The organism is Geodermatophilus sp. SYSU D01119 (genome assembly GCF_054049975.1).
In genome coordinates this window covers 1-208,372 of the sequence record NZ_JBJGYL010000005.1, presented here as the reverse complement: position 1 = coordinate 208,372, position 208,372 = coordinate 1, and the positions used below count along the sequence as shown (strand labels likewise).

At 76.6% G+C, this 208,372-nt stretch carries 212 protein-coding genes, 2 pseudogenes and 1 riboswitch; of the genes and pseudogenes, 104 read left to right on the top strand and 110 right to left on the bottom strand.

What is annotated here, in order from left to right; genetic code table 11:
- The first annotated feature begins 4 nt into the window (after positions 1-4).
- On the top strand, positions 5-1,072 hold the full coding sequence (locus ACI79X_RS05895) for an LLM class flavin-dependent oxidoreductase (RefSeq protein ID WP_457024491.1): 1,068 nt from the start codon (positions 5-7) through the stop codon (positions 1,070-1,072).
- On the opposite strand, the gene ACI79X_RS05890 is transcribed toward ACI79X_RS05895, so the two are convergent.
- The gene (locus ACI79X_RS05890) at positions 1,058-1,981 is read right to left on the bottom strand and encodes a diacylglycerol/lipid kinase family protein (protein WP_457024488.1); all 924 of its coding nucleotides are present in this window, start codon (positions 1,979-1,981) and stop codon (positions 1,058-1,060) included. The two genes, ACI79X_RS05895 and ACI79X_RS05890, sit on opposite strands and share 15 nt — an antisense overlap.
- Positions 1,982-2,114: 133 nt before the next feature.
- Here ACI79X_RS05890 and ACI79X_RS05885 point away from each other — a divergent pair, with 133 nt between their 5' ends.
- Entirely contained in the window at positions 2,115-2,732 is a 618-nt protein-coding gene (locus ACI79X_RS05885) for a hypothetical protein (protein WP_457024487.1), read from the top strand.
- Positions 2,733-2,751: 19 nt separating this feature from the next.
- Positions 2,752-3,885: a MalY/PatB family protein gene (locus tag ACI79X_RS05880; RefSeq protein ID WP_457024486.1), complete on the top strand. Its 1,134-nt coding sequence runs from the start codon at positions 2,752-2,754 to the stop codon at positions 3,883-3,885.
- Position 3,886: 1 nt separating this feature from the next.
- Here ACI79X_RS05880 and ACI79X_RS05875 read toward each other — a convergent pair whose 3' ends face one another.
- Positions 3,887-5,260, bottom strand: coding sequence for an FAD-dependent oxidoreductase (locus tag ACI79X_RS05875; protein WP_457024485.1), 1,374 nt, complete (start codon positions 5,258-5,260; stop codon positions 3,887-3,889).
- A gap of 16 nt (positions 5,261-5,276) precedes the next feature.
- Complete coding sequence (locus ACI79X_RS05870; RefSeq protein ID WP_457024484.1) at positions 5,277-5,726, bottom strand: flavodoxin family protein; 450 nt, start codon at positions 5,724-5,726, stop codon at positions 5,277-5,279.
- Between the two features lie 116 nt (positions 5,727-5,842).
- On the opposite strand from ACI79X_RS05870, the gene ACI79X_RS05865 reads away from it, so the two are divergent.
- The 5 genes from ACI79X_RS05865 to ACI79X_RS05845 all read left to right on the top strand — a co-directional run bounded on the left by ACI79X_RS05865 (position 5,843) and on the right by ACI79X_RS05845 (position 8,073).
- Positions 5,843-6,190 carry a VOC family protein gene (locus tag ACI79X_RS05865; protein WP_457024483.1) on the top strand — a complete coding sequence of 116 codons (348 nt, stop codon included), beginning with the start codon at positions 5,843-5,845 and terminating at the stop codon, positions 6,188-6,190.
- A gap of 64 nt (positions 6,191-6,254) precedes the next feature.
- Positions 6,255-6,875: a hypothetical protein gene (locus ACI79X_RS05860; protein ID WP_457024482.1), complete on the top strand. Its 621-nt coding sequence runs from the start codon at positions 6,255-6,257 to the stop codon at positions 6,873-6,875.
- A gap of 1 nt (position 6,876) precedes the next feature.
- The gene (locus tag ACI79X_RS05855; RefSeq protein WP_457024481.1) at positions 6,877-7,059 is read left to right on the top strand and encodes a hypothetical protein; all 183 of its coding nucleotides are present in this window, start codon (positions 6,877-6,879) and stop codon (positions 7,057-7,059) included.
- Between the two features lie 9 nt (positions 7,060-7,068).
- Positions 7,069-7,647 carry a GNAT family N-acetyltransferase gene (locus ACI79X_RS05850; protein WP_457024480.1) on the top strand — a complete coding sequence of 193 codons (579 nt, stop codon included), beginning with the start codon at positions 7,069-7,071 and terminating at the stop codon, positions 7,645-7,647.
- 9 nt (positions 7,648-7,656) lie between these two features.
- Complete coding sequence (locus ACI79X_RS05845) at positions 7,657-8,073, top strand: hypothetical protein (protein ID WP_457024479.1); 417 nt, start codon at positions 7,657-7,659, stop codon at positions 8,071-8,073.
- A gap of 76 nt (positions 8,074-8,149) precedes the next feature.
- Here ACI79X_RS05845 and ACI79X_RS05840 read toward each other — a convergent pair whose 3' ends face one another.
- Both ACI79X_RS05840 and icmF read right to left on the bottom strand, forming a co-directional pair.
- Entirely contained in the window at positions 8,150-8,950 is an 801-nt protein-coding gene (locus ACI79X_RS05840) for a helical backbone metal receptor (protein WP_457024478.1), read from the bottom strand.
- Positions 8,943-12,179 carry a fused isobutyryl-CoA mutase/GTPase IcmF gene (gene icmF, locus ACI79X_RS05835; protein WP_457024477.1) on the bottom strand — a complete coding sequence of 1,079 codons (3,237 nt, stop codon included), beginning with the start codon at positions 12,177-12,179 and terminating at the stop codon, positions 8,943-8,945. Before icmF ends, ACI79X_RS05840 begins: the two co-directional genes overlap by 8 nt.
- A 90-nt stretch (positions 12,180-12,269) precedes the next feature.
- On the opposite strand from icmF, the gene ACI79X_RS05830 reads away from it, so the two are divergent.
- From ACI79X_RS05830 to ACI79X_RS05820, 3 genes are all read left to right on the top strand, one after another.
- Positions 12,270-14,024: a SpoIIE family protein phosphatase gene (locus ACI79X_RS05830; protein ID WP_457024476.1), complete on the top strand. Its 1,755-nt coding sequence runs from the start codon at positions 12,270-12,272 to the stop codon at positions 14,022-14,024.
- A gap of 129 nt (positions 14,025-14,153) precedes the next feature.
- Positions 14,154-14,933, top strand: a complete 780-nt coding sequence (locus tag ACI79X_RS05825) for a sporulation protein (RefSeq protein ID WP_457024475.1) — start codon at positions 14,154-14,156, stop codon at positions 14,931-14,933.
- Positions 14,934-14,947: 14 nt separating this feature from the next.
- Positions 14,948-15,544 (top strand): NUDIX hydrolase, encoded by a 597-nt coding sequence (locus ACI79X_RS05820; protein WP_457024474.1) that lies wholly within the window; start codon positions 14,948-14,950, stop codon positions 15,542-15,544.
- 18 nt (positions 15,545-15,562) lie between these two features.
- Here the strand turns inward: ACI79X_RS05820 and ACI79X_RS05815 are convergent, their stop codons facing one another.
- Genes ACI79X_RS05815 through ACI79X_RS05795 form a run of 5 tightly spaced genes read right to left on the bottom strand, consistent with a single transcriptional unit; the run spans position 15,563 to position 18,663 of the window.
- Entirely contained in the window at positions 15,563-15,952 is a 390-nt protein-coding gene (locus ACI79X_RS05815; RefSeq protein WP_457024473.1) for a DUF4267 domain-containing protein, read from the bottom strand.
- Entirely contained in the window at positions 15,949-16,545 is a 597-nt protein-coding gene (locus ACI79X_RS05810) for a hypothetical protein (protein ID WP_457024472.1), read from the bottom strand. Before ACI79X_RS05810 ends, ACI79X_RS05815 begins: the two co-directional genes overlap by 4 nt.
- Positions 16,542-17,174 carry a class I SAM-dependent methyltransferase gene (locus tag ACI79X_RS05805; protein ID WP_457024471.1) on the bottom strand — a complete coding sequence of 211 codons (633 nt, stop codon included), beginning with the start codon at positions 17,172-17,174 and terminating at the stop codon, positions 16,542-16,544. The genes ACI79X_RS05810 and ACI79X_RS05805 overlap by 4 nt, the downstream gene beginning before the upstream one ends.
- A 17-nt stretch (positions 17,175-17,191) precedes the next feature.
- Entirely contained in the window at positions 17,192-18,076 is an 885-nt protein-coding gene (locus ACI79X_RS05800; RefSeq protein WP_457024470.1) for an alpha/beta fold hydrolase, read from the bottom strand.
- A 29-nt stretch (positions 18,077-18,105) separates the two neighbouring features.
- Complete coding sequence (locus ACI79X_RS05795; protein WP_457024469.1) at positions 18,106-18,663, bottom strand: TIGR03086 family metal-binding protein; 558 nt, start codon at positions 18,661-18,663, stop codon at positions 18,106-18,108.
- A 36-nt stretch (positions 18,664-18,699) separates the two neighbouring features.
- On the opposite strand from ACI79X_RS05795, the gene ACI79X_RS05790 reads away from it, so the two are divergent.
- The gene (locus ACI79X_RS05790; RefSeq protein ID WP_457024468.1) at positions 18,700-19,545 is read left to right on the top strand and encodes a helix-turn-helix domain-containing protein; all 846 of its coding nucleotides are present in this window, start codon (positions 18,700-18,702) and stop codon (positions 19,543-19,545) included.
- A 94-nt stretch (positions 19,546-19,639) separates the two neighbouring features.
- On the opposite strand, the gene ACI79X_RS05785 is transcribed toward ACI79X_RS05790, so the two are convergent.
- On the bottom strand, positions 19,640-20,053 hold the full coding sequence (locus ACI79X_RS05785) for a TIGR03618 family F420-dependent PPOX class oxidoreductase (RefSeq protein ID WP_457024467.1): 414 nt from the start codon (positions 20,051-20,053) through the stop codon (positions 19,640-19,642).
- A 211-nt stretch (positions 20,054-20,264) separates the two neighbouring features.
- Here ACI79X_RS05785 and ACI79X_RS05780 point away from each other — a divergent pair, with 211 nt between their 5' ends.
- The 3 genes and pseudogenes from ACI79X_RS05780 to ACI79X_RS05770 form a co-directional block, all read left to right on the top strand.
- Positions 20,265-20,972, top strand: a complete 708-nt coding sequence (locus ACI79X_RS05780; protein WP_457024466.1) for a GAF and ANTAR domain-containing protein — start codon at positions 20,265-20,267, stop codon at positions 20,970-20,972.
- A pseudogene (locus ACI79X_RS05775) lies at positions 20,969-21,346 on the top strand (endonuclease V); the annotation flags it as partial. The gene ACI79X_RS05780 and the pseudogene ACI79X_RS05775, both read left to right, overlap by 4 nt.
- Before the next feature lie 44 nt (positions 21,347-21,390).
- Positions 21,391-21,615 (top strand): annotated as a pseudogene (locus ACI79X_RS05770) (endonuclease V); the annotation flags it as partial.
- Here the strand turns inward: ACI79X_RS05770 and ACI79X_RS05765 are convergent.
- The 3 genes from ACI79X_RS05765 to ACI79X_RS05755 form a co-directional block, all read right to left on the bottom strand.
- On the bottom strand, positions 21,593-22,453 hold the full coding sequence (locus ACI79X_RS05765) for an NAD(P)-dependent oxidoreductase (RefSeq protein WP_457024465.1): 861 nt from the start codon (positions 22,451-22,453) through the stop codon (positions 21,593-21,595). The pseudogene ACI79X_RS05770 and the gene ACI79X_RS05765 overlap by 23 nt on opposite strands.
- An 89-nt stretch (positions 22,454-22,542) precedes the next feature.
- A complete protein-coding gene (locus ACI79X_RS05760) occupies positions 22,543-24,078 on the bottom strand; it encodes an MFS transporter (RefSeq protein WP_457024464.1) in 1,536 nt (511 codons plus the stop codon).
- A 61-nt stretch (positions 24,079-24,139) separates the two neighbouring features.
- Entirely contained in the window at positions 24,140-24,547 is a 408-nt protein-coding gene (locus ACI79X_RS05755) for a RidA family protein (protein ID WP_457024463.1), read from the bottom strand.
- A 60-nt stretch (positions 24,548-24,607) separates the two neighbouring features.
- On the opposite strand from ACI79X_RS05755, the gene ACI79X_RS05750 reads away from it, so the two are divergent.
- The 4 genes from ACI79X_RS05750 to ACI79X_RS05735 are packed head-to-tail and all read left to right on the top strand — an operon-like array spanning position 24,608 to position 27,143.
- Positions 24,608-25,219, top strand: coding sequence for a TetR/AcrR family transcriptional regulator (locus ACI79X_RS05750; protein WP_457024462.1), 612 nt, complete (start codon positions 24,608-24,610; stop codon positions 25,217-25,219).
- 55 nt (positions 25,220-25,274) lie between these two features.
- On the top strand, positions 25,275-26,222 hold the full coding sequence (locus ACI79X_RS05745) for a helix-turn-helix domain-containing protein (RefSeq protein ID WP_457024461.1): 948 nt from the start codon (positions 25,275-25,277) through the stop codon (positions 26,220-26,222).
- Positions 26,219-26,758 carry a dihydrofolate reductase family protein gene (locus ACI79X_RS05740; protein WP_457024460.1) on the top strand — a complete coding sequence of 180 codons (540 nt, stop codon included), beginning with the start codon at positions 26,219-26,221 and terminating at the stop codon, positions 26,756-26,758. The genes ACI79X_RS05745 and ACI79X_RS05740 overlap by 4 nt, the downstream gene beginning before the upstream one ends.
- A 16-nt stretch (positions 26,759-26,774) precedes the next feature.
- The gene (locus tag ACI79X_RS05735) at positions 26,775-27,143 is read left to right on the top strand and encodes an ANTAR domain-containing protein (protein WP_457024459.1); all 369 of its coding nucleotides are present in this window, start codon (positions 26,775-26,777) and stop codon (positions 27,141-27,143) included.
- 75 nt (positions 27,144-27,218) lie between these two features.
- Here the strand turns inward: ACI79X_RS05735 and ACI79X_RS05730 are convergent, their stop codons facing one another.
- From ACI79X_RS05730 to ACI79X_RS05715, 4 genes are all read right to left on the bottom strand, one after another.
- On the bottom strand, positions 27,219-27,818 hold the full coding sequence (locus tag ACI79X_RS05730; RefSeq protein ID WP_457024458.1) for a YceI family protein: 600 nt from the start codon (positions 27,816-27,818) through the stop codon (positions 27,219-27,221).
- 56 nt (positions 27,819-27,874) lie between these two features.
- Positions 27,875-28,684: an acyl-CoA thioesterase gene (locus ACI79X_RS05725; RefSeq protein WP_457024457.1), complete on the bottom strand. Its 810-nt coding sequence runs from the start codon at positions 28,682-28,684 to the stop codon at positions 27,875-27,877.
- Between the two features lie 175 nt (positions 28,685-28,859).
- Positions 28,860-30,002: a thiolase family protein gene (locus ACI79X_RS05720; protein ID WP_457024456.1), complete on the bottom strand. Its 1,143-nt coding sequence runs from the start codon at positions 30,000-30,002 to the stop codon at positions 28,860-28,862.
- A 35-nt stretch (positions 30,003-30,037) separates the two neighbouring features.
- Complete coding sequence (locus ACI79X_RS05715) at positions 30,038-31,387, bottom strand: MFS transporter (protein ID WP_457024455.1); 1,350 nt, start codon at positions 31,385-31,387, stop codon at positions 30,038-30,040.
- A 51-nt stretch (positions 31,388-31,438) separates the two neighbouring features.
- On the opposite strand from ACI79X_RS05715, the gene ACI79X_RS05710 reads away from it, so the two are divergent.
- Positions 31,439-32,539, top strand: coding sequence for a LacI family DNA-binding transcriptional regulator (locus tag ACI79X_RS05710; protein WP_457024454.1), 1,101 nt, complete (start codon positions 31,439-31,441; stop codon positions 32,537-32,539).
- Here ACI79X_RS05710 and ACI79X_RS05705 read toward each other — a convergent pair.
- Genes ACI79X_RS05705 through ACI79X_RS05695 form a run of 3 tightly spaced genes read right to left on the bottom strand, consistent with a single transcriptional unit; the run spans position 32,536 to position 35,230 of the window.
- Entirely contained in the window at positions 32,536-33,300 is a 765-nt protein-coding gene (locus tag ACI79X_RS05705; RefSeq protein WP_457024453.1) for a crotonase/enoyl-CoA hydratase family protein, read from the bottom strand. The two genes, ACI79X_RS05710 and ACI79X_RS05705, sit on opposite strands and share 4 nt — an antisense overlap.
- A gap of 47 nt (positions 33,301-33,347) precedes the next feature.
- The gene (locus ACI79X_RS05700; protein WP_457024452.1) at positions 33,348-34,448 is read right to left on the bottom strand and encodes a CaiB/BaiF CoA transferase family protein; all 1,101 of its coding nucleotides are present in this window, start codon (positions 34,446-34,448) and stop codon (positions 33,348-33,350) included.
- Positions 34,445-35,230, bottom strand: coding sequence for a dienelactone hydrolase family protein (locus ACI79X_RS05695; RefSeq protein WP_457024451.1), 786 nt, complete (start codon positions 35,228-35,230; stop codon positions 34,445-34,447). Before ACI79X_RS05695 ends, ACI79X_RS05700 begins: the two co-directional genes overlap by 4 nt.
- 184 nt (positions 35,231-35,414) lie before the next feature.
- On the opposite strand from ACI79X_RS05695, the gene ACI79X_RS05690 reads away from it, so the two are divergent.
- The 3 genes from ACI79X_RS05690 to ACI79X_RS05680 all read left to right on the top strand — a co-directional run bounded on the left by ACI79X_RS05690 (position 35,415) and on the right by ACI79X_RS05680 (position 40,531).
- Positions 35,415-35,558, top strand: coding sequence for a hypothetical protein (locus ACI79X_RS05690; RefSeq protein WP_457024450.1), 144 nt, complete (start codon positions 35,415-35,417; stop codon positions 35,556-35,558).
- Between the two features lie 174 nt (positions 35,559-35,732).
- Complete coding sequence (gene mftD / locus ACI79X_RS05685; protein ID WP_457024449.1) at positions 35,733-36,983, top strand: pre-mycofactocin synthase MftD; 1,251 nt, start codon at positions 35,733-35,735, stop codon at positions 36,981-36,983.
- Positions 36,984-37,150: 167 nt separating this feature from the next.
- The gene (locus ACI79X_RS05680) at positions 37,151-40,531 is read left to right on the top strand and encodes a BTAD domain-containing putative transcriptional regulator (RefSeq protein ID WP_457024448.1); all 3,381 of its coding nucleotides are present in this window, start codon (positions 37,151-37,153) and stop codon (positions 40,529-40,531) included.
- Positions 40,532-40,601: 70 nt separating this feature from the next.
- On the opposite strand, the gene ACI79X_RS05675 is transcribed toward ACI79X_RS05680, so the two are convergent.
- Positions 40,602-41,291 (bottom strand): hemerythrin domain-containing protein, encoded by a 690-nt coding sequence (locus tag ACI79X_RS05675; RefSeq protein ID WP_457024490.1) that lies wholly within the window; start codon positions 41,289-41,291, stop codon positions 40,602-40,604.
- A 129-nt stretch (positions 41,292-41,420) separates the two neighbouring features.
- Here ACI79X_RS05675 and ACI79X_RS05670 point away from each other — a divergent pair, with 129 nt between their 5' ends.
- A complete protein-coding gene (locus ACI79X_RS05670; protein ID WP_457024447.1) occupies positions 41,421-42,410 on the top strand; it encodes an LLM class flavin-dependent oxidoreductase in 990 nt (329 codons plus the stop codon).
- 154 nt (positions 42,411-42,564) lie between these two features.
- The gene (locus ACI79X_RS05665) at positions 42,565-44,226 is read left to right on the top strand and encodes a Na+/H+ antiporter (protein ID WP_457024446.1); all 1,662 of its coding nucleotides are present in this window, start codon (positions 42,565-42,567) and stop codon (positions 44,224-44,226) included.
- 3 nt (positions 44,227-44,229) lie between these two features.
- On the opposite strand, the gene ACI79X_RS05660 is transcribed toward ACI79X_RS05665, so the two are convergent.
- From ACI79X_RS05660 to ACI79X_RS05650, 3 genes are read right to left on the bottom strand one after another with little or no spacing between them, the layout of a single operon-like run.
- Entirely contained in the window at positions 44,230-45,072 is an 843-nt protein-coding gene (locus tag ACI79X_RS05660) for an SDR family NAD(P)-dependent oxidoreductase (protein WP_457024445.1), read from the bottom strand.
- Entirely contained in the window at positions 45,069-45,638 is a 570-nt protein-coding gene (locus tag ACI79X_RS05655) for a class I SAM-dependent methyltransferase (protein ID WP_457024444.1), read from the bottom strand. Before ACI79X_RS05655 ends, ACI79X_RS05660 begins: the two co-directional genes overlap by 4 nt.
- Before the next feature lie 45 nt (positions 45,639-45,683).
- A complete protein-coding gene (locus ACI79X_RS05650) occupies positions 45,684-46,517 on the bottom strand; it encodes an alpha/beta hydrolase (RefSeq protein WP_457024443.1) in 834 nt (277 codons plus the stop codon).
- A gap of 56 nt (positions 46,518-46,573) precedes the next feature.
- On the opposite strand from ACI79X_RS05650, the gene ACI79X_RS05645 reads away from it, so the two are divergent.
- On the top strand, positions 46,574-47,905 hold the full coding sequence (locus ACI79X_RS05645) for a carboxylesterase family protein (RefSeq protein ID WP_457024442.1): 1,332 nt from the start codon (positions 46,574-46,576) through the stop codon (positions 47,903-47,905).
- Positions 47,906-47,917: 12 nt separating this feature from the next.
- Here the strand turns inward: ACI79X_RS05645 and mscL are convergent, their stop codons facing one another.
- Genes mscL through ACI79X_RS05630 form a run of 3 tightly spaced genes read right to left on the bottom strand, consistent with a single transcriptional unit; the run spans position 47,918 to position 50,554 of the window.
- Positions 47,918-48,328 carry a large conductance mechanosensitive channel protein MscL gene (gene mscL, locus ACI79X_RS05640; RefSeq protein ID WP_454554813.1) on the bottom strand — a complete coding sequence of 137 codons (411 nt, stop codon included), beginning with the start codon at positions 48,326-48,328 and terminating at the stop codon, positions 47,918-47,920.
- Positions 48,329-48,375: 47 nt separating this feature from the next.
- Positions 48,376-48,903: an N-acetyltransferase family protein gene (locus ACI79X_RS05635; RefSeq protein ID WP_457024441.1), complete on the bottom strand. Its 528-nt coding sequence runs from the start codon at positions 48,901-48,903 to the stop codon at positions 48,376-48,378.
- A 22-nt stretch (positions 48,904-48,925) separates the two neighbouring features.
- Positions 48,926-50,554 (bottom strand): diguanylate cyclase domain-containing protein, encoded by a 1,629-nt coding sequence (locus tag ACI79X_RS05630; protein ID WP_457024440.1) that lies wholly within the window; start codon positions 50,552-50,554, stop codon positions 48,926-48,928.
- 188 nt (positions 50,555-50,742) lie between these two features.
- Between ACI79X_RS05630 and ACI79X_RS05625 the strand changes: the two genes are divergently transcribed.
- From ACI79X_RS05625 to ACI79X_RS05615, 3 genes are read left to right on the top strand one after another with little or no spacing between them, the layout of a single operon-like run.
- The gene (locus ACI79X_RS05625) at positions 50,743-51,459 is read left to right on the top strand and encodes an ANTAR domain-containing protein (protein WP_457024439.1); all 717 of its coding nucleotides are present in this window, start codon (positions 50,743-50,745) and stop codon (positions 51,457-51,459) included.
- Complete coding sequence (locus tag ACI79X_RS05620) at positions 51,456-52,244, top strand: MEDS domain-containing protein (protein WP_457024438.1); 789 nt, start codon at positions 51,456-51,458, stop codon at positions 52,242-52,244. The genes ACI79X_RS05625 and ACI79X_RS05620 overlap by 4 nt, the downstream gene beginning before the upstream one ends.
- Complete coding sequence (locus ACI79X_RS05615) at positions 52,241-53,158, top strand: hypothetical protein (protein ID WP_457024437.1); 918 nt, start codon at positions 52,241-52,243, stop codon at positions 53,156-53,158. The genes ACI79X_RS05620 and ACI79X_RS05615 overlap by 4 nt, the downstream gene beginning before the upstream one ends.
- Positions 53,159-53,197: 39 nt before the next feature.
- Here ACI79X_RS05615 and ACI79X_RS05610 read toward each other — a convergent pair whose 3' ends face one another.
- The 6 genes from ACI79X_RS05610 to ACI79X_RS05585 all read right to left on the bottom strand — a co-directional run bounded on the left by ACI79X_RS05610 (position 53,198) and on the right by ACI79X_RS05585 (position 59,327).
- Positions 53,198-53,788, bottom strand: a complete 591-nt coding sequence (locus ACI79X_RS05610) for a hypothetical protein (protein ID WP_457024436.1) — start codon at positions 53,786-53,788, stop codon at positions 53,198-53,200.
- A 142-nt stretch (positions 53,789-53,930) separates the two neighbouring features.
- Positions 53,931-55,364 carry an NADP-dependent succinic semialdehyde dehydrogenase gene (locus ACI79X_RS05605; RefSeq protein WP_457024435.1) on the bottom strand — a complete coding sequence of 478 codons (1,434 nt, stop codon included), beginning with the start codon at positions 55,362-55,364 and terminating at the stop codon, positions 53,931-53,933.
- 82 nt (positions 55,365-55,446) lie between these two features.
- Complete coding sequence (chrA, locus tag ACI79X_RS05600) at positions 55,447-56,856, bottom strand: chromate efflux transporter (protein WP_457024434.1); 1,410 nt, start codon at positions 56,854-56,856, stop codon at positions 55,447-55,449.
- A gap of 17 nt (positions 56,857-56,873) precedes the next feature.
- Positions 56,874-57,305 (bottom strand): chromate resistance protein ChrB domain-containing protein, encoded by a 432-nt coding sequence (locus ACI79X_RS05595; protein WP_457024433.1) that lies wholly within the window; start codon positions 57,303-57,305, stop codon positions 56,874-56,876.
- A complete protein-coding gene (locus tag ACI79X_RS05590; RefSeq protein ID WP_457024432.1) occupies positions 57,302-57,802 on the bottom strand; it encodes a Chromate resistance protein ChrB in 501 nt (166 codons plus the stop codon). Before ACI79X_RS05590 ends, ACI79X_RS05595 begins: the two co-directional genes overlap by 4 nt.
- A 553-nt stretch (positions 57,803-58,355) precedes the next feature.
- The gene (locus tag ACI79X_RS05585; protein WP_457024431.1) at positions 58,356-59,327 is read right to left on the bottom strand and encodes a sulfotransferase; all 972 of its coding nucleotides are present in this window, start codon (positions 59,325-59,327) and stop codon (positions 58,356-58,358) included.
- A gap of 77 nt (positions 59,328-59,404) precedes the next feature.
- On the opposite strand from ACI79X_RS05585, the gene ACI79X_RS05580 reads away from it, so the two are divergent.
- The 4 genes from ACI79X_RS05580 to ACI79X_RS05565 all read left to right on the top strand — a co-directional run bounded on the left by ACI79X_RS05580 (position 59,405) and on the right by ACI79X_RS05565 (position 61,525).
- Positions 59,405-60,316, top strand: a complete 912-nt coding sequence (locus ACI79X_RS05580; RefSeq protein ID WP_457024430.1) for a hypothetical protein — start codon at positions 59,405-59,407, stop codon at positions 60,314-60,316.
- A 12-nt stretch (positions 60,317-60,328) separates the two neighbouring features.
- On the top strand, positions 60,329-60,484 hold the full coding sequence (locus ACI79X_RS05575) for a putative leader peptide (protein WP_457024429.1): 156 nt from the start codon (positions 60,329-60,331) through the stop codon (positions 60,482-60,484).
- A gap of 73 nt (positions 60,485-60,557) precedes the next feature.
- Positions 60,558-61,115, top strand: coding sequence for a cysteine dioxygenase (locus ACI79X_RS05570; protein ID WP_457024428.1), 558 nt, complete (start codon positions 60,558-60,560; stop codon positions 61,113-61,115).
- On the top strand, positions 61,112-61,525 hold the full coding sequence (locus ACI79X_RS05565; protein WP_457024427.1) for a rhodanese-like domain-containing protein: 414 nt from the start codon (positions 61,112-61,114) through the stop codon (positions 61,523-61,525). The genes ACI79X_RS05570 and ACI79X_RS05565 overlap by 4 nt, the downstream gene beginning before the upstream one ends.
- A gap of 54 nt (positions 61,526-61,579) precedes the next feature.
- On the opposite strand, the gene ACI79X_RS05560 is transcribed toward ACI79X_RS05565, so the two are convergent.
- The 3 genes from ACI79X_RS05560 to ACI79X_RS05550 are packed head-to-tail and all read right to left on the bottom strand — an operon-like array spanning position 61,580 to position 63,864.
- Complete coding sequence (locus tag ACI79X_RS05560; protein WP_457024426.1) at positions 61,580-61,756, bottom strand: hypothetical protein; 177 nt, start codon at positions 61,754-61,756, stop codon at positions 61,580-61,582.
- A 9-nt stretch (positions 61,757-61,765) separates the two neighbouring features.
- On the bottom strand, positions 61,766-62,806 hold the full coding sequence (locus ACI79X_RS05555) for a glycosyltransferase (RefSeq protein ID WP_457024425.1): 1,041 nt from the start codon (positions 62,804-62,806) through the stop codon (positions 61,766-61,768).
- Positions 62,803-63,864: a glycosyltransferase family 9 protein gene (locus tag ACI79X_RS05550; protein ID WP_457024424.1), complete on the bottom strand. Its 1,062-nt coding sequence runs from the start codon at positions 63,862-63,864 to the stop codon at positions 62,803-62,805. The genes ACI79X_RS05555 and ACI79X_RS05550 overlap by 4 nt, the downstream gene beginning before the upstream one ends.
- A gap of 77 nt (positions 63,865-63,941) precedes the next feature.
- Here ACI79X_RS05550 and ACI79X_RS05545 point away from each other — a divergent pair, with 77 nt between their 5' ends.
- The 3 genes from ACI79X_RS05545 (at position 63,942) to ACI79X_RS05535 (ending at position 67,939) form a co-directional block, all read left to right on the top strand.
- Positions 63,942-65,198, top strand: a complete 1,257-nt coding sequence (locus ACI79X_RS05545; protein ID WP_457024423.1) for a glycosyltransferase — start codon at positions 63,942-63,944, stop codon at positions 65,196-65,198.
- Positions 65,199-65,214: 16 nt separating this feature from the next.
- The gene (locus ACI79X_RS05540) at positions 65,215-66,999 is read left to right on the top strand and encodes a glycosyltransferase (RefSeq protein WP_457024422.1); all 1,785 of its coding nucleotides are present in this window, start codon (positions 65,215-65,217) and stop codon (positions 66,997-66,999) included.
- Between the two features lie 148 nt (positions 67,000-67,147).
- Positions 67,148-67,939, top strand: coding sequence for a hypothetical protein (locus ACI79X_RS05535; RefSeq protein WP_457024421.1), 792 nt, complete (start codon positions 67,148-67,150; stop codon positions 67,937-67,939).
- Here ACI79X_RS05535 and ACI79X_RS05530 read toward each other — a convergent pair.
- Together ACI79X_RS05530 and ACI79X_RS05525 are read right to left on the bottom strand one after the other, a co-directional pair.
- Positions 67,936-68,352: a hypothetical protein gene (locus ACI79X_RS05530; RefSeq protein ID WP_457024420.1), complete on the bottom strand. Its 417-nt coding sequence runs from the start codon at positions 68,350-68,352 to the stop codon at positions 67,936-67,938. The genes ACI79X_RS05535 and ACI79X_RS05530 overlap by 4 nt on opposite strands.
- Positions 68,353-68,447: 95 nt before the next feature.
- Positions 68,448-69,530 (bottom strand): zinc-dependent alcohol dehydrogenase, encoded by a 1,083-nt coding sequence (locus ACI79X_RS05525; RefSeq protein ID WP_457024419.1) that lies wholly within the window; start codon positions 69,528-69,530, stop codon positions 68,448-68,450.
- A 145-nt stretch (positions 69,531-69,675) separates the two neighbouring features.
- On the opposite strand from ACI79X_RS05525, the gene ACI79X_RS05520 reads away from it, so the two are divergent.
- The 5 genes from ACI79X_RS05520 to ACI79X_RS05500 all read left to right on the top strand — a co-directional run bounded on the left by ACI79X_RS05520 (position 69,676) and on the right by ACI79X_RS05500 (position 73,800).
- Positions 69,676-70,083, top strand: a complete 408-nt coding sequence (locus ACI79X_RS05520; RefSeq protein WP_457024418.1) for a YciI family protein — start codon at positions 69,676-69,678, stop codon at positions 70,081-70,083.
- Positions 70,080-71,237 carry an RNA polymerase sigma factor gene (locus ACI79X_RS05515; RefSeq protein ID WP_457024417.1) on the top strand — a complete coding sequence of 386 codons (1,158 nt, stop codon included), beginning with the start codon at positions 70,080-70,082 and terminating at the stop codon, positions 71,235-71,237. Before ACI79X_RS05520 ends, ACI79X_RS05515 begins: the two co-directional genes overlap by 4 nt.
- 80 nt (positions 71,238-71,317) lie before the next feature.
- Positions 71,318-71,488, top strand: coding sequence for a hypothetical protein (locus ACI79X_RS05510; protein WP_457024416.1), 171 nt, complete (start codon positions 71,318-71,320; stop codon positions 71,486-71,488).
- A gap of 24 nt (positions 71,489-71,512) precedes the next feature.
- Positions 71,513-72,727 (top strand): zinc-dependent alcohol dehydrogenase, encoded by a 1,215-nt coding sequence (locus ACI79X_RS05505; RefSeq protein ID WP_457024415.1) that lies wholly within the window; start codon positions 71,513-71,515, stop codon positions 72,725-72,727.
- A 47-nt stretch (positions 72,728-72,774) separates the two neighbouring features.
- Complete coding sequence (locus tag ACI79X_RS05500) at positions 72,775-73,800, top strand: phosphotransferase (RefSeq protein ID WP_457024414.1); 1,026 nt, start codon at positions 72,775-72,777, stop codon at positions 73,798-73,800.
- Here ACI79X_RS05500 and ACI79X_RS05495 read toward each other — a convergent pair whose 3' ends face one another.
- The 4 genes from ACI79X_RS05495 to ACI79X_RS05480 are packed head-to-tail and all read right to left on the bottom strand — an operon-like array spanning position 73,801 to position 77,370.
- On the bottom strand, positions 73,801-74,100 hold the full coding sequence (locus ACI79X_RS05495; RefSeq protein ID WP_457024413.1) for a hypothetical protein: 300 nt from the start codon (positions 74,098-74,100) through the stop codon (positions 73,801-73,803).
- 14 nt (positions 74,101-74,114) lie between these two features.
- The gene (locus ACI79X_RS05490) at positions 74,115-74,444 is read right to left on the bottom strand and encodes a hypothetical protein (protein ID WP_457024412.1); all 330 of its coding nucleotides are present in this window, start codon (positions 74,442-74,444) and stop codon (positions 74,115-74,117) included.
- A complete protein-coding gene (locus tag ACI79X_RS05485; RefSeq protein ID WP_457024411.1) occupies positions 74,441-74,926 on the bottom strand; it encodes a hypothetical protein in 486 nt (161 codons plus the stop codon). Before ACI79X_RS05485 ends, ACI79X_RS05490 begins: the two co-directional genes overlap by 4 nt.
- A complete protein-coding gene (locus tag ACI79X_RS05480) occupies positions 74,923-77,370 on the bottom strand; it encodes a molybdopterin oxidoreductase family protein (RefSeq protein WP_457024410.1) in 2,448 nt (815 codons plus the stop codon). The genes ACI79X_RS05485 and ACI79X_RS05480 overlap by 4 nt, the downstream gene beginning before the upstream one ends.
- Positions 77,371-77,542: 172 nt before the next feature.
- On the opposite strand from ACI79X_RS05480, the gene ACI79X_RS05475 reads away from it, so the two are divergent.
- The 7 genes from ACI79X_RS05475 to ACI79X_RS05445 all read left to right on the top strand — a co-directional run bounded on the left by ACI79X_RS05475 (position 77,543) and on the right by ACI79X_RS05445 (position 83,152).
- Positions 77,543-77,971 (top strand): phage holin family protein, encoded by a 429-nt coding sequence (locus ACI79X_RS05475; protein ID WP_457024409.1) that lies wholly within the window; start codon positions 77,543-77,545, stop codon positions 77,969-77,971.
- The gene (locus ACI79X_RS05470; RefSeq protein WP_457024408.1) at positions 77,968-78,141 is read left to right on the top strand and encodes a hypothetical protein; all 174 of its coding nucleotides are present in this window, start codon (positions 77,968-77,970) and stop codon (positions 78,139-78,141) included. The genes ACI79X_RS05475 and ACI79X_RS05470 overlap by 4 nt, the downstream gene beginning before the upstream one ends.
- Before the next feature lie 112 nt (positions 78,142-78,253).
- The gene (locus ACI79X_RS05465; protein ID WP_457024407.1) at positions 78,254-79,294 is read left to right on the top strand and encodes a bacteriorhodopsin; all 1,041 of its coding nucleotides are present in this window, start codon (positions 78,254-78,256) and stop codon (positions 79,292-79,294) included.
- A 94-nt stretch (positions 79,295-79,388) separates the two neighbouring features.
- Entirely contained in the window at positions 79,389-80,315 is a 927-nt protein-coding gene (locus tag ACI79X_RS05460) for a Brp/Blh family beta-carotene 15,15'-dioxygenase (RefSeq protein ID WP_457024406.1), read from the top strand.
- Positions 80,312-80,719 (top strand): four-helix bundle copper-binding protein, encoded by a 408-nt coding sequence (locus ACI79X_RS05455; protein WP_457024405.1) that lies wholly within the window; start codon positions 80,312-80,314, stop codon positions 80,717-80,719. The genes ACI79X_RS05460 and ACI79X_RS05455 overlap by 4 nt, the downstream gene beginning before the upstream one ends.
- A 33-nt stretch (positions 80,720-80,752) precedes the next feature.
- Entirely contained in the window at positions 80,753-81,604 is an 852-nt protein-coding gene (pdxY, locus tag ACI79X_RS05450; protein ID WP_457024404.1) for a pyridoxal kinase PdxY, read from the top strand.
- Positions 81,605-81,652: 48 nt separating this feature from the next.
- Positions 81,653-83,152: an amino acid permease gene (locus ACI79X_RS05445; RefSeq protein ID WP_457024403.1), complete on the top strand. Its 1,500-nt coding sequence runs from the start codon at positions 81,653-81,655 to the stop codon at positions 83,150-83,152.
- Positions 83,153-83,160: 8 nt separating this feature from the next.
- Here the strand turns inward: ACI79X_RS05445 and ACI79X_RS05440 are convergent, their stop codons facing one another.
- Complete coding sequence (locus ACI79X_RS05440) at positions 83,161-83,667, bottom strand: MarR family winged helix-turn-helix transcriptional regulator (protein WP_457024402.1); 507 nt, start codon at positions 83,665-83,667, stop codon at positions 83,161-83,163.
- Positions 83,668-83,759: 92 nt separating this feature from the next.
- Between ACI79X_RS05440 and ACI79X_RS05435 the strand changes: the two genes are divergently transcribed.
- From ACI79X_RS05435 to ACI79X_RS05415, 5 genes are all read left to right on the top strand, one after another.
- Positions 83,760-84,704, top strand: a complete 945-nt coding sequence (locus tag ACI79X_RS05435) for an EamA family transporter (RefSeq protein WP_457024401.1) — start codon at positions 83,760-83,762, stop codon at positions 84,702-84,704.
- 65 nt (positions 84,705-84,769) lie between these two features.
- Positions 84,770-86,020, top strand: coding sequence for an NRAMP family divalent metal transporter (locus ACI79X_RS05430; RefSeq protein WP_457024400.1), 1,251 nt, complete (start codon positions 84,770-84,772; stop codon positions 86,018-86,020).
- 13 nt (positions 86,021-86,033) lie between these two features.
- Positions 86,034-86,801 (top strand): LamB/YcsF family protein, encoded by a 768-nt coding sequence (locus tag ACI79X_RS05425; protein WP_457024399.1) that lies wholly within the window; start codon positions 86,034-86,036, stop codon positions 86,799-86,801.
- The gene (pxpB, locus tag ACI79X_RS05420) at positions 86,801-87,409 is read left to right on the top strand and encodes a 5-oxoprolinase subunit PxpB (RefSeq protein ID WP_457024489.1); all 609 of its coding nucleotides are present in this window, start codon (positions 86,801-86,803) and stop codon (positions 87,407-87,409) included. Before ACI79X_RS05425 ends, pxpB begins: the two co-directional genes overlap by 1 nt.
- Positions 87,403-88,236, top strand: a complete 834-nt coding sequence (locus ACI79X_RS05415) for a 5-oxoprolinase subunit C family protein (RefSeq protein ID WP_457024398.1) — start codon at positions 87,403-87,405, stop codon at positions 88,234-88,236. The genes pxpB and ACI79X_RS05415 overlap by 7 nt, the downstream gene beginning before the upstream one ends.
- Before the next feature lie 69 nt (positions 88,237-88,305).
- On the opposite strand, the gene ACI79X_RS05410 is transcribed toward ACI79X_RS05415, so the two are convergent.
- A complete protein-coding gene (locus ACI79X_RS05410) occupies positions 88,306-89,766 on the bottom strand; it encodes a benzaldehyde dehydrogenase (protein ID WP_457024397.1) in 1,461 nt (486 codons plus the stop codon).
- Between the two features lie 341 nt (positions 89,767-90,107).
- Between ACI79X_RS05410 and ACI79X_RS05405 the strand changes: the two genes are divergently transcribed.
- Positions 90,108-90,299, top strand: a complete 192-nt coding sequence (locus ACI79X_RS05405; RefSeq protein ID WP_457024396.1) for a hypothetical protein — start codon at positions 90,108-90,110, stop codon at positions 90,297-90,299.
- 19 nt (positions 90,300-90,318) lie between these two features.
- Here the strand turns inward: ACI79X_RS05405 and pcaC are convergent, their stop codons facing one another.
- Genes pcaC through pcaH form a run of 5 tightly spaced genes read right to left on the bottom strand, consistent with a single transcriptional unit; the run spans position 90,319 to position 94,302 of the window.
- Positions 90,319-90,753, bottom strand: a complete 435-nt coding sequence (gene pcaC, locus ACI79X_RS05400) for a 4-carboxymuconolactone decarboxylase (protein ID WP_457024395.1) — start codon at positions 90,751-90,753, stop codon at positions 90,319-90,321.
- Positions 90,750-91,529 (bottom strand): 3-oxoadipate enol-lactonase, encoded by a 780-nt coding sequence (gene pcaD / locus ACI79X_RS05395; protein WP_457024394.1) that lies wholly within the window; start codon positions 91,527-91,529, stop codon positions 90,750-90,752. The genes pcaC and pcaD overlap by 4 nt, the downstream gene beginning before the upstream one ends.
- Positions 91,526-92,857, bottom strand: coding sequence for a 3-carboxy-cis,cis-muconate cycloisomerase (gene pcaB / locus ACI79X_RS05390; RefSeq protein ID WP_457024393.1), 1,332 nt, complete (start codon positions 92,855-92,857; stop codon positions 91,526-91,528). Before pcaB ends, pcaD begins: the two co-directional genes overlap by 4 nt.
- Positions 92,858-92,893: 36 nt before the next feature.
- Complete coding sequence (gene pcaG / locus ACI79X_RS05385) at positions 92,894-93,559, bottom strand: protocatechuate 3,4-dioxygenase subunit alpha (protein WP_457024392.1); 666 nt, start codon at positions 93,557-93,559, stop codon at positions 92,894-92,896.
- Positions 93,556-94,302 carry a protocatechuate 3,4-dioxygenase subunit beta gene (gene pcaH, locus ACI79X_RS05380; protein ID WP_457024391.1) on the bottom strand — a complete coding sequence of 249 codons (747 nt, stop codon included), beginning with the start codon at positions 94,300-94,302 and terminating at the stop codon, positions 93,556-93,558. Before pcaH ends, pcaG begins: the two co-directional genes overlap by 4 nt.
- Before the next feature lie 69 nt (positions 94,303-94,371).
- Here pcaH and ACI79X_RS05375 point away from each other — a divergent pair, with 69 nt between their 5' ends.
- Both ACI79X_RS05375 and ACI79X_RS05370 read left to right on the top strand, forming a co-directional pair.
- Positions 94,372-95,148 (top strand): IclR family transcriptional regulator, encoded by a 777-nt coding sequence (locus ACI79X_RS05375; protein ID WP_457024390.1) that lies wholly within the window; start codon positions 94,372-94,374, stop codon positions 95,146-95,148.
- A 50-nt stretch (positions 95,149-95,198) separates the two neighbouring features.
- Positions 95,199-96,365, top strand: coding sequence for a 4-hydroxybenzoate 3-monooxygenase (locus ACI79X_RS05370; protein WP_457024389.1), 1,167 nt, complete (start codon positions 95,199-95,201; stop codon positions 96,363-96,365).
- Here ACI79X_RS05370 and ACI79X_RS05365 read toward each other — a convergent pair.
- From ACI79X_RS05365 to ACI79X_RS05350, 4 genes are all read right to left on the bottom strand, one after another.
- Positions 96,362-97,198, bottom strand: a complete 837-nt coding sequence (locus ACI79X_RS05365) for a hypothetical protein (protein WP_457024388.1) — start codon at positions 97,196-97,198, stop codon at positions 96,362-96,364. The genes ACI79X_RS05370 and ACI79X_RS05365 overlap by 4 nt on opposite strands.
- A gap of 56 nt (positions 97,199-97,254) precedes the next feature.
- The gene (locus ACI79X_RS05360; RefSeq protein WP_457024387.1) at positions 97,255-98,739 is read right to left on the bottom strand and encodes a mannitol dehydrogenase family protein; all 1,485 of its coding nucleotides are present in this window, start codon (positions 98,737-98,739) and stop codon (positions 97,255-97,257) included.
- A 32-nt stretch (positions 98,740-98,771) separates the two neighbouring features.
- Positions 98,772-99,713: a ribonuclease Z gene (locus ACI79X_RS05355; protein ID WP_457024386.1), complete on the bottom strand. Its 942-nt coding sequence runs from the start codon at positions 99,711-99,713 to the stop codon at positions 98,772-98,774.
- Positions 99,714-99,783: 70 nt separating this feature from the next.
- Entirely contained in the window at positions 99,784-100,173 is a 390-nt protein-coding gene (locus tag ACI79X_RS05350) for a TFIIB-type zinc ribbon-containing protein (RefSeq protein WP_457024385.1), read from the bottom strand.
- A gap of 63 nt (positions 100,174-100,236) precedes the next feature.
- Between ACI79X_RS05350 and ACI79X_RS05345 the strand changes: the two genes are divergently transcribed.
- On the top strand, positions 100,237-101,319 hold the full coding sequence (locus ACI79X_RS05345; protein ID WP_457024384.1) for a DUF3616 domain-containing protein: 1,083 nt from the start codon (positions 100,237-100,239) through the stop codon (positions 101,317-101,319).
- 7 nt (positions 101,320-101,326) lie between these two features.
- Here ACI79X_RS05345 and ACI79X_RS05340 read toward each other — a convergent pair whose 3' ends face one another.
- Positions 101,327-102,487, bottom strand: a complete 1,161-nt coding sequence (locus tag ACI79X_RS05340; protein ID WP_457024383.1) for an MFS transporter — start codon at positions 102,485-102,487, stop codon at positions 101,327-101,329.
- Between the two features lie 131 nt (positions 102,488-102,618).
- Between ACI79X_RS05340 and ACI79X_RS05335 the strand changes: the two genes are divergently transcribed.
- The 8 genes from ACI79X_RS05335 (at position 102,619) to ACI79X_RS05300 (ending at position 112,157) form a co-directional block, all read left to right on the top strand.
- Positions 102,619-104,277, top strand: a complete 1,659-nt coding sequence (locus tag ACI79X_RS05335; protein ID WP_457024382.1) for a carboxylesterase/lipase family protein — start codon at positions 102,619-102,621, stop codon at positions 104,275-104,277.
- 170 nt (positions 104,278-104,447) lie between these two features.
- Positions 104,448-105,623 (top strand): acyl-CoA dehydrogenase family protein, encoded by a 1,176-nt coding sequence (locus tag ACI79X_RS05330; protein WP_457024381.1) that lies wholly within the window; start codon positions 104,448-104,450, stop codon positions 105,621-105,623.
- A 7-nt stretch (positions 105,624-105,630) separates the two neighbouring features.
- A complete protein-coding gene (locus ACI79X_RS05325; protein WP_457024380.1) occupies positions 105,631-106,782 on the top strand; it encodes an acyl-CoA dehydrogenase family protein in 1,152 nt (383 codons plus the stop codon).
- A 143-nt stretch (positions 106,783-106,925) separates the two neighbouring features.
- Positions 106,926-108,158, top strand: a complete 1,233-nt coding sequence (locus tag ACI79X_RS05320) for a serine hydrolase domain-containing protein (RefSeq protein ID WP_457024379.1) — start codon at positions 106,926-106,928, stop codon at positions 108,156-108,158.
- 156 nt (positions 108,159-108,314) lie between these two features.
- Positions 108,315-109,868 (top strand): Re/Si-specific NAD(P)(+) transhydrogenase subunit alpha, encoded by a 1,554-nt coding sequence (locus tag ACI79X_RS05315; RefSeq protein WP_457024378.1) that lies wholly within the window; start codon positions 108,315-108,317, stop codon positions 109,866-109,868.
- A 3-nt stretch (positions 109,869-109,871) separates the two neighbouring features.
- Positions 109,872-111,278: a Re/Si-specific NAD(P)(+) transhydrogenase subunit beta gene (gene pntB, locus ACI79X_RS05310; protein ID WP_457024377.1), complete on the top strand. Its 1,407-nt coding sequence runs from the start codon at positions 109,872-109,874 to the stop codon at positions 111,276-111,278.
- 10 nt (positions 111,279-111,288) lie between these two features.
- Positions 111,289-111,684 carry a hypothetical protein gene (locus ACI79X_RS05305; protein ID WP_457024376.1) on the top strand — a complete coding sequence of 132 codons (396 nt, stop codon included), beginning with the start codon at positions 111,289-111,291 and terminating at the stop codon, positions 111,682-111,684.
- A 38-nt stretch (positions 111,685-111,722) separates the two neighbouring features.
- On the top strand, positions 111,723-112,157 hold the full coding sequence (locus tag ACI79X_RS05300) for a hypothetical protein (RefSeq protein WP_457024375.1): 435 nt from the start codon (positions 111,723-111,725) through the stop codon (positions 112,155-112,157).
- Here the strand turns inward: ACI79X_RS05300 and ACI79X_RS05295 are convergent.
- Positions 112,102-112,986: a pentapeptide repeat-containing protein gene (locus ACI79X_RS05295; protein WP_457024374.1), complete on the bottom strand. Its 885-nt coding sequence runs from the start codon at positions 112,984-112,986 to the stop codon at positions 112,102-112,104. The genes ACI79X_RS05300 and ACI79X_RS05295 overlap by 56 nt on opposite strands.
- Positions 112,987-113,021: 35 nt before the next feature.
- Between ACI79X_RS05295 and ACI79X_RS05290 the strand changes: the two genes are divergently transcribed.
- From ACI79X_RS05290 to ACI79X_RS05270, 5 genes are all read left to right on the top strand, one after another.
- On the top strand, positions 113,022-113,414 hold the full coding sequence (locus tag ACI79X_RS05290) for a VOC family protein (RefSeq protein ID WP_457024373.1): 393 nt from the start codon (positions 113,022-113,024) through the stop codon (positions 113,412-113,414).
- 168 nt (positions 113,415-113,582) lie between these two features.
- A complete protein-coding gene (locus ACI79X_RS05285; RefSeq protein WP_457024372.1) occupies positions 113,583-114,584 on the top strand; it encodes a hypothetical protein in 1,002 nt (333 codons plus the stop codon).
- A gap of 2 nt (positions 114,585-114,586) precedes the next feature.
- Positions 114,587-116,131 carry a hypothetical protein gene (locus tag ACI79X_RS05280; protein ID WP_457024371.1) on the top strand — a complete coding sequence of 515 codons (1,545 nt, stop codon included), beginning with the start codon at positions 114,587-114,589 and terminating at the stop codon, positions 116,129-116,131.
- The gene (locus ACI79X_RS05275) at positions 116,128-116,871 is read left to right on the top strand and encodes an ABC transporter ATP-binding protein (protein WP_457024370.1); all 744 of its coding nucleotides are present in this window, start codon (positions 116,128-116,130) and stop codon (positions 116,869-116,871) included. The genes ACI79X_RS05280 and ACI79X_RS05275 overlap by 4 nt, the downstream gene beginning before the upstream one ends.
- Complete coding sequence (locus tag ACI79X_RS05270; protein WP_457024369.1) at positions 116,868-118,196, top strand: ABC transporter permease; 1,329 nt, start codon at positions 116,868-116,870, stop codon at positions 118,194-118,196. Before ACI79X_RS05275 ends, ACI79X_RS05270 begins: the two co-directional genes overlap by 4 nt.
- A gap of 69 nt (positions 118,197-118,265) precedes the next feature.
- Here ACI79X_RS05270 and argG read toward each other — a convergent pair whose 3' ends face one another.
- On the bottom strand, positions 118,266-119,720 hold the full coding sequence (gene argG, locus ACI79X_RS05265; RefSeq protein WP_457024368.1) for an argininosuccinate synthase: 1,455 nt from the start codon (positions 119,718-119,720) through the stop codon (positions 118,266-118,268).
- Between the two features lie 80 nt (positions 119,721-119,800).
- On the opposite strand from argG, the gene ACI79X_RS05260 reads away from it, so the two are divergent.
- Entirely contained in the window at positions 119,801-121,084 is a 1,284-nt protein-coding gene (locus ACI79X_RS05260; protein ID WP_457024367.1) for a M18 family aminopeptidase, read from the top strand.
- Between the two features lie 60 nt (positions 121,085-121,144).
- Here the strand turns inward: ACI79X_RS05260 and ACI79X_RS05255 are convergent, their stop codons facing one another.
- From ACI79X_RS05255 to ACI79X_RS05230, 6 genes are all read right to left on the bottom strand, one after another.
- Positions 121,145-121,540 (bottom strand): hypothetical protein, encoded by a 396-nt coding sequence (locus tag ACI79X_RS05255; protein WP_457024366.1) that lies wholly within the window; start codon positions 121,538-121,540, stop codon positions 121,145-121,147.
- Between the two features lie 74 nt (positions 121,541-121,614).
- A complete protein-coding gene (locus ACI79X_RS05250) occupies positions 121,615-122,340 on the bottom strand; it encodes a DUF72 domain-containing protein (RefSeq protein ID WP_457024365.1) in 726 nt (241 codons plus the stop codon).
- Positions 122,341-122,348: 8 nt separating this feature from the next.
- Positions 122,349-123,191, bottom strand: a complete 843-nt coding sequence (locus ACI79X_RS05245; RefSeq protein WP_457024364.1) for an SDR family NAD(P)-dependent oxidoreductase — start codon at positions 123,189-123,191, stop codon at positions 122,349-122,351.
- A 24-nt stretch (positions 123,192-123,215) separates the two neighbouring features.
- The gene (locus ACI79X_RS05240) at positions 123,216-123,869 is read right to left on the bottom strand and encodes a class I SAM-dependent methyltransferase (protein WP_457024363.1); all 654 of its coding nucleotides are present in this window, start codon (positions 123,867-123,869) and stop codon (positions 123,216-123,218) included.
- 8 nt (positions 123,870-123,877) lie between these two features.
- Positions 123,878-124,810, bottom strand: coding sequence for an aggregation-promoting factor C-terminal-like domain-containing protein (locus ACI79X_RS05235; RefSeq protein WP_457024362.1), 933 nt, complete (start codon positions 124,808-124,810; stop codon positions 123,878-123,880).
- A 214-nt stretch (positions 124,811-125,024) separates the two neighbouring features.
- Positions 125,025-125,189: riboswitch (cyclic di-AMP (ydaO/yuaA leader) on the bottom strand.
- 151 nt (positions 125,190-125,340) lie between these two features.
- Positions 125,341-126,225, bottom strand: coding sequence for a DivIVA domain-containing protein (locus tag ACI79X_RS05230; protein ID WP_457024361.1), 885 nt, complete (start codon positions 126,223-126,225; stop codon positions 125,341-125,343).
- Between the two features lie 267 nt (positions 126,226-126,492).
- Here ACI79X_RS05230 and ACI79X_RS05225 point away from each other — a divergent pair, with 267 nt between their 5' ends.
- Entirely contained in the window at positions 126,493-127,638 is a 1,146-nt protein-coding gene (locus ACI79X_RS05225; protein ID WP_457024360.1) for an LLM class flavin-dependent oxidoreductase, read from the top strand.
- Positions 127,635-128,258: an FMN reductase gene (locus ACI79X_RS05220; protein WP_457024359.1), complete on the top strand. Its 624-nt coding sequence runs from the start codon at positions 127,635-127,637 to the stop codon at positions 128,256-128,258. Before ACI79X_RS05225 ends, ACI79X_RS05220 begins: the two co-directional genes overlap by 4 nt.
- Positions 128,259-128,320: 62 nt before the next feature.
- Here the strand turns inward: ACI79X_RS05220 and ACI79X_RS05215 are convergent, their stop codons facing one another.
- From ACI79X_RS05215 to ACI79X_RS05200, 4 genes are all read right to left on the bottom strand, one after another.
- A complete protein-coding gene (locus tag ACI79X_RS05215) occupies positions 128,321-129,895 on the bottom strand; it encodes an FMN-binding glutamate synthase family protein (protein WP_457024358.1) in 1,575 nt (524 codons plus the stop codon).
- A gap of 74 nt (positions 129,896-129,969) precedes the next feature.
- On the bottom strand, positions 129,970-131,442 hold the full coding sequence (locus tag ACI79X_RS05210; protein ID WP_457024357.1) for a GntP family permease: 1,473 nt from the start codon (positions 131,440-131,442) through the stop codon (positions 129,970-129,972).
- A gap of 17 nt (positions 131,443-131,459) precedes the next feature.
- Positions 131,460-133,004: a gluconokinase gene (locus tag ACI79X_RS05205; protein WP_457024356.1), complete on the bottom strand. Its 1,545-nt coding sequence runs from the start codon at positions 133,002-133,004 to the stop codon at positions 131,460-131,462.
- 41 nt (positions 133,005-133,045) lie between these two features.
- Entirely contained in the window at positions 133,046-134,377 is a 1,332-nt protein-coding gene (locus ACI79X_RS05200; RefSeq protein WP_457024355.1) for an MFS transporter, read from the bottom strand.
- A 258-nt stretch (positions 134,378-134,635) separates the two neighbouring features.
- On the opposite strand from ACI79X_RS05200, the gene ACI79X_RS05195 reads away from it, so the two are divergent.
- The 3 genes from ACI79X_RS05195 to ACI79X_RS05185 are packed head-to-tail and all read left to right on the top strand — an operon-like array spanning position 134,636 to position 136,685.
- Complete coding sequence (locus ACI79X_RS05195; protein WP_457024354.1) at positions 134,636-135,187, top strand: SDR family NAD(P)-dependent oxidoreductase; 552 nt, start codon at positions 134,636-134,638, stop codon at positions 135,185-135,187.
- Positions 135,188-135,247: 60 nt separating this feature from the next.
- A complete protein-coding gene (locus ACI79X_RS05190) occupies positions 135,248-136,051 on the top strand; it encodes a methyltransferase domain-containing protein (protein ID WP_457024353.1) in 804 nt (267 codons plus the stop codon).
- Between the two features lie 10 nt (positions 136,052-136,061).
- Positions 136,062-136,685 carry a TetR/AcrR family transcriptional regulator gene (locus ACI79X_RS05185; protein WP_457024352.1) on the top strand — a complete coding sequence of 208 codons (624 nt, stop codon included), beginning with the start codon at positions 136,062-136,064 and terminating at the stop codon, positions 136,683-136,685.
- 7 nt (positions 136,686-136,692) lie between these two features.
- On the opposite strand, the gene ACI79X_RS05180 is transcribed toward ACI79X_RS05185, so the two are convergent.
- On the bottom strand, positions 136,693-137,448 hold the full coding sequence (locus tag ACI79X_RS05180; RefSeq protein ID WP_457024351.1) for a class I SAM-dependent methyltransferase: 756 nt from the start codon (positions 137,446-137,448) through the stop codon (positions 136,693-136,695).
- 107 nt (positions 137,449-137,555) lie between these two features.
- Here ACI79X_RS05180 and ACI79X_RS05175 point away from each other — a divergent pair, with 107 nt between their 5' ends.
- A complete protein-coding gene (locus ACI79X_RS05175; protein ID WP_457024350.1) occupies positions 137,556-138,794 on the top strand; it encodes an acyltransferase family protein in 1,239 nt (412 codons plus the stop codon).
- Here the strand turns inward: ACI79X_RS05175 and ACI79X_RS05170 are convergent.
- The 3 genes from ACI79X_RS05170 to ACI79X_RS05160 form a co-directional block, all read right to left on the bottom strand.
- A complete protein-coding gene (locus tag ACI79X_RS05170; RefSeq protein ID WP_457024349.1) occupies positions 138,701-142,963 on the bottom strand; it encodes an alpha-(1->3)-arabinofuranosyltransferase domain-containing protein in 4,263 nt (1,420 codons plus the stop codon). The two genes, ACI79X_RS05175 and ACI79X_RS05170, sit on opposite strands and share 94 nt — an antisense overlap.
- Before the next feature lie 37 nt (positions 142,964-143,000).
- Positions 143,001-143,978 (bottom strand): DUF3068 domain-containing protein, encoded by a 978-nt coding sequence (locus ACI79X_RS05165; RefSeq protein ID WP_457024348.1) that lies wholly within the window; start codon positions 143,976-143,978, stop codon positions 143,001-143,003.
- A 179-nt stretch (positions 143,979-144,157) separates the two neighbouring features.
- Positions 144,158-144,889: a class I SAM-dependent methyltransferase gene (locus ACI79X_RS05160; RefSeq protein ID WP_457024347.1), complete on the bottom strand. Its 732-nt coding sequence runs from the start codon at positions 144,887-144,889 to the stop codon at positions 144,158-144,160.
- 70 nt (positions 144,890-144,959) lie between these two features.
- Here ACI79X_RS05160 and ACI79X_RS05155 point away from each other — a divergent pair, with 70 nt between their 5' ends.
- Complete coding sequence (locus tag ACI79X_RS05155) at positions 144,960-146,357, top strand: glycosyltransferase family 4 protein (RefSeq protein WP_457024346.1); 1,398 nt, start codon at positions 144,960-144,962, stop codon at positions 146,355-146,357.
- Here ACI79X_RS05155 and ACI79X_RS05150 read toward each other — a convergent pair.
- The gene (locus ACI79X_RS05150; protein ID WP_457024345.1) at positions 146,249-147,982 is read right to left on the bottom strand and encodes a hypothetical protein; all 1,734 of its coding nucleotides are present in this window, start codon (positions 147,980-147,982) and stop codon (positions 146,249-146,251) included. The two genes, ACI79X_RS05155 and ACI79X_RS05150, sit on opposite strands and share 109 nt — an antisense overlap.
- Positions 147,983-148,050: 68 nt before the next feature.
- Here ACI79X_RS05150 and ACI79X_RS05145 point away from each other — a divergent pair, with 68 nt between their 5' ends.
- A complete protein-coding gene (locus ACI79X_RS05145) occupies positions 148,051-149,400 on the top strand; it encodes a lipopolysaccharide biosynthesis protein (RefSeq protein ID WP_457024344.1) in 1,350 nt (449 codons plus the stop codon).
- Here ACI79X_RS05145 and ACI79X_RS05140 read toward each other — a convergent pair.
- Positions 149,348-150,754 (bottom strand): MFS transporter, encoded by a 1,407-nt coding sequence (locus tag ACI79X_RS05140; RefSeq protein WP_457024343.1) that lies wholly within the window; start codon positions 150,752-150,754, stop codon positions 149,348-149,350. The two genes, ACI79X_RS05145 and ACI79X_RS05140, sit on opposite strands and share 53 nt — an antisense overlap.
- A gap of 199 nt (positions 150,755-150,953) precedes the next feature.
- Here ACI79X_RS05140 and ACI79X_RS05135 point away from each other — a divergent pair, with 199 nt between their 5' ends.
- From ACI79X_RS05135 to ACI79X_RS05125, 3 genes are all read left to right on the top strand, one after another.
- Positions 150,954-151,358, top strand: coding sequence for a cupin domain-containing protein (locus tag ACI79X_RS05135; protein WP_457024342.1), 405 nt, complete (start codon positions 150,954-150,956; stop codon positions 151,356-151,358).
- Positions 151,359-151,435: 77 nt separating this feature from the next.
- On the top strand, positions 151,436-154,252 hold the full coding sequence (locus tag ACI79X_RS05130) for an FAD-binding and (Fe-S)-binding domain-containing protein (protein ID WP_457024341.1): 2,817 nt from the start codon (positions 151,436-151,438) through the stop codon (positions 154,250-154,252).
- A gap of 113 nt (positions 154,253-154,365) precedes the next feature.
- Positions 154,366-155,031, top strand: coding sequence for an NADPH-dependent F420 reductase (locus tag ACI79X_RS05125; RefSeq protein ID WP_457024340.1), 666 nt, complete (start codon positions 154,366-154,368; stop codon positions 155,029-155,031).
- A gap of 18 nt (positions 155,032-155,049) precedes the next feature.
- Here the strand turns inward: ACI79X_RS05125 and ACI79X_RS05120 are convergent, their stop codons facing one another.
- From ACI79X_RS05120 to ACI79X_RS05055, 14 genes are all read right to left on the bottom strand, one after another.
- On the bottom strand, positions 155,050-155,670 hold the full coding sequence (locus ACI79X_RS05120) for a GDSL-type esterase/lipase family protein (protein WP_457024339.1): 621 nt from the start codon (positions 155,668-155,670) through the stop codon (positions 155,050-155,052).
- A gap of 63 nt (positions 155,671-155,733) precedes the next feature.
- A complete protein-coding gene (locus ACI79X_RS05115) occupies positions 155,734-157,380 on the bottom strand; it encodes an MDR family MFS transporter (protein WP_457024338.1) in 1,647 nt (548 codons plus the stop codon).
- A 67-nt stretch (positions 157,381-157,447) separates the two neighbouring features.
- Positions 157,448-158,053: an acyl-CoA-like ligand-binding transcription factor gene (locus ACI79X_RS05110; protein WP_457024337.1), complete on the bottom strand. Its 606-nt coding sequence runs from the start codon at positions 158,051-158,053 to the stop codon at positions 157,448-157,450.
- A gap of 183 nt (positions 158,054-158,236) precedes the next feature.
- Positions 158,237-158,998, bottom strand: coding sequence for a 3-oxoacyl-ACP reductase FabG (gene fabG, locus ACI79X_RS05105; RefSeq protein ID WP_457024336.1), 762 nt, complete (start codon positions 158,996-158,998; stop codon positions 158,237-158,239).
- 144 nt (positions 158,999-159,142) lie between these two features.
- Complete coding sequence (locus tag ACI79X_RS05100; RefSeq protein WP_457024335.1) at positions 159,143-159,562, bottom strand: DUF350 domain-containing protein; 420 nt, start codon at positions 159,560-159,562, stop codon at positions 159,143-159,145.
- 88 nt (positions 159,563-159,650) lie between these two features.
- Positions 159,651-160,196 (bottom strand): AAA family ATPase, encoded by a 546-nt coding sequence (locus ACI79X_RS05095; protein WP_457024334.1) that lies wholly within the window; start codon positions 160,194-160,196, stop codon positions 159,651-159,653.
- Positions 160,196-160,459, bottom strand: coding sequence for a hypothetical protein (locus ACI79X_RS05090; protein WP_457024333.1), 264 nt, complete (start codon positions 160,457-160,459; stop codon positions 160,196-160,198). Before ACI79X_RS05090 ends, ACI79X_RS05095 begins: the two co-directional genes overlap by 1 nt.
- A 10-nt stretch (positions 160,460-160,469) precedes the next feature.
- A complete protein-coding gene (locus tag ACI79X_RS05085; protein ID WP_457024332.1) occupies positions 160,470-161,939 on the bottom strand; it encodes an AI-2E family transporter in 1,470 nt (489 codons plus the stop codon).
- Positions 161,940-162,030: 91 nt separating this feature from the next.
- On the bottom strand, positions 162,031-162,441 hold the full coding sequence (locus ACI79X_RS05080; RefSeq protein ID WP_457024331.1) for an ankyrin repeat domain-containing protein: 411 nt from the start codon (positions 162,439-162,441) through the stop codon (positions 162,031-162,033).
- A complete protein-coding gene (locus tag ACI79X_RS05075) occupies positions 162,438-163,217 on the bottom strand; it encodes a dienelactone hydrolase family protein (protein WP_457024330.1) in 780 nt (259 codons plus the stop codon). Before ACI79X_RS05075 ends, ACI79X_RS05080 begins: the two co-directional genes overlap by 4 nt.
- A gap of 20 nt (positions 163,218-163,237) precedes the next feature.
- Positions 163,238-163,771, bottom strand: a complete 534-nt coding sequence (locus ACI79X_RS05070) for a hypothetical protein (protein ID WP_457024329.1) — start codon at positions 163,769-163,771, stop codon at positions 163,238-163,240.
- Between the two features lie 88 nt (positions 163,772-163,859).
- Positions 163,860-164,384 carry a hypothetical protein gene (locus ACI79X_RS05065; protein ID WP_457024328.1) on the bottom strand — a complete coding sequence of 175 codons (525 nt, stop codon included), beginning with the start codon at positions 164,382-164,384 and terminating at the stop codon, positions 163,860-163,862.
- 62 nt (positions 164,385-164,446) lie between these two features.
- On the bottom strand, positions 164,447-164,911 hold the full coding sequence (locus ACI79X_RS05060; protein WP_457024327.1) for a PPOX class F420-dependent oxidoreductase: 465 nt from the start codon (positions 164,909-164,911) through the stop codon (positions 164,447-164,449).
- Positions 164,912-164,962: 51 nt separating this feature from the next.
- Positions 164,963-165,232, bottom strand: coding sequence for a hypothetical protein (locus tag ACI79X_RS05055; RefSeq protein ID WP_457024326.1), 270 nt, complete (start codon positions 165,230-165,232; stop codon positions 164,963-164,965).
- A gap of 122 nt (positions 165,233-165,354) precedes the next feature.
- Between ACI79X_RS05055 and ACI79X_RS05050 the strand changes: the two genes are divergently transcribed.
- Both ACI79X_RS05050 and ACI79X_RS05045 read left to right on the top strand, forming a co-directional pair.
- Positions 165,355-166,710, top strand: coding sequence for an AI-2E family transporter (locus ACI79X_RS05050; protein ID WP_457024325.1), 1,356 nt, complete (start codon positions 165,355-165,357; stop codon positions 166,708-166,710).
- Positions 166,711-166,779: 69 nt separating this feature from the next.
- Positions 166,780-167,730: a proteasome assembly chaperone family protein gene (locus ACI79X_RS05045; protein ID WP_457024324.1), complete on the top strand. Its 951-nt coding sequence runs from the start codon at positions 166,780-166,782 to the stop codon at positions 167,728-167,730.
- 12 nt (positions 167,731-167,742) lie between these two features.
- Here the strand turns inward: ACI79X_RS05045 and ACI79X_RS05040 are convergent, their stop codons facing one another.
- From ACI79X_RS05040 to ACI79X_RS05005, 8 genes are all read right to left on the bottom strand, one after another.
- The gene (locus ACI79X_RS05040; RefSeq protein WP_457024323.1) at positions 167,743-169,047 is read right to left on the bottom strand and encodes an MFS transporter; all 1,305 of its coding nucleotides are present in this window, start codon (positions 169,045-169,047) and stop codon (positions 167,743-167,745) included.
- 155 nt (positions 169,048-169,202) lie between these two features.
- The gene (locus ACI79X_RS05035) at positions 169,203-170,873 is read right to left on the bottom strand and encodes a catalase (RefSeq protein ID WP_457024322.1); all 1,671 of its coding nucleotides are present in this window, start codon (positions 170,871-170,873) and stop codon (positions 169,203-169,205) included.
- Positions 170,870-171,346, bottom strand: a complete 477-nt coding sequence (locus ACI79X_RS05030; RefSeq protein WP_457024321.1) for a Fur family transcriptional regulator — start codon at positions 171,344-171,346, stop codon at positions 170,870-170,872. The genes ACI79X_RS05035 and ACI79X_RS05030 overlap by 4 nt, the downstream gene beginning before the upstream one ends.
- A gap of 159 nt (positions 171,347-171,505) precedes the next feature.
- The gene (gene purU / locus ACI79X_RS05025; protein WP_457024320.1) at positions 171,506-172,390 is read right to left on the bottom strand and encodes a formyltetrahydrofolate deformylase; all 885 of its coding nucleotides are present in this window, start codon (positions 172,388-172,390) and stop codon (positions 171,506-171,508) included.
- A 33-nt stretch (positions 172,391-172,423) separates the two neighbouring features.
- The gene (ligD, locus tag ACI79X_RS05020) at positions 172,424-173,341 is read right to left on the bottom strand and encodes a non-homologous end-joining DNA ligase (protein WP_457024319.1); all 918 of its coding nucleotides are present in this window, start codon (positions 173,339-173,341) and stop codon (positions 172,424-172,426) included.
- A gap of 10 nt (positions 173,342-173,351) precedes the next feature.
- Complete coding sequence (gene ligD, locus ACI79X_RS05015; protein ID WP_457024318.1) at positions 173,352-174,311, bottom strand: non-homologous end-joining DNA ligase; 960 nt, start codon at positions 174,309-174,311, stop codon at positions 173,352-173,354.
- Positions 174,312-174,340: 29 nt separating this feature from the next.
- Positions 174,341-175,396, bottom strand: coding sequence for a non-homologous end joining protein Ku (ku, locus tag ACI79X_RS05010; RefSeq protein ID WP_457024317.1), 1,056 nt, complete (start codon positions 175,394-175,396; stop codon positions 174,341-174,343).
- 141 nt (positions 175,397-175,537) lie between these two features.
- Positions 175,538-176,188 carry a DUF1360 domain-containing protein gene (locus ACI79X_RS05005; protein WP_457024316.1) on the bottom strand — a complete coding sequence of 217 codons (651 nt, stop codon included), beginning with the start codon at positions 176,186-176,188 and terminating at the stop codon, positions 175,538-175,540.
- 143 nt (positions 176,189-176,331) lie between these two features.
- Here ACI79X_RS05005 and ACI79X_RS05000 point away from each other — a divergent pair, with 143 nt between their 5' ends.
- Entirely contained in the window at positions 176,332-176,841 is a 510-nt protein-coding gene (locus tag ACI79X_RS05000; RefSeq protein ID WP_457024315.1) for a hypothetical protein, read from the top strand.
- 288 nt (positions 176,842-177,129) lie between these two features.
- Positions 177,130-177,528 (top strand): STAS domain-containing protein, encoded by a 399-nt coding sequence (locus ACI79X_RS04995; protein WP_457024314.1) that lies wholly within the window; start codon positions 177,130-177,132, stop codon positions 177,526-177,528.
- A gap of 174 nt (positions 177,529-177,702) precedes the next feature.
- Here the strand turns inward: ACI79X_RS04995 and ACI79X_RS04990 are convergent, their stop codons facing one another.
- Positions 177,703-178,713, bottom strand: coding sequence for a DNA topoisomerase IB (locus ACI79X_RS04990; protein WP_457024313.1), 1,011 nt, complete (start codon positions 178,711-178,713; stop codon positions 177,703-177,705).
- Positions 178,714-178,760: 47 nt separating this feature from the next.
- Positions 178,761-180,572, bottom strand: a complete 1,812-nt coding sequence (locus ACI79X_RS04985) for a SpoIIE family protein phosphatase (protein ID WP_457024312.1) — start codon at positions 180,570-180,572, stop codon at positions 178,761-178,763.
- A gap of 277 nt (positions 180,573-180,849) precedes the next feature.
- Between ACI79X_RS04985 and ACI79X_RS04980 the strand changes: the two genes are divergently transcribed.
- Positions 180,850-181,347 (top strand): ATP-binding protein, encoded by a 498-nt coding sequence (locus ACI79X_RS04980; protein ID WP_457024311.1) that lies wholly within the window; start codon positions 180,850-180,852, stop codon positions 181,345-181,347.
- Positions 181,344-182,312, top strand: coding sequence for an RNA polymerase sigma factor SigF (locus ACI79X_RS04975; protein ID WP_457024310.1), 969 nt, complete (start codon positions 181,344-181,346; stop codon positions 182,310-182,312). Before ACI79X_RS04980 ends, ACI79X_RS04975 begins: the two co-directional genes overlap by 4 nt.
- Before the next feature lie 36 nt (positions 182,313-182,348).
- On the opposite strand, the gene ACI79X_RS04970 is transcribed toward ACI79X_RS04975, so the two are convergent.
- A complete protein-coding gene (locus ACI79X_RS04970) occupies positions 182,349-183,533 on the bottom strand; it encodes an SPFH domain-containing protein (protein WP_457024309.1) in 1,185 nt (394 codons plus the stop codon).
- 73 nt (positions 183,534-183,606) lie between these two features.
- Positions 183,607-184,047, bottom strand: coding sequence for an NfeD family protein (locus ACI79X_RS04965; protein WP_457024308.1), 441 nt, complete (start codon positions 184,045-184,047; stop codon positions 183,607-183,609).
- A 77-nt stretch (positions 184,048-184,124) separates the two neighbouring features.
- On the opposite strand from ACI79X_RS04965, the gene ACI79X_RS04960 reads away from it, so the two are divergent.
- The gene (locus ACI79X_RS04960) at positions 184,125-184,862 is read left to right on the top strand and encodes a hypothetical protein (protein WP_457024307.1); all 738 of its coding nucleotides are present in this window, start codon (positions 184,125-184,127) and stop codon (positions 184,860-184,862) included.
- Positions 184,863-184,902: 40 nt separating this feature from the next.
- Positions 184,903-185,556 carry a hemerythrin domain-containing protein gene (locus ACI79X_RS04955; protein ID WP_457024306.1) on the top strand — a complete coding sequence of 218 codons (654 nt, stop codon included), beginning with the start codon at positions 184,903-184,905 and terminating at the stop codon, positions 185,554-185,556.
- Here ACI79X_RS04955 and ACI79X_RS04950 read toward each other — a convergent pair.
- The 5 genes from ACI79X_RS04950 to ACI79X_RS04930 all read right to left on the bottom strand — a co-directional run bounded on the left by ACI79X_RS04950 (position 185,537) and on the right by ACI79X_RS04930 (position 190,194).
- Positions 185,537-186,400 carry a class I SAM-dependent methyltransferase gene (locus ACI79X_RS04950; protein WP_457024305.1) on the bottom strand — a complete coding sequence of 288 codons (864 nt, stop codon included), beginning with the start codon at positions 186,398-186,400 and terminating at the stop codon, positions 185,537-185,539. The two genes, ACI79X_RS04955 and ACI79X_RS04950, sit on opposite strands and share 20 nt — an antisense overlap.
- An 83-nt stretch (positions 186,401-186,483) precedes the next feature.
- Positions 186,484-187,605, bottom strand: coding sequence for a ferrochelatase (locus ACI79X_RS04945; protein ID WP_457024304.1), 1,122 nt, complete (start codon positions 187,603-187,605; stop codon positions 186,484-186,486).
- A gap of 55 nt (positions 187,606-187,660) precedes the next feature.
- The gene (gene fabI, locus ACI79X_RS04940; RefSeq protein WP_457024303.1) at positions 187,661-188,434 is read right to left on the bottom strand and encodes an enoyl-ACP reductase FabI; all 774 of its coding nucleotides are present in this window, start codon (positions 188,432-188,434) and stop codon (positions 187,661-187,663) included.
- A complete protein-coding gene (gene fabG / locus ACI79X_RS04935; protein ID WP_457024302.1) occupies positions 188,434-189,138 on the bottom strand; it encodes a 3-oxoacyl-[acyl-carrier-protein] reductase in 705 nt (234 codons plus the stop codon). Before fabG (ACI79X_RS04935) ends, fabI begins: the two co-directional genes overlap by 1 nt.
- Before the next feature lie 84 nt (positions 189,139-189,222).
- Positions 189,223-190,194, bottom strand: a complete 972-nt coding sequence (locus ACI79X_RS04930; protein WP_457024301.1) for a patatin-like phospholipase family protein — start codon at positions 190,192-190,194, stop codon at positions 189,223-189,225.
- Positions 190,195-190,249: 55 nt separating this feature from the next.
- Between ACI79X_RS04930 and ACI79X_RS04925 the strand changes: the two genes are divergently transcribed.
- Positions 190,250-190,453: a zinc-ribbon domain-containing protein gene (locus tag ACI79X_RS04925; protein WP_073420226.1), complete on the top strand. Its 204-nt coding sequence runs from the start codon at positions 190,250-190,252 to the stop codon at positions 190,451-190,453.
- Positions 190,454-190,456: 3 nt separating this feature from the next.
- On the opposite strand, the gene ACI79X_RS04920 is transcribed toward ACI79X_RS04925, so the two are convergent.
- Positions 190,457-192,352 carry a BTAD domain-containing putative transcriptional regulator gene (locus ACI79X_RS04920; protein ID WP_457024300.1) on the bottom strand — a complete coding sequence of 632 codons (1,896 nt, stop codon included), beginning with the start codon at positions 192,350-192,352 and terminating at the stop codon, positions 190,457-190,459.
- A gap of 34 nt (positions 192,353-192,386) precedes the next feature.
- Here ACI79X_RS04920 and ACI79X_RS04915 point away from each other — a divergent pair, with 34 nt between their 5' ends.
- Positions 192,387-193,262 carry an alpha/beta fold hydrolase gene (locus tag ACI79X_RS04915; RefSeq protein ID WP_457024299.1) on the top strand — a complete coding sequence of 292 codons (876 nt, stop codon included), beginning with the start codon at positions 192,387-192,389 and terminating at the stop codon, positions 193,260-193,262.
- Positions 193,263-193,268: 6 nt separating this feature from the next.
- Here ACI79X_RS04915 and ACI79X_RS04910 read toward each other — a convergent pair whose 3' ends face one another.
- Complete coding sequence (locus tag ACI79X_RS04910; RefSeq protein ID WP_457024298.1) at positions 193,269-194,426, bottom strand: 3-deoxy-7-phosphoheptulonate synthase; 1,158 nt, start codon at positions 194,424-194,426, stop codon at positions 193,269-193,271.
- A 221-nt stretch (positions 194,427-194,647) separates the two neighbouring features.
- Here ACI79X_RS04910 and ACI79X_RS04905 point away from each other — a divergent pair, with 221 nt between their 5' ends.
- Positions 194,648-195,121, top strand: coding sequence for a Fur family transcriptional regulator (locus tag ACI79X_RS04905; RefSeq protein WP_457024297.1), 474 nt, complete (start codon positions 194,648-194,650; stop codon positions 195,119-195,121).
- Entirely contained in the window at positions 195,118-197,367 is a 2,250-nt protein-coding gene (katG, locus tag ACI79X_RS04900) for a catalase/peroxidase HPI (RefSeq protein WP_457024296.1), read from the top strand. The genes ACI79X_RS04905 and katG overlap by 4 nt, the downstream gene beginning before the upstream one ends.
- A gap of 81 nt (positions 197,368-197,448) precedes the next feature.
- Here katG and ACI79X_RS04895 read toward each other — a convergent pair whose 3' ends face one another.
- Positions 197,449-198,294 carry a LysR family transcriptional regulator gene (locus ACI79X_RS04895; RefSeq protein ID WP_457024295.1) on the bottom strand — a complete coding sequence of 282 codons (846 nt, stop codon included), beginning with the start codon at positions 198,292-198,294 and terminating at the stop codon, positions 197,449-197,451.
- 104 nt (positions 198,295-198,398) lie between these two features.
- Between ACI79X_RS04895 and ACI79X_RS04890 the strand changes: the two genes are divergently transcribed.
- Both ACI79X_RS04890 and ACI79X_RS04885 read left to right on the top strand, forming a co-directional pair.
- Complete coding sequence (locus ACI79X_RS04890) at positions 198,399-199,130, top strand: SDR family oxidoreductase (protein WP_457024294.1); 732 nt, start codon at positions 198,399-198,401, stop codon at positions 199,128-199,130.
- An 84-nt stretch (positions 199,131-199,214) separates the two neighbouring features.
- A complete protein-coding gene (locus ACI79X_RS04885) occupies positions 199,215-200,132 on the top strand; it encodes a hypothetical protein (RefSeq protein ID WP_457024293.1) in 918 nt (305 codons plus the stop codon).
- 12 nt (positions 200,133-200,144) lie between these two features.
- On the opposite strand, the gene ACI79X_RS04880 is transcribed toward ACI79X_RS04885, so the two are convergent.
- Positions 200,145-200,450 (bottom strand): muconolactone Delta-isomerase family protein, encoded by a 306-nt coding sequence (locus ACI79X_RS04880; RefSeq protein WP_457024292.1) that lies wholly within the window; start codon positions 200,448-200,450, stop codon positions 200,145-200,147.
- A gap of 130 nt (positions 200,451-200,580) precedes the next feature.
- Here ACI79X_RS04880 and ACI79X_RS04875 point away from each other — a divergent pair, with 130 nt between their 5' ends.
- Positions 200,581-201,075 carry a hypothetical protein gene (locus ACI79X_RS04875; protein WP_457024291.1) on the top strand — a complete coding sequence of 165 codons (495 nt, stop codon included), beginning with the start codon at positions 200,581-200,583 and terminating at the stop codon, positions 201,073-201,075.
- Here the strand turns inward: ACI79X_RS04875 and ACI79X_RS04870 are convergent.
- Positions 201,072-201,590, bottom strand: a complete 519-nt coding sequence (locus tag ACI79X_RS04870) for a hemerythrin domain-containing protein (protein ID WP_457024290.1) — start codon at positions 201,588-201,590, stop codon at positions 201,072-201,074. The two genes, ACI79X_RS04875 and ACI79X_RS04870, sit on opposite strands and share 4 nt — an antisense overlap.
- A gap of 117 nt (positions 201,591-201,707) precedes the next feature.
- On the opposite strand from ACI79X_RS04870, the gene ACI79X_RS04865 reads away from it, so the two are divergent.
- The 4 genes from ACI79X_RS04865 (at position 201,708) to ACI79X_RS04850 (ending at position 204,790) form a co-directional block, all read left to right on the top strand.
- Positions 201,708-202,163 carry an SRPBCC family protein gene (locus ACI79X_RS04865; protein WP_457024289.1) on the top strand — a complete coding sequence of 152 codons (456 nt, stop codon included), beginning with the start codon at positions 201,708-201,710 and terminating at the stop codon, positions 202,161-202,163.
- A 137-nt stretch (positions 202,164-202,300) separates the two neighbouring features.
- Positions 202,301-203,125 carry an alpha/beta fold hydrolase gene (locus ACI79X_RS04860; protein ID WP_457024288.1) on the top strand — a complete coding sequence of 275 codons (825 nt, stop codon included), beginning with the start codon at positions 202,301-202,303 and terminating at the stop codon, positions 203,123-203,125.
- Positions 203,126-203,224: 99 nt separating this feature from the next.
- Positions 203,225-203,737 carry a peptide-methionine (S)-S-oxide reductase MsrA gene (msrA, locus tag ACI79X_RS04855; protein ID WP_457024287.1) on the top strand — a complete coding sequence of 171 codons (513 nt, stop codon included), beginning with the start codon at positions 203,225-203,227 and terminating at the stop codon, positions 203,735-203,737.
- Between the two features lie 81 nt (positions 203,738-203,818).
- Positions 203,819-204,790 carry a quinone oxidoreductase family protein gene (locus ACI79X_RS04850; RefSeq protein ID WP_457024286.1) on the top strand — a complete coding sequence of 324 codons (972 nt, stop codon included), beginning with the start codon at positions 203,819-203,821 and terminating at the stop codon, positions 204,788-204,790.
- Positions 204,791-204,830: 40 nt separating this feature from the next.
- On the opposite strand, the gene ACI79X_RS04845 is transcribed toward ACI79X_RS04850, so the two are convergent.
- Positions 204,831-205,415 carry a TetR/AcrR family transcriptional regulator gene (locus ACI79X_RS04845; protein ID WP_457024285.1) on the bottom strand — a complete coding sequence of 195 codons (585 nt, stop codon included), beginning with the start codon at positions 205,413-205,415 and terminating at the stop codon, positions 204,831-204,833.
- Between the two features lie 82 nt (positions 205,416-205,497).
- On the opposite strand from ACI79X_RS04845, the gene ACI79X_RS04840 reads away from it, so the two are divergent.
- The 3 genes from ACI79X_RS04840 (at position 205,498) to ACI79X_RS04830 (ending at position 208,260) form a co-directional block, all read left to right on the top strand.
- Positions 205,498-205,914: a VOC family protein gene (locus tag ACI79X_RS04840; RefSeq protein ID WP_457024284.1), complete on the top strand. Its 417-nt coding sequence runs from the start codon at positions 205,498-205,500 to the stop codon at positions 205,912-205,914.
- A gap of 196 nt (positions 205,915-206,110) precedes the next feature.
- Entirely contained in the window at positions 206,111-206,779 is a 669-nt protein-coding gene (locus ACI79X_RS04835) for a hypothetical protein (protein WP_457024283.1), read from the top strand.
- Positions 206,776-208,260, top strand: coding sequence for a glycosyltransferase family 2 protein (locus ACI79X_RS04830; protein ID WP_457024282.1), 1,485 nt, complete (start codon positions 206,776-206,778; stop codon positions 208,258-208,260). The genes ACI79X_RS04835 and ACI79X_RS04830 overlap by 4 nt, the downstream gene beginning before the upstream one ends.
- Positions 208,261-208,372 lie beyond the last annotated feature (112 nt).

Genomic DNA, 208,372 nt, shown 5'->3' with positions numbered 1-208,372 from the left:
GGGCGTGGGGGGGGGTGTTTGGGGGGGGGGGGCGGGGGGGGCCGGGGGGGGGCCCCCCCCCCCCCCCGCCACCCCGCTCGAGCACCTCGGCGTCCTCACCCTCGGCACCTTCGACCCGGCCGCCCCCGCCGCCGGGCACGAGGGCACGCTGCGGATGGTCGAGCTGGGCGAGCGGCTCGGCCTCGACAGCGCCTGGCTGCGCCACCGGCACCTGCAGTACGGCATCTCCTCGCCGGTCGCCGTCCTGGCGGCGCTGAGCCAGCGGACGTCGCGGATCGCGCTGGGCACCGCGGTCACGCCGCTGGCGTGGGAGAACCCGCTGCGGCTGGCCGAGGACCTCGCCACCGTCGACGTGCTCTCCGGCGGGCGGCTGAACCCCGGCGTCAGCGTCGGCCCCCCGATGCACTGGGACGACGTCAAGGACGCGCTCTACCCCGACACCGCCGACGTCGAGGACTTCACCTACCGGCGCGTGGAGCGGCTGCTGCGGCTGGTCGCCGGGGAGCCCGCGACGTCGTTCTCCGGCCGCGAGGGCGTCGTCGAGGAGTGGTCGGACCGGGTGCAGCCGCACTCCCCCGGCCTGCGCTCCCGGCTCTGGTACGGCGGCGGCAGCACCCGCTCGGCGCAGTGGGCCGGGCAGGCCGGGATGAACCTGCTGACCAGCAGCGTCACCCGGGCCGAGGGCGGCTCGACCGACTTCGCCGAGGTCCAGGCCGCGCAGATCCGCGCCTACCGGGAGGCCGGCGGCACCGGCCGGGTGTCGCAGGGCCTGGTGGTGATCCCCACCGACTCCGCGACCGCCGAGCAGCGCGAGCGCTACGCCGCCTACGTCGAGGCCCGCACCCCGCGCACCCGCAGCCCGCAGGGCCCGGCGGGGATGCTGTTCGCCCCCGACCTGCTCGGCAGCTCGGAGCAGATCGCCGAGGCGCTGTACGCGCACGCCGGGTTCCGCGAGGTCACCGAGGTGGTGTTCGCCCTGCCCTTCAGCTTCGGCGAGGCCGACTACGAGCAACTGCTCACCGACATGGCGCAGCGGCTCGGCCCGCTGCTGGGCTGGTCACCGGCCGCCTGAGCCCGCCGCCTGCCGCACCGGCAGCGGCACCGACCAGGCGCCCGGCGCCACCCGCCAGGTGCGGGCGGGCACCGGGTCGAGCAGGTCGCCGTCGGCGTCGAGCCCCACCGGGCCGCCCGACAGCGCCACCTCCCGCCCGCGCACGACGACGACGTCGTCGCGCTCGCCGTGCCGGCCGGCCAGCAGCGCGGCGGCGAAGGCCACCCGGGCGGCCGGACCGGTCGCGGCGCTGACGACGACGTCGGCCAGCCCGTCGCCGGGGTCGGCGCCGGGCGCGAGCGCGGTGCCGCCCCCGATCGTCGGGCCGTTGCAGACGCCGACCATGAGCAGCGGGGTCTCCCCGTCGGCGGCCCGGCCGTCGGGCAGCGCGACCAGGGCGCCGTCGACGGCCACCCGCAGCGCCTCCCCCGGGCCCGTGCCGGCCAGGGCCGCGCCGACCGGGTAGGCGAGCGCGCCCAGGCGGTCCTTGAGCCGCGCCGCCTCGCCGGCGGCCCGCACCCCGATGCCCGCGTGCACGGCGTTGACCACCACGCCGCCGGCATCGTCACGGAGGAGGTCGAGCCGGCGCGGCGTGCCGTCGAGCACGACGCGGGCGGCCCCGGCGGGGTCGTCGGGCAGGCCGAGGGCGCCCGCGAGATCGTTGCCGGTGCCCAGCGGGACGATGCCGAGCGGGTCGCCGAGGTCCCCGGCGCGGTCCAGCGCCGCGACGACGGCCGACACCGACCCGTCGCCGCCGGCCACCACCAGCCGGCGGGCGCCCCGGGCGGCGACGACGTCGTCGAGCTCGCCGGGGCTCCCGGTGACGGCGACCTCGACGTCGGCGCCGCCGCGCAGCACCTCCAGCACGCGCGCGAGCCTCTCCTCGCCGGCGCTCCCGGCGCCCCGGTTGACCACGACCAGCAGCTCCACGCCCCGCACCCTGCCAGGCCGGCGCGCCGCGGACGGCGCACGTGACGATCCCGTGACGGATGGCTCCCCCGGCGGGAGGAGGCGCCCCGGGCCGGGAAGCTCGGGAGGGACGCCGCCGAGGAGGAGGTCCCCCGTGTCCCGTCCGAGCCGCGACCGGCTGCTGCGCGGGGCCGCACGCGCCGCCGCCGTCGTCCCCTGTGTCCCGCTCGTCGCCGCCGGCGCGCTCACCGGCGGGCTGCCGGTGCTCGGGTGGGGCGCCGTGCTGGCCGCGATGGGCGGCGTCGTCCTGCTGTGGTTGCACCGCGCGTGCGGCGACGTGCTGCCGGAGCTCCCGCACCCCGTGACCGGAGCGGCGCTCGCGGGCCTCGGCCCGGCCGCCGCCGCCGGCGCCGTGGCGCTGCGCGAGGCCGGGGGCCTGCTGACGCTGCTGCTGCTCGTCACCGGGACGGCCGTCTTCAGCAGCTGGCTGGCCGGGGAGGACGCGGCGCGCAGCGCGCTGCCCACCGGCGAGGCGGCCCTGCGGCGAGCGCTGACCGCGGCGCCGACCGCCCGGCTCCTGGCGGAGTGGCACGCCGTGCAGGAGCGGCTCGACGACGGCGGGGCAGCCGGGCTGCGCGAGGTCCGCCTCCGGGAGGCGCTCCTCGACGCCTTCACCCAGCGCGACCCGGAGGGCACCGCCCGGTGGCTGGCGGAGGACCCGACCGGCCCGCCCGACCCGCACCTCGCCCGCGACCCCAGCATGGAGCGCTGAGCCGGGGCACGATCGGCGGGTGGACGATCCCCTCGTCGCGCGCCTGCGCGACCGCGGCAGCCTGAAGTGGACCCGCTACCCGGAGGCGCTGGGCGCCTGGGTGGCCGAGTCCGACCTCGGGACGGCGCCCGCGGTCACCGCCGCGCTGCAGGACGCCGTCACCCGCGGCCTGTTCGGCTACCTGCCGGACTGGCTGGCCGACGACATGGCGCGGGCCACCGCGGGCTTCCTCCGGGACCGGCACGGCTGGGCGGTGCCGGCGGAGCGGGTGCGGCCGCTGCCCGACGTGCTGGCCGCGCTGTCGGCGGCGATCACCCACCTGACGCCGGCGGGGTCGCCGGTGGTCCTGCCGACCCCGGCCTACATGCCGTTCCTCGAGGTGCCGCCGGCGCTCGGCCGCGAGGTGCTCGAGGTGCCGATGGCCCGCGACGGCGACCGGTTCGTCTACGACCTCGACGCGCTCGACGCCGCCTTCCGCGCCGGCGGGCACTTGCTGGTGCTGTGCAACCCGCACAACCCGGTGGGCCGGGTGCTCGAGCCCGCCGAGATGCTCGCGATCGCCGAGGTGGTCGACCGGCACGGCGGTCGGGTGTTCGCCGACGAGGTGCACGCGCCGCTGGTGTTCCCCGGGCACCGGCACGTGCCCTACGCCTCGCTGTCGGAGACGACGGCGGCGCAGGCGCTCACCGCCACGAGCGCGTCGAAGGCCTGGGACCTCGCCGGGCTCAAGTGCGCGCAGCTGGTGGTCTCCAACGACGCGGACGCGCAGCTGTGGGCGCAGGTCGGCCACCCGGTGGAGCACGGCTGCTCGACGCTGGGCGCCGTCGCCAACACCGCGGCCTACCGGGACGGCGTCGGCTGGCTGGACGGGACGATCGCCGTCCTCGACCGGCACCGCCGGCTGTTCGCCGACCTGGTCACCGAGCACCTGCCCGCCGCCCGGCACCGCCCGCCGGAGGGCACCTACCTCGCCTGGCTGGAGCTCGGGGTGCCGGAGGCCGGCGACCTGCTGCTCGACCGGGCCGGGGTGGCGGTGGTCGACGGCGGCCGGTGCGGGCACGCGGGCGTCGGCGCCGTCCGGGTCAACCTGGCGACGCCGGAGCCGGTGCTCACCGCCCTCGTCGAGCGGATCGCCGCCGCCCTGCCCCGCTGAGTCAGCCGCGGGTGTCGGCCTCCACCGCCTCGAACGCCTTGCGCGCGGCGATGAGCACCGGGTCCCACACCGGGGCGAACGGCGGCGCGTAGGACAGGTCGAGGGAGAGCACCTCGTCGACGGTCATCTCGTTCCAGATGCAGATGGCCAGGGCGTCGATGCGCTTGGCCGAGCCGTTGTGCCCGACCACCTGGGCGCCCAGCAGCCGGCCGCTGCGCCGCTCGGCGATCATCTTGACCCGGATCGACGCGGAGTTCGGCATGTAGCCGGCGGTGGTGGTGGAGTCGACGGCGGCGGTGACGAACGAGTAGCCGGCCAGCTCGGCCTCGGCCTCCGACAGGCCGGTGCGCGCGGCCTCGACGGCGCAGATCTTGGTGATCGCCGTCCCGATGACGCCCGGGAAGGTGGCGTAGCCGCCACCGATGTTGATGCCGGCCACCCGGCCCTGCTTGTTGGCGTGCGTGCCGAGGGCGACGACGACCCGCTGCCGCGAGAGCCGGTGCACCGACTCGACGCAGTCGCCGGCCGCCCAGACGCCGGGCACCTGGGTGCGCATCCGCTGGTCGACGGCGATGCCGCCCGAGGTGCCGAGCGGGATGCCCGCCTCCTCCGCGAGCCGCACGTCGGGCCGCACCCCGAGCCCGAGGACGACGAGGTCGGCGGGCAGCTCGCGGCCGCTCGCCGTCACCACCGCCCGCGCCCGCCCGTCGGGGCCGACGTCGATGCCCGTGACGCCGTCGCCGAGGACGAGCTCGATGCCCTCCCCGCGGACGGCGGCGGCGAGGAACCGGCCGACGTCGGGGTCGAAGGTGCCGACCGGCTGCGGCGAGCGGTCGACGACGGTGACGTCGAGGCCGCGCACCCGGCACGCCTCGGCGATCTCCAGGCCGATGTAGCCGCCGCCGACGACGACCACCCGCTGCACCCGCCCGCTGTCGAGCTCGGCGCGCAGCGCGACGCCGTCGTCGAGCACCTGGACGCCGTACACGCCCCGCGCGTCGATGCCCTCGACCGGCGGGCGCATGGGCACGCTGCCGGTGGCGTAGACGAGGTCGTCGTAGGGCTCGGTGCCCTCGGCGCCGCCGTCGAGCTCGCGCCAGTGCACGACGCCCTTGTCGGGATCGATGCCGACCACCTCGGTGCGCATGCGGACGTCGAGGCCGGCGGCGCGGTGCTGCTCGGGCGTGCGGGCGACCAGCTGCGCCTCGCTGTCGACGGTGCCCGAGATCCAGTACGGGATGCCGCAGGCGGAGTAGGAGGTGGCGCGGCCGCGCTCGAACAGGACGACGTCGAGGTCGGGCCGGCGCTTCTTGGCCTGGGACGCGGCGCTGCCGCCGGCGGCGTCGCCCCCGATGACGACGAGACGGGTGCTCACCGTCGCAGGCTAGGACTCAGCGCCCCTCCAGGCTCACCGCCACGGTGGCGGCGAGCTCCCGGACGGCCTCCAGGTCGTCCTTGGTGGGGGCGCCGGTGAGGCTCAGGGGCGCGGCGACCTGCTTCCACCGCAGCGCGCCGGTGATGGTGGTGACGGCCCTGAGCGCGCCGGCGGTGTCGTCGCCCCCGTGCACCCAGACGCCGAAGGGCAGGCCGACGGTGGCGTCGAGGCACGGGTAGTAGACGGTGTCGAAGAAGTGCTTGAGCGCCCCGCTCATGTAGCCGATGTTGGCCGGGGTGCCGAGCAGGACGCCGTCGGCGGCGAGCAGGTCGGCGGGCCCGGCCGACAGCGCGGGGCGCTCGACGAGCTCGGCCTCCTCGACCATCGCCACGCCCTCCCGCGCGGCCTCCAGCACGGCCTGCAGGTTCGGCGAGGGCGTGTGGTGGACGACGAGCAGCCGCGGCATGCGCCCCATCCTGCGCCTGCGTCGTCCGACGGCGTCCGTCGTCGACCTGTGGCGGTCTCACCGGCGTCGGGACCGCAGCAGGTCGACACCGGGCGCGGTGTCGCTAGCGTCCGGGCATGGCCGTCGAGCTCTTCGCGGGCGTCCCCGTCAGCGACCACGCCCGCGCCCTCGACTGGTACGGGCGGCTGTTCGGCGCGGAGCCCTCGTTCGTGCCCAACGACGTCGAGGCGGTGTGGGAGGTCGGTGAGCACCGGTACGTCCACACGGAGCTGAAGCCGGCCGACGCCGGCCACTCGATGGTCACGCTGTTCGTCGACGACCTCGACGAGCGGGTGGCCGCGATCGCCGACCGCGGCCTGGAGCCGGCGCTCCGCGAGACCTACGACGACGGCGTGCGCAAGGTGACCTACCGCGACCCCGACGGCAACGAGGTCGGCCTCGGCGGCGGACCGGTGGCCGCCTGACCTCCGTACGGGCGCGGGCCACGGCGCGGCCTGCCCCGATCCGCGGTCGGGCAGGATCGCCGGCATGGCGGTCAACCCCCGCATCGGGCCGATCGAGCGGACCACCGGGCGCACGTGGGACGAGTGGCTGACGTTCATGGACGGCATCGGCGCGCCCGGCCTCGACCACGGGCCGATCGCGCTGGAGGTGTACGAGGAACTCGGCGACGGGTTCGCGCAGCGCGGCTGGTGGACCCAGTCGGTGACCGTCGCCTACGAACACCACATCGGCCGGCGGGTGCCGGGCCAGCGGTCCGACGGCACCTTCCAGATCAGCGTCAGCCGCGTGACGCCGCTGCCCGTGACCGGGCTCATGGAGCGCTGGCGGACCTCCGCCGACGGCGACGCCGCCGTGCAGGGGATCGTCGCCGGTGGCGACCTCGAGGTCAGCGGCACCGACCGGCGGATCACCTGGCGGACGCGGGCCACCGACGGCTCGTCGGTCGTCGTCACGAGCGAGCCGGAGAAGAACGGGACGGCGTCGCTCGTCGCCACCCAGATGGGCCTGGCGACGCTCGAGGACGACGACGCCGCCCGCGAGCGGTGGACGGCGATCGTCGAGCGCTTCCTGGGCCAGGTGACCCCGGGACGACGAGCGCCGTGGGTTTCCAGCGCTCATGGGTCACTTCCCCACTACTCTCCGTAGGATGAGCAGCAGGTCGACGGAGCGCGGAGCCCGGCTCCGCCATGCGCTGCTGCTGGCCCCCGGCACCGCGCTGACGACGACAGCGCTCCTCGCCCTGGTCGGTCAGGCGGCGGCCGTCGGGGGGATCCTGCTCGTCATCGGCGTGGTGTTCCTCCTCGCCTACGCGCGGGGCGTCCGCCGCTAGCGTGGCGCGGTGAGCATCGAGGTCCTGCCGGCCACCGCTGATCGGTTCGACGACGTCGCCACGATGCTGGGGCCGAAGAACCCGGACTCCAACGTCTGCTGGTGCCTGAGCCACCGGGTCGACTCGCGGACCAACCGCGAGCTGGTCGGGCCCGCCCGCCGCGAGTACGTCCGCGAACTGACCACCCGCCCGGTCGCCCCGGGGGTGCTCGCCTACGACGGCGGCGAGGTGGTCGGCTGGGCCGCCGTCGCGCCGCGTGCGGAGCTGCCGTTCGAGCGGTCGCGGAAGATCCCGCACGTCGACGACCTGCCGGTGTGGTCACTGTGGTGCGTCCGGGTGCGCCCCGGCCACCGCGGGCAGGGCATCGCCCACGCGCTGCTGCGCGGCGCCGTCGACTACGCGGCGTCCCAGGGCGCGCCCGCCGTCGAGGGCTACCCGGCCGACAGCGGCGACCAGAGGGTCGACACCACGATGGCCTTCGTCGGCACGCGGAGGCTGTTCGAGGCGGCAGGCTTCACGAAGGCCGCGGACACGGACGCCGTCGCCGGCGGCTTCCCCCGGGTGCTGATGCGCCGGGCGCTCGGCTGACGGGCGACCGTGACCGAACGGACCGCATGGCTCGTCGTCGGCCTGACGCCCGGCCTCACGGCCGGCGTCCTCGGCTCCGAGGCGTGGCGCTGGCTCGACGAGAACGCGAGCCGGCGGCACGTGGACCTCTCGTCCTTCGTCGACGGTCCCGCCCTCCCCGGCGGGCGGTGGGCCACCGACGAGCTCTGCGACGACGAGGTCCCCTGCTTCCAGGCGGTGCGGTCGGACGACCTGAGCCTGTACCACTTCGCCGACCGCGACGACGCCCTCGCCTTCGGGCGCAGCCTCGCCGGAGACGCGTACGTGTCCGGGTGGATCGTGGTGCGCTTCGAGCCGGGCGCCCTGGCCGCCGGCGAACGGGTGGCGTTCGCGAGCGGCCTGGACTGCATCGACGTCGGCGTCGCCGAGGGCGGCCTGGAGTGCTGAGCGACAGCGTGCGCGGAGGTGCAGCGCAGGCGCCCGGGACTGCGCGTCCGCGCACGGTCTCGGCAGGAACAGCGCGTCAGCGGTCGCCGAGGGCGCCGAGGGCGCCGAGCAGGTCCGCGCGGGCGGTCGCCAGCGACGGGCCGTACCAGGTCAGCGCACGCCCGGACACCAGCACCGACCGCACGCCCGGGAACGCCTCCGGCCCGTCGTCCGCGGTGAACACGTAGGGCTCGTCGGGCAGCAGGACGACGTCGGGCGCGGCGGCGAGGACGTCGTCGACCGACACGTGCGGATAGCGGTCCTCCCCCGCCCCGAACGCGTTGACCAGGCCGAGCCGGGCCAGCACGTCGCCGGTGAAGGTCCGCGGGCCCACGACCATCCACGGGTCCCGCCACACCGGCACCGCGCAGCGCAGCGCCGGAGGGGGCACCGGCCGCGCCCACTCGGCCGCGGCGATGGTCAGCCACCCGGGCTCGGGCACCCGCAGCGCCTCGGCGAACAGCCGCCGCATCGACGCCAGCGCCTCGTCCACCGACTCGATCACCGTCACCCACACCGGGATGCCGGCCGCGCGCAGCCGGTCGACGTCCAGGCGCCGGTTCTCCTCCCGGTTGCAGACGACGAGGTCGGGCTCCAGCGCGGCGATCGCCGCCCGGTCCGGGTTCTTCGTCCCCCGCACCCGCGGCACGTCCAGGTCGCCGGGGTGGGTGCACCAGTCGGTCGCGCCGACGAGCCGGTCGGGCACCGTGACCGCGAACGCCTCGGTCAGCGACGGCACCAGCGACACGATCCGGCGCGCCGGCCCCGTCAGCGGGACCGGCTCGCCCAGGTCGTCCCGCGCGCCTTCCGCGCGCGAACGGCTGACCAGATCAGACATTGCGCCGGTACTGGCCGCCCACCTCGAAGAACGCCTCGCTGATCTGCCCCAGCGAGCACACCCGGACGGCGTCCATCAGCGCGGCGAACACGTTGCCACCCGTCGTCGCCGCCTCCTGCAGCGCGGCCAGCGCCGCGGGCGCCTCGGCGGCGTGCCGGGCCTGGAAGTCCGCCAGCCGGCGCAGCTGCGACTGCTTCTCGTCCTCGGTGGCCCGGGCCAGCTCCAGCGGCTTCGGCGGCGTCTCGTCCCGGTGCGGGTCGAGGAACGTGTTGACGCCGACGATCGGCAGCGAGCCGTCGTGCTTGCGGTGCTCGTAGAGCATCGACTCGTCCTGGATCTTGCCGCGCTGGTAGCCGGTCTCCATGGCGCCCAGCACGCCGCCGCGCTCGGCGATCCGGTCGAACTCCGCGAGCACGGCCTCCTCGACGAGGTCGGTGAGCTCGTCGACGATCGCCGCGCCCTGCAGCGGGTTCTCGTTGCCGGCGAGGCCCCACTCCCGGTCGATGATCATCTGGATGGCCAGCGCCCGGCGCACCGAGTGCTCCGACGGCGTCGTCACCGCCTCGTCGTAGGCGTTGGTGTGCAGCGAGTTGGCGTTGTCGTAGATCGCGCAGAGCGCCTGCAGCGTGGTGCGGATGTCGTTGAAGTCCATCTCCTGCGCGTGCAGCGACCGGCCCGAGGTCTGCACGTGGTACTTCAGCTGCTGCGAGCGGGCGTTGGCGCCGTAGCGGTCGCGCATCGCCACCGCCCAGATCCGCCGGGCCACCCGGCCGATCACCGTGTACTCGGCGTCCATGCCGTTGCTGAAGAAGAACGACAGGTTGGGCGCGAAGTCGTCGATCGACATGCCGCGCGCCAGGTACGCCTCGACGTACGTGAAGCCGTTGGCCAGCGTGAAGGCGAGCTGGCTGATGGGGTTCGCTCCGGCCTCGGCGATGTGGTAGCCGGAGATCGAGACCGAGTAGAAGTTCCGCACCCGGTGCTCGATGAACCAGGCCTGGATGTCGGCCATGCAGCGCAGCGCGAACTCGGTGGAGAAGATGCAGGTGTTCTGGCCCTGGTCCTCCTTGAGGATGTCGGCCTGCACCGTGCCGCGGACGTTGGCCAGCACCCACGTGCGGATCTCCTCGGCCTCCGCGGCGTCGGGCTCGCGGCCCTCCTCCTCGCGGAACCGGTCCAGCCGCTGCTCGATCGCGGTGTTCATGAACATCGCCAGCACCGCCGGCGCCGGGCCGTTGATGGTCATGGACACCGACGTCGTGGGCGCGCAGAGGTCGAAGCCGTCGTAGAGCACCCGCATGTCGTCGAGCGTGGCGATCGAGACGCCCGACGTGCCGACCTTGCCGTAGACGTCGGGGCGCGGGTCGGGGTCGCGGCCGTAGAGGGTGACCGAGTCGAACGCCGTCGACAGCCGGGTGGCCTCGTTGCCCGCCGACAGCACCCGGAACCGGCGGTTGGTGCGGAACGCGTCGCCCTCGCCGGCGAACATCCGCGCCGGGGCCTCGCCGGCGCGCTTGAACGGGAAGACGCCGGCCGTGTACGGGAACGCGCCGGGCAGGTTCTCCCGCCGCAGGAAGCGCAGCAGCTCGGCGTGGTCCTGCGTGCGGGGCAGCGCCACCCGCGGGACCTCCGTGCCGCTGAGCGTCTGTCGCTTCAGCGGCGTGCGGATCTCCTTGCCGCGCACCGTGTAGACGTACTCGTCGCCCGAGTACTGCCCCACCCGCGCCGGCCACTCCTCCAGCAGCGTGCGCACCTCGGGCAGCAGGTCCCGGTCGGCGGCCTCGGCCGCCTCGCGCGCCGCGTCGGCCGCGGCCCCCTCCAGCACCTCCGCGGCGGTGGTCAGGTGCTGACGGCGCCGCACGACGGCGGCCTGCTCCTCGGTGACCCGGTGGTGCCCGCGCACCGCCTCGGCCACCTCCGCGAGGTACCGCGCCCGCGACGACGGCACCACGCTGGACAGCCCCGTCGAGGCGCGGACGTCGACCCGCGGCAGCACCCCGGAGCCGGCGGGCAGGCCCTTCTCGACCAGCAGGCGCAGCAGCTCCTGGTAGAGCGCGGTGACGCCGTCGTCGTCGAAGCGGGCGGCGCTGGTGCCGAACACCGGCATCGACTCCCACGGCTGCCCGAAGGCCTCGCGGTTGCGCACCATCTGCCGGGCGACGTCGCGGCGGGCGTCCTCCGCGCCGCGGCGCTCGAACTTGTTGATGGCGACGACGTCGGCGAGGTCGAGCATGTCGATCTTCTCGAGCTGCGAGGCGGCGCCGAACTCCGGCGTCATGACGTAGAGCGAGACGTCGCTGAACGGCACGATCGCCGCGTCGCCCTGCCCGATGCCCGGGGTCTCGACGACGACCAGGTCGAAGCCGGCGGCCTTGACCGCGGCCAGCACGTCGTCGAGGTGCTCGGGCACCTGGGCGCCCGCGGTGCGGGTGGCCATCGAGCGGAAGAAGGTGTGCGAGCCCTCGCCGGACTCCAGCGCGTTCATCCGGATCCGGTCGCCGAGCAGCGCGCCGCCACCCCGCCGGCGGGTGGGGTCGACCGCGACGACGGCGACCCGCAGCTTGTCCTCCTGGTCGCGGCGCAGCCGGCGCAGCAGCTCGTCGGTGAGCGAGGACTTGCCCGAGCCGCCGGTGCCGGTGATGCCGAGGACCGGCACGGTGCGCCCGGCGGCGGCCTCGCGGACGCGGGCGGCCAGCTCGTCGTCGGCGCCGGCCTCCAGCACGGTGATGGCCCGGGCCAGCGCCCGCGGGTCGCCGGTGAGCAGCGCGTCGACGTCGGGGCGCTGCTCGGTCAGGTCGACGTCGCAGGACCGGATCAGCTCGTTGATCATCCCGGGCAGGCCGAGGCGGGCGCCGTCCTCGGGGCTGAAGATCCGCACGCCCCGCTCGCGGAGCGCGGCGATCTCCTCGGGCACGATCACGCCCCCGCCGCCGCCGAACACCTGCACGTGACCGGCGCCCGCCTCGCGCAGCCGGTCGACCAGGTAGCCGAAGTACTCGACGTGCCCGCCCTGGTAGGAGGAGATGGCGACGCCCTGTACGTCCTCCTCCAGCGCCGCCCGGACGACGGCGTCGACCGACCGGTCGTGGCCCAGGTGCACGACCTCCGCGCCCTGGCTCTGCAGCAGCCGGCGCATGACGTTGATCGCCGCGTCGTGCCCGTCGAACAGGCTCGCCGCGGTGACGAACCGGACGGGGTGGACGGGGACGTGCAGCTCCGCGGACGCCATGCCCGCACGGTAGGCCGGATTTAGTAGGACGTCCAACTACTCTCGGGTAACCGGGGTGTCCGGGGGCGGGAGCGTGGGCAGGGACCCGGCGTGGAACGGGATCTGCCGGTGCCCGACTGGGCGCGCGTCTTCGACGCGGCACCGGCGCCCTTCCTGCTGCTCACGCCCGACCTGGTGATCGTGCACGCCAACCGGGCCCGCCTGGAGGCGACCGCCACGACCCTCGAGGCCACCGTCGGCCGGCACCTGTTCGACGCGTTCCCCATGCCACCCGACGACCCCACGGCCGACGGGCTGCGCAACCTGCGCGCGACGCTCGAGGAGGCCCGCGCCACCCGCCGGCCCGTGGTGATGCCGATCCAGAAGTACGACATCCCGCTGCCCGACGGCACCTTCGCCGAGCGCTACTGGAGCCCGGTGCACGTGCCGGTCCTCGACGAGGACGGCGAGGTCGCCTTCCTGCTGCACCGCTCCGACGACATCACCGACTACGTGCGCCAGCGCGAGGAGGCGCGCGGGGCCGCCGAGCAGGGCGCGCGCCGGGTGGCCGACGTCGAGGCCGACCTGCTCCGCCGCACCCGCGAGCTGGAGGAGGTCAACGCGGAGCTGCGGGCGCTCGGCGAGCGGCAGCGGCGCACCGCGCGGGCGCTCGCGGGCCTGGCCGCGACCGTGTCCGCGCTGGCCGCGGCCGAGACCCGCGCGGACCTGGTGGCCCGGTTGTCCGGGCCCGGCCGCGAGGTGCTCGGCGCCGACCTGCTCGCCCTCGCCCTCCCCGGGCCCGGCAGCGGCGAGCTCGCCCTCACCGTCGCAGGCCGGCCGCGGGGCGTGCGGGTGGAGGCCGGTGCGCAGCACGCCGCCGCGGTGGCCGCCCGGGGCCGGCCCGTCGTCGTCCCCTCCGCCGGCGCCCAGCCCCCGCCCCTCCCGGGCATGCAGGCGTGGGCGGCCCTGCCGCTGCGGGCGGGCAGCCGGCTGCTCGGGTCGCTCACCGTCGGCTGGTCCGCGCCGCAGGTCCTCGACGACGACGACGTCCGGGTGCTCTCCGCGCTCGCCGCGCAGTGCGCGACCGCGCTGGACCGGGTCGACCGCCTGGAGGACGAGCGGCGGCGCGCCTCGGCCGCCCACGGCCTGGCCGAGACGCTCCAGCGGTCGCTGCTCACCGAGCCGCCGCGGCGGCCGGGACTGGAGATCGCCGTCCGCTACCGGCCGGCGGCGCGACTGGCCCAGGTGGGCGGCGACTGGTACGACGCCTGGGCCTCGGGCGGGGAGACGACGCTGGTCATCGGCGACGTGACCGGGCACGACCGGGCGTCGGCCGCGGTGATGGGCCAGGTGCGCAACATGCTGCGCGGGGTGGCGCACGCCGTCGACGGGCCCCCGTCGCGGACGCTGGCCACCCTCGACCGCGCGCTCGCCGCCCTCGGCATGACCACGCTGGCCACCGCCGTGCTCGCCCGCGTCGGCCCCGCACCGGAGGGGGCGCCGGCCGGCGCCCGGTCGCTGACCTGGTGCACCGCCGGCCACCCTCCGCCGCTGCTCGTCCCGCCGTCGGGGCCGCCGCGGCTGCTGGAGTCCGGCGGCGGCCTGCTGCTCGGCGTCCGGCCCGACGCCGAGCGCGGCGACGCCGTCGAGGTGCTGGCCCCCGGCACCGTCCTGGTGCTCTACACCGACGGCCTCGTGGAACGTCGCGACGCCGACCTCGACGCGGGCCTCGGCCGGTTGCTCGCCGCGGGCGCGGAGGTGTCCGGCCGGCCGGCGGAGGAGGTCTGCGACGCGCTGCTGGCGCGGCTGGCGCCGGAGCGGGACGACGACGTCGCGATGCTCGCGCTGCGGGTCCTGCCGGGCTGAGCGGGGACGGGGCCGGCGCCGGGCGGGCGCTCGGGCACCGCCGCCCGCACCGCGCGGGAACCCCTCGCCAGCCGCCGGGCGTGGTGTCAGCATCCGCGCCGTCCCCGAACCGAACGGAGCACCTCCCCCATGGCCTTCCGCAACCTGATGGCGAAGCTCGGCGCCGGCAACGCCACCGTCGACACCGTCCTCGACTCCCCCGTCACCCAGCCCGGCGGCACCGTCACCGGCACCGTGCACCTGACCGGCGGCTCGGTCGCCCAGGACATCGCCGAGTGCCGCGTCTCGCTGCAGGCCGCCGTCGAGGTGGAGAGCGGCGACCACGAGTGGCGGGAGAACGTCACCTTCGGCACCGCGGTGGTGGCCGGCGCCGGCCGCATCGAGCCGGGTGTGAAGGCGGCCGTGCCGTTCAGCTTCCCGGTGCCGTGGCAGTGCCCGTTCACCGCCGTCGACGGCTGGACGCTGCGCGGGGTCTCGATCGGCCTGCGCACCCGCGTCGACATCCCCGGGGGCACCGACCCCGGCGACCTCGACCCGGTCACCGTGCAGCCGCTGCCCGTGCAGCGCACCGTCCTGCAGGCGCTCGGCGGCCTGGGCTTCGGCTTCCGCGGCGCCGACGTCGAGAAGGGCCGGATCGCCGGCAGCGACCTGCCCTTCTACCAAGAGGTCGAGTTCACCCCGCCGCCCGCGCTGCGCGGCCGGGTCAACGAGCTCGAGGTGACCTTCCTGACCTCGCCGCACGGCGTCGAGGTCGTGCTGGAGGTCGACCGCCGCGGCGGGCTGTTCACCGAGGGCCGCGACGTCGGCGGCCGGCTGCACCTGTCGCACGGCGACACCGACGTGTCCGCGGTGGCCGCGCAGCTCGACGCCGCCGTCCGCCAGCTCGGCTCGCGGCGCGGCTGGCTCTGACCGACCCTGACCGGGTGCTGACCCGGGACACGGTGGCCGCGCGGCTGCGGGACTTCCCCCGCCGCGCGGCCGCCCGTCCCGAACTGCGGCAGGCCGGGGTCGCCGTCTGCGTCACCTGCGACGGCGGCGTCCCGGCCCTGCTGCTCACCCGGCGGGCGCCCGGCCTGCGCGCGCACGCAGGCCAGTGGGCGCTGCCCGGCGGCCGGCTCGACGACGGCGAGACGCCCGTGCAGGGCGCGCTGCGCGAGCTGGCCGAGGAGGTCGGGCTCGAGCGCGGGCCCGGCGACGTGCTCGGCGTCCTCGACGACTACGTGACCCGCTCCGGCTACGTGATGACGCCGGTGGTCGTGTGGGCCGGGGAGACCGGCCCGCTCGCCCCCGCCGAGGCCGAGGTGGCCGCGGCGTACCAGGTGCCGCTGGCCGACCTCGACGTCGACCCGGTGCTGGTGACCATCCCGGAGTCCGACGCCCCGGTGGTGCGGCTGCCGCTGTTCGGCGGCTGGCTGCACGCGCCCACCGCCGCGGTGGTGCTGCAGTTCTGCCGGATCGCCTGCCGCGGCGAGGTCGAGCGGGTGGCCCACCTCGAGCAGCCGGTCTTCGCCTGGCGCTGAGGGCCCGCGGCGGTCCCGTCAGCGGCGGTGCCAGCGGGCCGCGCCGTAGCCCGACAGCGCCAGCACGATCCCCGACAGCACCGCGCTGCGGGTGCGCACGTCGCCGGTGGCGCGCGAGGTCCACACCGCGGCGGCGTCGAGGGCGGTCAGCAGCAGCGCCACCTCGGTGGTGCGGCGGGCCTGCGGCGCCGGCCTGACGAGCAGCGCGGCGCCCATCGCGATGTTGCGGGCCGCCCCCAGGCGCACGAGCAGCGGCAGCGCGACGTCGCCCCGGGCGGCGTCGGGCCGCACGCCGAGGGAGCCGGCGATCCACCGCGGCGCGAACAGCGCCGCCGTGCCGATCCAGATGGACAGCGTCCCGACGGTCTTGCGGGTGACGTCCCAGTCCCTGGTGCTCAGGCTGCTCACGAGCCGCCCTTGCCCGCGATCCGCCTGGTCGAACCGGCGGTGAGCACCAGCACGACGGCCAGGAAGGGCAGCGTGGCCCAGCTCGCCACGACGTCGCTGACCGTGGCCACCGTGAACGCGGCCGCCGACGGGGCGTCCAGCGGGCCCAGGACGCCGTCGAGCCCCAGCGCCGCGATCGACGGCGGCAGCGTGAGGCACGCCGACACCCCGCCGCCGAGGACCACCCCGGCCAGCACCGCGGCCGGCGAGGTGCGCACCGCCCGCAGCGCGGTCGCCGTCCCCCGGCCCAGCGCACCGCGCGGGCGCAGCCGGCCGTCGTCGGGCAGCCCGGTGAGCGCGCCGGTCAGCCACACCTGGGCGAGCAGGCCGGTGCCGAAGCCGACGACGTCGACCAGCAGCGCGTGCGCGACGCTCGGGTCGTCGTACACGAGCAGCTGCCGGAGCACGTCGGGCACGGTGTTGACCAGCGTGACCGCGAGCGAGAGCGCGTAGACGGCCCCGGCGTGCCGGCGCAGCAGGGCGAGAGCGCCCCGGACGACGCTGCCGGGACCTCCGCCGGCACCTCCGCCGGCACCTCCGCCTGCACCGGTCACGCCCGGGTCGCCACGGCCTGGATCCACCGGTCGCCGGCGGCGCGGCGCAGCCGGCCCGGCGGCACCTCGAGCCCGCGCGCCGACAGTTCGGCGAGCAGCTGGTCGGTGGTGAACCGGTCGGCCGGGTGGCGGGAGACCGCGCGCAGCCACGGGGTGTCGACGAAGCGGGCGGTCATCTCCGTGAGCGCCAGCTGCCCGCCGGGGCGCAACACCCGCGCGGCCTCGGCGACGGCGGCCCGCCAGTCGGGGATGTGGTGCAGGGCGTGGAAGTCGACGACGAGGTCGACGCTCGCGTCCTCGACCGGCAGCGCGGTGGCGTCGCCGACCCGGAAGGTGACCCGGTCGGCGAGGTCGGCGCAGCGCATCCGGGCGCGGCCCACCGAGGCGGCGTGCACGTCGAAGGCGGTCACCTCGGTGGCGCCCAGGCGCTCGACGGCGACCCGCGCGCCCAGCCCCCGGCGGCCGGTGCCGATCTCCACGGCGCGGGAGCCGCGGGCGCCGAGCCGCCGCAGGATGGCGCCCTCGATCCGGAGGCCGGCCTGGTACCGCAGGCGCGAGTCCACCCAGAGGCGGTTGGCGTTGACGTAGGTCGGGGGCACGGTCCTGCTGCCGCGCTGGTCAGTGGCCATGGCGCGCGGCTACCCACTCACGGGGCGAGCGCACCGTAGACCTCGCGCGCGTGGTCGAAGACGAGGAAGTGGCCCTCGCCGGCGTACCAGTGCGCGGTGACGTGCGGCAGCATCGCGGCGAGCACCCGGCCGAGTCCCACCGGCACCTGCCAGTCCTGGGTGCCGTGCCAGACGTGCACGTGCTGGGTCACCTCGCCGACCGGGAAGCCCCACGGCCGGAACAGCAGGGCCCGGTCCTCCGCGAGTGCGCCGGCGCCCTGCCGCAGGCCCTCGGTGAAGGTCGCGGCCATCGCCCTCCGGACGCCGGGGCGGCCCAGGACGCGGCGGTCGGCCGGGTTGAGCCGCAGCTGCAGGTAGCGGGGCAGCAGGGCCGGGCGCACGGTCAGCGGCGCGAACACCGGCCGGAGCAGCGCCGCCGTCGCCGGGGAGGGCCGGTGGACGGCGGCGCGCACGGTCGGCGGCAGCCACCCGGGCCACGGCCACGGGACGTCGGGCGGCGGCGCCCCGCCGAGGACGCCGACCGCCGTCACCCGCTCGGGCATCGCGTGCGCGCAGGCCAGGGCGTAGGCCGCGCCCCCGGAGAGGCTGAGGACCGCGGTGCGCTCGATGCCGAGGCTGTCGAGCAGTTGGGCGACGTCGCCCGGCCAGTCGGTCACCCGCCGGCCCGGCTGCGGGTCGGAGCGGCCGAAGCCGGGCCGGTCGGGGACGACGAGCCGGATCCCCCAGCGGCGGTAGGCGCCCGGGTCCTCGACGTGCCGCTCGAGGCGGGAGCTCGGCGAGCCGTGGCAGCCGAGCACCGGACGCCCGGCGGGGTCGCCCCACTCGGCGTAGGCGAGGGTGCGGCCGTCGCGCAGCTGGAGCCGGCCCTCGCGGGGACCGTCGGCGGAGTCAGGGCTGTGCACGCGCCCCGGCTACCCAGCGGGCGCGGGGATCAGGCGCGGCGGCCCAGCAGCGCCAGGACCCGGGTCTGCCGGTCCGCGTCCTCCGGTGCGTCGGCTTTCCGGCAGATGCCCTCCATGTAGAGGGCGTCACCCCAGGAGGCCGCGCCGGCCTCGATGCGGTCGAGCTCGGCGCCGGTGAGCGTGGCGTCCTGGCCGGTGGCGGTGGCGAGGTCCCAGCGGTGGACGACGAGGTCCCACACGTAGAACTGCTCGAGGGTCGCGCCCACCGTCGTCGGGCCGAAGAAGCCCTCGTAGAGCGCGTCCGCGACGGCCGGGTCGCCGACGGCGGCGAGCACCCGGCCGGCGTGGGCGCGCAGCGCTCCGGCGGGGTCCGCGGCGACGTCGGGCGCGGGGCCGAGGTCGACGCCGCGGCCGGTGAGGAACTCGCGCTGGGTGTCGAGGAGGTGCACCACGACGTCGCGCGCGCTCCAGCCCTCGCACGGGGTGGGCGCGTCCCAGCCCGCGTCCGGGACGGCGTCCGCGACGGCGAGCAGCGGCTCGAGGGCGGCGGCGTAGGCGGTGGCGACCGGGGTGGTGAGCGTGTCCATGACCGCAGCCTGGTCCGTGCGGCAGCCTGGGTCTTGATGGAACCCGACACCGCACCCCGTCCGCGCCGGCTGGACGCGATCGAGCGGGCGCACCTGCGCGACCCGCGCGACGTCACGGCCGTCGTCCACCGGTACGAGGCCGAGGGGCCCCTGGCCGCGCTGGTGCAGCGGTTCTGGATCCCGGTGTGGTCGGTGCCACCGGGGCAGGAGTCGGTGCAGCGGGTGCTGCAGTACCCGTGCTGCCTGCTGGTGGTCGCCCGGGACTACGCCCGGTTCTACGGCGTCGTACAGGGCCTGTCGACGACGACGCTGTCCGGCGACGGCTGGGCGGCCGGCGTGATGCTCACCCCCGCCGCCGGGGCGCTGGTGGCCGGCGGGCCGGTGTCGGCGTACACCGACCGGCACGTCGACGTCAGCGAGGTGCTCGGCGACGACGGCGCGCGGCTGACCGCGGCGGTGCGGGAGGCGATGTCCGGCGACCCGTCCTCGCCGGACGCGCACGTGGCCGCGATGGCCGCCTACGCCGGTGTCCTCTCCCGCTTCCTGCCCGTGGACGAGGAGGGGCGGCTGGTCGACCGGGTGGTGGCGCTGGTGGAGTCGCGGCCGGACCTCACCCGCGTGGACCAGCTGTGCGCGGAGACTGGGCTGTCGGAGCGCGCGCTGCAGCGGCTGTGCTCCCGCCGCCTGGGCCTGACGCCGAAGTGGCTCGTGCAGCGCCGTCGCCTGCAGGAGGCGGCCGGCCGGCTGCGCGAGCGGACGACGACCGTGGCCGAGGTGGCCGCCGCGCTCGGCTACGCCGACCAGCCGCACCTCACCCGCGACTTCGCCCGGGTCACCGGCATGACGCCCGGCGAGTTCGCCGCCCGCTACGGCGACCGCTGACCGCACGCCGGCGGCGCCCCGTGCCGACCTGCGGTCGCCTCGGGCCCGGGGAGACGACAAGAGGTCGCCCTCGGCGCGGCCGGCCGGGGCACCGTCAGCCGGTCGTCGTCTGCCGCTCCGGCTCGATCCGGACGGTGACGCGCTCGGTCTTGATGTTCTCCGCCGGGTAGGGCCGGCCGTCGTACTGCTGCGACAGCTCGTCGATCTGCGCCCGGGCCGGCGGGGCGGTGGTCGTGTCGACCACGCGGCCGCGGACCTCGGCGTAGCGGTAGGGGTCCCGCTCGTCGCGGATGGCGAGGGTGACCCGCGCGTCGCGCTCCATGTTGGTGAACTCGCGCCGCGCGGTCTCGGTGTTCACGTACAGCCGGTCGCCGTCGGTGCCCACCCAGATGTACTGCGTCTGGATGCGCCCGCTGGGCAGCAGCGTGCTGATCGCCGCGTGGTCGGGGCCCTCCGCCAGCTCGCGGGTGACCGGGTGCAGCTCGGGCCCGTCCTGGGTGTCCGCCACGGACGGTGCGGCACCTGCGGCCGGCCCGGCGCACGCCCGGGGGCACGCCCCGGGCCGAGGGCCGGCCCGACGGCCCCGGGGCTATCCTGTCGACCACACGTCACACAGCCGGCGTGCGCGGGGACCTCCCCGCCCCCGAGGGTCTGCGACAACCGGACCTCGGCACGGACCCGCCGGCTCGTCCGGCACCGCCCTGCTGGGAGTGACTCTCGTGTACCCCGCGGACGACCGCCTCGCGGCCGCCCTGCTCGACCTCGCCCTCGTCCCCGCGGACCGGCCCCTGCCCCTCGTGCTCGAGCAGGTCGCGGGCGTCGCCGCCGACGCCCTCGGCGGCCGCCCCGCCCTGTCGGTCACCGTCCTCGGGGTGGACGGCGGCACCACCGTGGGCACCAGCGCCCAGGTGGCGGCCGAGCTCGACCAGGTCCAGTACCGCGCCGGCTCCGGACCCTGCCTGGAGGCCGTCGCCACCGACCGGATGCTCGTCGTCGGGGACACCGCGCACGACCCTCGCTGGCCGGAGCTGGCACGCGCCGCCGCGGCCGCGGGCCTGCGGTCGGTCCTGTCGGTGCCCTTCCCCACCGCCCGGCCGGCGACCGGGGGGCTGAACGTCTACCTCCAGCTCCCGGTCGGGGCCGGTGGGGAGCCGCGGGAGCGCGCGGAGCTGCTGGCCCGCCTCGCCGCCGCCCGGGTCGCCGACAGCCACCTGGTCACGCGCCTGTCGGAGCAGGCCGCCAACCTCCAGCAGGCCCTGGACTCGCGGGCGGTCATCGACCAGGCCAAGGGCATCCTCGTCGAGCGCTTCCGCTTCACGCCCGACCAGGCGTTCGCGGCGCTGGCGCAGGTGTCGAACCGCACCAACACGAAGCTGCGCGAGGTGGCCGAGCGCCTGGTGCGGACCGGGGAGCTGCCGCCGGCGTGACCGGCGGGTGGCCGCCCGGCGCGGACGCGCTCGCCGCGGAGCAGCGGCGGCTGGCGGGGCTGCGCCCTCCCCCCTGGCACCCGGTCGGCGGCCCGCTGCTGGTGGCCGGCGTGGCCGCCGTCGAGGACGGCCCGCTGCTGCGCGCCGCGGCCGTCCTCGTGCGCGACGGCGAGGTGGTGGCGACGGCGGTCCGCGTGGCGCCGTCGCCCGGCCCCTACGTCCCCACCCTGCTCGCACTGCGCGAGGGCCCGCTGCTCGCCGCGGCGGTGGCCGGCCTGGGGACGCGGCCGGACGCGCTCCTCGTCCCCGCCGCCGGCCGCGACCACCCGCGGCGGGCGGGGCTGGCGCTGCACCTGGGCGCGGTCCTCGACGTCCCCACCGCCGGGGGTCACCGACCGGCCGCTGGCCGCCGCCGGGCCCGCACGCCGGCGACACCGCGCCCCTGCTCCTCGACGGCGAGGAGGTCGCCCGGGCGGTCCGCACCGCGACGGGGGTGCGCCCGGTCGTCGCCTCGGCGGGCTGGCGCACCGACGCGGCCGGCGGCGCCGCACTGGTGCTCGCCACGACGTCCGGCGTCCGCACACCGGCGCCGCTGCGGGAGGCGCGGCGGCGCGTCCGGGTCAGCCGCGCAGGCCCTCGATGAGGGCGGCCATGTCCACCGCGCCCGGGTCTCCGAGGCGTTCGGCGGCGGCCTCCATCGTCTCCAGCACCGCGGCGGTGAGCCGGTCGGCGACCCCGGCGTCGCGCAGGGCGGTGCGGATGAGCCGGGCGTCCTTGGCCGCGCCGGTCAGCCCGAAGCTCGGCGGGAACCCGCCGTCGATCATCAGCCCGCCCTTGAGGTGGGCGTAGGGCGAGTCCACCGGGCCGCCCCCGATGGCCTCGAGGAAGCGCCGCGGGTCCAGGCCGAGGGCCCGGGTGAGCGCGACCGCCTGCGCGGTGCCGGCGGTGAGCATGAACAACCACGAGTTGCAGGCCATCTTCAGCCGGCTGCCCTGCCCGGCCTCGCCCAGCCACAGCGTCCTCGACCCCAGGGCGTCGAGGACGGGGGTCAGCCGCTCCCGGGCCTCCTCCGGCCCGGACGCGAGCATCGTGAGCGCGCCCTCGGCCGCCGGCTCCTTCGTGCCGAGCACCGGGCAGTCGACGAGCACCAGGCCGAGCTCGCGGGCCGCGGCGACGGTGCGGTCGGCGCCCTCGACGCCGACCGTCGAGCACTGCAGCCACGTGGTGCCGGCGGCCGGCGCGGCCTGCCGGACGACGTCGAGCACCGCGTCGACGTCGAGCAGCACGGTGAGGACGACCTCGGCGCCGTCGGCGGCCTCGGCCGGGGACCCGAACGCCTCCGCGCCGGTGTCCGTGAGCGCCTCCGCCTTGGCCCGGTCGCGGTTCCACGTGCGCACCGGCAGGCCGGCCCGCCGCAGGGAGGCCACCATCCCCGCGCCCATCGTGCCGGTGCCGAGCACGGCCACCGTCGGTCCGCTCATGCGCCTCTCCTCATCCGTCGTGTCCGCGAGATCTGCACACTCGGGGCATTCGGGCGGCCGAAGGCCCCGAGTGTGCAGATCTCGCGCGGTCAGTGGTGGGCGGCGTGGCCGTGGCTGTGCACGCCGTCGGGCCCGTGCCGCTCGTCGGGCTGCTCCGCGGCGGCGGCGTCCTCGGCCCGGGACCGGCGCAGGTCGACGACCCCCAGCACCAGCGCCGCGGCGGCGCCGAGCACCGACACGGCCAGCCCCGCGGCGGCGGCCGCCGGGTAGTCGTCGGTGGCCGACAGGACCAGGTAGAACAGGCCGGGCAGCGCCGCGGTGCCGATGGCGGCGCCGAAGCGCTGCGCGGTCTGCAGGCCGCCGCCGGCCGAGCCGGCCATCGACACCGGCACGTCGCGCAGGGTCATCGTGATGTTGGGCGAGATGACGAACCCGCCGCCGATGCCACCGAGCAGCAGCGCCGGGGCGACGGCCCACCCGGCCGCCGCCGGCGGGACGACCAGCAGCACGACCGCGGCCGCCGCGAGGCCCACCATCACGACAGACAGCCCGACCACCGTGAGCCTGCGGCCGTGGCGCTCGACCAGGCGCCCGGCGACCACGGCCGACGTCGCCGAGCCGATCGCGAACGGCGTGACCGCCAGGCCCGACTGCAGCGGCGTGTAGCCCAGGCCGGTCTGGAAGAACAGGGCGAACACCAGCCAGATGCCGCTGAACCCGACGAAGTAGACGGTGCCCAGCGCCGCGCCGATGCCGTAGCCGCGGGTCTGGGTGACCAGGCGGGGGTCGAACACCGGCTGCCCGTCGCGGGCGACCACCCGCCGCTCCCACGCCACGAACAGCGCCAGCAGCGCCGCGCCGACGGGGAACAGCCACCACAGCCGCGACAGCCCGCCCGACTCCGCCTGCACCAGCGGGAACAGCACCGCGAGCGCACCGGCCCCGAGCAGGGCGACGCCGACGCCGTCGATGTGCCCGCGCCCGCCGCTGCCGCCGCGCGGCAGCAGCCGCAGGGCCAGGACGAAGGCGACGACGCCGATCGGCACGTTGACGTAGAACAGCCACCGCCAGCCGTCGGGGCCCGACGCCAGCCCGAGGATCGCGCCGCCGGCGATCGGCCCGACGGCGGTGGAGATGCCGACCGTGGCGCCGAACAGGCCGAACGCCCGCCCGCGCTCGGGCCCGCGGAACAGCTGCTGGATGAGCGCGGAGTTCTGCGGCGCGAGGCACCCGGCGGCCAGGCCCTGCACCAGCCGCGCGGCGATCAGCCAGCCCACCGAGGGCGCCGCGCCCGCGGCCGCGCTGGACAGCACGAACCCGGCCAGTCCGATCAGGAACAGCCGGCGCCGGCCGAGGGCGTCACCGAGCCGGCCGGCGGGCACGAGCATCAGGCCGAAGGTGAGGGCGTAGCCGGAGACCACCCACTGCACGGTCGCCGGCGTCGCGCCGAGGTCGGACTGCAGTGAGGGCAGCGCCACCGACACGATGCTGACGTCGAGCAGGGTCATGAAGCCGACGACGAGCGTCACCGACAGCGCCGACCACCGCTTCGGGTCGGGGCGGAACCCCTCGTCCGGGCCGGAGGCGGAGCGGGGGGCGGCGTCGGTCGCGGAGCGGGGTGGCACGACGGGGTGCCCTACCCGGTCGCGCGCGACCGACACCCGCCGGTCCGCGTGCCGTCGGCGGTCAGTCGAGGACGGCGGTGGCGTCGACCTCGATGAGCAGGTCGGGCTCGGCGAGCGCGGCCACCGGGATGAGGGTGACCGGCCGGGTCAGGTCGCGACCGAGCCGCGCCGACGCCCGGGCCACGCCCTCGCCGAGCGCGGGCAGCTTCTCCGGGCCCCAGTCGACGACGTAGAGGACGAGCTTGGCGACGTCGTCGACCGTGCCGCCGGCGGCCGCCAGCGCGGTGGCCACGTTGAGGAACGCCTGCTCGGTCTGCGCGGCGAGGTCGCCGGCGCCGACCGGCTCCCCCTCGGCGGTGCGGGCGACCTGGCCGGCCAGGTAGACGGTGCGGCTGCCGGTGGCCACGGCCATCTGCCGGTAGACGCCGGGGACGGGCAGGCCGGGCGGGTCGATCAGCTGGACGCTCACGGTTCCTCCTGGGGGGGTGGTGGGAGCCAGAACATAACGGTGCTATGCGACAGTTCCGGGGTGCCGAGGCGTCCCGACCCCGCTGTCCGCGCGCTGCTCGTCGAGCGGGCGGCGCGGATGCTCGCCGCCCGGGAGCCGGTGACGTCGCGCGCGCTGGTCGAGGGCACCGGCGCCTCGACGATGGCGGTCTACACCCACTTCGGCGGCATGCCGGGGCTGTGGAGCGCGGTGCGCCAGGAGGGCTTCACCCGGCTCGCCGACCGTCTGGCCGCCGTCCCCCGCACCGCGGACCCGGTGCAGGACGTGGCCGCGCTCGGCGTCGCCTACGCCGGCAACGCCCTGGACGCCCCGGAGCTCTACCGGGCGATGTTCGACGCCCGCGCCGACCTGGCCGACGCCGCGGCCGCCGACGCCACGTTCCGGCGGCTGGTCGACGCGGTCGCCCGCGCCCGCGACGAGGGACGCCTCGACGCCGGCACCGACCCGGCCGACCTCGCCACCCGGTACTGGGCCGCCGGGCACGGGCTGGTCTCGCTCGTGGTCCAGGGGGTGCTCCCGGCCGCGGTCCTGGCGTCCCAGGCCGGGGCGACGGCGGCCGCGCTGCTCACCGACGCGGGCGACGACCCGGCCCGCTGCCGCGCCTCGGTCGCGCGGGCGTGGGCGGCCGGCTGAGACGCCGCAAGATCGGTCGGGCGCGGGAGGCCCGCGGCTCGCCAGACTCGTCGGCGTGACCCCGCCCGGACGCGACCGCCTGCGCGAACTGCTCGACGCCGTCCTCGACGAGGACAACCGCTCGCTGGCCGACATGGCCGGCGACGCCTACGCCTCCCCCTTCCACTTCAGCCGCCAGGTGTCCGGCGGGGCCGGCGAGTCGCCGGTCGCGCTGCGCCGCCGGGTCGTCCTCGAGCGCGCGGCCTGGCAGCTGCGGCACGGCGCCTCGGTCACCGACGCCGCGTTCGCCGCCGGCTACGAGTCGGTCGAGGGGTTCAGCCGGGCCTTCGCCCGCGCCTACGGCTCCCCGCCGAGCGAGGTGGCCGGGGAGGCCGCCGGGGAGGCGGCCGGGGCGGGTCCGGGCGGCCGGGACGCGCACTGGCTGCCCGCGCCCAACGGCCTGCACTTCCACCCGCCGTCGTCGCTGTGGGTCTCCGACGAGCCGGTCCGCCGCGGCGACGAGGTGACCGCGCTGCTGGTGCACCACGCCGTCGAGGACACCCGCGTCCTGCTGGAGCTCGCGAAGGGCCTGCCGGACGCCGAGTACCGGCGGGTGCGCGCCCCGGGGGCCACGGTGCTGCCCTGGGACGGGCCGGAGGAGACGCTGGCCGCCGTCCTCGACCACGAGGTGTGGACGCTGGAGGTCTGGGTCGCCTCGATCGAGGGCCGCGACACCCCCGTCCGCGGCGCCGACGACCCCGCCGCCCTGCTCGACCGGCACGACCACGCCGCGCCCCGGTGGCTCGCGGCCGTGCGCGATGTCGCCCGCCGCGGCGCCTGGAACGACCGTCTCGTCGACGCGCTCTGCGACCCGCCGGAGAGCTTCGTGCTCGCCAGCGTCGTGGCGCACGTCCTCACCTACTCCGCGCACCGCCGCCTGCTGGCGCGGAGCTGGCTGCGCGCGGCCGGTGTCGCCGTCGACACCGGCGATCCCATCGACTGGCTCACCCGGAGGAACCGATGACCCGCACCGTCTACTACACCGCCACCACGCTCGACGGCTTCATCGCGAGCGCCGAGCACTCGCTGGACTGGCTGCTCACCCGCGAGGCCGACCACGAGGGCGCCATGGGCTACAAGGCGTTCGAGAAGACCGTCGGGTCGCTGGTGATGGGCGCTTCCACCTACGAGTGGGTGCAGCGGCAGGGCGAGGACTGGGCCTACGACCAGCCCGCCTGGGTGCTCACGCACCGGCAGCTCACGCCGTACGAGGGCCGCGACATCCGCTTCACCGCCGCCGACACCCCCGAGCAGCTGCGGGCGCTGCACGCGGAGATGGTCGCCGCGGCCGGCGACCTCGACGTGTGGATCGTCGGCGGCGGGCCGGTGGCCGCACAGTTCGCCGAGGCCGGCCTGCTCGACGAGGTGGTCGTCTCCATCGCGCCGGTCACACTCGGCGCGGGGATGCCGCTGCTGCCGGCGCACGTGGAGCTGGTCACCCGCGAGGTGGCGCAGAACGGGGAGTTCGCCGTCGTCCGGTACGACGTCGTGCGCGGCTGAGCGGTCGCGGGACGGCGTGGTCGCGGACGCCCGGGGCGGGAGACGGACTGGCGGGGACCGCCGGTCCAGCGGAGAGGAGGCCGGCCGTGGTCGCACGGCCCCCGGTCCCCCCTCCCGCCGGGCAGGACCTCCCGCTGCACCTGGCCGGCCGCGCCGCCGACCCGGCGCGCGACGGCGCCCTGCTGCGCGCCCCGGCGCACGCCGTCCGCACCGACGCGGGCGCGGGTGCGCGCGCTGGAGTCGGGGGAACGCCGGCCTGCGGGAGGCGCTGGGCTCCGACCGGCGGATCGGCACGGCCATCGGCGTCCTCGTGGGCTCCCGGCGGATGACCGCCGAGCAGGCCTTCGACGCCCTGCGCACGGTCAGCAGCCAGGCCGACCACTAGCTGCACGACGTCGCCGAGGAGGTCCCGTGGACCGGCGCGGTGCCCCCCGCGGAGCCGCGCCCGCGCCGCTGAGGCTCAGGCGGAGCGGATCACCGAGACGTCGAACTCGATCTGGATCCGGTCGCTGACCAGCACGCCGCCGGTGTCGAGCGGGGTGTTCCAGGTCAGGCCCCAGTCGCTGCGCTTGATCGCCAGCGCGCCCTCGAAGCCGACGCGGGTGTTGCCGAAGGGGTCCTTCGCCGAGCCGGTGAGGGTGAACTCCACCGTGACCGGACGGGTGACGTCGCGGATCGTCAGGTCGCCGGTGACCTCGTAGACCTCGTCGTCGAGCTGCTCGACCTCGGTGGAGGCGAACACGATCTCCGGCCACCGCTCGACGTCGAGGAAGTCCGGCGAGCGCAGGTGCGCGTCGCGGTCGGCCTGGCCGGTGTCGATGCTCGCCGTCCGGATCCGGATGCCCACCGAGCTCGCGCCCGGCTTGGCGACGTCGAGGTGTGCCTCGCCGGAGAAGTCGGTGAACGCCCCGCGGACCGTCGTCACCATCGCGTGCCGGGCACGGATGCCGATGCGGGTGTGCGCGACGTCGATGACGTAGTCACCCGAGACGTCGGCCAGCGCGGCCGTGGCCGCGTCGAAGTCGGTGGGGCCGCCATCGGGTGCCCGGTGCTTCGCCACGTCAGTTCCTTCCCCCTCGCTGGCTGACCATCCTCGCAGGTCCTCCGCCGGACCGGTCAGCGACCGGGACGGAACGGGTTGCGGCCCGGCCGGAACAGGGTCTCCTGCGTCAGGCTCGCCGCCAGCACCCCGTCGGCGGTGGTCACCGCACCGGTGTACCAGCCCCGCCCGCCGGCCACGGTGTGCGGGACCAGGTCCACGAGCACCCACTCGTCGAGCCGGGCGGGCCGGTGGAACCAGACGGCGTGGTCGAGGGTGGGCCCGGGCGCCGCCTCGCCCTCCGGCAGCGCCGACAGGCCGGTGCCGATGTCGGAGAGGTAGAGCAGCGCGCAGGCGTGCAGCAGCGGGTCGTCGGGCAGCGGCACCGTGGCGCGGGCCCAGAACCGGGTCGGCCAGGACGCGTCCGGGTAGGGCTGCGAGGGGCGGCGGCCCTCGAAGGAGAACAGCCGCGGCAGCTGCACCGGCTCGGCGTCGGCCGGGTCCTCGGCCGCGGGCGCGGCGGCCACCTGCAGGTCGGGGCCGGCGGTGGGCGCCTGGAACGACGCCGACATCGACAGCACGACCTCGCCGCCCTGCACCGCCACGACCCGGCGGGCGGAGAACGAGCCGCCGTCGCGGTCGCGGTCGACGTGGAAGACCGCCGGCCGGGCGGCGTCGCCGCTGCGCAGGAAGTAGCCGTGCAGCGAGTGCGGCAGCCGGTCGGGGGCCACGGTGCGGCCGGCGGCGAGCAGCGCCTGCGCGGCGACCTGGCCGCCGTAGAGCGGGAACGGGTCGGCGAACAGCAGGGTGCTGCGGTAGAGGTCGCGGTCGACCTCCTCGAGCGTCAGGACGTCGAGCAGCGTGGGGTCCCCGGCGTCGGCGCTCACGGCCGCCGAACGTAACCGGGCCCGGGGCCGCCGCTGCAGGCGACCCCGGGCCCGGGGTGTCGGGGAGCCGCGCACTGCCCGCGTTCCTCGCGCACTGCCGGTGCTGCAGGACCGGCAGTGCGCGAGGAACCCCGGCGGCGGGCGTCGGTAGCGGCGCTCGCGGTGCCGCGCCGGGTCAGAGGAGCTCGAGGATGGTGGCGTTGGCCTGGCCGCCGCCCTCGCACATGGTCTGCAGGCCGTAGCGGATGCCGTTGTCGCGCATGTGGTGCACGAGCGTGGTCATGATCCGCGCGCCCGAGCCGCCGAGCGGGTGCCCCAGGGCGATCGCCCCGCCGTTGGGGTTGAGCGCCTTGGCGTCCGCGCCCATCTCCGCGAGCCAGGCCAGCGGCACCGGCGCGAACGCCTCGTTCACCTCGAAGGCGCCGATCTCGTCGATCGACAGCCCCGACTTCGCCAGCGCCTTCTGCGTGGCCGGGATCGGCGCGGTCAGCATGATCACCGGGTCGGCGCCGGCCAGCACCGCGGTGTGCACCCGCGCGATGGGGCGCAGGCCGAGCTCGGCGGCCTTCTCCGACGTCGTCATGAGCAGCGCCGCGGACCCGTCGGAGATCTGCGAGGAGTTCCCGGCGGTGATGACGCCGTCCTCGGTGAACGCGAGCTTGAGCGAGCCGAGCTTCTCCACCGTGGACTCGCGGATGCCCTCGTCCTGGCTCACCACCGTGCCGTCGGGCGTGGTGACGGGGGCGATCTGCGCGTCGAAGCGGCCCTCGGCGCGGGCGGCGGCGGCCTTTTCGTGGCTGGCGACGGAGAACTCGTCGCACTGCTGCCGCGACAGGCCCCAGCGGCGGGCGATCTCCTCCGCGCCCAGCCCCTGGTTGATCTTCGCGCCGCCGTAGCGCTCGGCGAACCGGCTGCCGAACGGGTTGGCGTCCTGCCGGGCGCTGCCCATCGGCACCCGCGACATCGACTCGACACCGCCGGCCACCACGACGTCGTACTGGCCCGAGACCAGGCCCGCGGCGGCGAAGTGCACCGACTGCTGCGAGGAGCCGCACTGCCGGTCGACGGTCACGCCGGTCACCGTCTCGGGCCACCCGGCCGCGAGCGCCGCGGTGCGGGCGATGTCGAAGGTCTGCTCGCCCACCTGCGAGACGCAACCCCAGATGACGTCGTCGACGTGCGCCGGGTCGAGGCCCGCCCGCTCCACCAGCGACGTCAGCACGTGCGCCGACAGGTCGACCGGGTGCACCCCGGACAGCCCGCCGTTGCGCTTGCCCACCGGCGCGCGCACCGCCTCCACGATCACCGCGTCACGCATCGTTGCTCCCCTCGACTGGTGTGGTGCCCGGCACACTAACCCCGCCCCGCGGCCACCCGGCCGCGGGACCGGAGCAGCGCCGCGCCCGCGGCCAGGGCGACCGCCGCGGCGGTGAGCCAGCCCAGCGGCGCACCGGCCGCGCCGGCCACGAGCAGCACGACGGCGACGCCGAGCGCGGTGCCGAGCTGGGCGGCGGTGTTGACCACCCCGGCCGCGGTGCCCTGCAGCTCCGACGGGACGGCGGTGCCCAGCGACGTGGCGGCCACCGACGACAGGCCGATGCCCAGCCCCGCGACCCCGGCGGCGACCGGGACCGCCCAGGGCGACAGCGCCGTGGCCAGCAGCCCGGCGTCGCCGACGGCGATGACGGCGAGGCCGGCCGCGGCGGCGGTGCGGGCCGGGGTGCGCCGGAGCACCCGGGCCGCCAGGGCCGCCCCCGCGACCACGCACAGGCTGAACGGCACCAGCGCCAGGCCGGCCGCCGTCGGCCCGAAGCCGGCGCGGTCCTGCAGGTGCAGCGTGGCGAGGGTGACCGCCGACGACGTGGCCGCCGTGTTGGCCGCCGAGGCGAGCGCGCCGGCCCGCAGGCCGGGGTGCCGGAGCGCCGCCGGGGGCAGCAGCGGGTCCGCGGCCCGCCGCTCGACCGCGGGCAGCGCCGCGGCCAGGGCGAGACCGGCGGCCACGAGCAGCCCGCCGGCCGGCCGGTGCGCGCCGTCCTCCAGCAGCGCCGCCCCGCCGACGACGGCGGCCACCGACGCCGCGAGCACCGCCGCGCCGGCGACGTCGAGCGGGCCGGCCGCCTGCCGCGGCGCCGCGGGCGCGGTCGCGCGCACCGCCACGAGGAGGACTCCCGCGAGCGGGACCGACAGCCAGAACAGGGTCCGCCAGCCGGCGAGGTCGGTGAGCACGCCGCCGAGGACGAGCCCGGCCGCGCCGGCGGCGGCACCCGCCGCGCTCCAGGCGGCCAGGGCCCGGCGGCGCGGCTCCCCGTCCGGGGCGGCGGCGGTGAGCAGCCGCAGCGCCGGCGGCACCGACAGCGCGGCCGCGGCGCCGAGGACGCCGCGGGCGGCGACCAGCACCCCGGCCGACGGGGCGGTCGCCGCCGCCAGCGAGGCCAGCCCGAACAGCACCAGCCCGGCCCGCAGCACGCGCACGGCGCCGTACCGGTCGCCGAGGCGGGCGCCGAGGACGAGCAGCGCGCCGAAGAGGACGGAGTAGACGGTCACCACCGGCGCGGCCGCCGACGGCGGGGCGCCCAGGTCGGCGAGCACCGCCGGCAGCGCGGCGACCACCAGCGTGGTGCCGAGGACGTCGGTGAACTGGACCGCGCACAGCACCGCCACCGCGCCGCGCGCGGCCCGCGGAGGGCCGGCTCCCGGGGTCATGCCGCGGCCCCTACCCGTCTTCTTCATCGATGAAGCACGCAGGATGGGGTCGTGCCCGCCGACCGCCCGAGGACGCTGCGCGACGTCGCCGCGGAGCTCGGGGTGTCGGCGAAGACGGTGTCCAACGCCTTCTCCCGGCCCGACCAGCTCTCGCCGCAGCTGCGCGAGCGGGTGCTGGCCGCCGCGCAGCGGCTCGGCTATCCCGGCCCGAACCCGCTGGCGGCCGGGCTGCGCCGCGGACGGGTCGGCGCGATCGGCGTCGCCTACGACAACGGCCTGTCCTACGCCTTCGACGACCCGGTGGCGGTCGCCCTGCTGGCCGGCGCGTCCGCGGTGGCCGAGCCGGCCGGGGCGGGACTGCTGCTGGTCCCGGGGTCCACCGACGCGCGTCGCCGGCTGGCCGCCGTGCACGGCGCCGTCGTCGACGGGCTCGTGGTCTGCTCCCTCGGCGACGACGACCCGCTGCTCGCCGCGGCCGCCGCGCGCGGGCTGCCGCTGGCCGTCGTCGACCAGCCGCGACCCGCCCGGCTGGCCGAGCTGGGGGCGCCCGGGACGCCGTGGGTGGGCGTCGACGACCGGGCCGCCGCGGCCGCCGTCGCGGAGCACCTGCTCGCCCTCGGCCACCGGCGGCTCGCCGTCGTCTCCTTCGGCATGCACGCCGAGCCGATCGAGCGCGGCCTGGCCGGCGCCGGGGTGCAGGAGGCGGCCACCTACGCCGTCACCCGTGACCGGCTTGCCGGCTACCGCGACGCCGTCGAGCGGGCCGGGCTGGACTGGTCGGCGGTGCCGGTGTGGCACGGCGAGGACAGCACGCCCGACGTCGGGGCCGCCGGCGCGGAGGCGGTGCTGGACCTCTCCCCCGCGCCGACGGCGCTGCTGTGCCTGAGCGACCGGCTGGCCGAGGGCGCGCTCGCCGTCGCCGCGCGCCGGGGGCTGCGGGTGCCGGAGGACCTGTCGGTGGCCGGCTTCGACGACGCCGCACCGGCCGCCGCCCTCGGCCTGACCACCGTGCGCCAGCCGGTCCGCGAGAAGGGCCGGGCGGCGGCCGCCGCGCTGCTCGCCGCGATCGCCGGCCGCCCGGCGCCGCCCCGGCTCACGCTGCCCACCGAACTCGTCGTCCGGGCGACGACGGGCCCGCCGCCGGCGGGCTAGCGACCGCGCCAGACCGGGGCGCGGCGCTCGGCGAAGGCGGTCGCGCCCTCGCGGGCGTCCTCGGAGGCGAACACCGGCTCGATGAGCTCCTGCTGCCGGGCCCAGCCCTCCTCGGCGGTCCAGTCGGCGGTCGAGCGGGCGATCTGCTTGGTCGCCGCGACCGCGAGCGGGCCGTTGGCGGCGATGACGCCGGCCAGCTCGACGGCGGCCTCCAGCGCGCCGCCGTCGTCGACGACCCGGTTGACCAGCCCCACGGCGGCGGCCCGCTCGGCGTCGACCGGCTGCCCGGTCAGCAGCATCTCCATGGCCACGGCCTGCGGGATCCGGCGGGGCAGGAACAGCGCGGCGCCGGCGGCGGCCACCAGCGAGCGGCTCACCTCGGGCACGCCGAAGCGCGCGCCCCGCCCGGCGACGACGAGGTCGCAGGCCAGCACCAGCTCGAACCCGCCGGCCAGCGCCCAGCCCTCGACGGCGGCCAGCAGCGGCTTGCGCGGCGGGGTCTGGGTGATACCGCACAGTCCGCGGCCCTCGATGGCGGGCCGCTCGCCGCGGAGGAACGCCTTGAGGTCCATGCCGGCGGAGAAGGTGCCGCCCGCGCCGGTGAGCACGCCGGCCCGCAGCTCGTCGGAGGCGTCGAGCTCGTCGACGGCGGCGGCCACGCCCCGCGCCACGGCGGCGTCGAGGGCGTTCTTCGCCTCGGGCCGGTTGATCGTGATGACCTGCACGGCGCCGCGGCGCTCGACCAGGACCGGTTCGGACACGGGCGTGCCCCCTCCTCCGCGGCGGACCGCGGGCTCGTGCGGCCCGCTCAGCGGGGCCGCGACCACTCCGCCACGACGGCGGCGGCGTCGGCGGGCCCGTCGGCCACCGGCGCGGCGGGTCCGGGCGGCGTGCGCGAGAACCGGGGCGCGGGCGCGGCCTGCACCACCCCGCCGACCTCGGTGAACGTGCCGCGGGCGGCCAGGTGCGGGTGCGCCGGCGCCTCCCGCGGCTCGAGCACCGGGGTGACGCAGGCGTCGGTGCCCTCGAACACCCGCTCCCAGTGCTCGCGCGGCCGGGCGGCGAAGGCGCGGGTGAACTCCTCGCGCAGCCGTGGCCAGCCGCGGGGGTCCATCTGCGGCGGGAGGCCGGCGTCGGCGAGGCCCAGGCCCTCCAGCAGCTGGGCGTAGAACTGCGGCTCCAGCGCCCCGACGGCGACGAAGCGGCCGTCGGCGCAGGGGTAGACGTCGTAGAAGGGCGCGCCGCCGTCGAGCAGGTTGGTGCCCGGCCGGTCGGACCACACGCCCGTGCCGCGCATCGACCACATGAGCTGGCTGACCAGCGCGACGCCGTCGACCATCGCGGCGTCGACCACCTGCCCGCGGCCGGAGACGGTCCGCTCGTGCAGCGCCGACAGGATGCCGACGAGCAGCAGCATCGACCCGCCGGCGTAGTCGGCCACCAGGTTCAGCGGCGCCCGCGGCGTCTCGCCGGGGTGGCCCAGCGCGGCGAGCGTGCCGGTGAGCGAGAGGTAGTTGACGTCGTGCCCGGCCCGCTGCGCCCACGGCCCGTCCTGGCCCCAGCCCGTCATCCGTGCGTACACCAGCCCGGGGTTGCGCTCGTGGCAGGCGCCGGGACCGAGGCCGAGCCGCTCGGCGACGCCGGGGCGGAAGACGTCGACCAGCACGTCGGCGTGCTCGGCGAGGGAGAGCACGAGCTCGCGGCCCTCGTCGGTCTTGACGTCGGCGGCGACCGGGCGCCGCCCGCGCATCACGACGTCGCGGCCGCCCTCGGACATCCGCAGCCCGCCGGAGGGCCGTTCCACCCGGACGACGTCGGCGCCGAGGTCGGCGAGCACCATCGCCGCGTGCGGGCCGGGGCCGATGCCGCCGAGCTCGACGACGCGCAGGCCGGCGAGGGGCCCGGTCACGCCGCGCTCCGCAGGTGCCGGTCGAAGAAGCGCAGGATGCGTCCCCAGGCGTCCTCGGCCGAGGGGTGGTGGTAGTCCAGGCCCGCCACCTTCTCGAGCGCGGTGAACGGCCCGGCGTTGTGGTGGTTGAGGAACGAGTGCCCGGCGGCCGGGTACTCCTCCACGTCGTGCTCGACCGACAGGTCGGTGAGGATGCGCTCGAGTCGCGCGGCGGCGCCCCGGAGCGCGACGTCGCGCCGGCCGTAGCTGGCCACGACCGGACAGGCGCCGGCCAGCACCCGCTCCGCGTCCTTCGGCAGGAAGCCGTAGTTCGGCGCGGCGACGTCGAAGCCGCGGGTGGCGCCCATGAGCGCGAACCCGCCGCCCATGCAGAACCCGAGGACGCCGATCCGGCCGGTGCAGTCGTCGCGGTCGGCGAGGAACCGGCGGGCGGCCTCGAGGTCGCCGAACGCGGGCCCCTCGCCCCGGTTGAGCGCGCGGAAGGTGGAGCGCAGGCAGCGGCGCTTCCCGCCGGCGCTGAACAGGTCGGGGGCGACCGCGAGGTAGCCCGCGGCGGCGAGCCGGTCGGCGTGCTGGCGGACGTCGTCGGTGAGCCCGAAGACCTCGTGCACGACCACCACGCCCGGCCAGGGCCCCTCCCCCACCGGCGGGACGGCGAGGTGCGCGGACAGCTGCGGCGTGCTGACGCCGCCGGGGACGACGGTGCTGGGCAGGACGGCCTCCCGGGTCGCGGACGGTGCGGCGCGGCCGACGCTAGCGCCGGGGTGTGACCGCCGTCCCACCGGGCCGGGTGACGCGCGGATCACGTCCCGGGGACTGGCGCGGAGGGCTGTCGAGGAGGACAGTTGGATTTGCAGACCCAGCAGGTCGAAGCCGGTTCCCTGTGACCGGGACGACACCGCGGGGCCCGCCGGCAACGGCCGGGAGCGACCGTCGCCGTCGACCGTCGCACGAGGAGGACCCGCCATGACCCGCCTGCGCTCCGCCCTGGACTCCGCCCGCGCCACCCGCGCCCGTCGCCGTGACGAGCGCGAGATCGCCCGCGCCCTCGCCGCCGCCCCGACGCTGGAGTCGGCGCACGAGATCGCCGCGCTGGCCGCGCGCCGCTGAGCCCCCGCCACTGAGCACTGCCGGTTCCGGCCGGCCGCGCCCCCCACGACCCCTCGGCCCCTCCGGCCGGGGGGTCGCGTCGTCTGCGGGTGTGGCCTGCGCGACATCTCCGGCGCTAGGGTGGCACTCAGTGCCACCGGCGGAGGGTCAGGGGCCGAGCGGACGGAGACGACAGTGGCGAACGCGTGGTTCGAGACCGTGGCCGAGGCCCAGCGCCGGGCGGAGCGCAGGCTGCCCAAGGGCGTCTACGGCGCCCTGGTCGCGGGCTCGGAGAAGGGCCTGACCGTCGACGACAACCTGCGGGCCTTCGACGAGCTCGGCTTCGCGCCGCACACCGCGGGCCTCGCCAACGCCCGGCAGATGGCCACCACCGTCATGGGCCAGGAGGTCTCCATGCCGGTGCTCATCAGCCCCACCGGCGTGCAGGCCGTGCACCCCGACGGCGAGGTCGCCGTCGCCCGCGCCGCCGCCGCCCGCGGCGTGGCGATGGGCCTGTCGTCGATGGCCAGCAAGCCGATGGAGGAGGTCATCGCCGCCAACCCGAAGACCTTCTTCCAGCTCTACTGGGTCGGCGACCGCGACACCATGGCCGCCAAGGTCGAGCGGGCCCGCCGCGCCGGTGCCGCCGGACTCATCGCCACCCTCGACTGGTCCTTCGCCTACGGCCGCGACTGGGGCTCGCCCTTCATCCCCGAGAAGATCGACCTCGAGGCCGTGCGCCGCTACGCCCCGCAGGTGGCGCTCCGGCCGCGCTGGCTGCTGCAGTTCGCCCGCACCATGAAGCTGCCCGACCTGACGGTGCCCAACATGGTGGGTGACCCGTCGGAGACCCCGCCGACCTTCTTCGGCGCCTACGGCGCGTGGATGCAGTCGCCCATGCCCACGTGGGAGGACGTCGCCTGGCTGCGCGAGCTGTGGGGTGCCGACCGGCCGTTCATGCTCAAGGGCGTCATGCGGGTCGACGACGCGAAGCGCGCCGTCGACGCCGGCGTCACCGCGATCTCGGTGTCCAACCACGGCGGCAACAACCTCGACGGCACCCCGGCCTCCATCCGCGCTCTCCCGGCCATCGCCGAGGCCGTCGGCGACCAGGTCGAGGTGCTCCTCGACGGTGGCATCCGCCGCGGCTCCGACGTCGCCAAGTCCCTCGCACTCGGCGCCAAGGCCGTGATGATCGGCCGCGCCTATCTCTGGGGCCTCGCGGCCAACGGGCAGGCCGGCGTCGAGAACGTGCTCGACCTGCTCCGCGACGGCCTCGGCTCGGCCCTCACGGGCCTCGCCCGCGAGTCCGCCGCCGACCTGTCCCGCGACGACGTCGTCGTGCCACCCGGCTTCGAGCGGCGCCTCGGGGTCGCCGGCGACGACGCGCCGGTCGCCACGGCACCGAAGGCACCGGCCCGCCCCCGCCGCCCGAAGAGCGCCTGAGCCCGGGTCCGGGGCCGCTGCCGCGCCGCGCGGCCCCGGACCCGACCTGTCCGGCGGCGACGCGTGAGCCGCACGGCGCACCACGTGACCGGCCCGTGACCCGCCGGTGTGGACCTCGTCGCAGCGGGCTGACCGGCGGCACCCCGCCGTCCTATGCTCTCGCCGCCATGGACGACGCGGGTGCCGGAACTGTCACGTTCCGCGTGCTGGGCGAGGTGTCCGCCGTCCGCGACGGCACGCTGCTCGACCTGGGCGGCCGCCGGCAGCGCTCCGTGATCGCCCGCCTGCTCGTCGCCGGCGGCCACGTGGTGCCCGCCGAGGTGCTCGTCGGTGACCTGTGGCGGGGTGCCTCCCCCGCCGACGCGCTCGGCACGCTCCAGGCGCACGTCAGCCACCTGCGCCGGGTGCTCGAGCCCGGCCGTGCCCCGCGGACGCCGGCGAAGCTGCTGGTCACCGTCCCGCCCGGGTACGCGCTGCGCCCGGCCGCGGAGGCCGTCGACGCGCGGCTGGCCGGCCGGCTCATCGACGAGGGCGACCGGCTGGCCGCCACCGACCCGGCCGCGGCCCGCCGCTCCTACAGCGCCGCCATCGACCTGTGGCGCGGGCCCGCCTACGCCGAGTACGCCGACGAGCCGTGGGCCGCGCCCGAGGCCACCCGGCTCGACGAGCTGCGGCTGACCGCCGTCGAGCGCCGCGCCGCCGTGGCCCTCGAGGACCCGTCCGGCCGCGACCCCCTGCCGCTGCTGCGCGCGCACGTCGCCGAGCACCCGCTGCGCGAGGAGGGCTGGCGGCTGCTCGCGCTCGGCCTCTACCGCGCCGGCCGGCAGGGCGAGGCGCTGGCCGCGCTGCGCGAGGTGCGCGCCCGCCTGTCCGAGGAGCTCGGCGTCGACCCCGGCCCCGAGCTGCGGGCCCTGGAGGAGGCGGTGCTGGCGCAGGCGCCGTCGCTGCTGCCGGTGCGCGCCCCCGCGCCGGCCGTCGGCACCCCGGCGCCGTTCCCCGCCCCGGCCCCCGGTCCGTCCCCGGCGGCCGCCGCCTCCCCCGCCCCCCACGTGCCCCGGCCGGTCGGCCGGGAGGCCGAGCTCCGCGCGCTGCAGGCCGCCGCCCGGCGGGCCGCCGCGGGCCGGGTCGAGGTGGTGCTCCTGGCCGGCGAGGCGGGCAGCGGCAAGACGACCGTGCTGGACCACCTGCGCGCGGAACTCGCCGGCCACGGCTGGACGACCCTGGCCGTCTCCTGCCCGGAGACCGACGGCGCCCCGCCCGGCTGGCCGTGGACGGCGGCGCTGCGCGCGCTGGCCGCCGCCTCGCCGCCGGCCGACCCCGCGGCCCTGGCCACGCTCCTCACCGACGACGCCCCGTCCGGTGCGGGCGACCCGCTGGGCAGCCGCTTCCGGCTGCACCGCGCCGTCGCGGCCTGGCTGGCCCGGGTGGCGTCGCGCGCGCCGCTGGTCGTCACCGTCGACGACCTGCACCGCGCCGACCGCGAGACCACCGCCCTGCTGCTGGACCTGCTGCCGGCGCTCGCCGGGTCCCCGGTGCTGGTCGTGGCGGGCTACCGGCCGGAGGAGAGCGCCGGGCTGGCCGACGTCCTGGCCGCGCTGGCCCGCCGCTCGCCCACCCGCCTGGCGCTGCGCGGGCTGGACGCCGCCGCCGTCGACGAGCTGGTCGGCGACTGGGCGCTCACCCCCGTCGACGGCCGCACCCGCGCTGCCATCGCCGCCCGAGCGGACGGCAACCCCTTCTACGTGCGCGAGCTGCTCCGGCTGGTCGACTCCGGCGCCGACGTCGACGCCGTGCCGGGCACCGTGCGCGACGTCGTCCGCCACCGGCTGGCCGCGCTGCCCGCCCGCACCGGCACGCTGCTGCGGCTGGCCGCCGTCGTCGGCCGGGACGTCGACGCCGAGGTGCTGCTGGCGGCCGCGGCGCCGGCCGAGGGACCGGGGAGCCTCCCCGGCGGGACCGACGACGACGCGCTGGTGGAGGCGCTGGAGGCGGCCCTGGTCAGCGGGCTGCTGGTCGAGCCCGGGCCCGGCCGGCTGCGGTTCGTGCACGCCCTGGTGCGCGACACCCTGTACGAGGACCTGTCCTCGCTGCGCCGCACCCGGCTGCACGGCCGCGTGACCGCCGTCCTGGAACGGCTCCGCCCCGACGACGTCACCGCCCTGGCCCACCACGCCGCCGCGGCGGGGCCGGGGGCCGCGGCCTCGGCGGCCCGCTGGGCGCGCGCGGCGGCCGAGCTCGCCCAGCGGCGGTTCGCCTACGCCGACGCGGCGGTCATGTGGGGCCGGGCGGCCGAGGCCCTGCGCACCGCACATCCCGACGACCCGGCCGAGCTGGCCTGGCTGCTGGGCGCCCAGGCCCACGCGTCCGCGCTGGCCGGCGCCGTGGGTGAGGCGCGCGCCCTGCGCGCCCGCGCCCTGGAGGTGCTGCCCGAGGACGCCCCGCCGGCGCTCACCGCCGGCGTGCTGCTGTCCTCGGACGTGCCGACCTTCTGGAACGCCTGGGTCGACCCCGTCGACGACCGCTTCGTCGCGCGGACCGAGCGCGCCGTCGCGGGGCTGCCGCGCGGGGACGCGCAGCGGTCGCGGCTCCTCGCCCTGCTGGCCACCGAGCTGGAGGAGCGGCACGACGAGCGGGCGGTGACGGCGTCGGCGGACGCGGTGGCCGAGGCCCGGCTCAGCGGTGACCCGCACGCGCTGGCGCACGCGCTGGCCGCGCGGCACTTCCACGCCATGCGCGACGTCGACCGCACCGAGGCGCTCGCGCTGGGCACCGAGCTGCTGGAGCTGGCGCAGGGCGAGGGCTGGGGCGTGTTCGCCGCCGTCGCCCGGCTCATGCTGCTGCAGGACACCTGCGCGGTCCTCGACCTCGACGCGGCCGACGGGCACGCCGCGGAGGCCGAGCGGCTGGCCGCCGGCCACGGGCTGCTCCTGCTGCACGGCATCGCGCGCTGCTACGCCGGCATGCGCGCCGCCGTCGCCGGCCGGGTCGCCGAGGCGGAGGCGGTGTACGACGCGGCCGAGCAGGCCCTCCTCGCGGCCGGCTACTACCCCGCGGTCGCCCGCGCGCTGCGGCTCAACACCCAGCTGTGCCTGCAGCTGGGGTCCCCGGAGGCGCGGCCGGTCAGCCCCGAGGAGTTCGCCGCCCTCGTGCCGGTCTCCCCCGAGATCGCGGGCGAGACCTGGGCCCTGACCCTGGTCCTGGCCGGCCGGGTGGACGAGGCACGGGCCTCCTGCCCGCGCCGGGAGCGCACGACCCGCGACCTGTTCACGCCCTTCTTCGCCTTCGTGCGCGGGGAGGTCGGCCTGGCCCTGGGCGACGCGGAGCGCATGGCCGAGGCCGAGGCCGAGCTCGCGCCCCACCGGGACACCGTGTGCGGCGTGGAGACGGCGCTGCTGGCGCTCGGCCCCACCGCCACGCTGCTCGCCCGCCTGGCCGCCGCCCGCGGTGACCGGGAGACCGCCGAGCGGCACCGCGCGGTCGCCGTCGCGGTGGCCGGGCGCACCGGCCACCCGGGCTGGATCGCCGCCGCCCGCGCCGCCCTGGAGTAGGCGCGCCCGGACCGGGACCGCCGTCCCCGCGCGGGAGGCGCCGTCTCGCGAGTGTGGGGCGTTCGTAGCGCTAATGGCCCTCGGGGGCGCCCAGGAGGGCGGTGCGGCGGCGCCAGCCGGGGCCGGTCAGCCGGCCCAGCAGCCGCAGCGGCAGCGGGGTGACGGCGCGCAGGCCGGCCCGCTCGGCGTCGTCCCGGCAGGCGCCGGCCAGCCACGGCAGGACGGCGGCCGCGTGCCGCAGGCCCGGGCCGCGCACGCAGACCGCCTCGTAGCGGGCCAGGTCGCGCGCCGACACGCAGCGGCGCAGCAGCGGGAACACCTCCCGCTCCTCCTCGGCGACGTGCTCCTCGAGCGCGCCGGCCAGCCCCCCGAGGACGGCGGCCGGCGGCCCGGACCCGCCCCCGGCCGACGCCGCGAGCGCCGCCTCCGCCCGGTCGAGCAGCTCCCGCAGCACCGCGTGGTCGTCCACGAGCGGCTCGAGGTCGGCGGCGTGCGCGCCGGCGCAGGCGGCGAGGACCGGCCAGAGGACGGCGTCCTCGCGCTCGGTGTGCGCCCGCACCTCGCCCAGCACCACCCGGCCGACGGCGGCGAGCGCGCGGCGGCGCGGCGGCGGGAGCGGCTCCTGCTCCGCGAGGACGGCGGCGCCCGCGAGGAGCCGGACGCCGTCGCACAGCGCCCGGTGCGCCAGCGCCAGGCGCGCCACGTCGGCCTCGGGGTCGCCGGGCCGGCGCGGCGTGACGGGGAACGGCAGGGGTGCCATCGCGCTCACGCCGGACACGGTCCCCCCGGCCGGTTGCCGGTGACTTGCGTCCCGCCAAGGGACGGAAGCAGCGGGGTCCCCGCCGCGTTGGCCACCCGGAGAAGACGTCGTCAGTCCTGGAGGAACCCCGTGCGCATCCCGCTGTCCGTGCTCGACCTCGCCCCCGTCGCCCGCGGGGAGTCCGTCGGGGACAGCATCGCCGCGAGCGTGGCCCTGGCACAGCGCGCGGAGCAGGCCGGCTACCGCCGGGTCTGGTACGCCGAGCACCACAACATGCCGACCATCGCCTCGTCGGCCACCAGCGTGCTCATCGCGCACGTCGCCGCCCACACCAGCACCATTCGCCTCGGCGCCGGCGGCGTCATGCTGCCCAACCACTCGCCGCTCACCATCGCCGAGCAGTTCGGCACGCTGGCCTCGGTGCACCCGGGCCGGATCGACCTGGGCCTGGGCCGCGCGCCCGGCTCGGACCAGAACACGATGTACGCGCTGCGCCGCGACCCGGCCTCCGCCGACCGGTTCCCGCAGGACGTGCTCGAGCTGCAGGGCTACCTGACCGGCGACTCCCGGGTGCCCGGCGTGCAGGCGGTCCCCGGCCGCGGCACCGACGTCCCGCTGTACGTGCTCGGCTCGTCGATGTTCGGCGCGGGCCTCGCCGCCGCGCTCGGCCTGCCCTACGCCTTCGCCTCGCACTTCGCGCCGCAGATGCTCGAGCCCGCCGTCGCCGCGTACCGGCGCGACTTCCGGCCCTCGGAGCAGCTCGACGCCCCGTACGTCATCGCCGGGGTCAACGTGCTCGCCGCCGACAGCACCGAGGAGGCGCGCGAGATGCTCGCCGCCACCCGCCGCCGCCTCGCCGTCGGCCTGTTCGGCCAGGGACGGGACCTCGACGACGACGCCGCCGACCTGCTGCTGTCCTCCGGCGCCGGCCGGCACGTGGACTCGATGCTCACCCACACCGCGGCCGGCACGCCCGACGAGGTGCGCGAGCAGCTGACCGCCTTCGCGCGGCTGGCCGACGCCGACGAGCTGATCACCGCCCACCAGGCGCCCACGAGCGAGGGCCGGCTGCGCTCGGTCACCCTGGCCGCCGAGGCGATGGAGTCCGTCGCCGCCTGACGGGCCCGCAGCGCCACGGAGGCCCGGGCGGGCCGGTAGCGCTACGAAGGCCACCCCGTCGTCGCCTTGCTCGCGCGCGGGTGGCGACGACGGGGCGGAGGGACGCCGGGGCGTCGGACGGCACCGGTACGGCCCGGTCCGCGAGGATGACTCGGTGCACGCCGAGACCGTCCTGCTGCTCGTCCTCGCCGCGGTGGCGGTCATCGTCGCGGCCCGGTGGCTGGCCGGGCGGACCGGCCTGCCCGCCGCCGCGCTGCTGACCGTCACCGGGCTGGTCTACGCGCTGCTGCCCGGGCCCAACCTCGAGCTCGACCCCGAGATCGTGCTCACCGTCCTGCTGCCGCCGCTGCTCTACAGCGCCGCGCTGGACTCCTCGCTCATCGCGATCCGGGCGAACATGCGCACGGTCGTGGGGCTCTCGGTGCTGCTCGTGGTGGTCACCGCGCTGGTGATCGGGGTCGGCTTCGCGCTGTGGGTGCCCGGCGCCACGCTGGCGGCCGGGATCGCGCTCGGCGCCGCCGTCGCGCCGCCCGACCCGGTGGCCGCGCTCGCCGTCGGCCGGCGGGTGGGGCTGCCGCCGCGGCTGGTGACCCTCATCCAGGGCGAGGGCCTGCTCAACGACGCCACCGCGCTGACCCTGCTGAGCGTCGCGGTCGCGGCCGCCGTGGGCGACGGGTTCTCCACCTGGTCGGCGCTGGGCCAGTTCGCCCTGTCGGCCGCGGGCGGGGTGGCCGCGGGCCTCGTCGTCGCCTACGGGGTGCGGCCGCTGCGGCGGTTGCGCCGCGACCCGCTGTCGTCCAACGCGGTCTCGCTGGCCACCCCGTTCGTCGCCTACCTGCTCGCCGAGACGGTGCACGTGTCCGGCGTGCTCGCCGTCGTCGTCGCCGGGCTGGTCATCGCGCACAACGCGCCCTACTGGCAGTCCGGCGCCACCCGGCTGCAGACCGACGCGGTGTGGAAGCTCGTGGACTTCCTGCTCGAGGGCGTCGTCTTCCTGCTCATCGGCCAGCAGCTGCCCGCCGTCATCCGCGGGCTCGGCCAGTACGCGCCGTCCACCGTCGTCGTCGCCTCGCTCATCACCGTCGGGGCGGTGCTGCTGGTCCGGCCGCTGTGGCTGTGGCTCACCGAGCACGCCCCGCAGGCGCTGCACATGCGCCTGGGCGGCTCGCCGGTCGTGGCCGAGACCAGCCCGCCCGGCGGCCGCTCGCCGGTCGCTCCCCGGCTGTCCGGCCGGGAGATCACCGTGCTGAGCTGGGCGGGCACCCGCGGCGTCATCAGCCTGGCCGCCGTCTTCACCATCCCGGTCACCACCGACGCCGGCGCCCCGTTCCCCGACCGCGACCTGCTGCTGTTCTGCGCCTTCCTGGCCGTGCTGGTCACCCTCGTGGGGCAGGGCGCCACCTTCGCCCCGCTCGTTCGCCGGCTGGGGCTGCGGGCCGACGCCGCCGACGCCGCCCGGCTGCGCAACCAGGCGCGGGTGGCCGCGGTCGACGCGGGGCTGACCCGGCTCGACGAGATGCAGGCCGAGCAGCACGACCACGTCGACGACGCCGCGATCGAGACCATCCGCGCCGCGCTGCGCACCCGGCGCGACCGCTACGAGCGGCGGCTCGAGGTGCTCACCGACGCCGAGGGCGAGATCCCGATGTCACCGCAGTACGAGGCGGCGCTGCGGGTGCGCCGGGCGGTCATCGACGCCGAGCGGGAGGAGCTGCTGCGCTGGCGCGACGCCGGCCGGCTGCCCGACGAGGGGCTGCGCACCCTGGAGCGCGAGCTCGACCACCAGGAGCACCTGCTGCCCTCCCGGCCCGCCTGAGGGTCAGAACCGCTCCGGCCCCGCCAGGCCCACCCGGTCGGCGCTGGCCTCCCACAGCGCGACGGCGAGGTCGTCGTCGAAGGCCTGCGGGCTGTCCCGCACCGCGACGCCGCGCTCGTGGTACTCCCCCGGCTCCCAGTCGGCGCCGGGCGTGCCGGTGGCGATCCGGGCGAGCTCCGCACCCCCGGCCGAGGGCCGGCCCATGACCAGCCAGCGCAGCGGCGTCCGGTAGGCCACCCGCATCCGGCTGGTCGAGCCGCGGGTGAGCCGGGTGGCGAGCACCCCGGGGTGGAAGGCGACGGCGGAGACGCCGGCCGGGCCGAGTCGCCGCTGCAGCTCCCGGGTGGTGAGGATCTGGGCCAGCTTGCTGTCGCCGTACGCCTTGTCCGCGGAGTAGCGGCGGGCGTTGTCGAGGTCGGCGAGGTCGAGGACGCCGTACATCCGGGCCGCGGCGCTGGAGGTGGCGACGACGGTGGCCCGCCCGGCCACCAGCGACTCCCGCAGGAGCGCGGTGAGCAGGAACGGCGCGAGGTGGTTGACCTGCAGCGTCGTCTCGGAGCCGTCGGCGGTGGTGCGCGGGCGGCCGAACACCCCGCCGGCGTTGTTGGCCAGCACGTCGATGCGCGGGTGCCGGTCGCGCAGCCTCGAGGCGAGCGCGCGGACGTCGTCGAGGCGGGCGAAGTCGGCCACCTCCGGCTCCCCGCCGACCTCCGCGGCGACCGCCCGCGTGCGCGCGGGGTCGCGGCCGACGACGACCACCCGCCACCCGTCGGCGGCCAGCAGCCGGGCCGCCGCCGCCCCGATGCCGCTGGAGGCGCCGGTGACGACGGCGGTCCGGCCGCTCACCCGCCCGGGCGGGTGCAGGCGAAGAGGAACGCGGGCGGCACGTTCCACGGGCTGATCCGGGTGCGCACGGCACCGAAGCGGTGGCGCAGCTCGCCCAGGACCAGGGGTGAGTACTGGATGACCAGCGCCGCCCCGCCCGGCCGCAGGGCCCGCGGGAGCTCGTCGAGGAGCCGGCGACGCAGGCCGGCCTCGAGCGAGGTGAACGGGAGCATGGACACGACGACGTCGGCAGGCTCGCCGTCCAGGTGCGCGCCGAGGGACTCCGCGGAGCCGTGGACGACACGGAGCCGCGGGTCGGAGAACCGTTCGGTCAGCCGGCGGGCGAGGGCGGGGTCGATCTCGACGGCGACCAGACGCGCACCGGGACCGAGCCGGGCGAGGATCTCCCGGGTGGCCACGCCCGTCCCGGCGCCGAGCTCGACCACCAGGTCCGCGGCGGGCAGGTCGGCGAGGTCGAGCATCGCCCGCACCGCCGTCCGCGACGTCGGCAGGACCGCGCCGACGCCCCGGGGGTCGGCGAGGAACGCCCGGAGCAGCCGCAGGACGTCACCCGGGCCGTCAGGCACCGCGGTGTCCCGTCCGCCGGGCGGACGTGCCGCCCCGGGTGGCCGTCACGGCGCGGGCTCGCGGTGGGCGTCGAGCCAGGCGACGACGTCGGCGAGGACCTCGTCCTTCTCCGGCTCGTTGTGCGGCTCGTGGTACAGCCCGTCGTAGACGCGCACGGTGAGGTCGGGCGAGCCGGCGTGCTCGCGCACCACCTCGCTGGCCGACGGCGGCATCAGCCGGTCGTCGCCGCCGTGGACGACCAGCAGCGGCAGCCGCAGCCCGCGCAGCCGCTCCGGCATCCCCGCCGCGCCGAGCATGATCGCCGAGCCCGTGCGGGCGACCATCTTCCCGGTGTGGTTGAGCGGGTCGGCCCGGTAGGCGGCCACGACCTCGGGGTCGCGGCTGACGGTCTCGGCGTCGAGGGTCAGCACGCCCAGGCCCGGGGCCAGCCGGGACAGCAGCGGGGCGACCGCCCGCTGCACCGCGGTGGCCGTGCTCGTGTCGAGGGCCGGCGCCGAGACGACGCCGCCGGTGACCCGCTCGTGCGGCTGCCCGGTCAGGTACTGCAGCGCCACCAGGCCGCCGAGGCTGTGGCCGTAGACGAACACCGGGACGCCGGGGTGCCGGTCGGCGGCGGCCCGCACGGTCTGCCCCACCCCCTCGACGGCGGCGTCCAGGCCCCGGATGTCGCCGCGCCGGCCGGGTGAGCGGCCGTGGCCGGGGTGGTCGGGAGCGTAGGAGGCGTAGCCGGCGGCGCCGAGGCGCTCGGCGACGTGCGCGTAGCGGCCCCCGTGCTCGTGCGCGCCGTGCACCAGCACCACGACGCCGACCGGGTCGGGCACCGTCCAGCCCTGCCAGTACTGCCCGGTGGGCAGCGTCCCCTGACCGTGTCTCGTCACGCGCGCACGGTAGCCCCCGGCCCGGGCGCCGGTCCCGCCGCCGATACCGTCCGCCGGTGACGACCACCCGCCCCGCGCCCCGGTTCGACGCGCCCGCGGGCACCGTGATCGGCCGGTGGGATGACGGCGTCGTGCGGGCCACCGGCATCCGCTACGCCCGCGCGGAGCGGTTCCGCCCGCCGGTGCCCGAGCCGCCGGCCGCGGGCGTCGTCGAGGCGACGGCCTGGTCACCGGCCTGCCCGCAGCCGCCGGCGCCGGAGCTCGAGCTGATGGTCACCGACCCGATGGGCGAGCTGGTCGCCGACGAGGACTGCCTGCGCCTGTCGGTGACCGTGCCCGAGGACGCCTCCCCCGCCGACCGGCTGCCGGTGATGGTGTGGGTGCACGGCGGCTCCTACGTCAGCGGCGCCGGCGACGCGCCCGCCTACGACCCGGCCGTCCTCGTCCGCGAGCAGCGGGTCGTCGTCGTGGCGGTCACCTACCGGCTCGGGCTGCTCGGCTTCCTCGGGTTCCCCGGGGACGGCGACACCGGGCGGCCGGCGAACCTCGGCCTGCTCGACCTGGTCGCCGCGCTGCGCTGGGTGCGGGAGAACGTCGCGGCGTTCGGCGGCGACCCGGACGCGGTGACGCTGTTCGGCGAGTCCGCGGGCGGCGACGCGATCGCGCACCTCATGGCCGCCGACGGCGCCCGCGGGCTGTTCCGGCGGGCCGTGGTCTCCAGCGCGCCGCTCGGCCTCTCCCGCGGCCGGGCCCGGATGAGCGCGGCCATGGCCGCCGTGGCCCGGACCGTGGACGCCGCCGCACCGGTGGCCGACGTCGTCGGGGCGCAGGCACGGGTGGCGGCCCGGGCGTGGCGGTACGGGCTGGCCGGCGCCATGCCCTTCGGCACCCAGTACGGGTCCCCGCCGCTGCCGGCCGAGGACGCGCTCCCGGCCGCGTGGGCGGAGCGGGCCCCGGAGGTCGACCTGCTCGTCGGCACCAACAGCCGCGAGGTGGCCCTGTTCGTGGCGCTGCTGCCACCCGCCGCCCGGCTCGCCCGCCTGCCGGTCACCGGCCGGGCCGTCGAGGCGCTCGTGCGCGGGCTCAGCCGGCGCATCTACGCCCGCGACGCCGTCCGCTTCGCGCGGCGCCACCGGGCCGCGGGCGGCCGCGCCGTCTCCTACGTGCTGTCCTACGGCGCGGGCGCGCTCACCGGCGCGCACGCCGTCGACCTGCCGCTGCTCTTCCCGCACCGGAGGACCTGGGAGCGCTCGCCGCTGCTGGCCGGCCTCGCCTGGGACGACGTCGTCGCCGCCGGCCGCGGGGTGCGCCGGGTGTGGGCGCACTTCGCGCGCACCGGCGGGGTCCCGGCCGACCTGCCGCCGTTCCTCGCCGTCGACCGGGGCTGAGCGGTCCGGGTCTCAGGGCACGACCGGCTCGACGTCGCGGGTGCAGAACATGCACACCGACGCGTCGACCGGGATGAAGCTCTTGCAGTGGTCGCACTCCCGGTTGCCCTGGGCCCCGGCGGTCTCCCGGCCGGTCGCCCGCCGGATGGCCTGCACCAGGAACATGATCGTCAGGGCCAGCAGCAGGAACGACACCAGCGCGGTGAGGAACGACCCGTAGCGGATCTCCGCGCCGTTGACCGTGAGGCTCAGGGCCGTGAAGTCCGGCTGGCCGAAGACGGCCGCCACGAGCGGCAGGATCACGTCGCCGACCAGCGACTCGACCACCGTGGCGAAGGCCGCCCCGATCGCCAGGCCCACGGCCAGGTCCACGAGGCTGCCCGAGAAGGCGAAGTTCTTGAAGTTGGTCAGCAGCGTGCGCACGGTCCCTCCCCGTCCGGTCCGACGGCAGGGAGGCTAGGGGCGGGCGCTCAGGTCGGCTCGTCGGACGGCGGGTCACCGGCCGGCCCGGAGCCGAGGTCGCGCTGCAGCCAGGCGACGTCGTGCCAGGCACCGTCCTTCCAGCCCACCCGCCGGTAGAGGCCGGCGTCGGTGAACCCGAGCGCCCGGTGCAGGCCGAGGCTCGCCCCGTTGGGCAGCGTCACCCCGGCCAGCACCCGCCGGTACCCGCGGGCGGCCAGCCGGTCCAGCAGCGCGGTGTACAGCGCCCGCCCGGCGCCGGTGCGCCGCCGCCCGGGCTCCAGGTAGACGCTGACCGTGCAGGACCAGCGGTAGGCGTCGCGGGCCATGAACGGGCCGCCGTAGGCGTAGCCGCGGACCGCGTCGCCGTCGTCGAGGACCAGCCAGGCGTGCCGGTCCTGGGCGGCGGCGATCCGGCGGGCCATCTCCTCCGCCGTCGGCGGGTGCGTCTCGAAGGAGACGGCGGTGCCGGTGACGTAGGGGGCGTAGACGTCGCGGCAGGCGGCCGCGTCGGCGGGGGTCGCGTCGCGCACGGTCACCCGGGCGACGCTAGCCGCCGCCTCAGGCCGCGACCGGCTCCTCCCGCCAGAGCACCGGCTCGCCGCGGCGGCCCTGCTTGGACACGTACATCGCCTGGTCGGCCCGCTTGGTCAGTGCCGCGGCGTCGGTGCCCGGCCCCGCCCAGGCGATGCCGAGGCTGGCCCGCAGCGGCACGGTGCCCGCGGTGATCTCGGCGGGGACGGCGAGCGCGGCGCGGATGCGGGCGCCGAGCGCGGCCGCCGCCTCGGGCCCGTCGACGCCGCGGCTGACCACGAGGAACTCGTCGCCGCCGATGCGCCCGACGATGTCGTCCCGGCGCAGCACGCCGGCCAGCCGGGTGGCCGTGGTGACCAGCAGCTCGTCGCCGGCGTCGTGCCCGAGGGTGTCGTTGACCGGCTTGAACTCGTCGAGGTCGACGAACACCACCGCGGTGCTGTCCGCGGCCAGGGAGGCCTCGAGCACGGCCATCGTCGAGGCGCGGTTGTGGCAGCCGGTGAGCGGGTCGAAGGTGGCCTTGGCGGTCAGCTCCTCGCGCATCCGGGCGCTGTCGGTGACGTCGGAGACGCACACGAGCGCGCCGGGTGCGCCCTCGCGGTCGCCGAGCGCGACCAGGTTCACCGCGCACACCCGTGCCTCGCCGGCGGGGGTGCGGACCGCGAGCTCCAGGGAGCCGTCCTCGCCGTCGGCCAGCGCGCGGGTCAGCGCGGCGTCGAGCAGCGCGAGCCCGGCCTCGTCCAGGACGGCGGCGACGTCGTCCCAGCCGCGGACTGCGGGCAGGCCCAGCACGACCGGCAGCCGGGAGTTGCTGTGCACCACCTCGCGGTCGACGGTCAGCTGCACGATGCCCTGGGGCAGCGACTCGGTGAGCCGGCGCAGCAGCCGCTCCTGCTGCCGCAGCGCCTCGTGGGCGGCCATCTCGTCGGAGACGTCGCTCATCTGCGTGACCACGGTGGCGTCGGCGGGGTCGTCCGCCGGGACGTACTGGTTCTCCAGCTCCAGCCACGCCCACGTGCCGTCGGCCCGGCGGTGCCGCAGCCGCACCCGCTGCGCGTCCTGGCGGGAGAGCAGTTCCAGCCAGTTGGCGATCGCGCGCTCCTGGTCGTCGGGGTGGACGAACTCCGAGGAGCGCTGGCCGACCATCTGCGCCGGGGCCCAGCCGAGCATCCGGGTGGTGCGCTCGTCGATCTCGGTGATCACCGCGAGCGCGGTCTTGCGCACCGTCGCGGTGCGCGGCCGGCGGGACACCTCGAGCCCGGCGAGCGGCGCGGCGGCGTCGCTGCCGGACCCGGCGGAGAGCACGTCGAGGGCGCCGACGAACACGCCGTGGCTCTCGCGCACGTCGACGAAGGTCAGCGACAGCGGCACCTCGGGCTCCCGGCGGCCGTGCACGGTGGCCAGGCCCACGCCGTTGGCGCGGGCCCGCTCCCAGGCGGCGATGACCAGCAGGGCCTCGGAGGGGACGATCGCGTCGAGGATGGTGGCGCGGTCGGCCGGCGGGGACATCACGCGGCCGGGCGGGACGCCGACCGAGGCGGGCATCGGGGCGAGGACGCCGTCGGAGGCGATCGCGGCGAGCACGGCGTCGGGCAGCCGGACCAGGGAGGCCAGCACGTCCTCGCGCTCGGCCTGCGTTCTCGGGATGGCGGACACACCCGTGCGGTCGGCAGGTCGTCGGCCGGACTTGAGCGCCGGGTGTGCGCGGGCTCACTCCCTCGGGTCACCCGTGGGCGTGTCGCCCGGCAGGGTGGCACGATCGGCGGCACCGAGAGCCCGGCGCCTCGAACCGGGGGCGCCGCCCCTCCCCTGACGCCGGGGCCGCCCCGGCCGGAGGTGCCGCCATGGTCCCCGTCCCGACCGTCCCGACCGTCCCCCGCCCGCGCACCGACCTCACCGCCTGGCTGCTGCCGGCCACCCGGCGCTGGCACGCCGCCGAGGACCTCGACGCCGCCGTCCACGCTGTGCTCGACGACCTCGTGACGCTGCTGCCGCCCACCGCGTCGGCGTCGGTCACCCTGCTCGGCCCCGGCCGCCGGCCCGTCGCCCCGGCCGGTGCGCGCCCGGCCACGGCCCTCGACGCCGCCCAGGTGACCAGCGGGGAGGGCCCGCTGGCCGCCGCCCTGGGCGGGACGCCCTCCGGCAGCGCCGACCTCCCCCGCGACCTGCGCTGGCCGGCCCTCGCCCTGACCGCCGCCGGGCTGGAGGTGCGCACAGCCACCTGCCTGCCGCTGGAGGCCGGCCACGGGGTCCTCGGTGTCCTGTCGGTCTACGTCACCGGCAGCGGCCCCTGCGCCGACCGGGCCGCGCTCACCGTCGCCGCCGGGCACGCAGCGCTCGCTCTCGACTCGGTCCGCCGGGCGGCGCACCTGGCCGTCGCCCTGGAGAGCCGCGACGTCATCGGGCAGGCCAAGGGCGTGCTCATGGAGCGGTACCGGGTCACCGCCGACACCGCCTTCGGGATCCTCGTGCGCGCGTCGCAGGACACCCACCGCAAGGTCCGCGAGGTGGCCCGGATCGTGACCGAGACCGGGGTCGCGCCGGGGACGGTGGTGCCGTGAGCGGAGGCCGGCACGACTGGGTCGTGCTCGACAGCGAGGAGGCGCACGCGCAGGTGGTGGGCGACTTCGTGGCCGACGGCGTGCGCCGCGGCGAGGTCGTCCTGCTCGCCGGCCTCGGCGCGCGCGAGCAGCGGCTGTGGACCCGGCTGCGCCGCGGCGGAGTCGTCGCCGACGACTGGGCGCCCTCGGCGACGACGGCGGTGCGGGTCGTGCCCCCGGACCCGCAGCGGCTGCCCGGCGAGGTGGCGCGGGCGGTCGCCGAGGGCTGGGCGGGCATCCGGGTCTCCGGCGCGCTCACCGGGCCGGGTGTCGCGCCGTTCGAGGCCGTCGTGGCCGGGCTGGACCCGCCGGTGCCGCTGACCGTGCTGTGCCCCTACTTCCGCCGGCTGCTCGGGCCGGGCGACCGCGAGCTGCTCGAGCCGATGCACGACGCCGAGGTCGACGCGACCGCCGAGTACGACGACGGCGTCTTCCGGCTGACCCGCGACGGCGGCGTGCTGCACCTGGCCGGCGAGCTCGACTCCGGTAACGCCGACGCGCTGCGGGCCGTGCTGCGGTCGAGCCTCCGGCACGACGGCGCGCCCGCCACCTGGGACGTCACGGACCTGCGCTTCCTCGACGTCGGGGCGGCCGACGCGCTGGTCGCCGCGGCGGCCGGCCCGCCCGGGCTGACCCTGCGCGGCGCCTCGCGGCTGACCTCGCGGCTGGTCGGCCTGGTCGCCGCGCGGCACCCCGGCCGCGCGGTGGTGCTGACCGAGCCCGACGCGGACACCCCCTCCCCGTGAGCGGAGCACCCGCGTCACCGGTGCACCGGTGCGCCCTGCACGCCGGGGCCGGGGAGGCCGCGGCGCTCGCCGTCGCGCTCGCCCGGCGGGCGCTGGACGCCGGGTGCCCGGTGGTGGCGCACGTCGACGACCACCTCCGGCGGGCGCTGACCGGGCGGCTGCCGGGCACCGCGGTGGTGTTCGCGTCCCGCGAACGGCTCGTCGAGGCCACCCCGGAGGACCTCGTGTCCGACTGGACCCGGCACCTGGCGTCCACCTCCGCCGCGCGGGTCGCGGTGCTCTGCCAGCAGCCCTTCGACCTGCTGCCCGACGTCGAGCGGTGGCGGGCCGCCGAGATCGCCACCACGGTCGCGGTCGCCGGGCGGCCGGTCGAGCTGACCTGCCTGTTCGACACCGCGGCGGTGCCGCCCGCCGACGTCGCCATGGCCCGCGCGACCCACCCGCTGCTCTGGTGCGACGGCGCCGACCTGCCCAACCCGGACCTGGAGCCGCCGCCCGGCGGGGACCTGGGAGGTCGATGCGGCGACACCCTGACCGAGGGCGCCCTCGACCCGGAGGCGGCCGCGGACAACCGGGCGTGGTGGGCGGAGGCGCTCGACGCCGCCGGGCTGGCCGGCGGCCGGCGCGACGAGCTGGTGCTCGTGCTGCACGAGGCGGTCGGCACCGCCGCGGCGCTCACCGGCCGGCCGGGCGCCGTGCCGGTGCGGGTCGCCCGCGACGGCGCGGCGCTGCGCTTCGAGGTCGCCGTCGGCGCTCCCTGCCCGTCGCTGCGCCCGTCGGTGGTGCCCGACGACCGCCGGCTGCTCCTGCTGTGGCTCGCGGAGAAGGTCTCCCCCGCCGTCACGCTCGGCCTGCAGCCGGCCCCCGACGGCTGCCGGATCGTCGTGCGCGCCGAGCCCCTCGACGGCGGCTGACCGGCCGGGCCCCCGGGGCGGGGACCCGGCCGCGTGCCGTCAGGAGGGCAGGAGCTTCCCGAGCAGGCCCTTGACCGTGGACGCCGGCCGGTAGGCCTGGACCAGCCAGGCGTTGCAGACGATCACACCGCCGGCCAGCAGCGGGACGGCGGCCTGGGTGAACCGCTGCCGCGCCTGCCACGTGCGGATCTCCGCCGGGGTGCCGGACGAGGGCAGGGTGGCGTCCTTGACGTCGAGGCCGCCGTCCGCGCCCGCCTGCTGCTCGGCCAGCTTGCCGATCTTCGCGCCGGAGTAGGCGGCGAAGGCGGTGGCGCCCGCGCCGGCCACGGTGAGCGCCGCCTTGACCGTGCCGACCCGGCCGTAGCCCTCCTGCAGGGCCAGCCGCCCCTTGTTCGAGTTGGTCAGCTGCAGGCCGGTGACGAGCGTGGCGGCGATCCCGCCCCACTGCGCGGGCGCGAACCGGCCCCAGGCGGAGCTGGCCACCCGCACCTTGTCGATGCCGGTGGTCAACTGTTGACCGGACTTGTTCACGCCGGCGATGCCCATCACCGAGCCGCCGAACCACAGGGCGGTGCCGAGGTCGTGCACGGCCTGGGCCAGGAAGTGGTTGTCCGTCGTCGTCGAGGTCACGAGTGCTCCCGTCCGGGTGCCGGGGGCACCCGTCGCAGCGGCCGCGGGCCTCCCCGCTGCTGAGGAGGCGGCCGTCCGCTGCCGCTACCCGCGCCGCGCGCCCGCCACGCCGTCCCTGCCGACTCCGCCGACTCCGGCACGGTCACTCCGACGCGGTCGCCGTGTCCCCCCGCGACTGCTCGCTGCTGCGCGGCCCGACCCACACCGTCTTGGCGTTCATGAACTCGTACATGCCGAGCTCGGTGAGCTCGCGACCGTAGCCGCTCTGCTTGACGCCGCCGAAGGGCAGCTCGGGGTAGCTGGTGACCATCCCGTTGACGAACGCCATGCCGCTCTCGACGTCGCGGACGAAGGTGGCGCGCTCGTCCTCGTCCTCGCTCCACAGGTTCGCGCCGAGGCCGTAGGGGTGGCCGTTGGCGATCTCCAGCGCCTCCTCGAGGCCCTGCACGGTCCACAACGCGGCGACCGGCCCGAACACCTCCTCGTCGAAGAGGTCCATCTCCGGCGTGATGCCGGTGAGCAGGGTCGGCTCGTAGTACCAGCCGGGCCGGTCGGGGCGCTTGCCGCCGACGACGACGGTGGCGCCCTTGTCGACGGCGTCCTGCACGTAGCGCTCGACGTCCTCGCGGCCGGACTCGGTGGCGAGCGGGCCCACCTTCGTGGCCTCGTCCATGGGGTCGCCGACGACGAGCGCGGACAGCTTCTCGGCGAACAGCCGGGTGAACTCCTCGGCGACGTCGGCGTGCACGAAGAACCGCTTGGCGGCGATGCAGCTCTGGCCGTTGTTCTGGCAGCGCGCGGTGACCGCCACCTCGGCGGCGCGGTCGAGGTCGGCCGAGGGCATGACGATGAAGGGGTCGGAGCCGCCGAGCTCGAGCACGGTCTTCTTGAGCACGTCGCCGGCGATCGCGGCCACCGACTGCCCGGCCGGCGCGCTGCCGGTGAGCGTGGCGGCGGCGACGCGGTCGTCGCGCAGCACGCGCTCGATGGTCGAGGAGCCGATGAGCAGGGTCTGGAAGACGTCGGCGGGGAAGCCGGCCTTGCGGAACAGCTCCTCCATGTAGAGCGCGGTCTGCGGCACGTTGCTCGCGTGCTTGAGCAGGCCCACGTTGCCGGCCATGAGCGCCGGGGCGGCGAAGCGCATCGCCTGCCACAGGGGGAAGTTCCACGGCATGATCGCCAGCACGACGCCGATCGGCTGGTGGACGACGAACGCGCGCTCCGCGCCGACGGCGCCGGCGTCGGCGGGCCGGGGCTCGAGCATCGCGGGGCCGTGCTCGGCGTAGTACCGCAGCGCCGTGACGCACTTGCCGGCCTCGGCCTTCGCCGCGGCCAGCGTCTTGCCCATCTCGGTGACCATGAGCTCGGCGACGGCGTCGGTGTCGGCCTCGAGGACGTCGGCGGCGGCGCGCAGCCAGCCGACCCGCTGCTCGGGGGTGGTCAGCCGGTAGGAGCGATAGGCGGCCGCGGCCCGGCCGATCCTCTCCTCGAGGGCCTCCTCCGACAGCGGCTCGTAGGTCTTCACCGTCTCGCCGGTGGCCGGGTTGATCGTCGCGATGCTGGACTTGGCGGCCATGTCGGCTCCCTCCCGTCGTCGGCGCGCGCGGGCTGCACGCCTCTCCAGCGAGAGGCCCTACCCGGACCCGCCGCGCTCACGCTCAGCCGAGCGGCAGCCCGGCCAGCCCCGCGGCCAGCCCGAGGACGGCGCACGCGCCGAGCGTGCGCAGCACCGACCACCTGACCCGGAACAGCAGCACCGCGGCGACGAGCGCGATCACCAGCGGCACCCAGCGCACGGTGGCCGGGTCGGGCAGCTCGAGCGCCAGCGGCCCGGCGGGAACCGTCCCGGAGAACAGCGTGTGGACGGCGAAGTACAGCCCCAGGTTCGCGATCACCCCGACGACGGCGGCGGTGATGCCGGTCAGCGCCGCCGACAGCGACCGGTTGCCGCGCAGCCGCTCCATGTAGGGGGCACCGAGCAGCACGAACAGGAAGCTCGGCACGAACGTCACCCAGGTGACCAGCAGCGACGCGAGGACCGCGGCCACCCACGGGTCGAGGTCCCCCGGGGCGCGGTGGGCGCCGAGGAAGGCGACGAACTGCACGACCATGATCAGCGGGCCGGGCGTCGTCTCGGCCAGCGCGAGGCCCCGGACCATCTCGCGCGGCTGCAGCCAGCCGTAGACGTCGACGGCCTGCTGGGCGACGTAGGCCAGCACCGCGTAGGCGCCGCCGAAGGTGACCACCGCGGCGCCGGAGAAGAACAGCCCCTGCTCGGTGAGGACGCTGCCCGCGCCGGTGAGCAGCGCGACCGCCGCCACCGGCAGCCCCCACACGACCAGGCCGACGAGCAGGACCCGCAGCGTGCGGCGGGGAGTGGGTGCCTCGTGGTGCAGCACGTCGTCGGAGATCACCGGCAGCGGGCCGGCGTCGGGGCCGTCGGCCGCCTTCTTCCGCGGCAGCGCCGAGGGCCGCCACCGGCCCAGCGCCCAGCCGGCTCCCCCGGCGAGGGCCACCACGATCGGGAACGGGACGCCGAACAGCGCGAGCGCGAGGAAGGCGGCCACGGCGATGGCGACCAGGGCGCGGCTGTCCAACGCCTTCCCCGCCACGCGGATCACCGCCTGCACCACGATCGCCAGCACGGCCGCGGCCAGGCCGGTGAACAGGGCGGTGATCGCCGTGGTGTCGCCGAAGGCGACGTAGACCGCGGAGAGCACGAGCAGCGCGACGACGCCGGGCAGCACGAACAGCCCGCCCGCGACCAGGCCGCCGCGGGTGCCGTGCAGCAGCCAGCCGACGTAGGTGGCCAGCTGCTGGGCCTCCGGGCCGGGCAGCAGCGTGCAGTAGTTGAGCGCGTGCAGGAACCGGCGCTGGCCGATCCACCGCTTCTCGTCGACGAGCGTGCGCTGCATGACCGCGATCTGGCCGGCCGGGCCGCCGAAGGTCTGCAGGGAGATGAGGAACCAGGCGCGGACGGCGGTGCGGAAGGGGACGCCGCGCTGCTCCGGGACGGCGGCAGCGGCGGGCACGGGCCAGGTGGCGGGTCCGGTGGCGGGGTCGGTCACGGGGGTCTCCGTCGGGGTCAGGCCGGTTCGCGGCCGAGCAGCAGGCGGCGGCGGATGAACTCGTAGAGGCCGTCGAAGAGCGGGCCGGACACCGCGAGCGTGCGCTCGTCGTCGCCGGTCATCGACAGGCCGCGCAGCAGGACGTCGAGGCCGGGCGCCTCGGGGGCGTCGAACCGGCCGTCGTCGAGGTCGGCCTCGTGCACGATCTCGCCGATCCGCTCGAGCACGGGGTCGTCGAGGCCGTGCACGCGCAGGATCGTCTCGAAGGAGCAGGCGCCGCCGACGTGGCCGAGCGCGACGCCGCGCATGTCGAAGGGGGTGGCGTCGGCGGGGACCTCGGCCGGGTCGGCCACGAAGACGAACTCGGCGTCCGGGTCGACGAACCGGCGCAGCAGCCACGCGCAGGCGGCCCGGTCGACGTGGATCCCGGCGCGCGTCGCCCACCTCACGACCGGCTCCCCCGCCCGGCCGCCACCGGCTCGCCGGCGGCCTCGGCCAGCGCCCGCAGCGCCGCGGCGGCGGCGTCGCGCTCGGGCGGCGGGAAGAAGTCGCGCCGGCCGACGGCGCGCCACTCGGCCCTCAGCCGGCGCAGGGCGCGGCCGCGGTCGGCCGCGGGCGCGGTGACCGCGGCGGTGCACTCCACGGTCAGCGCCCGGTACTCCTCCGCCCGCGCCGCGGCCATCCCGGCCGCGAGGTCCCGCTCCTGCGCCGCGGAGCCGGGCCGGGCCGTCCAGATGCCGGCGGTGCCGCCGGCGGCGAGGACGTCGTCGGCCAGCCACTCGAGGGACTCGCGGGTGCGGGCGTCGGCGGGCAGGGCCACCACGCCGTCGCCGAGCTGGGCGACGCCGAGGCGGCGCAGCCGCCGCCACAGCGTCGTCCGGGGGCCCGAGGGCTCCCGCGGGAGGCGGTAGGCGAGGAGCACCCACTCCCCGACGGCGGCGGCCACGGCGGTTGATGCAACCACGGTTGCACGTCGGCGTCCAGCGGTGAGCCGCGGGCCGCCGCGCGGTCGGTACCGCGTGACCCTCGTCACCGGTGACGTCACCGTCTCCCTCGACGGCCTCGCGACCGGGCCCGACGGCGTCGAGGCCCTGCACGCCTGGGCGCTGGAGAGCACCCACCCGGTCGATCGCGGCGTGCTGCGCCGGCACGCCGCGGCGTCCGGTGCGGTGCTCATGGGCCGGCGCACCTCCGACGACGTCGAGCAGGGGTGGACCGACGGGCTGGGCTACGGCGCCGCCGGGGACGCCCGGCCGCCGTCCTTCGTCGTCACCTCCCGGCCGCCGGAGCGCGACGTCGTCGTCATGGGCGGCGCCGTGCTCGCCGGCTCGTGCCTGCGCGACGGGCTGCTCGACGAGCTGCGGCCGCACGTGGCCGGCGAGGTGCCCGGCACCGGGACGCCGCTGTTCGCCGGCGCCGGGCGGCACCGGCTCGTCCGCACCGCCGTCGAGGTCTCCCCGGTCGGCACCCACCTCACCTACCGGGTGGCGGGCTGGGCGTCAGGCGGGACGGCGGGAGCGGAAGTCACCGCGGCCGGTGTCGCGGCGCCAGTCGTCGAACGACTCGCCGGTGACCTCCTCGAGGAGCGCGATGTCGGGCAGCAGCGGCGCGAGGACCGCGCGGCGCACCTCCACCGGCATCGGCGGGCGCGGCGCCCGGCCGGCGTGCAGCGCCGCCAGCAGCGGCCGGGAGGCCTGCCGCCACACCTGCGGGGGCGCGTAGGCGCCCAGCGCCGCGCCGGCCCGCGCCAGCCGGGCCAGCGCCCGGTACCGGGCCGTGTCGGCGACGTGCGGCTTCACGTTCTCCGGCGGCACCGCGTGCGCCACGCCCCGCTCGACGCCGAGGAGGTCGCTGACCCGGTCCAGCGTCTCGTCCGGGCTGTCGACCAGCTGGCGGTAGCGCAGCACCAGCACCTGCTCGCGCGGCAGCACGGTGTACAGGTCGCGCAACTGCTCGCCGTAGCGGCCCAGGCCCCGGTAGTGCCAGAACGGCGCCCACCCGGCCGCCACCCGCGACTCCTCCAGCTCCACCGCGCGCGCGAAGTCCGCCTCGGGCTCCAGGCCGTCGGCACGCAGGTGCACCCAGTTCGACCAGGCCCGGTCCACCGGGTCCCGCACGACCACCACCACGCGGACGTCCGGCACGTCGGCGGCCAGCCGGCGCTGCGCGGCGCGGTCGTGCAGGTAGAACGGCGTGCTCTCGCCGCGCACGGTGCCGGCGGGCGCGCCGTCGAACAGCGCGAGGTACTCCTCCCGCCGCCAGATCCACTCCTGCGCGCTGTGCGCGTCACCGGGGCCGCGCTGGCGCTCGCGCGGCGGCGGGCGCCCGTCGGTCAGGTAGTACTTCGGCTCCTTGACCGGGGACAGGTACAGCCCCGGGTGCGTGGCCAGGGCGGCGTGCAGCGCCGTCGTCCCGGCCTTGGGTGCGCCTGCGATGACGAACTGGGGCAGCCGGTCGGCGTCGGTGCTCATCGTTCCCCTCCCTGCCCGTGGCGGGCCGCGGTGTACACACGGGGAGGCCTGTCCCCTCCCCCGAACGGAGCCGCCGCGTGACCGCGTCCGCGCCCCGCCCGCCGGCGCCCGACCGCTTCTGGTCCGACGCCGAGGTCGTCGTCGAACCCGAGGACCCGCGCCCGGGCTCGTGGGCCGGCGGCCCGTCGGCGCAGCTCGTCGACGGCACGTGGTGGCTGGCCTACCGGCTGCGCCGGCCGGTCGGCGAGGGCCGCGGCTTCGGCAACGTGGTGGCCCGCTCCGAGGACGGCGTGCGCTTCGAGCCGGTCGTCGCCGTGGGCAAGGACCGGTTCGGCGCCGAGTCGCTGGAGCGCCCGGCGCTGGTGCACACCCCCGACGGCCGCTGGCGGCTCTACGTCAGCTGCGCGACCCCGGGCACGAAGCACTGGCGGGTCGACCTGCTCGAGGCCGCCACCGTCGAGGAGCTGGCCACGGCCGGGGCCCGCACCGTGCTCCCGGGCAGCACCACCGAGGCCCCGAAGGACCCGGTCGTGCGCTGGGACGGCGCACAGTGGCACCTGTGGGCGTCGGTGCACCCGCTCGACGACCCCGACGCGACCGACCGCATGACCACCCAGCACGCCACCAGCCCCGACGGCGTCACCTGGACCTGGCGGGGCACCGCACTGGCCGGCACCCCCGGCACCTGGGACGCCCGCGGCGCACGGTTCGCCACCGTGGTGCTCGACGGCTCGCGCACCTGGGCGCTCTACGACGGCCGGGCCACCGCGGAGGAGAACTGGGAGGAGCGCACCGGCCTCGCGCTGCACGACGGGGAGCTGGGCTTCCGGGCCGCCGAGGACGGGCCGTACCTCGCCAGCCCGCACGCGCCGCACGGGCTGCGCTACGCCGACGTCGTCGCGGTGCCCGGCGGCGGCGCCCGCTGGTACTACGAGGCCACCCGGGCCGACGGTGCCCACGAGCTGCGCACCGTCCTCCTGCCGGCCTGAGCCGCCCGGTCGGTGGTCCGCCACGGCGCAATCCCTACCAGACCGGTCGACTTGACACGGATTGTGGTGGCGGGGTCGACTGGGCCCGTGGCACCCGCCCTGACGCTCACCCGCCGGTCCGCCGTGGACCTGCTGCGGGTGGCCAGCGCGCTGTGTCCGGCCGCCTGAGCCCCCGGACGTCCATCCCCTCCCCGCGCCGCCCTCCCGGGCCCCCGCGTGCCCCCGCTCAGGAGACCCCACCGTGACCGCCCTGCTCCCCCCTGCCTCCCGCACCGCCGCCGAGACCGCACGCACCACCGCCCGCACCACCTCGGCCGCCGCCGTCGCGGCGGCCCTGCTGGCCGCCGCCGACGCGTGGCTGCCGCGCGTCGAGTACCGCGAGTCCAGCCGCTGGACCGGCCTGCTCCCGATCGACGAGGCCGCCGCCCTCGTGGACCCGTCCCTGCACGAGGACCTCGCCCGGGCGCAGGTCTGGCTGCTCACCTGGCTGCCCGGCCAGGGCACGCCGCTGCACGACCACGGCGGCTCCGCCGGCGCGTTCGCGGTCGTCGGCGGGGTGCTCACCGAGGACGTCGTCGGCGGGCCGGTCGGCGCCGTCCGGGAGGCCGCCACGGACCTGTGGGCCGGGCGGGTGCGCCCGTTCGGCCCCCACCACGTGCACCGGGTGACCAACCGCGGGACGCTGCCCGCCGTGAGCGTGCACGCCTACACCCCGCGCCTGTCCTCCATGAGCACCTACACGCTGGAGGGCGGTGTGCTGCTGCGCACCGGCACCGAGCGCGCCGGCGTCGACTGGTGAGCGGCTCCCGCCCGCCCGGCGCCAAGAGCGTCGACCAGCTGCTCGAGGAGGCCCGCTCCCGGATCACCCGGGTGACCCCGGCCGAGGCCGCGCAGCGGGTCGCCGACGGTGCGGTGCTGGTCGACATCCGGCCGCAGTCGCAGCGCGAGGCCGAGGGCGAGGTGCCCGGCGCCCTGGTCGTCGAGCGCAACCACCTGGAGTGGCGGTTCGACCCGGAGAGCGACGCGCGCGTGCCCCAGGCGACCGGCTACGACGTCGACGTCGTCGTGCTGTGCCAGGAGGGCTACACCTCCAGCCTCGCCGCCGACGCGCTGCGCACGCTGGGCCTGTCGAAGGCCAGCGACGTCATCGGCGGGCACCGCGCCTGGGTGGCCGAGGGGCTGCCCTCCACCGGCGGGTCCGCCGGCTGAGCCCGGTCCGGGGACGGCGGCGCGTCGACGGAGCCGCCGTCGTCCCCGGGCCGTTCAGCTCTTGCTCTTGCCCTGCGCGGACGAGTGCTCGTGCCGGTCGTCGCCCTTCCGGACGTGGTTGGTCTGCTTGGAGGCGCCGGTGGTCACGCCCGCCTCGCTGGGCGACATGCCCTCCTTCTTGGCCTGACGTGCGGCGGCTCGCTGGGCGTCGGCGTCGTTGTTCTTGCTCATGCCGGGCGGTTACCCGGCGGCCCGGCGCGCCACGCCGGAGAGCACCGCGTAGGTGCGCTCGGCCATGAGCGCGGCGTCGAGGTCGCGCACCGCCCGCGCCCGTGCGCGGGCGCCGAGGTCGGCCCGCCGCGCCGGGTCGGCGAGCAGCCCGCCGATCGCACCGGCGAGCGCCCCGGCGTCGTCCACCGGCACGACGACGACCTCCTCCCCCGCCACCCGCCGGACCTCCCCGACGTCGGTGCTCACGCACGGCAGCCCCTCGGCCATCGCCTCGACGAGCACCAGCGGCCCGGCCTCCACCCGCGAGGGGACGACGAACAGGTCGAGGCCGGCGAGGAAGGCGCGCGGGTCGTCGACCCAGCCGGGGAAGGTGACCGGCAGGCCCGCGGCGGCCGCGCGCAGCGCGTCGGCCTCGCGCCCGGCGCCGCCGATGACGGCCTCGTACGGGACGTCGAGCCGGCGCAACGCGTCGAGCAGCACGTCGAAGCCCTTCTGCGCGGTCAGCCGCCCGAGGGCGCCGATCCGCGGCACCGCGGAGCCGGCCGGGCCCGCCGGGTCGGCCGGCAGGTCGGCGCCGTTGGGCACCACGTGCGCTCGCGCGGGGTCGACGCCGAGGTCGCCGACCAGCTGGTCGCGGCCCTCCGTGGAAGGGCTGATCACGCCGGCCATCCGCCGGTAGAGCTCGCGCAGGGCCGCCCGCTCCCCGCCCGCCCGCGTGTCCCCGACCAGGTGCAGCACCCCGACGGTGGGCGCCACCGCCTGGGCGGCGGCGACCGCGGCGGCGTTGGACGCCGGGTCGACGAGGTTGACCACCACGACGTCGGGGCGCTGGGCGGCCAGCGCCTCCCGGACGGCCGGCGCCCGCTCGGCGTGCCGGGACAGCGGGACGACGGCGCGCTCGACGGGGAGCGCGGCGAACCCGTCGGCCACCGGCTCCGAGGCGACCAGCGCCGCGGTCGCGCCGTTCTGCCCGGCCCGGCGCAGGTGGTGGGCCAGCCACACCTCCGCGCCGCCCCACCCGCTGGAGTCGGCGACGAACGAGACCCTCACGAGGCGGCCAGCTCGCGGGCCGCGCCGGCCACCGCGGCGGGGGTGACGGTGAGCGCGCAGCGGAACTCGATGGGGCAGGCCAGGTGCGGGCAGGGCGCGCAGGCCACCGTCGGGGTGAGCGCGCGGTGCCGCGGGCCGGGGTGCGCCCAGCGCACCGGGTCGCCGGGGAGGAACACGGTGACGCTGCGGGCGCCGACGGCGGCGGCCAGGTGCGCCGAGCCGGTGTCGTTGCCCACCAGCACGGCGCTGTCGCGCAGCAGCGCGGCCAGGCCGCCCAGGCTGGTGGCGCCGGTGAGGTCGACCGCGGGCGCGCGCATCCCGGCGACCACGCGGGCGGAGATCTCCCGCTCCCCCGGCACCCCGGTGACGACGACGGCCAGCCCGTCGGCGGCCAGCGCGTCGCCGACGGCGGCGTAGCGCTCGACCGGCCAGCGGCGGGTGGGCGCCGAGGCGCCGGGGTGCAGGACGGCGTACCGGCCGGGCTCCAGCCCGTGCGCGGCCAAGGTGGCGGCGTGCTCGGCCTCGTCGTCGGCGGTGAGCGGGAAGCCCATGACCGCCTCCCCGCCCGGCGGCAGGCCGAGGTGCTCGAGCAGCGCGACGTGCCGCTGCGCCTCGTGCAGGTGCAGCGGGTAGCGCAGGTGCAGCGCCCCGCCGCCGGCCGGCGGGTCCCAGCCGGTGGGCGCGAACCCGCCGGTGAGCCGGGCGCCGAGCGCGGCGGTCACCCGGTTGGCGGCCGGGCGGTCGCCGTAGGCCTGCAGCGCGAGGTCGAAGCGGCGCTCCCGGGCGGCCGCGGTGAACGGCGCCCAGCCGGCGTCGTCGACCGGCCCGTCGGGGATGCCGGGCGCGCCGGGGAAGGCGAGCAGCTCGTCGACGGTGCCGCCGAGCCGCTGCACCACCGGCGCCATCCGGCCGAAGGTCACCAGGGTCACCTCGACGTCGGGGCGGGCCGCGCGCAGCCGGCGCAGCGCCGGCACGGTGCACAGCAGGTCGCCGAGGCCCACCCGCAGCCGGACCAGCGCGAGGCGTCGGACGGCGGGGTCGGCGAGCGGGGCGGTCACCCGCGCCCCCTTCCCGTGTGTGCCGTGCCCTAACCCGTGGTGCACTACGGGTCCCCCCAGAGACGGAGGTCCCCTGCGTGTCCCGCCCTGCCGCCGGTCCCCTGCACGTGCTGCGTCTGTGCAGCGTCTTCGAACCGCCGGCCGCGCGGGCCGCCACGGCACCCGGGGCGCTCCCCGGTGAGCTCGACGCCCGGGCCGCGCGGTTCGACCCCATCGGCGGCATGCAGAACCACACGGCGACGCTCACCCGCTGCCTCGACGCCCGCGGGCTGCTGCAGACCGTCGTCACCTCGCGGCTGGCCGGCCCGCGCGGGGTCACCGCGCTCGGCGGGGGCGCCCGGGTGCACCGCACGGGTCTCCGGCTGACGCGGCTGCGCCAGCTGTGGGCGCTGTCGGGCCTGCGCACCGTGCTGCGCGCCGGCCGCCGGGCGCCGGTCGACGTCGTGCACGCCCACCAGGGCGAGGACCTCGCCACGCTGCCGCTGGCGCGGCTCGCGGCCCGGGTCCACGGCGTGCCGCTGGTGGTGACCCTGCACTGCAGCGTCGGGCACACGCTCACCGGCCGCGGGCTGAAGGTGCGGCTGCTGCGGGCGCTGGGCGGCTGGATCGAGCGCAGCACGCTGCGGCGCGCCGACGCCGTCGTCGTGCTCACCGGGCGCACCGCGGCGGCCGTGCGCGCGGACGGCGTGCCGGCCGAGCGGCTGTCCACCATCCCCTCGGGCTTCGACCCGGCGCTGTTCACCGGCTCCGGCGGCGACGTCTTCCCCGGCACGCCGCGGCCGCGGATCGGCTACGTCGGGCGCCTGGCGCCGCAGAAGGACCCCGCCACGCTGGTGCGCGCGTTCGGCCGGATGCGGGAGGAGGCGTCGCTGGTCGTCGTCGGCGACGGGCCCGACCGCGCGCTGGTGCACCGGCTGGCCGCCGAGAGCCCCGCGGCCGGGCGGATCACCCTCGCCGGCTTCGTCGAGCACGCGCGGGTGCCCGCGGTGCTCGCCTCCCTGGACCTGCTCGTGCTGCCCTCGGCCTACGAGGAGATGGGCTCGGTGCTCACCGAGGCGATGGCCGCGGGCCTGCCCGTGGTGGCCAGCGACGTCGGCGGCATCCCCGAGGTGGTGCGGCACGGGCAGACCGGCCTGCTGGTGACGCCGGGCGACCCCGACGCGCTGGCCGCGGCGCTGGACCGGGTGGTGGCCGAGCCGGCCCTGCGGGCGCGGCTGGCCGCGGGCGCCCGGGCCCGGTCGGCCGACTACGGCTGGCCGGCGCTGGCCGCGCGGGTGGCCGCCGTCTACGACCGCAGCCTGGGCGTCGCGCCCGACCTCGAGCCCGCCGCGTGATCCCGCGGGTCGCTGCGTGACCCCGCGGGTCGCGGTGCTCGTGCCGGTGCACGAGCAGGCGGCGTACCTGCCGCGGGCGCTGGAGTCGCTGCTCGCGCAGGAGGTGACGGCGTGGGAGGCCGTCGTCGTCGACGACGGGTCGCGCGAGCCGGTCACCGTCCCCGCCGACCCGCGGCTGCGGCTGGTGCGCACCGGGGACAACCGCGGGCTCGGCGCGGCGCTCAACCGGGCGCTGGACGAGACCACCGCGCCGGTGGTCGCCTACCTGCCCGCCGACGACGTCTGGTCCCCCGCGCACCTCGCCACGCTGCTCGCCGCCCTGGCCGGCGACGGCGTGGTGCTGGCCCGCGCCGACCTGGACGAGCCGGCCGGCACCCCGTACGCCCAGCTGGTGCAGGTGGCCCACCGGCGCACCGGCGACCGCTGGACCGAGCGCGCCGAGCTCGAGACCGACGACCTCGAGCGGCTCATGTGGTCCCGGGTGGCCGCGCGCGGCGCCACGGCCGGCACCGGCCGGGTCACCTGCGCGTGGACCCGGCACCCCGGGCAGCGCTCACGGGCGATCCGGGCGTCGTCCGACGGCGGGCTCAACGTCTTCCGCAGCCGCTACCGGGTGGCCCGCCCGCTGCGGTTCGCCTCCACCGACGGCACCGACGTCGACGAGGTGGCCCGCTACGCGCGGTTCCGCTCCCGGTCGTACGAGCCCGCGGCCGACGGCCTGTCGGTGCTCGTCGCGGGCGAGCTCGCGTTCAACCCCGAGCGGGTGCTCGCGCTGGCCGAGCGCGGCCACCGGCTCAGCGGGCTCTGGACGACCGACGGCCTCGGCGACTCGACCGTCGGCCCGCTGCCGTTCGGGCACGTCGCCGACCTCGACCGCGACCGCTGGGAGGACGCCGTCCGGGAGCTCGACCCCGACGTGGTGTGGGCGCAGCTCAACTGGCGGGCGGTGCCGCTGGCGCACCGGCTGCGGACGGCGTTCCCGTCCCTGCCGTTCGTGTGGACGTTCAAGGAGGCGCCGCAGCGCAGCCTGGTCCGTGGCGAGTGGCCGCTGCTGGCCGACCTCGTCTGCGGCGCCGACGCGGTGCTGCTGGCCACCGAGGAGGAGCGCGACTGGTTCGCCCTCGCGCTGGCCGGCCGGGTCGACCCGGCGCGGCTCGGCGTCCTCGACGGCGACCTGCCCAAGCGCGACTGGCTGGACGCACCGCTCTCGCCGCGGCTGTCGGACGCCGACGGGGAGCCGCACACCGCCGTCGCCGGGCGGCCCTCCGGCCTGGACCTCGACTGGGTGCTCGCGCTCGCCGACCGCGGCGTGCACGTGCACCTCTACGGGCAGGTGCGCGCCCCCGGCGCGACCGGCTCGTGGACCGGATGGCTCGACGAGGCGCTCGCCCGCGCGCCCGGGTTCGTGCACGTGCACCCGGCGGTGGGGCCGGAGGACTGGGTGCGCGAGCTGTCGCGGCACGACGCCGGCTGGCTGCACCGCTTCGACTCGGCCAACGGCGGGGACCTGCGGCGCGCGAGCTGGGACGACCTCAACTCCCCCGCGCGGCTGCCGGTGTACCTGGCGGCCGGGCTGCCGCTGCTGCAGCAGGCCAACCCCGGCTCGCTGGTCTCGGTGGAGCGGGTGCTCCGGGAGGACGGGACCGGCCTGCTCTACCGCGACGCCGACGACGTGGCGGCCGCGCTGCACGAGGAGGTGGCCTCCCGGGCCGGGCACCGCGCGGCGCTGGCGGCGCGGGAGCGGCACGTCTTCGACGCGCACGCCGACCGGCTCGTCTCCCTCTTCCGCTCCCTCCTCTGACCGCCTTCCGCGCACGAGACGCGCTCGGCGGAGGGCCTTTGTCGCGGTATCGGCCCCCCGGAGGGTTCGCCTCCCGCGCCGAGGGAGGGCCTTCGTAGCGCTGTTGGCTCCCCCGGGACTGTCGGTAGGCGTCCCTACCGTCGGGCGCATGACGGACGTGCTGCGGTGGGCGGTGACCGACGGACCCGACGGGACGGCGGCGGTCGCGCTGCCCGACGACGCCGCCGCGGCGCGGCTGCTCGAGCGGCAGGCGCCCGGCGGCTTCTGGTGCGCCCGGGAGGCCGGCGGCTGCGGCGGACGGCTGCGGGTCGACGCCGACGGCGCCCGGCCGGCCTTCGTCCACACCGGCGACGCCCGCTGCTCCCTCGCCCGGGGCGAGGACGCGGCCGAGCGCGGCTACGAGCCGCTGCGCTACCGGCGCCCGCTCGTCGCCTGGCTCGCCGGCCAGGGCCTGACCCCGCGGGTGTCGACCCCGCCCGGACGCACCGGCCTGCACGTCGCGCTGCCCGGCGCGGTCCTCGAGGTGCAGCTCGCGCCGGTGTCCGACCTCGCCTGGCGGGCCCGCGACGACCGGCTGCACCGCGAGGCCCGGTCGGTCACCTGGCTCCACGGCCCCGGCGCCGAGCTCGCCGCGGCCACCGAGGCCGCCGTGCGCGGCGCGGCGCTGGTGCTGCGCCGGCACGACCGCGGGCTGCTCGTCGGCGTCCGGGACGCCGCGGGCGCGGTCCGCTGGGTCCGGTCGTCCGCCTGCCGGATGGGGCCCGAGGGCGTCGAGGCGCCCGGGCTGGCCGAGGCCCGCGCCGCCCACGGGCGGCGGTCGGCGGCGCGGCAGGACGCGGCGCGCCGGGCGGCCCGCCAGGCCGCCCGCTGGTCGTCCCGCACCGGCGCGGTGCCGTGGGACGTGCGTACCGGCACGCTGCCGTTCCCGGCCGCGGGCTAGGAGGACACGCCGGTCCGGTCGTCGGCGCCGGCCGGAGCCGGCGGCTCGGGGGGCTGCGTCCCCGGTGCCCCGCCGGCCCGGCCGCGCCCCGGCAGGTGCACGTGCGGCAGGTGCACGCGCGGCAGGTGCAGGGCGGGGACGTGGGGGTGCGGCAGCCGGGCCACGAGCCCGGCCGGCAGGTGCACGTGCGGCAGGTGCAGGTGCGGCCGGCGGTCCGTCGCCGTGTCCCCGTTCTCCTGCCAGTGCGCCAGGGTGGTCAGCCACCCGTGCCGGATGGCCCGCTCGTGTGCCCGGATCGCGGCCTGGGGTGCTCGGTGGTCGCGTTCCCACCGGGCCGTGTTGCTCCGCGCGATGGCGGTGACCACCCCGGTCACCACGACGAAACCGACGACGCTGACGACGACCCAGACCATGACGGCCTCCCCCGGCCACCCCGCGCAGCCCGGTGCCCCGGCGTCCGCGGGGAGAACCGCAATATCCCGCCGATCCGGTTCCGCCACAAGTCGGTTCAGAACCGCAGCACCGCCTGCAGCGGCGGGGCCGCCAGCCGCCGCCCGGCGAGGTCGGCGAGCAGCGCCGGTCCCTCGGCGAACGGGACGACGTCGGTGACCAGGTGCCGCCGCACGTCGTCGCCGCGCTCGCGCAGGAGGTCGAGGGTGACGGCGGCCAGCGCGGCCCGCGGCCAGGCCGGCCCCATCCCCCGCGGCACCCGGCTGATCTGCGCGCAGACCACCGACAGGCCGTCGTGGTGGAACTCCTCGCCGAGGCGCACTGCGCCCGCCCCGCCCTGGTAGAAGCCGAGGTCGACCACCACGCCCTGCGGGCGCAGCGCCTTGAGGCCGGTCGCGAGGGCGGTGTCGTGGCCCCGGCACTGCAGCACCAGGTCGGCGCCGGCGTCGCCCGGCCCGTGCCGCCACCGGTGTTTGACCTCCGCCCAGGCGTCCCCGTCGACCGTGACCAGGCCCAGCGCCCCGGCCACCGCGCGCCGCTGCGGCGAGGGCTCCGCGACGACGACGTCGGCCGCGCCGTGCTGCACCGCGAGCAACGCCGACAGCAGGCCGATGACGCCCGCGCCGGTGACCAGGACGCAGCGGCCGCGGACGCCGTCGCCCACGCCCCCGCCGGGCCCGGCGAGCTGCGCGGTGGCGTGCAGCAGCCCGTTGACGCAGATCGGGCCCATCTGGGCGAGGTACACGCCCAGCAGCGGGTCGAGGTCGTCGGGGACGGACAGCACCGCGACGGCGGCCGGGTCGGCGCAGCGGCCGGTCCGGTGCCCGTAGGCCATGGCCACGCGGGTGCCCTCCGCGAGCCCGGGCGCCCGGCTCTCGGTGACCACGCCGACCTCCATGTAGCCCAGCCGCAGCACCGGGTAGCCGGCGACCGGCCCGGCGCCGAACGCGCGCAGATCGGGGTCCCAGCCGACGGCGTGCTGCGGGTCGGTGCCGCGCACCAGCGCCACCTCGGTACCGGCGCTGACCCCGCTGTACTCGGTGCGCACCCACGCCTGCCCGGGGCCGGGGTCGGGCTCCTCGTCCTCCAGGACCGCCGGCTCCCCGGCGGACACGACGCCGATCGTGCGCACGGTCCTCACGCCGCGCACCGTGCCGCCCGGCACCCCCGCCCCGCAATCGGGGGCGCCGGAGGAGATCTCCCCGGCAGGATGTCGAGGACGCGGGCGCGGCTCCGTCCCCGGGGTGTCCGCGACCGAGCCGGTCGCCCGATGCGAGGAGGACCCCATGGCCAAGTACCTGCTGCTCAAGCACTACCGCGGCGCGCCGGCGGCGGTGAACGACGTCCCGATGGACCAGTGGACGCCGGAGGAGGTCGACGCGCACATCCGGTACATGGGCGACTTCGCCGACCGGCTGCGCGCGACCGGGGAGTTCGTCGCCGAGGCGGCGCTGGCGCCCGACGGGCTGTGGATCCGCTCCGACGGCGAGGGCCGCCCGCCGGTCACCGACGGCCCGTTCGCCGAGACGAAGGACCTGATCGCCGGCTGGATGATCATCGACGTCGACGGCCGCGAGCGCGCGATCGAGCTGGCCGGGGAGCTGTCGGCCGCGCCCGGCCGGGGCGGGGAGCCGATCCACGAGTGGCTCGAGGTCCGGCCGCTGTACGGCGAGCCGCCCCTCGTCACGGAGTGAGCGCCCGGCTGGACGAGGCCCTGGTGCGGGGCCTCGTCCCGGGGGTGATCGGCGTCCTCGTCCGCCGCGGGGCCGACTTCGCCGCGGCCGAGGACGCCGTCCAGGACGCGCTGCTCGAGGCGCTGCGGACCTGGCCGGCCGACCCGCCGCGGGACGCGCGCGGCTGGCTGGTCACCGTGGCCTGGCGCCGGTTCCTCGACGCCACCCGCGCCGACGCCGCCCGGCGCCGGCGCGAGGACCGGGTGGAGGAGGAGCCGGAGCCCGGCCCGGTGCCGGCGGCCGACGACACGCTGCAGCTGTACTTCCTGTGCGCCCACCCGTCGCTGACGCCCGCGTCGGCGGTGGCGCTGACGCTGCGCGCCGTCGGTGGCCTCACCACCCGCCAGATCGCCCGCGCCTACCTCGTCCCCGAGGCGACGATGGCGCAGCGGATCAGCCGGGCCAAGCGCACCGTGGCCGGCGTCCGGCTCGACCGGCCCGGCGACGTCGGCACCGTGCTGCGCGTCCTCTACCTCGTCTTCAACGAGGGCTACTCGGGCGACGTCGACCTCGTCGCCGAGGCGATCCGCCTCACCCGCCAGCTCGCCGCCGCCGTCGACGACCCCGAGGTGGCGGGGCTGCTCGCGCTCATGCTGCTGCACTCCGCCCGGCGCGCCGCCCGGACCGCCCCCGACGGCCGCCTGGTGCCGCTGGCCGAGCAGGACCGCAGCCGGTGGGACACCGCGGCGATCACCGAGGGCGTCGCGGTCCTGCAGGCGGCGCTCGCCCGCGACCGGCTGGGCGAATACCAGGCGCAGGCCGCGATCGCCGCGCTGCACGCCGACGCGCGCTCGGCGGCGGAGACCGACTGGGTGCAGGTCGTCGAGTGGTACGACGAGCTCCTCCGGCTCACCGGCAGCCCGGTGGTGCGGCTCAACCGGGCGGTCGCCGTCGGCGAGGCCGACGGCCCGCGCGCGGGGCTCGCGGCCCTGGCCGGGCTCGACCCGTCCCTGCCGCGGTACACCGCCGCGGCCGCCCACCTGCACGAACGCGACGGCGACCTCCCGACGGCCGCCCGCCTCTACGCCCGGGCCGCCCGCGAGGCCACGGACACCGCCGAGCGCGATCACCTCGTGCGGCAGGCCGCCCGGCTGAACACCCTCCTCCGGCACTGACGGGTTCAGGTGGGACCCAACCGGGTAGGGCGCGATGGGTCGAGCAGCGGCCTGCCTCGGTCCCGAGGAGAGGAGCACCCATGACCTGGATCTGGATCGTCGTCGCGGTCGTCGCCATCGCCGCGGTCTACGGCGTGTGGATCGGCAACACCGTCCGGTGGACGAAGCGGAACGGGAACCTCGCCCGCCGCAGCCCGGGGATCTTCGGACGCAGCGACGAGGTCGACGAGTTCAACCGCACCGGGCGCTGACCCACCGCCCCGAGAGGAGCTCCCGTGAAGGCAGTCGTGTGGCACGGCGTCGGGGACATCCGCCTCGACGAGGTGCCCGACCCCACCATCCAGGACCCGACGGACGCGATCGTCGAGATCACCGCGAGCGCCATCTGCGGCACCGACCTGCACTTCGTGCGCGGGACCATGTCGGGGATGGTCGAGGGCACGGTCCTCGGCCACGAGGCCGTCGGCGTCGTCCGCGAGACCGGCCCCGGCGTGCGCAACCTGCGCCCGGGCGACCGCGTCGTCATCCCCTCGACGATCGGCTGCGGGTACTGCTCGTACTGCCGCGCCGGCTACTACGCGCAGTGCGACAACGCCAACCCCAACGGCCCGTCGGCGGGCACCTGCTTCTTCGGCGGGCCGCAGACCACCGGCCCGGTCGACGGCCTGCAGGCGCAGTACGCCCGCGTGCCGTTCGCCAACGTCGGCCCGGTCCGGCTGCCCGAGGAGGTGGGCGACGACGCGGCGATCATGCTCAGCGACATCTACCCCACCGCCTGGTTCGGCGCCCGGCTGGCCGAGGTGGGCGACGGCGACACCGTGCTCGTGCTCGGCGCCGGCCCGGTCGGGCAGTTCGCGGTCACCAGCGCCTTCCAGCAGGGTGCCGGGCGGGTGTTGCTGGTCGACGGCGTCGCGAGCCGGCTGGAGCAGGCCCGCGGCCGCGGCGCGGAGGTCATCGACTTCGACGCCGAGGACCCGGTCGCCGTGGTGCAGGAGCTGACCGGCGGCACCGGTGTGGACCGCGTGATCGACGCCGTCGGCGTGGACGCGCAGCGGCCGAAGCGCGGGCCGGCGGCGGAGGCCGCGCGGCAGCAGGCGGAGCGGTTCGAGCAGGAGCGCTCGCAGGTGGCGCCGGAACAGCACCCGCACGGGGACACGTACGTGCCCGGCGACGCCCCCAGCCAGTCGCTGCAGTGGGCGGTCGAGGCGGTGGCCAAGGCCGGGACGATCGGCGTCATCGGCGTCTACCCGCCGGACATGACGTCGTTCCCGACCGGCGCGGCCATGAACGAGAACCTGACCGTGAAGATGGGCAACTGCAACCACCGGCGCTACGTGCCGCACCTGCTCGACCTGGTGCGCACCGGCGCGATCGACCCGTCGACCGTGCTCACCCAGGTCGGCGACATGCCCTCGGTCCTCGACGCCTACGAGACGTTCGACCGGCGCGAGAGCGGCTGGACCAAGGTCGCGCTGGACCCGAGCGCCTAGGGAGCAGGGCGCTCCACCCGAGCTGACGGTGCCCTAGCGTCCGGCGCGTGGACTCCCACGCGCCGGACCTCACCGGGGCCGCCACCTGGCGGGACCCGGCGTGGCTCGACCCCGCCCTCGCGTGGGCCCGCCAGTGCCTCGCGGGGCTCGGGCGCACCGTCACCGGCCCGCCCGAGCAGGTGCACGTGCGCGCCTGGTCGACGGCGGTCCGCATCCCCACCGACGGCGGGGTGGTCTGGCTGAAGTCGGTCGGCGCGGGCTCGGCGCAGGAGCCGCCGCTGGCCGCGGCCCTGGGCGGCTGGGCGCCCGGCCGGGTGCTGGTGCCGCTCGCCGTCGACGCCGGCCGCCGCCTGCTGCTCCTGCCCGACGGCGGGACGACGCTGCGGGCGAGCGGCCGCGGCGTCGACGCCGGCGCGTGGGAGGCGCTGCTGGCCGACCACGCCCGCCTGCAGGTGGAGGTCGCGGCGCGCGCGGACGAGATGGTGGCGCTCGGCGTCCCCGACCTCCGCCCGGAGCGGCTGCCGGACCTCGCCGCCGGCCTGCTGGCCGACGACGACGCACTGCTCACCGGCACCCCCGACGGCCTCGACCCCGCCGTGCGCGAGCGGCTGCGCGGCTCGATGGGCGCGTACGCCGAGTTGTGCCGGGCGCTGGCCGCCGGGCCGGTGCCGGCGTCGGTGCAGCACGACGACCTGCACGACGGCAACGTCTTCGTCACCGGCGACGGGTTCCGCTTCTTCGACTGGGGCGACGCCTCGGTGGCGCACCCGTTCCTCACCCTGCTCGTGCCGCTGCGCGGAGCCGCCGCGGCGCTCGGCCTGCCGCCGGGCTCCCCGGCGCTGCTGCGGCTGCGCGACGCCTACCTCGGGCCGTGGCGGGCGTTCGCCGAGGCGGCGGTGCTCCGCGAGCTGGCCGGCCTGGCGCTCCGGGTCGCACCGCTCGCGCGGGCGCTCACCTGGCACCGCATCCTGCGCGCCGTCTCCCCGGACGAGCGCCCGCAGTGGCAGGCGAGCGTGCCCGGCTGGGTGGCCGAGTCCGCCGCCCCCGGCCCGCTGGGCGGCGCCGCGGCCTGATCACAGCTGCGGCCGCACCCCCGGCTCCCCCGCCACCCCGGGCGGCCCGACGGCGGCCCGGGCCGGACCCCGGCGACCGAGCGGCAGCACGGTGCGGCCGTGCGACCCCTCGAGCTCGAGCGCCAGCGCGGCGTAGACCGCCAGGCCCCCGAGCGCGAGCCCGATCCAGCCGGCCGCCGACTGCCAGGACGGCGAGCCGGTCAGCTCGTGGGCCCCCGTGACGGCGAACCGGACGCCGGCGAGGCCCGTGACCGCGGCCGGGACCAGCTTGGCGCTCGCCGGGACCGCGGGGACCGCCATGGCGACGGCCGAGGTCAGCAGCAGGACGCCGAGCCCGGCGCGCTGACCGCACCGGGCGGCGAGGTGTACGTGGTCAGCCCCACGACGCCCCAGGTGCCGGCGAGGACGCCCGTGCCGGTGGCGGCCACGGGGTCGCGGGCCGGGAAGCCGACCACCGACGCCAGCAGCTGCAGCGGCACGGTGGCCGCCAGCGCGGTGAGCGCGGCGACCCGGCCCCCGGGGGGCGGCACCCAGCCGAGCTGCACGGCGGCGAGGGCCGTCGTCGCCAGCGCCAGGGCGGGGAAGCCGAGCGGGAGCGGGGTGGCGACCGGGCGGAGGACGACGCGCGTGCCGGCCTCGCTCATCCCGTCACCAGGACCTGCGTCGCGGACTCCTTGATGCGGCTGTTGGCCCAGCGGGCCTGGCGGAGGTTCTCCGGGTGGCACCGCCGCGCGAGGGCGAGCAGCTCGGTGTCCTCGAGGCCCTGCGCCGCCTGGGCGACCATCTCCCAGTCGACGGACACGCCGACGGCCGCGAGGTGGAGGCTGCGCAGGTCGCGCAGCAGGAGCAGGGCCGGGGCGGACCGTCGCCCGAGGCGGTCGCTGACCGCCTCGTACAGCCGCGCGACCAGCCGCGTCTCGCCGGCGGGCTCGGGGTCGAGGTCGACGCCGTAGCGCGGGCCGAAGGGCGCGAGCCGGCGCACGTGGTCCTGCGACCAGCGGGCCAGGTCGCGGCCGAGGTGGAACAGCTCGTGGTCGGCCTTGTGCCGCTCGGCGACGGCCAGCAGCTGGTGCGCGAGGTGGTTCTCCGAGCGGTGCAGCTCCTCCAGTGCCAGGCCGAGGTTCACCGCGGACCTCCCGCGGTCGGCAGGGTCTCCTGCACCTCGGCGGCGGGTCCGCCGCGGGTCGGCGGGACGCCGCCGCGGGCGGGCGCGGAGGCGGTGGTGGTGGGCGCCGCGGACCGGCCGCGCCGCGACCAGCGCACCCGGCGCACCCGGGCGGCCGCCGTCTTGAAGATCGGCTGCTTGGAGGCGGCGTCCCAGTCGGTCAGCGTGAGCTCGTTGGCCGCCCGCCCCCGGCGGCCGGGCGCGTCCCAGTAGCCGTAGTGGAAGGGCAGGAAGACGACGCCGTCGCGGATGCCGCTGATCCGCAGCCGGGCCCGCACCCGCCCGCGCGGCGTCGTGACCTCGAGCAGGTCGCCCTCCCGCGCCCGCAGCCGGTCGGCGTCGCCGGGGGACATCTCCACCCACACCTCCCGGGCGGCGGCCTGCAGCTGGGGCGCGCGGCCGGTCTTGGTGCGGGTGTGGAACTGGTAGAGCGTGCGGCCGGTGATGAGCGCGAACGGGTACTCGGCGCTGGGCTCCTCGTGCGGCGGGAGGTACTCCGCGGCCTTGATGACCGCCTTGCCCGAGGGGTTCATCGACCGGTACTCGTCGGGCTCGAGCGGGGCGCCGGTGAGCAGGTCGCGGCCGTAGCTCTCGCAGTACTCCGGGTCGGCGAAGAACCGCCCGTCCGCGTAGAGCCGCTCGGTGCCCTCCGGCGCCTCGTCGGTGCAGGGCCACTGGATGCCGCTGCCGCCGCGCAGCTTGTCGTAGGTGATGCCGGTGTAGTCGCAGGGCCGGCCGCGGCTGCACTCCTTCCACGCCTCGAAGGCGCCCTCGTAGTCGGACCACGTCACCAGCGGGGCGCCGTCCTTGTCCTGCAGCCCGAGCCGGTTCGCGAAGTCGATGAGGATGTCCATGTCCGGCCGCGCCTCGCCGGGCGGGTCGACGGCCTTCTCCGTCAGGTGCACCGTGCGGTCGGCGTTGGTGAAGGTGCCGGTCTTCTCCCCCCAGGTGGCGGCGGGGAGGACGACGTCGGCCAGCTGCGCGGTCTCGGTCAGGAAGATGTCCTGCACGACCAGGAACAGCCGCTCCTGGGACAGGATCGACCGGATGCGGGCCAGCTCGGGCAGGGACACCGCCGGGTTGGTGCAGATGACCCAGAACATCCGGATCGAGCCCTCCTCGAGGTACCGGAGCTGCTGCATGACGTGGGTCGGCGGGGCGTAGTGCGGGATGTGCGCCGGGTCGACGTTCCAGATGCGGGCCAGGTCCTCGACGTGCGCGTCGTTGGACCAGTTGCGGAACGCCGGGAGGTCACCGTCGGCGCCGGCCTCGCGGGTGTTCTCCGCGGTCGGCTGGCCGTTCATCTGCAGGATCCCGCAGCCGGGGCGGCCGAGCATGCCGCGCACCAGGTGCACGTTGTTGACCTGGACGGCGGCCGCGGTGGCCTGGTGGGACTGGTAGAACCCCTGCAGCACCGTCGACAGCAGCCGCTCGGCGGTGCCGATGACGCGGGCGGCCTCGCGGATCCGCTCCGCCGGGACGTCGCAGATCCGGCCGGCGACCTCCGGCGGGTACTCCGCCACCCGCTCCCGCAGCTCGTCGAAGCCGACGACGTGGGCGTCGAGGTACTCCCGGTCGATCCACCCGTTGCGGACGATCTCGTGCAGCAGGCCGTTCATCAGGGCGACGTTGGTCCCCGGCCGGGGGGCGAGGTGGACGGTCGCCGCCCGCGCCACCGGCGTCTCCCGGGGGTCGACGCAGACGACCCGCGGCGGGTTCGGGCCGGCCAGCCGGTCCAGCACCCGCGTCCAGGTGACCACCTGGGTCTCGGCCATGTTGTGCCCGTACAGGCAGATGACGTCGGCGGAGTCGATGTCGGCGTAGGAGCCGGGCTGGCCGTCGCTGGCGAAGGACTCCTTGAGCGCGGCGGCCGCCGTCGCGGTGCACAGCCGCGTGTTGCCGTCGACGTGGATGGTCCCGATGCCGCCGTGCGCGATCAGGCCGAGCGTGTAGTAGTCCTCGAGGAACAGCTGACCGGTGTTGTAGAAGCCGATCGACCCCGGCCCCCGCTCGTCGAGGAGCTCCCGGGTGCGCCGGACGACGAGGTCCATGGCGGTGTCCCAGTCGGTCTCGACGAGCCGGCCGTTCCGGCGCACCAGCGGGCGGGTCAGGCGCTCACGCGCGCCGTTCGCCTGCCAGCCGTAGAGGTCCTTGGGGTCGAGGCGGCCGCGGTTGACCCGGTCGACCGCCCGGCCCCGGACGCCGACGATGCGGCCGTCCTTGACCGCGACGTCCATCGCGTCGCCGTTGCTGTGCAGGATCGACGCCGCCTGCACCCACCGGTCGACGTCGTCCTCGCCGACCCCGTCGGCGAGGTGCTGGTCCACCCGCGTCGGCCACTCCTCCCCCGGCCCGTACGGGGTCCGCGTGCCCCACGGTTCGGCGATCCGGTCGATCCGCGCCATCGTGTCCTCCGTCGGTCGGTCCCCCTCCGGGGCCTCTCCGCCGGAACAGGTCCCGAAACCCGGTCGACCCACCGGCTCCGCTGCTCCCGTAGCCCGGTTGGCCGGCGGCTGCGGGGGTAGCCCGCTGCCGTGGGCCGGTCCCGGCCCCGGCCCACCGCCACTGCGAGGACCGATGACCGAGAACACCCCGCCCGCGGGCGCGTCGACCGCCGACCTCCTCCAGTCGCTGACCGACGACGTCACGACCCTGGTGCGCGACGAACTCGCACAGGCCCGTGCCGAGCTCACGGCCAAGGCGCGGCGCGCCGGGCGGGCCGGCGCGCTGCTGGGTGGCGCGGCCGGCCTCGGCGTCCTGGCCGTCGGTACGTCGAGCGCGCTGCTGGTGCGGCTGCTCGAGCGCCGTCTGTCCCCACCGGCCGCAGCCGCGCTGGCCACCCTGCTCTACGGCGGGGGCGCAGCCGCTCTGGCGGCCACGGCGCGCGAGGAGCTGCGGCAGGTCGGGTCGCTGCTGCCGGAGCGGACCGTGGCCAGCGTCCGCGAGGACGTCCGCGTGGCGAGCCCCGGCTCATCGGCCGGCCGGCCCCCAGGAGCCGGAGCGTGAGCACCGACGGGCCGCAGGTCTCCCGGCCCGGCCGAGTCATCCCCCGCAGTGCGATCCACCGCTGCGGCGGCGACGACCGCGCCCACGAGTCCACCGATGCCGCGGGGCACCGCTCCCCGCCGCTGCCGGACGGCTGCCGGGTGCTCGGGCGGGCCGCCCGCCACCACTGAGGCGAGGACGCGTCGCCCGGTTCGGTGGTGCATGCCCGGGTAGCGCTGCCACGGGGTCGAGCAGCAGCCCCTCCGGCCCCGGCCGGGCCCCCCGACGCCCGCAGGAGTCCCCGTGGACGTGGTCGACACGCCGTCCCCCGAACTGCAGACACTGACGCCGGGCCAGTACGACCTGGTGCACTTCGCGCTGATGGCCGCGGGGTTCAGCCTGTTCGCCTACCTCCTCTACAACCTGGCCAGCAGGAACGAGGTGGGGCGGCGGTACCGGCCGGCCATCCACGCGGGCCTCTGCCTGGCGGCGGTCGCCACGGTGAGCTACCTGGTGCTGTTCCTCAAGTGGGACAGCGGCTTCACGCTCACCGACGGCGTGTACGTGCCGAACGAGGAGGCGCGGTTCACCGGCTCGACGCGCTATCCCGACTGGGCGGTCACCGTCCCGCTGCTCACCGTCGAGCTGCTCGCCGTCTGCTCCCTCGCCGGCGCCCGGGCGCGGAACCTGCGGGCCAGCACGATGGCCGCCGCCTTCCTCATGATCGCCACCGGCTACGTCGGCTCCCAGCTGGTCGCCGACGGCCGCGACCGCACCGCGCTCGTCGTGTGGGGGCTCGTCAGCACCGCGTTCTTCGTCTACCTCTACGTCGCGCTGATCGGCGCGGTCCGGGCGTCGCTGCCGCACATGGGCCGGGCGGCGGCCGTCAGCCTGCGCAACGCCACGATCGTGCTGCTGGGCAGCTTCGGCGTGTACCCGCTCGTCTACGCGATCCCGGTCCTCGCCGACGTCACGCCCGCCTGGTCGACCACCATGCAGGTCGCGTACTCCGCCGCCGACGTCGTCGCCAAGGTCGGCTTCGGCCTCCTGGTCCACAAGGTGGCCCTGCTGCGCACCGCCGAGGACGTGCGCGCCGGCGAGGACACCCATCCCGAGCCGGTGTGGGTGAGCAACGTGCACGAGAGCGACGGCGTGCTGCCCGAGCTCGGCCGGGTCGGACCGTCGGCCGCGGCCGCCCTCCGCGGCGAGCACCGTCCCGGGCACGACGAGCACGATCGCGACCACGACCACCACGACCACCCCGACCACCCCGACCACCCCGACCACCACGACCACCCCGCGCCCCGAGCGGGCGCGACGCGGACGGCGTCCGAGCGGGAGTGACGTGTTCTTGATCGACGCGCGGTCCCTGCCTGCCGGCCCCGTCCCGGGTCCGGTCCGGGCTGCGACGGCGGTCTCGCTCGGTACCGCCGTCGCGGTGGTCGCCGTCGAGCTGGCCGTCGGCTGGGGCGACCTGGCCTGGGTACTGCTGGTCGCGGGCCTGCTGCTCGGCCTGCCGCACGGCGCCGCCGACCACACCCTCCCGGCCCGCCGGCTGCACTGGCCACTGCGACGGACGGCGCTGTTCGCCGTCGGCTACGCCGTCCTGGCACTCGCCGGCTGGCTGGCGTTCCGGGCCTTCCCGGGACCGGCGCTGCTGGTGTTCGTCCTCGTGTCCGCCTGGCACTTCGGCACCGGCGAGACCGCCTTCGCCGACCTGCGCGCCGGGCGCCCGGTGCAGCGGCAGGTCACGGCGTCGGCGGTGCTCGGCGCCCTGGTCCTGCTGGTGCCGCTGGTGCGCGGGCAGGAGGAGGCCGCGCCGGTGGTGTCCGCGGTCGTCCCCGGCTGGGACGGGCTGCTGCCGCCGGCCGTGGCCACCGCCGTGCTGGTCACGGTGCTCCCGGCCGCCGCCGCGCTGGCGGCCGAGCGCCTGCTGTCGGGCCGCTGGCTGGAGGCCGCCGAGGTCGGCGCCCTGCTCGTGCTCGTGCTCGTCGTGCCGCCGTTCGCCGCCTTCGGCGTCTGGTTCGGCTGCTGGCACGCGGTGCGGCACGTGGCGCGGGTGGTGGCCGGGGATCCCGCGACCACGGCCGACCTCGCCGCCGGACGCCCGGCCCGCCCGCTGCGCCGGTTCGCCGCGGCCGCGGCGCCGCCCACGGCCGCCGTCCTCGCCGTCCTCGCGCTGCTGTGGTCGGCCACCGACGGCTGGACCGGCCTGCTCGTGACCCTGCTGCCGCTGCTGGCGGCCCTCACGCTCCCGCACGCGCTCGTCGTCGCCTGGCAGGACCGAGCCTCGGGCGCGGGCGGGCAGATGCCCGGGACGGCGCCCGCCGCCCGGACCCGACCGACCGGACGGAGCACCCCGTGACCCTGACCGAGCGCATGCTCGCCTCCCACCCCGCCGACCTGGGCGGCACCGACCGCGAGCGCCTGGTCGCCTGCATCGACGCCTGCCTGGAGTGCGCGCAGGCGTGCACGGCGTGCGCCGACGCGTGTCTGAGCGAGGACATGGTCGCCGAGCTGACGACGTGCATCCGCACGGACCTCGACTGCGCCGACGTCTGCGAGGCCACCGGCCGGGTGCTGTCCCGGCACACCGGCTACGACGCCGACCTGACGCGCGCCGTCCTCGAGGCCTGCGCCGCCGCCTGCCGCGCCTGCGGCGACGAGTGCGCCTCGCACGCGGAGATGCACGAGCACTGCCGCGTCTGCGCCGAGGCCTGCCGCCGGTGCGAGCAGGCCTGCCGCGACCTGCTGGCCACCCTCGGCTGACCGCGTCCGGGGCGCATGGCACCGTGACGCCCCGTGGTGAACGTCCTCTCGATCCAGTCGCACGTGGCCTACGGGCACGTGGGCAACTCCTCGGCCGTCTTCCCGCTGCAGCGCCTCGGGGTCGAGGTGTGGCCGGTGCACACCGTCCAGTTCTCCAACCACACCGGCTACGGGGCGTGGACGGGGCGGGTGTTCGACGGGCAGGCGGTCGAGGAGGTCGTCGACGGCATCGCCGACCGGGGCGTGCTCGGCACCGCCGACGCCGTCCTGTCCGGCTACCTCGGCTCGGCCGACATCGGCCACGCCGTCGTCGGCACCGTCGGCCGGGTGCGGGCGGCCAACCCCGACGCCGTCTACTGCTGCGACCCGGTGATCGGCGACGTCGGCCGCGGCGTGTTCGTGCGGCCCGGCATCGAGGAGCTCATGCGCGAGGTCGCCGTCCCCGCGGCGGACCTGGTGACGCCCAACCACTACGAGCTCGACCTGCTCGCGCAGATGACGACGCGCTCGCTGGGCTCGGTGAAGGAGGCGGTGGCCGCGGTGCAGGCGCTCGGCCCGCGGGTGGTGCTGACCACCTCGCTGGTCGCCGAGGACACCCCGGAGGACTCGGTCGACCTGCTCGCCTCCGAGGGCGGCCGGCACTTCCGGGTGCGCACCCCGCGGCTGTCGGTGTCGGTCAACGGCGCCGGCGACGCGATCGCGGCGCTGTTCCTCGCGCACTGGCTCGACACCCGCTCGGCCGGCGAGGCGCTGGGCCGGGCCGCGGCCAGCGTGTGGGGGCTGCTGCGGCGCACCGAGGAGGCGGGCTCCCGGGAGATCCTGCTGGTCGCCGCGCAGGACGAGTTCGTGTCGCCGTCGCGGAGCTTCCCGGTCGAGGAGGTCTGACCCCGGCGTCACCGAGCGGGGACGCGCGAGCCGACCTAGCGTCCCCGCGTGGACCTGTTCCGGACGAAGTCGGTGGAGGCCGTCCGCGCGGACGCGGGCGAGGGGGACGGCGCCGGCGAGGGGGCCGACGGCGCGCCCGGCGCGGGGCACCTGCGCAAGCGGCTGTCGGCGCGGCACCTCGTCGGGTTCGGCATCGGCATCGTCATCGGCACGGGCATCTTCACGCTCACCGGCGTGACGGCGAAGAACACCGCCGGGCCGGCCGTCGTCGTCTCCTTCGCCCTCGCCGGGCTGGTCGCCCTGCTGGCCGCCGTCTGCTACGCCGAGCTCGCCTCCGCCGTGCCGACGGCGGGCAGCGCGTACACCTACACGTACGCCACCGCCGGCGAGGTCGTCGCCTGGATCATCGGCTGGGACCTGTTCCTCGAGTTCGCCCTCGGCGCGGCGGTGGTGGCGCGCGGCTGGTCGGGCTACGTCGGCAACCTGTTCGACCTGCCGCCGTCGCTGTTCGGCGAGACCTCCACGGTCAACCTCGGCGCGGCGGCGGTCGTCGTCGTGCTCACGCTGGTGGCGGTGCTCGGCATCCGCGAGTCGGCGCGGGTCACCGCGCTGCTGGTCGTGGTCAAGGTCGCCGTCTGCGTGTTCGTCATCGGGGTGGGCGCCTGGTTCGTGCTCGGCGACAACCTCAGCCCGTTCGTGCCGCCGTCGGAGCCGGCCGAGGGCGGCAGCGGCCTGACCCGGCCGCTCATCGAGGCGATCGCCGGGCTCGAGCCGGTGGCCTTCGGCGTCGGCGGGGTGGTCACCGCGGCGGCCGTCGTCTTCTTCGCCTACACCGGCTTCGAGGCGGTGGCCAACCTCTCGGAGGAGACCCGCCGCCCCGCCCGCGACGTGCCGCTGGGCCTGCTCGGCACGCTGGGCCTCGCCACGGCGCTCTACGTCGGCGTCGCCTTCGTGGTGGTCGGGATGGTGCAGTACACCGACATCGACGAGGGCGCCCCGATCGCCGACGCGTTCGACCAGGTCGGGCTCGGCTGGGCGTCGTCGCTGGTGTCCATCGCGGCCGTGGCCGGCCTGACGTCGGTGATCCTGGTCGACCTGATCACCATCGGCCGGATCGGCTTCGCCATGGGCCGCGACGGCCTGCTGCCGCCGTCGGTGGCCCGGATCAGCCCGCGCTCCGGCGTCCCGGCCCGGGTGACGCTGCTGTTCGCCGTCCTCGTCCTCGTGCTGGCCACGTTCGTGCCGCTGGGCACGCTCGCCGACCTGGTGAGCATCGGGACGCTGTTCGCGTTCCTGCTCGTGGCGGTCGCCGTGCCGGTGCTGCGCCGCACCCGGCCGGAGCTGCCGCGGCCGTTCCGCGTGCCGTTCTCGCCGGTGGTGCCCGCCCTCGCGGCGCTGGCCTGCCTGTACCTGATGCTCAACCTCAGCATCGAGACCTGGCTGCGCTTCCTCGCCTGGCTGGCCCTCGGGATGGTCGTCTACGCGGTGTACGGCTACCGGCACTCGCGGGTCCGCGCCGCCGCCCGGGCGGAGACCACCGCCCGCTGACCGTCGCCTCAGTCGGCAGCGCGCTCCTCGACGGAGGCCAGCAGCTCCCGGAGCAGGTCGTCGAGCCGCCGCACGGCGGCCGGTGACATCCCGGCGAGCAGCCGCTGCTGTTCGGCCAGCCCGGCGGTGACGGCCTCGTCGACCAGCGCCCGGCCGGAGTCGGTGAGCCGGACCAGCAGCGCCCGCCGGTCGGCCGGGTCCGGCGTGCGCACGAGGTGCCCGGCCCGTTCCAGCCGGTCGAGCCGGCTGGTCATCCCGCCACTGGTGAGCATCAGCGCGCCGGTGAGCCTGCCGGGCGAGAGGCCGTCGTCCCCGCCGGCCCGGCGCAGGGTGGCGAGGACGTCGAAGTCCGCCCGGGTGATGCCGAACCGCGCGTAGCAGCGCTCCTGTGCGTCCCCCACGAGCCGGGCGGTGCGGTAGACGCGGCCGAAGACGGCCATCGCCGTGGTGTCGAGGTCGGGACGTTCGCGCGCCCACTGCCCGACGATCTCGTCCACGCCGTCCGGTTCCGCCATGCCCTGATCCTCGCACGTCCCACGGTGGACAGATTCTCGGTTCCGAGTATCTTGACATCAAGAATGATGCCGTCGAGGGATAGAGGACCGTCGTGGTCACCACCGCACCGCCTCCGGCACTCCCCGCCCCGGCGCGCCCGCGCGCGGTCCCGGCCGTCCGGCTGCTCACCGCGCTCACCGCCGTCGCCCCGGTGACCTGGGGGACCACCTACGTCGTCACCACCGAGTGGCTGCCGCCGGACCGCCCGCTGCTGGCCGCCACCGTGCGAGCGCTCCCCGCCGGCCTGCTCCTCGTGGCGGCCGGCCGGGTGCTGCCCCGCGGCACCTGGTGGTGGAAGGCGGCGGTGCTCGGCACCCTGAACATCGGCGCCTTCTTCGCGCTGCTGTTCGTCGCCGCGTACCGCCTGCCCGGCGGCGTGGCCGCCGTCCTCGGTGCCGTCCAGCCCCTCGTGGTGGCCCTGCTCGCGCTGCCGCTGCTCGGCACGCCGCTGCGGGCGCGCACGCTCGTCCTCGGCGGGGCGGGCGTGGCCGGGGTCGCGCTCGTCGTGCTCACCGACGCCGCCCGCCTCGACGCGGTCGGCGTCGTCGCCGGGCTCGCCGCCACCGCGTGCATGGGCACCGGGGTGGTCCTCACCAAGCGCTGGGGCCGGCCGGTCCCGGTCCTGGCGTTCACCGGCTGGCAGCTCACCGCCGGCGGCGTCCTGCTGGTCCCCGTGGCGCTGGTGCTCGAGGGGCTGCCGGCCACGGTCACCGCCGGTCAGGTCGGCGGCTTCCTGTACCTGGCCGTCGTCAACACGGCGCTGGCCTACGTGCTGTGGTTGCGCGGGATCGGCCTGCTGCCCGCCGACCGGGTGAGCTTCCTCGGTCTCCTCTCCCCCGTGGTCGCCGCGGCCGCCGGCTGGGCGCTGCTCGGGCAGGCGCTCGGGCCGGTGCAGCTGGCGGGCGTGGCGCTGGCGCTGGGCAGCGTCGTCCTCGCCCAGCGCGGCCCGGCACCCGGCCGGCCATCCCCCGTTGCCGCCGCCCAGGAGCGTGGCTAGCGTCCGCACCGGCGGGCAGCAGGACCCGCCGCCCGGACGCGCGCCGACCCCTCCCTGGAGCGCCGATGTCGCACCCGGCCGACCGGCCCGCCCCCACCGCCACCGCGCCGCCGCCCGGCGGGCGCATGTCGGCGAGCACCCGCTCGACCGTCCTGGGCGCGATGTTCCTCATGGCCACCTCGGCCATCGGCCCCGGGTTCATCACCCAGACGACGGCGTTCACCGTCCAGCTGGGCGCCGCGTTCGCCTTCGCGATCGCCGTCTCGATCGTCATCGACATCGCCCTGCAGCTGAACGTCTGGCGGGTCGTCGGTGTCTCCGGGCGGCGGGCGCAGGAACTCGGCAACCTCGTCCTGCCCGGCCTGGGCTGGCTCATGGCCGGCCTGCTCGTCGTCGGCGGCCTGGTGTTCAACGTGGGCAACGTGGCCGGCTCGGGCCTGGGCACCGACGCGATGTTCGGCCTCGACCCCCGGATCGGGGGCGCGCTGTCGGCGCTGGTGGCGATCGGGGTCTTCCTCAGCAGGCGCGCCGGCGTCGCCGTCGACCGGATCGTCGTCGTGCTCGGCCTGGCGATGATCCTGCTGACCGCCTACATCGCGGTCACCTCCGGTCCGCCGGTGGGGACGGCGCTGCGCAACGTGGTGCTGCCCGAGCAGGTCGACGTCCTCGCGATCACCACGCTGGTCGGCGGCACGATCGGCGGCTACATCGTCTACGCCGGCGCCCACCGGCTGCTCGACTCCGGCGTCACCGGCCCCGCTCACGTCCGCGACATCACCCGCGGCTCGGTGACCGGGATCATCGTCACCGGCATCATGCGGGTCGTCCTCTTCCTCGCCATCCTCGGCGTCGTGGCCGGCGGGGCGGCGCTGGACCCGGAGAACCAGGCCGCCTCGGCCTTCGAGGTCGCCGCCGGGGAGGTGGGCCTGCGGGTGTTCGGCGTGGTGCTGTGGGCGGCGTCGATCACCAGCGTCATCGGCGCCTCGTACACGTCGGTGTCGTTCGTGACCTCCCGGACCCGCACCTCCGACCGCACCCGCACCCTCCTGGTCGTCGGCTTCATCGCCGTCACCACGCTGGCGTTCCTGCTGGCGGGGACCGCGCCCACGACGCTGCTCGTGTTCGCCGGCGCCTTCAACGGCCTGCTGCTGCCCATCGGCATCGCCGTGCTGCTCTGGGTGGCCACCCGGCGCACCGACCTGCTCGGCGGCTACCGCTACCCGCGTTGGCTGCTGGTCGTCGGCTGGGTCGCGTGGCTCGGCACCCTCTACCTCGCGGTCAACTCCGTCCGCCCGGTCCTCGACCTGTTCGGCTGAGCAGGATCGGCCCGTGTCCTCCGTCTCCATCGACCTCAACTCCGACCTGGGCGAGGGCTTCGGCCAGTGGACGCTCGGGAACGACGACGCCCTGCTCGGCGTGGTCACCAGCGCCAACGTCGCCTGCGGCTTCCACGCCGGGGACCCGGTGATCCTGCGCCGGGTGTGCGACCGGGCCGCGGCCGCCGGTGTCGCGATCGGCGCACAGGTGGGCTACCGCGACCTCGCCGGCTTCGGCCGCCGGTTCGTCGACGTCGAGCCCGACGCGCTCACCCAGGACGTGCTCTACCAGGTGGGCGCACTGGAGGCGTTCGCCCGGGTGGCCGGCAGCCGCGTCCGCTACGTCAAGCCGCACGGCGCGCTGTACAACGCGATCGTCGCCCACGAGGAGCAGGCCGCGGCGGTGGTGCGCGCCGTCGTCGAGTACGACCGCACGCTGCCGGTGCTGGGTCTGCCCGGCTCGGCGTTCCTGCGTCAGGCGGCCGAGGCGGGACTGCCCACGGTGGCGGAGGCCTTCGCCGACCGGGCGTACACGCCGGAGGGGACGCTGGTGTCCCGGCGGCTACCCGGCGCGGTCCTGCACGACGCCGGCGAGATCGCCCACCGCTGCGTGGCCATGGCGACCGGGCGGGAGATCCCCGACGTCGACGGCGGCCTCCTGCGGCTCGCGCCGGACTCGATCTGCGTGCACGGTGACACCCCGGGCGCGGTGGACATCGCCCGCCGGGTGCGGTCGGCCCTCACCGACGCGGGGGTCGACCTCGCACCCTTCGCCGCGTGATGCGGGTGCTGCCCAGCGGGTCGGCCGCACTGCTCGTCGAGGTCGCCGACCTCGATGCGGTGCTCGCCCTGCACGCGGCGCTGGAGGCCGACCGGCCGCCCGGCGTCGTCGACCTGGTGCCGGCGGCGCGCACGGTGCTGCTGGTCGTGGACCCCGAGGTGACCTCTCTCGACGCCGTCGAGGCGGCGCTACGGCGGGTGACGCCGCGGCCCGACGGCCGCGCCGACGCGGGCCTGGTCGAGCTGCCGGTCGTCTACGACGGGGCGGACCTCGCCGACGTCGCCGCGCACCTGGGCGTGGCGCCGGAGGAGGTCGTGACGCGGCACGCCGGCACGGAGTGGACCGTCGCGTTCTCCGGGTTCGCGCCCGGCTTCGGCTACCTCACCCCGGCCGGCGGCGGCTGGGACGTGCCGCGCCGCGCGACGCCCCGTACCCGGGTGCCGGCCGGGTCGGTGGCGCTGGCCGGCGGCTTCACCGGCGTCTACCCGCGGGAGTCCCCGGGCGGCTGGCAGCTGGTCGGGCGCACCGACGTCGCGGTGTTCGACCTGGCCCGCGACCCCGCCGCGCTGCTGCGGCCGGGCGTGCGGGTGCGGTTCGTGCCGTGCTGACCGTGCTGGCGCCCGGGCCGCTCGCCACGGTGCAGGACCGCGGCCGGCCCGGGCTGGCGGGCATCGGCGTCGGCCGGTCGGGGGCCGCCGACCGGGCCGCGGCGGCGCTGGCGAACCGGCTGGTGGGCAACGAGCCGGGCGCGGCGGTGCTCGAGGCGACCCTCGGCGGGCTCGCCGTGCGCGCGGAGGCCGACCTGCTCGTCGTCACCACGGGCGCGCGCTGCCCGGGCAGCCCGGTGCACGCCGCCCCGGGCCTGCTGCGCGCCGGGGCGACGCTCGCGCTCGGCAGCCCGGCCACCGGGCTGCGCACCTACCTCGCCGTCCGCGGCGGGATCGCCGTCGCCCCGGTGCTCGGGTCCCGGTCCACCGACGTGCTGGCGGGCCTCGGCCCCGCGCCCCTGCGCGCCGGCGACGCACTGCCGGTGGGCGGGGACGCCGGCCCGTTCCCCGGCGTCGACCTCGCCCCGGTGTCCGACCCGCCGGGCGGTGAGGTGACCGTCCGGCTGCTGCCCGGCCCGCGGTCGGACTGGCTGACCGCGGGCGCCCGGGCCGCGCTCGGCGCCGCGGCCTGGACGGTGACCAGCGAGAGCAACCGGGTGGGGCTGCGGCTGGCCGGCCCGGCCCTGGAGCGCGCGGTCGAGGCGGAGCTGCCCAGCGAGGGGCTGGTGCGGGGCGCCGTGCAGGTGCCGCCGGCCGGGCAGCCGGTGCTCTTCCTCGCCGACGCCCCGGTCACCGGCGGCTACCCGGTGGCCGGATACGTCGACGACGCCGACGTCGACCGCTGCGCGCAGCTCCGCCCGGGTCAGGGCCTCCGCCTGCGCCCCTGACCCTCCGGCCGCGCCCAGAGCCGTGCACGTCCGCGGGGACGCGGTGCATCTCCGCGGACGTGCACCTGATCAGAAGGGATAGGCCGGCAGGTCGCCGCGGACGGTCACCCACTGCGTCTCGGTGAACGCCTCGATGTTGGCCTGCGGGCCGCCGTGCCGGGAGCCGGTGCCCGAGGCGCCGACGCCGCCGAACGGGGCGACCGCCTCGTCGTTGACCGTCTGGTCGTTGATGTGCACCAGGCCCGACGGGATGCGCTCGGCGAGCTCGAGGCCGGCGTAGACGTCACGCGTGAGGATGCCCAGGCTCAGGCCGTACTCGGTGCCGGCGGCGAGCTGCGCGACCTCGTCGAGGCTGGAGAACGGCGTCACCGGGGCGACCGGGCCGAAGATCTCCTCCTGGTAGGCCGGGTGGTCGATGGCGACGCCGCCGAGGACGGTCGGCCGGTAGAAAAGGCCCTCGTAGGTGCCGCCGGTGCGCACGGTGGCGCCCTTCTCGACGCTGGCGGTGACCAGGCCGTGCACGCGGTCGCGCTGGCCGGCGTCGATGAGCGGGCCCATGGCTACCTGCTCGCGGAACGGGTCGCCGACCGGCAGCTTCTCGACCTTCTCGGTGAGGACGGCGGTGTACTCCTCGGCGATCGACTCGTGCACCAGGTGGCGGCTGGTGGCCATGCAGATCTGGCCCTGGTGGGCGAAGGTGCCCCAGGCGCCGACGCTGGCGGCGGCGGTGACGTCGACGTCGGGCAGCACGATCAGCGCGGAGTTGCCGCCGAGCTCGAGGTGCGCCCGCTTGAGGTGCTGGCCGGCGAGCGCGCCGACGATCCGGCCGGCCTTCGTGGAGCCGGTGAAGGCGATGACCCGCACCTGCGGCGCGGTGACCAGCGCCTCGCCGACGTCGGCCCCGCCGGGCAGCACCTGGAAGACGCCGGCCGGCAGCCCCGCCTCCTCGAAGACGCGGGCGAAGACGGCGCCGCCGGAGATCGCGGTGCGCGGGTCGGGCTTGAGGACGACGGCGTTGCCCAGCGCGAGCGCGGGGGCGATCGCGCGGATCGCGAGGATGGTCGGGACGTTGAACGGCGCGATGACGCCGACGACGCCGGCCGGCACGCGCCGGGCGAAGCTCAGCCGCGGGGCGCCGGTGCGCAGCAGCTCACCGTAGGGATGGCTCGGCAGCGCGGATGCCTCGTAGCACTCCTGGGCGCTGGTGTGGACCTGGAAGTCACCGAACGGCTGGATCGCGCCGGACTCGCGGGCCAGCCAGCCCTTGATCTCGTCGGCGTGCTCCTCGAGCACCTGGCCGGCGCGGCGCAGCACGCGGGCGCGCTCCTCGAACGGGGCGGCGGCCCACGCGCGCTGCGCCTCCGCGGCCCGCTCGGCCGCCGCGACGACGTCCTCGGGGGCCGCCTTGCCGACCGGCGCGATGACGTCCCCGGTGGCCGGCTCCACCGCGTCGTAGGTGCCACCGGACCCGTCGGTCCACGCACCCGTCCAGACCTTGCCCTGCCACGCGCCGTCGTCCAGGAGTGCCACGTCGTCCCTCTCGTCGTCGTTCCGGTCTCGCTCCGTCCGATCCTCGTCCCCCCGCTGTCGGGGGTCGAGGGCGGCCCCCGTCCCCGCCTTCCGCGCGCGGGAGGCGGTTCTCCCCGCGCCCACCGCGCGCGGTGTCGACCTGCTGCTGCCTCGCGCGCCGCGAGACGACCGCAGGTCGACGAGCGGCGCCCGGGAGCAGGGCCGCGTCGGCCTCCGCACCGGTAGCCGCCCGTGCACGGCCGCCGCCGCGAGGTGACGGCGCGCAACCGGCCCGGGACACCGCCGCGGGAGTCCCCCGCAGGAGCGGGGGCCGGCCCACCGGCCACCTAGCGTCGCCCGGCATGAGACCCGGCGAGAGCTACCGCGACGGTGTCCAGCGGCGAGCGGTGCTGGCGGTGCTCGTCGGCGTCGGCGCCGCGTTCCTGCTGCACTGGCTCGACGACGACATGACCGCCACCGTCCTGGTCGGCGTCGTCACCGCCCTCTGCGTGGCGCTCGTGCCCACCCCCCGGGAGCCCGCGCCCCGCGCCTGACCCGGCGGCCGACCCGGCGTCAGCCCTCGCGCATCTCCGCGAGCACGCCCGCCGCCACCTTGAACGCGTGGTTGGCCGCCGGCACCCCCGCGTAGATCGCCGCGTGCTGCACGACCTCGGCGATCTCGTCGTCGCCCAGCCCGTTGTGCACCGCCGCCCGGACGTGCAGCGCGAACTCGTCCCAGTGCCGCAGCGCGATGCAGATCGACAGCGTGGCGATGCTGCGCTCGCGGCGCGCCAGGCCCGGCCGCTGCCAGACGTCGCCCCACGCCACCCGGGTGATGAAGTCCTGGAAGCCCGCGGTGAACGGCGTCGTGTTCGCCACCGCGCGGTCCACCCAGGCGTCGCCGAGCACCTCCCGCCGCGTGCGCATCCCCGCCTCGCGGCGGGCGTCGTCGGAGTCGAGCCCGTCCGTCGCGAGACCATCCGTCGGGCGGTCCTCGGAGGCGCTCACGCGTGGCCTCCCGCGGCATCCAGGTGCGCCAGCACCGCCCCGGTGACCTCCAGCGGCTGCTCGAGGTTGGGCAGGTGCGCCCCCGGGCTGATCGTCAGCAGCGTCGAGCCGGCGATCCCCTCGACGATCGCCTGCTGGTGCGGCGGCGGCAGCGCCGGGTCGTCGGCGCCGGACACCACGAGCGTCGGCGCGGTGATCCGGGCGAGGTCCTCGCGGGCGTCGAAGTGCCCGACCGCCTCGCAGCAGTCGGCGTACCCCCCGTCGTCCGCCCCGGCGATCATCGCCTCCAGCCGCGCGACCAGGTCGGGGTGCTCCGCGGCGTACCCCGGGGTCAGCCAGCGGCCCACGATCGCCGGCGCGAGCGGCGCCGTCCCGCCGGAGCGGGCCTGCACCGCCCGGTCGAGGAAGCCCTGCGGGTCCGGCTTCGCCGACGTCGCCACGAGCACCAGCCGGTCCACCCGGGCGGGCTCGCGCGCGGCCAGCCGCATCGCCGTCATCCCGCCCAGCGACAGCCCGACCACGTGCGCCCGGCGCGCGCCGACCCGGTCGAGCAGCGCGACGAGGTCGTCGACCAGGTCGTCCACCGTGCACGGCCCCGCCGGGGCCGGTGACTCCCCGTGCCCGCGGGTGTCGTAGGTGACGACGCGGTAGCGCTCGGCCAGCGCCGGCACCTGCGGGTCCCACATGCCGCGGGTGGCGCCCAGCGAGTTGGACAGGACGACGACCGGCGCGTCGGCCGGCCCGTCCTCCGTGTAGGACACCTCGACGGCGGTCATCCGCGCTCTCCCTCGGTCAGTCGGTCGTGCTCGGCCAGCGCCGCGTCCACCTGCGCGCCGGCCTCCCCCACGTCCGGCGCGGCCGCGGTCAGCACCGCGGCCGCGTCGACGTCGTCGCGCGCGGCCACCACCTCGGCGAGCGTCCGGCCGGTCTCCCGCGCCGTGCGCGCGGCCTCCGCGGCCGCGTCGTGCGCCGCGCCGCGGCCCAGCGACGGCGTCAGCGCCTCGGCCAGCGCGCCGGCCAGCGACCCCTCCGCCGCGGCGGCCACCGTGGCGGCCATCCGGGCGGGGTCCGGCCGCAGCCCGCGCAGGCTCTCGGCCAGCCACGAGGCCGCCGAGCCCACCGTGACCAGCAGGTCGGTCAGCGTGGGCCACTCCGAGTGCCAGGCACCCGCGGCCCGCTCGTGCTCCTGCTCCATCGCGCCGAGCAGCGTGGCCACCAGGCCGGGCGCCCGCCGCGCGCACGCCCGCGCCGACACCGCCGCCACCGGGTTCTGCTTGTGCGGCATGGCCGACGACCCGCCCCGCCCCTCGCCCAACTCGGCGGCCTCGGCCACCTCCGACTGGGCGAGCAGCACGACGTCGAGCGCCACCGTCGACACCACCCCGGCCGCGGCGCCGAGCGCCCCGGCGAGGTCGGCCACCGGCAGCCGCACGGTGAACCAGGGGACGGCGGTGGTCACGAGCCCCAGCTCGGCGGCCAGCGCCTCCCGGACGACGACGCCCGCGCCCGACGACGCCGCCAGCGTGCCCACCGCTCCGCCGTACTGCACCGGCAGCCCGGCCACCACCTCCGCCAGCCGCAGCCGGGCCCCGTCGAGGCCGGCCAGCCAGGTGGCGGCCTTGAGCCCGAACGTGGTGGGCAGCGCCTGCTGCATGAGCGTGCGGCCCATGACGACGTCGTCGCGGTGCGCCCGCGCCAGCCCGGCGCAGAGCTCCGCCGCCGCGGCCAGGTCGGCGTCGAGCGCCGCGACCGCCGAGCGCGCGAGCAGCAGCAGCGCGGTGTCGAGCACGTCCTGGCTGGTGGCGCCCACGTGCACGGCGACGGCGTCGCGCTCGCCCACCGCGTCCTGCAGCGCGCGCACCAGCGGCGGCACCGGGTTGCCGGCGTCGGCGGCGCGGGCGACGACGCGGGCCAGGTCCAGCCGCGACGGGTCGGCGCACGCCGCCGTCACCGCCTCGGCGGCGGTGGCGGGCACGACGCCCGCCGACGCCGCGGCCCGGGCCAGCGCGGCCTCCACCTGCAACAGCGCGCGGAACCAGGCGTCGTCGGAGACGGCCGCCGCCGCACCGCCCCGGGCGAACGTGCCGGCGAACAGACCTGTCACGGCTCTCTTCCTACCGGCGGCGGGTCGGGCGCGCGCTCAGACGGCGAAGAAGACCGTCTCGCCCTCGCCCTGCAGGCGGATGTCGAGGCGGTAGCCGTCGTCGGTGGGCGTGGCCAGCAGGGTGGCCCGCTGGTCGTCGGTCAGCCCGCGCAGGACGACGTCCTCGGCGTTGGCGTCGGCCTCGTCGGAGAAGTAGATGCGGGTGACCACGCGGTCGAGCAGGCCGCGGGCGAACACCGAGACGTCGACGTGCGGCGCCTGCAGCCCGCCCTCGCCGTCGGGCACCCGGCCCGGCTTGAGCGTGAAGACGGCGAACCCGCCCGACAGCGTCGCGGCGCGCGCGTACCCGCGGAACCCCGGGTAGGACGACGCCCCCCGCGGGTCCTCGGGCGAGGCGAAGCGGCCGTCGGGGTCAGCCTGCCAGGTCTCCACCATCGCGTCGGGGACGACGTCCCCGTTGCCGTCGAGCACCCGGCCGCGGATCCAGAAGCCGCCCTCGGTGCCCTCGGCGGCGGCCCACACGCCGTCGGGCCAGGTCAGCCCGATCGCCAGGTAGGGGCCGACGGTCGCGCTGGGGGTGGTCCCCAGCCGGAGCGGGCCGTCGAGGAAGCCGCTGCCCCGCCGGCCGGAGCGCGGCTGGAACGGCTCGGCCGGGTCCGGCGGGACGTCGAGCGGGTCGGGGTGTCCGAGGTGCGCCGTCACGCCACGTCTCCGTCGTCGTCGGTCTCGAAGGGGGTCTGGTCCGTGCCGCGCAGCACGATGTCCCACTCGAAGGCGAGCGCCCAGTTGTCCTGGGTGCGCTCGAGGGAGAAGCGGCTGATGGCCCGGTGCCGGGCGGCCGCCGGGATGGCGTTGAAGATGGGGTCCTGGCCGAACAGCGGGTCGTCCGGGAAGTACATCTGGGTGACCAGGCGCTGGGTGAACGCGCGGCCGAACAGCGAGAAGTGGATGTGCGCCGGCCGCCAGGCGTTGTGGTGGTTCCCCCACGGGTAGGCCCCGGGCTTGATCGTGAGGAACTCGTAGCGGCCCAGGCTGTCGGTGACGACCCGGCCGAGCCCGTCGAAGTGCGGGTCCAGCGGGGCCGGCCAGTTGTCGACGACGTGCCGGTAGCGGCCCGAGGCGTTGGCCTGCCACACCTCCACCAGCGCCCCCGGCACCGGGCTGCCGCCGCTGTCGAGCACCCGCCCGTGCACGAGGATCCGCTGGCCGACCGCCTCGCCGCCGTTGCGCCACGTGAGGTCGGCGTCGGTGGGCAGCACGCGGTCCTCGCCGAGCACCGGCCCGGTGACCTCGGTGAGCCGGTGCGGCAGGTCGACCGGCGTCCGCAGCGGCGCCCGCAGCCCGGTGCTCCGGTACTCCGGGAAGCCGACGGGGGTCCGCGTGGCGTCGGGTTCGCGGAGGTAGCGCGGGAGCAGCAGCCTGCCCTCGGACGTGGTCCCGGTCATACCGGGCAACGTACGTCCGGCCGCGTACCCTCCCAAGCCGGGCTTTCCACTGGGAGGAAGGGGGCGACGATGGCCGGTGGCAGCGCCGCTCCCGGGCGATCGGTGACCTCGCGCGCGCTGGCGATCCTGGACGCCTTCGACGCCTCGGCGCCCCGCCTGTCGCTCAGCGAGATCGCCGAGCGCTCGGGCACCCCGCTGACGACGGCGCACCGGCTGCTCGCCGAGCTCACCGGGTGGGGCGCCCTGGCCCGCCGCGCCGACGGACGCTACGAGATCGGCCGCAAGCTCTGGGACCTCGGCCTGCTCGCGCCCGTCCAGCTCGAGCTCCGGCAGGTGGCGGCACCGTTCCTGCTCGACGTGCACACCGCCACCCGCGACACGGTGCACCTCGCCGTCCGCGACGGGACGTGCGCGCTCTACGTCGAGCGGATCTCCGGCCGCGAGTCGGTGCCGGTGGTCAGCCAGGTGGGCAGCCGGCTGCCGCTGCACGCCACCGGCGTCGGCAAGGTGCTGCTCGCCTCCGCGCCCGACGAGGTCGTCGACGAGGCGCTCGCCGCGCCCTCCCGAGCCACCCGGCACACCGTCGTCGACCCCGCCCGGCTGCGCCGCGAGCTCACCGAGGTCCGCCGCCGCGGGTGGGCGCGCACCGCGGAGGAGATGTCGCTGGGCACGCTGTCAGTGGCGGTGCCGGTGCGCGTCGAGCGCGCGGGCGGCACCGTCGTCGCCGCGGCGCTGGGCATCGTCGTCCCCAGCCACCGGCGCGACCTCCCCCGGCTGGTGCCGGTGCTGGAGGTCGCCGCCCGCGGCATCGGACGGGCGCTGGCCACCACGCCGGTCTTCCGCTGAGCGGGAGGACGAGGTGTCCACCGGCTCGTAGCCCGGGTCACACTCGGGCCATGCGCACCCAGGTGGGGATCATCGGCGCCGGCCCGGCCGGCCTGCTGCTGTCGCGGCTGCTCGCCCTGCAGGGCATCGACTCGGTGGTGCTGGAGAACCGGTCCCGCGAGTACGTCGAGGCCCGCATCCGCGCCGGCATCCTCGAGCAGGGCACCGTCGACGTCCTGACCGAGGCCGGCATGGGTGACCGGCTGCACCGCGAGGGCCTCGAGCACCGCGGCATCCACCTGCAGTACCCCGGCGTGCGGCACACCCTCGGCTTCCCCGAGCTGTGCGGTCGCCGGGTGTGGGTCTACGGGCAGACCGAGGTGGTCAAGGACCTCGTCGCCGCCCAGCTCGCCGGCGGCCCGCCGCTGCACTTCGACGTCTCCGACGTCGCGATCGAGGACGTCGACACCGACAGCCCGCGCATCCGCTTCACCGACGCCGACGGCACCCCGCAGGTGCTCGAGTGCGACGTCGTCGCCGGCACCGACGGCTTCCACGGCCCCTCGCGCGCCGTCGTCGCCGGGGGCACCTCGCAGCAGCTGTGGGAGCGCACCTACCCCTACGCGTGGCTGGGCATCCTGGCCGAGGCCGCCCCGGCCACCGACGAGCTCATCTACGCCTGGCACCCCGACGGGTTCGCGCTGTACTCGATGCGCTCGCCGTCGGTGTCGCGGCTGTACCTGCAGGTCGACCCGTCGGAGGAGATCGGGGACTGGTCCGACGACCGCATCTGGGAGGGCCTGGCCACCCGCTTCGCGCTCGACGGCTGGGAGATCAACACCGGCCCGGTGCTCGAGAAGTCGATCCTGCCGATGCGCTCCTTCGTCAGCGCGCCGATGCGCCGCGGCCGGCTGTTCCTCGCCGGCGACGCCGCGCACATCGTGCCGCCCACCGGCGCCAAGGGCCTCAACCTCGCCGTCGCCGACGTCGTCCTGCTCTCCCGGGCGCTCGTGCGGCTGCTGCAGGAGAAGGAGACCGACCTCGCCGACGCCTACTCCGACACCGCGCTGCGGCGGGTCTGGCGGGCCACCCACTTCTCCTGGTGGATGACCTCGATGCTGCACACCACCGGCGACCCGTTCGACGCCGAGCTGCAGCTGTCGCAGCTGCGGCGGGTGTGCTCGTCGGAGGCCGCGGCGCGCGAGCTGGCCGAGAACTACACCGGCCTGCCGTACTAGAGGAGCTCGCGCACCCGGTCGGCGGTGCCCGGCGCCAGGGGCAGGTGCGGCAGCACGCCGGTCACCTCCTCGGGCTCCAGGCCCTGCCCGGCCAGCGCGGCGACCAGCCGGCCGGCCTCGGCCGGCGGCACCGGCGAGGGCAGCCCGGCCTCCCGGACGGCGGCCAGCGCGAGGAACAGCGCGCCGGACAGGTCCTCGTCGGGTCCCGGCTCGGCGGGCGCGGGCGCGGCCGCCGCGCGGGTGACCGCCTCCGCGGCGCGCACGAGCGACAGCGGCAGCCCCTCGGCCTCCACCTCCAGCAGCGGGGTGCCGCCGAGTGCCGCGAGCACCAGGTGCTCGGCCTCGGTGCGCAGCGGCTGCTCCCACTCCATGGCGCGGACGACGTCGGCCGGGTCGACCTCGGCGGGGTCCTCGCCGAGGTCGTCGAGCAGGTCGGCCCACCGCGCCGGGCGGGTGCGGCGGGCGCGCTCCGCGGCGAGCACGCAGGTCTCGTGCACGAACGGCTCGATCACCTCGCGGTCGAACCGGTCGGCGAACACGGTGCCGTCGGCGTCGACGGCGTTGAGCGCGTCCTGGAAGCTGCCGGGCCGGGCGTCGCCGAGCTCGATGCGGCCGTCCTCCTCCCCGGACAGCGGCTGACCGGTGGCGGCGCGGTCGCCGATCGTGGAGCCGGTGGCCACCAGCCGCCCGCGCAGCCGGGTGTGGTGCGGCCGGTCGGACAGGCCCACCGTCCAGGCGCAGGCCTCGGCGATGAGCGCCGCGCGCCGCTCGCGGAGGACCTCGCGGCCGAGCAGGCCGAACCAGTCGGGTGCGAACCCCGTGCCGTCGAACACCCCTCCCGTTCTACCCGGCCCGCTCCGCCCCGGCCCGGCGCCGCCGGGGGCCGCTCCTACCCGGCCCGGCGCCGCCGGGGGCCGCGCACGAGGTCCTCGACGGTCGCCCGGGCGCCCCGCTCGCGCAGCGCGGTCCGGGTCGCCACGAACGGCCCGGCCACCCGCGGGTCGTCGGCCAGGTCGCCGAAGACGTCGCGCTCGCGGAGGAACTCCAGCGGGTCGGCGTCGCGCGCCCGGCGGGTCAAGGCCTCGCCGCGCGGGTCGGACAGCTCGAGGGGCCGGCCGGCGTCGTCGGCGCCCTCGGCGGAACGCGCCCACCCGGCCAGCACCGCCACCGACCGGCGGACGTCCCGGCCGGCCTCCAGGTCCGCGCGGATCACCGGGAGCAGGAACTGCGGGATGCGGTCGGAGGCGTTCTCGCAGATCCGCGCCAGGGTGTCGGCGACGGCGGGGTTGGCGAAGCGGCCCACCAGGTCGGCCTTGTAGCGGCGCAGGTCGATGCCCGGCACCCGCGGCAGCGTCGGGGTGGCCTCCTCGTCGAGGTAGCCGACCAGGAACTCGCGGAACAGCGGGTCCTGGCTGGCCTGGTGCACGTAGCCGTGCCCGGCCAGCCGGCCGAGGTGGGCCAGCACCTGGTGGCCCGCGTTGAGCAGCCGCAGCTTCATGAGCTCGTACGGGCCGACGTCGGCGACCACCTGCACGCCGACGTCCTCCAGCGGCGGGCGGGCGCCCGGGAAGTCCTCCAGCACCCACTGGGTCCACGGCTCGCACACCACCGGCCAGGCGTCCTCGATCCCGGTCGCGGCGGCCAACTGCTCGCGGTCGGCGTCGGTGGTGACCGGGGTGATCCGGTCGACCATCGAGTTCGGGAAGGCCACCTCCGCGGCCACCCACTCCCCCAGCGCCGGGTCGCGCAGCCCGGCGAAGGCGGCGAACGCCTCCCGGGCCAGGTGACCGTTGCCGGGGATGTTGTCGCAGGAGACGACGGCGAACGGCGGGAGCCCGCGCTCGCGCCGGCGCACCAGCGCCTCGGTGACCAGACCGAACGTCGTCCGCGGCGGGGCTCCCGGCCGCAGGTCGGCGACGACCGCGGGCGCCCCGGTGTCGAACCGGCCGGTGTCGTAGGAGGTGTTGTAGCCGCCCTCGGTGACCGTCAGCGACACGATCCGGGTGCCGGGCGCCGCCATCCGCTCCACCACGGCGTCCGGGTCGTCGGGGGCGAGCAGGTACTCGGCGATCGAGCCGACCACCCGCGCCTCGGTGTAGCCGTCGGGGTGCTTGACCACCAGCGTGTAGAGCCGGTCCTGCGCGGCCATCACCTCGGCCATCCGCCGGTCCGACGGCAGCACGCCCACGCCGCAGATGCCCCAGACCGTCTGCCCGGACTCCAGCAGCCGGTCGACGTACATCGCCTGGTGCGAGCGGTGGAAGCCGCCGACGCCGAGGTGCACGATCCCGACGGTCACCTCCGACCGGTCGTAGCGGGGCGTCCACACCGAGGGGCTGAGGTGGGGCAGCGTCGTGGCGTCGAGCCGGGGCATCGGCGGTCCTCCTCGGGTGCGGTGCGCGGGGGCTACCCGTCCGCGGCGCCCTCACCCACCGGGACCCGGGGCGGCACCGGCACCCGCTGCAGGTCCTCGGCGACGACGAGGTCGCCGTCGAACTCGGCACGCGCCTCCTCCGCGAAGGCGCGCGGGTCGGGGTAGCGCTGGGAGAAGTGGCTGAGCACCAGCCGCCGGACGCCCGCGTCGGCCGCCACCCGCGCCGCCTGCCGGGCGGTGAGGTGGCCGTACTGCCGGGCGAGCGCCTCGTCCTCGGCCAGGAAGGTCGACTCGATCACGAGCAGGTCGGCGCCCTCGGCCAGCGCCGCGACGTTGGGGCACATGCGGGTGTCCATGACGAAGGCGAACACCTGCCCGCGCCGCGGCTCGCTCACGTCCTCCAGGCGCACCGTCGTCTCCCCCACCCGCAGGACGCCCTCGCGCTGCAGCCGGCCGACGTCGGGGCCGGCCACCCCGGCGGCGGCCAGCCGGTCGGGCAGCATCCGCCGTCCGTCGGGCTCGACCAGCCGGTAGCCGACCGAGGGCACCGGGTGCTCAAGCCGGCGCGCCTCGATCGTCCCGGCCGGGTCCTCCGCCAGGACGCCGTCGTCGTGCACCGGCTCCTCGCGGATCTCGGCGCGGTCGGCGAACACCGACGCGTGGCGGAGCCGGTCGAACCACTGCTGACCGGACGCCGGGTAGTGCGCGGCGACCGGGTGGGCGACGCCGTCGAGCGACATCCGCTGGACGACGCCGGGCAGGCCGAGGCAGTGGTCGCCGTGGAAGTGGCTGACCAGGATCCGGTGGACGGCGCTGCTCGGCACGCCGGCCAGCAGCATCTGCCGCTGGGTGCCCTCGCCGGGGTCGAAGAGGAAGCCGCGGCCGTCCCACCGCAGCAGGTAGCCGTTGTGGTTGCGGGTGCGGGTGGGCGCCTGGCTCGCGGTGCCGAGCACGACCAGTTCCCGCGCCGCCACGGACGGCACGGTATCCGTCCCTCGGCGGGTCGTGCTCTGCACACCACGGTGGGCAGGGCACGACCGCGCGTCAGCCGAACAGGTCGGAGAGGAACGACTCCTTGCGCTTCTTCCCGTGCGAGCCGTAGGAGCCGTGCGACGACGAGTGGCCCTGCGAGCCGCGCACCGCGCCGAGCACCTCGTTCACCACCGCGCCGAGCCCGGCCCCGCCCGCCGCGGCCGGGTACTGCGCGCCGTGCTGCTGGCCGTACTGCTGCTGGTGCTGGGGCTGCTGCTGCGCCGGCTGGGCGTGCTGGCCGCCGGCCGCGGCGCCGTGCCAGGAGTTCTCCGCGTCGACGAGCCGCTCGAGCTCCCCGCGGTCGAGGAAGATGCCGCGGCACTCGGTGCACTGGTCGACGTGCACGCCGTTGCGCTCGTAGGTGCGCATCGTGCCCTGGCACTTGGGACAGACGAGATCCATGCCGCACGGTACGACGACGGCGAGGCCCCCGGACAGCGCCGGACCGTGCCACAGTGCCCGCCCGTGACGACGACCCGCACGGTGACCCTCCGGTTCGGCTCGGCCTCGCGCCAGAGCCGCACGCACACCAACCTCTCCGCCGTCCGCAGCGACGGGCCGGTCCTCTGGGTGGCCGGCGACGAGACCGCCACGATCGAGCGGCTCGTCGCCGACGACCCCGCCGACCCGACCGCCTACGGCGACCAGACGACCTTCTCCCTCGCCGACCTCGTGCCCCTGCCCGGCGGCACCGGCCCCGACGTGGAGGAGGAGGCCGACATCGAGGGCATCGCCCGCCACGACGGCGCGGTGTGGGCGGTCGGCTCGCACAGCCTGCGCCGCCGCCGGATCCGCGACGAGCACGACGGCGCCAAGGCCCTGCGCCGGCTCGCCACGATCACCGGCCAGCCGCGGCGGCAGATCATCGCCCGCATCCCGGTGGTCGACGTCGACGGGCTGCCCACCCTGGTCAAGGACGACGGCACCCGCAGCGCCGCCGTCTTCGGTGCCCGCGGCAAGGACCTGCGCGACCTGCTGGCCGACGACGAGCACCTCGGCCCGTTCCTCGGCATCCCGAGCAAGGACAACGGCCTCGACGTCGAGGGCATCGCCGTCGCGGGCGAGCGCGTCTACCTCGGCCTGCGCGGGCCGGTGCTGCGCGGCTGGGCCGTGGTGCTGGAGCTGCGGCCCGAGGTCGACGAGCGCGACCCCGCCCGGCTGCGGCTCCGGAAGTTCCCCGACGGCCGCCGCTACCGCAAGCACGTGCTCCGGCTGGCCGGGCTCGGCGTCCGCGACCTGTGCCCGCAGGGCGACGACCTGCTGGTGCTCGCCGGCCCCACGATGGACCTCGACGGCCCGGTGTACGTCTACCGCTGGCACGGCGCGGTGGTGTGCGAGGAGCCGGCCGTCGTCCGCGGCGACCTGCTCACCCGCGAGCTGGTGCTGCCCTTCGGCGACGGCGACGACCACGCCGAGGGCATCGGCCTGCTCGGGACGGGCGGGGACGGCGACGGGGCCGGGCGGCTGCTCGTCGTCTACGACAGCCCGGCGCCCGAGCGGCTCACCGCCGACGGCGGCGTGGTGGCCGACGTCGTGCAGCTGCCCTGACGCCGGTTCAGCCGATCCGCACCGGGCGGGCGGCGGCCACCCCGGCCGCCGCCAGCCCGGCGCCGAGGGCCAGCAGGAGCAGCAGCGGCGCGGTCCACCCGCCGGTGGCCTCCGACAGCGCCCCGACGACGACGGGACCGAGCGCGCCGACGCCGTAGCCCACGAGCTGGCTCATCCCCGACAGCCGGGCGGCCACGCCCGCGTCGGCCGAGCGCAGCACCACCAGGGTCACCGCGAGGGCGATGCCGGCGCCCTGCGCGAGCCCGCCCACCACCGCCCACGCCGGCCAGGCCCCCGGCGCGGCGAGCAGCCCGCCCACCGGCACCACCCACAGCGCGGCGACGCCCAGCGCCAGCCCCGCCTGCCCCCGCGAGCGGGCCAGCACGGCCGGCACGAGCAGGCTGCCGGCGATGCCGAGCACCTGGTAGACCGACGCGGCCAGCGACCCGGTGGCCGCGTCGGTGCCGGCGCGGTCGGCCAGCAGCGTCGGCAGCCACGCGGTGAGCGAGAAGTACAGCGTCGAGTGCAGCGCCTGCACCGCGGTCACCGCCCACGCCACCGGCGAGCGCCACACCGGCGCCAAGCCGCGCGGCGCCGCGGGCGCCGGGGCGGTGGCGTCCGCGCCTCGCGCGGCCCGCGCCCACACCCCGGCCGCGACCAGCGCCAGCACGCCCTCGGCGGCGAGCGCCCCGCGCCAGCCCAGGACGGCGGCCAGCGGTGCGGTCAGCGCGGCACCCGCGGCGGCGCCCGCGACCAGGGCCGCGGTGTAGAGGCCGGTCACCGTGCCCGCGCGCCGGCCGAAGCCGGCCTTCACCACCGCCGGCAGCAGCACGTTGCCCACCGTCATGGCCGCCCCGGCCACGAAGGTGCCCACGAGCAGCACCGGCGGCCCGTCGAGCACCCGCAGCGCCTGGGCGACGGCGAGCAGCAGCAGCGAGCCGAGCACCGCGCGCCCCGCGCCGAGGCGGCGCCCGGCCGCGGCCGACGCCGGCGCGAGCAGCGCGAAGCACAGCACCGGCAGGGTGGTGAGCAGCCCGGCGGCCGCGGCGGACAGGCCGGTGTCGGCGCGGACGTCGTCGAGGACCGGCCCGACGGCGGCGATGGCGGCGCGCAGGTTGAGCGCGGTGAGGAGGACCGCGGCCAGCAGCAGGCGGTTCCCCCCGGGCACCCGGACATCCTGCTCCCGGCGGTACCGGCACCCGGGGGCGGCCGCCGGTCGTGGAACACCTGCGGCTAGTGTCCCACACGTCCGTGGCCCAGCTCACACCGACGTGGCGGGCCGGAACGCTGGAGGTCTCCTTGCCCCTCTCCCTCCCCCGGCGGGCCCGCAGGTCGCTGCTCGCCGCCGTCACCGGCGCCGCGCTCACCGCGGGCGCCCTCGCCACCGCCACCCCCGCCGCGGCCGCACCGGGCGGTCCGCCCGACCGCGCGCCGCTGGTGGTCGAGACCGCCGAGGGGGCCGTCGCGGGCTCCCGTCCCGGCGACTACCGCCTCTTCCAGGGCATCCCCTTCGCCGCCCCGCCGGTCGGCGACCTCCGGTTCCGCCCGCCGCAGCCGGTGCAGCCGTGGGAGGACACGCTCGACGCCACGCAGCCCGGCAGCGCCTGCCCGCAGGTGTCGAGCCTGACCAACCCGACGTCCTCCACCGAGGAGGACTGCCTGTACCTGAACGTCACCACCCCCGCGGGCCTCGACGCCCGCCGCGACCGGCTGCCCGTCATGGTGTGGATCCACGGCGGTTCCTGGCGCACCGGCAGCGGCGACCGCTACGACGCGAGCGAGCTGGCGCTCGAGGGCGACGTCGTCGTCGTGACGGTCAACTACCGGCTCGGCCCGTTCGGCTTCCTCGCCCAGGACGACCTGTCCGCGGCGGTCGGCCCCGAGGGCTCCGGCAGCGCCGGGCTGCTCGACCAGCAGGCCGCGCTGCGGTGGGTGGAGCGCAACGTCGCGGCCTTCGGCGGCGACCCGCGCAACGTGACGATCTTCGGCGAGTCGGCCGGGGCGTCGTCGGTCTGCGCGCAGCTCGCCTCCCCCACGGCCGCCGGGCTGTTCGACAAGGCGATCGCGCAGAGCTACAGCTGCACCACCCGCTACGCCTCCCTCGACGAGGCCGAGACGGTCGGCGAGGGCGTGGCCACGGCCGTCGGCTGCACCGGCGAGGGTGCCGCCGTCGTCGCGTGCCTGCAGCGGGCGCCGGTGGCCGACCTGCTGCGCCGCTGGCCGGCCGGCGGCGGCTCGTTCGTCGTCGGCGGGTCCTCCCTGCCGGTGCAGCCGGCCGACGCGATCACCTCCGGCAACTGGAACCGGGTGCCGGTGATCCACGGCAACCTGCAGGACGAGAACACGCTGTTCACCCCGCTCGGCGTCCCGTCGGCGCAGCTGCCCGCGCTGCTCGACCCGAACTCCTACGACGCCGTGCTGGCGCAGCGCTACGGCGCCCGGGCGGGCGAGGTCGCGGCCCGCTACCCGCTGGCGGAGTACGGCTCGCCGCTGCGGGTGCTCGCCGCGATCGCCAGCGACACCGGCAGCGCGCTGTCGACCTGCGAGCACGTGGACGCCTACGAGGCGCTCGACCAGCGGCCCCGCCGCGACCGCGTCTACGCCTACCAGTTCCGCGACCGGACGGCCGACCCGCTGCTGGACTTCTCGCGCCCGCCGTTCTCCTTCCCGGCGGGGCTCTACGAGGAGGGCGCGCAGCACGCCGGCGAGCTGCCGTTCCTGTTCCCCGGCCTGTTCGGGGACGGCCTGACCGCCGAGCAGCAGGAGCTGTCGACGGCGATGGTCCGGTACTGGACCAACTTCGCCGCCACCGGCAACCCGAACGGCCGCGGCGTGCCGGCCTGGCACCGCTACTCCGACCCGTCCGACGTCCAGGGCCTCGACCTCGCCTCCGCCGGGGGCATCGGGCCGGTCGACGTCGCCGCGGACGCGAACTGCGCGTTCTGGGACACGTTCTGACGCGCTCCGCACCACCCCGGGCCCCGGGCGGCAGCGCCGTCCGGGGCCCGGGCACGTCCACCTCCCCCGGCCCGACGCGCCCGGTACTCCGGATCTACTCCCGAGTAACAGGTGTGGGATCGTCGGGGGACACGTCGAGACGGCGCCGTCGCCGTCAGGAGAGAGGTCCCATGCGGTTGCAGCTTTCCCCGGAGATGGAGGCCTTCCGGGATGAGATGCGCACCTTCTTCACCACGCAGGTGCCGGAGGAGATCCGCGACCAGGTCGCCGCGCGGCGGCACCTGAGCCGCGAGCAGTTCGTCGAGGCCCAGCAGGTCCTCAACGCCGCCGGGCTCGCCGTGCCGCACTGGCCGGTCGAGTGGGGCGGCCGCGACTGGACGCCGCTGCAGCGCCACATCTGGCGCGAGGAGATGCAGCTGGCCAACGTCCCCGAGCCGCTGGCGTTCAACGCCAGCATGATCGGGCCGGTCATCGCCGCCTTCGGCAACCAGGAGCAGAAGGAGCGCTTCCTGGCCAAGACGGCCAACCTCGACATCTGGTGGTGCCAGGGCTTCTCCGAGCCCGACGCCGGCTCCGACCTCGCGTCGCTGCGCACCACCGCCGTCCGCGACGGCGACGACTGGGTGGTCAACGGCCAGAAGACCTGGACCACCCTCGGCCAGCACGCCGACTGGATCTTCTGCCTGGTCCGCACCGACCCGACGGCGGAGAAGAAGCAGCGCGGCATCTCGATGCTGGTCTTCCCGATGGACACCCCCGGCGTCACCCTGCGGCCGATCCAGCTCATCGACGGCGGCCACGAGGTCAACGAGGTCTTCTTCGAGGACGTCCGGGTGCCGGCCGAGAACCTGATCGGCGAGGAGAACCGCGGCTGGGACTACGCCAAGTTCCTCCTCGGCAACGAGCGCGTCGGCATCGCCCGCGTCGGCTCCACCAAGAAGCTGATCGCGCAGGCCAAGGAGTTCGCCCGCGAGATCACCCTCGGCGGCCGCCCGCTGTCGGAGGACCCGCGCACCACCGCCCGCATCGCCGAGCTGGAGAACGAGCTGCTCGCGCTCGAGCTCACCGCGCTGCGCGTGGTCGCCAACTCCGCCGACGGCAAGCCGCACCCGGCGTCGTCGGTGCTCAAGCTGCGCGGCTCGGAGCTGCAGCAGGCGGCCACCGAGCTGATCGTCGACATCGCCGGCCCGCTCTCGCTGGCCTCCTTCGCCGACGGCGGCTCCGCGGTGCCCGACTGGGCCCGGGTGGCGACGCCCGAGTACCTGAACTACCGCAAGGTCTCCATCTACGGAGGCAGCAACGAGGTCCAGCGGACCATCATCGCCGGCACGATCCTGGGGCTGTGAGGTAGCCGTGGACTTCACCTACGACAGCGAGCAGAACGACCTGCGGGAGGCCGTGCGCGGCCTGCTGCAGCGCGCCTACCCCGACACCGAGCGGCGCCGCTCGGTCGTCGGGAACGACCCCGGCTTCGACGAGAAGACGTGGGCGCAGCTGGCCGAGATGGGCGTGCTGGGCCTGCCCTTCGCCGAGGAGGACGGCGGCATGGGCGCCGGCCCGATCGAGGTCGGCATCGTGGCCGAGGAGATCGGCCGGGTGCTGGCGCCCGAGCCCTTCGTCGAGGCCGTGGTCCTGGCCGGCGGCCTGGTGGCCGCCGTCGGCACCGCCGCGCAGCGGACGGCGGTCCTCGGGCCGCTGTCGGAGGGCAGCAGCGTGCTGGCGTTCGCGCACGCCGAGCCCGCCACCCGCTGGAGCCCGTCGGCGTCGGCGGTCACCGCCACGCGGGACGGGGACGGCTGGCGGCTGACCGGCGTCAAGGAGCCCGTCGCGAACGGCGCCCGCGCCGACGTGCTGGTGGTCTCGGCGACCGTCGACGGCGGCACCGCGCTGTTCCTCGTCCCGGGCGACGCCGCGGGCCTGACCCGCACCGGCTACCGCACCCACGACGGCGGCCGCGCGGCCAACGTGACCCTCGACGGCACCCCGGCCGAGCTGCTCGGCGAGGGCACCGCCGACCGCAGCGCCGACGTCGAGCGGGTGCAGGCCCTGGCCCGCATCGCCTACGCCAACGAGTCGGTCGGCGCGATGGAGACCGCGCTGCGGATCACCGCGGAGTACCTCAAGACCCGCAAGCAGTTCGGCGTGACCCTCAACCGGTTCCAGGCGCTGACCTTCCGCGCCGCGGACATGTACGTGTCCGTGGAGCTGGCCCGCAGCACCGCGCTGTGGGCGAGCATGGTGGCCGACGCCGGCGGCGACGTCGTCGCGGCGGGGAACCGGGCCCGGCTGCAGACCAGCCGCGCGGGCCGGCACGTGGGCAAGGAGGCCATCCAGCTGCACGGCGGCATCGGGGTCACCGCGGAGTACAGCGTCGGCCACTACACCAGCCGGCTCACCGCGATCGACCACGTGCTCGGCGACGGCGACTGGGCGGCCGACCGCCTGGCCGCCACGGTCGACGCCTACCCGACGGTCGACCCGCTGGGCGCGCCCTACACCGGATAGGGGCCTCGCTGCCCCCCACCGCTCGCGCACTCGCGGTGGGCCCCTGCAGCGAGGCCGTTCCAGCACCGCACCAGCGGCCGGCGTCCCCCTCCGGGGCGCCGGCCGCTGCCGTTCCCGGCGCCGGGCACCTACTGTGCGCAGCCGTGTCCGCCTGGCTGGTCCTCGTCGCCGTCGCCGCGGTCGCCCTCGGCTGGTGCGCGGCCCGGCTGGTCCGCCGGCGTCGCGGCCGGGTCGCCGCGGGCCTGGTCGCCGTCCTCGTCGGGACGGTGGCGCTCGGCGGCGGGCTGCAGCTGTGGGCGCGCGCCTCGCTCGACTCCTCCGGCGTCGCCCGGGCGCTCGTGTGGATGGACGCCGACGTCGACGACCGGCTGCGCTTCCCGCGGCTGCCCGTCCCGGCCGGCGACGACGTGCTGCCGCTGCGCGAGGGGTCGCTGCCGGCCGGCGTCCTGGACCGCGTGAGCGTGCCCGGCTCGGACGAGGAGGACCTCGACGCGCTCCTGGAGCGGACGGAGTCGACCGCGTTCGTCGTCCTCCGCGGCGACGAGGTGCTGCTCGAGCTCTACGGCGAGGGCCAGTCCCGCGAGTCGCTGCAGACGTCGTTCTCGGTGGCCAAGTCGGTGCTGTCGACGCTGGTGGGCCTCGCGGTCGAGCGGGGGCACATCGGCAGCCTCGACGACCCGGTCACCGAGTACGTGCCCGAGCTGCTCGACCGGGACCCCCGCTTCGCCGAGGTCACCCTGCGGCACCTGGTCACCATGTCCTCGGGCCTGTCCTACGAGGAGCAGGGGCTGCCCTGGAGCGACGACGCGCTCACCTACTACGCCCCCGACCTGCGGGCGCTCGCGCTGACCGCCGAGGTCGAGGAGCTACCCGGGCGCACCTGGCTCTACAACAACTACAACCCGCTGCTCGTCGGGATGGTGCTCGAGCGGGCCGTCGGCGAGCCGGTCGAGGACTTCACCGCCGAGGCGCTGTGGGGGCCGATGGGCGCCGAGGCCGACGCGAGCTGGAGCGCCGACAGCACCGCGTCGGGCTTCCCCAAGATGGAGAGCGGGTTCAACGCCCGCGCCCTCGACTACGCCCGCTTCGGCCTGCTGTTCGCCCGGGAGGGCCGCGCCGGCGACCGGCAGGTGGTGCCCGCGGCGTGGGTGGCCGAAGCGACCGCGCGGGACACCACCGGCGACCCGGCCGAGCACTACCAGTACTGGTGGTGGGTGGACACCGAGCGGGAGGGCCGGTTCTCCGCCCGCGGCAACAAGGGGCAGTTCGTCTACGTCGACCCCGCCACCGACGTCGTGGTGGTGCGCACCGGCCGGGAGGCCGTCCTGGAGGACTGGACGGCCGTCCTGCGCGACGTCGCCGACCGCGTGGGCTGACGCCGGGCGCGGTGCGATCCGCGTCACGAAACGGGGCCGGGTGGCACCGGATGCCGGATCGGCCTGCCACCATGCCTCACCGGGGTCGGGCCGCCCGCCTCCCCGCTGCACCACCCAGTCACGCCGGCAACGGGGCCGGCCCGAACTGACGTTGGAGTGCGCGTGCTCATCGGTGTGCCGGCAGAGACCCGACGGAACGAGACGCGGGTGGCCGCGACGCCCGTGAGCGTCGGGCAGCTGCTCGCCCTCGGCCACGAGGTCCTGGTCCAGTCCGGCGCCGGGGGGCGCGCCGACTTCCCCGACGAGGCCTACGTCGCCGCGGGCGCCCGCATCGGGTCGGCGGCCGAGGCGTGGGGCGCCGACGTCGTCCTGCACGTCAACGCCCCCACCGCCGACGAGGTCGCGCTGCTCCGGCCCGACGCCGTCCTGGTCAGCCTGCTGGCCCCGGCCCTGTCCCCCGACCTGCTCGACGCGCTGGTCGCCCGCGGGGTCACCGCGCTGGCCATGGACGCCGTCCCGCGCATCTCCCGGGCGCAGTCGCTCGACGTGCTGTCCTCGATGGCGAACATCGCCGGCTACCGCGCCGTCGTGGAGGCCGCGCACGCCTTCGGCCGGTTCTTCACCGGCCAGGTCACCGCGGCGGGCAAGGTGCCGCCGGCCAAGGTGTTCGTCGCCGGCGCCGGCGTCGCGGGCCTCGCCGCGATCGGCGCGGCCAGCAGCCTGGGCGCCATCGTGCGGGCCACCGACGTCCGGCCCGAGGTCGCCGAGCAGGTGCGCTCGCTGGGCGGCGAGTACGTCGGCGTCCCGGCCGACGAGGAGGAGCAGGCGGCCGGCGGCGGCACCGGCTACGCGTCCGTGACCTCGGAGAGCTTCAACGCCCGCGCCGCCGTCATGTACGCCGAGCAGGCCCGCGACGTCGACGTGGTCATCACCACCGCGCTCATCCCCGGCCGCCCCGCGCCCCGGCTGCTCACCGAGGACATGGTGGCGAGCATGAAGCCGGGGTCGGTGGTCGTGGACATGGCCGCCGCGCAGGGCGGCAACGTCGCGGGCTCGGTGCCCGACGAGGTGGTGGTGACGCCGAACGGCGTGACGATCATCGGCTACACCGACCTGCCCGCCCGGCTGCCCGCGCAGGCCTCGCAGCTGTTCGCCACGAACCTGGTGAACCTGGTCAAGCTGCTCACCCCGGGCGGGGACGGGCGGCTGGTCCTCGACCTCGACGACGTCGTGGTGCGCGGCATGACCGTGGCCCGGGCCGGCGAGAAGCTGTGGCCCCCGCCGCCGGTGCAGGTCTCCGCGGCGCCCGCCGCGGCCGCCGCGCCACCACCGGCGCCGCTGCCACCACCGGCCGCGAAGGCCCCCGCGCCGCAGCGGCGGGCCGCGCTGGTCGGGCTCGGCGCCGCGCTGCTGTTCCTGCTGGCCGCCTTCTCCCCCGACCAGCTCATCGGCAACCTGACGGTGTTCGCCCTGTCGGTGGTCGTCGGGTTCTACGTCATCGGGCACGTGCACCACGCGCTGCACACCCCGCTGATGAGCGTCACCAACGCGATCTCCGGGATCATCGTGGTCGGCGCCGTCCTGCAGCTCGGGCACGTCAGCACGGTCGTCACCGTGCTCGCCTTCCTCGCCGTGCTGCTGGCGAGCATCAACGTCTTCGGTGGCTTCGCGGTGACCCGCCGCATGCTCGGCATGTTCCGGAGGGCCTGACCCATGACCGCCACCACCGCGGCCTCGGCCGCCTACATCGTCGCCGGCCTGCTGTTCGTGCTGAGCCTGGCCGGGCTCTCCCGGCACGAGACGGCGAAGGCGGGCAACGCGTACGGCATCGCCGGCATGGCGATCGCGCTGGTCGCCACGATCGGGCTGGCCTGGCGCAACGGCGACGCGCTCGCCGTCGGGCTGATCGTCGTCGCGATGGCCCTGGGTGCTGCCATCGGCATCTGGCGGGCGCGCATCGTCGAGATGACCGGCATGCCCGAGCTCATCGCGCTGCTGCACAGCTTCGTCGGCCTGGCCGCGGTGCTCGTCGGCTGGAACGGCTACCTGTCGGTGGAGGGGGCCCCGGCCGGGGAGGCCGAGGAGCTCGGGCTGCCGGTCGGCATCCACTCGGCCGAGGTGGCGATCGGCGTCTTCATCGGCGCGGTCACCTTCACCGGCTCGATCGTCGCGTTCCTCAAGCTGTCGGGGCGGATCCGGAGCAACCCGCTGGTCCTGCCGGGCAAGAACGCGCTCAACGTCAGCGCGCTCGCCGTCTTCGTCGGCCTGACCGTCGTCTTCGTCCTCTCCCCCGGCCTCGGCGTGCTGTCGGCGCTCACCGTGCTGGCGCTCGGGCTGGGCTGGCACCTGGTCGCCTCGATCGGCGGCGGCGACATGCCCGTCGTCGTCTCGATGCTCAACAGCTACTCGGGCTGGGCGGCCGCGGCGTCGGGCTTCCTGCTCGACAACGACCTGCTGATCATCACCGGCGCGCTGGTCGGCTCCTCGGGTGCCTACCTCAGCTACATCATGTGCCAGGCGATGAACCGCTCGTTCCTGTCGGTCATCGCCGGCGGCTTCGGCAACGAGGGCAGCACCGCGGCGGCCGCCGTCGAGGGCGAGCACACCGAGGTCACCGCCGAGGAGGTCGCGCAGATGCTGCGCGACGCCGACTCCGTCGTCATCACCCCCGGCTACGGCATGGCGGTGGCGCACGCGCAGAACGCCGTCGCCGACCTCACCCGCACCCTCACCGACAAAGGCGTGGAGGTCCGGTTCGGCATCCACCCCGTCGCCGGGCGGCTGCCCGGGCACATGAACGTGCTGCTCGCCGAGGCGAAGGTGCCCTACGACGTCGTCCTGGAGATGGACGAGATCAACGACGACCTCGCGAAGACGTCGGTCGTGCTCGTCATCGGCGCCAACGACACCGTCAACCCCGCGGCGGCCGAGGACCCGGGCAGCCCGATCGCCGGCATGCCCGTGCTGCACGTCTGGGAGGCCGAGCACGTCGTGGTGTTCAAGCGGTCGATGAGCACCGGGTACGCCGGCGTGCAGAACCCCCTGTTCTTCCGCGAGAACACCCGGATGCTGTTCGGCGACGCGCGTGAGCGCGTCGAGGACATCCTGAGGGCTCTCTGAGAGGAGCGGCGTGCACCCCACGACGCAGGCACTGGTCTCACCGGCGTGGCTGATCGGGGGGCTGCGCAACGTCCCCGGCTACCTGGCGACGGCGCAGGGCGGGCTGACCTTCGTCAGCGACACCCCGGTGTTCGACGTCCCGCTGGCGCAGGTGACCGACGTGTCCTGGCCGTGGTGGTGGTTCGGCGGCGGGCTGGTGCTGACGGCGGCCGGTCAGCGGTGGAAGGTCACCTTCGTGCGGCCCAACGGGATGCCTCCGCCGCACCCCTCCATGCTCGAGACCGGCGTCGGGGTGTTCGGGCTGCTCACCGGGACCTGGCACGACATCCACGCGTTGCGGGGGCTGGCCGACGTCCGCAGCGGCCGGGCCGCCGGGAAGCGGTGGCGCGAGGTGCTGCCCGGCTGAGTTGCGGGGCGGACGGCGGGGGCGCGACGGTTGCCGTCGTGGACCCCTTCCGTCTCGGCATGCCGAAGATCCCCGGCCTCACGGAGCTGCTGACGCTCCTGCAGACGCAGACCGAGGCGCTGGCCCAGCTCCCGCGCACCCTGACCGACCTCAACGGCGCGGTCCGCGAGCTGATCACCGCCACCTCCACGGCGACGTCGGCGATCTCCTCGGCGCAGCGCACCGCCGAGCGGCTGGAGGCGCTGGTCGGCGAGCTCGAGGAGCCGGTGCGGGCGCTCAAGCCCGGGCTGGAGCGGGTCGGCCGGGTGCTCGACGACCCCGCCGTCGACGCGGTGCCGGACATCATCCGCACCATCGACGAGGACCTGATGCCGATGATCGCGACGATCCGTCAGGCGCAGACCCGGGTCGCCGGGGTCACCGGCCTGCTGCGCCGCCGCGGCCGCCCCGACGACGAGGACGCGGCGGGCTGACCGCCGCTCCCCAGTGCGGCGGGCGCTCCAGCCCGGCCGGCAGCCGGGTGGCGGCGTCGCCGCGGGCGGCGGCCACCTGGGGCCTCGTGAGGAACAGCGCGCCGGTGAGGTCGGCGCCGCGCAGGTCGGCACCCCGCAGGTCCGCCCCGAGGAGGTCGGCGCCGCGCAGGTCCGCGCCCCGCAGGTCGGCGGCGATCAGGTAGGCGCCGCGCAGACCCGCCCGCCGCAGGTCGGCGTTCCGCAGCGCCGCCCCGACGAGGTCGGCGCCGCGGCGGTCGCGCCCGCCGGGGCGGGCCGCGGCGCTCACCCGGCCGAGCAGCTCGCCGGCCTCCGCGCGGACGGCGGCGGGGTCGACGGCGGCGAGCTCAGCGGGCGTGCCGGCCGCCAGCCGCTCGGTGCGCCCGGACAGCGCGGCGACGTCGGCCCGCAGCGGCGCCGGCAGCGGCAGGGCGGCGGCCTCGGCGAGGTACCAGAGCAGCTCGTGCAGCTGCCGCAGGACGGGGAAGGCGGCGGCCACGCCGGGGTCGGCGGCCGGGCGCTCGGCGGCGACGACCTGCACCAGCCGCTGGCCGGCGCCGAAGCAGTCGAACACCGTGCAGCCGGGGAAGCCGCGCTGCCGCAGGTCGGCGTGGATGCCGCAGCGGGCCGCCCCGACGTCCAGGCCGGTCAGGTGGACGCACGGCTGCCCGGCGGGCTTGTCGACCGCGAAGTCGGCGGAGGCGGCGAAGGCCGGCAGGACGCAGCACAGGCCGGCGCAGGCGGAGCAGTCGGCGCGCAGGTCCCGCCGCCGGTCGGCGGGGGGCGCCGCCGGCGGGGCGGGACGGGTCACCGGCCGAGGGTATGCGCGGGTCGAGGATGGGCGGCATGGACGTGCTGAGCAGCCGGGTGCTCCTGCGGCCCACCGATCCCGAGCGGTCGCAGGCGTTCTACCGGGACGTGCTGGGGCTGGCCGTCTACCGCGAGTTCGGCCCGCCGGAGCACCGCGGGCTGGTGTTCTTCCTCGGCAACGGCCTGCTCGAGGTGTCCGGGCGGGCCGCCGAGCCGCCGCGTGGCCTGGCCCTGTGGGTACAGGTGCGGGACCTCGCCGCGGAGGTGGACCGGCTCTCGCGGGCCGGCGTCCCCGTCGTCGACCCGCCCGCGCGCAGGCCGTGGGGGCTGCTCGAGGCGACGGTGACCGACCCCGACGGCGTCGCGCTGGTGCTGGTCGAGGTGCCGGCCGACCACCCGCTGCGGGTCGACGTCCGCCCGCCCGGCTGAGCGCCCCCGGCCCCGCACCGGGCGGGGTCCCCGTGCGGAGGCGTCCAGGGACGTGGCGGACCACCCGCCCCGTCCCGGGACGACACCTCGGGAATCCGTCCCGAGGATGATGTACGCAGCGGTTCCGGCCCCCTACCGTGCGCTCAACATCGTCCGCCGGGAGGCCTCGTGCACGTCCGTCCTGCTCTCGCCCGGGTGTCGGCCGTCGCCGCCCTGGCACTGCTGCTGTCCAGCTGTTCGGGCTCGGACGGGGACTCCGGTGCGGCGACCGGCACCGCCGAGCAGACCTCGCCGCTGTCCGAGTACCTCGACGCGGTGTACGGCGGCGACCTGTCCCCCGAGGAGCAGGAGCGCCGGTTCGCCGAGGAGCAGGAGCAGGTGGAAGAACTCGTCGCCCGCTGCATGCAGGAGCAGGGCTTCGAGTACACGCCGAACACGCAGTCGGCCACCTTCGTCTCCTCCGAGGACGTCGAGTGGGAGCCCGACGACCGGGACTGGGTGAGCCAGTACGGGTACGGCGCGGTCAACTCCCCCTACAACGAGCAGCCGGTGCCGGAGGAGGAGTACGTCGACCCCAACGCCGACTACGTGGCCAGCCTGTCGGAGTCGGAGCAGACGGCCTTCTACGAGGCGCTGTCGGGCCCCGTGCCCGACGAGGAGGACCTCGCCGAGGACGGCTCCTACGAGTACGACTGGACCACCGCCGGGTGCCAGGGAGCCGCACAGCACGAGGTGGCCGGTGAGGACCCCTCGCAGTCCGAGGAGTTCGCGTCCCTGTTCGCGGCCATCGACGAGCTGTACACCAGCACCGCCACGTGGCCGGGCATGGCCGACCTCGACCGCGAGTGGGCCGAGTGCATGGACGCCGCCGGTCACGGGGGTCACGTCACCCAGGCCGACGCGCAGAACTCCGTCCACGACGAGCTGAACGCGATCTACGAGGACGTCGCGGTCTCGGAGGACGGCACGTCGACCGGTGAGCCCGACCAGGCTGCCCTCGACGCGCTGGCCGAGCGCGAGGTGGAGCTCGCCCTGGCCGATCTCGGCTGCCGCGAGGAGACCGACTACCGCGACCGGTCGACCGAGATCACCCACGAGGTCGAGGAGCAGTTCATCGAGGACCACCGGGCGGAGCTGGACGCGCTGGTCGCCGCGGCGGAGCGGGACTGACGGTGACCGGACCGGACGAGGAGGGCCTCGACCTCCCGGCCCGGGCCGGGACGCGGCCCTCCCGGCGGTCGGCCTGGCTCTCGCTGCTGCACCGCAACCGCCCACTGTGGGTCACCGCCGCGGTCGCGGTCGTCGCACTGGTCGCCGGGCTGCTCACCGGCCGGTTCCTGGTCGCACCGGACGCCACCGGGACGGATGCGCCGGCACCCGGCCTGGTGACCGTGCCCGTGGAGTTCGGAGCGCTGAGCAACGACGTCACCATCCGGGGCGAGGTCGGGTACGCCGACTCGGTCGAGGTCACCATCGACACCTCCGCCGTCCCCGGGCCCGCCGTCGTCACCGGCCAGGTGCCCGAGGTCGGCTCCGAGCTGGACGCCGTGGAGGTGGCCCTGGAGGTCGCCGGACGTCCGGTCGTCGTCCTGCCGGGGGAGCTGCCGGCGTACCGGACGCTGCGCGTCGGGGTGTCCGGACCCGACGTCGTCCAGTTCAAGGAGGCCGTGCGCGCCGTCGGCCTGGACGCCGGCGATCCCGGCAACGACGTGTTCGACCAGACCGCGGCCGCCGCGGTCACCGCGCTCTACGCCCAGGCCGGCTACCCGCCCCCGGCTCCCGAGGAGGGCTCCGCGGACGGCGTGCTGGCGGCACAGGACGCCGTCCGGGGTGCCGAGCAGGCCGTCGCGGCAGCGCAGGCCGAGCTGACCAGCGCCCGGAGCGGACCGTCGGCGGTCGACGTCCGGGAGGCGGACAACGCGGTCGCCAGTGCGCGGCGCGCTCTGGACGCCGCCCTCGCGGCGACGCCCGACGACGCGGTCGCCATCGGGGACCTGCGGGACACCCTCGCCCTCGCGCAGCTGCGGCGCCAGGCACTCGACGCCCCGGCCGACACGACGGCGCAGCGCGCCTCGCTGTCCGCCGCGGAGGAGCAGCTCGCCCAGGCGCGGGAGGAGCTCGCGCGGGCGCGGCAGGCCGCCCTCCCGGCGCTGCCCGCCGGCGAGGTCCTCTACCTCACCCAGCTCCCGCGCCGGGTGGACGCGGTGGAGGCGCGGCGCGGCGCGGTCCTCCAGGGCGCGGCGATGACCGTGTCGGGAGCCACCCTCAGCCTCTCGGGCACCGTGGCCGTCGCGGACGCCCGGCTGCTCAGCCCGGGCATGACGGCGGCGTTCGACCTGCCCGACGGCACCGAGCACGCCGCCACCATCACCGAGGTCACCCCGGGTGAGGGCGAGGAGGCCCGGTGGACGGTGCAGCTGGAGCCCGCTCCGCTCACGCCGGAGCAGGTCACCGAGCTGCAGGGCGCCAACGTGCGGGTCCGGATCCCGGTGGGGGCGACGGACGGTGACGTGCTGTCGGTGCCCCTGGCCGCGCTGAGCGCCGGCCCTGGCGGGGAGGCGCGGGTCGAGGTCGTCGAGGGCGACCCCCGTGACGGCGCCCGCGCCGAGACCCGGACGGTCGTGGTCGAGACCGGGCTGGCCGCCGACGGCGCCGTCGAGGTCCGCCCCGTGGAGGGCGACCTCGAGGAGGACGACCTCGTGGTGGTCGGCCGGTGACGGCGGGGCCTGCGGCGCCGGCCGTCGACCCGGCGACGGAGCCGCTGCCGGCTCCGCTGCCGGCCGTGCCGCCGGCGATCGAGCTGCGGGACGTCACCCGGTCGTTCCCGGGTCCCCCCGAGGTGCAGGCGCTCAAGGGGGTCAGCCTGTCCGTCACCGATGGCGACTACGTCTCCGTCACCGGCCCCAGCGGGTCGGGGAAGTCCACGATGCTCAACGTCCTCGGGCTCCTCGACCGCCCCACGGTCGGTGAGTACCGGCTCGGTGGGGTGCTGACCGGGTCGCTCGACGAGGACGAGCGGGCCGCCCTGCGCGCCCGGCACCTCGGCTTCGTCTTCCAGGCGTTCCACCTCATGTCCCGGCGCAGCGTGCTGGAGAACGTGCTGCTGCCCATGCTCTACAACGGCACACCGCGCGCGGAACGGGAGCCCCGCGCCCGGGAGGCCCTCGAGCGGGTGGGCCTCGGGCACCGCGTCGACTTCCTCCCCGGGACCCTCTCCGGAGGGGAGCGGCAGCGGGTCGCCGTGGCCCGCGCCGTGGCCTCGCGTCCCCGCGTGCTCCTGGCCGACGAGCCGACCGGCAACCTCGACCAGGCCACGTCCGCGGGGATCATGGCCCTGTTCGACGAGCTGCACGCCGGCGGGCTGACCCTGGTGGTCATCACCCACGACGCGGACGTCGCGCGGCGGGCCTCCCGGCGGATCCGGCTCGCCGACGGCCGCGTGAGCGAGGCGGGGTGACGGGCCGGGCCACCCCGCCGACCGGCCCGCGGCGCGTGCCCCGGCCCCACGTGCCGGCCCGCCCGCGCCGGCGGCCCGTCCCCACCCCCGGTGGGCCGGTCGAGCCCGCCGACCGCTTCCGATTCACCGACCTGCTCGGCGAGGCCACGGCGGACATCGGCTCCCGGCCCGGGCGCCTGGTGATGACGATCCTCGGCACCGTGCTCGGCATCACCGCGCTCGTCGCCACCATCGGCCTCGCCCAGACCGCCGCCGCGCAGATCGCCCGCCAGTTCGACGCCAACTCGGTCACCCAGCTCGTCGTCACCCCGCGGACGGCGAGCACCGGGGGCGGGACGACCGTCGCGACGACGGCGCTGCCCTGGGACACCGTCCCCCGGCTCGAGCGGCTGGCCGGTATCGAGTCGGCGGCGCTGCTGGCCGAGGTGCCACTGCCCGAGGCCGTCGTCACGACGGTGCCGGTGAACGACCCGTCGCAGCCGCCGAGCGCCCCTCCCCCGGTCTACGCGGCCTCCGACCAGCTGCTCGACACGCTGGGCGGGCAGTTGTCCACCGGCCGCTTCTTCGACGCCGGACACGACAGCCGGGCCGACCGGGTGGCGGTGCTGGGCGCCCGGGTCGCCGAGCGTCTGGGCGTCGTCCGGGTCGACACGCAGCCCTCGGTGTTCATCGACGGGATCGCCTACGCCGTGGTGGGCGTGGTCGACTCGATGGACGCCCGCGCGGAGTTGCTCGGCGCGGTCATCCTCCCCACCGGGACGGCACGTGCGGACTTCGGACTGCCCGCCCCCGGCGACGCGCAGGCCCGCATCGCCGTGGGCGCCGGTCCCCAGCTGCGGAGCCAGGCCGCGCTGGCGTTGGCGCCCGACGACCCGGAGAGCCTGGAGGTGAACGCCCCGGACGGCCGGTCCGAGCTCGGTCGGGACGTGCAGGCCGACGTGAACGAGGTGTTCCTCGTGCTGTCGGTGATCGTGCTGCTCGCCGGCGGGGTGGGCATCGCGAACGTGACGACGCTGTCGGTCATGGAGCGGGTCGGCGAGATCGGCCTCCGCCGGGCGATCGGCGCGACCGGGCGTCAGATCGCCGGGCAGTTCGTCGCCGAGTCGGTCGTCGTCGGCCTGCTCGGCGGCCTGATCGGCGCGGCGCTGGGGGTGTTCGCGGTCGTCGGCGTCTCCGTGGTGCGGGACTGGACTCCCGTGGTCGATCCGTGGATCGCCCTGGGCGGTGCCGTGCTCGGCGCGGTGGTCGGCCTGGTGGCCGGTGGCCTCCCGGCACGCCGAGCGGCCCGCATCGAGCCCGTCGACGCCCTCCGTGGGGGCACCTGACCGCCGCCCCGGCCCCTCCCGCTCCGTGACCGCTTGCCGTCAGTCGCAAGCGGGAGGCGGCCCCTGCCGTCAGTCGGTGCCGGACTCCATGGCCGCGCGGTCGAGGGCCTCGTCGTCGACACCGGCCACGGCGCGGCCGGCGATCGCCTCGGCGCCGCCCTCGGTCATCCCGTCGATGAGGCCGGTGGCCGCCGCCTGGGCCGCGCCGATCACCGCGGTGTCGCCCCCGCCGCCGCCGACCATGCCGAGCCGGGCGTACTGCTCGAGCTTGGCGCGGGAGTCGGCGATGTCGAGGTTGCGCATCGTCAGCTGGCCGATCCGGTCGGTCGGGCCGAACGCCGGGTCCTCGGTGCGCTCCATCGACAGCTTGTCCGGGTGGTAGCTGAACGCCGGGCCGGTGGTGTCGACGATCGACCAGTCCTCGCCCCGCCGCAGCCGCAGGGTGACCTCGCCGGTGACGGCCATGCCGACCCAGCGCTGCAGCGACTCCCGCAGCATGAGCGCCTGGGGGTCCAGCCACCGGCCCTCGTACATCAGCCGGCCCAGCCGCCGGCCCTCGGTGTGGTACGTGGCGAGGGTGTCCTCGTTGTGGATCGCGTTGACCAGCCGCTCGTAGGCGGCGTGCAGCAGCGCCATGCCCGGCGCCTCGTAGATGCCGCGGCTCTTGGCCTCGATCACCCGGTTCTCGATCTGGTCGGACATGCCCAGGCCGTGCCGGCCGCCGATCGCGTTGACCTCGAGCACCAGGTCGACGGCGGAGGCGTACTCCTTGCCGTTGACCGACACCGGCCGCCCGTTGGCGAAGCCGATCGTCACGTCCTCGGTCTCGATCTCCACGGCCGGGTCCCAGAACCGGACGCCCATGATCGGCTCGACGATCTCGATGCCGGCGTCGAGGTGCTCCAGCCGCTTGGCCTCGTGGGTGGCGCCCCAGATGTTGGCGTCGGTGGAGTAGGCCTTCTCCGCGCTGTCCCGGTAGGGCAGGCCGTGCGCGGTCAGCCACTCCGACATCTCCTGCCGGCCGCCGAGCTCCTCGACGAACGCCGCGTCCAGCCACGGCTTGTAGATGCGCAGCGACGGGTTGGCCAGCAGGCCGTACCGGTAGAAGCGCTCGATGTCGTTGCCCTTGAACGTCGAGCCGTCGCCCCAGATGCCGACGCCGTCCTCGAGCATCGCGCGCACCAGCAGCGTGCCGGTGACCGCGCGGCCCAGCGGGGTGGTGTTGAAGTAGCTGCGCCCACCGGAGCGGATGTGGAAGGCGCCGCAGGTCAGGGCTGCCAGGCCCTCCTCGACCAGCGCCTCCCGGCAGTCGACCAGCCGGGCGATCTCGGCGCCGTAGGCGGAGGCGCGGCCGGGCACCGAGGCGATGTCGGGCTCGTCGTACTGGCCGATGTTCGCGGTGTAGGTGCAGGGGACGGCGCCCTTGTCGCGCATCCAGGCGACCGCCACGGAGGTGTCGAGACCACCGGAGAAGGCGATCCCGACGCGTTCGCCGACGGGCAGGGACGTGAGCACCTTGGACACGAGAGAGATTATGCACGACCACGCATGACCATTCACGACCGGGGTCGGGCAGCCATCGGTCCGTCGGGCAGGATCGCAGGGTGCCCGACCTCTCCTCCGGCCTCTCCCTCGGCGACGACCTGCGGGCCCTCGTCGACGCCTCCCCGTCCCCCTTCCACGCCGTCGCCGAGCTCACCCGCCGGCTGACCGCGGCCGGCGCCACCGTGCTGGCCGAGGACGACGCCTGGACCCTCGCCCCCGGCGGCCTGTACGCCGTCGTGCGCGGCGGCAGCGTCGTCGCCTTCCGGCTGGGCGCCGCGCCGCTCGCCGAGGCGGGCATGCGGCTGGTCGGCGCGCACACCGACTCCCCCACCTTCCGGGTGCGCCCGCGCTCCGACGTCCGGCAAGCGGGCTACCGGCTGGTCGGCGTCGAGCCCTACGGCGGCGGGCTGTGGCACACCTGGCTGGACCGGGAGCTCACCGTGGCCGGCCGGGTGGTGCTGCGCGGCGGGGACACCGAGCTGGTCCGGCTCGACGGCGCCCCGCTGCGGCTGCCGTCGCTGGCCATCCACCTCGACCGCTCGGTGCGCGAGGGCCTCACCCTCGACCCGCAGCGGCACCTGGTCCCGGTGTGGTCGCGGGACCTCGGCACCGAGCCCGGCCTGACCGAGGCGCTCGCCGCGGCGGTCGGCGTCGCGGCCGCCGACGTGCTCGCCTCCGACCTCGTGCTCGCCGACACCCAGCCGGCCGGGACCACCGGCGCCGACGGCACGTGGATCGCCGCGCCCCGCCTGGACAACCTGGCCAGCTGCCACGCCGGGGTGACCGCGCTGCTCGCCGCCGCGCCCGGCCGGCGCACCCAGGTGTTCGTGGCCAACGACCACGAGGAGGTGGGCAGCGGCTCGATGTCCGGCGCGCGCGGCAGCTTCCTCGAGGACGTCGTCCGGCGAGTCGTGGCGGTCACCGACCCCGGCGACCCGCAGGCGCTGCCCCGGGCGCTGGCCCGCTCGCGGCTGGTCTCGGCCGACATGGCCCACGCCGTCCACCCGACCCGGTACGACCGGCACGAGCCCGCGCACGCCCCGCAGCTCGGCGGCGGACCGGTGGTGAAGGTCAACGCCAACCAGGCCTACGCCACCGACGCGGCCGGCGGCGCCTGGTTCGCCGAGCGCTGCGCCGAGGCCGGCGTGCCGGTCCAGGAGTTCGTCTCCCGCGCCGACCTGCCCTGCGGCTCCACGATCGGCCCGCTGACGGCGACCCGGCTGGGGCTGGCCACCGTCGACGTCGGCGCGCCGATGCTGGCCATGCACTCCTGCCGCGAGCTGGCCTCGGCGCTCGACGTCCCGCTGGTGGTGGGCGCGCTGACCGCCTGCTTCGAGGACTGACGAAGGACCCCCTGCCCCCCACCGCTCGCACGCTCGCGGCGGGCCCCTGCACGGGGCCGGCTACGCGGACGGGGACTGCCCACCCGGCTGGGGCGGCGAGCGGCGGACGACGTCGGCGAAGGACTCCTCCAGCCGCGCCCAGGTGGAGCTCCACTCCACGAGCGGGTCGAGGATCCGCTCGAAGACGGCGAGCTGCTCGTCGAAGGCCTGCAGCTGCCCGACCAGGCCCTCGATGAGCTGCCGCTGCGCCTTCACCGAGGCGGCGATCGAGCGGACCTGCGCCGCCGACAACGCCCCCGGCGGCGAGGGCAGCCGCGGCAGCGTGAACCCCGACGGCACCGCCCCCGCGGCGAGCCGGGTGGCCCGGTCGGTGAAGCCGCGCAGCTGCGTGACGAAGTCCTCGACCGTGCGCGCCACGCGGCCGCCGTCGCGGGGTGTCTCCTCCGGCTCGGTCACGTCGTCCTCCCCCGGCTCCGCCCGCCGCTCCCGGCGGGTCCCGGCCCAGTCTCGCGGCAGCGGCGGGCCCGCGCTCAGCCGACCAGGGCCCGCAGCGTCTCCGCGTCGCGCACGGCGTGACCGTGGCCGTCGTTGTTGAAGTAGGCGTAGACGTCGCGGCCCTGCCCGGCCCACTCGCCGATCCGGTCGGCCCACCAGCGCAGGTCGGCGTCGGGATAGGAGCCGGCGTACAGGTGCGCCGGGTCGGGGCCGTGCAGCCGGACGTAGACGAACGGCGCGGTCGCGCGCAGCACGCACGGCAGTCCGGCGCCGCTCATCACGCAGTAGGCGGCGCCGTGCCGCTCCAGCAGCCCGAACACGGCCTCGTCGTGCCAGCTCGGGTGCCGGAACTCCACGGCCACCCGCATCCACGGCGGCACCAGCGCCAGGAAGTACGCGAGCCGGGCGTCGTCCCGCGCCGCCGCCGGGTGCAGCTGCACCAGCAGCACCGCCCGCCGGGGGCCGAGCTCGTGCCAGGCCGCGGTCATCCGCTCGACCCACGCCTCGGGGCCGTACAGCCGCTTCGCGTGGGTGAGCCCGCGCGGGGCCTTGACCGACAGCTGGAAGCCTTCGGGCAGCCGCCGCCGCCACGAGGCGAAGGCGGCGGTGCGCGGCCAGCGGTAGAAGCTCGCGTTGAGCTCCACGGTGCCGAACCGGCGCACGTAGTGCGCCAGCCGGTCCCGCGGCGGGGTCCCCGGCGGGTACAGGACGCCGTCCCAGTGGTCGTAGCTCCAGCCCGACGTGCCGACGTGGACGGCCACCGGCGGGCTCAGGCCCCGCGGCGGAGGCCGGCCAGCCGCGCCGCGCCGGCCAGGGCCCGCCCGTAGGAGCCGGGCGCGAGCCGCACGAGGACGTCGGGCACGACGGCGCTGGCGCCGATGAGCAGCCGCGGGCGGCGGCGCTCGACCGCCTCGACGATGCGCCGCGCGGCCCGGTCGGCCGGGTAGCGCAGGAGCCGGGAGAACTCGGCGGTGCCCCGCGCGGCCTCCACCGGGTCGACGCCGCTGCCCAGCCGCGCGGTCTCCGCGATCCGGGTGGCGATGCCGCCGGGGTGCACGCTGGTGACGCCCACGCCGTCGTCGGCGAGCTCGTGGCGCAGCGCCTCGGCGAACCCGCGGACGGCGAACTTGCTCGTCGCGTACGCCACCTGCCCGGCCGGCGCCATGAGCCCGAACAGGCTGGACACGCAGACGACGTGCGCGCCGGGGTGCGCCCGCAGGGTGGGCAGCAGGGCGTGGGTGAGCCGGACGGCGGCGCGCAGGTTGACGTCGAGGACCCAGTCGAACTCCTCGAGGGTCACCTGGTCGAACCGGCCGGCCAGCGCGACGCCGGCGTTGTTCACGAGCAGCGTCGTCGCGGGGTGGTCGCGCACGAGGGCGTCGGCGGCCCCGCGCACCTGCCCGGCGTCGGCGAGGTCGGCGACGACGGTGTCCACCGTGCGCGCCGGGGAGGCGGCCCGCACCGAGGCCGCGACGCGCTCGAGCCGGTCGCCGTCGCGGTCGAGCAGGACGAGGTCGGTGCCGCGGGCGGCGAGCTGCGGCGCCAGGGCCGCGCCGATGCCGCTGGCGGCTCCGGTGACGACGGCGGTGCCGCTGAAGTCGAAGGGGCGCACGCCGCGGACGCTAGCCGCAGCGGGTCAGGGCAGCCGCCAGACGGTGGTGCGGCGCAGCCCCGGACCCTCGGTCTCGGGGACGTCGAGGGCGAGCACCGGCTCGAGCCGCTCGTGCGGGAGGTAGGGGCGGCCGGGGTCGCCGACCAGCACCTCGCAGCCCCGGGCGCGGGCCCGGTCGAGGAAGGGCAGCACCCGCTCGGTCATCTCGCGGTCGTAGCAGACGTCGCCGGCCAGGACGACGTCGACGGCGGGCGGCTCGCGGTCGAGCACGTCGCCGGTGACGCTGATGCCGGCCACCCCGTTGAGACCCGCGTTGACGCCGACCGCCGTCCGGGAGAACGGGTCGACGTCGCTGGCGAGCACGTGGCGGGCGCCGGCGAGCACGGCGGCGACGGCGACCAGGCCGCTGCCCGACCCGAGGTCGAGCACGCGCCGGCCGGCCAGCGGCACCGCGCCGTCGAGCACCGCGCGGGCCAGCGCCTGGCCGCCGGGCCAGGCGGCCGCCCAGAACGGCGGCGCCTCACCGGCGCCGCCGGCGGCGTCCTCCATGGCCTCCCAGAGGGCGACGACGTCGTCGGCGACGTGCAGCCGCACCTCCGGGACCAGCGACGGACGCCGGACCTGGGTGTGCGCACGGACGAACCCCGCGGGCACGACCCGGGTACCGGCCTCCGTCACCGTGCCGGTCAGTACCAGCCGGTCGACTGGGAGTGCGCCCAGGCCGCGCACGGGGAGCCGTAGCGCTCCTCGATGTAGATCAGGCCCGCGTCGATCTGCCGGTAGCCGTCGGAGGTCTTGGCGATGCCGGTGCTGGCCCAGGTGGAGTCGAGGAACTGCGGGATCCCGTAGGCGGTGCTGCTCGGGTTCTGCGCGTTGGGGTTCCAGCCGCTCTCCTTGCCCCACAGGCTCTCGAGGCAGGAGAACTGCTCGCCGCTGCCGACCTTGCTCATCGCGTACTCCTTGAAGGAGCCGCGGGCGGCCGGGGCGGCGGAGGCGGCCGGCGCCGGGGCGGCGGCGGAGGTCGACTGCTGCTGCGCGGCGGCCGCGGCGGCGGCCTGCTCGGCGGCGGCGGCCTCGGCCGCGCGGGCGGCCTCCTCGGCGGCGCGGCGGGCGGCCTCCTGCTCGGCGGCGATCCGCGCGGCCTCCTCGGCGGCGCGGCGGTCGAGCTCGGCCTGGTCGGCGGCGGCCTGCGCCTGGGCGGCGGTGGTCTCCTCGGCCGAGCGCTGACTGCGCGAGGCGGCGAGGTCCTCCAGCGGCGCGAGGTCGGTCTGCTCGACCACGGTCGCGGAGCCGGCCGGCTGCTGCGGGATGCCGAGCTGCTCGGCCACGCTCACCGAGGCGCTGACGGTCTCGGTGCCGGCGGAGGCGGCGGGGCTGCTGGCGGACAGCACGCCGACGACGAGCGCGCCGGCGGCCGCGGCGCCGAGCAGCAGCGCGGGGCGGCGGGGGCCCATCGGCGGGGAGCTGCGGCGGGCCCGGCGGGCCCTCGCGGGCCGGACGGCGTCGAGGACGGCGGTGTCGGTGCTCTCGGTGACGGACTCGACGGCGGTGCTGTCGACGGCGGAGGCCTCGACGGTCGCGGGGGCGTCGGCGGCGGCGGTGCGGGTACGGGAACGCATGAGGGGGTGGGTGCTCCGAGGGAGAGTGCGCGGCAGCCCCGGTCAGGGGCGGCGCTGCGCGGTCTGGCGGATGTCGCGGTCCACGGGTCCCGGCGGCGGGGCGCCGGTGGCAGGCAGGTGGGAGCCGGCGTCAGGCGGACGCGGGGGCGCGCATCGCGCGCGCGGCTGCACCTGCGGGCCGGGGAGGCCCGGAGGCGGGCATGCGGAGACTCTCCGTTCCTTCCGGAAGCCGCCTACCGGGTTAGCTGACGGGTTCGGGCGGGAAGAAGCCCTACGCACCAGGCGAGCGGGTGCTCGCCGGGGTGCGATTCACCCCAGGACTGCGGTGGGTCCCCGGCTCGCGCCCACGGGTGCGGACACGACTCGGCGGCGTCCGGTCAGGCTCCCCGGGTGGGGACGAGACGACCGACCGGACGCGGCCACGGTAGGCGTCGTTACCGGTCCGTGACAACACGGGACCGGAGATGCCGGTGGGACGGCCGAGGCCGGCGGGGTCCCGCGGGACCCCGCCGGACGGGCGTCCGCGCCGGTCAGGAGGCCGCCGCGACCTCGGGCCGGCTGCCGCCCTGCAGCACCGTGAGCTGCGACGCACCGCCGTCGGCGGCGGCGGTGCCGTCCGCGGGGGCGGCCGGGCCGTCCGCGGCGGCGGACTCGCGGCGGTCGGCGAGGACGGCGACGTCGCCGGGCAGCGCCCCGGCCACGACGGCGAGCGCCTCGTCGAGCTGGCCGGTCAGCCGGCGCAGCCACTCGCGGGCCTGCTCGCACCGCGCGTACAGCGGGGCGAGCTCGGACTCCAGCGCGCGGCGCCGCTCGAGCGCCTCGGCGTCGGCCCGGGCACGCGCCTCGGCGGCCTCCCGGTCCAGCCGGTCGCGCTCCTCGGCGGCCGCGCGGCGCAGGCCGTCGGCCTCCCGCCGGGCCGCCTCGAGGACGGCCGCGGCCTCCGACCGGGTCTGCTCGCGCAACGCCGCGACCGCCTCGCGCATCTCCGCGACGCCCGACAGGCGGGCCGCGGCCTCGGTCCGCGCGTCGTCGAGGACCTGCCGGGCCTCCTCCTCGGCGGCGGCCGTCAGCGCCGCGGCCTCGCGCTCGGCCCGCTCGTACAGAGCCCGCGCCTCCTCGGGCCCGGGCGCGGCGTCGCGCTCGCGGACGAGCGAGGACAGCCGGGCGCGCGCCGCCTGCAGGTCGGCCGAGACGGCGGCGTAGCGGGTGAGCAGGTGGTCGTTCTCGCGGCGCAGGACGAGCACCTCGGTCTCGGCCCAGTCCACGTACGCGTCGACCTGCATGCGGTCGTAGCCGCGGACGGCGCCGGTGAACACCGGAGCCGTGCCGAGCAGGCCGTCCAGGCCACCGCCCGGCCGGGGCCCGGCCCCGTCCTCCGCCCGCTGCTGGGCGGTGCCCTGATCCTGCTGCGCCATCCCGGTTCCCCCTCGGTGCGCGTCCGACCCGGCCCGTCCCGGCGGACCGGAGACGGTGATCACAGGCTCCCACCGCCGGGAGCCGGCGGGCCGGGCCCGGGAGGGCCCTGCGGACGGCTGCGGAGTGGGGACATCCGGCCGTGCCGGACCGGTCACCGAACGCGACGGGAAGGTCACGGCACGGTCACGCGCACCTGGGGAATGCCTGCGGGCGCACGGCGTTGCAGACGGTACCGTAGTTGCGCTCTCAACTAGATGGAGGACGAGATGCAGTTCGGGATCTTCACGGTCAGCGACATCACGACCGACCCCACGACCGGCCGCACGCCCAGCGAGGCGCAGCGGATCCAGGACGTGGTCACCATCGCGAAGAAGGCCGAGGAGGTCGGGCTCGACGTCTTCGCCCTGGGCGAGCACCACAACCCGCCGTTCTTCTCGTCCTCCCCCACCACCACGCTGGCCTACATCGCCGCGCAGACCAGCCGGCTGCAGCTGTCGACGTCGACGACGCTGATCACCACCAACGACCCGGTGAAGATCGCCGAGGACTACGCGATGCTGCAGCACCTCGCCGGCGGCCGCGTCGACCTGATGATGGGCCGCGGCAACACCGGCCCGGTCTACCCGTGGTTCGGCCAGGACATCCGCAACGGCATCCCGCTGGCGGTCGAGAACTACGCGCTGCTGCGCCGGCTGTGGGACGAGGACGTCGTCGACTGGTCCGGCCGGTTCCGCACCCCGCTGCAGGGCTTCACGTCCACGCCGCGGCCGCTCGACGGCGTCCCGCCGTTCGTCTGGCACGGCTCGATCCGCAGCCCGCAGATCGCCGAGCAGGCCGCCTACTACGGCGACGGCTTCTTCTCCAACCACATCTTCTGGCCGAAGGAGCACACGCAGCGGATGGTCGAGTTCTACCGCTCGCGCTTCGAGCACCACGGCCACGGCCGCGCCGACCAGGCGATCGTCGGCCTCGGCGGTCAGGTCTTCATGCGGAAGAACTCGCAGGACGCCGTCACCGAGTTCCGGCCCTACTTCGACGAGGCGCCGGTCTACGGCCACGGCCCCTCGCTCGAGGACTTCTCCCGCGAGACGCCGCTGACCGTCGGCTCCCCGCAGCAGGTGATCGAGCGGACCCTCGGCTTCCGCGACTACGTCGGCGACTACCAGCGCCAGCTGTTCCTCATCGACCACGCGGGCCTGCCGCTGAAGACCGTGCTCGAGCAGCTCGACCTGCTCGGCGAGGAGGTCGTGCCGGTGCTGCGCCGCGAGTTCGCCGCCGTCAAGCCCGCGCACGTGCCCGACGCCCCCACCCACGCCTCGCGCGTCGCCGCGCGCGGCGGCGCGGTCGACCCGACCGTGCACGCCGCCGGCGACGACGTCACCGGGCGCACCGCCGAGGAGGTCCCCGCATGACCACCCGCACGCTGGCCGTGGTGAGCGCCGGGCTGTCGACGCCGTCGTCGACCCGGCTGCTCGCCGACCGGCTGACCGCCGCGACCGTCGCCGCCCTGCGCGAGCGGGGCGAGGACGCCACGGTGGAGGTCGTCGAGCTGCGCGAGCACGCCCGCGACCTCGCCGACGCCTTCGTCACCGGCTTCCCGAACGCGGCGCTGCGCGCGGCCGTCGAGACCGTCACCGGGGCCGACGGCGTCGTCGCCGTCACCCCGGTGTTCACCGCCTCCTACAGCGGACTGTTCAAGTCCTTCGCCGACGTGCTCGACAAGGACGCGCTGACCGGCAAGCCCGTGCTCATGGCGGCCACCGCGGGCACGGCGCGGCACTCGCTCGTGCTCGAGCACGCGATGCGGCCGCTGTTCGCCTACCTGCGGGCGGTGACGGTGCCGACGGCGGTGTTCGCGGCCAGCGAGGACTGGGCCGGCGGCGACGGCAACAGCGCCGAGCTCAGCGGCCGGATCACCCGCGCGGCCGGCGAGCTGGCCGACCTGGTCACCGGCCGGCCGGCGTCGGCCCGGCCGGTGGACCCCTTCGCCGACGTCCCCTCCTTCGAGCAGCTCCTCCGCGGCGAGGCATAGCGGAAGGACCCCCTGCCCCCACCACTCGCAGGCTCGTGGCGGGCCCCTGCAGGGGGCCGGGGTCAGCCCTGCGCGTGCTCCGACGGGGGCGCCGAGCCGCCCTGGGGTGCCTCGGCCGTCATGAGCGCGACGACCTCCGCGCGGTCGGCGGCCGAGGGCAGCCCCCACCCCGGCTCGTAGCCGTAGACCTCACCGAGCGGCGTCGAGGCCGTCCGCCCGGTGAGCACCTCCACCGAGCCGGTGTCGATGAGCCCGGGGTGCTCGACGCCACACGCCTCGGCGACCTTGAGCAGGTCGCGGCGCAGCGTGGCGACGTAGTTGGCCAGCCGCACCGACTTCCGCTGCGGGTCCAGCCCGTGCGCCAGCCACGCGTTCTGGGTGGCGACGCCGGTGGGGCAGGTGTCAGTGTGGCACTTCTGCGCCTGGATGCAGCCGATCGCCAGCATCGCCTCGCGGGCGATGTTGACCATGTCGCAGCCGAGCGCGAACGCCACGACGGCGTTGTCGGGCAGGCCGAGCTTCCCGGCGCCGACGAAGGTGACCCGCTCGGCCAGCCCGCGGCGGGCGAAGGCCGAGTACACGCGGGCGAAGCCGAGCTGGAAGGGCAGCGACACCGAGTCGGTGAAGATCAGTGGCGCGGCGCCCGTGCCGCCCTCGCCGCCATCGATCGTCACGAAGTCCACCCCGCGGTCACCGGCGGCCATGAGCGAGGTCAGCTCGTCCCAGAACGCCATGTCCCCGACGGCGGACTTGATGCCCACCGGCAGCCCCGTGGCGTCGGCCAGGAGCTCGACCCAGTCGAGCAGGCCGTCGGCGTCGGTGAACTCCGCGTGCCGCGACGGGCTCACGCAGTCGACGCCCTCGGGCACCCCGCGGGCCGCGGCGATCTCCGCGCTCACCTTCGCCGCCGGCAGCACCCCGCCCAGGCCCGGCTTGGCGCCCTGGCTGAGCTTCACCTCCAGCGCCCGCACCGGCGCCGAGGCGACGAGGTCCTGCAGCCGGCGCAGATCGAAACGGCCCCGGTCGTCGCGACAGCCGAAGTAGGCGGTGCCGATCTGGAAGACGAGCTCACCGCCGTGCCGGTGGTGCACCGACAGGCCACCCTCTCCCGTGTTGTGCAGGCACCCGGCCAGCGCCGCCCCGCGGTTGAGCGCCTCGACGGCGGCCCCGGACAGCGAGCCGAAGCTCATCGCCGACACGTTGACCACCGACGCCGGCCGGAACGCCCGCGCCCGCCCGCGCGGCCCGCCCAGCACCTTGGCCGAGGGCAGCGCGACGTCGGCCGCCGAGTGCGGGTGCGACGGCGGGACGGCCCCGCCGAACGTGCGGTGGTTGATCACCGGGTACCCGGCCGTGTACTCGAGGTCGTTGTCGGTGCCGAACCCGAAGTAGTTGTTCTCACCCTTCGCCGAGGCGTACACCCAGCGCCGCTGGTCGCGGGTGAAGGGCCGCTCCTCGTTGTTGCCGGCCACCAGGTACTGCCGCAGCTCCGGCCCGATCGACTCCAGCAGGTACCGGGCGTGTCCCAGCACCGGGAAGTTGCGCAGCAGCGTGTGCTCCCGCTGCACCAGGTCCCGGGCGGCCACCGCCGCCACCGCGCCGAGCCCGGCCACCGCCGCCCGCGCCGCACCCCTCATGACGACTCCTCCCCGCTCCGTTGCGGTCCGGCCGTCATCGTGGCGCGGAACGGCGCCGTCCGCGTCCCCTGCGGCTAGAGGAAGAGGCTGAGCACGAGCGCCAGCGCGAAGCCGATCGTCCCGAGCAGCGTCTCCATGACCGTCCAGGTCTTGAGCGTCGTCTTCTCGTCCATCTGGAAGAACCGGCTGACCAGCCAGAAGCCGGAGTCGTTCACGTGCGAGAGCACGGTCGCCCCGGCGGCGATGGCGATGACGATCAGGGCGAGGTCGATCGAGGACAGCCCGTCCGACACCTCGATCACCGGCGCCATAAGGCCGGCGGTGGTGGTCAGGGCGACCGTCGCCGAGCCCTGCGCGATCCGCAGCAGGACCGAGACCACGAACGCCGCGACGATGACCGGCAGGCCGATGTCGCCGAGGACGTCGGCCAGCGCGGTGCCGATCCCACTGGCACGCAGGACGCCGCCGAACATGCCGCCGGCACCGGTGATGAGGATGATCGCGCAGACCGGGCCCAGGGCGCTGTTCACGATCGACTCGACCTGGGCGCCGCTCTCCCCCCGCCGCCGGCCGAGCACCAGGATCCCGACCAGCACGGTGATCAGCAGCGCGACCGGGGTGGCGCCGACCAGCTGGCCGGCCCGGACGACGAAGGACGACTCGTCCATCGCTCCCGCCGTGGCGAGCGTGGTCAGCCCCGTGTTGAGGAAGATGAGCACCAGCGGGAGCAGCAGGATGCCCACCACCGTGCCGAAGCGGGGCGACGCCGGGCGGGTCGCGGTGCCGGCCCGGCCACCGGCGGAGGAGCCGCCCGACGCGATGGCCGGCGAAGTGCCCTCCACCGAGGGGTCCGGCTCGTCGTCGGCCGTGCGCGGGGAGCCGTCGGCCAGGATGTCGGGGACGGCGACGTCGTACCGGCGCCCGGCCCACAGCCCGAACAGGTAGCCGCCGAGGTACCAGGTGGGCAGGCCGATGAGCAGCCCGAACACCAGCGTCAGCCCGATGTCGGCCCCGACCAGCTCGGCGGCCGCGACCGGCCCCGGGTGCGGCGGCACGAAGGCGTGCATGACCGCGAAGGCGCCGGCGGTCGGCAGGCCATAGGTGAGCAGCGAGCCGCCGAGCCGGGCGGCCACGGTGAACACGATGGGCAGGAAGACCACGAGGCCGGCGTCGAAGAAGATGGGGAAGCCGAACAGCAGCGCGGCCACGCCGAGGGCGAGCGGTGCCCGCTTCTCCCCGAAACGGCCGATGAGGCTGTCGGCGAGCACCTGGGCCCCGCCGCTGTGCTCCAGGAGCCGGCCGAGCATCGCGCCGAGGCCGACCAGCAGCGCGACGTTGGCGAGTGTGCTGCCGAACCCGCTCGTGAGGGTGGTGACGACGTCCTCGAGCGGGATCCGCGTGGCCAGCGCGGTCAGGAGGCTGACGAGGATGAGCGCCAGGAAGGCGTGCAGCTTGAGCTTCATGATCAGGAACAGCAGGACCCCCACCGCGGCGGCGGCGATGAGGAGCAGCGGACCGGCACCCAGTACGGGCTCGACCTCGGGCATGGCGGTTCCTCCAGGGCTCAGGCGGGGGTCTGGGACGGGGTGTCGTCGAGGGCGTCGAGGGTGGTGAGCACGTCGGCCAGCGCCCGCGTCGACTGCTCGACCAGCGGCCGGGTGCGGGCGTAGAGGTCGGCGGCGGCGCGGTCGGGCTCGACCGGGTCGGAGACGCCGACCAGCGCAGTGGCGGCGTCGAGGTCGGGCAGCGCGCCGAGCGCGTGCAGGCCGAGCAGGCAGGCGCCCAGCCCCGTGCCCTCGGGCGAGTCGGCCACCCGCACCGGCAGGTCGAGCGCGGCGGCCAGCGTCGACACCCACAGCGGCGAGGCCACCGCGCCACCGGTGGCGCGGACCTCGCACACCGGCAGCCCGGTGGCCGAGAAGGCGTCGCGCACCAGCGCCAGCTGCTGGCACACCCCCTCGACGGCGGCGCGCACCAGGTGCCCGCGGCGGTGCTCGCGGCGCAGGCCCACGTAGGCGCCGCGCAGGCCCGAGCGCCACCACGGCGCCCGCTCGCCGAGCAGGTAGGGCAGGCACAGCAGGCCGGCGCTGCCGGCCGGCACGCCCGCCGCCTCCTCGAGCAGCCGGGCGTCGAGCTCGTCGGCCTCCTCGCCGCCCAGCGCGTCGCCGTCGGCCAGCGCCTGCGCCGCCCAGCGCACCACCGAGCCGCCGTTGTTCACCGCGCCGCCGACCACCCAGTGGTCCTCGGTGAGCGCGTAGCAGAACAGCCGGTGGGCGGGGTCGACCGTGGGCGCGGGGACGACGACCCGCATCGCCCCGCTGGTGCCCAGCGACACCGCGGCCACCTCCGGCCGCACCGCGCCGATGCCGAGGTTGGCCAGCACGCCGTCGGAGGCGCCGAGGACCAGCGGCGTGTCCCGCGGCAGGCCGGCCGCCGCGGCCACCTCGGGGCGCAGGCCGGGCAGCACCGCCGTCGTCGGCAGGACCTCGCCGAGCTGGGACGCGCGCACCCCGGCGACGTCGAGCGCCTCGGCGTCCCAGGCGCCGGAACGGATGGCGTAGAGCCCGGTGGCCGAGGCGCAGGCCCGGTCGAGCACCTGCGGCCCGCCGTGCAGGGCCGCCACGACGAGCTCCTTGACCCCGCCCCAGCGCGGCACCGACGCGAGCCGGTCGGGGTCCTCGGCGCGCATCGCGGCGAGCTTGAGCAGCGGCGACATCGGGTGCACCGGCGTCCCGGTGCGGGTGTGCAGCCCGCCGGCCCGGCCGTCGGCGCGCAGGGCCTCGGCGAAGCCGGCGGCGCGGTCGTCGGCCCAGGTGACCACCGGGCCGAGCGGGCGGCCGTCGTCGTCCATGGGGACCAGGCCGTGCATCGCCGCGGACAGGCAGATCCCGACCACCCGGTCGCCGCGCTCGCGGGCGGCGGCGCTCACGGCGGCCAGCGCCTCGACCGCGGCGTCGGCCAGCCGCCGGGCGTCGAGCTCCGCGCGCCCGGGCGCCGGCACCGACAGGCGGTAGCCGACGCTCACCAGGTCGCGCACGCGGCCGTCGGCGCCGGCGGTCACCGCCTTGGTCGCCGTCGTCCCGCTGTCCAGCCCGACCACGACGTCCATGACCGCGATCCTGCCGGGAGCGCCCTCCCGGGCGCGACCGGTCAGCGGTAGGCGCTGCCCCCGCGCAGCCGGGCCGAGACCGCGACGTACAGCGGCGCGAGCACGACACCGTCGCGGGCGAGCCGCGCGCGCAGCGCCCGCCGGTGCTTGACCACCCCGACCAGGCCGATCGCCCAGAACAGGTACTGGACGGCGAAGGCGGCGCGGAACGCGTCGAGGTCGTAGGCGGTGGAGGCGCCGGGTGTGAGCGCGTCGAGGACCGCGCCGACGGCGAGGATGGTGAGCAGGGAGGCCACGAAGCCGCCCACGTTGACCACCCCGCTGGCGCTGCCCTGCCGCTCGGCCGGGTTCCAGGTGCGGGCGAAGTCGAAGCCGATCATCGAGCCGGGGCCGTTGGTGCCCAGCACGACGACGAGCACGACCAGCAGCCACAGCGGCGCGCGCCCGGGCCACAGCAGCACGACGGTCCAGGTGCCCGCGGTCAGCACGAGGATCGAGAAGACCAGCACCGACCGGCGCAGCGGCCAGCGCCCGCACAGCCGGCCGAGCAGCGGCCCGACGCCCATGCCGACGAGCACCAGCAGGGTCAGCAGCGACGCCGCCGTGGCCGGGGACAGCCCCTGCCCGACGACGAGGAAGGGATAGCCCCACAGCAGCGCGAACACCGTGCCGGAGAACTGGGTGACCAGGTGGGTGTAGAGGCCGATCCGGGTGCCGGGCTCGCGCCAGGTGAGCGCGAGGCTGCGGCGCACGTCGGCCAGGCCCGCGGCGGGCGCGAGCTCGATCCCGGGCGGGGTGTCGCGCAGCGTCGCGAGCACCAGGACGACGACGAGCACGCCGGCCGCCGCCGCGCCGAGGAAGGTGCTGCGCCAGCCGGCCGAGTGCAGCAGCGCCACCAGCGGGTATGCGGCCACGATCTGCCCGACCTGGCCGAGGATGCCGGTGAGCTGGGTGATCAGCGGGACGGTGCGCCCGGGGAACCAGAAGCCGACGACGCGCAGCACGCTGATGAAGGTCATCGCGTCGCCGGCGCCGACGAGCACGCGCGCGGCGATCGCCGTGGGCACGTCGGTGGCCAGCGCCAGCACCAGTTGCCCGGCCGCCATCGTGACGCCGCCCGCGACGATCAGCCGCCGCGATCCGAAGCGGTCCAGGGCCACGCCCACCGGCACCTGCAGGCCGGCGTAGACGGCGAGCTGCAGCACGAGGAACAGCGACACAGCCGAGGCGCCGGCGTCGAAGCGCTGCTGGGCCTCCACCCCGGCCACGCCGAGCGAGGCGCGGTGGAAGACGGCGACCACGTAGGCGGCCAGCGCGGTGAGCCAGACGGCGTAGGCGCGCACCGGCGTGCGCTCGTTCGTCGGGGCGGTCACCCAGGGGACGACAGCGGCGGCCGCCGATGTGTTCCCGCACCGGCGGTGAGTCCACTCACCCGCGGTGGGGGGCTCCGCCCGGCGCGTACCCGAGGGAAGGCAGGCCCTGGACGTCACCGCAGGTTCCCCGGTCGTCACCGGCGGGGCGTCGGGCCTCGGCCCGGCCACCGCCCGCCGGCGGACCGAGCGCGGCGTGCCCACCGTGCTGGTCGACCTGCCGACGTCACCGACCCCGACGCGGTCGCGGCCGCCGTCGCCGTGGCCGACGAGCTCGCGCCGCTGCGCACGCTCGTGCACTGCGCCGGCCGCGGCGGCGCGCTGCGCGTGGTCGACCGGGACGGCCGGCCGGGGTCGCTGGAGCCCTACGAGTCGGTCGTCCGGGTCGACCTGATCGGCACCTCCACCGTCCTTCGCCGGGCCGCGGCGCGGATGGCCGCCCACGAGCCCCTCGGCGGCGAGGAGCGCGGCGTCTGCGTGCTCACCGCGTCGGTGGCGGCCCACGAGGGGCAGGTCGGCCAGCTCGCCTGCGCCCCGGCCCAGGCGGGGATCGTCGGGCTTCCCCTGGTCGCCGCGCGCGACCTCGCCCAGCGGCTGGTCCGGGTGGTCACCATCGCCCCGGCACTTCGACACCCCGATCCCCGCCCGGCTCTCCCAGGAGGTGCGGGACTCCCTCGGGCAGGCCACCCCGCACCCGCGGCGGCTCGGTCTCCCGACGAGTTCGCCCGCCTCGCGCTCGCGATCGTCGACGACCCCGTGCTCGACGGCGGGACGATCCGGCTCGACGGCGCCCTGCGCATGCCGCCGCGCTGACCCCGCCGGCCCGCGCCGCCGGCCGGGGGCGGGCGCGGCGCGCACCTAGACTCCTGCGCCGTGCCCGCCTCCGCCGTCGCCGCCCGCGTGCTGCAGCACACCCGGCAGCGGGGCGCCGTCCCGGTCGCCGCCGCCTGCCTGTCCTGGGGGACGCGGTGGGCGCTGGGGCGCGCCCGCGCCGGCCGGCCGTGGGCGGCGACCGTCACGCACGAGGGCACCGAGCACCGGCTGCTGCGGCACCCCTACCACTGGACGTGGCTCAACGAGCGCGCCGTCGAGGTGCCCCTCGCCGAGGCGGTCCTCGACGCCGCGCTCGCGGGTCCCGGGCCCGCCCCGCGCGTCCTCGAGGTCGGCAACGTGCTGTCGCACTACCGGCCGGTGGGCCACGACGTCGTCGACAAGTACGAGCGGGCGCCGGGCGTGCGCAACGCCGACGTCGTCGACCTCGACCCGGCACAGCGCTACGACCTCGTGCTGGCCATCAGCACGCTGGAGCACGTCGGCTTCGACGAGGAGCCGCGCGACCCGGGGAAGGCGGCGCGGGCGGTGCGGCGGCTGCACGATCTCCTCGCCCCCGGCGGGCACCTGTGGGTGACGGTGCCGGTCGGCTACAACCCCGACCTCGACGAGGCGCTGCGCACCGGCGCGCTGCCGTTCTCCCGGCTCACCGCGCTGCGCTGCACGGGCCCGGGCGCCCGGTGGGAGCAGGTGCCGGTCGAGCAGGTGTGGGGCACGCCGTACGACTGGCTGCTGTACACCGCGCGTGCCGTCGTGGTCGCGGAGTCGTTCGCCGGGCCGTCCGCGGACGCGGGGAACGCCGCCGACGCCGCGTCGGAGGCCGGTGCGGGGGCCGACGACGCCTAGCATCGCGGGCGTGGAAGCCCTCGTGACCCCGGAGGACCTCACCGAGGACGACGCCCATCGGCGGGTCCGGATCCTGCTCGCGCTGGCCACCTGCATGGCGGCCAAGGGCTACCGCGCCACGACGATCTCCGACATCGCCCGCGAGGGCCGCGTGTCCAAGACGATCGTGTACGCGCACTTCCGCGACAAGGAGCACTGCCTCCTCGAGCTGTACACGCGGGCCACCGACAAGATGCTGGCCACCGTGCAGGCGGCGCAGGAGCGGGCCGCGGGCCTGGCGTGGCCCGACCGGCTGCGCACCGCCGTCCGCGCCTACCTCGAGGTGCTCGCGGCCAACCCGGAGGTGGCCTGGGCGGCGCTGGTCGAGGTGCAGGCCGCCGGCCGGCCGGCGCTCGCCCTGCGCCGGCAGGTGATCGACCGCTACGTGGAGCTAATCTGCGGCGTGGCCGCCGAGCTCGCCGAGCGGCACCCCGACGAGGTGCGCCCGGTCGACCGGGCGCTGGTGCTCGCCGCCGTCGGCGGCCTCAACGAGCTGATGCTCGCCCGCGTGGAGCGGGGCGAGGTGACCTCGCTGGCCGACGACACCGACGTCGCGACCGAGGTCCTCGTCCAGCTGGTAGCCCGCCGCGCCTGACCCCGGGTCAGCCCGCGTCCCTGACGACGACGTAGCGGGCCGCCGCCCAGTGCGTCGCGGGCTCTCCCACGGCGGCGACGTCGACCACCCGGCCACCGGCGGCCGCGGCGACCGCCCGCACCCGCGCCTCCGGCACCCCGGTCATCAGCATGGGGGCCGGGTAGCCGAGCAGCCGGGTCTGGGCCCAGCGCACCAGCCGGGTCGGCGCCACCCGCCAGACGACGCCGCGGGCGGTCCACAGCGGCGTCGTCGGGCAGTGCAGCACCGCGACGCCGCCGGGCCGCAGCACGCGGAGGAACCCGGCCAGGGCGCGCTCGGCGCCGCCCGGCGGGAGGTGCTGCAGGACGCGCTCGGTGAGCACCAGGTCCACGGAGGCGTCGGGCACCGGGTGCAGGTCGGCGTCCTCGGCGAGCACGAAGCGGCACCGGCCGCCGCTGCGGTCGAGCTCCCGGGCGCGGGCGAGCATCGGCCCGGAGACGTCGAGGCCGACGACCTCGCGGGCGTGCGGGGCGAGGGCCTGGCTGAGCCGGCCCGCGCCGCAGCCGAAGTCGAGGACGCGGTCCCACTCCGTGGGCAGGCCCAGGCGGGACAGCCAGGCGCGGGTGCGCTCGACGTCGTCGCGACCGAGCGCCAGGAACTCCTCGACGTCCCAGCGGCCGCCGCGCTTGTCGGGGTCGACCCAGACCGCCCAGAGCGGGTCCTCGGCACCCAGCCGGGTCCAGTCCGCGCGCACCTGCTCACCCAGCCGTCCGCGTCCCCGCACGGCACCTCCTCGTCCGGGGGCGGACCCTACCGACCGGTAGCCCCGCCCTCCTACGCTGGCCGGGACGGGCTCCCCGCAGGAGGGACACCGCGACGACGGGAGGACCGGTGACGGCTTCCGCCGCCCTGGAGGGGGGCCCGGCCGCACGCACCGAGCGGGCGTACCCGGCGCTCGACGGCCTGCGCGCCCTCGCCGCGACCGCGGTGGTGCTCACCCACGCCGCGTTCGCCACCGGCGACCACACCTCCTCCGCCCTCGGCCGCGTGCTCGCCCACCTCGACGTCGGCGTCCCGGTGTTCTTCGTGCTGGCCGGCTTCCTGCTGTCCCGCCCGTTCCTCCTGGCCGGGGCCGAGGGGCGGCCGGCGCCGCGGGCGGTCCCCTACCTGTGGCGGCGGGCGCTGCGGATCCTGCCCGCCTACTGGCTCACCGTCGCCGCCGCGCTGCTGTTCCTGCCGGGCAACGACGGCGCGGGCGCGGCGACCTGGGTCCGCCACCTGCTGCTCGTGCAGGTCTACGACGACGGCGGCCTCGCGGCGGGCCTCGCGCACACCTGGAGCCTGTGCACCGAGGTGGCGTTCTACCTGGTCCTGCCGCTCGCGGCGGGCGGGCTGGTGCGGCTGGGCCGGCGCGACCCCCGCCGCCCGTGGCCGGTGCTCACGGCGCTCGGCGGCGTCGCGGTGCTCGGCCTGGTCTGGCTGGTCGTCGTCTGGAGCGCGCAGCGCACCTTCGTGCCGACCGACCTGTGGCTGCCCGCCTTCTCCGGCTGGTTCGCCGGCGGCATCGGGCTGGCGACGCTGACCGTCGCCGACCCGGGCTGGCGGCCGGTCCAGGTCGCCCGGGAGCTGGCCGGCAGCCTCGGCACCTGCTGGGCCGGCGCGGCGGTGCTGTTCTGGATCGCCTGCACGCCGGTGGCCGGGCCGCTGGGCCTGGCCGCGCCCTCACCCGGCCAGGCGGTCACCCGCTCGCTGCTCTACGGCGGCGTCGCGGTCCTGCTGGTCGCGCCGCTGGTCCTCGGCGAGCAGCGCGGCCGGGTGCGCGCGGCGCTGTCCGGCCGCACCGCGCGGGGGCTCGGCGAGGTCTCCTACGGCCTGTTCCTCGTGCACGTGGTCCTGCTGACCGGCGGATACGACCTCACCGGCACGCCGGTGTTCACCGGCCCGCTGGTGCTCGTGGCGCCGGCCACCTGGCTCGCCGGGGTGGGTGTCGCCTGGCTGCTGTACGTGCTCGTGGAGCGGCCGCTGCGGCGGTTCCGTCACGCCGCCGACGGCGTGGTCCTCCCCCGCCTGCGGCGCAGGGGCAGCACCGCGGCGACGACGACCGACAGCGCGGCGACGCCGAGCGCCTGACGGGCGTCCGCGGTCCCCTCGACCGCCAGCAGCACGCCCGCGGCCGCCACCAGCGACGCCGCGAGCGCGCCGAGGACCGCGAACCGGCGGCGCCCGGCGGCCGCGGCGAGCACGGCGGCGACGCCGAGCACCGCGAGGCCCACTCCCCCGCCGGCCAGGGCGACGCCGGCCAGGGCGGCGAGCACCACGACCGCCGCGAGGAACCGCCGGCCGCGGGCGGGCCGGGCGAACGGGCGCGCGGGCGGCGCCGGGGCCGTCGCCGGCCGGACGGCCAGCGCGACGAGCAGCGCCACCGCGGCGGCCCCGCCGGCCAGCGCCGCCCGGTAGGCGCCGCCGGGCCCGTAGTCGAGCCGGACGACTCCGGCCGGGCCGGCGGGCAGCACCCAGGCCTGCTGCCAGCCGTCGACGGCCACGGCCTCGAGCGCCGCGCCGTCGAGCGTGGCGGTCCACCCGGGGTTGGTGTTCTCCGGCACCACGAGCAGCGTCGGCTCGTCGCGGGCGGCGACCCGCACCGCGCGGTGCTCGGCGTCCCAGCGGTCGACGCCAGCGGCGGTGCGGTCGACGTCGATCCCCGGCGTGGCCGCCAGGGCGCCGCCGGCGCGCAGCAGGGTGGCCGACCGGACGGCCAGCTCCGGGGTGCCGGCCGCGGTGAACCGGTGCTCCCCGGCCCCGAGCCGCAGCGTCTGCCCCACCGGGTCGCAGAGGTCGAGGGACACGGGGGCGAGGTCGCGCAGCGCGCCGTACGTCGTGCGCACCGAGGTCTCCCACCGCTGCCCGTCGAGCGCGACGACGGGTCCCTCGCCGCAGGGCACCTCGACCAGCCGGTCGGGGTCGGGCACCGCGAGCGCGGTGACCTCGAGCTCCCCCACGACGACGCCGAGGTCGGAGACCGTGCGGGTGTAGGGGTCGAAGGACCCGGTGCGGTCGGCCAGCTCGAAGGTGATCGTCAGCCGGTCGGTGGTGACCGGGGTGAAGGAGACCGCGCCGTCGTCGTCGAGGCGCAGCGTGCGGGTGATCCCGCCGCCGGACAGCGTGACCGCGCCCGGCCGCGCGCCGGTCACCGAGCCGGCGGTCTCCACCCGGAGCCGGTCGACGGTCTGCGGGGTGAGCCAGCTGACCACCAGGGTGGGCGAGCCGTCGTCGGCGGCGGCGTGCCAGGCGGTCCCCGGGTCGCCGTCGGCGACGGCGGCGGCGCCGGCCCGCGGGTCGGGGACGGCGGTGGAGCTCGCCGCCACCCGGCTGAAGGTCCCCGACGAGGCGGCCAGCAGCTCGTCGAGGGCGCCGCCGGCCCGCGGCACGGCGGTGAGCGAGAGGTCGTAGTCCGCGGTGTCGGCGACGGTGAGCACCCGGTCGAGGCCGGCGGGCTCCTCGGCGGCGTCGACGAGCGGGGCGCCGCAGCGCAGGTCGGCGTCGGTGGAGGTGGCGCACCCGGCGACGGGGGCGCCGGCCGCGGCGAGGACGTAGGCGTCGGCCGGGGCGGCGGGGTCGGGCAGCACGACCGACCGGGTCACGGTCAGGCCGGGCACCGCCACCTCGGCCAGCCCGAGCGTCTCGCCCGGCGGCACGGAGAGGGACAGCGACCGCGTGGCGCCCGGCGGGAGGGGCACCTGCTGGGGCGCCGCCGTCGCGGCCACCCGGACCCGCAGCGAGCCGGTGTCCGTGCCCACCAGCAGCACCGACGGCGGGTCGGCGGCCACGTCCGGCGGCAGGGTCACGCCGACCGACAGCGCGCCGACCGGCTCGTCGGTGCGCAGCGTCCACTCGACCGGGGCGGGCGTCCCGACGTCGTCGGGCGGGTACCAGGCGGTGGTGGGGTCGCCGTCGACGGCCGCCCAGGGCGAGCGGGCGGGGTCCGCGCCGCCGTAGCTGTCGGCGTCCGACGCCGACGCCGCGGCCCCGGGGACGGCGCCGGTGTAGCGGACGACGCTCTCCGCGGCCGCCTGGTCGCCGAGCAGGTGGTCGCGGGCCGGGGCGTCCAGGCGCAGCGGGTCCTCCGGGGCCAGCCCCTGGGAGGCGGCGTCGGTCAGGCGGCCCATGCTGCGCTCGCGGCGCACCAGCGCGTCGGACACCGCCACCGCCCCGGTGCCCTCGACACCGGCACCGGCGAGCACGGTGGGCCGCCCGGTGACCAGGCCCTGGTCCTCCAGCGCCAGGACGCCGTCCGGGCCGCCGGACACGGTGACGGCGTCGGCGAGCGGCGCCGTCCAGGCCCGGGGCGCCGGGTCGGCGACGCCGAACACCTCCACCGCCGGCAGGGGCTGGGCGAGCCCGGCGTCGAAGACCCGCCCGAGCAGCGCGACACCGGGGAAGTCGGGGCCGAAGGCGGCGACCCGCCGGATGCCGGGCGAGTCGCGCAGGGCCTGGTGCACGAGCACCGGGCGGGGCGACCCGGACGCGCCGACGTCGAGGTCGTTGCGGACGACGACGTGGGAGATGCCGGCCCGCGCCAGGTAGCGGGTGAGCGCCTCCGAGCCCTGCCCGGCGGCCAGCCGCGCCTCGATGGCGTCGAGCACCCGCACGTGGGCGTTCGGCGCGAGCGGCACCGCGTTGCGCACCTCCCACGGCGACCCGGCGAGCACCTGCACCGGCTCGTCGTTCGGCGTCCCCCAGCCGTAGGTGGCGAAGGAGGAGCCGGGGACCAGCAGCGCCCGCCCGGCGGGGGTGTCGCGGGCGAGGAAGTCGGCGGCCTGCTGCCAGTAGCCGGGCACCGTCTCGAACCCGGCGGGCGGGGCCAGCCGTCCCTGGACCGCCGGGACGGCGACGCCGGCGACGCCGAGCACGACCAGGGCCACGGTCGCCCGGCCGCCGAGCCGCACCGCCGCCGGGACGGCCCGGCGCAGCGGCGCGACCGCGCGGGCGAGCAGGGCGGGCAGCGGCCGGCCGGGCCGGGGAGCCGGGCCCGGCCGGCCGGCCCGGCGGGCGGCTCCGGTCGCCGCGGTGACGAGGTCGACCAGCGCCAGCACGAGCGGCAGCCGGAGCACCGGGTCGAACTTGTGCACGTTGCGCAGCGGCGCCAGCGGGCCGTCGAGGGCCTCGTGCAGCCAGGGGGCCAGCACGCCGTCGACGGCGGCCAGGTGGCCCATCGTCACCAGCGCCGCGCCGGCGAGGACGCCGAGCACCAGCCAGGTCCGCTCGCGCAGGCGCGGCCGACACAGCGCGGCGAGGCCGGCGGCGGCGAGCACCACGGTCGCCGTCACGGGCACGGCGTCGTGCAGCAGCGACCAGCCGGCAGGCCACAGCGGGCCCGCGGCGGTGGCCAGCGCCGGCACCCAGTGGTCGGTGCCGCGCAGGACCGAGAGCAGGTCGGTGGGCGCGGTGGTCGTCGCCGCCGTCTCGATCAGGTCGAGGAACGGGACGCTGTAGCGGCCGAGCAGCATCAGCGGCCCGGCCCACCACGCGGTCGCCAGCACCACGGCGAGGGCCCACCAGGCGGCCAGCCGTCGGCGGGCCCGGCCGGGGCGCCGGCTGAGCAGCCAGAGCACCGGCAGCGGGAGGACGGCGGCCGCGGCGACGGCGTTCACGCCGCCCGCGCAGAACACGGCCAGCCCGGACAGCGCGGCCGCCCGGCGCGGGGACCGCAGCGCCGCGGCGCCCACGAGCGGCACCAGCACCCACGGCGCCACCGCCATCGGCAGCACCTCGATCGACGTCGCGCCGAGCGAGGTAACCATCCGCGGGGCGAGGGCGTAGGCCAGGCCGCCGAGGACCACCGCGGCGGGCGAGCCGATCCGCAGCCGCCGGGCCAGCACCACGACGCCGAGGAAGGCGGTGCACAGCAGCAGCGCCCACCACAGCCGCTGGACCACCCAGGGCGCCAGGCCCGCCCCGCGGAGCAGGGCGCTGAACGGGCCCATCGGCCACAGGTAGCCGTAGGCCTGGTTCTGCACCTGGCCGGCGAAGCCCTCCGGGTCCCACATCGACAGCGCCCGGCCGAGGAAGCCGAGCGGGTCGACCCAGACGTCGAGCTTGGTGTCGGACACCACCCGGCCCGGCGACTGGGACAGCGCCAGGGCGACCAGGCCCAGGCAGCCGACCGCCAGCCGCGCGCGGTCGAGCAGCCGTCCCGGCGGGCGCGGGTCCGGCGCGGCCGGCTCCGGGCGGGGCGGGGACGCGACCGAGCCCGCCGGACGGGGTCCGGCGGGCTCGGTCGTCAGCGGGGGCGCGGCCACGGCGCCGGGGAGGGGCCGCGCCCCTCCCGGGAGGGGCTCACTTGGCGAACGACACCGGCTCCTGGGCGGCCGCCCCGGCGGCGTCGGCCCGGTGCGCGCCGCCCCGCGACCGCAGGGCGAGCACGACGCCGGCGATCACGAGGAGCAGCCCGAGCGCGGCGACGGCCAGCGGCAGGGTCCGGGTGACGAGCGTGACCTTGCCCTTGTTGTCCTCGGCGCGCTCGACGCCGGCCGCGACGGTCTCGTCGCTGGCGGCGAACTCGGCCCGCAGGATCGTGGCGCCGGTGGTGCCGTCGGGGGCGCGCAGCACGGTGACCGGGGCCTCGGAGGAGGTGACCAGCACGCCGCTGACCGGCTCCACCCACAGCGTGCGGGTGTTGCTGTAGACGACGTCGGCCTCGACCGACTCCTCGTCGGGCACGCCGGCCAGCTCGCCGGGCACCTCGGTCTGCCGGATCACGGTCTCGGGGATCTCCTGCACGAAGCGGTAGACCTCGAGGCCCTCGATCTCCTCCTCGCCGTCGAAGCGGGCGGGGAAGGTCTGCGCGGTGGTGACGTTCCAGACGTCGTAGTCGCGCTGCTCGACACCGAACGGGAAGGTCACGGTGAGCCCGTCGACGTCGGCGGGCTCCTCGTCGACGGCCTCGCTGCCGCAGTCGACCGAGGAGGCGTCGCGGCGGTCGAGGCAGGCGGTGTAGCTGCTCGCGGTGACGAGCGTGCCGTCCTCGGCGGTGACCGTCGTGCCCGAGGACCACACGGCGACGTCGTCGGAGGCGTCCTCGGAGCCCGCGTCGCCCTGGACCGTCAGGCGGACGGTGGCGTCGACGCCGTCGACCTCCTCGAGGGTGGAGAAGTCGAGGTAGGTGACGTCGCTGCCCGTCGCCGTCGCCGAGGCGGTCTGGTCCAGCGGCAGGCGGACCAGGTCGGGCGCGAGGAACAGCCGGATCGCCAGGGCGGCGCCCAGGAGGACGGCGCCCAGGGCCACCAGGCCGAGACCGAGACCACGACGACGCATGCGGAGGGACCTCCTCGAGGGGTGCGACGACCGGTCCGGCGTCGCGGCGCGGGTCACACTACTGTCGGGTAGGTCACGCGCCAAACCCGGTCGGTTCCCGCCGGTACCGCTCCCCCGTCCAGGGGATACCGGCGCGTACCGGCATCGTCACGGATGCCGATACCGCCCGTTACCGGCGGTCACGACCCCCGTCGGCGGAGCACCACGACGACGTTCCAGGACGCGATCTCGCGCAGCCCCGGGACACGGGCGACCCAGGTGGCCCACCACGGGTGGTAGCGGGGGAAGACGGCGAGCAGGTCGGCGTCGGGGCAGCGCCGCGCCCACCGGACGAGGCCCCCGGCCGAGACGGCGAACAGCGACTCCCCGAAGCGGTTCTTCGGCTCGCGGCCGGCGCGCCGGCGGAAGCGGCGGCGCGCGTAGCCGCCACCGAGGTAGTGCCACGGCGCGGTCTCGTGCCCGCCCCACGGCGACAGCCAGGGCGTGAACGAGATCAGGACCGTGCCGCCGGGCCTGGTCACCCGCACCATCTCGTCCGCCATCACCCAGGGGCGCGCGACGTGCTCGAGCACGTTGGACGAGTAGCAGACGTCGACGGCGCCGCTGCGCACCGGCAGGGCCTCCCCGCTCCCCCGCAGCGTGCCGGGCTCCGGCTCGCCGCGGGCGGCCATCTCGCCGGCGTCGGGCTCGAGGCCCACGTAGGTGGCGCCCGCCGCCCGGAAGCCGCGGGCGAAGTAGCCCGGCCCGCCGCCGACGTCGAGGACGGTCGCGCCGTCGAGGTCGGCCCAGCGCGCGAGCTGCCGCACGGAGTCCTCGGCCAGCACCCCGTAGAAGGTGTCGGGGTCGGTCTGCTCGCGCAGGAAGGACCGGAACAGCCGGACGGACCGGTCGAGAGTGGCGGAGCGGTCCATTACTGCGCGTCTCCTCTGTCGACCATTCGGGCGGGTGGAATGGCCGGTACCCGTCTGTATCGTGCCGCGGGTGATCTGGGTCTCCCGCCGCCGACGACCGCCGGCCGACGTCGTCTTCGTCAACTGGCGTGACGACAGCCACCCGGAGGGCGGCGGGTCGGAACGGTACGTGCACCGGGTCGCCGAGGGACTCGCGGCCGCCGGGCTCGACGTCGAGCTGTTCTGCGCGGCGCACGGGCGGGCCCCGCGCGAGGAGGTCGTCCGCGGCGTCCGGGTGGTGCGCCGCGGCGGGCGGCTGGGCGTCTACCCGCGGGCGCTGCTGCACGTGGCCCGCCGCCGGCCGCGGCTGGTGGTCGACGTGCAGAACGGCCTGCCGTTCTGCAGCCCGCTGGTCACGCGGGCGCCGGTCGTCGTGCTCGTGCACCACGTGCACCGCGAGCAGTGGCCGATCGTCTTCGGCCGGCTCGGCGGCGCGGTCGGCTGGTGGCTGGAGTCCCGGCTGGCGCCGTGGGTGTACCGGCGCTCCCGCTACGTGACGGTGTCGGAGGCGACGCGCACGGAGCTCGCCGGCCTGGGCGTCGCCCCGGGGCGGGTCGCCGTCGTGCCCAACGGCGTGGAGCCCGCGCCGCGGGTGGCGGTGCGCCGCTCGGCGACGCCGCGGCTGGTGGTGCTCGGCCGGCTCGTGCCGCACAAGCGGGTCGAGCACGCGCTCGAGGTGCTCGCCCGGCTCGCGCCGCGCCACCCGGAGCTGACGCTGTCGGTGGTCGGCGAGGGCTGGTGGGACGAGCGGCTGCGCGCCGAGGCCGAGCGGCTCGGCGTCGCCGGCCGGGTGGAGTTCCACGGGTTCGTCGACGAGCCGGAGAAGCACGCGCAGCTCGCGCGGGCGTGGGTGCACCTGTGCCCGTCGGTCAAGGAGGGCTGGGGCCTGGTGGTCACCGAGGCCGGCACGCACCGGACGCCGACGGTGGGCTACCGCTCGGCGGGCGGGCTCAACGAGTCGGTGCTCGACGGCCGGACCGGCCTGCTCGTCGACGACCTCGACGGGCTCACCGCCGCGGTGGAGCGGCTGCTGGAGGACGAGGGCGGCCGCACCGCGATGGGTGCGGCCGCGGCCCGGCACGCCGCCGGCCTCGACTGGGCCTCGAGCGTGCGGGGCTGGGGTGCGGTGCTGGCGTCCGCGCGGGCGGACGCCGGCGCGGGGTCAGCCGCGGGTGCCGTAGTCCAGGACGTCGACCGGCTGCTGGTCGCTCTGCTCCACCGCGGCGGTGTCGGGGTCGACGACGGCGGTGATGCCCGCGACGGCGGCGGCACCGACGGCCGCACCGGCGCCGAGGGACAGGAGCACGGCCAGGAGGGTCTTCACGCGGGGACTCGTTTCTCCGGAGGGCGACGACGGAGCGCCACCGTAGACGCCCGTACGGTGATCCACAACGCAGAGGCCGCGGCGACTCCCAGCGCGAGGCCGTGAGCGGCGAGCACCGCCACCGTCCGGCCGGCCGCCGGCCGGGGGCCCTCGACCGCACCCGGCACGCGGTGCAGGACGAGGTCGTTCCCGGCGTACTCGACGGGCAGCGCGGCCACCTCGGCGGGCACCGCGGGGCCGGGCGTGCCCCGCTCGACCAGCACCCAGCCGACGCCCAGCCGGGCCAGCTCCGCCGGGTCGCCGGCGGCCGCCAGGACGTCCCGGGCGCGGGCGTCCTCGCCGCGCACCGCCTCGCCGTCCACCCGCAGGGTGTCGTCGGCGACCACCGGCCGGGGCAGCCAGCGGGCCGCCGGGTCGAGCTGGGGGCGGCGGTCGTTCCAGTCGAACGCCCGGTAGACGCCGGCCGGGAGCACCAGCACGTCGCCCGGCACGTCGTCGCCGGCGACGACCTCGCGCACGGCCTGCCAGTCGGGCGGCCAGGCCACCGGCTGCAGCCGCCCGCCGACGCCCCAGGCCAGGTCCGGGACGGCGACCAGCGGCAGGAGCAGCGCCAGAGCGGCGACCGCCCGCGCGGCGGCCCCGGGCAGCAGCTCCCGCAGCGCCGCGTACGCCCGGCGGGCACCGAGCCCGGCGCCCACCGCGAGGGGCAGGGCGAGCCAGGCCGCCCACTTCTGCCCGTCGCGGAGCAGGCCCGCGCCCGGGACGCCCGCGACGGCCGCCTCGAGCAGCGCGGAGGCGCCCGGCAGCGCGCCGGCGAGGGCCAGCAGCAGCCCGGCGGTGCCGAGGACGAGCAGCCGCGTCCCGGCACCGGCGCGCGCCGCGCGGGCGGCCCAGCCGGCGACGGCGAGGGCCAGCAGCAGCGCCGTTCCGACGGGGACGAGCACCGACGCCCGCGACGGGGGCACCGCCGCGGCGTTCCACAGACCGCCCGTGCCGAGCACCGCGAGCACCGAGCCGCCCCAGTTCTCCCCGCGGGCGGCGAACGCGGCGACGCCGGCGGGGTCGGAGGTGCCCGCGGCCGGGCTGAGCAGGGCGGCGACCACCCACGGCGCCGACAGCAGCGCGACCGCCGCGAGGGCCCGCCCCGCGGCTGCCCGGCCGGTGCCCGCGAGGACGGCGCCGGCGGCGAGCAGGCTGCCGGTCGGGCTCAGGACGGCCGGCACGAGGACGAGCACCAGCCGCGGCAGGGCGCCCGGCTCGCCGGCGCGGAGCCGCAGGCCCGCCCGCACCACCCAGGGCAGCGCCGCCCAGGCGAGCAGCAGGGTCCACTGGCCGAGCAGCAGCCGCTCGGCCAGGTAGGGGCTCCAGCCGTAGGCCAGCCCGGCCACCGCGCCGGCGAGCCCGCGGCGCCCGCCGGGCCCCGGCGGCACCAGGCGGGCGGCGCCGAGCACCGCGGCGTACACGGTGGCGACGAGCAGCGCCTTCTGCACCAGCGCCCCGGGCAGCACCGCGGTGAGCAGCGCGGTCGCGCCGTCGGCGGGGACGGCGCGCGGCAGGGCGCCGGACAGGCCGAGCGCGTCGAGGTCGAGGTCGAGGCGCGGCACCGAGACGAGGTCGCCGAGCAGCACGTGGCCGGGCGCCAGCGCGGGGGCGCTGACGAGCAGCGCCACGGCGAGCGCGAGCCAGCGGGCGGGCCACGGCGAGCGGTCGGGCAGCACGCAGTCGTCCACGCGTGCCCTCCGTCCCCGTCCGCTCCCCCGCGCCCGGCCGCAGGTCCTCCGCAGGGTAGGTGGGGCGCGTGAGCCCGCCCCGCCCGCGACACCCGCAGGAGGGAGCCGCGCCGGGCCGCCCGGCCGGAGCGGGGGCGGTCCCGGCGGCGCTGGTGTCCGGCTCGCTGCTGCTGGTCAGCGGCCTGGCCTACGTCGTCACGGTGCTCGCCGCGCGGGCGCTCGCGCCGCAGTCCTACGGCGAGCTCGCCGCGCTGCTGGGCGTGCTGCTGGTCGGGTCGGTGCCGGCCACCGGGCTGCAGACGGCGGCCGCGCTGCACCTGGGCCGGCACCCGGCGTCGGCGGCCGCGCGGGCGGTGCCCCGGCTGCACGCGACGGCGCTGGTCGCGAGCGTCGCCGTCGGCCTGGTGGCGCTGGCGGCCGTGCCGCTGGTGGTGTCGGCGCTGCGCCTGCCCGGCGCGGCGGGCGCGGTGTGGCTGGCCGTCGCGCTGGTGCCGCAGACGCTGGTCGGCGGCTACGACGGCATCCTGCAGGGCACCGGCCGGCACGGCCGCCTGGCCGCGGTGTTCGTCTCCTTCGGCGGGCTCAAGTGGGCGGGCGCGGTGACCGGCCTGCTGGCGGGCGGGACGCCGGCCGCGGCGCTGGCCGGCATGGCGGCCGGGTGCGCGGCGGGCGCGCTGGTGTCGTGGCTGGGCTGCGGCCGGCCGGGGGTCTCGCGGGGGCTGCGCGGCCCGGCGCGCTCGTCGGTGCGGGCCGCGGGCGCACTGCTCGGGCTGGTGCTGCTGGTCAACCTCGACCTGCTGCTGGCGCGCCACCACCTGCCGGCGGCGCAGGCCGGCGAGTACGCCGTGGGGGCGGTGTTCGCCAAGGTGGCCTACTGGCTGCCGCAGGGCGTCGGCGTGGTGCTCCTCCCCCGGCTGGCCGACCCGGCGTCGCGGCGGCAGGCGCTGCCCGCGGCGCTCGGGGTGGTCGCGGCGGTCGGCGGGGTGCTCACCCTGGCCACCGCGGTGCTCGGCGCCGCCGCGCTGCCCCTGGTCGGCGGCGCCGCCTACGGCGCCCACCTCGGCGGATGGACCTGGGTGTTCACCGCCGCCGGCACCCTCCTCGCGCTGGCCCAGCTGCTGCTCTACAACGGCATCGCCGCGGCCGACCGGGTCGCCGCCGCGGCGGTGTGGGTCACCGTGGCGCTGGAGACCGCCGTCGTCGGGGCGCTCGCCGCGGCCGGGGCGCTGTCGGTGCTCGCCGTCGCCGCTGCCGCGGCCGGTGCCGCCAGCGCGCTCGTGGGCGTGGGCCTGCTCCGGCTGCGCCGGGCGCACGCCCCGCTCGCCGCGGTGGACGTCGCAGCGGTGGACGTCGCCGGGGCGGCCGTCAGCGGCGGGCGGGTCGCAGTGCCAGCACCACCAGCGCGCCGGCGGCGCTGAGCGCCGCGCCCGCCAGCGCGGCGGCGTCCCACCCCGCGAGCAGGCCGGCCGCGGTGCCCGCGGGCGTGCCCGCGGTGACCAGCAGGACGACGAGCGTCGCCCCCACGGCCGCGCCGAGGTAGCGGGCGGTGTTGTTCGCCCCGCTGCCCATGCCGGCCCGCTCCGGCGGCACGTGCGCCACCGCCTCCCGGCCCAGCGCGGCGTTGGCGACGCCGTAGCCGACGCCGAGCACCAGCAGCCCGGGCAGCAGCCGCACCGCGGTGGAGTCCGCGTCGAGCACCGCGAGCGCGGCCAGCCCGGCCGCGGACAGCGCGAGGCCCGCGGCCAGCAGGAGCCGCCCGTCGACGCCGGGGAGCCAGCGCAGGCCCACCGAGGTCGCCGTCGCCACCGCCGACCACACCAGCACGAGCACCGTCGTCGCGAGGAGGCTCTCGCCCAGCCCGCGCTGCAGCACGGTGGCGAGGAAGGACATCAGCCCGACCGTGGCGACGCCGGTGACCAGCGCGCCGACCAGCGCGGCGGTGAACCCGCGGACGCGGAACAGGCCGAGGTCGACCATCGGCGTGCGCACCCGGCTCTCGGCCAGCACGAACCCCGCGGCCAGCAGCGCGCCGCCGCCGAGCAGCACCGCCGTCGCGGCCGCGCCGGCGCCGCCGCGGGGGGCGACCAGGCCGACCAGCAGGCAGGTGACGGCGGAGACGAGCAGCACGGGCCCGGCGACGTCGACCCGCGGCCGGCGCGGGCGCGGGGACTCCGGCAGCAGCAGGCGCGCGGCGACGGCGAGCAGCAGGGTGGCGGCGGCGGTGGCGACGTGCGTGGCGCGCCAGCCGTCGTCGCCGTCGAGGACCACCGCGGCCAGGCCGCCGACGCCGGTACCCGCGCCCAGCGCCGCGCCCCACACCGCGGCGGCGCGCGCCCGGGCGGGCCCCAGCGGGAAGACCTGCGCGATCAGGCCGAGCGAGCAGGCGAGCACCGCGGCACCGCCGACTCCCTCGACCAGCCGCCCGGCGACGAACGCGCCCGTGGAGCCGGCCGCGGCGGTCAGGCCCGCACCGGCGGCGAGCAGCACCAGGCCGGCGGTGAAGACCAGGCGGCGGCCGACGTCGTCGGCGATCGCCCCGGCCACCAGCAGCGCCGCGGCGAGCCCCACGCTCATCGCCGAGAGCAGCCACGCCTGCCCGCCGGGGCCGGTGCCGAGGTCGCGCGCGGTGGACACCGTGGTGGCCAGCGGCGTGACGAAGGCGGCCAGCACGAGCAGCGTGCTGGTGGCGACGACGGCGAGCGTGCGGCGCTGCACCCGCGGCGACGAGGCCGGCGGTGCCGCGGGAGGAGCCTGCTGGACCGAGCGGGACACGCGCGCCCCCAGGGGATCGACGGGCGTCGGTTGGACATTCGAACCGACGTGGCGCCACCGTAGCAGGGCCGAGGCGCCCGTCACAGCCGTCCGGGGGACGTCGTCGGTGGGCTCCGCGCATGCTCCGCGCGGAGAGGGGGCAGGAGCGTCCCCGAGAGGGCACCGCACGGGTGCCGCGAGGACCAGGAGGTGCGCGTCGATGGCGTCCGTCATCCACTTCACGATCGCGACCGTCGCCGAGGAGAGCCCCGACTTCCGCCGGGTGCTGTGGACGGGGAAGAACACCCAGCTCGTCGTCATGACCATCCCGCCGGGCGGGGAGATCGGCGAGGAGGTCCACGAGGACATCGACCAGATCCTCACCTTCGTCAGCGGCGTCGGTGAGGCCAAGGTCGGCGGGGCCACCAAGAAGGTGGCGCAGGGCGACCTCGTCGTCGTCCCGGCGGGGACGAAGCACAACTTCCTCAACACCGGGCCGAACCCGCTGGTCCTCTACACCGTCTACGGCCCGCCGGAGCACGCCGACGGCGCGGTGCACCACACCAAGGAGGAGGCCGACGAGGCGGAGGAGTCCGGCAAGGACGAGCCGCCCACGGAGGGCTGAGCCGCAGGGCCGGCCGGGAGCCGAGCCACCGACCCGGTGCCGTCCACCCCGTGGGCGGCACCGGGGACACTGGGCGCGTGACGACCGTCGACGCGCCCCCCACCGAGGTCACCGCCGCACTCCGCCGCGCCGGCATCGGCGACGTCGACGACTCGGGCCTGGCCCGGGCGCTGTACTCCTCCGACGGGTCCCTGTACCGCGTGCTCCCGCAGGCCGTCGTCCGGCCGCGCGATGCCGACGAGGTGGTGGCCGCACTGTCGGTGTGCCGCGAGCTCGGCGTCCCGCTGACCATGCGCGGCGCCGGCACCTCGATCGCCGGGAACGCCGTCGGCACCGGCGTCGTCGTCGACACCAGCCGGTACCTGTCCCGCGTGCACGCGATCGACGCCGGGGCCCGCACCGCCGTCGTCGACCCCGGCGTCGTGCAGTCGCGGCTGCAGGCCGCCGCGCGCCCGCACGGGCTGCGCTTCGGACCCGACCCGAGCACGAGCAACCGCTGCACGATCGGCGGGATGATCGGCAACAACGCCTGCGGCTCGCGGGCGCTGGGCTACGGCCGGACGTCGGACAACGTCGTCGGCCTCGACGTGGTCACCGGCACCGGGCAGCGGCTGCGGCTGACCTCCGGCTCGCCGGTGACCGGCCTCGACGGCCTGCGCGACGTCGTCGCCGGCGGCCTGTCCACCATCCGCACCGAGCTCGGCACCTTCGGCCGCCAGGTGTCGGGGTACTCGCTGGAGCACCTGCTGCCCGAGCACGGCTTCGACGTCACCCGGGCGCTGGTCGGCAGCGAGGGCACCCTCGCCGTCGTCCTCGGCGCCACCGTGCGGCTGGTCGCCGACGCCCCGTACCGCGGGCTGGTGGTGCTGGGCTACCCGTCGATGGCCGACGCCGCCGACGCCACCCCCGCCCTGCTCCGGCACGGGCCGACCGCGGTCGAGGGCCTCGACGAGCGGATCGTGCAGCGGCTGCGCGACGTGCCGGCCGCCGTCGTCCCGGACCTGCCGGAGGGCGCCGGGTGGCTGATCGTCGAGGTCACCGGCGACACCGTGGACGAGGTGGCGGCCACCGGCGCCCGGGTGGTCGCCGACGCCGGCGCGCTGGACAGCATGGTGGTCACCGACGTCGCGCACGCCGCGGCGATCTGGCGGATCCGGGAGGACGGCGCGGGCCTGGCCGCGCGCACCTCCGACGGGCGGCCCGCGCACGCCGGGTGGGAGGACGCCGCCGTCCCGGTGACGTCGCTGGGCCCCTACCTGCGGGAGTTCGACGCGCTGCTCGCGCAGCACGGGCTGCAGGGCGTCCCCTACGGGCACTTCGGCGACGGCTGCGTGCACGTGCGCATCGACTTCCCCTTCGGACGCGAGCCCGACCGGGGCCGCGCCGCCTACCGCGCCTTCGTGGAGGAGGCCGCCCGGCTGGTGGCCCGCTACGGCGGGTCGGTGTCGGGCGAGCACGGTGACGGCCGGGCCCGCAGCGAGCTGCTGCCGACGATGTACTCCCCCGCCGCGCTCGACCTGTTCGCCCAGGTCAAGGGCCTGTTCGACCCGGACGACGTGCTCAACCCCGGCGTGCTCGTGCGCCCCGCGCCGCTCGACGCCGACATCCGGGTGGCCGCCGCGCCGCGCAGGCGGGAGGGCCTCGCGCTGCTCTACCGGCACGACGACGGCGACCTGTCCAACGCGGTGCACCGCTGCACCGGCGTCGGCAAGTGCCGGGCCGACCCGTCCGGCGTCGCGGTGATGTGCCCGTCGTTCCCCGCCACCCGCGAGGAGAAGGACTCCACCCGCGGCCGCGCCCGCGTGCTGCAGGAGATGCTGGCGCCGGGCGGGCCGGTGCGGGACTGGCGCTCGCCGGAGGTGCACGCGGCGCTGGACCTGTGCCTGTCGTGCAAGGGCTGCTCGCGCGACTGCCCGACCGGTGTGGACATGGCCAGCTACAAGTCCGAGGTGCTGCACCAGAGCTACCGCCGCCGGCTGCGGCCGCTGTCGCACTACACCCTCGGCAAGCTGCCCATGTGGTCCGACGTCGCTGCGCGGGCGCCGCGGCTGGTCAACGCGGTGCTGCGGTCGCGCCTGGGCGGGCGGCTGGCGAGGTGGGGGGCCGGCGTCGACCAGCGCCGCGACCTGCCTGAGTTCGCGCCGCGCACCTTCCGGCAGACCTGGACGCCGGGCCGGCAGGACGGCGCGCCCGTGGCGCTGTGGGTGGACTCCTTCACCGACCACTTCGCCCCGCACGTCGCGCACGCGGCGGCCCGCGTGCTCGAGGCCGCCGGCTACGCGGTGCAGGTGCCCGGCGACGACACCTGCTGCGGCCTGACCTGGATCACCACCGGCCAGCTCGACACCGCGAAGCGCATCCTCGGCGACACCGTGCGGCGGCTCGCGCCGCTGGCCGACGCCGGCGTCCCGATCGTCGGCGTGGAGCCCTCGTGCACCGCGGCGCTGCGCAGCGACGCCGTGGAGCTGCTCGACGACCCGGCCGCTGGGCGGGTCGCGGCGGCCACGCGGACGCTGGCCGAGCTGCTCGGCGCCACCGAGGGCTGGACGCCGCCGTCGCTGGCCGGCGTCGAGGTGGTCGCGCAGCCGCACTGCCACCACCACGCGGTGATGGGGTGGGCGGCCGACGAGCGGCTGCTGCGCGCGGCCGGCGCGACGGTCACCCGGCTCGGCGGCTGCTGCGGCCTGGCCGGGAACTGGGGCGTGGAGAAGGGCCACCACGACGTGTCGGTGGCGATCGCCGAGCAGCAGCTGCTGCCCGCGGTGCGGGAGGCGGGCCCGGACGCGGTCGTGCTGGCCGACGGGTTCTCCTGCCGCACCCAGCTCGACGCGCTGGCCGACCGCCCGGGCAGCCACCTCGCCGAGCTGCTCGCCGACGCGCTCGACCGGGAGTAGTCGAGGCATCGGGAGCTCTACGCACGTCCAGGCGCCGAGAGCGTGCGTAGAGCTTCCTGTGCCGAGACCCCGGCCGCGGGAATGACCGGCGGGCGGCCGCGTTGGCGGCAGGCATGACGACACTCGGCATCATCGGCGCCGGCCACATCGGCACGGCGCTCGCCCAGGCAGCGACCGACGCCGGCTACGACGTGGTCCTGTCCAACTCCCGCGGCCCCGAGACCCTCACCGACCTGGTCGACCGGATCGAGGCCCGCCCGTCGCGGCGCGGCTCGGTGCGGGCAGCCACTGCGGAGGAGGCGGGCGCGGCCGGCGACCTCGTCGTCGTCACCGTGCCGCTCAAGGCGGTCGGCGACGTCCCGGTCGAGCCGCTGGCCGGCAAGGTCGTCATCGACACGAACAACTACTACCCGGAGCGCGACGGGCACATCGCCGAGCTCGACGACGAGTCGACCACCACCGCCGAGCTGCTGCAGGCGCACCTGCCGACCTCCCGCGTGGTCAAGGCGTTCAACCACATCTACGCCGCCGACATCACCGCCCGCCGCACCCCGCCGGGCACGCCCGACCGCCGGGCGCTGGCGATCGCCGGCGACGACGCGTCGGCCAAGGAGACGGTGTCGTCGTTCATCGACGAGCTCGGCTTCGACGTCGTCGACCTGGGCCCGCTGGCCGAGGGGTGGCGCATCCAGCGCGACACCCCCGGCTACGGGCCCGACCTCGACCGCGGCCGGCTCACCGAGGCCCTCGCGGCCGCGAAGCGCTACCGCGACATGTGAGCGCGGGCGCCGGGCGGCTCAGGCCGCCCGGCGCTCCCGCCGGTCGCGGGCGGCGGCGAGCACCGTCGGCGCCAGAGCCGCGGCGATGCGCGCGTAGCCGGCCGACGACGGGTGGAACCGGTCGGCCGAGAACAGCCCGGGCTCCGCGGTGAACGAGGCCGCGACCTCCGCGGCCACCGGGGCGACGACGGCGCCGTGCGCCTCGGCGACGGCGGCCTGCCGCTGCTGCATCACCCGGCAGGCGGCCTGCACGGCCGGGCGGAACGCCGGCGGCACGAACGGCACGCTGGACATGTCCGGCGCGGGGACGACGACCACGTCGGTGCCGGCGGCGCGCAGGTCGGCGACCGCGGCGCCGAGCGCGGCGGTGGCCTGGTCGACCGGGAGGAACCGGGCGAGGTCGTTCGCGCCGACCACCACGACGGCGAGGTCGGCGCGCAACGGGACGGCGCGGCGGACCTGTGCGGCGAGGTCGCGGGAGACGGCGCCCGGGACGGCGAGGACGGTGAGCTCGGTGTCGGTGCCCTCGCTGCGCAGGACCTGCGCGAGGCGCGGGCCGAGGCCGTCCTCGACCCGCGCGGCGCCGGTCCCGTACGCGATGGAGTCACCCAGGACGACGAGGCGGAGCGGAGCGGTCACGGATGGTGCAACGCCGGCCGGCGGGGCGCTGTGCCCGCCGGCCGGCGTGACGTACGTCAGCGCCTAGTGCGCGAGCGGCGCCGGCGCACCGCCCTCCTCGCCGCCCTGAGCCGGGTCCTGCTCCTCCGCCAGCCGCTGCGTCCCCGACGTCGTCTTCAGCGGCTTCTCCGGGATGAACAGCACCACCAGCAGGGCGAGCGCGGCCAGCGGCGTGGCGACGAGGAACAGCTCCGCGGTGGCGTCGGCGTAGGTGCCCTGCACCAGCGCCACGACCTCCGGCGGCAGCGCGCTGACGTCCGGCGCCGCGGCCTCGCCGCCGCCGGGCGCCGGCGCGCCGCCGCCGAGCGCGCCGAGGCCGTCGGCCACCCGCGCGGCGAGGATCGCGCCGAGGACGCTGACGCCGATCGTGCCGCCGAGGCTGCGGAAGAACGACACCGTCGACGTCGTCGTGCCGAGCTCCGCGGCGGGCACGTCGTTCTGCGCGGCGAGCACCAGGTTCTGCACGAGCATGCCGACGCCCGCGCCGAGCACGACCATGTAGGCGCCGAGCAGCCAGGTCGACGTCGCGGCGTCGATGGTGGCCAGCAGGCCGAAGCCCGCCACCATCAGCACCCCGCCGAGCACCAGCCAGCGCTTCCAGAGGCCGTTCTTCGTGATCAGCGCGCCGACGACCGTGGAGGACACCAGCAGGCCGGCGACCAGCGGCAGCGACAGCAGGCCGGCCCTGGTCGGCGAGTGGCCGAGCGCGACCTGGAAGTACTGCGACAGGAACACCGTGCCGCCGAACATGGCGATGCCGACCAGGGCGCTGGCCACGATCGCGAGGGTCACCGTGCGGTTGCGGAACAGCCCCAGCGGCACGACCGGCTCGGGCGAGCGGGCCTCGACCAGCACGGCCAGGACCAGCAGGACGACGGCGCCGCCGACCATGAGCGCGGTCGGCGCCGACAGCCAGTCGAAGCTGTTGCCGGCCAGGGTGACCCAGATGAGCAGCGTGCAGACGCCGGCGGTGAGCAGCAGCGCGCCCGGCCAGTCGACGTGCACCTTCCCGCGGCGCTGCACCGGCGGCAGCGTCAGGGTGCGCTGGATGAGCACCATCGCCACGAGGGTGAACGGCACGCCGAGGAAGAAGCACCAGCGCCAGCCGAGCCACGAGGTGTCCACGAGCACACCGCCGATGAGCGGGCCCGCCACGGTGCCGACGGCGAAGATCGCGCCGAAGACGCCGGCGTACCGGCCGAGCTCACGCGGCGGGATCATCGCGGCCATCACGATCTGCACCAGCGCGGTGAGGCCGCCGGCGCCCGCGCCCTGCAGCACGCGGGCGACGATGAGCACGGTGGTGTCCTGCGAGGCACCGGCCAGCACCGAGCCGACGGCGAACAGGCCGAAGGACAGCTGGATGAGCAGCTTCTGGTCGGCCAGGTCGGCGAGCTTGCCCCACAGCGGGACGGTCGCGGTCATGGCGAGCAGCTCGGCGGTGACGATCCAGGTGTAGACCGACTGGCTGCCGCCGAGCTCGGAGATGATCGTGGGCAGCGCGTTGGCCACGACGGTGGCGGCCAGGATCGCCACGAACATGCCCGTGAACAGGCCCGACAGCGCCTGCAGCACCTGCCGGCGGCTCATCGACGCCGCGCCGGCGGCAGTGGTCCCGGGCGGGGTGTCGGTGGCGGTCGGCGGGCCGGCGGGATCGGCCGGAGCGGACACGGGTGCTCCTCGGGGACGCAGCGGGACGGACCGCCGGCCGGTGCCGGCGGCGGGGGTGGAGCCGAGGTCAGGCGGGGCCGGCGGGGACCGGCAGGCCGGCGGCGACCAGGTCGATCGCCTCGTCGAGCAGCGCGTGCAGGTCGGCGCCCTCGCCGGCGCACTGCCAGCGGACCAGGGCCACCCGGACGGCGGCGCCGAGGACGGCGGCCAGCAGCGCGGGGTGCAGGGAGCGGTCGGCGTCCAGGCCGCTGCGCGCGGCGAACGCCTCGGTCATCTCCCGCTCGCCGGCCGACCCGACGGCGACGGCGCGCGCCAGCAGGGTGGGCTCGGCGGCCATGACTGACATCCGCCGGCGCCAGCCCTCGGGGTCGTCGACGGCGGCCAGCTCGGCGTGCAGCGCGCCTCGGGCGGCCTCGAGCAGCGGCAGCGACGCGTCCTGCCCGGCCAGCAGCCGGGCGAAGCGGCCGGGCTCGGCACCACCGGGCTGCAGCAACGCCTCCTCCTTGGAGGCGAAGTGGTTGAAGAAGGTGCGGTAGGAGACGCCGGCCTCGGCCGCGACCGCCTCCACCGTCACGCCGGCCCAGCCGCGCTCGACGGCCAGCCGGAGGGTGGCGGCGGCGAGGGCGGCGCGGGTGTCGGCCTTCTTGCGCTCGCGCAGCCCCGGTCCGGTCACGCCGACCAGCATGACGCACTCACTTCACCCTGTGCAACGTTGCACGATGTGAAGCCCGATGAACTGCGGCACGACGCACGAGGGCCCGGCCGGGATCATCCGGCCGGGCCCTGGCGAGCTGCTGGAACGGCCCTCCTGCAGGGGCCCGCCGCGAGCGGGCGGTGGGGGCAGGAGGGTCCTCCGTCAGGCCTTGGGGCCGCCCGCGGCGTAGACGACCTGGCCGGAGACGAAGCCGGCGCCCTCGCTGACGAAGAACGACACCAGGTGGGCGATGTCCTCGGGCTGGCCGACGCGGGCCACCGGGATCTGCGAGGCGGCGCCCTTGATGAAGTCGTCGAAGGGGATGCCCATGCGCTCGGCGGTGGCCATGGTCATCTCGGTCTGGATGAAGCCGGGGGCGATCGCGTTGGCGGTCACGCCGAACTTTCCGAGCTCGATGGCGAGGGTCTTGGTGAAGCCCTGCAGGCCGGCCTTCGCCGTCGAGTAGTTGGCCTGGCCGCGGTTGCCCAGCGCCGAGGTGCTCGACAGGTTGACGATCCGGCCGAACTTGGCGTCGACCATGTACTTCTGGCAGGCCCGGCTCATCAGGAAGGCGCCGCGCAGGTGCACGTTCATGACCAGGTCCCAGTCGACCTCGGTCATCTTGAACAGCATGTTGTCGCGGATGACGCCCGCGTTGTTGACGAGCACCACGGGGGCGCCGAGCTCGGCGGCGATCCGGTCGACGGCGGCCTGCACCTGCTCGGCGTCGCTGACGTCGGCGCCGACGCCGAGCGCGCGCCCACCCGCGGACTCGATGGCCTGCACCGTCTCCTTGGTGTTCGCCTCGTCGAGGTCGAGCACGGCGACGGCGAAGCCGTCGGCGGCCAGGCGCTTGGCGGTCGCGGCACCGATGCCGCGGGCGGCGCCGGTGACGATGGCGACGCGGGGGGTGGCCTCGCTCATGGCAGTTCCTCTCGCTGGTGGGGCGGCGTCGTCGCCGGCCTTCCGGATGGGGGCCGCCTCCCGGGATCCGGGGGCGGCCCGCGCTGCGCCGGACACGTTACGGCGGGCCCGGGGTGGTCCCGCCGCGGGTCCGGCGGGCGGGGGTCAGGGCCAGATGGAGGCGACGATGATCGCGGCGACCGACAGCTGCGCGGCGGCGCTGACCAGGGCCGCGGGGTGGAAGGCCACCTCGGTGACCAGCGCGCCCATCTTCCCGGGTGTCAGCAGGTCGAGGGCGAGGAAGGCGACGGCCTGGAGCAGCACGCCGAGCACCCCGAACACCACGGTGTCGAGCAGCGCCTGGCCGAATCCGGAGGTGGCGTTCGTCCAGATGGTGGTGAAGATGATCGCGCCCTGCGCGAGGAAGCCGGCCGCGAGCACGATGCCGGCGCTGACCGACCGGTCCTGGTAGATGTGCCGCCCCAGGTGGCCGGGGGTGAGCAGGTCGAGGACCAGGTACCCCAGGGCCAGCAGCACCAGGCCGACGGCGGTGTAGGCGACGGCGTATCCGATGCTGGCCAGCACGGGCGGGACCTCCGGGGTCGGGTCGGGGGGGGGGCGGACGGCCTGCAAGGTGTACCGCACCGCTCCGGCGCCCCGCACACGGCGTCCCTCAGCCGCGCGCCGTGTCGCCGGGCCCGCCGCCGTCCGTGCCGCCGGGCCCGTCGTCCGGCCGGACGACGTCGACCCGGTCGAAGCCCTCCTCCACCGACGGCGGGACCAGCCGCGCCAGCGTGGCGTGCACGCCGACCAGCGGGACCCGGGCCCGCCCCTCGCGGGCGTCGTTGCGGGCCAGGCAGGTGGCGCGCGGGGTGTCCAGCCACACCGCACGGACCGGCACCCCGGCCGCCCGGGCCGCGGCCACCAGCGGTGCCCGCTCGGCCGGCGAGGGGTTGGTGTTGTCGACGGCGACGCTGCGCCCGGCCGCGAGCAGCTCGGCGACCACCCGCTGCTGGCGCGCCTCGCGCCGCCGTGCCCGCGGCCAGTGGTCCTTGCTCACCACCGCGTGCGTGTCCGCCAGGTGCTCGCGCACCCAGGTGGACTTGCCCGCGCCCTGCAGCCCGACCAGGACGACGAGCTCGGGTGAGGTGCTGGAACGGCCTCCCTGCAGGGGCCCGCCGCGAGCGTGCGAGGGGTGGGGGGCAGGGAGGTCCTTCATCAGGCGGTGCGCCGCAGCGGCGTCACCGGCTCGTCGTCGTCGAGCACGGCACGGGCCGCCGGGTGCTCGACCAGGGCCAGCACGCGGCCGGACATGAACCGCGCGGTGCGCACGGGGGTGCCGCCGCGGGTGGTCTCGGTGACCTCCACGACGCCGCGGCCGTTGCTGACCTCCACGCGCCGGCCGGCGCGGGTGGCCTCGATCTCGTAGGTGCGGGTGCTGCCGCCGGCGTCGATCACGACCTCGACACGATCGCCCTTCACGGGGTCCTCCTCAGGGGGTGCTGCCGGGCACCGCGCCCGACTGTGGATCAACGTCCTCCTGGGGTCCGACATTCCCGTCGGCCGGGGTGTCGGCGGACTGTCCGTGCAGGTCGGACGGCGTGTCGGCCGGTCCGGAGCCGCGGCGGGCGGGCCAGTGCGGGTGCATGGCGCGCACCGACGCCAGCGCCGCCCGGCGGGTGTGGGCGCGCTGCCGCGCGCGGCTCGTGCGCGGCGCCCTCGGCTCCTCGCGCAGCAGCGCGTCGAGCCAGTGCCCGCGCGGGTCGACGTCGACCAGGAGGGCCTTGACCAGCAGCGTGAGCGGGATGGCCAGCAGGGCGCCCAGCGCGCCGAGCACCCAGCCCCAGAACAGCAGGGCGAGGAAGGTGACCGTCATCGACAGGCCGACGGAGTCACCCACGAACCGGGGCTGGATGAGCGTCTGGACGACGAAGTTGAGCAGCGCGTAGACGACGATGACGACCCAGAACTCGGTCCAGCCGCCGTCGAGGAGCGCGAGCAGCGCCGGCGGGATGACGCCGAGGACGAAGCCGATGTTGGGCACGTAGTTCGTGATGAACGACAGCAGGCCCCACAGCACCGGCATCGGCACGTCGAGGATCGCCAGGGCGACGGTGTCGCCGACCGCGACGATCGCGCCGAACACCGTGCTCACCAGCAGGTAGGAGCGGGTGCCGCGGGCGAACAGGCCCAGTGCGATCGGCAGGTGCGGCCGCTCCTCGGCCACCAGCGCCAGCCGCCGGCCGAACCCACCGGACTCGATGGCGAGGAAGACCATCGCCGACAGCAGCAGCACCAGCGTGGTCGCGGTGTCGGTGACCCGGGCCAGCAGGTCGGTGGCCAGCCCGACGAGCTGGCCGTAGTCGAACCGGTCGACGAGGTCCTGGATCTGGGTCGAGGACAGCCCGGCCTCGTCGAGCCGCTCCACGGCGTCGTCGAGCAGCACCGCGAACTGCGGCGCGTAGTCGGGCAGCAGGACGGCGAACTGGGCGATGGCCACGACCAGCAGCGAGCCCAGACCCAGCAGCACGCCCCAGACGAGCAGCAGCAGGACGGTGGCCGCGGCCGCGCGGGGCACGCCGTGGCGCAACAGCCAGCGCTGCACGGGCATGAGCGCGACGACGACGACCAGCGCGAGCATCACCGGCGCGACGAGCCAGGCGATCTCCCGCACCCCGGCGACGGCGATCGTCGCGGCCGCGGCGCCCACGAGGAGCACCAGCCAGCGCGGCAGCGCGCCGGACAGCAGGCCGCCGGGGCCGGCGGGGTCGGCCCCGGCGGTGGTCGGGTCGGGCGCCACGGCGGCGGGCGCCGGGCCGGCGTCGGACGGGGGCCCCGACTCGCGGGCGGGTGGGGCGGCCGGCAGGGCCGTGAGCGCCTCGTCGTCGGCGGGGGCGAGCCGGGTGCTCCCGCCGCGGGACCGGTCCGCGCCCGGTCCGGGCAGGTGCTGCTGAGCGACCATGGGTCCCCCTCCCCCGTCCGGTGCCGCCCGGGGCGACCGTGCCGCCGGGCCCGCCCACATTGTCACGGCGCGCCGCGCGGCGGGCCCGGCGTCAGCGGGTGTCGCGGTCCAGCAGCGCGGTCATCTCCGGGAGCTCGAAGAACGCCGCGGTCTCGCGGGCGCTCGGCCCGCCGGCGTCGGGGTCGGCGCCGGCGTCCAGCAGCGCCGTCACGCCGGCCTCCGAGCGGCGGAACACCGCCGCGGCCAGCGCCGTCTGCCCGCGGTCGTTGGCCCGGCCGTGGTCGGCGCCGCGGGCCAGCAGGGCGGCCACCGTGTCGGGGTGGTCGTGGTAGGCGGCCAGGACGAGCAGGGTGTCGCCCTTCTCGTTGGTCAGGTCCACCGGCACCCCGGCGTCGACGTAGGCGGCGAGCTCCTCGGTGTGCCCGGCGCGGGCCAGGTCGAAGACCCGGCGGGCCAGCTCGAGGACGCCCTCCTCGATCGGCTCGCCCCCGGGCCCGCTCACGCGGCCGCCCCGGCGGCCACCCGGTCGGCCAGCGCGAGCATCCGCCGCCACGCGTCCTGGCAGGCCTCGCCCCACTCGGGGGCCGCGCGGTCGAAGAAGGAGTGCGGCGCGCCGTCGTAGACGGCGGTCTCCACGTCGGCCCCGCCCTCCCGCATGGTCGCGGCCAGGGCCAGCTGCTCCTCCACCGGCGTCGCGGCGTCGGCCCCGGCGATGAGCATCAGCGTGGGGCGGCTGGCGCGGGCGGCGGCGTCGCCGACCATGGCCGGGCGGCCGTAGAAGCCGGCGCAAGCGGCGACGTCGAGGTCCCCGCCGGCCTGCCGCCACGAGTGGCTGCCGCCGAAGCAGAAGCCGACGGTGAGCACCGGCAGGTCCGGTCGGGTGCGGGCGCGCAGCTCGGCGATCGCGGCGGTGAGGTCGGCGTCGATGCCCTCGGCCGTGGTCTGCGGGATGTGCGTCTGCCAGTCGAAGTCGGCGTCGCGGGTGCCGGTCTGCGCGGTGCCGGCCGTGCGGCCGAACCAGTCGATCGCGACGGCGGGCAGCCCGGCCTCGGCGAACCGCTCGGTCAGGGCGACGTAGTAGGGGTGCAGGCCGCGGATGTCGGGCAGTACGACGACGCCCGCCCCGGCGGCCGCCCCGTCGGCGGCGGTGCCGGCGGGCAGCGCCCAGGCGGCCGACAGCCGCGTGCCGTCGGCCGCGGTGAGCGTGGTCAGGCCGGAGCCGCCGACCTCCCCCGAGCGGGGCGGCGCGGGCGGGCGGCTGGCGGGGTCGTGGCACATGGCCTCGTTGCTACCAGTCCTCAGTCGACGTCGCTGGGGACGGCCGCCTCCGGCCGGCCGCCGAAGGTCGCGGCGGCGACCTCGCGGCGGGCGTCGGTGAGCCACTCGTACTGGCGGTGCGCCTGGTCGATGAGCCGGTCGAGCTCCGCGCGGTCGAGGCGGTCGTCGACCTCGGAGACGATCCGCAGGGTCTCGAAGCCGCTGCGCTTGCCGCGCACCGCCGACGCCAGGAACTCGAACTCGACGAGGTCCGACAGCGGCGAGCGCGACAGCAGCCGGCCGTTGAGCTTGGCGCGGGTCACCTTCTCGGCGAGCCACACGCCGACCTGCTTGTACTGGCGCACCGGAACGCCCAGGGCCGCGGCGACCCGCTGCAGGGCCGCACGCTCCTCGAACAGCTCGCCGCGGAGCTGCTCGAGCGGCTGCTGCCAGCGGCTGCCGCGGTGCACGCCGATCATGCGGCCCACCAGCTCGATGCCGCCGGTGGCCGCGGCCAGGTGGTCGTTGACGTAGATGCCGAGGAGCTCGGCGTTGCGCTGGGGCTGCTCGGGCACGGCGGACCTCCGGTCGAGGGTGTTCCGGACGGTTCATCCTCGCCGATCGCGGCCCGGTGACGCGCGGCGGTGTCCCCCGCGCGGGCGGTCAGCCGGCGGCCCGGGCCAGCAGCCGGGCGGCGGCCGGGCGCAGCTCCTGCTCCAGGTCCCAGCCGCCGGCCGCCAGCCGCTGGGCGACCGCCTGGCGGGAGATCCCGAGCGCCGCCGCCGCCGCGGCCCGGGTGCCGCCGGCCGCGAGGAGGTCGGCGGCGGCCCAGGCCGCGGGACTGCGGCGGGCCAGCAGTCCGGCGAGCGCGGCGAGCACCGCCTGGGCATCGGCGGCGGCCTCGGCGTCGGCGCCGCGCACCGCCAGCCGCGCCGGGCGCCGGGAGGCCGCCTCGAGCGCGCGCCGGGCGGCGAGCGCGACGGGCCCGTCGTCGTCACCCGGGGCGGCGCCCACCCCGATCCGCCAGCCGCCGCGGCGGACGAGCGCGGCGACGGCGTCGACCGCCGCCGCGGGCCCGGCGGCCGGCGCGGTCCACCCCTCCCCCAGCGGCCGGGCCGCCGGGCCCAGCTCCGGCGGCGGGGCGGCAGGACCACCGCTCAGCGGAGCGCAGGCGAGGGCCAGGGGCACACGGGGAGGGTCGCCGCCCGGTGCCGCGGAGGCAAGCTCCTGGGCTTGCCCGGCGCGCCGCCTCAGCCGGCGTCGAGCTCCGGCGGGAAGCCGCCGGTGGCCACCGGGCCCCAGCTGTCGACGGTCACGCGCAGCAGCGACTTGCCCTGGCGCGCCATCGCGGCGCGGTACTCGTCCCAGTCGGGGTGCTCGCCGCTGATGGAGCGGAAGTACTCGACGAGCGGCTCGAGCGCCTCGGGCAGGTCGAGGACCTCGGCGGTGCCGTCGAGCTGCACCCAGGGCCCGTCGAAGTCGTCGCTGAGCACGCAGAGGGAGACGGCGGGGTCGCGGCGGGCGTTGCGCACCTTGGCGCGCTGCGGGTAGGTGGAGACGACGACCCGGCCCTCGGCGTCGACGCCGAAGGTCACCGGGGACATCTGGACGCCGCCCTCGCGACGGCGGGTGAGCAGCACGGCACGGTGCCGCGGGCGGAGGAACTCCAGCAGGGCGGGGCGGTCGACACGGTCGGCGGTGGCGGTCCTGGGCACGGTCCCGACGCTAGCGCCCCCGTACGCGGGCGCCGGGGCCGCGCCCGGGCGTCAGGAGCCGGTCTTCGTGACGCCGAACATCAGGACCCGGCGCTCGATGTCGTAGTGGACGGTCTCGGTGTTGGTGAGCAGGTCCTGCAGGTTGTCGGCGTCGTCGGGGTCGAGGGTGAGGACCTCCTCCCACGCCCCCTCATCGAGGACGAGCTGCAGGGTGTACGTGCCGGGCTTGCCGGGCTCCCCGGCGATCCAGCTGAACTGGTAGTGCGACAGCTGCCGCACCTTGACGCTGTTGTCGGTGACCGGCTGCGGGACCTCGGGCATGGCGGTACCTCTCGGGAGGGGCCGGGGCGGGGCCCCCGGCGGGGTCCCCGTACCCGCCCCGGGCTGCCGGGATGCCCTGGTCCGCCCGGTGGGCACCGGTGATCCGTGGTGCGATGGGGACCATGAGGTTCCGCCTTCCCGGACACCGGGACGCCGCACCGGCCGGGGCGCGCGCCGCGGGCGGTCCCGCGGCCCGCCCGGGCGCCGGGGACGGCACCACGCCGTCCTCCGAGCACCCCGTGCCCACGCTGACCGGCGAGGGCGGGCAGGGCGACCCCCGCGGCGACGACCACCGGGCCACCGCCGCGCCCACCCCGACCTGGCAGCGCGGCGAGCGCGCCCGGGCGGCGAGCCGCACCCTCGCGATCGCGTCGGCGCAGCTGCTGCTCATCGCCGCGGCGCTCGTCGTCATCGGGTGGGTGCTCGGCCGGCTGTGGGTGGTCCTGCTGCCGATCATCCTGGGGCTGCTGTTCGCCACCGTGCTGTGGCCGCCCACCCGCTTCCTGCGCCGGCACGGCTGGCCGCCCGCCCTCGCCGCGGCCGTGGTGCTGCTGCTCTTCCTCGCGGTGATCGGCGGGATCATCGCGATCATCGCGCCCCAGGTCGCCGATCAGGTCACCGACCTCGCCGACCAGTTCGCCAGCGGCCTGCAGCAGGTGCAGCAGTGGCTGCAGGGGCCGCCGTTCGACATCGACGAGGAACAGCTCGGCCAGTACGTCGACCAGGCGATCAACTCGGTTCAGGCCAACGCGTCCAACATCGCCGGCTACGCCGCGACCGGGGCCTCCGCCGTCGGCAACGGCCTGATCAACCTGGTGCTGGCGCTGGTGCTGGCCTTCTTCTTCATCAAGGACGGGCCGCGCTGGGTGCCGTGGCTGGCCGCCCAGGCCGGGCCGAAGGCCGCCCCGCACGTGGCCGCGCTGTCGCAGAAGACGTGGAGCACGCTGTCGGAGTTCATCAAGCAGCAGGCGCTGGTCGGCTTCGTCGACGCCTTCTTCATCGGCCTGGGCCTGTGGATCCTCGACGTGCCGCTGGTCATCCCGCTGGCCGTGCTGACCTTCTTCGGCGCGTTCATCCCGATCATCGGCGCCTTCGTGGCGGGCGCGTTCGCGGTGCTCATCGCGCTCGTCGACGAGGGCTTCACCGTGGCGCTGATCGTCTTCGGCATCGTGCTGCTCGTGCAGCAGCTCGAGGGCAACGTGCTGCAGCCGATCATCCAGGGTCGCGGCTTCAACCTGCACGCCGCGGTGGTCATCCTCGCCGTCACCGCGGGCAGCAGCCTGGCCGGCATCATCGGCGCCTTCCTCGGCGTGCCGGTCGCCGCGCTCATCGCCGTCACCTACCGGTACGTGCGCGACGTCTTCGACGGCCGCCACCCGGAGGTGGCCGGCGACGGCACGCACGCCCGGGTGGCGGGCGGCGACGACGGCGCCGTCCTCACCCGCGCGCCCGCGCCGGGAGGGCCCGCCGCGGGGTGAGACCGGGAATGCGGTGCCGTCCGCCGGCGCTGCTCCCTGCTGACGTCCGACCAGCAGGAGGTGCCCACCGTGGCGCAGCTACCGGAGGAGCTCGTCGAGCTGCTCCCCGATGCCGAGCAGTTCCTCGCCGCCGAGGCGGAGGTGACCGCGCCGGAGCACCGGCGCGGCCTGGTGCTCGTGCACGCCCTCGCGGGCGACTTCGACGCGGCGTCCTCGGCCGCCCTCGCGGCCACGCACCTGCTGGACACGCTGCCGCACCGCACCATCGCCCGCCTCGACGCCGACCTGCTGGTCGACTACCGGGCCCGGCGCCCGCGGATGTCCTTCTCCGGCGACCGCTACGAGTCCTTCGACGCCCCGGAGATCCTGCTCAGCGCCCTGGAGGACGACTCCGGCGAGCCGTTCCTGCTGCTGCACGGCCCCGAACCGGACTACCGGTGGGAGGCGTTCACCGGCGCCGTCACCTCCCTCGTGGAGGAGCTCGGTGTGACGTCGGTGGTGGCGCTGCAGGCCATCCCGATGCCCGTGCCGCACACCCGGCCGGTGACGGTGACCGCGCACGCCACACGCCGCTCGCTCATCGAGTCCTACCCCGTCTACTGGGGCGACCTGCGCATCCCGGGCAGCGCCTCGGCCCTGCTGGAGCTCCGGCTCGGCGAGGCCGGCGTCGACGCGCTCGGCGTGGCCGCGCACGTGCCGCACTACCTGGCCCAGGCCACGTTCCCGGCGGCGACGCTGACGCTGCTCGAGCACCTCGGCCGCCTGACCGGCCTGCTGCTGCCCACCGAGACGCTGCGCGAGGCCGCGCAGGAGCACCGCACCGAGGTCGACGAGCAGATCGCCCGCTCCTCGGACAACACCGCCGTGGTCGCCGCTCTGGAGCAGCAGTACGACCAGTTCACCGCCGCCCGGGAGGGCAGCGACCTGCTCGGCAGCGTCGGTGAGGTGCCCAGCGGCGACGAGATCGGCGCGGAGTTCGAGCGCTTCCTCGCCGAGCAGGACCGCCGCCAGGGCGACTAGGCGACCCGGGGCTCAGGCCCGCCGCAGCGCCCGGGTGACGCTCAGCGCCAGCGCGCCCAGCGCGCCGACGACGGCGAACACGTAGAAGCCCCAGGGGAAGGCGATGCCCGCCGTCACGAGGGCGCCGGTGACGACCGGGCCGACGATCGCGCCCACGCGGCCCGCGCCGGCCGACCAGCCGAGCGCCGTGGCGCGCACGGCCGGCGGGTTGTTGGCGCTGGTGAACGCGTAGACGAGGACCTGCGCCGAGAAGACGAAGCAGCCGGTCAGGAAGCACATCAGGTAGAGGCCCGCGGTGGGCAGCCGCACCGACAGCAGGGCCAGGAACAGCGCGCCCGAGGCGAACCAGATCATCCCGGCGAGGCGGGCGCCGATCCGGTCGGCCACCGTGCCGGCCACCAGCAGGCCGACGATCGCGCCGACGTTGAGCACCAGCAGGAAGGCCAGCGCGTCGCCTAGGTCGTAACCGGCGTCGCGCATGATCGTCGGCAGCCAGTTGTTGAGGCCGTAGACGAGCAGCAGGCCCATGAACGAGGTGACGCCGATCGCCACGGTGTTGCGCGCGTGGCCGCCGGTGAACAGCGACCGGACCGTCGCCGCCGCGCCCGACCCCGCCGCCGGGGTCGCCGGCCCCGTCTCGGCCTCCAGCGTCAGCCCGTTGCCGCGGGCCACCTCCTCGGCCTCCGCGCGCCGGCCCGCGGCCAGCAGGTAGGACGGCGACTCCGGCAGCTTCGCCAGCATCAGCGGGACCAGCACGAGCGCGGGCGCGGCGCCGATGACGAACATCCACCGCCAGCCCAGCGACGGGATGACCGGGATCGCCAGGGCCGCCGTGGCGACGGCGCCGACGTGGTAGCCGGTCATGATCGTCGTGGTGGCGCGGCCGCTGCGCCCGGACCGGCTGAACTCGTTGACCATCGCGATGGCCGTGGGCAGGCAGCCCCCGAGGCCCACCCCGGCGAGGAAGCGCAGCACGCCGAAGACGGTCTCGTTCGGCGCGAAGGCACACAGCAGCGTGAACAGCGAGAAGGACACGACCGCGCCGATCAGCGCCTTGCGGCGGCCGACGACGTCGGTGAGCGTGCCGATGGTCAGCGCGCCGATCATCATGCCGACGAGACCGACGGTGATCACCACGGTGGCGCCGGTGCCGGAGAGGGCGAACTCCTCCGGCTCGGACAGCGTGGGGACCACGGTCCCGACGACGACGAGGTCGAAGCCGTCGAGCAGGACGGCGATCCAGCAGAGCGGCGCGACCCAGCCGGCGGCGCGGGCCGCCGTCCCGGGTGCGGTCGGGCGCACGGGGGTCGTGCTCATCGGTCCTCCACGGCGAGGGCGCGGTGCGGTCGACCGACGCTAGGTGGGCCGCGCGCGCCGCCCCACTCGACTCCCGGCCAGTGGAAGACCCGGGGACGGCGACGGGCCGCGACCGGGGGATCCCGGTCGCGGCCCGCCGTGTCGTGCTGGGTCGATCAGGCGCCGAAGGTGACCTCGACGCGCTCGTTGGGCACGCAGTGCGTCATCTTCAGGCCGGTGACGTCGCGCGGGCCGTTCTTGCCGAGGTTGGCCGCGCGCTGCAGCTCCGCCTCCGACAGCGTCTGGGTCTGCAGCGGCTCGAGCCCGCGGACGTCGTCCGCGGAGATGCCGAGACCCTCGCCGACCCGCTGGCCGAGCTCGTCGTCGCACATGAAGAAGTGCCAGACCATCCGCTCCTGGACGGGGCGGACCGCCTCGGAGATGTTGTCGACCAGGTTCTTCACCAGGTCGTCCTTCTCCCACTGGTCCATGAGCTGGTAGCGCTGCCCGGCCTGCGTGTAGTCGTCGGTCCGGGGGATGCGCTTGCGGGTGAGCCGGCCGGTGATGACCGGGCCCTGCTCGTCGTGCGTCGGGTACTGGGCCTCGCGCAGGCCGCCGGTGATCGACGGCTCGTAGTTCACGTGCGGGTTCTGGCCCGGGCCCAGGTCCACGCCGTAGGACATCTGGCCGCCGCGCTGGTTGGTGTGGACCTTCGCGCCCTTGGCCGAGTTGACCGGCAGCTGCAGGTAGTTCGGGCCCACCCGGTAGCGCTGGGTGTCGGAGTAGGAGAACGTCCGGCCGACCAGCATCTTGTCGTCGGAGAAGTCGAGGCCGTCGACCAGCACACCGGTGCCGAAGGCGCTCTGCTCGTTCTCGTTGTGGTGGTCGGTGACGTTGCGGTTGAGCGTCATCGTCCCGACGAGCTTGGGCTCGAAGTCGTTCTCCGGCCACACCTTGGTGTCGTCGAGCGGGTCGAAGTCGAGCTCGGGGTGCTCGTCGTCGCTCATGAGCTGGACGTAGAGGTCCCACTGCGGGAAGTCGCCGTTCTCGATGGCCTCGTAGAGGTCCTTCGTGGCGTGCCCGAGGTCGTTCGCCTGGATGGCCGCGGCGTCGGCCGCGGTCAGCGACTTCACGCCCTGCTTCGGGATCCAGTGGTACTTGACCAGGTGGGTCTCGCCCTCGGCGTTGACCCACTTGTAGGTGTTCACGCCGAAGCCCTGCATGTGCCGGTAGTCCGACGGGATGCCGCGGGGCGAGAACAGGTTGACCAGCATGTGCATCGCCTCGGGCGTCTGCGACATGAAGTCGAAGATCCGGGCGGGCTCCTGCCGGAAGGTGATCGGGTCCGGCTTCAGGGAGTGGATGACGTCGGGGAACTTGATCGCGTCGCGGATGAAGAAGACCGCGAGGTTGTTGCCGACGAGGTCCCAGTTGCCGTCCTCGGTGTAGAGCTTGACGGCGAACCCGCGCGGGTCACGGGCGGCCTCCGAGGAGTCGCGGCCGCCGATGACGGTGGAGAAGCGGATCGCCAGCTCGGTCTTCTTGCCGGGGGCGTTGAGGAACTTGGCGCGGGTGTAGCGCTCGATGGGCTCGTCGCCCCACTTCCCCGTGGCCTCGAACTCGCCGTAGGCGACGAAGCCGCGGGCGTGGACGACGCGCTCGGGGATCCGCTCGCGGTCGAAGTGGCTGATCTTCTCGAGGAACTGGTAGTTCTCCAGGGTCGCCGGGCCGCGCGCGCCCACCGTCCGCTGGTTCTGGTTGTCGTAGACCGGGTGGCCCTGACGGTTCGTCAGGACGGCGCGGTCGGCCTCGCTCGGGGCCGGGCCCTGCGATGCGACGTCGGTCATGCTCCTGTTCCTCCTCGGTTGTGGTGCTGTGCGACCGGGACGGCGACCGCGGGGCGGCCGGCGTCCTGGCAGTCGGGGCAGAGCCCCCAGAACACGACCTCGGCCTCGTCGACGACGAAGCCGGACGTGTCCGACGGGTGGAGGCACGGGGCCGCGCCGACGGTGCAGTCGACGTCGGCCACCACGCCGCACGAACGGCAGACCAGGTGGTGGTGGTTGTCCCCCACGCGGACCTCGTAGAGCGCCGGGGCACCGGCGGGCTCGACCCTGCGGGCCATGCCGACGGCGACCAGCGCCTTGAGCACCCCGTACACCGCCTGCGGCGAGAGCGTCGGGTGCGCCGCGCGGGCCACCGTGACCAGCGTGTCCGCGTCGGCGTGGGGATGGCCGGCCAGGGCGTCGAGCACCGCGAGCCGGGGGCGGGTCACCCGCAATCCCGCGTCGCGCAGCCGGTGCGCCCAGGTCGTCTCCATCGGCTCCCACCCAACCCCCGTTTCTTGATCCAGTCAAATCAAGGGTGGGAGAACGGGGGATGTCGTGCAGGGGTCCCCTACCCGCCGTGGGGGCCCGGACACACGCCGGGCCCTCCTCCGCGGTGCGGGAGGGGGGCCCGGGGGACGGGGCGGGGGAGCTCAGGCGAAGACGATGGTGCGGTCGCCCTCGACGACCACGCGGTCCTCGACGTGCCAGGTGACCGCCTGGGCCAGCACCTGGCGCTCGACGTAGCGGCCCACCCGGCGCATGTCCTCCACGGTGGCGCGGTGGTCCACCCGGGCCACCTCCTGCTCGATGATCGGGCCGGCGTCGAGGTCGGGGGTGACGTAGTGCGCCGTCGCCCCGATGAGCTTCACCCCGCGGTCGTGCGCCGCCCGGTAGGGGTTCGCGCCGACGAACGCCGGCAGGAAGCTGTGGTGGATGTTGATCAGCCGCTCGGGGAACCGGCTGCAGAAGTCGGCCGAGACGATCTGCATGTAGCGGGCGAGCACCACGAGGTCGACGTCGCCCACCAGCTCCAGGGCCCGCGCCTCGGCCTGCTCCTTGGTCTCCGGTGTGACCGGCACGTGGTGGAAGGGCACGCCTGCTGCGGCCGCGACCGGCTCGAGGTCGGGGTGGTTGGAGACCACGGCGACGATGTCGGCGCGCAGGTCGCCGGCGCGCACCCGGTAGACCAGCTCCTGCAGGACGTGGTCCGTCTTCGAGACGAACACCGCCACCCGCGGGCGGTACGCGGCCTCCGACAGCCGCCAGGTCAGCTGCCACTGCGCCGCGAGCAGCTCCAGCGCCCCCTCGAGCCGGCCGCGGTGCTCCGCGAGCCCGGGCAGCACGAACTCCAGCCGCAGCGTGAAGGTGCCGCCGGTGGGGTCCGAGGAGTGCTGCTGCGACTCGGTGATGTTGGCGCCGACGTCGGCCAGCAGGCGGGACAGCACCGCCACGATGCCCGGGCGGTCGGGACAGCGGACGACGAGCCGTCCCACGTCGGCGGTGGCGGGGTCGTGGGCGAGCGGCGCGGCGGACACGGTGCGACATGCTCGCAGAGCCGCCCCACCCGGCTACACCGCGGGCAACCGAGCCCGGGTACGCCCGGCGACGTCGAACAGGTCGCCGTACTCCTCCACCCGCGCCAGCACCTCCTCGGTGCGGAACCGCAGCTCACCGGGGTCGGCGCCGTCGCGGACGGCGTCCACCTCGTCCCAGCCGATCGGCGTGGACACCGGGGCGTCGGGCCGGGCCCGCAGCGAGTAGGGCGCCACCGTCGTCTTGGCCGGGTTGTTCTGGCTCCAGTCGACGAGCACCTTGCCCGGCCGCAGCGCCTTCTCCATCCGCCAGACGACGCGGTCGGGCGTCTCGGCGGTCAGCTCCTGCGCCAGCGCCTTGGCGTAGCGGGAGGGGTGCTCGCGGTCGGTCACCCGGATCGGCGCGTAGACCTGCATGCCCTTGGACCCCGACGTCTTGACCACCGGGTCGAGGCCGTCGGCCACGAGCTTGACCCGCAGCCGCTCGGCGAGGTCGCAGCACTCGGCGATGCCGGCCTGCGGGCCCGGGTCGAGGTCGAGGACGAGCAGGTCGGGCAGGGTCGGCTGGAGCTTGCTCCCCACCTGCCACTGCGGCACGTGCAGTTCCAGCGCCGCGAGGTTGGCCGCCCAGGCGAGGTCGGCGACGGTCTCCAGGACCACCATCTCCAGGACCTCGCGGTCCCGGGTGCTGCCGGGGCTGGGCACGGTCACCTTCCGTACCCAGTCGGGCGCGTGGCGGGCGCTGTTCTTCTCGAAGAACGCCTGCCCCTCGACGCCGTCGGGCCAGCGGGTGAAGGTCACCGGCCGCCCCGACAGGTGCGGCAGCAGCACCGGGGCGATGCGCACGTAGTAGTCGATGACCGAGGCCTTGGTGAACGAGACCTCGGGGAACAGGACCTTGTCCAGGTTGGAGACCGACAGCTGCCGGCCCTCGACCCGCACCCGCTGCTTCACGGCCTCCCCCTCACGGGGACCACTCCACGACGACGTCGTCCACGTCGAGGTCCTCGCGCAGCCCCCGCCACGCAGGGTGGCGCATCCGGCCGTCGGCGGTCCACGCCGCGAAGGCCACCTCGCCGACCAGGTCCGGCTCGGCCCACCGCGCGTCGCGGGCGACGTCGCGGGGCAGCGCGTCGGCGAACGGCGAGGTGCGGCGCGGGGTGAGCGCCGCGCCGAGGTCGCGCAGCATGGCGTCGGTGAAGCCGGTGCCCACGTGGCCGGCGTAGACCAGCCGCCCGTCGTCGTCGTGGACGCCGACCAGCAGCGAGCCCACTCCCCCGGCCCGCCGGCCCTTGCCCGGCCGCCAGCCGCCGACGACGACGCTCTGCATGCGGACGTGTTTGACCTTGCGCCACTCCGGCGCGCGCACACCGGGGCGGTAGGGCGAGTCGAGCCGCTTGGCCACCACGCCCTCGAGGCCGTTGTCGCGGCTGGCGGCGTGGACGTCCCCGCCGCCGCCGCGGAACCACGGGGTGGTCACCCACCGGTGCCCCTGGGCGCCGAGCGCGTCGAGGTGCTCGCGCCGCTCGGTCCAGGGCAGGTCGAGCAGGCTGCGCCCGCCGACGGCGAGCACGTCGAAGACGAGGTAGGTGACCGGCGCGGCGGCGGCCAGGCGGGCCACCTCGGCGCCGCCGGTGCGGTGCATCCGGCCCTGCAGCAGGCCGAAGTCGGGCCGGCCGAGCCGGTCGAGGGCCACCACCTCGCCGTCGACGACGACGTCGGCCCGCGCGAGCCCCTCGGGAACGCGACCAAGTTCGGGATAACGGTCGGTGATCGGGGTGCCGCTGCGCGCCCACAGCTCCGCCCGACCCCCGCGGACCGCGGTGACCGCGCGGACGCCGTCCCACTTGAACTCGTAGCCCCACTCCCGGTCCTGCGCGCGGGGCGGCAGCTCACCGGCGACGGCGAGCATCGGCCCCGGCACGGGGGGCTCGGGGAGGGCGGGGCGCACCGTCAGGCGCTGCGCCGCGAGGTGCGCTTGGCCGGCTCCTTCTTCGCCGCGGTGACCTTGCGGGCGCGGGTCGTGCGGGCCGGCGGCTCCTCGGCGACGGCCTCCTCCGCCGGCGCCTTCCTGGCCGCCGCCTTCCTGGCCGGCGCCTTCTTGGCCGGCGCCTTCTTCACGGGCGCCCGCCTCGCCGGCGCGGGCTCGTCGTCGGCTGCGGCGGTGCGGGCCCGGCGGCGGGGCGCCGGCGCGGGCTCGGCCTCGCCGTCGTCGGAGTCGCCGTCGGCGGCCGCTCCCCCGCGGGCCCGCTCGACGCTGCGCCGCAGCGCGCTCATCAGGTCGACCACGGCCGCGCCGGGGTCGGCGGTCTCGGGCACCGGCTGGACCTCGCCGCCGCTGGCCTTGGCCTCCAGCAGCGCGGTCATGGCCTCGCGGTAGTCGTCGGTGAACTCGGTCGGGTCGAACTCGCCGGTCATGGAGCCGATGAGCGCCTCGGCCATCTGCAGCTCCTGCGGGCGCACCGACACGTCCTCGTCGAGGAAGCCGAAGTCGGGACGGCGGATCTCGTCGGGCCAGCGCATCGTGTGCAGGACCAGCACGCCGTCCTTGACCCGCAGTGCGGCCAGCGACTCGCGCTGCCGCAGCGCGATCTTGGTGATGGCGACGCGGCCGGTGTTCTCCAGTGCGTCGCGCAGCAGCACGTAGGGGCGCGTGGCCGGGCCGTCGGGCTCCAGGTAGTAGGTCTTCTCGTACTGCACCGGGTCGATGTCGCCCTGGTCGACGAACTGCAGGACCTCGATCTCGCGGCGGGTGGCCAGCGGCATCTCGGCGAGGTCGTCGTCGGTGAGGATCACCAGCTGGCCGTCGGGGAGCTCGTAGCCCTTGGCGATGTCGCCGTACTCGATCTCCTCGCCGTCGATCGAGCAGACCCGCTTGTACTTGACCCGCCCGCCGTCGGCGGCGTGCACCTGGTGGAAGCGGACGTCCTTGTCCTCGGTCGCCGTGTACAGCTTCACCCCGATGCTGACCAGGCCGAACGAGACCGCGCCGCGCCAGATCGAGCGCATGTCCACTCCCCTTCCCCGGGCCGATCCGGGCTCCGCGGCCGCGGGGCGGCCGGCCCGCAGGATAGGTGCGGACCGGGCCGCTCAGCAGCACGGATGCCGGTCTTCTCCTCCGCCCGGGGGAAGCGGGCGCCCCTCCTGTCCTCAGGCCTGCTCGGCGTGCCGGCCGGCCGTGTCGTCCTGCTCGCCGTCCTGCAAGCCGTCCTGCTCGCCGTCCTGCTCGTCGTCCTCCTCGTCATCGTCCTCCCCGCCGCCGGTGACGCTGCTCTGCAGCGCGTCGTAGGCGAACTGGAGGACGTCCGAGCCCGCCACCATCGTCATCGTCAGCGCCGCCAGCCGGGTCGCGCGCGGCGCGGCCACGTAGCTGAAGACGAACGCGGTCCCCACCCACTGCGCCAGGCAGAACGGGCAGGTGACCAGCTCGCCGACGGCGTGCTTCCAGCCGTGCTCCACGCGCAGGTCCTCGGCGAGCTCCGCCTCGCCCGAGGCGCCCTGGAAGCGGGCGAAGGGCGCGCGCAGCGGGCTGGTCACCGGGTCCTTGGCGATCCGGCGGGCCAGCCGGAACGTGCCGACGGTGAGCAGGAGGGCGTCGCCGAGCGGGATGCGGGAGGGCAGCTCGCGGCCGGAGGCCCGCACGACGGCGGCGCCCGCGGCCACGGCGGCGCTGTAGACCCCCATCGCGCCGAGGAAGCCGCCGAGCGGGCGGTCCTCGTCGCCGTTGTAGCCGCGCTCCTGGTCCTGCGCCCAGCGGCGGACCGGTTCGATGGTCCGCTGCACCTCGTCGGGGATCGCCATGGCCGCCCGCTACCCGGTCGTGCACCGCCTCATGCCGTGAGGGGAGCAACGCGCCTGCCCGCATGGCCCGGCGGGCGGCGGGTAGGCGAAGGACAGCCCGCCGCCGGGACCCCTGTCCCGTCGGCCCGAGAGGAAGGGACCCCGTGACCGAGAACAGCGGTGCGCTGCACTCCGCCCAGAACGACGCCGACTTCCCCGACGACGAGCGCGGCCTCACCGGCACCCCTGACGACGCCCGTGCCCCGCGCACCGAGGGCCAGACCGCCCGGGACGTGTTCCCCGAGGACGAGGGCATCCCGGAGGTCGCCCAGGACGACTCGCCGACCATGCAGTCGGCCGAGGACCCCGAGTTCGCGCCGCTGCCCGGCGAGGACCCCGGCGCCGTCCTCGACACCGGCACCACCGCCTACGAGCAGCAGGCCGGCGAGTCGCTGAGCGGGCGGCTGGACCGCGAGGTGCCCGACGTGCAGCCCGGCGTCCGCCCCGCCGAGGACCCGCAGGCCGCCGCGATGCAGCTGGAGCAGGACACCTCCACGACCTTCGACAGCGACTCGGGCACCAACAAGACCGCCGACGACGTCGAGGCGACCGCCGACGTCCGCGCCGGTGGCGAGGGCCCCGAGGAGTCGGCCGTCCACGTGATCGACTCCTGAGGCCCCGGGTGCCCGCCGGCCCTCCCCGGCGGACACCCGCTCGGACGCACCTCCTCACCCGATCCGCCGACCGGCCCGGGCACCCGCCCGGGCTGGTTGGCGGTCTGCCATCCGGTTGTCTACGTTGGGCGTGCGGTTGAGCAGGCAGCCGCACGCGCCGCCCGGCCGACCGCCGGCGGCGCTCCCAGGACCGCGTGGCAGACGGGGGCGACGACACCCCCGGCCCGCGCGGCGGTAGATTGACCGGTGGCCGCCCGATCGGCGTGGCCACTGAGAGGAGCTGTGTCCGTGACCGCATCCGACCTGCCCGCCGGGGGGCAGCACGACGTGTCGAACGAGGGCACGGAGGCACCCTTCGACGACGTGATCACCCTCTCGACCTCCACCGGTGAGGACGGCGCGGTCACGGTGACGGTCGTCGGCGAGGTCGACACCTTCACCGCCCCGGTGCTGCGCTCCTCGCTGGACACCCAGCTCGAGCAGCAGCCCCGCGAGCTGGTCATCGACCTGTCCGGCGTCCAGTTCCTCGGCTCGGCCGGCCTGGCCGTCCTCGTCGAGACGCAGAAGTCCGCGCGCGCCCGCGAGGTCGACCTGCGCCTGGTCGCCACCACCCGGGCGGTCACCCGCCCGCTGGAGGTCACCGGCCTGATCGACCTGTTCACCATCGTGGACAGCAGCGCCCGCTGACCCGACCTCCGCACCACCCCGCGAGGCCCCGCTCCGGCGGGGCCTCGCGGCGTCTCCGGGCCCGTTCCCGGCGGGCCGCCTAGGCGGACAGCAGCCGCCGGGAGGACCCCTGCCCCCACCGCTCGCACGCTCGCGGCGGGACCCTGCAGGGGGCCGACCAAGCGGACAGGGAGACTAAGCGGACAGGAGACGACACACGGCCTGCTCGAGCACCTTCTGGGTGTCCCGGGTGCCCTCGGAGTCGGCCAGGTCCGCGAGGGCCTCGGCCACCGTCTCGCCGTGCTCGTACCGGTCGACCACCCGCGGGTCGACGTAGCTGGCCTTGCACACCGCCGGGGTGTTGCCGAGGTGCTCGGACACCCGCACGTAGGCCTCGCGGATCGTCTTGTTGCGCGCCGTCTTGTTCCTCGGCGCGGGCTGCTCGGCCAGGGCGGCGGCCATCATCACCGTGGCGTTCCACGTCCGGAAGTCCTTGGCGGTGATCTCCGCGCCGCTGACCTCCTTCAGGTAGGCGTTGATCTCGTCGCTGGTGACGTCGCGCCAGCTGCCGTCCTCGAGCTGGTAGGCCAGCAGCTCGTCGCCGGCGTCGTCGGGCCGCTCCAGCAGCTGGCGGACGACGGTCGCCGTCGGGCGGTCGGTGATCTCGACCTCCCGCTCGATGCCGCCCTTGGCGGTGTAGCGGAAGTAGGTGCGCTCGCCGCGGACGGAGACGTGCTCCCGGCGCAGCGTCGCCAGCCCGTAGGTGCCGTTCTCCTCGGCGTACTCCTCGCTGCCGATGCGGAACGTGCCGAGGTCGAGCAGCCGCAGCGCGCAGGCGAGCACCCGCTCGCGGTTGGGTCCGCGGGTGCGCAGCGCGGCGGCCACCCGCTCGCGGACGTCGGGCAGCTCGGAGGCGATGGCCAGCACCCGCTCGTGCTTCTCGGCGTCGCGGCGGGCCCGCCAGGCGTCGTGGTAGCGGTACTGGCGCCGCCCGGCGGCGTCGAGGCCGGTGGCCTGGATGTGCCCGTTGGGCCACGGGCAGATCCAGACGTCCTTCCACGCGGGCGGGATCGCGATGCCCTTGATGCGGTCGAGCCGCTCGGGGTCGCGGATCAGCGCGCCGGTCTCGTCGCGGTAGGAGAAGCCGCGGCCGGCCCGGCGCCGGGTCCAGCCGGGGCCGTGCACGTCGCTGCGCCGGAGTCTCACGCCCCGTGGATGGGCACCTAGAGGGTCCCGTAAACGGGGACCACCCGTCAGCGCAGCTCGACCAGCCGTTCCAGCCCGCTGACCTCGAGGATGTGCCGGGTCACCCCGCCGTCCGGGGCGTGCACGACCAGCCGCCACCCCTCGGCCTCGGCGATCGCGGCCACGGCGAGCACCACCCGCACGGCGGCGCTGCTGAAGAGGGTCACCTGCGCGAGGTCGAGCTCGACCCGGACGGTGCCGCCGTGGCTGGCCTCGAGCAGCCGGATGCGCAGCTGCTCGGCGCTGACCATGTCGACGTCGCCGGCCGCCCGCACCACCGGGCTGCCGCCGTCGCGGTCGACGACGATGCTCGCGTCGGTGCCGCCCGCCGGGTGCTCGGGTTCCTCGTCAGGCGTCTGCCGCAGCCGGGTGCGCAGCGTGACCGTGGTGCCGTGCTCGCCGCGCACGACCATGCCGTCGACGAGCTGGCGCATGATCAGCAGCCCGCGGCCGCGGTCGCCGGGGTCGCGGTCCGGCGGCCGCCAGGTGCCCTCGTCGTGGACGGTGACGGTGAGGACGCCGTCCACGTCGACCGCCGCCGTCACCCGCATCGGCCCGGGCTCGGTGCCGCGGTAGGCGTGCTCGGCGGCGTTGGCGCAGGCCTCCCCCACGGCCACCATCACCCCGACCCGGTCCTGCTCGCCCATGCCGAGGGCGGTGAGCCAGGCGGACAGCCGCCGGCGCACGGCCGGGAGCGCGGCGGGCACCGCGGTGAGGTCGAGGTGCAGCGGCTCCACCGAGCGCGCCCGGCGGTGGGCGACCAGGACGGCGACGTCGTCGGGCCGGCCGTCGCCGGTGAGCAGCCCGTCGGCGATGCGCGCGGCCAGCCCGGCCACCGCCTCGGCGTCGAGCGCGTCGGGGTCGGCGAGCGCGGCCCGGGCCACCGCGGTGAGCCGGCCGAGGCCCTCCGACGGCGGCGGCCCTGGCGCGGCGACGGCGCCGTCGGAGTAGAGGACCAGCGTGGCGCCGGGCTCGAGCTCGGCGCGGGCGACCGGGGTGGCCGCACCGGGCAGCGTGCCCAGCGGCGGGCGGGCGGTGACCGGCAGGTAGCTCGTGCCGCCGTCGGCGTGCACCAGCAGCGGCGCGGGGTGCCCGGCGGCGGCGAACGACAGCGCCCCGGTGGCGGCGTCGAGCACCGCGTAGAACACCGAGGCGCCTTGCACGTCCTCCATCTGGGCGGCGAAGTCGTCGAGCGCGCCGAGCACCGCGGCCGGGGCGGGGTCGCGCAGCGCGCTGGAGCGCATGGCCCCGCGCAGCCGGCTCATCGCGGCCGCCGCCGGGACCCCGGAGCCGACGGCGTCGCCGATGACCAGGGCCAGCCGGCCGTGGCCGAGGGAGACGACGTCGTACCAGTCGCCGCCGGCGGCGCGCTCGGAGGTGGCGGGGTGGTAGCTGCCCGACAGCCGGACGTCGGGCAGCAGCGGGAGGGAGGGCGGCAACAGCGAGTGCTGGGCCTCCGCGACGACGTCGGGCGGGGTCTCGCCGTCACCGGGCAGCGGCCCCGCGCCCTCCGGGCCCTCGACGACCAGCACCGCGCCGGGGTCGTCGCCGGCCGCCAGCGGGCGGACCGACACCGTCACCGCGGGACCGCCGTGCACCAGGGACCCACTGAGGGTCTCCGGCCGGCCGGTGCGCAGCACGCTGGCCACGATCTCCGCGACCGGGCGGCCGCCCACCACGGGCAGGTCGTCGGGTGCCGGGCCGAGCTCGCGAGCGCGGGCGTTGGCCCAGACGGTGTGCTGCTCCGGGCCGGTCACGAACCACAGCGCCGACGGCGCGTCCTCGAGCGCCGCGACCAATGCCGCCGGGCCCTCGTCCACGACGGGACGGGGCCCCGGCGGCGCGCTCCCCTGGCTGGCGTTCATCCGGGACCAGTCGACAACAGGAGCCGGGGCCCGGCAACCGCACCCCGTCCCTCTGGAGCGGCGTTTGCCCGCCAGCGGCGCGGGGTAGCCCCCGCCGCTGGCGGCGGAGCGGGTGGAGGCCCGCGCCCCGCCCGGCGCCGGGAGGACCCCGGCGGGCAGACTGGTCCCGGTCGCCGTCGTCCCGCCTCCGGCGGGCGGGCGGCCGAGGCGGACGATGAGGAGCAGACGACGCATGGCGGACCCGAGGAGTGCCCTCGCCCAGGACGGGCGGCGCGCCGAACGACTGGAACTGCGCGTGCCGAGCACGCCGACCCAGCTCCCCGCGGTGCGGGCGATGGCCGGTGACCTGGCCATCCGCATGGACTACGACCTCGACTCGGTCGAGGACCTGCGCCTGGCCGTCGACGAGGCCTGCGCGACCCTCGCCTCGGTCGCCCTCGGCGACGCACCGCTGACCGTCGTGTTCGAGACCACCCGCAGCGGCCTGCACATCGACGCGTGGGTGCCCACCGCCGAGGGGACCGACGTCCCGCGCGACGGCTTCGGCTGGACGGTGCTGCAGACCCTCGCCGACAACGTCGAGGGCCGTCCCGCCACCCAGGCGACGGTGCCGGCCGGCGACGGCAGCGACTCCGCCGTCGCCGTCATCTCCATGGACAAGTACCTGCCCGGGCAGCGCCCCGGTGAGCTCGCCGGCCACCTGGACAGCGACCTCTCGGTCGCCCCGTGACGTCCGCCGCCGCCGGCAGCCGGGCCGTCGAGGAGGACCCTCTGCACGACGACACGGAGACCCCCGAGGACGCGACCCCCGAGGACACGACCCCCGAGGACACGACCCCCGAGGACACGACCGACGCCGAGGACGCGCCCGCGGTCAGCGCGACCCCGGCCACCGACCGGCTCACCGCGGAGTCCGACAGCCCCCCGGTCTCGGACAACCGGCGCCGCGCCGAGCGCACCGCGCCGCTGTTCGCCGAGCTCGCGACGCTGGAGAAGGACGACCCGCGGCGCGAGCGGCTGCGCGAGATCCTGGTCGAGGAGCACCTGCCCCTGGTCCGGCACTTCGCCCGCCGGTTCAGCAACCGCGGCGAGCCGTTCGACGACCTGCTGCAGGTCGGCACGCTGGGGCTGATCGCGGCCATCGACCGGTTCGACCCGAACCGCGGCGTGGAGTTCCTCTCCTTCGCCGTGCCCACGATCACCGGCGAGATCAAGCGACACTTCCGCGACCAGGGCTGGTCGGTGCGGGTGCCGCGCCGGCTGCAGGAGCTGCACCTGTCGCTGAACTCCGCCGTCGGCGAGCTGGCGCAGAAGAACGGCCGGGCGCCGACGCCGTCGGAGCTCGCCGAGCACCTGGGCATCCCGCGCGAGGAGGTCCTCGAGGGGCTGGCGGTGGCCAACGCCTACCGCAGCAGCTCGCTGGACGAGCGGCTCTCGGGCGAGGACGACTCCCCCACGCTGGCCGCCACCCTCGGCGAGGAGGACGCGGCGCTGGAGGGCGTGGAGTACCGCGAGTCGCTGCAGCCGCTGCTGGCCACCATCCCGGCCCGCGAGCGGCGCATCCTCATCCTGCGGTTCTTCGGGAACATGACCCAGTCGCAGATCGCCGCCGACATCGGCATCTCGCAGATGCACGTGTCCCGGTTGCTCAGCCAGACCCTGGCCAAGCTCCGCGAGGGCCTGCTCAAGGACTGACGGGGTCGTGCGCCCCCGCGCGGGAGCACGACCCCGTCAGGCCGGCGGCTCCTCGTCGCGCCGGGCCACGCCGTTCTCGGCGGCGCGGGCCAGGTCGGTCGTGGGCGGCAGCTGCGGGGAGGGCACGGCCGGCCCCTCGTCGGCGATGCTGCTCATCTCGATGCGTGCCTCGGGCTGCGCGGCGGCCGGCGGCAGCCGCGACTCGAACCAGCTGCTGGTGTCGATCGGCCGCGACGGCGCACCGCCGTCGCCCGGTGCCGGGACGTCGAGGAACGAGCGGCTCTCGCCGTCTCCCCCGCCGAGGCGGGACAGCCCCTCCAGCGCCTTGCTGAACTCACTCGGGACGATCCACATCTTGTTCGCGTCGCCCTGGGCGATCTGCGGCAGCGTCTGCAGGTACTGGTAGGCCAGGAGGCCCTGGTCGGGCTTGCCGTCGTGGATGGCCTGGAACACCGTCTCGATCGACTTCGCCTGTCCCTGCGCCTGGAGGAACAGCGCGGCCCGCTCACCCTCGGCGCGCAGGATCCGGCTCTGCCGCTCGGCCTCCGCCTCGAGGATCGCCGCCTGCTTGCGGCCCTCGGCCGACAGGATGGCCGAGGCCTTCTGCCCCTCGGCGGTGGTGATCGCCGACTGCCGCGCACCCTCGGCCTGCAGGATGATCGCCCGCTTGTCGCGGTCGGCGCGCATCTGCTTCTCCATGGAGTCGCGGATCGAGGGCGGCGGGTCGATCGCCTTGATCTCGACGCGCGCCACCCGCAGCCCCCACGGGCCGGTGGTGCCGTCGAGGACCTCGCGCAGCTGGCTGTTGATCCCGTCGCGCCCGGTGAGCGCGCCCTCGAGGTTGAGCCCGCCGACGACGTTGCGCAGCGTCGTCGTGGTCAGCTGCTCCATGCCGGTGATGTAGTTCGCGATGCCGTACACGGCCAGCCGCGGGTCGGTGACCTGGAAGTAGACGACGGTGTCGATGCCGACCTGCAGGTTGTCCGAGGTGATCACCGGCTGCGGCGGGAACGAGACCACCTGCTCGCGCAGGTCGATGGTGGCCCGCACCCGGTCGACGAAGGGCACGAGGAACGACAGGCCCGGCGAGAGCGTGCGGCTGTAACGACCGAGGCGCTCGACCACCTTGGCCTGGGCCTGCGGGACGATCGTCACCGCCTTGGCCGCCACCACCAGGAACAGCACGACGACGACGATCAGGGCGATCAGGGCAGGGCTCACGGGCGGCCTCCGGGTCTCGGTCGTGGGACCTCATGATCCCCGGTCCTGCGGCCCCGCAGGTGACGGAGCGGCGTCAGTGTCCGGCGAACGCCTCGCCCACCACCGCGGTCGCGCCGTCGACCTGCAGGATGCGGACGGTCGTGCCGACCTCGAAGGTGTCGTCGAACTCCGCGCGGGCGGTCCACTCGTCGGCGCCCACCTGGATGCGGCCACTGGAACGACCGACCTGCCGGGTGACGACGGCGGTGCGGCCCACCAGCGTCTGGACGCCGTCGATCTGCTCCGGCGTCCGCCGCTCCAGGTGCGCCTTGGCGATCGGCCGCACGCTCGCGATGAGGAACGCCGAGACCGCGAGGAAGGCGATCAGCTGGACGGGGACGCCTCCACCTGCCAGGGCCACGGCCGCGCCGCCCAGCGCCCCGCCGGCGAACATGAGCAGGACCAGGTCGAGGCTGACGATCTCGCCGGCGGTGAACAGCCCCGCGGCGACCAGCCAGAGCACCCACGCAGCCATGCCGCCAGTCTCCCAGACGGCGGGCGCCGCAGCGGCGGCCCGGACGCGGGGGCGCCACCGCCACGTAGCCTCGCGGCGTGCACGAGCTCCTCGCGGGCCGGTTCGCGGTCTGGGCGACCGCGTGGCTGACCGGCCGCACCTCCACCGACGAAGCGCTGGACGCGCTGGCCGACGACCGCGCCCACCAGGTGACCGGGATGCCCGGGGCGCCGGGCACGGTGCCGCTGGGCTGGGCGCTCACGGCGCTGCGCGGGCTCGGCGAGCGGCGGGTCCGGCTGGTGCTGCCGGTGCCCGGCGACGTCCGCGGGCTGCCGCGGGCGCCGGGCCTCGCGGCGCTGGCCCTGGAGGCCGGCCAGGCGGCGGTGGGCGACCGGGTGGCGCTGGTGCCCGAGGCCGCCGGCCCGGAGGTGGTGTCCTGGACGGCGGTGGACCTGGCCGGCGTCCCGCCGGCGCCGCCGCCGGTGGAGGGCTCGCTGCGCGCGGTGTCCGGGGCGCTCGACCTCGCCGTCGGCGACGCCGCCCGCACCCTGGCCCGCCTCGACCTCGCCCGCTGGCACCCCGAGGTGCCGGCGTTGCTGAGCAGCATGGCCGGCGCGCAGGCGCCGGGCCTGCCGCCGGACACCGACCCGCTGGCGCTGTCGGTGCTGGCGCGCGCGCAGCGGCTGTCCCGGGTGCTGGACCTCGCGATGGCCGACACCCCGGGCGGCGCGGTCACCCAGGGCCAGGCCGCCGCCCGCGACCACGCGCTGCGCCCGCTGGCCGACGCCGTCCGCGAGGCCACCGTCGCCGCCCACAACGCCGTCCCGCGCTCCTGACCGCCCGCCGGCGGCCGTCCCGGCGCTACGGTGCGCGGGCATGACGGCGCCGACGATGAACGGCCTGATCCACAACGCGGTCCGCCGTGACCTCGACCGGCTGGCCGCCGCGCTGGAGGTCTGGCCCGAGGGCGACCGGGCCCGCGCAGCGGGGCTGGGGCGGGCCTTCGCCAACCTGCGCCGCGAGCTCACCCACCACCACGAGGGCGAGGACGCCCACGTCTGGCCCTTCCTCGCCGGCACCGGCGTGGCGCGCGAGCTGCTCGACGAGATGGAGGACGAGCACGCGGCGATGTCGGCCGCCCTGGCGCAGACCGACGACGCGCTGACCGCCCTGGCCCGCACCGGGTCGGCGGCCGACGCCGCGGCGGCCCGGGCCAGCGTCGGGCGCACCCGCGAGGTCGTGGGCGCCCACCTCGACCACGAGGAGCGCGAGCTCGAGCCGCTGCTGGCCGGGCACGAGGGGACCGCGGAGTGGCGGGCGGTCACCGGGCGGCTGCGGCACCGCTCCCCCTCCGACGCGGGCTCGTTCTTCGCCTGGCTGACCGACGGGATCAGCGACGGCGACCGGGCGGTGCTCCGGGCCACCGTCCCCGCGCCGGTGACCGGCGTGCTGTCGGCGGTGTTCGGCCGGCGCTACGCGCGCACGGTCGCGCCGGTGTGGCGGGAGGCGGTCACGCCCGGCGCGCGGTGACCAGCCAGGCGGCCGAGCCCAGCTCGACGCCGCCCGGTCCGGCGTGGGCCGCCATCCGGCGGCGCAGGTCGGCGACCGCGCCCTCCCGGGCGGCGTCGTCGAGGCCGTCGAGCATCCAGCCGGCCAGGCCCAGGACGAAGCCGACGGCATCGTCGGCGTCGGCGCCGAACCACTCCGGCTCGGCGAGACCCTCGACCTCCACCTGAGCGTGACCCGCATCGGCCAGCACCCTGCGGATGCGCGCCGGATCGGCCAGGGAGAACGGCCCGGGCGCGTCCGGCGGCGGCACCGGCAGAGGGCGCCCGGCGGCCAACGCCCCCAGGATCTCGGTCATCCACTCGTTGGCCTCCAGCGCTTGCCACACCAGCAGGACCAGCCGGCCGCCGGGCACCAGCGCCCGGCCGACGTTGGCCAGCGCCGCCACCGGGTCGGCGAAGAACATCGCGCCGGTGCGGCTGACCGCCACGTCGAAGGACGCCGGCGGGAAGGCGGCCACCTGCGCGTCGGCCTGCTCGAACCGGGCGCCGTCGACGCCCTCCTCGGCGGCCCGCCGCCGGGCCACCTCGAGCATCGCCGCGGACAGGTCCACCCCGAGGGCGGAGCCGGTGATCCGGGCGGCAGCGCGGGTGGTGGCCCCGGTGCCGCAGCCGACGTCGAGGACCCGGTCGCCCGGGCGGAGCTCCGCCGCGGCGAGGAAGGCGGCGTCGTAGCGGGCCACCGCCCGGTCGAAGCGGTCGGCCTGGGCAGCCCAGAACGCGCCCTGCGCGCCGTCCCAGGCACCCAGCTGCGCGGCGTTGGCGGGAGCGACCTCGATCGCCGGCCCAGGGACCGTGTCAGGGGTCATGGCATCCCGTCCTCGTCCGGCCCCCGGTGCACAGACGTTCCACCCGGGGGCCGGGGCCCGTCAACGGGGTCGGCGTCGCCTGGTCAGGCGGGGCGGGCCGCCGGCCGCTGGACGAAGCAACACGCGGCCGGGCAGTCGGTGCCCAGCCGGGGCTCGCCGCCGGCGCGCCGCTCCTGCAGCAGCTCGCGCACCATCGCCACGAACGCCGGGTGGGTGCCGGCCGTCCCGGCCCGGACGAACGCCAGCCCGAGCTCCTCGGCGGTCTCCTTCGCCTCGTTGTCGAGGTCCCAGATCACCTCGAGGTGGTCGCTGACGAAGCCGACGGGGAACAGCACGACCGCCGTCTCGCCGTTCTCGTGCAGCGCGCGCAGGTGGTCGTTGACGTCGGGTTCCAGCCACGGCACCGACGGCGGGCCGCTGCGCGACTGCCAGACCAGGTCGAAGGCGCGGCCCGGCTCGACGGCGTCGACGACGGCGCGCGCGGCGGCCAGGAGCTCGTCCTCGTAGGCGTGCCCGTCGGGGCCGGCCACCTCGGCCATCGCGTCGGGGATGGAGTGCGCGGTGGCCACCAGGCGGGCGGTGGCGCGGTGCTCCTCGGGGAGCTGCGCGAGGGCGGCGGCGAGCGCGTCGGCGTTGGCCCGCACGAAGCCGGCGCCGTCGAAGTAGTGCGGCAGCTTCTCCGCCGTCGGGCCCCCGCCGGTGGCGATCCGGGCCCGGGCGACGTCCTCGTGGTACTGCCGGCAGCCGGAGTAGGAGGCGTAGGCCGACGTCGCGAGCACGTAGGCGTGCTCGACGCCGTCGTCGGTCATCTGCTGCCAGACGTCCTCGACGTAGGGGTCCCAGTTGCGATTGCCCCAGTAGACAGGCAGGTCGACGCCGTTCGCGGCGAGGTCCTCGCGGATCGCGGCGACCAGGGCCTCGTTCTGCTCGTTGATCGGGCTGACGCCGCCGAAGTGGTGGTAGTGCTCGGCGACGTCGAGCAGCCGCTCGCGCGGGACGCCGCGGCCGCGGGTGACGTTCTCCAGGAACGGCATGACGTCGTCGCGGCCGCGGGGGCCGCCGAAGGACAGCACCAGCAGCGCCTCGCGGCGGCCGGGCGGGGCAGGCGTGGCCGAGGGCTGCGCGCCCCCGTTGTTGCGGACGGCCAGCGAGGGGTCCTCGTCGGGTCGCTGGCCGGGGTTCAGGTCGACGGTCGCGCGGGGCACGTGCTCTCTTCCTGTGCGCCGGGAGGCGCGGATGCGGGACGGACGGTGGGACCCGTCACACGCCCACGGCGTGGAACCCGCCGTCGACGTGCACGATCTCGCCGGTGGTGGCGGGGAACCAGTCCGACAGCAGGGCGACGACGGCCTTGCCGGCGGGCTCGGTGTCGGTGACCGACCAGCCCAGCGGCGCGCGGCCCTCCCACGCCTCCTCGAACCGGGCGCTGCCCGGGATGGACTTCATGGCCATGCTGCGCAGCGGGCCCGCGGCGACGATGTTGGACCGCACGCCCTCGGGGCCGAGCTCGCGGGCGACGTAGCGGCTGACCGACTCCAGCGCCGCCTTCGCCGCGCCCATCCAGCCGTAGACCGGCCAGGCGACCGACGCGTCGAAGGTGAGCCCGACGACCGAGGACGGGTTGGCCAGCAGCGGCCGGCAGGCCTGGGTGAGCGAGGCGTAGGACCACGAGGACACCTGGAACGCGGTCGCCGCGTGCTCCCAGGCGACCTCCGGGAAGCCCTCCCCCATCGCCTCCTGCGGCGCGAAGCCGATGGAGTGCACGACGCCGTCGAGGGTGTCGAAGCCCGCCTCGCGCAGCCGGCCGGCCAGCGAGTCCAGGTGCCCGGTGTCCGTCACGTCGAGCTCGACGACGGCCGCCTCCTGCGGCAGCCGCTTGGCGATCCGCTGGCACAGCGACAGCGCGCGGCCGAAGTTCGACAGCACCACGGTGGCGCCCTGCTCCTGGGCGATCCGCGCCGTGGCGAAGGCGATCGACGCCTCGGTCAGCACGCCGGTGACGAGGACCTTCTTGCCCTCGAGAATGCCGCTCATCAGTGCCCCATCCCCAGTCCGCCGTCGACCGGGACGACCGCCCCGGTGACGTATCCGGCCGCGTCGCTCGCGAGGAAGCGGACGACGGCGGCGATCTCGTCGGCCTCGGCGTACCGCCCCAGCGGCACCTGCCCGAGGATCTCCTGCTGCCGCTTCTCGGGCAGCTCCGCGGTCATGTCGGTGCGCACGAAGCCCGGCGCGACGACGTTCGCGGTGATGTTGCGGCTGCCGAGCTCGCGGGCGATCGAGCGGGCCAGGCCCACCAGCCCCGCCTTGCTCGCCGCGTAGTTGGTCTGGCCGGCCGAGCCGAGCAGCCCGACGACCGAGCTGATGAACACGATCCGCCCCGACCGGGCGCGCACCATCTTCGGCACCGCGCGCCTGGTCACGCGGTAGGCGGCGGTGAGGTTGGCGTCGAGGACGTCGGTGAAGTCGTCCTCCTTCATGCGCATGAGCAGCCCGTCGCGGGTGATGCCGGCGTTGCTCACCAGCACCTCCACCGGGCCCTGGTGCTCCTCGACCTCGGCGAACGCGCGGTCGACGGCCCCGGCGTCGGTGACGTCGCACCGCACGCCGAACAGCCCGTCGGGGGCGCCGCTGCCGCGGTGGGTGACGGCCACCGCGTCGCCCTGCTCGGCGAAGGAGCGGGCGATGGCCAGCCCGATCCCCCGGTTGCCGCCGGTCACCAGCACCGACCTGCCCACGTGCACCCCCTGCGCCGACGTCCCGTCCAGGGGACGAACCTAGTCGCTGGACGCCGGTCACACCCGGGCGGACGGGGAGCGGGGTCAGTCCCGGCCGGCCGCCCTGCGCAGCAGACCGGCGACCTCCGGGGAGGCGGCGTGCTCGCCGGCCCGCAGGAACGACTGCTGCAGGACCTCGTCGAGGCGCTCGCGCGACATCATGTCCGCGCCCATGACCTCCTGCTCGGCCGCGCCGGGGGTGAACACGACGGTGCGGATCCCGGCCCCCTCCAGGGCGCGCACCTCCCGGTCGAGCTGCCGCTGGGAGTAGCGGCGCATGGCGGCGGTGAGGTCCTGCCGCCAGCCCGGCGAGCCGCTCATCGGGGCGACCACCACGACGACGTCGACGCCGGTGCCGCGCAGCACCGCCGCGTTGGTGGCCGAGTGGACGCCGCCGTCGACGTAGGCGTGCCGGCCGATCTGCACCGGCGTGAAGTAACCGGGCACCGCGCAGGAGGCGGCGACGGCGAGGTGCACCGGCGCCGGCGGCGAGCCGGGCCGGCCGAAGACGACGCGGCGGCCGTCGCGGCGGCGCACCGCGGTGATCCACAGGCGCTCGGGCCAGCCGGCGCCCTCGACCTCCCGCAGCGCGCCGAGCTGGGACACGATGTCGTGCCGGCCGGGGGCGAGCAGGGTCATGCCCGCGGCCAGCGGGCGGAAGCGCCACGGGCGGGTCAGCGCCCGGGCGACCAGCGGCGGCCCGGGCAGCCGCATCGGCCGGCGGAACACGTCGAGCGGGCGGAACGGCGCGAGCTCGGGCACCTCGGTGGTGGCGATGGTGCGCAGCACGCCGTCGTCGCCGGACAGCGGCGCCTTCACCGTCCACGCGGCGAGGTCCTCCGGGGAGACGCCGGCGCGCAGCAGGGTGCCGGTGATCGACCCCGCGGAGGTGCCCACGACGACGTCGGCGGTGCGGGCGTCCCAGCCCGCGTCGTGCTGGAGCACCGCCAGCACGCCCGCGTGGTAGGCCTGCCCCACCACGCCGCCCCCGCCCAGCACCAGCCCCACCCGCGCCACGGGAGGAGGGTCGCACGCGCGGCGGCCCCCGACACCGCGTCCCTACGCTGGCGGGATGTTCCTCCTCTTCGGGTTCGGCACCAAGCAGAAGGTCCTCGGGCCGGGCGAGGTCCGCACCTGCCCGCGCTGCGGCAACACGACGCAGTGGACACGCATCCGGCAGTTCCGCCAGTTCTCGCTGTTCTTCGTGCCGGTGGCGCGCTGGCGGCGGGAGACGCTCGAGGTCTGCGGGGTCTGCGGCACCGCCGTGCAGGTCTGACGCTCAGCCGAGCAGCGCCAGCGTCTCCCCCACCGGCCCGGCGGTGAGCAGGCCGCTGCCGGCGGCGAGCTCCTCCGCGGCCGGCGCCAGTGCCTCCGCCGCCCGCCGGGCCAGGTCCCGGTCGCCGGTCGCCGCAGCGGCCCGCCCGGCGAGCACCCACAGCGCCTCGAGCAGCAGCCCCGGCGGCGGGTCGGGCAGCCCGCGCAAAGCCGCCGCGGCCTCGCCGTCGCGGCCGTCGGCGAGCAGCAGGTGCGGCCGCACCCAGGGCGCGTGGGGGCCGGCGTCGCCCTCCTCCCGCGCGGGCTCGCCCCGGCTCACCCGCAGGCAGGTGAGCGCCAGCGGCACCAGGCCGGCGGCCACCCCGGGCATCCCGGAGGCCGCCACCCGCTCCAGCGCGGCGCGCAGCCCGTCCTCCGGGCCGCCCGCGGTCACCCGGCGCAGCGCCCGCCAGGCGCCGGTGAACACCGCGGCCAGCGGCCGCTCGCCGACGACGGCGAGGCGGTCGAGGACGTCGGCGTGCGCGGCGGCGCCGCCGAGGTCGCCGAGCGCGGTGCGGGCCTGCAGCCGCACGAGGTGGCCGAGGACGAGCGCGTCGTCGAGGCCCGCCCGCTCGGCCAGCGCCACCACCTCCGCGCCGATCGCGTCGCGCGCGGCGGCCAGGCCGGCGCGGGCGCAGGTGTGCAGGTAGACCGCGCCGAGCGCGGAGGCGAGCAGCGCGGGGTCACCGGCCGCGCGGGCGATCTGCTCCGCGGCGCGGGCGGCGGCGGGCCCGCGGTCGCCGGGCAGCCCGCGGGACTCGACCGCGACCGTGGTGAGCAGCCGGGCGCGCAGCGGGGCGGGGGCGTCCTCCGGCAGCCGGCGCAGCGCCCGCTCGGCGGCGGCCACGAGCCGCGCCGAGCCCTCCGGGTCGTCGGAGCGGGGCCACACCGAGGGGACGTCGAAGCTGCCGACGACGCGGGCGGTGAGCAGCGGGTCGCCGGTCTCCTCGGCCGCGGCGACCGTGGCCAGCCGCTGCTCGCGGGCGGCGGCGAGGCCGGCCGCGCCGCTGACGGCGAGCGCGCGCAGCAGCGTCACCGACGACTCCAGCCGGGCCCGCGAGCCCGGCGCGACGGCGCCCTCCCAGCTGCGGGCCGCCCGCGACCACACCGCGTCGGCGGTCCGGCGGTCCAGCGCCGGGTCGCGCCGGAGCACCTGCCCCTCCAGCTCGGCGAGCCGCGCGCCCGGGTCGAGGCCGAGCTCGCCGGCCAGCCGGGCGCGGGCGCGGCGCAGCACGGCGAGGGCGTCGGGGGCGCGGCCGGCGCGGTAGAGGGCCAGCGCGAGCAGCCGCCAGCCCTCCTCCCGCCACGGCGAGCCGGTGACGTGCGCGTCCAGCCGCGCGACGGCGGCGGCCGGGCGGTCGAGGTCGAGCAGGGCGGCGGCCGACCGCTCGACGGCGGTGGCGTGCAGCTCGGCCCACCGCGCGCGGTCGGGCGCCGCCCACGGCCGGTCGCCGACGTCGGCCAGGGCCGGGCCGCGCCAGGCGGCGAGCACCGCCTCGAGGGCCGGGAGGTCGGCCGGGCCGGCCAGCGTGCGCTCGACGTCCCAGGCGTCCACGGCGACGCCGCGCAGCGCGTAGCCGGGGCCCTCGGTGACCAGCAGCCGGGCGGGGGTGCGCGGCGGGCGGCCCGGCTCGAGCCCGCGGCGCAGCGCGGCGACGAAGGTGCGGACGGCGGCGACCGCGCCGTCGGCCGGGACCTCCCACAGGTCGTCGACGAGCACCGCCAGCGGGACGACGCGGCCGCGGGCGACCACCAGCCGGGCCAGCAACTCGCGGTGCCGCGGGCCGCCCAGGGGCAGCGCGCGGCCGGCGGCGTCGCGGGCCTCGACGGGCCCGAGCACGCCGATGCGCACGCCGCTCATCGGATGCTCATCGGCCGCGCCCAGGGTGGCCGGCATGACCCCCGAGATCCCCGGTGCCACCCGCACCCGCGTCCCCGGCACCGACGGCGTCGAGCTGTCGGTGGCCGTGCTCGGCAGCGGCCCCGCCCTGGTGCTGCTGCACGGCTTCCCGCAGACCTCGCTCATGTGGCGGCTCGTGGCCCCCGCCCTCGCGGCCGGGCGCACCGTCATCTGCCCCGACCTGCGCGGCTACGGCGCCAGCGACGCCCCCGAGGCCACCGGCCCGGACACCTACAGCGCGCGCACGATGGCCGCCGACGTCGTGGCCGCCGCCCGCGCGCTGGGCCACGAGCGGTTCGCCCTCGCCGGCCACGACCGCGGCGCCCTGGTGGCGGTGCGCGCCGGCCTGGACTCCCCCGACGCCGTCACCCACCTGTGCTCCCTCGACGTGCTGCCGACCCTCGACTCCTGGGACATCCTCTCCGGCGTGCGGGCGTCGGTGGCCTGGCACCTCTACCTGATGGCCCAGCCGCCGGGCCTGCCCGAGGCGATGATCGCCGCGACCGCCGACGCGTTCTTCGGCTCGTTCCTCGACGGCTGGGGCCGGGAGGGGCTGTTCCCCGCCGACGTGCGCGCCGAGTACCTGCGCGCGTCGCGCGAGCGGGTGCCCTCGATCGTCGCCGACTACCGGGCCAGCGCCGGGACCGACCTCGAGCACGACGCGGCCGACCGCGCGGCCGGCCGCCGGCTGGCCATGCCGGTGACCGTGCTGCAGCAGGACTGGGGCGCCGCGCTCGGCTTCGACGCGGCCGCGCTGTGGCGGGCGTGGGCGCCCGACCTCGACCACCGCACCGTCGCGGCCGGCCACTTCATGGCCGAGGAGGCGCCGGACGTCGTCGTCGGGGCGATCCGCGACCTGCTGGCCCGCTGACCCCGCTCAGCCGGCGGTCGCGGCCCGGCGGGCGCGGGCGGCCGCGGCCAGCTCGTCGAGCAGCGCCTCGGTGGTGGGCAGGTCGACGCAGGAGTCGGTGACGCTGACGCCGTACTCGAGCCGCTCGGGGTGCGCCTGGTCGAGGTCCTGGCGGCCCTCGGCCAGGAAGCTCTCGATCATCACGCCGCGGATCGCCCGCTCGCCGCCGGCCACCTGGCCGGCGAGGTCGGCGACGACGGCGGGCTGCCGGCGGTGGTCCTTGCGGCTGTTGCCGTGCGAGGCGTCGACGACGAGCACCTCCGGCAGCCCGCGCGCGGCCAGCCGGCGGCGGGTGTCGGCGACGTGCTCGGCGGAGTGGTTCGGCCCGTCGGCGGTGCCGCGGAGGATGACGTGCCCGGTGTCGTTGCCCGTCGTCGACAGCTGCGCGGACACCCCGTGGGAGTCGACGCCGAGGAACTCGTGCGGGGCGCGGGCGGTGAGCACCGCGGAGATCGCCGAGTCGACGCTGCCCTCCGGCGAGTTCTTGAACCCGACCACGGAGGAGAAGCCCGACACCCGCTCGCGGGCGGTCTGGTCGGTGACGTTGCGCGCGCCGACGCCGTTGTAGGTGACCAGGCCGTTGACGTACTGCGGGGTGAGCGCGTTGAGCGGCTCGGCGGCCACCGGGACGCCGAGGCCGGTGATCGCGCCCATGAGCATGCGGGTGGCGACCAGGCCGACGCTGATCCGGCTGGACCCGTCGAGGAACGGGTCGTAGGCGAAGCCCTTCCAGTCCACCTCGGTGCGCGGCTTCTCGGTGTAGGTGCGCATCACGATCTCGAGGTCGGCGCCGTGCCGCTCGCGCATGCGGGCGAGGAAGGCGGCGTACTCCAGGGCGGCGGCCGGGTCGTGGATCGAGCACGGGCCGGCGATGACGGCGAGCCGGTCGTCGGCGCCGGTGACGACGTCGGTCATGGTCCGCCGGCCGGCCGCCGTCGTCGCCGCGGACTCCGCCGTGAGCGGCACGACGGCGGCGACCGCGGCCGGGGTGACCACGACGCTCAGGCCGGTGATCCGCGCGTTGACCAGGCCGGTGACGTCGGCGGCGTCCTCCGGCCCGACGCCGAGCTGCTGCTGGACGCCGGGCAGCAGCTCGGCGAGCGTGGCGTCGATCTGGGCGTTCACGCGGGTCTGGACGTCGAGCAGCAGGTCGGCGACCCGCGTCGCCTCGGCGAGGATCTGGTCAGCGGGGATCGGGGGGCTCCTCGGTCGGGGCGCTCCGGGTGGGCCGGTGCGGGTCGGTCGGTGCAGCCGTCGAGCCAACCACATGCGCGGCGCGTCCCGGCCGGGCTGCCGGGCCCGGAGCCGTTCTTGACTCATTCAAGGGAAGTCGTGAGGATGTCGCCGTGCCGGACCCCGCGGACCTCGAGCGCGCGCTGCGCGCGGCGGGCCTGCGGGTCACCCGTCCCCGCCTCGCCGTGCTCGACGCGGTGCACGCCCATCCGCACGTCGACACCGAGACGCTGATCTCCGCCGCCCGCGCCCGGCTCGGCGCGGTGTCGCACCAGGCCGTCTACGACGTGCTCGCCGTCCTCACCGAGCGCGGCCTGGTGCGGCGCATCCAGCCGCAGGGGTCGCTCGCGCGCTACGAGGCGCGGGTGGGCGACGACCACCACCACCTGGTCTGCCGGTCCTGCGGCGCCATCACCGACGTGGACGGCGCCACCGGCGACGTCCTCTGCCTCACGCCCCCGGTCGGCGAGGGCTTCCTCGTCGACTCCGCCGAGGTCTTCTACTGGGGCCGCTGCCGGTCCTGCGCGACGACCCCGGCGACTCCCCCGGACCCCGCCCGCTCCCCCGCACAGGAAGGCACGTCGTGAGCGACACCCCCAGCTATCCCGAGATCGACAAGAGCGAGGCCGGCAAGGCCGCGACCGCGAGCACCAGCGAGAGCGAGAACCCGGCGATCCCCTCGCCGACCCCGCACACCGACCAGCGGCCGCGCACCAACCGCGACTGGTGGCCCAACCAGGTCGACCTGTCGGTGCTGAACAAGCCCTCGCGGGACTCCGACCCGCTGGGCGCCGACTTCGACTACAAGAAGGCGTTCGCCTCGCTCGACGTCGAGGCGGTCAAGCGCGACCTGGTCGAGGTCATGCACACCTCGCAGGACTGGTGGCCGGCCGACTGGGGCCACTACGGCCCGCTGTTCATCCGCATGTCCTGGCACGCCGCCGGCACCTACCGCATCGCCGACGGCCGCGGCAGCGGCAACACCGGCGCGCAGCGGTTCGCCCCGCTCAACAGCTGGCCGGACAACGCCAACCTCGACAAGGCCCGCCGCCTGCTGCTGCCGATCAAGCAGAAGTACGGCCGCGCGCTGTCCTGGGCCGACCTGCTGCTGCTCGCCGGCAACGTCGCGCACGACGACATGGGCCTCAAGACCTTCGGGTTCGCCTTCGGCCGCGAGGACACCTGGCAGCCGCCGGAGGTCTTCTGGGGCCCGGAGGACACCTGGCTCGGCGACGAGCGCTACGCCGGCGACACCCCGCTCGACCTCGAGGAGGGCCACCTCGCCGCGGTCACCATGGGCCTGATCTACGTCAACCCGGAGGGCCCGCAGGGCCGGCCGGACCCGGTCGCCTCGGCCCACGACATCCGCGTGACCTTCAGCCGGATGGGGATGACCGACGAGGAGACCGTCGCGCTCATCGCCGGCGGCCACACCTTCGGCAAGACCCACGGCGCCGGCAACCCCGAGCTGGTCGGCCCGGAGCCCGAGGGCTGCCCGGTGCACGGCAACGGCCTGGGCTGGATCAGCCAGCACGGCACGGGCAAGGGCGCCGACACGATCACCAGCGGTCTCGAGGGCGCCTGGACGCCGACGCCGACCACCTGGGACAACACGTACTTCGAGATGCTGTTCAGCTACGACTGGGAGCTCAGCGAGAGCCCGGCCGGCGCCAAGCAGTGGAAGCCGAGCAACCCCGAGGCGCAGGAGCTCGTGCCCGACGCGCACATCGAGGGCAAGAAGAACCCCCCCATGATGGCGACGACGGACCTCGCGCTGATCAAGGACCCGGGCTTCCGCGAGATCTCCGAGCGCTTCTACCGCGACCCGGAGTACTTCGCCGACCAGTACGCCCGCGCCTGGTTCAAGCTGCTGCACCGCGACATGGGCCCGAAGAGCCGGTACCTCGGCCCCGACGTCCCGGCCGAGGAGCTCATCTGGCAGGACCCGGTCCCCGCCGTCGACCACGAGCTGGTCGGGGAGGCCGAGGTCGCCGACCTCAAGGCCCGCCTGCTGGCCTCCGGCCTGACGGTGTCCCAGCTGGTGCACACCGCCTGGTCGTCGGCCGCGTCCTACCGCGGCACCGACATGCGCGGCGGCGCCAACGGCGCCCGGCTGCGGCTGCAGCCGCAGATCGACTGGGCGGTCAACGCCGGCGTGCAGGACGTGCTGCCGGTGCTGGAGCGGGTCAAGGAGGAGTTCGAGTCGCAGACCGGCAAGCGGGTCTCGCTCGCCGACCTGATCGTGCTCGGCGGCTCCGCCGCGGTGGAGAAGGCGGCGGCGGACGCGGGCGTGACGGTCACCGTGCCGTTCTCCCCCGGCCGCACCGACGCCTCCCAGGAGCAGACCGACGTCGACAACTTCCGCTGGCTCGAGCCGAAGGCCGACGGCTTCCGCAACTGGATCACCCCGGGCAGCAAGCTGCAGCCGGAGACCCTGCTGGTCGACCGTGCCTACATGCTGGAGCTGACCGCCCGGGAGATGACGGTCCTGATCGGCGGCCTGCGGGTGCTCGGCGCGAACACCGGCGGCACCGCCCACGGCGTGTTCACCGACCGGCCCGGCGTCCTGTCGCAGGACTTCTTCCGCAACCTGCTCGACCTGGGCGTCTCGTGGCGCACCTCGGCCGACACCGAGGGCGTCTACGAGGGCCTCGACGCGCAGGGCGCCGTCGTGCGCACGGCGACCGCGGTGGACCTGGTGTTCAACTCGAACTCGATCCTGCGCGGCATCGTCGAGGTCTACTCGTCCGACGACGCCACGGAGCTGTTCGTGCGCGACTTCGTCGCCGCGTGGGTGAAGGTCATGGAGCTCGACCGCTTCGACCTGCGCTAGTCGCTCCTCCCGTCCGGGTGCCCCGGTCCGCGCCCGCGCGGGCCGGGGCACCCGTGCGTCGGGGGCCGTCCAGGGGCGGGCTCAGAGGCGCAGCGCGGTGCGCACCAGGTCGGCGACGGGCCGCGACCGGCTGTGCGGCGGCCAGGCGACGAGCGTGGTGACCGCCTCGGCGTCGACGACGGGCACGGCGACGACGCCGTCGTGCAGCTGGGCGCGCACGGAGTCGGGCAGCACGACGTGCGTGCGGCCGAGGGACACCAGCTGCAGGAGCTGGGTGTGGCTGCGCACCTCCGGGCCGGGCCCGGGCGGGTAGCCGCCGTCGGGGCCGGGCCAGCGCGGCGCCGGCAGGTCGGGGACGTCGGCGAGGTCGGCGAGCCGGAGCTCGCGGCGGCCGGCGAGCGGGTGGCCGGCCGGGAGCAGGGCCACCTGTCCCTCGGTGGTCAGCTCCTCGACGTCGAGGCCGCTGGTGTCGTCGAAGGGGCGGTGCAGCAGGGCGACGTCGGCGCGGCCGGTGCGCAGCAGCCGCCCCTGCTCGCCGGGGCCGCACAGCACGACGTCGACCGGCACGGACCCCGGCTCGGCGGCGTAGGCCGACAGCAGCTCGGCCAGCAGCTCGGCGGAGGCGGCGGCCTTGGTGGCCAGCACGACCTGCGGCCGGCCGGCGTCCGCGACGGCGCGGCGGGTGCGGTGCTCGGCGGCCTCCACCGCGTCCAGGGCGGCGCGGGCCTCGCGCAGCAGCACGGCGCCGGCCTCGGTCAGGGCCACCGAGCGGCTGGTGCGGTGCAGCAGCGTCGCGCCCAGGCGCCGCTCGAGCGCGCCGATCGCCCGGGACAGGGGCGGCTGGGCGATGCCCAGCCGCCGTGCCGCCCGGCCGAAGTGCAGCTCCTCGGCGACGGCGACGAAGTAGCGCAGCTCCCGCGTCTCCACGCCCCAGCGTATCGCCGGGACCCCGACGATCCATACCGTTGCGGTATCGGCCGCTACCCGGACGGGATTGGACCGCACGGTCGCCCGCGCCGAGGCTCGACGGCATGGGCGGGACGAAGACGGCGCTGGTCACGGGCGCGAACAAGGGCATCGGGTACGAGATCGCCGCGGGCCTCGGGGCCCTCGGCCACCGGGTCGGGGTGGGCGCCCGCGACGACGCCCGCCGGGAGGAGGCGGTGGCCCGGCTGCGGGCGGCCGGGGTCGACGCGGTGGGCGTGCCGCTGGACGTCACCGACGACGCGAGCGTCGCCGCGGCCGCCGAGCTGGTCGCCGAGCGCCTCGGCCGGCTGGACGCGCTGGTGAACAACGCCGGCATCACGGGCGGCATGGACCAGCGGCCCACCACCGTCGACCTCGACGTCGTCCGCACCGTGGTGGAGACCAACGTCCTCGGCGTGATCCGGGTGACCAACGCGATGCTGCCGCTGCTGCGCCGCTCGCCGTCGCCGCGGATCGTCAACGTGTCCAGCGGCGTCGGGTCGCTGACCCGCCAGTCCGGCCCCGACGGCGAGCTGACCACCGGGCCGGTCGCGGTGGCCTACTCGCCGTCGAAGACGTTCCTCAACGCGGTGACGGTGCAGTACGTCCGGGAGCTGGCCGGCACCGGGATCCTCGTCAACTGCGCGTGCCCGGGCTACGTCGCCACCGACCTCAACGGCTTCCGCGGCGTGCGCACCCCGCAGCAGGGCGCGGCGACGCCGATCCGGCTGGCCACGCTGCCCGACGGCGGGCCGACGGGCGGCTTCTTCGAGGACGCCGGCGTCGTGCCGTGGTGACCGCCGCGTGGTGACGGTGAGGCGCCCGTGACGGGTGGGGCGTGGCGCCGTCACGGCGGGCCGGCGCGTGCGCACCATGGGCGCGTGCCGGCCCGACCGGACGCCGTCGCGGCCCTGCCGGCCGCCCCGGGCGTCTACCGCTTCCGCGACGACGGCGGGCGCGTGCTGTACGTCGGCCGGGCCACGCACCTGCGCTCGCGGGTCGGCTCGTACTGGGGTGACCTGCGCGACCGCCGACACCTGCGGCGGATGGTCGGGCGGGTGGCCCGGATCGAGGCGCTGGAGTGCGACTCGGTGCACGAGGCCGCGTGGGCCGAGCGCAACCTGCTGGAGCGCTCGCTGCCGCCGTGGAACCGGATCGCCGGCGGCCTGGAGGTCCCCGTGCGGATCCGGCTGGACGCCACTCCGGACGCGCCCCGCCTCGACGTCGTCTCCACCCCCCGGCCGGGACCGGGCGTGCGCCTGTTCGGCCCCTACCTCGGTGCCCGCCGGGTGCGCGCGGCCGTGTCCGGGCTCGGCCGCGTGCACCCGCTCCCCCACGCCGGCGCGGCGGGCAGCACCGCCGCGCGCGAGCTGGCGCGGGCCCGGGGCGGGCGGGACACCCCGGTCCCGGAGCTCGCCGCCGCCCTGACCGCCGTGCTCGACCGCGAGCCCCGCGCGGTGGCCGCCGCGCTGACGGCGCTGGCCGCCCGGCGCGACGCCGCGGCGGAGGCGCAGGCCTACGAGGCGGCGGCCCGCCTGCAGGAGGAGATCGAGGCGCTGGAGTGGGTGGTGGCGCCGCAGCGGGTGACCGCGGCGGAGGGCCAGGCCGACGGCGACGTCACCGGCTGGACCGGCGAGGTGCTGGTGCGGCTGCGCATCCGGGGCGGCCGCGTGCGCGACTGGGACCAGGAGCCGTGCAGCCGGGCCTCGTCGGGGACGCGCGCGCCCGCCGGGTGGGGGCCGTTCCTCCGCCGCAACGCCGAGCTGGCCGCCCGCCTGGTCGCCCTGCCCGTCACCTGAGCGGGCCGGCCCTCAGGACCGCCAGCGCCGGCGCACGTCCTCGGCGAAAGCCGTGTACTCCCGGAGCGGGAGCACCTCCTCGAGCGTGAGGTGGTGCCCCATCGGGAGCGCGCCCATGACGATCTGGTCGAGCTGGTCGTGCGACTCGACCTCGACGATGCCGACCACGCGGCGCTGGCCGGCGACCTTGTAGAGGCTCTTGATGACCCCGGCCTCCATCGCCCCGGTCGCGGCCTGCGTCTCGCGCTCCCACTCGTCCCAGAACTCGTCGCGGTCGAGCCGGGTGTGGTCGACGCGGAAGCTGACGTGGAAGAGCATCGGGCGCTCCAGGGTCCGGGCGGCGCCCGGGCAGGCGCCGCTGCTGTCGGGGTGGCCGCCAGCGTCCTCGCGCCCTGCCGCCCGGACAAGACGCCGGGCGCCGCCGCGGGCGCTGCGGCACGCTGGCCCGGTGAGCGAGGCGGAGCTGCGGGGCCTGGTCCGGTGGCGGGTGGAGGACGTCCCGCCGGAGGGCCGCGCCGGGCGGGTGCTCGGTGGCCTGCTGCACGCCGTCTCGGCCGTGGTGACCCTGGGCGCCGACGCCGCCGGGGGCGCCCGCCGCCCGGACTGGACGGTGCCCGCGGACCCGGCCGCCCACCTCGGCCTCGGCGCCGTCCGGCTGCGCTGGCCCGACTCCGCCCGCGGCGAGCCGGTGGCGGCCTCCCGGGAGGGCGTCTGGGCGGTGCCGCCGGGCCGGCCGGCGCGGGAGCTGCCCGTCGGGTCGTGGCGGGTGGTCCGCGCGGTGCCCGCGACCGGGTCGCGCCGGCCGCGCCAGGCGGAGGCGCCGTGGCGGCTCGAGCTCACCGACGGCTCCGGCACCGGCACGCTCACCGGCGCCTGGCTGGCGCTCGCCTGGATCGGCACCCTGGCCGGCTGGCCCGAGCCGCAGGGAGGCGACGCGAGCTAGACGGACGGGTCACCCTCCGGCACCTCGGTGGCCACCACCTCGGCCACCTCCGCGTCCGCGCCGGACAGCCCCTCGGCCTGCTCGTGCTCGTCGTGGAAGGCCGGCCAGCGCATCCCGAGGGCCTCGCGCTGCTCGTCGTCGACGGCCTCCTTGAACGGCGGGAAGAAGTCCGTCTCCTCCTCGGCCATGTGGTCGGCGTTGACCTGCCGGGCGTTGCGCACCGCCTCCCACCACGCCTCGCTGCCGACCTCGTGCTCCCCGACGGCGGCCACGGCGTGCCGGATCTCGTTGTGGTCGTGCACGCCCTCCGCCGTCTCCTGCTCGCCGTCGGCCTCCTGGGCGAGCAGCGGGTAGAACAGCTGCTCCTCGGCGACGGCGTGCACCTCCAGCCTGGCGTGCAGGGCCTCCCACGCGGCGGCGAGCTCAGGGCCGGAGAGGTCCTCGAGCGCCGAGAACTCCCGTCGGAAGACCTCGTGCTCGGCCAGGACGAGGGCGGTGATCTCGAAGTCGGACATGCACCGCGGCTACCCGTCCCGCACCCGTCCCAGGCGCGGGACCGGACGGCGTCGACCCCGACGGCTGCCTCGACCACGATGGCCGGCGCCGACATCCGCGCGCCCCTGGAGTGCACCGTGCGAGAGCTCCGCGCCGCCACGACCGTCGCCGCGCCGCCCGCCGTCGTGTGGCGGGTCCTGACCGACACCTCCGCCTACGGCACCTGGAACCCCTTCATCCGCGAGCTGACCGGGGAGCTGCGGGAGGGACGGCGGCTGCGGGTGCGCATCGTCCCGCCGGGCGGCCGCGGGATGACCTCCCGCCCCACCGTCACCGTCGTCGAGGAGGGACGGGAGCTGGCGTGGCTCGGCCGGCTGGGCCTGCCCGGCCTCTTCGACGGCACCCACTCGTTCACCCTCGCGCCGCGGGCCGACGGCGGCACCGACCTGCTGCAGCGGGAGGTCTTCCGCGGCGTCCTGGTGCCGCTGTTCGGGGGCACGCTGCGACAGACGGAGGTCGGCTTCACGGCGATGAACGAGGCGCTCCGGAGGCGCGCCGAGGACCTGGCCGGGCCGGCGGACGCCACCGGGTGACACGGCGCCAGGACACGCCGCAGTTCACGCGAACGCCCCGCGCCGGACTCCCGCCGCACACCCGGTCCCGCTGGGATGGGTCCGCTCCGGACCCGTCCGGCAGCGCCCACCTCTCCCGAGACCGACGGAGGCGCCCCGTGCCCACCATCACGACCGACGACGGCACCGAGATCTTCTACAAGGACTGGGGCACCGGTCAGCCCATCGTCTTCAGCCACGGCTGGCCGCTGTCGGCCGACGACTGGGACGCCCAGATGATGTTCTTCCTGGCCCAGGGCTACCGGGTGATCGCCCACGACCGCCGGGGGCACGGCCGCTCGACCCAGACGAGCGACGGGCACGACATGGACCACTACGCCGACGACCTGGCGGCGCTCACGGCCCACCTCGACCTGCGCGAGGCCGTGCACGTGGGCCACTCGACCGGCGGCGGCGAGGTCGCGCACTACATCGCCCGGCACGGCGAGGACCGCGTCGCGAAGGCCGCGCTGATCAGCGCCGTGCCGCCGATCATGGTGCAGACCGGGGCCAACCCCGGCGGCCTGCCCAAGAGCGTCTTCGACGACATCCAGACCCAGGTGGCCACCAACCGGTCCCGCTTCTACCGCGACCTGCCGTCGGGGCCGTTCTACGGCTTCAACCGGCCGGGCGTCGAGCCCGTCGAGGCGATCATCGCGAACTGGTGGCGGCAGGGGATGATGGGCGGCGCGAAGGCCCACTACGACGGCGTCGTCGCCTTCTCCCAGACGGACTTCACCGACGACCTGAAGAAGATCACCGTCCCCGTGCTGGTGATGCACGGCGACGACGACCAGGTCGTGCCGTACGAGGACTCGGCGCCGCTGTCGGCGGAGCTGCTGCAGAACGGGACGCTCAAGACCTACGCCGGTTTCCCGCACGGCATGCCGACCACCCAGGCCGAGACCATCAACGCCGACCTGCTCGAGTTCATCCGCTCCTGACCCCGCCGCCCCGCCCGGCTCCCGCCGCGGGAGCCGGGCGGAACACCGGCCCCGTCTGCGGAGTTGCGCGGTGTGCAGGACCAGAGAGGGAGGCAACACGTGACCACCGAGACCGCGATCCTCGCCGGCGGCTGCTTCTGGGGCGCGCAGGACCTGCTGCGCAAGCGCCCGGGAGTGCTGTCCAGCCGCGTCGGCTACTCCGGCGGCGACACCCCGAACGCCACGTACCGCAATCACGGGGACCACGCCGAGGCGGTCGAGATCGTCTTCGACCCCTCCGTCATCTCCTACCGGCAGCTCCTGGAGTTCTTCTTCCAGATCCACGACCCGACGACGGTCGACCGGCAGGGCAACGACGTGGGCCGCAGCTACCGCTCGGCGATCTACTACACGAGCGAGGAGCAGCGCCAGGTCGCCCTCGACACGATCGCCGACGTCGACGCCTCGGGCCTGTGGCCCGGCAAGGTCGTGACGGAGGTCGAGCCGGCCGGCCCGTTCTGGGAGGCCGAGGAGGAGCACCAGGACTACCTGCAGAAGTACCCGTGGGGCTACACCTGCCACTGGGTGCGCCCGGACTGGGTGCTCCCCCGCCGGGAGACGCAGACCGCCTGACCGGCTGACACGCGGCCGGCCCGCCGAGGGCGGGCCGGCCGCTCCGCGTCCGCGTCGGGTGCGGCCCCTAGCCTCAGGCGCATGCGAGCCGTGCAGATCACAGAGTTCGGTGGCCCCGAGGTCCTGAACGTCGTCGACCTCCCCGACCCCGTCCCCGGCGACGGCCAGCAGCTCTACGAGGTGAGTGCCGCCGGCGTGAACTACGCCGACACGCACCAGACCGAGGACAGCTACCTCGCCCCGCAGACGCTGCCACTGGTGCCCGGCGCGGAGTTCGTCGGCCGCCCCGCCGGCGGGGGCGACCGGGTGGTCGGGCTGGTCGAGGGCGGCGGGTACGCCGAGAAGGTCGTCGGCACCCCGCGGCTGACCTGGCCGGTGCCCGACGCCGTCACCGACGAGCAGGCCCTCGCCCTCGTGCTGCAGGGCACCACCGCCTGGCACCTGCTCAGGACCAGCGCGCACCTGGCCGCCGGCGAGTCGGTGGTCGTCGTCGCCGGCGCCGGTGGCGTCGGGTCGCTGGCCGTGCAGCTGGCCAAGCGGTGGGGCGCCGGCCGGGTCATCGCCACCGCCTCGAGCCCGGAGAAGCGGGCGCTGGCCGAGGAGCTCGGCGCCGACGCCACCGTCGACCCCGCCCTCGCCGACGACGACCCGAAGACCTTCACCGCCGCGCTGCGCGAGGCCAACGGCGGCAAGCGGGTCGACGTCGTGCTGGAGATGACCGGCGGCAACGTCTTCGACGGCTCGTTGTCCGCGCTGGCGCCCTTCGGCCGGCTCGTCGCCTACGGCATGGCCGGCCGGCGCCCGCCGAAGGCCGTGCAGCCGCCGTCGCTCATGGGCACCAGCCGCGGGGTCATCGGCTTCTGGCTGGCGCACTGCTTCAGCCGCCCGGCGATGCTCGACGACGCGATGAGCGACCTGCTGCAGCTCACCGCCGACGGCGCCCTGCGCCCGGTCGGCGGTGGCCGCTACCCGCTGTCCGCCGTGCGCGAGGCGCACCAGGACATCCTGTCCCGCCGCACCACCGGCAAGCTGGTCCTCGACCCGGCCCGCTGATCCCGCCGGCCGCCCCGCCCGCGCGCGGGCGGGGCGGCCCTCAGCGCCCGCGCAGCCCCGCGAGCAGTCGCGCCAGCGCCGTTTGGGCCGACCCGAGCGCGTCCGGCTCGGCACTGCCCGCGATCCACAGCGCCGCCTCGTTCATGGCACCCGACAGCAGCGCCGCCAGCGGCGGGACCGGCTGTCGCGGCAGCACGCCCGCCTCCACCAGCGCGGACAGCGCCTCGGCCAGGTGCCGGCCGGAGGCCTGCTCGTCCAGCGCCCGCCACCCGGCCCAGCCGAGCACGGCGGGCCCGTCGACCAGCAGCACCCGCTGCACCGCCGGCGCCGCAGTGGCGGCCAGGAACGCCGCGCACCCCGCCGTCAGCCGGTCCCAGGGGTCGGCGTGCTCCTCCGCCGCGGCCACCACCGCCTCGGCGACCTCGTCCTGCACCCCGGCCAGGACGGCGGAGAACAGCGCCGCCTTGCCCGGGAAGTGGTGGTAGAGCGCCCCCTTGGTGACGCCGGCGGCCGCGACCACCTCGGGTAGCCCGACCGCCGCGTAGCCGCGATCGGCGAACAGCTCCCGCGCCGAGCGCACCAGCTGCTCCCGGGTCCGGTCCCGCTGCTCGGCCCGTGTCGGCATGCCCACTCCTCCCGCCGTTGACGTACCGACGGTACGTCACTAGCGTCGTTTCACATACCGCCGGTACGCGAGAGGAGACCCGATGCGCCTCACCAGCTGCTACCCCGTCCTGTGCACCGCCCGGCTGGCCGAGTCCAGCCGCTTCTACCGCGAGCTGTTCGGCTTCCGGCCGACGTTCGAGAGCGACTGGTACGTCAGCCTCGAGCGGCCCGGACCCGTGCGCGCCGAGCTCGCCCTCGTCGACTGCCGGCACCCGACCATCCCCCAGGGCTTCCGGGTCCCCGTCCGGGGCCTGCTGGTCAACCTGGAGGTCGAGGACGTCGAGGCCGAGTGGGCGCGGCTGGTGCTGCGCGGCGGGCTGCGGCCGGAGCTCCCACTGCGCGACGAGGACTTCGGCCAGCGCCACTTCATCGTGGCCGACCCGGACGGCGCCCTGGTCGACGTCATCACCCCGATCGCGCCGTCGGCGGAGTACGCCCGGCAGTACACGCCCGCCTGACCCCTCCCCCGCCGTTCCTCACCGACCGTCACCGCCCGGCGGGGTCCACCCCTCCGGGCGGTGGCGCGTCTCCCCCTGAGGGGTCAGGACCACTACACCGTTCCGCCATCCCCTCCCTAGCGTCGTCCGTGACCACAGCTGGGGGTGTGCAACGGCGCCCGGACCCCGGCGATCACCCGGATCGTCAGGGGAGACCGTGTCCCGACCGACACCCCGTGCCCGCGCGGCCGCGTTCGCGCTCGGCGCGGCCCTGCTCACCGGCCTCACCGGCTGCGAGTGGCCCGACGTCAGCATGAGCCCCGACCTCGGCGCCCGGGCGGCGGAGAGCACCGAGGCCGCCGAGCCCACCCCCGAGCCCGAGGCCATCGCGGAGCCGGCGGCGGAGGAGACGGCGACGACCGACGAGGTCGCCGCCCCGACCCCCGTCCGCCCCACCGGCGACCTCGACGCGGGCTCCCTCACCCGCGTCCTCCCGGCCGGCGACCGCACCGTCGTCGTCGACTACTGGACCACCGGCCAGGCCACCACCTGGACCGCGGCCGAGGACAAGACCATCCAGATCGCCGCGCACGTCGAGGGCGGGGACGACGAGACCGAGGTCCTGGTCACCCGCTTCGCCGCCACCACCGACGACGGCAGCGCCCGCCTCCTCGCCGCCGAGGACCGGGGCGAGTTCGCGCTCATGCCGCCGTTCAGCTACACCACCGCGCTCACCCTCACCGAGGCCACCCCGACGGCGACATCGCTGACGGTCACGGTGCAGTTCGACCTCCTGGTCGAGACCGAGCCCGGTTCGCAGCGCTACTTCCGCCAGACCGTGCTCGACACCCTCGAGCTGCCGCTCCTCCAGGAGGACCCCTCGTGACCCAGCTCGTCGTCCACGGCATGCGGCGGTCCACCGACCGCGTGCAGCTGCTCGCCCGCGGCGGCCAGCAGATCCCCGACATCAGCTCGCTGGTGCCCGCCGAGTTCGGCGGCCCGCAGGACAGCGCCGAGTCGCTGCGCCACGCCACCATCAGCTGCGTCATCCCGGCCTACAACGAGGAGTCGACGATCGCCGACGTCCTCACCTCGCTGCTGTCGCAGACCCGGCCGCCGGACGTCATCCACGTCGTCATCAACAACACCGACGACGACACCCCGGAGATCGCCGGCCAGTTCGTCGGCGAGCACACCCGCGTGGTCAAGGGCGAGACCTACCGGACCACCGTGCACATGCACGACATCGGCGAGAACCCCGACAAGAAGGTCGGCGCGCTCAACTACGGCTACTTCGTCAGCCGCGGCTACGACTACATCCTCGGCGTCGACGGCGACACCACCCTCGACCGGCGCTGCGTCGAGTGGCTGGAGAAGGAGATGGTCACCGACCCGCGCATCGGCGGGCTGTCGGCCATCTACACCTTCGACAAGTCCCGGGTGCACGGGGCGATGGCGAAGTTCCTCGTCGCCGGCCAGCGCGCCCAGTTCGCCGGCTTCAACATGGACAACCTCGTCCGCGGCCGGAACATGGCCGTGCTCGGCGGCCAGTGCAGCCTCTTCAGCGTCCGCGCGCTGGAGGCGGTCATGTACCGCCACCACCAGTCCGCCCCGTGGGTGCGCGACTCGGAGGTCGAGGACTCCAAGCTCTCGCTGCAGATCAAGGACGCCGGCTTCAGCACGAAGATCAGCGCCCGGGCCCGCGCGTTCGTGGGGCCGATGACCACGCTGCGCGCGCTGCACGGCCAGCAGGTGAAGTGGAACTTCGGCGGCATCGACCTGCTGTGGCCCGGCCAGCGCGGCGACAGCAAGGGCCAGCCGCTGCACCCGAACCTGCGGCTGCGCTGGTACGAGAACATCTCCATGGTCTTCAACATCGCCGCCCGCATGGGCTTCCTGCTGCTGCTGGCGGCGGCGCTGTCGATCGACGCGTTCGTGTTCAACCCGATCTGGCTGATCCCGCCGGCGGTGGCGACGCTGCTCAACCTGCGGATCGCCCTGTCGATGCACGACAAGAGCGCCACGGACATCCTCTACGCCGCGCTGGTGGCACCCGCGGAGCTCTACATGTGGGTGCGGATGGGCCACTTCGTCACCGCGTGGGTGCAGTTCTTCGCCCGGGTGGAGAAGGACAACTGGGCGGCCCAGGCGGCGGCCGAGCGGGGCCGCGGGTCGGCCTACGTCATGCCGGCGGTCTGCGCGGCGGTCACCTTCGCGGTGCTGATCTTCGCCTGGAGCCAGCAGAGCATCGGCGTGCAGTCGGCGATCCTGTCGATCGGCTGGCCGGTCCTGTACCTGCTGACCATCCTGCAGACGGTCTTCATGCTGAAGAAGCTGGTGCGCCGCCAGCGCGGCTTCACCGTCTGACCGCGCGACCGACGACGGGCCCCCGGGACCGCGAGCGCCCGCCGGCGCGGGGGCCACCCGGGGGGCGGCCCGGCCCCCCCCCCCCCCCCCCTCCCCCGGCCCCAACGGTCGC

Bases quoted from the DNA above. Each gene is read 5' to 3' on its own strand.
- ACI79X_RS05870 (WP_457024484.1), bottom strand. From the start codon at position 5,726: ATGCCGCGGCTGCTCGTCGTCCACCACACGCCCTCGCCGAACCTGCAG.
- ACI79X_RS05865 (WP_457024483.1), top strand. From the start codon at position 5,843: ATGGCCGTCGAGCTCTTCGCGGGCGTCCCCGTCAGCGACCACGCCCGC.
- ACI79X_RS05860 (WP_457024482.1), top strand. From the start codon at position 6,255: ATGGCGGTCAACCCCCGCATCGGGCCGATCGAGCGGACCACCGGGCGC.
- ACI79X_RS05855 (WP_457024481.1), top strand. From the start codon at position 6,877: ATGAGCAGCAGGTCGACGGAGCGCGGAGCCCGGCTCCGCCATGCGCTG.
- ACI79X_RS05840 (WP_457024478.1), bottom strand. From the start codon at position 8,950: ATGTCTGATCTGGTCAGCCGTTCGCGCGCGGAAGGCGCGCGGGACGAC.
- icmF (WP_457024477.1), bottom strand. From the start codon at position 12,179: ATGGCGTCCGCGGAGCTGCACGTCCCCGTCCACCCCGTCCGGTTCGTC.
- ACI79X_RS05825 (WP_457024475.1), top strand. From the start codon at position 14,154: ATGGCCTTCCGCAACCTGATGGCGAAGCTCGGCGCCGGCAACGCCACC.
- ACI79X_RS05805 (WP_457024471.1), bottom strand. From the start codon at position 17,174: ATGGCCACTGACCAGCGCGGCAGCAGGACCGTGCCCCCGACCTACGTC.
- ACI79X_RS05795 (WP_457024469.1), bottom strand. From the start codon at position 18,663: ATGGACACGCTCACCACCCCGGTCGCCACCGCCTACGCCGCCGCCCTC.
- ACI79X_RS05790 (WP_457024468.1), top strand. From the start codon at position 18,700: ATGGAACCCGACACCGCACCCCGTCCGCGCCGGCTGGACGCGATCGAG.
- ACI79X_RS05765 (WP_457024465.1), bottom strand. From the start codon at position 22,453: ATGAGCGGACCGACGGTGGCCGTGCTCGGCACCGGCACGATGGGCGCG.
- ACI79X_RS05740 (WP_457024460.1), top strand. From the start codon at position 26,219: ATGACCCGCACCGTCTACTACACCGCCACCACGCTCGACGGCTTCATC.
- ACI79X_RS05720 (WP_457024456.1), bottom strand. From the start codon at position 30,002: ATGCGTGACGCGGTGATCGTGGAGGCGGTGCGCGCGCCGGTGGGCAAG.
- ACI79X_RS05715 (WP_457024455.1), bottom strand. From the start codon at position 31,387: ATGACCCCGGGAGCCGGCCCTCCGCGGGCCGCGCGCGGCGCGGTGGCG.
- ACI79X_RS05690 (WP_457024450.1), top strand. From the start codon at position 35,415: ATGACCCGCCTGCGCTCCGCCCTGGACTCCGCCCGCGCCACCCGCGCC.
- ACI79X_RS05680 (WP_457024448.1), top strand. From the start codon at position 37,151: ATGGACGACGCGGGTGCCGGAACTGTCACGTTCCGCGTGCTGGGCGAG.
- ACI79X_RS05675 (WP_457024490.1), bottom strand. From the start codon at position 41,291: ATGGCACCCCTGCCGTTCCCCGTCACGCCGCGCCGGCCCGGCGACCCC.
- ACI79X_RS05625 (WP_457024439.1), top strand. From the start codon at position 50,743: ATGGTCCCCGTCCCGACCGTCCCGACCGTCCCCCGCCCGCGCACCGAC.
- ACI79X_RS05605 (WP_457024435.1), bottom strand. From the start codon at position 55,364: ATGGCCGCCAAGTCCAGCATCGCGACGATCAACCCGGCCACCGGCGAG.
- ACI79X_RS05585 (WP_457024431.1), bottom strand. From the start codon at position 59,327: ATGAGCACCGACGCCGACCGGCTGCCCCAGTTCGTCATCGCAGGCGCA.
- ACI79X_RS05560 (WP_457024426.1), bottom strand. From the start codon at position 61,756: ATGAGCAAGAACAACGACGCCGACGCCCAGCGAGCCGCCGCACGTCAG.
- ACI79X_RS05535 (WP_457024421.1), top strand. From the start codon at position 67,148: ATGACGGACGTGCTGCGGTGGGCGGTGACCGACGGACCCGACGGGACG.
- ACI79X_RS05530 (WP_457024420.1), bottom strand. From the start codon at position 68,352: ATGGTCTGGGTCGTCGTCAGCGTCGTCGGTTTCGTCGTGGTGACCGGG.
- ACI79X_RS05520 (WP_457024418.1), top strand. From the start codon at position 69,676: ATGGCCAAGTACCTGCTGCTCAAGCACTACCGCGGCGCGCCGGCGGCG.
- ACI79X_RS05510 (WP_457024416.1), top strand. From the start codon at position 71,318: ATGACCTGGATCTGGATCGTCGTCGCGGTCGTCGCCATCGCCGCGGTC.
- ACI79X_RS05495 (WP_457024413.1), bottom strand. From the start codon at position 74,100: ATGGCGGTCCCCGCGGTCCCGGCGAGCGCCAAGCTGGTCCCGGCCGCG.
- ACI79X_RS05490 (WP_457024412.1), bottom strand. From the start codon at position 74,444: ATGAGCGAGGCCGGCACGCGCGTCGTCCTCCGCCCGGTCGCCACCCCG.
- ACI79X_RS05480 (WP_457024410.1), bottom strand. From the start codon at position 77,370: ATGGCGCGGATCGACCGGATCGCCGAACCGTGGGGCACGCGGACCCCG.
- ACI79X_RS05475 (WP_457024409.1), top strand. From the start codon at position 77,543: ATGACCGAGAACACCCCGCCCGCGGGCGCGTCGACCGCCGACCTCCTC.
- ACI79X_RS05440 (WP_457024402.1), bottom strand. From the start codon at position 83,667: ATGGCGGAACCGGACGGCGTGGACGAGATCGTCGGGCAGTGGGCGCGC.
- ACI79X_RS05430 (WP_457024400.1), top strand. From the start codon at position 84,770: ATGTCGCACCCGGCCGACCGGCCCGCCCCCACCGCCACCGCGCCGCCG.
- pxpB (WP_457024489.1), top strand. From the start codon at position 86,801: ATGCGGGTGCTGCCCAGCGGGTCGGCCGCACTGCTCGTCGAGGTCGCC.
- ACI79X_RS05405 (WP_457024396.1), top strand. From the start codon at position 90,108: ATGAGACCCGGCGAGAGCTACCGCGACGGTGTCCAGCGGCGAGCGGTG.
- pcaD (WP_457024394.1), bottom strand. From the start codon at position 91,529: ATGACCGCCGTCGAGGTGTCCTACACGGAGGACGGGCCGGCCGACGCG.
- pcaH (WP_457024391.1), bottom strand. From the start codon at position 94,302: ATGACCGGGACCACGTCCGAGGGCAGGCTGCTGCTCCCGCGCTACCTC.
- ACI79X_RS05375 (WP_457024390.1), top strand. From the start codon at position 94,372: ATGGCCGGTGGCAGCGCCGCTCCCGGGCGATCGGTGACCTCGCGCGCG.
- ACI79X_RS05370 (WP_457024389.1), top strand. From the start codon at position 95,199: ATGCGCACCCAGGTGGGGATCATCGGCGCCGGCCCGGCCGGCCTGCTG.
- ACI79X_RS05360 (WP_457024387.1), bottom strand. From the start codon at position 98,739: ATGCCCCGGCTCGACGCCACGACGCTGCCCCACCTCAGCCCCTCGGTG.
- ACI79X_RS05350 (WP_457024385.1), bottom strand. From the start codon at position 100,173: ATGGATCTCGTCTGTCCCAAGTGCCAGGGCACGATGCGCACCTACGAG.
- ACI79X_RS05330 (WP_457024381.1), top strand. From the start codon at position 104,448: ATGCGGTTGCAGCTTTCCCCGGAGATGGAGGCCTTCCGGGATGAGATG.
- pntB (WP_457024377.1), top strand. From the start codon at position 109,872: ATGACCGCCACCACCGCGGCCTCGGCCGCCTACATCGTCGCCGGCCTG.
- ACI79X_RS05290 (WP_457024373.1), top strand. From the start codon at position 113,022: ATGGACGTGCTGAGCAGCCGGGTGCTCCTGCGGCCCACCGATCCCGAG.
- ACI79X_RS05235 (WP_457024362.1), bottom strand. From the start codon at position 124,810: ATGCGTTCCCGTACCCGCACCGCCGCCGCCGACGCCCCCGCGACCGTC.
- ACI79X_RS05230 (WP_457024361.1), bottom strand. From the start codon at position 126,225: ATGGCGCAGCAGGATCAGGGCACCGCCCAGCAGCGGGCGGAGGACGGG.
- ACI79X_RS05225 (WP_457024360.1), top strand. From the start codon at position 126,493: ATGCAGTTCGGGATCTTCACGGTCAGCGACATCACGACCGACCCCACG.
- ACI79X_RS05220 (WP_457024359.1), top strand. From the start codon at position 127,635: ATGACCACCCGCACGCTGGCCGTGGTGAGCGCCGGGCTGTCGACGCCG.
- ACI79X_RS05215 (WP_457024358.1), bottom strand. From the start codon at position 129,895: ATGAGGGGTGCGGCGCGGGCGGCGGTGGCCGGGCTCGGCGCGGTGGCG.
- ACI79X_RS05210 (WP_457024357.1), bottom strand. From the start codon at position 131,442: ATGCCCGAGGTCGAGCCCGTACTGGGTGCCGGTCCGCTGCTCCTCATC.
- ACI79X_RS05205 (WP_457024356.1), bottom strand. From the start codon at position 133,004: ATGGACGTCGTGGTCGGGCTGGACAGCGGGACGACGGCGACCAAGGCG.
- ACI79X_RS05165 (WP_457024348.1), bottom strand. From the start codon at position 143,978: ATGCGTCGTCGTGGTCTCGGTCTCGGCCTGGTGGCCCTGGGCGCCGTC.
- ACI79X_RS05160 (WP_457024347.1), bottom strand. From the start codon at position 144,889: ATGGACCGCTCCGCCACTCTCGACCGGTCCGTCCGGCTGTTCCGGTCC.
- ACI79X_RS05135 (WP_457024342.1), top strand. From the start codon at position 150,954: ATGGCGTCCGTCATCCACTTCACGATCGCGACCGTCGCCGAGGAGAGC.
- ACI79X_RS05125 (WP_457024340.1), top strand. From the start codon at position 154,366: ATGACGACACTCGGCATCATCGGCGCCGGCCACATCGGCACGGCGCTC.
- fabG (WP_457024336.1), bottom strand. From the start codon at position 158,998: ATGAGCGAGGCCACCCCCCGCGTCGCCATCGTCACCGGCGCCGCCCGC.
- ACI79X_RS05095 (WP_457024334.1), bottom strand. From the start codon at position 160,196: ATGAAGGACCTCCCTGCCCCCCACCCCTCGCACGCTCGCGGCGGGCCC.
- ACI79X_RS05085 (WP_457024332.1), bottom strand. From the start codon at position 161,939: ATGGTCGCTCAGCAGCACCTGCCCGGACCGGGCGCGGACCGGTCCCGC.
- ACI79X_RS05075 (WP_457024330.1), bottom strand. From the start codon at position 163,217: ATGTGCCACGACCCCGCCAGCCGCCCGCCCGCGCCGCCCCGCTCGGGG.
- ACI79X_RS05055 (WP_457024326.1), bottom strand. From the start codon at position 165,232: ATGCCCGAGGTCCCGCAGCCGGTCACCGACAACAGCGTCAAGGTGCGG.
- ACI79X_RS05050 (WP_457024325.1), top strand. From the start codon at position 165,355: ATGAGGTTCCGCCTTCCCGGACACCGGGACGCCGCACCGGCCGGGGCG.
- ACI79X_RS05040 (WP_457024323.1), bottom strand. From the start codon at position 169,047: ATGAGCACGACCCCCGTGCGCCCGACCGCACCCGGGACGGCGGCCCGC.
- ACI79X_RS05035 (WP_457024322.1), bottom strand. From the start codon at position 170,873: ATGACCGACGTCGCATCGCAGGGCCCGGCCCCGAGCGAGGCCGACCGC.
- ACI79X_RS05030 (WP_457024321.1), bottom strand. From the start codon at position 171,346: ATGGAGACGACCTGGGCGCACCGGCTGCGCGACGCGGGATTGCGGGTG.
- ku (WP_457024317.1), bottom strand. From the start codon at position 175,396: ATGCGCTCGATCTGGCGCGGCGCGGTCTCGTTCGGCCTGGTCAGCATC.
- ACI79X_RS05005 (WP_457024316.1), bottom strand. From the start codon at position 176,188: ATGGCGATCCCCGACGAGGTGCAGCGGACCATCGAACCGGTCCGCCGC.
- ACI79X_RS04980 (WP_457024311.1), top strand. From the start codon at position 180,850: ATGGCGGACCCGAGGAGTGCCCTCGCCCAGGACGGGCGGCGCGCCGAA.
- ACI79X_RS04965 (WP_457024308.1), bottom strand. From the start codon at position 184,047: ATGGCTGCGTGGGTGCTCTGGCTGGTCGCCGCGGGGCTGTTCACCGCC.
- ACI79X_RS04955 (WP_457024306.1), top strand. From the start codon at position 184,903: ATGACGGCGCCGACGATGAACGGCCTGATCCACAACGCGGTCCGCCGT.
- ACI79X_RS04950 (WP_457024305.1), bottom strand. From the start codon at position 186,400: ATGACCCCTGACACGGTCCCTGGGCCGGCGATCGAGGTCGCTCCCGCC.
- fabI (WP_457024303.1), bottom strand. From the start codon at position 188,434: ATGAGCGGCATTCTCGAGGGCAAGAAGGTCCTCGTCACCGGCGTGCTG.
- ACI79X_RS04925 (WP_073420226.1), top strand. From the start codon at position 190,250: ATGTTCCTCCTCTTCGGGTTCGGCACCAAGCAGAAGGTCCTCGGGCCG.
- ACI79X_RS04920 (WP_457024300.1), bottom strand. From the start codon at position 192,352: ATGAGCGGCGTGCGCATCGGCGTGCTCGGGCCCGTCGAGGCCCGCGAC.
- ACI79X_RS04915 (WP_457024299.1), top strand. From the start codon at position 192,387: ATGACCCCCGAGATCCCCGGTGCCACCCGCACCCGCGTCCCCGGCACC.
- ACI79X_RS04890 (WP_457024294.1), top strand. From the start codon at position 198,399: ATGGGCGGGACGAAGACGGCGCTGGTCACGGGCGCGAACAAGGGCATC.
- ACI79X_RS04880 (WP_457024292.1), bottom strand. From the start codon at position 200,450: ATGCTCTTCCACGTCAGCTTCCGCGTCGACCACACCCGGCTCGACCGC.
- ACI79X_RS04870 (WP_457024290.1), bottom strand. From the start codon at position 201,590: ATGTCCGACTTCGAGATCACCGCCCTCGTCCTGGCCGAGCACGAGGTC.
- ACI79X_RS04850 (WP_457024286.1), top strand. From the start codon at position 203,819: ATGCGAGCCGTGCAGATCACAGAGTTCGGTGGCCCCGAGGTCCTGAAC.
- ACI79X_RS04845 (WP_457024285.1), bottom strand. From the start codon at position 205,415: ATGCCGACACGGGCCGAGCAGCGGGACCGGACCCGGGAGCAGCTGGTG.
- ACI79X_RS04840 (WP_457024284.1), top strand. From the start codon at position 205,498: ATGCGCCTCACCAGCTGCTACCCCGTCCTGTGCACCGCCCGGCTGGCC.